This is a genomic window from Gordonibacter massiliensis (ex Traore et al. 2017), from assembly GCF_019731765.1.
GTDB lineage: Bacteria > Actinomycetota > Coriobacteriia > Coriobacteriales > Eggerthellaceae > Gordonibacter > Gordonibacter massiliensis.
On record NZ_JAASIO010000005.1, the window covers coordinates 1 to 182,678 of the forward strand.

The following is a 182,678-nucleotide window of genomic DNA, read 5'->3' on the forward strand; positions in this document are numbered from 1 at the left end:
AGTCCAGTGGACTGTCGAACTCCCGAGCACGCGAAGCGAGCGCAGGGAGGCGTCGCGAAGCGATGACGCGCAGCGCGGAGTCGAAGGATCCCGAGCGGCGTTAGCCGTGGCGCCTTCGGTTGGCACCGCGCGGGATCCTTCGACTCCGCACCTTCGGTGCTCCGCTCAGGATGACAAGGGGGGCTCGCGCCCGTCTCGCGGTCGCTCCGTCTGCGCCGGCGACGCGCCTCCCGTCCTCGAGGCGCGCGACGTGCGCTTCCGCTACACGCGCGACGGCGGCTGGGTGCTGCGCGGCGCGGACGTAACCGTGGCTCCGGGCGCGGTGCACGCCGTGGTGGGCGGCAACGGCTGCGGCAAGTCCACGCTGCTGCGCGTGCTGGCCGGCGCGCTCAAGCACGAGCGCGGGCGGGTGCGCAACGCCGCCTGCGACCGGCAAGCGCTGTTGCCGCAGGATCCCAAGGCCCTGTTCGTGTGCGACTCGGTGGAAGAGGAGCTGCGCGAATGGCAGGCCCGCTGCGGCTACGACGATGCCGCCGTGCAGCGAGCAGCGCACCGCTTCGGCTTGGACGGCCTGCTCGAGCGGCATCCCTACGACCTCTCCGGCGGCCAGCAGCAGAAGCTCGCGTTGGCGAAGGTGCTGCTCACGAACCCGCAGTTGTTGTTGCTGGACGAGCCCACGAAGGGCCTCGACGCCCGCTCGAAGCTCGAAGCGGCCGACGCGCTTGCAGCCTGCGCGCGCGAGGGACGCACCGTCGTGCTGGTCACGCACGACCTGGCGTTCGTCTCGCGCGTGGCCGACCGCGTGTCCATGCTGTTCGACGGCGAGACGGCCTGCACCGAGCCGACGTGCGAGTTCTTCGAGCACAACCTGTTCTATCGCCCCCAGCCCGACGGCTTCCTGGCGCTTTGGGACGAGCGCGCCCGCGAGGACGCGCGTGAGCTCTCAGTGGCCGGGCAAGCCGCGGGGACGGGGGATGGTGCCGAAGACGGCGGAGCGGGCGAGCGGCAGGCTCCCCGCTCCCCGGGCTCTTCCGCGAAAGACGCCCGATGATCGCGCGCATCCTGCGGCACCTCGAGGTGCCGGCGCTCGTCGCGGTGCCCGTCGCGCTCGCCGTGTGCGCCTTCCTCCAAATCGAGCAGACGGCGCTGCTCTCGCTCGCGGTCGCGCTGGCGGCGCTGGCGGTGTTCTTCGCCAGCTTCGAGGCGTCGCGGCCGGCCCTGCGCCAGATCATGCCCACGGCGGTGCTGGGCGCGCTGGGCGCCGCCGGGCGCATCTTGTTCGCGCCCGTTCCCGACTTCAAGCCCGTCTCCGCCATCTGCATCCTGGCCGGCGCCGTGTTCGGCCGCCGCAGCGGCTTCATGGCGGGCGCCTTGGCGGCGCTCGTGTCGAACTTCTTCTTCGGGCAGGGCCCGTGGACGCCGTGGCAGATGTACGCCTGGGGGCTCGTGGGGTACCTGGCCGGCGTGCTGGCCGAACGCGGCCTGTTCGAGCGACGGTGGGCGATCTACGCCTACGGCTTCCTGTCGGCGCTGCTCTACGGCTTCCTGCTGAACTCGTGGCACGTCGTGGGGTTCGTGAACCCCCTCACCTGGCAGGGCGCGCTGTTGGTCTTTGGCGCCGGCCTGCCGTTCGACGGCGTCCACGGCGTGGCCACGGTCGCGTTCCTCGCCGCACTCTACGCTCCCTGGCGCAAGAAGCTCGAGCGCATCAAGCGCAAGTACGCCCTCGTCCCCCATGATGAAGGTCGATCTCCGGAATAACGGACAACCTCCACAGGGGCGGGCTGCTGCCCGCCCGGAGCGGAGCCTTCAAGCGCGGCGCATCCGTGCGGCAAGCGCACCGAAGCCCCGTCACACCTCTCGTCGACCAAGTTGGCCACCCCTTCCTTCTCTTCGGCAGCAGGCGCCGTTTTGCTTCTCCACAGAGGAGTGCTACAATGCGAGCCCCCTTGCCAAGCGAGGGGAAACGGCAGGTGACGACGAATGGAGCGCCGCATGCGGCCGCAGCCTGCGGGAAGGCGGCGGACCCGGCGCGAAGGGACGGGACGGCCATGCAGACCAGCACGATAGACCAGGCGGCGAGCGCGCTCAAGCGCGGCCGCGCCGTCATCTTCCCCACGGACACCGTGTACGGCCTCGGCGTGGCCGTGGACGCTGCGAGCGGCCCCGACATCCTCTACGACCTCAAGGAGCGCGACGCCGGCAAGCCCATCGCCTGGCTCGTGGGCGGCTTGGACGACCTCGACCGCTACGGCCGCGTCGTGCCCGAGCTGGCCCGCACGCTCGCCCGCACGTTCTGGCCCGGCCCGCTCACGCTCGTCGTGAAGGCGAGCGACGAGGTGCCTTCGGCGTTCCGTTCGGCCGAGGGCACCATCGGCCTGCGCATGCCGAACAACGCCACGGCGCTCGCGCTCGTGCGCGCCGTCGGCTGCCCGTTGGCCACCTCGTCGGCCAACGTGTCCGGCGTCCGCGCCCCGCGCTCGCTCGACGCCGTGGATCCCGCTTTCGCCGAGCGCGTCGGCCTCGTGGTGGCCGACGACGCCGACGGCGACAAAAGCGGCGTGGCCTCCACCGTGCTCGACTGCACGCAGGACCATCCCGTCGTGGTGCGCGAGGGCGCCGTGACCATCGCGGACATCCGCGCGCTTTCGTAGACGCTCCCGAAAGGCGTACAATAAGGCGAGCCGCTCCAAACGGGAACGGCGACGCGAGGGGGCGATCGTATGGCAGCACGGTCGGAAGGCGAGGGCGCCGTCGCGGGCGGCGCGGCTCGGCAGGGGAGGCGCGGACGCGACGACGGGGAAACCCGGCCTCAGGAGCAGGTGTTCAGCGGCGTTTGCCGTCCCAACTGCATGTACGCGTGCCGCATGTCGGCCCACGTGCGCGACGGCAAGCTGGTCAAGCTCGAACCGGCCCCTTACCCCGAAGAGGGCTACACGGGCTGCTGCGCGAAGGGGCTCTCCTACATCGAGCGCATCTACAGCCCCACGCGCATCAAGCATCCCCTGCGCCGCGTGGGCGAACGGGGCTCGGGAGCATGGCGGCGCGTGTCGTGGGACGAGGCCGTCTCGGAAATCGCGGAGCGCTTCCAGGCCGTCATCGACGAGTTCGGCCCGCAGGCAATCGTGTTCGACACCTGCTCGGGAAACTACGGCTACGTGAACGGCATCTACAGCCCGCTCGCGCGCCTGGCGTGCGTCATGGGCGCGCTCAAGCCCGCCGTCTGCTACGACTACGCCGCCGGCCACGGCATCCATCGCGTGCTGGGCACGGGCGACTGGAACTACTGCAACGAGCCGAACAGCGTGCTCGACGCGTCGCTCGTGGTGATCTGGGGAACGAACCCCGTGTTCTGCGCGCCCCACAACTGGCGTTGGATACAGCAGGCGAAGGAGGGCGGCACGCGGACGGTCGCCCTCGACCCCATCAAGTCGGCCACGGCGTACCGCTGCGACGAGTACGTTCCCGTCACGCCCGGCAACGACGGCTACCTGGCTCTGGCCATGGCGCAGCATGTGGTGGAGAAGGGCCTGGTGGACGAGGAGTTTTTGCGCGAGAAGACCACGGCCGCCTTCCTCGTTCGCCGCGATACGCGAAAGCACGTGCGCCTGAGCGACTTCACGTCCGCCTTCGCCGCCGGGAACCCGCCCCAAGACGCCTTCTACGTGTGGGATAAGGCGTCGGGCGGCCTCGCGCTCGCCGACGAGGCGCGCGATCCGGCGCTGGAGGGCACGTTCGCCTTGGACGACGGCAGCCTGGTCGACACCGCGTACACGCTGCTCAAACGCGAGCTCGCGCACTACTCGGTCGCGCGGGCCAGCGAGCTGTGCGGACCCGCGCCCGAAACCATCGAGGCGCTGGCGGAGGAGATCGCCACGAGCCGGGCCGTGACGGTGAGCATCACCTACGGCCTCGACCACTACGTGAACGGGTATCTGTCCACGTGGGCCGTGGCCATCCTGCTCGCGCTCACCGGCAACTTCGCCAAGCCCGGCGCGGGTTTCACCGGCATGTTCCTGCAGCCGTTCGCGCTGAACTTCCTGGGACAATGGACGGAGGCGCCCGAGCCGGCCACGCTGCGCTCGAACCTCCCGAGCGGCCTTCTGCCCGACATCATCGCCACGCAGACGCTCGAGGGCAGGCCGCTTCCCGTGAAAGCCATGCTCAGCTACTCGTCGAACCCCGTGGGCAACTACGCCTCGCAGCGCGCCTATCTCGACAAGGTGCTTCCCAACCTGGACTTCTGGGTCGTGCTCGACATGGAACTGGGCGATTCGGCCCGCTTCGCCGACCTCGTGCTGCCGGTGACGTCGTGGTACGAGTCCTGCGACATCCGCGTGGCGTACAACAACCCCTACACGCTGTTCCAAGAGCAGGCCATCGAGCCGCTCTACGAGAGCAAGCCCGAGTACGAGATAGCGGGGCTCATCGGCCGCGCCCTGGGCCACGAGCGCTCGTTTCCCGCGGACTACGGCTTCGACGAATGGGCTTCCCTGCTGTTCACGAACGACGCGGCGAAGGAGCAGGACCTCACGCTCGAGCGCCTGCGCGCCGAGAAGGTCGTGCGCACGAGCGGGGAGCCGGGCAAGCCCTTCGTGCGAGGGCTCAGCGCGCCGTGGCCCACGGAGTCGGGTCGCGTCCAGCTGTACTGCGAGAACCCCGCTCCGCGTCTGGACTACGGGCAGGACCTCTCCGCCCGCGAGCCGCGCGAGCACGTGGTGCACTACCGCGAGCCGGCGGAATGCGGGCCGAACAGCCCCTTGCGGGGGAAGTACCCGCTCGTGTTCCTTCAGGAGCACTCGCGGTTCCGCGTCCACACCCAGTGGGCCCGCACGCCGGCCCTGCGCGCGCTCGATCCCGAGCCGCTGGCGAAGGTGAACGGCGCCGACGCGCGTGCGCGCGGCGTGCGCGACGGCGATATGGTGGAGGTGTTCAACGATCGCGGCCACGCCGTCGTGCGATGCCTCGTGGACGAGTCCATCGCCCCCGGCGTGCTCTCCATTCCCAAGGGGTGGCAGCGCGACCAGTTCGTGGCGGGCGGGTACCAGGAGATGACGCAGCCGGCCATGGATCCGTATCCTTCGTCGTTCGCCTATTACGACACCCGCGTCGATTTCAGGAAATGGGAGGGATAACCATGCGCTGCGGATTCGTCGTCGACACCCAACGATGCACGGGTTGCCACACCTGCTCGGTCGCCTGCCGCATGGAGAACAACCTGCCCGAAGGCGTGTGGTGGACGCGCGTCGTCACCGTGGGCGGCGAGCGCATGGACACGCCGGCGGGGACGTTTCCCGACGCCGCGATGGGCTATTACACGCTGTCGTGCCAGCACTGCGCGAACCCGGCTTGCGCGGCGGCGTGCCCCACGGGGGCGGCCTACCGCGACGAGGCTGCGGGGACGGTCCGCCAAGACGCTCGGGCGTGCACGGGCTGCGGGGCGTGCTTGGACGCCTGCCCTTATCCCGGCGTGCGCACGCTGGTCGAAGAAGAGCCGCGCTACTCCCTGCCGTTCGCCGTGGGCGACGCCTGCGCCCCCGTCCATCGCGGCGGCACCGTGGAGAAGTGCACGATGTGCGCGCATCGCCTCGAGCGCGGGTTGGAGCCCGCCTGCGTGGGGGCCTGTCCGGCGCGCGCCCGCTTCTTCGGCGACTTCGACGACCCGGCCTCTCCGGTGTCCCGGCTCGCGGCCGAACGGCCGTCGCGCCTGCTGTCGCCCGAAAAGGGAACGGAGCCGTCCGTCCTCTATCTGGTGTGACCCGTCCCTTTCGACGCGCGCCTCGGGGTATACTGGAGGCCGGCTGTCTCAGGGGGAGGGGTTGGCATGGCAAAAGGCAACATGAAGGAAAGCGCGGGCCGTTCGTCGAAGACGCGGCTCGGCTATTTGTCTCACGACGGGACCACCCAGATCAGGGCGTTGGTGTGGGAACCGTCCAAGCGCGCGTCCGCCGCGCCGCTCGGCATCGTGCAGATCGTGCACGGCATGTCCGAGCACATCGACCGCTACGACGACTTCGCCCGCTTCCTGGTCGAGCGCGGCTTCGTGGTGTGCGCGAACGACCACGTGGGCCACGGCGAGAGCGTGCCCGACCCCGCCAAGCTGGGCTGCCTGCCGGCGCAGGGAGGCAAGGACGTGCTCGTCGAAGACGTCCACGAGCTGCGGCGCACCGTGGCCGCCCGCTACGCGCGCCAGGTGCCCTACGTCCTGTTCGGCCATTCCATGGGCAGCTTCGTCGTGCGCGCCTACCTGGCCCGCCATGCCGAGGGTCTGGCCGCGGCCGTCGTCTGCGGCACGGGCCAGCAGCCGCTCGCGCTCTCGAAGGCCGGCAACTTCCTGGCGCGCCGCATCGCCGCGTCGAAGGGCGAGGACTACAAAAGCTCCTTCCTCGACGGCCTGGGAGCCGGCGCGTTCGCCAAGCAGATCGAGAACGCCCGCACGCCGTTCGACTGGATATCCGTCGATCCGGCTGTCGTGGACGCCTACATCGCCGACGAGCGGTGCGGCGTCATGTTCTCCGCGGGCGGCTACGCCACGCTCACCGACCTCACGGGCGAGGTGGTCACGCGCTCCTGCGCGGCCAAGGTGCCCCGCGACCTGCCCGTGCTGTTCGTCGCCGGCGCCGAGGACCCGGTGGGAGGGTGCGGCAAGGGCGTGCACGCGGCGGCCGAGCTTCTGCGCGGAGCGGGCGTGCGGCAGGTGGACGAGATTCTGTACGAGGGCATGCGCCACGAAATACTCAACGAACCGGGGCGCGCCCGGGTCTATACTGAGGTGGCACAGTGGATTGAGGAGCACGCATGCGAAAAGCCTACGTCATAGCGCTCGACCAGGGCACCACCTCGTCGCGCGCCATGCTCGTCGACGCGCTGGGGCGCGTCGTCGACACGGTGCAGAACCCGTTCCCGCAGCTGTACCCGCAGCCCGGTTGGGTGGAGCACGACCCGCTCGACATCCTGTCGTCCCAGTTGGGCGCCCTTGCCGAGCTCACGGTGTCGCACGGCCTGGGGCCCGGCGACATCGACAGCATCGGCATCACGAACCAGCGCGAGACCACCGTGGTGTGGAACCGCGAGACGGGTCGCCCCGTGGGCAACGCCATCGTGTGGCAGTGCCGCCGCACGGCGCCCATCGTGGAGGAGCTCTGCGGCGACGCGGCCGTGGCCCGCCGCATCGCGGACACGACGGGCCTCGTGCCCGACGCCTATTTCTCGGCCAGCAAGATCAAGTGGCTGCTCGACCACGTGCCCGGCGCCCGAGTCGACGCCGAGGCCGGCAAGCTGGCGTTCGGCACCGTGGACAGCTGGCTTGTATGGTCGCTCACGAACGGGCAGGTGCACGCCACCGACGTGACCAACGCCAGCCGCACCATGCTCTACGACATCCACGAGATGCGCTGGGATCCGTGGTTGCTCGACCTGTTCGGCGTGCCGGCCTCGATGCTGCCCGACGTGCGCCCCTCGTCGGCCGACTACGGCGTGACGGCGAACCCCGGCGTGGTGAGCGGCGTGCCCATCCGCGGCGTGGCGGGCGACCAGCAGGCCGCGCTGTTCGGCCAGTGCTGCTTCGAGGCGGGGCAGGCGAAGAACACGTACGGCACCGGCTGCTTCTTGCTCATGCACACGGGCGCCGACGCGTGCCGCTCCACGCACAACCTGGTCACGACCATCGCCGCCTCCGCGCCGGGTGCGGAGGGCTCCGAGTACGCTCTCGAGGGCAGCGTGTTCATGGCCGGCGCCCTTTTGCAATGGCTGCGCGACGAGCTGGGGCTCGTCGACGACGTGGCCGACACGTGCGCCATCGCGCGCAGCGTGCCCGACACGGGCGGCGTGTACGTGGTGCCCGCCTTCACCGGGCTCGGCGCGCCGTACTGGGACGCCGAGGCGCGCGGCGCCATCTACGGGCTCACGCGCGGCACGAACCGGGCGCACGTCGTGCGCGCGGCGCTGGAGTCGCTGGCCTACCAGGTGCACGACTTGGCCGTGGCCATGGAGGCCGATGCGGGCCTGCCGCTCAAGGTGCTCAAGGTGGACGGCGGGGCGTCGGCGAACGATTTTCTCATGCAGTTCCAAAGCGACCTCTTGCGCACGCCGCTGCACCGTCCCCAGAATACGGAGACGACGGCGCTGGGCGCGGCGTACCTGGCGGGCCTCGGCACCGGCTTCTGGAAGGACACCGGGCGCCTCAGCGACCTGCGCTCGTCCGACACGGTCTACGAGCCGGGCATGGAAGACGCCCGCCACGCCCGCCTGCTGGAAGGCTGGGCCGAAGCCGTAAAGCGCACCATGACAACCGCAGCAACGTGAAACGCCTCCGGCCGCCCCTACGGGCAACCGAGGGGCAGTAACCGTAGACGGAAAGGAACCGCCCCATGAACATCAGCATCGCCAGCGACCACGCGGGCTTCGAGCAGAAGCAGGCGCTGGTCGACTACCTCGCCTCCCAGGGCCACGCCGTGATCGACCGCGGGCCCGACAACGACGACCGCGTGGACTACCCGGACTACGCCGAGCTCGTCGCACGCGACGTGGCGGGCGGTTCGGTCGAGCGCGGCGTGCTCGTGTGCGGCACGGGCATCGGCATGGCCGTGGCCGCGAACAAGATCGACGGCGTCCGCGCCGTGAACGTGACAACGCCGCAGTTCGCCGAGCTCTCCCGCGAGCACAACGACGCGAACGTGGTCGCGCTCTCCGGCCGCTTCGTCGACGAGGGCACGAACCGCGCCATCCTCGACGCCTTCTTGTCCACGCCCTTCGGGGAGGGCCGCCACACCGGCCGCGTCGAGAAGATCATGGCCCTCGAAACCAAGTGAGCCTCAACCGACGGCCCGCGCCGAACCGATAGGCGCGGGCCGTTGTGCTAGCATGTCAACATTTCCATTTGCCAGCGAAAGGAACCGCCCATGCCTTTGACCTACCTGCCCGACGCCGATCCCGTCGTCGCCGACGCCCTGCGCCAGGAACTCGCCCGCGAGCGCGACTCGGTGGAGCTCATCGCCTCCGAGAACTTCACGTCCCCTGCCGTCATGGAGGCCGTGGGCAGCGTGCTCACGAACAAGTACGCCGAGGGCTATCCCCGCAAGCGCTACTACGGCGGCTGCGAGAAGGTCGACATCGTGGAAGACCTCGCCCGCGACCGCGCCTGCGCGCTGTTCGGCTCGAACTTCGCCAACGTGCAGCCCCACTGCGGCGCGAACGCGAACCTGGGCGCGTACGAGGCGCTCATCGAGCTGGGCGACACGGTGCTGGGCATGAGCCTGGCCGAGGGCGGCCACCTCACGCACGGCTCGCCGGTGAACTTCAGCGGCCGCCACTACAACTTCGCCAGCTACGGGGTGGACCCCGAGACCGAGACGATCGACTACGACGAGGTGGAGCGCATCGCCAAGGAATGCCGCCCCAAGCTCATCGTGGGCGGGGCGAGCGCGTATCCGCGCATCATCGACTTCGAGCGCATGGCCGCCATCGCGCGCGAGGTGGACGCGTACTTCATGGTGGACATGGCCCACATCGCCGGCCTCGTGGCCGCGGGCGCGCACCCCAGCCCCGTGCCGCACGCCGACGTCGTCACCTCCACAAGCCACAAGACGCTGCGCGGCCCGCGCGGCGGCTTCATCCTCTCGAACGACGAGGACATCGCCAAGAAGGTTGACAAGGCCGTGTTCCCCGGTTCGCAGGGCGGCCCGCTCATGCACGTCATCGCCGGCAAGGCCGTCGCGTTCGGCGAGGCCGCGCAACCCTCTTACAAAGAGTACATCGGCCATGTGGTGGAGAACGCGCGCCGCCTGGGCGAGGGCATGATGGACGGGGGCCTGCGCCTCGTGTCCGGCGGCACCGACAACCACCTGTGCCTCGTGGACCTCACGCCGGCCGACGTCACCGGCAAGGACGCCGAGAAGCTGCTGGAGAGCGTGGGCCTCACGGTGAACAAGAACTCCATCCCCAACGAGCCGCGCAGCCCGTTCGTCACGAGCGGCATCCGCGTGGGCTCCGCCGCGGCCACCACGCGCGGCTTCACCGCCGACGACTTCTACGAGGTAGGCCAGCTCATCGCCGCCACGGTGTTCAACGCCGAGAACGACGCCAAGCTCGCCGACGTCCGCACGAAGGTGGACGCCCTCCTGGCCGCCCACCCGCTGTACCCCGAGCTCGATTACTAGGGGTGCCAACGGGTTGTATCGAAAGTCGTCAAACAGCGCGTTTCCGACGGCCGTTCTGTAGGGCAAGGGCTCTGCCCTTGCCGACGGCCTGCGGAAGCGCTGCCTGTTGAGCGGCAAGGGCAGAGCCCTTGCCCTACAGAACGGAGAATCGGCCCTTTTGATACAGCTCTAGGCCGACGCTGCGGAAGCCCTCGTCGACCTTGATTGACTTACGAGAAAGGAACCGTCTATGCACTACGACCGCGTCATCGTCGTCGACCATCCGATGGTCCAGCACAAGCTGTCGAAGCTGCGCAACAAGGACACGTCCTCGAAGGACTTCCGCGCCCTCGTGCGCGAGCTGGCCCTGTTCGAGGGCTACGAGGCCACGCGCGACCTGGCCCTGGAAGACGTGGAGGTGGAAACGCCCATCTGCAAGACCACGTGCAAGCAGGTTGCCGGCAAGAAGATGGTCATCGTGCCCATCCTGCGCGCCGGCCTCGGCATGGTGGAGGGCGTCCAGGAGCTCATGCCCTCCACGTTCGTGGGGCACCTCGGCATGTACCGCGACCCCGACACGCACGAGCCGCACGAGTACTACGCCAAGATGCCCGACAGCATCGCCCAGCGCGACGTGCTCGTAGTTGACCCCATGCTGGCCACCGGCGGCTCCGCCGTGGCCGCCATCGAGTACCTGCGCAAGCAGGGCGTGAAGAACATCAAGCTCATGGTGCTCGTGGCCGCGCCCGTGGGCATCGAGGCCGTGCTCGCCGCCGATCCGGACGTGCAGATCTACACCTGCGCCATCGACGAGGGCCTGAACGACCACGCCTACATCGTCCCCGGCCTCGGCGACGCCGGCGACCGCATCTTCGGCACGAAATAGGGGGAAGCCCGCAGGTTGAACCCCTTTTAACGGAAGAGCAGATTCATGAAGGGCCCCGCGCCGGAGATGCGAGCGTTCGCTGAGGCAACTGAGGGCAACGGAGAAGACGGAAGGGCGGCGCGACGTCCTCCGCGAGAGCGAAGAAGCAGCGGGCGACGGCGCAACCGCCCATCAAGCGAGTTCCGCAGCGCAGCGAGGACTGTTTGAGCGACTGGGCGGTTGCGCCGTCGCCCGCGGACAGGTTGATCCAAGCGACTGGGCGTTGCGCCGTCCTTCCGTCGCCCTGCAGGTTGAAAGAGGTATGGAATGGAAACGATCGATCATCGTCCCAGCTGGGACGAGTACTTCATGAAGCTGGCGAACGAAGTCGCCACGCGCACCACCTGCATGCGACGCGGGGTGGGGGCCGTCATCGTGAAGGACCGCCGCATCCTGGCCACGGGCTACAACGGCGTGCCCACCGGCATGCGCCACTGCGCCGAGACCGGCTGTTTGCGCCAGCAGCTCGGTGTGCCCAGCGGCCAGCGCCACGAGATCTGCCGCGGCCTGCACGCCGAGCAGAACGCCATCATCCAGGCGGCGCGCTACGGCATCAACATCACAGGCGCGTCCATCTACGTGAACACTCAGCCCTGCGTCGTGTGCGCCAAGATGCTCATCAACGCCGGCATCGAGGAGATCGTCTATCAGAACCCGTACCCCGACGAGCTGGCCATGTCCATGCTCGAGGAAGCCGGCATGAAGCTGCGCGTGTTCGAGGGGTAGGGGAGTCCGGCACGCATTGTCGCCCGAAAGCCTCGCTTTCGCAGCGAAAAACGAGGCTTTCGGGCGACAATGCGCCCGCGGAAGGCATCGCGTGAGGGCCTGCCGGCCTTGCCGGACGGTTGCGCGCGGGCTCCTCGTCTCGCCGCCGCGCCCCTTCCGATTGCCTCCGAACCGTCTTTTCGTCTTTGAAATGGTACTATTTGAACATCATTTAACAGGCGTCCTCTTGGCGGCGACAATATACAGTTTCATACTGCCGCATCCCGATCTTTATTCAGTTTTCTGCCGGATTTATCCACCACTCACCCGAAAAATGTAAGTATTTGTTACCTTCTCGTAGGCTGAAAACGCAAGTTCCGTTACCATACGTACCGGTTTAATAGGGTGCGTCTGCAAGCGCACGGATTTGAAAGCGGGCTATGGTACTAGCGATCGTTTTGGGGGCGTTGTCCGGGGCAATCGGCGTGTTGCCGTTGTTTCTCGGGTTGCGTATGACGAGGAGGGTGACCGACACCAGCAATTTGGGCCATGCAGGTGCCTTGATGCTCGGTGTGCTGTTGTCGTTCGTCATCCTGTTCCTTGGAGCCATTGCCTGCGTCGTCCTTGCACGCGACTCCGCGGTGCCCTTCGTCTTGGCGGAAGCGGCGGTGCTCGTTGCCTGCGCTATCGGCTACGGCGTGTATACGTTTGTACGGAAGTAGGATGGGAAGGTAAGACACGTGAATCCACTTGAAGAACTTGCGGCCGAGGTGCCCCATCTGCAGCATTCGTTCGACCCGGCCTTCGTGTTCGGCTCGGGCTCGTTCGGCATGACCCAGTACGTGCTGTGGATGATCATCTGCTTCGTCATCACGCTCATCGTCGTGCTGACGGCGGGGAGGCGCCTCACGCTCATCCCCACGAACAAGTTCACGAACATGGTCGAGTACGGCTACGAGTTCGTGAAGAAGGACATGGGCGAAAGCGCCATCGGCCACGGCTACAAGAAGCACATCCCCTTCTTGGCCACGCTCTTCTTCTTCATCCTCATCAGCAACTTCGTCGGGCTGATCCCCGGCTGCAAGACGCCCACCGGCTCCATCTCCATCACGTGGGCGCTCGCCGCCATCTCGTTCATCTACTTCATCTTCTGGGGTATCAAGGTCAAGGGCCTGGGCGGCTACCTCAAGTCGTTCGCGCCGGCCGGCCTGCCCGTGGTCATGGTGCCCATCGTATGGTTCCTCGAGCTGTTCTCCACGGTGCTGCGCGTGCTCACGCTGGCCGTGCGACTTTACGGCAACATGTTCGCCGGCCACATGGTGCTCGGCATCTTCGCCTTGCTCACCAGCGTGTTCATCGGCTCCGCCATCCAGGGCGCGGGCGTTGCCGTGGGCGGCATCTCCATCGCTTGGATGCTGTTCCTGTTCGCCATGTACGCGCTCGAGTTCCTGGTCGCGTTCCTGCAGGCCTACGTGTTCACCATCCTCAGCGCGGTGTACATCGGCCTGGCCACGTCCGACCACTAGGATCTGCCCGCCGCTCGCTTGCGGGCGGCACGCATCCCGCCGGGATGCAGAACCACGGTTCATACCGGCACTCCACGGCCGGTTGACATAAACAGGTTGTCCAAAGTCTCCGGGGTTGGCTCGGAAACGGTAAAAGGAGGAAATTGTGGAAACTACCATCGTTCTTGCGGCTCTGAAGCTCGTGGGCTACGGCCTGTCGACCATCGGCCCCGGCGTCGGCATCGGCATCGCCTGCTATGGCTGCTGCGTCGCAACCGCCCGCCAGCCCGAACTGCAGGGTCGTCTGTTCACGAACTTCATCATCGGTGCTGCCCTCGCCGAGGCCCTCGGCCTCATCGGCTTCGTTCTGACCTTCATCGTGTAACTCGGCCTTATTCGGACATATTTGCCGTAGAAGGCTAAAGGAGGTTACAACGTGAAAGACAGAGCGAAAAAAGCATCGACTCGCATGGGGGTCGCCGCAGTGGCCGGCGCCGGCATGACGTTTGCTTTTCCTGCGCTCGCGTTCGCCAGTGAAGAGGAGGCGGGCGGCATCAGCGCGATTCTGCCCGACATGGCGGAGTTCATCCCCATGCTCATCATCTTCATCTTGCTGTGGATCATCCTCGCGAAGTTCGGCTGGCCGATGTTCGAGGCCATGCTCGACAAGCGCGAGAAGATGGTCAAGGATGCCCTTGAGAAGTCCGAAGAGGCCCGCATCGAGAGCGAGCGGGTGCTCGAGGAGTACCGGGTGCAGCTGGCCGACGCCAAGGCCCAGGCGGCTCAGATCGTGGCCGACGCCAAGCAGACCGGCGAAGCCGCTAAAGCCGACATCACGGCCAAGGCCCAGTCCGAGGCGACCGACATGATCGCCAAGGCGAAGGTCGCCATCGAGGCGGAGAAGAAGGCGGCCATCGCCGAGCTCCAGAGCTCCGTTGCCGACACGTCCGTCGCCGTTGCGGCGCGGCTCATCGGCGAGGACCTCACGGAGGGCGAGCACCGCAAGATCATCGAGCGCTACGTGAACGAGGCGGGCAGTTTCGATGCCAACTAATCGTCTTATCGTCAAAGAGGAAGTGGCAGTGTATGCCGCCGTCCTGTTCGATGGGGCGTTCGAAGCGGGCGGCCGTGACGCGGTTCTCGAGGTGCGCGACCAGATGGTGCGCGTGGCCGAGTCCATGCGCACGAACATGGAGCTGTCCGTTGCCTTGTCAGACCCGGGCTACACGCCCGAGCAGCGGGCCGAGCTTGCGAGGAACGTGTTCGCAGGCTGCAACCCGGTTCTGCTCGACGTGCTGGCGGTTCTGGCCGAACGGGGCGATGCTGCGCTGCTGCCCCGCGTGCTCGAGAGTTTCGCAGAGCAGCTCCAAAGCAAGTTGAACGTATGCGTGGTGGACGTCACGACGGCGGTTGAGCTCGACGACGACCTGCGGCGCATCATTACGGAAAAAGCCGAAGCCGATCTGGACACGAACGTTGTCCTGCGCGAGAGCGTCGACAAGTCCATATTGGGCGGCATCATCATGAGCACGAACGGAAAGCGCATCGACGCCAGCGTGGCATCCCAGCTGGATCATGCCCGCAACGTGCTCAAAACGACTACAGATGGAGGTGAATGCTAGTGACTGAAATCACCGCTAAGTCCATTGACGATGCGTTGCGCAAGCAGCTTGACGCCCTGAAGGTCAACATCGAGTCTCGCGAGGTCGGAACCGTCATCCAAATCGGCGACGGCATCGCCCGCGTCGACGGCCTGCGCGACGCCATGGCAGGCGAGCTCCTCGAGTTCGTCGGTCAGGGCGGCAAGACCGTGTACGGTTTGGCTCAAAACCTCGAAGAGGACGAAGTCGGCGCCGTTCTTCTCGGCGACGTCACGGCAATCAAGGAAAACGACCAGGTCCGCACGACCGGCCGTATCGTGGAAGTCCCGTCGGGCAAGGAAATGCTCGGCCGCGTGGTGAACCCGCTCGGCATGCCCATCGACGGCAAGGGCCCGATCAAGGCCGAGGGCATGCGCCCCGTGGAGTTCAAGGCTCCCGGCGTTATCGCCCGTAAGCCCGTGCACGAGCCCATGCAGACGGGTATCCTGGCTATCGACTCGATGATCCCCGTCGGCCGCGGCCAGCGCGAGCTCATCATCGGCGACCGCCAGACCGGCAAGACCGCCATTGCGGTTGATGCGATCATCAACCAAAAGGGCAAGGGCATGATCTGCATCTACGTGGCTATCGGCCAGAAGGCCTCCACAGTTGCCGGCATCGTCGAGACGCTCGAGCGCTACGGCGCCATGGAGTACACCATCGTCGTGTCCGCGTCCGCGTCCGACTCCGCGCCGCTGCAGTACATCGCTCCCATGGCGGGTGCCGCCATCGGCGAGTTCTTCATGTACAACGGCGAGGACGGCAAGCCGGCTTCCGCCGACAACCCGGGTCGCCACGTGCTGTGCATCTACGACGACCTGTCCAAGCAGGCCGTCGCCTACCGCCAGATGTCGCTGACGCTGCGCCGCCCGCCGGGACGCGAGGCGTACCCCGGCGACGTGTTCTACCTGCACTCGCGCCTGTTGGAGCGCGCGGTGAAGATGAACGACGAGAACGGCGCGGGTTCGCTCACGGCGCTCCCCATCATCGAGACGCAGGCCGGCGACGTGTCCGCCTACATCCCGACGAACGTCATCTCCATCACCGACGGGCAGATCTTCCTGCAGACCGACCTGTTCTTCCAGGGCCAGCGCCCCGCCGTCGACGTCGGCATCTCCGTGTCGCGCGTTGGTGGTTCCGCGCAGATCAAGGCCATGAAGCAGGTTGCCGGCTCGCTGCGCCTCGACCTCGCGTCCTACCGCGAGCTGCAGGCGTTCACGCAGTTCGGCAGCGACCTGGACAAGGCCACGCAGGATCAGCTGAACCGCGGTGCCCACATGACCGAGCTGCTGAAGCAGGGTCGCTACAACCCCATGCCGGTTGAGGAGCAGGCGGTGTCCATCTACGCGGGCGGCCACGGCTACCTCGACGACATTCCGGTGGCCGACGTTGTGCGCTTCCGCGGCGAGCTGCTCGATTACATCCGCGCTTCCAAGCCGGAGATCTTCGAGAACATCGTGAAGGAGCAGAAGTTCACCGACGCGATCGAAACCGAGCTGAACGCCGCCATCGAGGCCTTCAAGCTGACGTTCTCGGCTTCGGCTTAAGGCAGGTAGACCATGCCCAACCTTCACGACATAGAACGGCGCATCAACTCCGTCTCCTCGACGAAGCAGATCACGCGCACCATGGAAATGGTGGCTGCGGCCAAGATCCGCCGCGCCTCGGAGCGGGTGTACAACGCCCTGCCGTGGGCGAGCGCCATATCGGACATGCTCGTCACCACGGCGAAGCACGCGCCGCTCGATTCCGAGCCGCTGCTCGCCACGCACGACGAGGTCAAGCGTGCCCTGATCGTGGTCATCGCGTCCGATCGCGGGCTTGCCGGCGGGTTCAACAGCAACGTGCTGCGCCACGCCGAGAAGCTCATCAAAGAGAAGGAGCGCCAGGGCATCGAGGTCAGCGTCGTCGCCTGCGGCAAGAAGGCCATCGGGTACTTTAACTACCGCAACATCGTGCCGATTTTCGAGTTCCGCGACCTTTCGGCCGATCCGACGTACGAAGAGGCGGCCGAGATCTCGCAGTTCGCCGGCGACAGCTACCGCGAGGGCAAGCTCGACGAGGTCATCATCGTGTTCAACCACGCGAAGAACGCGGCCGAGCAGCGGTTGATCGAGCAGCAGGTGCTGCCCATCAACACCACGAGCTACGCCGAGCTTCTTGGCCTGGCCCCGAAGGAGAAGGACTACTTCGAGCATTTCCGGGACAAGGACCTCGAGCACCTGCCCGGAGACATCGATTTCGAGCCCGACGCCGAATCGGTCATGCACTACCTGATGCGCGCCTACCTGCGCAACACGTTCTACTACGCGCTCATCGACTCGGCAGCCGCCGAGCAGGGCGCGCGCCGCACCGCAATGAAGTCGGCGACCGACAACGCCAACGAGATGGTCAACACCCTGACCCGCGTGTACAACCGCGTGCGCCAGGGCGCTATCACGACCGAGATCTCGGAGATCGTCGGCGGCGCCGCAGCTTTGGAGGAATAAATGGCTGAAACCAAGAACACTGCATCGGCCACGGGCGCGACCGGACGCATCGTCCGCATCGTCGGCGCTGTCGTCGACGTTGAGTTTCCGCCGGATCAAATGCCGGCGATCTACAACGCCCTGACCGTGGATGCAACGACCCCCATCGGGGAAGTGAAGACTGTGCTGGAGGTGCAGACGCACCTCCCGGGCGACCTCGTCCGCACCGTCGCCATGTCGTCGACCGACGGCATGGTGCGCGGGCTCGAGGTCGTCGACACCGGCAACCCCATCATGATGCCCGTGGGCCCGAACACGCTGGGCCGCATCTGGAACGTGATCGGCGAGCCGGTTGACGGCAAGCCCATGCCCGAGGTCGCCGAGTGGATGCCCATCCACCACCCGGCCCCGGATTACGACACGCTGACCACCACGACGGAGATCTTCGAGACCGGCATCAAGGTCGTCGACCTCATCGAGCCCTACGTCAAGGGCGGCAAGACGGGTCTGTTCGGCGGCGCCGGCGTCGGCAAAACCGTTATCATCCAGGAGCTCATCAACAACCTGGCCCAGGAGCACGGCGGCACGTCGGTGTTCACGGGCGTGGGCGAGCGCACCCGCGAGGGTACCGACCTGTTCCTGGAGATGAGCGAGTCCGGCGTTATCGACAAGACCTGCCTGGTGTACGGCCAGATGAACGAGCCTCCGGGAGCGCGTCTGCGCGTCGGCCTGGCGGGCCTGACGGAGGCCGAGTACTTCCGTGACCAGGGCCAGGACGTGCTGTTGTTCATCGACAACATCTTCCGCTTCACGCAGGCCGGCTCCGAGGTGTCCGCACTGCTCGGCCGTATGCCCTCCGCCGTTGGTTACCAGCCCACGCTGGCCACGGAGATGGGCGACCTGCAGGAGCGCATCACGTCCACCGAGACCGGCTCCATCACGTCGGTGCAGGCCGTGTACGTGCCCGCCGACGACCTGACCGACCCCGCGCCGGCCACGACGTTCACGCACCTCGATGCGAAGACGGTTCTGTCCCGTTCCATCGCCGAGCTGGGCATCTACCCGGCCGTCGACCCGCTGGAGTCCACCTCCCGCGCGCTCGACCCGGAGATCGTGGGCGAGGAACACTACCGCGTGGCCGTGGGCGTGCAGGAAGTGCTGCAGAATTACAAGGACCTGCAGGACATCATCGCCATTCTGGGTATGGACGAGCTCTCCGAGGAGCAGAAGCTCGTCGTGAACCGCGCCCGTAAGATCCAGAAGTACCTGGGCCAGCCGTTCCACGTGGCCGAGGTGTTCACCGGCAACCCGGGCAAGTACGTGAAGATGGAGGATACGATCCGCTCGTTCGCCGAGATCCTCGACGGCAAGTGCGACCACATCCCCGAACAGTGCTTCGTGTACAAGGGCGCCATCGAGGACGTGTACGCGGCCTACGAGGAAATGACGAAGGAAGAAGCTCATGCCTAATCTGCTATGCTTGGTGGCAACGCCGACGCGCGAGCTGTTCTCGGGAGAGATCGCCTATGCGGACGTTCCGGGATCGGAGGGCAACTACGGCGTGCTGAGCGGCCATGAGATGCTCGTCGCCAAGAACAGCCCCGGCGTGCTCACGCTTTGGATGGACGCCGACGGCAAGGAAAAGCGCCGGTTCGCCCTGTACGAGGGTGCCACGCAGGTATATGCGGATCGACTGACCGTTCTCGCTCGTTTCGGCGTCGAGGTTGACAACATCGACGCGGAGGCGGTTCGCAAGAAGGTCGTCGCCATCAAGGAGCGCATCGCGGAGCTTGAGGCGAAGCATGCGGACGACCCCGAGGTCGAGACCTACGGGGCCATCCTGGAGACGTCCCGGGCGCGCCTTGCCTGGTACGAGACCCAGCTGCGCGTGGTGGAAGGCGCATCTGCCAAGTAGCACGTTGCCACATCACCGAAGCACCTTTACGAGAAGGGGAGCGCCCGCGAGGCCGCTCCCCTTCTTTGCGTGACGGCGGGCAGGCTGTCACCTTGAATGCAGGCGACAACAGCGCCCCTTGTCATCGTGGGCGCAGGCGGCAACCGCGCACCTTGCCATCCTGAGAGGAGGCGGCAACCGCGTGCCTTGTCATCCTGAGCGCAGGCGGCGAAGCCGCCGGAGTCGAAGGATCTTCGACTCCGGCGGCTTCACGTAGTTGAAGATCCTTCGACTACGGTCTTCGGCCTCCGCTCGGAATGACAAGGGCAGGGAGGGGGTTTCGGCTCGCCGCTTCGCGGTGTCCTGCGAACGCTACGCCTCATCGGGGTCGGCGGCTTCGATGGCGTCGAGAAGCTCCTCGCGCGAGTTGATGCCCATCTTCCGGTAGATGTTGTACGTATGCGACTTCACCGTGTGGCTGGAGATGCACAGCTTGTTCTGGATGTGTTCGATGCCGCGGCCCTTCGCCATGAGGTAGAACACCTCGGTCTCGCGCGCGGACAGCTTGGCGTCGCGCGCCACCACCGCGCAGCGGGCCTTCCAGCGGCCCTGTTCGTGCTCCTGCTCGCTGGTTGCCGACGTTGCGGCGTCCTCGTCGTCGGCGGGCCTGTGCTGCGGCGCGAACGTGATGAACGCCGCCAGCACCACCACCAAGCCCAGGGCCACGCCCGAGAGCACGGAGTAGTTCGCCGCACCCGCGACGGCCGGCAGCAGCCCGAGCGCGAACCCTGCCGCCATGCCCGCGCCCAGCACGCCTTGGCTCATGCCCACGAAGAACAGGGGCGCGGCATGCCGCTTGTGCGCCGTGTGCACCTCGAAGGCCATGCTCGTCACCACCAAGAACACGTACGCGGCCAGAAGCAGCAGGTTCGAGAGCGCGTATACCGGCCCGGTGAACAGCGCCATGGCCACGAGCGACACCACCAAAAACGGGAACACCATGCGCAGCATGTCGATCTGCCTCATGCGCCCCGCGAAGCGCTTCATGAACGCGAGCGCCGCGAACGCCCCGGCGAGGATGAACGCGGCGATGCCGCCGAACAGCAGCGGGTCGCCGGGCAGCTGCGTGACCGAGCCGGCGCCGAGGCCGAACACGATGCCGTAGACCACGTAGATGACGCCGAACGCCCACGACATCCCGGCGTTCTCGCGCGACGTGGCCAGCGGGACGCGCTCCTCGTCGGCGGGCTCGGCCTCGTGGGCCACCACGCGCTCCACGCCCAGGCTGACCAACGGGCACACCACCAGCATGACGATGCTGAAATAGGACGGCAGCAGGTTGATGACCAGGTAGAGGAAGCCGCCGCAGGCGGTGGAGAGCGCCATGCACCGCGCCACGGAGCGCTCGTCCATGCGCGACACCACCGGCATCCAGACGAACAGCAGGCATCCCAGCCCCACGCCCGACAGCGCCCACGCCACGAGGTCGAAGGCGAGCGGCAGCGGCGCTCCCAGCGCCGCGTAGACGGTGGGCGATACGGCGGCGATGACGCAGAACAGCACGACGAGCGCGCACATGGTTCGTCGACCTCGCGGCGTGGGCAGCCCGTCGGCCGCGTGCGACAACGCGAAGGCGCACGCCCCGAAACCGATGAAGAACACGATGCGCAGAGCCAGGTGGTACCACAAACGGTCGATGCCGGGGTCGAGGAACGAGTTGCGCATGAGCATGGCGAAGAAGCACGCCCAAAAGAGCGCCATGCCGCCCACCACCGAAAGCAGCAAGGTCGGAGAGACGCTTTGACGTGGGGTTTCCCCATCACTCAGACTTTTTTCCATAGGCGTTCCCGCGGCCCCCTCCCGCATATCGCCGAGGCTCCGAACGCGGAACCAGACGATTGGTCGATGGCGTCCATCATAAACGCTCCCTAAGATCGTGGCAAGGAAGGACACCCGCCCCGAGGCACGGCGAAACGGTTCTTCCCCTCTGTCATCCTGAGCGGAGGCGGCGAAGCCGCCGGAGTCGAAGGATCTTCAAGTACGGCGACCTTTCCGTTGCTGAAGATCCTTCGACTTCGGCCTTCGGTCTCCGCTCAGGTTGACAAGGGGGGATGCGAGCAACGGCGTCCCCACGGGGTCGACCCGCACGTGCGCGGGGAGCGGGTGCATCCGAAGACGAGAGGACGAGGAGGCAAGGTATGGCTGAGGAGTATCGAATCGTGCAGCACGACAAGCCGTTCCAGTACCAGGAGGGCGGCTTCGACGTCACGCGCGGTTGCGCGTGGACGGGCCCGGGCTGCCACTTGGGGTGCGGCGTCATCATGTACACCGACGAAGAGGGCAAGCTCGCGAAATGCGAAGGCGACCCGGAGGACCCGTGGACGAACGGCAGGCTGTGCATGCGCTGCCTGGACGTTCCCGAGGTGACGCACCACAAGGAGCGCCTGCAGTATCCCATGAAGCGCGCCCGCGAGGATCGCGGCCTCGACAAATGGGAGCGCATCACGTGGGACGAGGCCTACGACCTCATCACCGACGAGTTCATGGCCATGAAGGAGCAGTACGGCGCCGAGTCCGTCATCTTCGCGCAGGGCACGGGCCGCGACATCGCCGCGTACATCACGCGCCTGTCCTGGTCGTTCGGCAGCCCGAACTACACGGGCCTGCTGTCGGGCCAAGCATGCTACCTGCCGCGCATCGCCGGCATGGCCGCCACCACCGGCGCGCCGTGGATCCCCGACGCCGCGCAGCAGTTCCCCGAGCGCTACGACCATCCCGACTACGAGGTGCCCGAGGTCATGTTCGTGTGGGGCAACTACCCGCTGAAGTCGAACATCGAGGGCTTCTACGGCCACTGGGTCATCGACCTCATGAAGCGCGGCATGAAGCTGGTCACCGTGGACCCGAAGGTCACCTGGCTGGCCACGAAGAGCGAGCTGCACCTGCGCGTGCGCCCCGGCACCGACGCGGCGCTGGCGCTGGGCATGATGAACGTCATCATCGAGGAGGACCTGTACGACCACGAGTTCGTGGACAACTGGTGCTACGGCTTCGACGAGCTGGCCGCGCGCGCCAAGGAGTTCCCCGTCGAGCGCGTGTCCGAGATCACCTGGGTGCCGGCGGACAAGATCGTGGCGGCGGCCCGCATGCTGGGCAACGCCAAGAACTCCACGCTGCAGTGGGGCGTGGCCGTGGACATGACCCGCGAGGCCATGCCGGCCGGCCAGGCGATCCTGGCCCTCTGGGAGATCACGGGCAACATGGAGCGTCCCGGCGGCATGATCGTGGCGCCGGAGATCCTCTCGGTGGCCGGCGGCTGGGGCCGCGAGATCCTGGGCCAGGAGCAGGAGGCCAAGCGCATCGGCATCCAGAAGTACCCGCTGTTCAACTTCGGGTTCGCCGTGTCGCAGCCCGACGAGACCGTGAAGACCATCGAGACGGGCGACCCCTACGAGATCCACGGCGCCTGGCTGCAGACCACGAACCCCATCGCCTGCATGGGCGCCGACCCGCAGCGTTTGTACAAAGCGCTGAACAAGCTGGACTTCATCGTGGTGGTCGACCTGTTCAAGACGCCCACCATCGCCGCCCTCGCCGACGTGGTGCTGCCGGCCTGCACGTTCCCCGAGCGCAACGGCATCGCGTTCGTGTCCGGCGCGCAGCGCGGTTCCACCATCAACAAGGTCACGGACGTGGGCGAGTGCCGAAGCGACATGCAGATCAACCTTGAGCTCGGCAAGCGCTGGAATCCCGAGGCGTGGCCGTGGGACAATGTGGACGAGATGTTCACCGACATGCTGAAGCCCACCGACATGTCGTTCGAGGAGCTGCAGGAGGTCGCGCCGGCCTACCAGCCCATCGAGTACTACCGCTACAAGACCGGCAAGCTGCGCAAGGACGGCACGCCCGGCTTCAACACGCCCACCGGCCGCATCGAGCTGTGGAGCAACTTTTACAACCAGGCCGGCCTCGACCCGCTGCCGTACTTCGAGGAGCCCGAGCCCGGCCCCGGCGCCACGCCCGAGCTCATGGACGAGTTCCCGCTCGTCATGACCAGCGGCGCGCGCACGTGGGGCATGTTCCACTCCGAGCATCGCCAGATCGAGCGCATGCGCCACTACCGCCCGTGGCCTCTCATGGAGATCCATCCCGACACGGCTGCGAAGTACGGCATCCAAGACGGCGACTGGGTGTGGATGGAGGGCCCCATGGGCCGTGCCAAGCGCAAGGCGAAGCTCACGCCCGTCATGGATCGCCGCATCGTGTCGTGCGACCACGGCTGGTGGTTCCCCGAGGGCGACCCGGAGAAGTTCTACGACGTGTTCGACCTCAACATCAACAACACGCTGCCGTGGATACCCGGCAAGAGCGGCTTCGGCTCGAACTACAAGAGCTCCATCTGCAAGATCTACAAAGTGGAAGAGGGGGAATAGACCATGGCGAAGTACGGAATCCTGGCCGACGCTCAGTGGTGCTCGGGCTGCCATAGCTGCGAGGTGGCCTGCCAGATGGAGCACGGCCTGCCCGTGGGCGAGACGGGTATCAAAGTGGTGAAGATCGGCCCGTGGGCCATCGGCGACGAGGCCGACGAGAACTGGCAGTTCAGCTACCTGCCCATCCCCACGAAGCAGTGCGACACCTGCGCCGCTCGCCGGGCCTTGGGCAAGGTGCCCACCTGCGTGCAGCACTGCCAGTCGCAGTGCCTGGAGTTCGGCCCGCTCGACGAGCTGTCCGAGCGCCTGGACGTGAAGCAGAAAACGCTGTTCGTGGTGGCGTAAAGGGGATTTCCTGATCTGAGCGGGCCCGCCTTGTGCGGGCCCGCGGACAAGGAGCGGATATGCATTCCAAGAAGTACTATATCGTGTACGGCCTGTTCTTCTCGTTCATCGTGGCGGCGGTGCTGTGCTTGTGCTTGACCGTCATGCAGGGGATGCCGCACATCGACCCGGTGTTCTACGCTATGAGCTTCGGCGTGGCGTTCGTCACGTCGTTCGTGGTCACGGCCGTGATACCGCTTGCGCGCATCGCGGCGGCGTGCGCCGTGTACTACGACGCGAAGCCGGGGTCGGTGGCGTTTCGGCTCATCCAGAACGTGTTCTTCAGCACGCTCATCATGTTCTTCCTCGGCATCGTCATGACGGCGTTCATGACGGGTGTGGGGGAGACGCAGGTTATGAGCGCCATGACGGGGCAGATGATGGGTGTGAACCTGTTCGACCGGTTCGTGGGCCTGTGCCTGCAGTTCTGGCCGACCATCGTCATCGTGGCGTTTCTGTCCGATCCGGCCGCCGGCGGGCTGGCTCGGCTGCTGGTGAAGGAGAAGGCGCCCGAGGTGGGCGGCGCCCCTGCACCGAAGGAGGCGCCGGCCGCCTAGGCGCGGAGCGTGTGCACACGCGAGACCTGCAACAGAGCGCGAATCGGGGAGTCGGCCTGCGCCGGCTTCCCGCGTTTGAAAGGAAGGCCATGGAAGATCGCTACGGCAAGAAAAACGATGGCGTCGAGGTCGCTGGCGGCTGCGGCAAGGGCGATGACCGTGTGCGCGGCCAGAAGCTCGCGCCTCCGACGCCCGACGAGATAAGCGAGGTCGTGGACGCTGTGACCGGGGCCACGTGGGGCGAGCGCAACCGCATCATGGAGGTTCGCTTCGCCGCCCGCTTGAGCGAGGCTCCGGACGACGTTCCGGCATTCAGTCCGCCGGGCACGCCCCTTTCCGATTCTGCCGAACCGCGAAGCGCGGGACGCCGAGAAGCGCCTAGCGCATGAACCTCGAAGCGATCTTCAGCGCGGGCGGCAGGATGGCGGGTTGCAGGCGCCGCCGCACGTCCTCCAGGGTTTCGGGGATGGGGATGTGCTGCGGGCAGTGCTGGGCGCATACCCCGCACGCGACGCATGCGCTGGCGTAGCGGGGGTCGTTGCTCATGGCGCCTGCGCTGAGCACGTACTGCTTCACGCCCTCGTACCACCCGAGCGCGTACGACGAGTTGTACGCCGCGAAGCAGCCGGGGATGTTGATGCCCTTCGGGCACGGCATGCAGTAGTTGCAACCGGTGCAACTCACCTTGTCGGTCTCGTTGAAGATGCGCACCACCTCGTCGATGGCGGCCAGGTCGTCTGGCGCGAGGGAGCCGGGCAGGGCCCGCTCTGCGACCGACGCGTTCTCCTCGAGCTGTGCGGCTTCGTTCATGCCCGAGAGCACCACGGTGGCCTCGGGGTGGTTCCACACCCAGCGCAGCCCCCAGGCGGCCGGAGTTCGCTCCGTCCGCGCGCGGTCGAGCACCTCCACGGCGCGTTTCGGCAGCTTGTCGGCTAGTTTGCCGCCCAACAGGGGCTCCATGACAACGACGGGCATCCCACGCGACGCGGCCAGCTCCAGCCCCGCGCGCCCGGCCTGGTAATTCACGTTCACGTAGTTGTACTGGATCTGGCAGAAGTCCCAGTCGTAGGCGTCCACGACGTTGGCGAAGTCGCCGTGCGACCCGTGGTAGGAAAACCCGATGCTGCGAATCTCCCCCGAGTCCTTCTTGTCGGCGATCCACTGCTCGATGCCCAGGTCGACGAGGCGCTTCCATTGATCGGAGTTCGAGATGTTGTGGACGAGGTAGTAGTCGAAGCGCTCGGTTCGCAGCCGTCGCTTCTGCTCGGCGAAGTAGCGGTCGAAATCCTCGGGCGTCTGGCAGTTGGCGTGGGGGAGCTTCGTGGCCAGGTACAGGCGGTCGCGCAGGTGGTTGTCGGCGATGATGGCGCCCAGGGCCTCTTCGTTGCCGCGGTACAGGTAGGCGGTGTCGAAGTAGTTGATGCCGCGCTCCACGGCGTCCAGCACGAGCGCCTCCGCCGCTGGTAGGTCGATGCGCCCCAGCGCGTTCGAGGGGAAGCGCATGCAGCCGAAGCCGAGCGCCGAAAGCCGATTGCCGTTTCGCGGGTCCACGCGGTATTGCACGGCCGCTCCTTCCTCGATAGAATAAGTTGCGTAATGCAATTTATTCTACTATAAGTTGCGCGATGCAACTTGTCAAGCAACGCAACCTACGAGCGAAAGGGGGCCGTCTATGGAATTCAAGCGCGCGCGCACCGAGGAGCAGAAGCGCCAGCGGTTGGAAGGCATCGTGCGCGCCGTCGACGGCTTGCTCGACCGGTATCCGTACCGCGAGATCACCATGGCCATGGTGGCCGACGAACTGGGCTTCTCGCGTGCGAACCTGGGGCATTACGTGAAGACGAAAGAGGAGATGTTCCTGCTTCTGTACCTGCATGACCTGGAGGGCCTGCACGCTGAGCTCGCGCAGATGACCGCTTCGGACGACCGCGTCGTCGCCGAGGACGGGGACGCGGTGGGGCGGGGCATCGAGGAGTTCTCGGGCCGGCTCGCCGCGGCGTGCGCGCGCCATCGCAACGTCGGCAGGATAGGCGCGCTGCTCTCCGCCATCATCGAGACGAACATCGACGTGGACCGGCTGACCGCATGCAAGCGCACGATGCGCGAGCTGGCCGAGGACGGCGCGCGCCTTCTGGCCGCACGGTTCCCGTTCCTTGCTCCGGGGGATGCCGCCGAACTGGTCATGGTGCTGGTCAACCACGTGGCCGGTCTGTATCCCGGCACGCATCCCGTGCCGATTCAGCAGGAGGCGCTGCGCCGTGCGAGCTTCGAGGGCGCGGCGCGGGACTTCGAGGGCGCGCTGCGCCGGTTCCTGGTCGTGCAGCTGAACGGGTACCGCGCCTTGTCGCAGCGGTCCTGAGGTCTGCCAGGTCAGCGCCCGCACCCGCCGAGCAGCTTGAAGCTGTTGCGGAGGGATGGCGCGAGGATCGCCAGTCGGACGCACTGTCGGCCCAAAAACGCGGAATTCGTCCTCGAAACGCGTTTTTGGGCCGACAGAGTGCGCCACGGTAAGGGCATCAAAGGTATCGGTAAGCCCCCCGCAGGGCAAGGGCTCTGCCCTTGTCGCTCGTCAAGGAGAGTATTCGCAGGTAGCCGGCAAGGGTAGAGCCCTTGCCCTGCAGAGCGATTGCGAAAACCTTGTGTTCAGCGACTTTTGATGCACCCCCTTCTTCCGGGGCTAGTCGACGATGACCAGTTCGGGATGCGCGCGGTCCACGATGGCGCGCCGTTCCACGGTCGCGCTCAGGTAGCGCTCCATGAGATTGGCGAACTCGTCGAGCGCCGCTTCCAGATCGCCGAAGCGCGCCGGGTCCACGCACTCCATGACCAGGATGGCGTTCGCGGAGTTGTCGGTGAGCGCCGAGCGCTGGCCGTCGCGCCAGTTCCAGCAGCGGCAGACGGCGCCCTCGTCGTCGCGGTAGCACAGCTCGCCGGGCAGCGTGGGGTCGTCCCCGTCCTCGCCGATGGGCAAAAACGCGTCGCCGCCCTCGGTGACGCCCAGGCGGAAGTCGCCGACGAACGAGTCCAGGTCCTCGCCGCCCACGGGCAGCGCGTACTTGAGCGAGATGGCGTTGTAGATGTCCACTGACGGCGTGATGGAACCCACGGGGTTGCCCTTCAGCACGCGCTTGAGCAGGTTCTCCACCGAACAGCGCGCGCCCTTCTTCGTCTTGAACTTCTGGAACGCCTCGCGCCATACGCGCACGACTTCGTTCTCGGAGATAGTGTTGCTGGTGAGGTGCTTGTCCGCCTGCTCGTTCGCCTCGCGCAAGAGCCTCGCGACGGCGGCGGCGTCCTCGGCGCTCACCTGGTCGGCCGCCTTCAGGCCGCGCACCACCAGGATGCCGATGGCCGCGTCGGGGAACAGCTCCCAAAACGACTCCTCGGCGATGAACTTCTGCATGTCGTCCTCCTTACGAAAAAAGCATGCGGCCTCCCTCGTCTTCTAAGGCCTAACGACGAGGGTGCGCATGCTTGCGTCCTTATCTACCCGGCGGCAGATGTTCCTATGATGTTGAAAAGCAGCATACCAAAGCGTCCGGTTTTGGACAAGGCTTGCGCCCGGTACCCTCTCTGCCCGGCCGGTGCCTCCGCTCAGGATGACAGCGCGCTGGCTTGCATAATGTCAATGCTGGTTTAACAGCGGCGAAGGGCCGCGCTGCACAAAAATCCCCGATCTCCCCCTCCTGCAATCTCCGACGCGTTCGGCTGGGCTATGCGCGCGAACCGCGACCTGGGGTAATACCGAAGTCGCAACAACCGAACGCGGGTCGCACGGAATACTCGCGTGCTTCAGAGGGGGACGTCGGTGATTTTCGTGCAGCAACGGCCTTCGCAGATGCCCAGCGGAGCTCTTCCTTACCGTCCGAGGCGCCGCGCGCCCTTGCCGCGCACCTCGTCCAGGTCGACGGCCCAGATGGCGGTTTCGTTTATCTCGCGGGCGATGCCTTCGCCGATCTTGTCCTTGTGCTCGGGCAGGTACTTCATGCACAGCGCCACGAGCACCTTGCGCATGGCGGCGCCGTCCTCCACGCGGCGCACGCGCCCGCGCGCGATGACTGAGGCGAAGCGGGTGGTGAAGAACTCGTCCTCGTAGCAGGGCTCCACCTCGGTGGCCACCGTCACGCACACGCGCTCGTCGCGTGCGAAGTTCTCCAGCTTGTGCCCGCCTGCGTTTGTGGTATGGAAGCACAGCGCGCCGTCCATCATCACGTAGGACAGCGGCACGCCGTAGGGCATGCCGTCCTCGTCGACGGTGGACACGACGCAGAACTCGCCCGCATCCAGTATCTCGCGCGCTTCGGCCTCGGTGAGCTCGCGGTCCGCCGCGCGCATGGGGTAGTCGATCATGGGTTTTCTCCTTCGCGGTGCCTTGTTGGGTGCCGAGATTGCCTTCGTTCGTCGGGGTCATTATAGCCGATGGGGAAGGGGCGCGATGCGCCGCGTGTCCGTCGTCCGCTCGACCGTTTGCCCGCCGGTCTTCGGGCCGGTCCCGTCCTGCGCCGACTTCGCGCAAAAACCATCGTTTGTTCGCTGTTTGTGGACGGCGTGCATCGGCGAATGCTGCTAGAATGGCATCGACACCTTACCGCGCTGCAACGTACCTTAAAACACCTTCTGGCGCATGACTGACTGATTCGAGGCACAAGATATGGCATTCGTCCATTTGCACAACCACACGGAGTACTCCCTTCTCGACGGGCATACGCATATCTACGACATGGTGAAGCGCGCCGCCGACCTCGGCATGCCCGCCGTGGCCATCTCCGATCACGGCGTGATGTCGGGCGTGCCGCAGCTGTGCGAGATGTGCGACAAAGTGGAGGAGGAAACCGGCAAGCGCGTCAAGCCCATCTACGGCTGCGAGGTGTACTTCACCACCGACGAGGAGCTCAAGCGCGACGGCAAGCCGAAGCTCTACCACCTGCTTTTGCTGGCCAAGACGAACGAGGGCTACCACAACCTGGTGAAGCTGGTCAGCGAGTCGCACGTGGACAACTTCTACTACAAGCCGCGCACCACGTTCAGCATGCTGCAGAAGTACGGCAAGGGCATCATCGGCTCGTCGGCGTGCATCGCGGGCATCATTCCGAAGCTCTTGGACAACCGCCAGTTCGACGACGCCGTGGCGTGGGCCAACAAGTTCGCCAGCTGCTTCGAGCCGGGCGACTTCTACATCGAGCTGCAGAACCAGGGCATCCGCACCGACGCCGGGTTCACGCAGACCGAGCTCAACGGCATGCTCACCGACGTGGCGAAGGCGGCCGGCCTCAAGACCATCGCCACGAACGACTTCCACTACCTCACGAAGGAAGACGCGAAGGCCCAGGACTACATGCTGTGCGTCGCCCAGGGCGCCGCCGTGAACGACGAGAAGCGCATGCGCTTCGAGAACGACCAGTTCTACATGAAGACCGAAGAGGAGATGCGCGAGGCGCTGAAGGACTTCCCCGAGGCCTGCGACAACACGGTGGAGCTGGCGGAGAAGGTGAACGTGGTGTTGGAGCGCGACTCCATCCTGCCGCGCTTCCCGTTGCCCGAGGGCGAGACCGAGGAGAGCTACTTCCGCCGCCGCGTGCAGGAGGGCCTGGTCAAGCACTACGGCAGCCCCGTTCCGCAGGAGGCGCAGGAGCGCGCCGACTACGAGATGGGCATCATCATCCAGCAGGGCTTCCCGGCGTACTTCCTCATCGTGCAAGAGTACATCGAGTGGGCGCGCAGCCAGGGCATCGGCGTGGGGCCGGGCCGCGGCTCGGCCGCAGGCGCCATCGTGGCGTACGCCATGGACATCACCGCGCTCGACCCGCTGTCCAACGGCCTGCTGTTCGAGCGATTCCTGTCGCCCGAGCGCGTGGAGATGCCCGATATCGACGTCGACTTCGAGCAGGGTCGCCGCGAAGAGGTTATCAACCACATCAAAGACGTGTACGGCGAGGATCACGTGTCCCAGGTCATCACGTTCGGCACCTTGCAGGCGAAGAACGCCGTGCGCGACGCCGCGCGCGTGCTGGACTACCCGTACAACACCGGCGACCGCATCTGCAAGCTGATCGGCGACGAGCTGGGCATCACCATCGACAAGGCGCTGGCCACGAACCCCGACCTGAAGAAGGCGTACGAGACCGAGGAGGACGTGAAGGCCGTCATCGACGCCGCGAAGTCCATCGAAGGCCACGTGCGCGGCGAGGGCGTGCACGCGTGCGCCACCATCATCTGCCGCGACCCCATGAGCGACCACGTGCCCATGAAGCGCGACACCAAGGGCGGCGGCATCATCACCCAGTACGACGGCCATTACACGCCCGAGCTGGGCCTGCTGAAAATGGACTTCCTGGGTCTGCGCACGCTCGACGTGCTCACCATCGCGTGCAACAACATCGAGAAGCGCTTCGGCACGAAGATCATCCCCGAGGACATCCCCATCGACGACGAGGCCGCCTTCAAGCTCATGCAGTCCGGCAACATGGACGGCCTGTTCCAGGTGGAGGGCGCGCTGTACGTGAGCCTGTTCGCACGGCTCCCTCCCACGCGCTTCTCCGACGTCGTGGCCTCCATCGCGCTCAACCGCCCGGGCCCGCTGGAGTCCGGCATGGTGGACGACTACGTGAAGGTGGCCAGCGGCAAGACGCCGGTGCACTACTACGACGACCGCCTGCGCCCGCTGCTCGAGGAAACGTACGGCACCATGGTCTACCAAGAGCAGATCATGCAGATCTCCATGGTCATGAGCGGGTTCTCGGCCGGCAAGGCCGACAAGCTGCGCAAGGCCATGGGCAAGAAGAAGCTCGACATCATGCGCCAGCTCCAGGAGGACTGGAACAACGGCGCCGTGGAGAACGGCTTCTCGCTGGCCATCGCCAAGCAGATCTGGGAGGACGCCGAGAAGTTCGCTAAGTACGCGTTCAACAAATCGCACTCGGCCGCCTACGCCATCCTGGTCATGCGCACGGCGTACCTGAAGGCGCACTATCCGAACGACTTCATGGCCGCCGTGCTGTCGTCCTACATGGGCAACACCGACCGCCTGATCCGCTACATCGCCAGCTGCAACCACTCGGGCATTCCCGTGCTGCCGCCGGACATCAACTCGTCCAACGCCGAGTTCACCCCCACCGACGAGGGCGTGCGCTTCGGCTTGGTGGGCGTGCGCGGCGTGGGCGCGAACGTGGCCGAGGCCATCATCGAGGAGCGCGAGGCGAACGGCCCGTACACGTCGCTGCACGACTTCGTGAACCGTCTGGACGCGAAGTGCTACAACCGCAAGACGCTCGAAGCGCTCATCAAGGGCGGGGCGTTCGACTCCACGGGCTACACGCGCAAGCAGCTCATGTACTTCGTGGACGAGACGCCGCTTCTGGAGGGCGCCTCCAAGCGCCAGAAGGACCGCGACATGGGGCAGGTGTCCATGTTCGACCTGTTCGGAGACGACCCGGACTCGGGCTTCGAGGAAGAGGTTCCCGAGCCCGACGGCGTGGAGTGGCCGAAGCGCCAGCTGCTGTCGTTCGAGAAGGAGATCATGAAGATCTACGTCTCGGACCACCCGCTGCGCCCGTACGAGGGCACCATCTCGCGCATGACGAAGTTCCAGCTGGGCGACTTGGCCGAGCGCACGAAGGAGATCAAGTCCGCCACGTTCGTGGGCATGGTGTCCGCCGTGGTGACGAAGCTCACGAAGCGCGGCACGAAGATGGCCACGTTCACGCTGGAGGACACGACGGGGCACATCGAGTGCATCTGCTTCAAGTACGAAGAGAACGCCGAGGCCATCCAAGAGGACGCCATCGTCAAGATCAAGGGCAAGTTCGAGCACAGCGACCGCGGCAACCAGATCATGGCGTTCGAAGTGGAGGCCATCGAGCTGAACGAAGCCGACGCGCGCCCCTCGCACCTGGAGCTGAAGGTGTCGTCGTCCGACATGGATTCGACGACGTCGCTGCGGTTGAACCGTATATTGAAGTCGTATCCGGGCCGCGACGGCGTGGTGCTGTTCGTGAACCAGGGCGACGGCCGCAAGTTCCGCGCCGAGCTGCCGGTGACGGTGGATTCGGGCAACGCCATCATGAAGTCGGAGTTGCAGGAGCTGTTCGGCCGGCCCGTGTGGACGAAGGCCTCCTGACGCCTGTGCGGCCTTCGCTCGGAGCGACGGGGGCGGGCGCGTTTCGCCGCCTTGTCGGACCGACGGGGAAGTAAACAATTTGGCAAGAGCAAGCGGCCGCGCTTCGCAGCGCGGCCGCTTTCGTTTATGATGGATCGCATCATGACTCAGACTACCCAACATAACGGGCCTCGCTCGGCATCGGCCGCAGCGCAGGCAGCGGACGCCTCGACCGTCGACGACGGCGGGCGCCCCGTGCGCGAGCACACGCTCGCGCTCACCCTCTCGTACAACGGCGCCCCGTTCTCGGGGTTCGCGCGCCAGCCGGGGCAGCTCACCGTGCAGGGCGATGTGGAGGCGGCGCTCGAGCTGCTGTTCCGCCGTCCCGTGGAGACGACCTGCGCCGGCCGCACCGACGCGGGCGTGCACGCGCTCGGCCAGGTGGTGAGCTTCGACGTCGACGACCTCGACATCGCCGGGCGATCGCTGCCCAGCTTGCGGCGCTCGCTCAACGCGCTCACGAACGACGCCATCACGGTGCGCGAGGTCGAACCCAAGCAGAAGGGCTTCTCGGCCCGCTTCGACGCCCAGGCGCGCGAGTACCATTACCACCTGTGCGTCGACAGCACGGCGCCCATCTTCATGAGGGACTTCTCGTGGTTCGTGCCGGGCGGCTTGGACCTGTCGGCCATGGAGGCCGGCGCGCAGCATTTGCTGGGCGAGCACGACTTCAAGAGCTTCTGCATGGCCGCGTCGGCCGAGGGCAAGCCCACGTGCCGCAACGTGCGCGAGATATCGTTCCATCCTGAAACCGTCATGGGCGAGAACCTTCTCACCATCAAAGTGGTGGGCAACGCCTTCCTTCACTCCATGGTGCGCACGATGGTGGGCACGCTCGTGATGATCGGGCGCGGGCAGCGTCCGGCATCGTGGGTGGGCGAGGTGCTGGAGGCCCGCGACAGGCAGGCCGCCGGTGAGAACGCGCCCGCGCAAGGGCTCGTGTTCTGGCGCGTGATCTACTAGATTCCGAAAACGGGCTCGCCTGGAGAACGCGTCGTGTTGTCTGCGAGTGCGCGACGCCATCTTCCTCGAACGGCCTTCCTCGTTGCCCAAAAGGTTTATAGAGCAGGGGATCGCATTGCCGAATCTACGTGATATACTGGGGCGATGCCGCAAAGGCCGATCCGCGGCGAAGAGAGGTTCAGATCGTGTTCGGAAACACCGCTGAGAAGCGTATCGCGCGCGAAGCCGACAAGGTCGCATCTATGAAAGAGGATCTGGATGCGCTCTCGTGGGGGCGTGTGCTCGACATAGGCAAGCAGCTCCAGGCCAAGGGATCCGACGAGGCCGACCTGGGGGCCGAGCTCGTTTCCATCGCCCAAGCCAATCTGTCGCTCGCCACGCGCCTGGGCATCGATCCCGCGCCGCCCGAAAGCCGCGTGATGGCGTCGGGCATGGAGATCGTGGAGGGCGGTTTGGCCGAAGCGGCTTTGGAGGACGCCTCGAACCTTCCCGCCGCGGAGGCCGCATGCGGGTTCGCGGCTGGCGTGGAGACGCCGGCATCGGCCGAGGAACCGATCGTGCGCACGGGGTTCGAGGCGGGCGCGGCGGTCGAAGGCGGCGAGGCTGCCACGTTCGATCCGCAAGAGCCCCCGCAGGTTCCCGCGTTCCGTTCGAAAACCGAGCTCCCCCTCGTCATCATGCCGTCGCAGGGCCATGTCGTCGAGCCGTGCGGCGAGCACGCGCCCGTCTTGGAGCGGGGGGAAGAGGATGTCGCGGGCGGGGATCGGACGGTCGACGCTCCTTCATGCGCCTTGACGGGCGAAGGGGAGGCCGGCTCGTCGACCGGGCTTGGCGCGGAAGGCGGGGTTGGCGACGCTCCTTCGGCGCTGTCGGCCGAGGACGGAAGCGTGGCGGAGGACGCGGAACCCTTCGACCCCGAGCCCGCGCCGGATCCGACGCCGTGTGTTTCCGAGCAGATCGCGCTGGAACCGGAGCCCGCCCATCCCGCCTCGGAGCCCGATTCCGTGCAGCCTGCGGCGGAAACCGAGCCCGTGCGGAGCGCAGCGAAGGCCGAATACGCGGTGGAGCCCGAGACCGCGCGGGCCGTCGATGAGGCGGAACCCGTTCCATCTGGCGCGGCGGCGGCCCCTGGTCGACCTGCGGATACGCCGGGGTCTTATCGACCTGAGGATGCGGTGGAATCCTGCGCCGACGCGCCGACGTTCTGCGCGAACGACGCGTCCCGTTCCGCCGACGAAGCCGACGCGTGCGATGCCGACGAGCGCCCGTCGCGAAAGCGGTTCGCGCGGTTCCGCCATTTGTACGAGAGCCGCGACGGGGCCCTGTGCGTGTTCGAGGACGAGCACGGGCATCTGATGGCGGTGGACGCCTCCAAGCTCGCCTAGCGTTCGCGCGCATGTTCGGCAGGTTATTGGCAATCCGCGAATAATGGATATAATCCTATAAGAATGAGAATCCTGCGAGAAAGGGCGCCCCTTCTATGTCGTCATGCTCCGTGCCCGGTCACAAGCGCCGCGTGTTCAAGGATGCGGGCCGGGTGTGCCCGGTGGACTACCGTTTGCCCCCCGACGCCTTCGCCGGCGAGTCGGAATGCGCGTGCGACGTGCTGTACGTGATGGGCGGCCTGTACGGCAACCCGTTCGCACTGGACGCCGTCGACGCGCTGGCGGCCCCCGAGCAGGGGGACGTGCGTGTCGTGCTGAACGGCGATATGCATTGGTTCGACAAGACGGCGGAGAACTTCGCCGCGCTCGAGCGGCGGGCAGCGCGCTACACGCCGCTCGTGGGCAACGTGGAGGCCGAGCTGCGTCGGCAGGCAGACGTGGGCGTGGGGTGCGGATGCGCCTACCCGGATTGCACGGGCGACGACGCGGTGAGCCGTTCGAACCGCATTCACAAGAAGCTGTCCGAGGCCGTGGACGCCCACCCCGAGCTCAAGGAATTGCTGGTCGGCCGCCCCGCCACGGCGACGGTGGGCGTGGCGGGCCGGAAGGTGGCCGTGACCCACGGCGATGAGCAGCTGATCGGCGGCTGGGCTTGCTCGCGCGAATCTTTGCAGGACGTCTTGCGCCAAGACGAGCTCGATCGGTGGATGGCCGCCAACAGCGTGGACGTGCTGGCCACCACGCACACGTGCGCGCCTGCGGCGCTCGCGCTCGCGCGGGGCCTCGTGGTGAACAACGGGGCCGCCGGCTTGCCGAACTTCGCCGGCCAGCGCTTCGGCCTGGTGGTGCGCGTGGCGACGACGCCGCATGCGGACGCGCTGTTCGGCGCGGAGCGCGACGGGCTTTACGTGGAGTGCGTGCCGCTCCGCTACGACCATGAGGCGTATCTTGCCTGGTTCGACGAGCTGTGGCCGGCGACGACCCCGGCTGCGGTGTCGTACCGGTCGCGTATCGTGGAAGGTGCCGACGACCATGTGGAGGACGCGCTGCTCGGCGGGTTCCGCCGCGGGCCGTCCGCCCGCGACGATGCGCCGCCGCGCCGCTCGCGTGCGTCGAAGGACGACGTGGAGCTGGCGCTGGCGAGGCTCGTGTACTTCGAGGACGTGATGGACGACGCCTCGTGCCTGCGCACCGCGGGCGAGCCGTCGACGATCCAGATCAACGTCACCGCGCGCTGCAACCTGGCCTGCGCCCATTGCCACGTGGAGAGCGGGCCGCATCGCACCGAGGCCATGAGCCGCGCCGCGATGGAGGCCGTGCTGGCGGTGGCCGAGCGGCCCTGCATTGACACCGTCGACGTGACGGGCGGCGCTCCCGAGATGCACCCCGACCTCGCTTGGTTCATCGAGCGCGCGGCGGGCACGGCGCGCGTCATGGTGCGAACGAATTTGGTGATCCTGCGCGATCCGGCCTACCGGCCGCTTTTGGACCGCTATGCCGAGCTGGGCGTGGAGGTGGTGGCCTCGCTGCCCAACGTGCACGATGCGCAGGCCGAGCAGCAGCGCGGCGGCGGCACGTTCGATCCCTCGATCGAGGTGCTGCACGAGCTGAACGCCCGCGGCTACGGACGCGACGGCCAACACGTGCTGGACCTGGTGTTCAACCCCCAATGGCCCGTGCTGCCACCCGACCAAGGCGAGCTGGAGGCCGTCTACCGCCGCCGCTTGGCCGAGCTGGACGTGTCGTTCGACCACCTGTTCGCCGTCGCGAACAACCCCATCGGGCGCTACGGCGCGCATCTTCTGGACACCGGGGAGTTCGACGGCTACCTCGACCTGCTCATCGACAGCTTCAACCAACAGGCGTGCGCCGGTATGATGTGCCGCCGCCAGCTGTCGGTGGGGTGGGACGGACGCGTCTACGATTGCGACTTCAACCAAGCGCTCGGCTTGGCCGCTCATCGCGAGGATGGCGGCGACCGCACGATCTTCGATTACGCCGCCGATCCCGCGCTCCCGCTCGTGCGCGCGATCCGCTTCCGCAACCATTGCTACGCCTGCACCGCCGGCAGCGGCTCGAGCTGCGGCGGCACCATCGTGCAGGAACATGATGAAGGAGCAGCAACATCGTTTTAGGCCGAGAAGGCAAAGTAAGGGGCGTTTCGATGTTTAATGAGATTTGCATTTACGAGGCAAAAATAGACAAGCAGGATGAAATCGAAACCCTGATGAAAGAAGTCGCAGAATTCTATCTTTCGCAGCCCGGAGTCGTTGAGGTGAAGTACATCAAGCGCACCCATCGACAAGAGGATTTCAATGCCGTGAAAGAGGGAAAGCCGCCCATTCGCCTGACAAAATGGGTGGGCAAGGTCACTTATATTTTGCACTGGACGCTTGAAAACGAAGACGTCCACGCGCGGGTGTCCAAACTCGGATTGGAGCGGTTTTACAAACGCTGGAATCGCTGTCTTACCACCATGCCTAAAATCATCCTTGGTGAGAATATCGTGTAGGCATCTTCCTGATAAAGGTGAACGTAACGCCCGAAGGGGACCGCTCCCTTCGGGCGTTAGCATCGAAAGCTCCTTGTTGCGAGGGATTCCGGAAAGATCGCGTTGACCCGACGACTGGCCGGTCGATCCGCAGGGGCGGCCAGCAGGTTGCCCCTGCGAGGTTCCCGTCGTTTTATAGTTGACATACCACAATAGTAGATATAATCTAGCAATGGCATCAGTCAATGGGAATTCGAGGACAGGGGAGCGTCAAACATGGATTCGACCACCGGGATTTTCTTCTGGGGATTCCTCATCGTGTACGGCATCGTCATGTTTCTGCTCTCGCCGAAGACCGTCTCGCTGGGCGGGTTCTTCAAGGGCGAGGACAAGAAGGGCCGCGCCGCCAACCCGTGGATGATCACGGCTTCCATCTTCATCGCGTGGATATTCGCGAAGTCGGTTACGAACGCCGCCAACATGGGCGCCGAGTTCGGCATCGTGGGCGGCATCGGCTACGCCGTGTATTGGCTGTGCATCCCATTGACCGGCTGGGCGCTGTACCGCTTGCGCCGCAAGTTCAGGGCTACCAGCATGGTGAGTTTCCTCACCGAGCACTACGGCGTCGCGGCGGCGTTCTGCTTCTCGGCCGCCATTCTGGTGCGCCTGTTCAACGAGGTGTGGTCGAACACGTCGGTCGTGGGAGCGTACTACGGCGCGTCGGGCTCGGCGCCGTTCGTCATCGCGGCGCTGCTGTTCACGGCCATCACCGTGGGCTATTGCTGCTGGGGCGGCATGCGCGGCTCTATCATCACCGACGTGGCGCAGGCCATTCTTTTTGCCGTGCTGCTCGTCGCGGTGCTGATTTGGGTGGTGCCGCTGAACTCGCCGGCCGACATCGTGACGTCCGGCTCGTGGACGCTCGAGGGCGGCGTGGACTTCATCATCGGCGCGGGCCTGCAATGCCTGTCGTACGGCTTCCACGACGCCGTGCTCACCGACCGCGGCTTCATCTGCGAGGAGAAGAAGATGCTCAAGAGCTTCACCGTGGCCGGCCTTCTGGGCTTCGTGGCCATCGTGCTGTTCTCGCTCATCGGCGTGCACGCCTATCTCGACGGCATGAGCATCGCCGGCTCGAGCGCGCCGGTCGTGGTCGCGCAGAGCCTGGGGATCGTGGCGTTCTTCGTCATGGCCGTCATCATGATAGCCACGGCCGGCTCCACGCTGGACTCCACGTTCAGCTCGCTGGCGAAGCTCACAGCGCGCGACCTGCCGGGCATTCTGGGACATACGCCCAAGATGAACCCGCGCATCATCGGCATCGTGTTCATGATCGTGTTCGGCATCGTGGGCAACCTTCCCATGATCATGGGCGCCTCCATCATCACGGCCACCACCATCTCGGGCACCATGATCATGGGTCTGGGTCCCGTGTTCCTGCTGCACGGCGTGGTGAAGCCCACGAAAGTGGGCTTCCAGCTGGCGTTTTGGATAGGCATGGCGCTGGGCATCGCAGACACGGTGGCCCCGGCCGCGCTCGGCTTCATGAACATCGGGGGAGGCTCGTACGCGAACTTCCTCGGCGTGAACCTATGGGGCGCCGTGGCCTGCTGGGCCGCCTACCTCGTGCCCGGTCTGGTGGCCCAGTCCGCCGAGAAGCGCGCCGGCATCGAGCCCGCGTGGAAGGGCCGCACGAAAGAGGAGCTTGCCGAGTACGACGCGAATGCGAAGCGCCGCGAGCTCGGCCTCGACCTCGACCCCGAGGACCTGGCACCCACCGGAGCGTAAGGCAACGGCGGCCGTGCAGGTGGCGGATGCTCCGTAAGGGCGGGCTGCTGCCCGCCCGGCGCCGAAACGATCCGGCAGGGAAATGAAATGCGGCGAGCGCACCCTGCGCTCGCCGCAACGTTTTTCGGCTTGCATCCCACCGCGCCGGGCGGCCAGCAGGCCGCCCCTACGGGGGTTGCGCTGATTGCGGCCTAGCAGTAAAACGAGAGGTCGTTTTGGAAGGTCTCGCGCCATTTCCGGCAAATATAGCCGTGGTTCAAGGCGACGAGCTCCATAATGTCGGAAAGATCCCTCTTTGGGATGTTGCTGCCGTTGTTGGCCAGGATGCAGCCGCCCGATGCCGTCAGCCAGATCTTGGTGGCGTTCTCGACGGGTCTTTTCACGGCAACGTGAACATGCACCGGCTCGCCGTTTTCGCCGACCCAGAAAAACAAGATATAGGGGCCGAACTCGAGTATCTTAGGCATAGGCTTTTTTCGCTTCTCGGGCGAGGCGGAAGATCAACGGGGCGTTGTTTCTCAGAAGATCGGTGAGTTCGGCGATCTCCTGCGGAGAGAAACCCTCCACGTCGGACCATTGGTATGAGGGCAGCAGGCACTGGGCGGCGTCGAAGCCGCCGTCGATCGGTCGTTCAACGGCCACGTGCACGGTGTTGTCGCTTTGTATGTTCGAATAGGCGATCTGGGTTTCGTCGGCGAGTTTAATATAGTTGTACATCATGTCGACCACCTCCGAGGGCATCCTCTTCGATTGCGATCTTTCGAGCCGATTCTATCACATGCGTTTCTGGTTCGCCTGTGGGGCTGTCGGGCGCGTAAGCGACGGCGGATGCTCCGTAGGGGCGGCCTGCTGCCCGCCCGGCGCCGAAACGATCCGGCGGAGAAATGAAATGCGGCGAGCGCACCCTGCGCTCGCCGCAACGTTTTCCGGCTTGCATCCCGCCGCGCCGGGCGGGATGCAAGCCGCCCCTACGGAAGCGTGGGTTACGCCGCTGGCTTTTCAGGCACGGTCTGGTCCACGAAGTAGATCTTGTACCACATGAGGAACATGTAGACGATCCAGATCTTGCGGGAGCGGTCGGCGCCGGCTTTGTGCTCGTCCAGCAGGCGCACCAGCTCGTCGGTGTTGAAAAACCGCCGCGCCAAGTCGCCGGTGAACCATTCCTTCACCTGCTCGTAGTAGCGGTCCTGCCGCAGCCAGTTCACCATGGGCACGGGGAAGCCCAGCTTCTCCTTCTGCGCCCAGTCCTTCGGGATGGCGCGCTCGGCGGCCTCGCGCAGCGTGATCTTCGTCTGCTCGCCGTCGGCCTTCAGGCGGGTGGGGATGGTGGCCGACACGTCGAACACCTGCTTGTCCAAGAACGGCACGCGGCTTTCCAGCGAGTGGGCCATCGACATCTTGTCGGTTTTCAGCAGGATGTCGCCCACCAGCCAGAAGAACAGGTCGACGTACTGCATGCGCGTGGTGTCATCCAAGCCCGCCACCTCGGCGTACGCCGAGGCGATGAGCTCCTGCGGAGACGGCACGCGCGCGCCCGCGTCGGCGCGCTTGCCCGCGCGCAGGCGCTCGCGCTCGTCGGGGTTGAACGCCACGCCGTTCGCGTTCGTGTAGTACCAGTCCTCGGGCGTCTCGCTCGCGCGCTCCAGGTAGTTCGCGCCGCGCACGCCCAGGCCGCGCGCCATCTTCGACGCGCCGCGCAGCAGGCCCTTCGGCGCCCAGGACAGCTTCGCGTTGGCGAACGGCGTCTGGTAGATGCGGTAGCCGCCGAAGAACTCGTCGGCGCCCTCGCCGGAGAGCACCGCCTTCACCTTCTTCGCGGCCTCCTGGTCCACGAAGTACAGCGCCACGGCGCTCGGGTCGGCGGAGGGCTCGTCCATGTGCCACTGCACGCGGGGCAGGCTCGCCCAGTACTCCTCCTCGCCGATGTGCTTGGAGTTGTTCTCGATGTGCAGCTCGTCGGCCAGCTCGCGCGCCCAGGATATCTCGTCGCGCTCGCCCTCGTACTCGGCGAAGCCCACGGTGAACGTCTTGATGGCGGGGTTCTCCTTGGCCAGGCACGCGGCCATGTAGCTGGAGTCGATGCCGCTGGACAGGAACGAGCCCACCTCCACGTCGGCCACGTTGTGGTAGCGCACGCTCTCGCGCATGGCGGCGTCGATGGCCTCCACGGTGTCCTCGCGGCTGCGACTCTCGTCGAAGTCGTAGGTGGGCCGCCAGTAGCGGCGCGTCTCGGTGGTGCCGTCGGCGCGCACCGTCATGCAGTGCGCGGGCTCCAGCTTGAAGATGCCCTTGAAGAACGTCTCGGGCAGCGCGCTGAACTGGAAGCACAGGTACTGCTCGAGCGCCTCCTCGTTGAGGGCGCGCTCGTAGGCGGGGTGCTCCAGGATGCACTTGATCTCGGACGCGAAGATGAACTGCGGGCCGGCGGCGCCTTCCTGCAGCGTGTAGTAGAACGGCTTGATGCCGAAGAAGTCGCGCGCGCAGAAAAGCTCGCGGGTGCCGCGGTTCCAGATGGCGAACGCGAACATGCCGCGCAAGCGGTCGAGCACACCCTCGCCCCAGGCCAGATAGCCCGTGAGCAGCACCTCGGTGTCGGAGTTCGTCTCGAAGGCCCACCCTTGCGCCTCCAGCTCGGCGCGCAGGTCGCGGTAGTTGTAGATCTCGCCGTTGAACACGATGGCGTAGTCGCCCTTGGCGGCCAGCGCCTCGGGGCCGGCGCAGGGGGCGCCGTCGGGCATGAGGGCGGGGGAGGTGATGCGAGCCGCGTGCTCGCCGGTGGCTCGCACCATGGGCTGGTTGCCGCCCGCCAGGTCGATGAGCGACAGGCGCCGGTGCCCCAGCGCGATGCCGTCGTCGAGGTACTGCCCCTCGCCGTCGGGCCCGCGATGCGCCATGACGTCGCACAAGGCCTTCAGGATGGGCAGGTCAGCCTCGGTCGCTCCCGTGAATCCGCAGATGCCGCACATGGTCAGTAATGCTCCTCGTCGCTTCGGTGCCCTGCTCCCGCCGCCGGCGGGGATATGCGCAGGATAGGTGTTTTCCCCATGATAGAGGAAATGCCGTTGCCGCCCAAGCATCTCAACCAAGACCGCAGATTATGTTTCTCGGTTTGGGGTCGGGGTTGGTGATGTCGAAGGGAGCTCGCGACGAGGATGCCGTCGTCTGCCTAGAGGTCCGACATGCGAGGCCGACGGCGTATCCCTTACGACCGCTGCGCCTCGGCCTCTTCGGCGTCGTAGACCTTCTTGCCTTGGAGGTACGTGGCCAGGACCCTCGTGTTTTTGATGGCCAGGGGTTCGACGTCGAGGACGTTCTGGTCCACCACGATGAAGTCGGCGGACTTGCCCGCCTCGAGGCTGCCCGTCTCGTCCTCCATACCCAAGGCCCAGGCTGCGTCGGCGGTGAAGCTGCGGACCATTCGTTGCACGTCCACGCGCTCTTCCGGCCAAAGCAGGTAGGCGGGGTCGTCCATGTCGGCGATATCGGGCACTCCGTATTCCTCGCCGTTCACCAGGTTGCGCGTCACGCCGGCTTCGATTGCTTCGAAGGGGTTCGGGTTGGCGGTGACGGGGTAGTCGGAGGCCGATGCCAGCACGGCGCCTTCGTCGGCAAGCGATTTCATGGGATACATCCGCTCGGCGCGCTCGCCCAGCGCGGCCTTCTCCTTCGGCTCCCAGTACTGGGGCGTCTTGAGGTGCCAGTACGGGTCGACCACGGCTACCGTGTTCAGCTCGGCGAAGCGGGGAACGTCTTCGGCGGCGACCAGCTGCAGGTGGGTGATGGCATTGCGCGCGCGATCGTCGGGCACGTTCTGCTCGGCGTACTCGATGGCGTCCAGGGCCATGCGCACGCCTCCGTCCCCGATGGCGTGGAGGTGAGCCAAAAGCCCTCTGCGGTTGACCGCGGCGACGGCCTCGTCAAGCGCGTCCTGCCGCCAGCCGGCGTCGCCGTAACGGTCGGGGTTGTCGGTATACGGCTCCAGCAACAGCGCCGACTCGTTGTCCATGACGCCGTCGGTGAAGAACTTGGCGGCGTTGATCTTGAACAGGTCGCCGTTGTGCGCGGCTTTCAGCTCGTCCAGCTTTTTCAGGTCGTCGTCGGTCCGCCAGCTGGTCACGATGCCGGCGCCGCGCACGCGCACGGTCAGGTCGCCCTGGTCGGCCAGCTTCTGGTACGCGTCCGCCGGCAGCGGCATGAAACCGTTGCCGGGCGGCGAGAATAGAGACGTGTAGCCCAGGCTGTTGAGGTGGGCCAGGTACTCGGTCAGCGCCTGGGGGAGGCTTTCCCGGTCGAAGGGGTAATCGGCCGCCAACGACATGGCGGAGTCGGCCAGGATGCCCCACAGCTCGCCGTTCTCGTCCTTCACGATCTGGCCGCCGGGAGTCGACGCGGTGTCCTTCGTGATGCCCAGGTATTCGAACGCCTTCGAGTTCAGCCAGGCGCCGTGCCCGTCGAACGAGTACACCAGGATGGGTTTGTCGGCGCTTATCTCGTCGAGGCGCTCCTTCTTGGGGCCGTGCGCCAGCTCCTCGCCGGAGAAAAGGCTCGCGGAATAGCCGAAGCCGGAGTAGGTTTCCTTGTCGGGGTGGGAGCCGACGTACTCCCTGATCGTTTTGAGCATATCGTCGGCGCTGGTCAACCCTATAAGGCTGAAGTCGAAGAAGTCGGGCGAAGCGGTGTGGATATGGCCGTCTATCATGCCGGGCATGACCGTCTTGCCTTGGAGGTCGATCACGGATCCGGCGGCCTTCCGGTACTCCTGGCCGTCATCCGCCGATCCGACGAACGCGATGCGGCCGTCTTTCACGGCCATGGCCTCCGCCACGGCGTTCTGCTCGTTCGCCGTGATGACGGCGCCGTTTTCGAAGTAGAGGTCCGCCTGCATGTTCGCTCCTCCCTGGTTACCGCTCGCTTCGGATTCGTCGCCTGCGGGCGGCGTGCAGCCGTGCAGGCCGAGGCCGGCCGTCGCCAAAACGGCGACGCCGGCAGCGAGGAAGGTCCTGCGCGATATCTCCGTGCGTTCGGGTTGGCTCATGGGCGTCTTCCTCTCGAGTTGTCGCGCGGCTTCCCGCGTATCTGCGAAAAAGTCCACTATCGAGGACGCTGGGCGCTCGCGCGAAGCGGAGGCGGGTTGGTCATGGTCGGGTTGACCAATCGTTTGCGTTTCGTAAGGCGGGCCGCTGCTTCGGGTCCAATTATGCGCGGCCTTCTGCGAAAACGTGGGCGCTCTGTCGGTTTTTCCCGCTATAATGATGCATTTGGATCGCGGCGCAGAGGGAGAGCGTTTCGGCGGCGCCCGCATCCGGCCTCCTGCGGACGGGTCCGCGTCGGGGGCTCCTTTGTACGATCGATCGACAACGGAGGTTATCGATGTCTTCTACCGGCACGCCCGCGCGCTCGTCTTGGTCGGGCAAATGGGCGTTCATCCTGGCTGCGGCGGCTTCCGCCGTGGGCTTGGGGAACATGTGGCGCTTCCCCTATCTGGCGGCTAAGTACGGCGGCGGAACGTTTTTGCTCACGTACCTGGTGCTCGTGTTCACGTTCGGCGTGTCGCTGCTGCTGCTCGAAACGGCGCTCGGCCGCACGACGGGGCAGTCGGCCATCGGCGCGTTCAAGCAGTTCGGCAAGAAGTACGCGTTCATCGGCATCTTGGCTTCGGCTGTGCCGTTCATCATCACGCCGTACTACTGCATCATCGGCGGCTGGGTGACGAAGTACGCGGCGGCCTACCTGATCAACGGGCCGGAGGCGCTGGCCGACGGTGGCGACTTCTTCACGGGCTTCATCACCAGCAACACCGAGAGCTTTCTGTGGATGCTCCTGTTCATGGCCATCGTGTTCATCGTGGTGTCGCTGGGCGTGAAGGGCGGCATTGAGAAGGCGAACCTCATCATGATGCCCACGCTCATCGTCATGGCCATCGCCATCGCGGTTTACACGCTCACGCAGCCGGGGGCGATCGACGGCGCGCTGTACTATCTGGTGCCCGACTTCAGCAAGTTCTCGCCCGAGCTGGTCATCGGCGCGCTGGGGCAGATGTTCTACAGCCTGTCGCTGGCCATGGGCATCATGATCACCTACGGCTCGTACCTCGACCGCAAGTCCAGCCTCACGCAAAGCGTCACGCGCATCGGCTGCTTCGACGTGGGCGTGTCGTTCCTCGCCGGCCTCATGATCGTGCCGGCCGCGTTCGTGGCCATGGGCTCGGGCGACGCCGTGGCGGGCGCGGCGGGGCCGTCGCTCATGTTCATCACGCTGCCGGGGGTGTTCGCCGGCATGGGGGACGCCGCCGTGGTCGTGGGCTTCGTGTTCTTCCTGCTGGTGCTGTTCGCCGCGTTGACCAGCGCCATCTCGCTCACTGAGACGTGCGTGTCCATCATCCAGGACGGCGCGGGCTGGTCGCGCAAGAAGGCGCTCGGCACCGTCATCGGCGTGGTGGTGGTCGCGGGCATCTTCGTGAACCTGGGCTACAACGGCCTGTCGTTCATCGAGCCCTTGGGCGCCGGCACGACGCTGCTCGACTTCTTCGACTTCTTCTCGAACTCGGTGCTCATGCCCATCGTGGCGCTGCTCACGTGCGTGTTCATCGGCTGGATCGTGAAGCCGGGGCTCATCGTCAAAGAGGTGAAGCTGTCCAGCTCGTTCAAGGCCGAGAAGGTGTGGACGGTCATGATCAAGTACATCGCTCCCGTGCTGGTGGTGGTGATCTTGGTGGCCTATGTGGCCGCGCAGTTCGGCTTGTTCAAGATGTAGCGGCATATCGGCCGTATCGAACTTCTTGCGGGGCGCTCTCGGAAACGGGGGCGCCCCGCTCTTTTTCGGGGCGCTAACGGGGCGGGCACGGGCGGGAAAGCGTTGGACGGCCCGCCCTTCCGCCGAGGTTCCCGCACGCTACCATGCGGATCGACCGCAAACGCTCGGGCCGATCTCGTGCCGGGCGGTTGCGCTGCGGCGGCCCGACGAGGCCGCCCTTTTAGACAAAGCACCCGACGAGGAAAGAGGACGCCATGATGGAAGACGCGATCGACGAGCTGAAGGGCCAGCCGAAGGGCGAAGGCTACGGCAAGGGCGAGAATTACGGTGAAGGCGGGCATCGCCATCACGGCCACGGCTCCGACGGGGAAGGCTCCGGCGAGGGCTACGGCTCCGGCGAAGGCTACGGTTCCGGTGAAAAGTACGCCGAGGGCGAAGGCCGCGACAAGGGCGAGCATTACAGCTCCGGCGAGGACTACGGACGAGGCGAAGGCTACGGTTCCGGAGAGAAGTACGGACAGGGCGAAGCGTCCGGGGACGGTCAGTAGCCGGCGATGAGATCCTTACCCGCGTGCAACGTGGCCGACACGGCCGCAGCGGCCCGCGCGCACGGCATGTCGCTCTCCCTGTTGGTGGAGCGAACCATGCAGGCGGCGGGCCGCCGCTCCGTGCAGAGGCTCTACGTCGGCTCGAACCTCTGCAGCCAGTACTTTCTCCGCCAGCCCGAGCAGGTGTGGCGCGAGGCGTTTTCCCTTTGCCGACGCGAGCGCATACCGGCCACGCTCGTGGTGCCCGTGTTCTCCCAGAAGGACCTCGCCGAGGCGCGGCGTCGCATCGACGAGGTCGTTTCGGCGCATGGCGACGCCATCGACGAGATCACGGTGAACGACGTGGGCATGGTGACGTACTGCCTCGACCGGTACGGGTTGCCGCTCAACGCCGGGCGCCTGTTCTCCAAAGAGCCGCGCGACCCGCGCTACGTCGAGCTGTTCGAAGCCAAGCATGCCGTGGGCGTGCCCGCGCTCGTTACCGAGCTGTTCCGTCGGGGCGAGTTGCAGGGCCTGGAGCTCGACCCGACGCACGCGGCGCTCGACCTGTCCGAGCTGCGCGGCTACATGCCGCATCTCGAGGTGGGCGTGCACATGCCGTACTGCTATCTGTCGACGGGGTCGATCTGCGAGCTGGCCGGCATAGGTCGCCCCGTGCGCGAGAAGTTCCGCCCGAACGCGGCGTGCACGCTGGAATGCACGCGCTGCGCGATAGGATACCGGCTGCCCTACGGCGCGCGCCTGCTCAAGTTCGGCCGCGCCGTGTACTTCCCGAACCACGATTGCACCGTGTGCGAGGGGGAGGACTTCCGGATGATCGTATCGCCGTTCGACGTGCTGGTTCCTCGGCGCGACGCCCGCATCGAGCACGGTCCGACGGCCGTGCGCTTCCAGGCGGACGAGCCCGTGCGCGCGGGGCGATGCGCTTCCCTCGCGGCGGAAGGCGGTGCGCGATGAACCCGCTCGTGCCCGTGAACGACCGCGCCTACTTGGAGCGTTACGTCGCTGCCGGAGGCGAGGAGTTCTACGTCGGCTTCCACGACCCTGCGTGGCACGAGCGTTTCGGCGACGAGGCCGACCTCAACCGCATGACGGGCTTCCAGCGCCAAGCCAACCCCTATTGCTTCGAGGATGTGCTCTCCATCGTGGACGAGGTGCGCGAACTGGGCAAGCGCATCTACGTCACGTTCAACGCGAGCGCCTACTCCCAGGAGCGGCTGGACTTCCTGTTCGGTTACTTCGAGCGTTTGCATGCGGCAGGCGCCACGGGCGCCATCGTGTCGGTGCCCGAGGCCGTGGAGCCGGCGGCCGACAGCGGCTTGGAGGTGGTGGCGTCCACCATGTGCGGCGTCTACAACGCCGACATCGCGCGCTTTTACCGCGACCTCGGCTGCGGACGCGTCATCGTGCCGCGCGACGTGGGCCTTTCGGAGATCGAGGCCATGGCCGAGGCCGTGCCCGATGTGGAGCTGGAGGTGTTCCTCATGCGCAACGGGTGCGTTTTCGCTGACGGGTTCTGCCTGGGCCGTCATTTCCAGGGGCGCAACGCGCTGTGCTGGGACGTGCGCCACGCCGACCGCGAGTTCTACACGGTGGGGCGCGGCAGCGGCCTGTCGCGCGCCGCCCGCGAGAACAACGAGGCGTACGGGCGGTTCCACCTCACCGCCTGCGGGCTGTGCGCCGTGTACCGTTTGGAGCGGGCGGGCGTGTCGGCGGCGAAGATCGTGGGGCGCTCGGACGATCCGGCCTGCGTGCTGCGCGACATCGAGGCGGTCGTGCGCAACGTGGAGATTGCGAACGGGTGCGCCGACGAGCAGGAGTTCCTCGCGCGCATGAGCGTGCCGCCCGAGCGCGCCCGCGACTGCGGCGACTCCCTGTCGTGCTACTACCCGGAAGTGCGCTTCCCCCGCACGGCGCGCCGCGAGCCCCTCGTGCGCGCGGGGTAGGGGCCTCGGTTCCGACGGGAATCGAGGCTGGGCGTGGCCAAGATGCCCGGGCCTGGCAAGATGTCCTCCCGTGCGGGGTCCGATACGTTCGAGCGGATAGTTTCGATCGGCATGGTCGGGGCGATGGGTTTCGTTGTGTTGGAAGCCGTTCTCGGCGAGCCTTCGGGGCTGCCATGTAAAAAAATCGAAGCTGTGATGGCTCGTAAGAGTTTTTGGGGAGCGCTCAAGAATAACGACCTGGGCAAACGCCCGCGCGTTCGGCATTTTGTCGCTGCGGATCCTCTCAAGCCATCATGGCTTCGAAAAAGTTGCAGAAGAAGCCCGAAAAACTATTACGGTGCTGTTTTGCGTCGACGGCGTCCGGCGTGCTCGTGCGCGGCCGGGCGTTTTGCTATCATGGGACGATACGTCTGCATCGTTTGAGAAGGAAGTCCCATGTCGCTATCCATCGGTATCGTCGGGCTGCCGAACGTCGGCAAGTCCACGCTGTTCACGGCCCTCACGAACAAGGGCGGCCTCGCGGCCAACTACCCGTTCGCTACCATCGAGCCCAACGTAGGCGTGGTGCCCGTGCCCGACGCGCGTCTCGACCGCCTGGCCGAGATCGACCACCCGGCGCGTATCGTGCCGGCCACCGTCGAGTTCGTGGACATCGCCGGCCTTGTGGCCGGTGCCAGCCAGGGCGAGGGTTTGGGCAACCAGTTCCTCGCGAACATCCGCGAGACGGACGCCATCTGCGAGGTCGTGCGCTTCTTCGGCGATCCGGACGTGGTGCACGTTTCCGGCAAGGTGGACCCGCAGAGCGACGTGGAAACCATCAAGACCGAGCTCATCCTGGCCGACATGGGTACGCTAGAGAAGGCGCTGCCGCGCCTGGAGAAGGAAGCCAAGCGCGACAAGGCGGGTGCGGCGAAGGTCGCCGCCGCCAAGAAGGTGTACGAGGGGCTGAACGAGGGGCACCGCGCTCGCACGCTCGATCTCACCGACGACGAGCGCGTCGCGCTGCACGATTTGCACCTGCTGACCATGAAGCCCATGCTCTACATCGCCAACGTCGACGAAGACCAGCTCACGGCCGACCTGCCCGAGATCGACGGGTGCGCCCCGGTGCCCATCTGCGCGAAGGTGGAGGCCGACTTGGCCGAACTCGACCCGGCCGAGGCCAAGGAGTACCTGGAGGCCATGGGGCTCGAGGAGAGCGGCCTCGCGCGCCTCGTCCGCGAGGCGTACCATCTGCTGGGACTGCAGTCGTACTTCACGAGCGGCGAGACCGAGACGCGCGCCTGGACCATCCCCATTGGCGCGAAGGCCCCGCAAGCGGCCGGCGTCATCCACTCGGACTTCGAGCGCGGCTTCATCAAGGCCGAGACGGCGTCGTTCGCCGACTACTCCGAGCTGAACGGCGAGAAGGGCTGCCGCGACGCCGGCAAGCTGCGCCAGGAGGGCAAGGAGTACGTGGTGCAAGACGGCGACGTCATGCACTTCAAGTTCAACGTGTAGGAACGCCCGACGGAAAGGGTTCGCGCATGGACGGTTTCATCGAGGCGTTGGCGAGCGACGGCAGGAGTCCGGAGCTGCCTGAGGAATACGACTACTTCGGGAAGCTCGTTGGCAGTTGGAAGGTCGACTACGTCGACCGCAACCTGTCCTGCTCCGTTGAAGGGGAGTGGCATTTCGCGTGGGTCCTCGAGGGCATGGCCATCCAGGACGTCATCATCCTGCCCTCGCGCGCCACGCGGACTGAAACGCCGCATCCCCTGACTGAGTGCGGCACGTCCCTGCGCATCTTCAACCCCGAGACGCGAGCGTGGGACGTCGTCTACGGCTACACGGGCAAGATATTCCGACTCGAGGCGAGGAAGCAAGGCGACATGATCGTCCTCACCAACCTTGAAGACGCTAACAGGAAATGGGTGTTCGCCTCCATCGAAGACGACCGTTTCCATTGGCAGAACGTCACTGTACAGAACGATGGCAAGTGGCACGTGAACGCCGACATCTACGCCGAGCGCGCGTAACCGAAGGTCAGGTGCGCTCGGCAGGGGCGAGCTCCGTAGGGGCGCTCTCCAGAGCGCCTGTTCCGGCGAAGCCGGAAAACCAACCGCGGGTCGCGTTTTCGCGCTTTGCGCGAACGGGCGCTCTGGAGAGCGCCCCTACGGATTGCGATGACCAGAATGCCCCAAAAGAGGTCAGGCGCTTTTGGGGCATTCTCCTTTGCGCGGTCTACAGGTGCAGCAGCAGCCAGCCGATGAGGTCTTCTTCGACCTCGAACTTAAGGTCGTCGTAGTTGTGGATCTCGTGGCGGTAGCCGGGGTAGAGCTTCGTCGTCACCTCGTGGCCCGTGTCGGCGAGCCAGTTCGCGCACGTGTACACGCCTTCGCCGTAGTTGCCAACGGGGTCTTGGTCGCCCGCGATGCACAGGACGGGCAGGTCGGCGGGCACCTTTTCGGCCCACTCAACACCTTCGATGCAAAGCATCATGTCGATGAAGTCGCGCAAGCTGATGTTGTGGGTGGGGTGCGTGAAGGCGTCGAACGGGTCTTCGGCATGGTCCCTCTGCACGGCGGGGTCGTGGCAAATCCACTCGTTGCCCAGATGGGCGCCCTCCTCGCAGCGGGCGAACATCCAGCCCATCAGCTCGCCCACGAAGGCCGGGTCGCTCTCGTGCGCCTTGCCGGCGGCGATGGCCTCGTCCAGCTTCGCGCGCACCTCATGCGTGTTCTTGAAGATGCCGGTGGTGCCGCAGTAGACGGCGCCGGTCAGCTCGTCGCCGTACTTCGCGCTGAAGTCGCGCGCGATCATCGAGCCCATGGAGTGCCCGAACATGAAATAGGGCAGGTCGGGGTACTTCTCGCACACGAGGTCCTTGAACCGCTTCTCGTCCTCCATCATGGTGTGCGGCCCCGCGTCGCCCCAGTCGCCCCAGGTGTCGTTCGCGGTGGCGGTGGCGCCGTGGCCCACGTGGTCGTCGGCCGCCACGATGAAGCCAGCGTCCATGAGCGCCACGATCATGTGGAAGTAGCGGCGGGAGTGCTCTCCGAAACCGTGGACCAGCTGCACGATGCCCTCGGGCTCGCAGGCGGGGACGTAGATCCACCCCGTCACCTGGTCTCGGTCGTTCGACGATGGAAAGCTGATTTCATGCAGCATAGTGAACCCCTTCTCTCGAAGCGCTCGCGATCTGGCGCCTGCGAGGCGGACCCTGTGCGGCCGCCGAGGCGCTTACGCCCATTATGGCAGACGGGCGCCTTCCGCGCTCGGTGTTTTTCGCGCGTACGGCGCGCGAGAAGATATTGCACGCTGAAGCGCCGCCAACCAACGAGCCCGTCACGTGCCTTCCGTGCGCATGCTTGCCGCCGCTTCGCCCGCATAGCGCGTCCCGGCAGGGCCAGGGTAGGGCGGGCGCTGATGTCCGCAATGGGGGCAGGTGCCGTCGGTGACGTCCCGAGGCTTGCCGCACGCCGGGCAGACGGCGTTCATCTCGCGCAGGCGATCCACTTTGCCGCACGCGTTGCACATGGAGCAGACGTAGCACATCTCGCAAGCCTCCTTTCGCCGCCGCAAAACGGGAAGGTGCCCGGGAGGGCGAACTCCCGGGCACCGATCGGGTCCTACACGAACAGGGCCATCTTCTTCGAGGTCATCTTCTCGGAGAGCTCCTCTACGCTTCCGTAGTGCATGCAGCCCGCTTGGCAGTGCTTGACGCAGGTAGGCTCCTTGCCCTTCGCCACGCGGTCCGCGCACAGGTCGCACAAAGCGGTGGGCACGGGCAGGAACTCATACTGGTACATGCCGTCGCCCAGGTCGTGGGGACCTATCTCGTAGGGGCTGATGCCTATCCGCCCCTTTTCCAGCAGCTTCTCGGGTGCGAACCCGTGCTCCTGCTGGCAGGCTATCTCGCAGGTGTGGCAGCCTGTGCACCATTCGTAGTCGATAAGCAGTCCGTTCATCTTCCTCACCTAGCCTTCGTACTTGCTGATCCGGCAGAGCTGGGACTTGTAGGAGTTTCCCAGGCCCGTTTTGCCGGGCCGCATGGGCAGCAACTTGTTGATGTTGTTCTCCAGCACGCCGTACAGGCCCGCTTCCGTGCCGTCGTTCTCGGCGCGGTCCTTGCGCTCGGGGTACCACCAGCCGTGGTCGGCCGACACCACGCCCCGCTTTATGCGGGTGGACAGTTCCGCCTGCTCGCGGCACGATCCGAACTCGTTCTCGATCAGCACCCAGTCGCCGTCCTTGATGCCGTATTGCGCGGCGTCGTCGGGATGGATCATGATCTGTGGCCCAGGATGGATGGCGCGCATCGAGGGGGCCTGTCGGTGTTCGGAGTGGAAGAGGCTCCAACGGCGGGCACCCGTCGTGAGCACGAGCGGGTACTTCTCGTAAAGCTCAGGTGTGGAGCGCGGGCTCTCGGGCGGCTCCTCGTAGGCCGACAGGGGCGAGTACCCCATGTTCTGCATGGCGATGGAGTAGAAGTTGTAGCGGCCCGTGTCGGTGTTGAAGCCCGGCTGACCGTCGGGGCGCAGCTTGCCGGTCTTGTACTTGTAGTACTCGAACTCCGGGTAGGCCCAGGTGCGCTCCTTGATGTCTTGATACTTAAACGGCGAGCTTTGCAGGCAGAAGTCGTAGAACTCCTCGTCGGACTTCCAGGTGCCCGCCGCATCGCCGTGGAAGCGCCGGCCCACCTCGTAGATGATCTGCTGGTCGGACTTCGCCTCGCCCAGAGGCTCGATGCACTGTGCCACTGCGCCCAGCTGGTAGGGCTGGTGGCCGGTGATGCCTGCGCGCTCCGCGAACGTGACCGCCGGCAGGAACACGTCGCCCACGCCCATGGCCGTGGGCGTCATGAACAGGTCGACCACGACGTTGAAGTCGGTTCCCAGCAGAGCCGGCAGTATCCGCTGCGGCTCGGCGCCCATGTTGGCGATGGGGTTGTTCGTTTGCATCCACACGCACTTGATGGGGTAGGGCTCGCCCGTCTCCAGCGCCTTCAGCATCATGTCCTGGCTGATGGCGGCCATGGCCTTGCATCCGTTGAACTCCTGGTTCATGCGCTTGTCGCCGGAGGCGGCCCAGCTGGGCGTGGGAAGCGATTCGATGACCGTGAAGTCGGACATCCATGTGGAGCCCACGCCGAAGCAGGGGCGGCCGCACACCATCGAGCCCGGTTTCTCGTAGTTGCCGGTCACGGCCAGCAGGTCGAACACGGCCATACCGGTGATGAAGCCCTCGGACGTGTGGTCCATGGCAACACCCCACTGCAGGCACGCCGACCGCGCGCGGCCAAGAGCGCGGGCGCATGCGGTGACCTTTTCGGCGTCGATACCGCAGATGCCGGCGGCCTTCTCGGCCGTGAAGTCGGCGATGCTCGCGGCGAACTCGTCGAACCCGTACGTCCACAGCTCCACGAACTCGTGGTCGTAGAGGTCTTCCTGGATGATGATGTTGGACAGCGCGAGCGCCAGGGCGCAGTCGGTGCCCGGACGAAGCTGGAACCAGTACTCGGCCTTGCCCGCGAGCCAGGTGAGCTTGGGGTCCATGCAGATGATCTTGGAGCCGCGCTTCATGCACTCCACGATCCAGTGCCCCAGCGTGCCGTCGGAGTTCGCCACGACGGGGTTGTTGCCCCATACCATGACGTACTCTGGCACCTCGAAACGCGGGTCGTCGTAGCGGTCGGGGAAGAACTGCGAGTAGTCGCACACGAACATGTCGCCCACCTTGAGCGACGTGCTGAACAGGCGCGGTGCGTAGCATGCCTGCCCGGACAGGAAGCCCATGCCGTAGTTCGGCGTTCCCAGGTACTGCGCGAGCATCGGGCCGTAGCCGTTGATGTCGCGGCCGGTGCCCTGCGTCACCCAGATGGACTCGGCTCCGTACTTCTCTACCACCGCCATGACGTTCTCGTAGATAAGGTCGTACGCCTCGTCCCAGCTGATGCGTTCCCACGTGTCCTTGCCACGGTCCTCGCGGGCGCGCTTCATGGGGTGCAGGATGCGGTCTTTGTGGTAGATCATCTCATTGGCTGCAAGGCAGCGAAGGCACAGGCGGCCTTGGTTATGCGGGTTTTCCGGATCTCCCTCTATGTGGTCGATGACCCCGTCTTTCACGTACACCAACAACCCGCAGTTCTGGTGGCACCCCGGTCCGGTGCGCGCGTTGGTCCTGATGACGGTCATACCGTCCTCGCTCCACGTCCATGCGCGCCCCTCGGCATCGTCCTGGGTCGTGGCTTCCTTAGCGTCTTCCTTGACGAAGAACGAACCGTACACGTCGGCTTCGATCTCGTTTTTGACGTCGGCTTGCGCTTCTGCCATGGCGAATCCCCCTTCTCTCTCGCGATTGGACCCTGCGAAGACCGGGCGGGTGCGCCCGAACGCGGACGTGGCTGAACCTCCCGGTTTCGCAGCCGGCAAGCCGCAGCACGCGCCGGCGCGGGGTCGAAGCGAGGGGACGCTCCGGCCCGTTCCCACGCCTTCGGGAACGATCCGGCGAATCGACGTGAGCCGGGCGGGTTACGCCGATTCGCCGGGCGTGCCCTGGCGGCCTTGGCTTGCAGCCACAGTTTATTTCCGAGTGCGTTGCTTCTCGCCGACGAAAATGGCATAACCCATTCCGCTTCCCGTATAATCGGCTCAATCCCGCGCACGGGGGCGAGTCCGTGCGGGAGGAACCGGAGGGGGTTGTTTTGAACATCGACAATCTGAGGGAATGCGTCGACCTTGCCAGAACCCTGAGTTTCACGAAAACCGCGCAGCGCTTCTACCTCACCCAGCCCGTGCTCAGCAAGCACGTGGCCAACGTGGAGAAGGAGCTCGGTATCGAAATATTCCTACGCGGGAAGAACGGCGTCCATCTGACGAGCATCGGACGCACGTTCATCGACGGCTGCAAGGACGTTCTCGATCGCTACGACGGGGTGCTCGAAGGGGTCGAGCACTTGAAGTACGGCGAGGACAGACCCATTGACCTGGGCTATTTGTACGGAGCGAGTTCCATCGTGCTGCCGAAGGCCATCCGGGCGTTCGGGAAGCGACACCCATCCATCGAGGTGCGCTACCTTTCGATGGAGATCGATGAGATACCGGGCGCTCTCGACGAGAACCGCATCGACCTTGCCATCACGTCCGATCTTGAGAAATTCGACCCTGACCGGTTCGCCTGGAAAAACCTCTACCGGGACTCCCTCTGCCTCATCGTCCCGAACACCCATCGCCTTGCCGGTCGGGAGATCGTGCGTGTGGGCGACTTGGCCGGGGAGGAGATCATCGTTCCGCGCACGTCATTTATGCCGAACGAGACGGGCCATATCAGGAAGGTCCTCAGCCCCATCCTTGAAACCGTGACCCAGAAGCGGTTGATAGGGGATCTGAACAGCATCCGCATGTCGTTGATGGTGGAGGGGTGCGCCGCCATCGAATTCGCGCACCTCAGGAACTACTTCGCCGACGACGAGTTCGCGTTCATCCCCCTGGACGCTGCGCTGCCGGAATTCAACGTCATAGCTCTGTGGAAGCGCTCGAACGAAACGGTGGCGCTGCTCGATTTGGCCGAGGAGTTCGAGCGCCAATGCGCCAAGCTCAGGTCCGACCGATCCGAACGCCGTAATCCGTAGGTTTCCATTTTTGAATAGGCCATAGCTTTTCCGCGCGAGCGGTACGGTGCGCCGTCCTCCTATAATCGAATCGTCCAGGCGTTGGTGCCGTTGCACCAGGGGAGCGCCGGGCTTCGTTCTGCGCTGTCGGGCGCTTGCGAGGGGTGCGCAGAGACAGTTTTGCTTCTAATCGCGGAAGGGAGATTAGCAATGAGTGAGACTGCTCCAGCCATACCGGCTGCCGGCAAATTCAAATCTGCACGATGGGGTGTGGTCGAAGGGGAGCTGACCAACAGGCAACGATGGTTATGCTTCTGGTCGTTGTTCGTGTTCGGATCTTGCTGCGTGTACCAGTGGCTCATGCCCGCGTCCATCCTCACCAACATAGGCTCCGTGTTCAACATGGATCTGGACACCGCCGGCTGGATCATGTCCGTGTTCACTTTGACAGGGCTGCTTCTGGCATATCCGGGCGCGTGGATCATGCGCAACGTGGGCATCAAGGTATCCATCGTCATAGCGGCCGTCCTGACCATTGCGGGCAACGTGCTCGCGCTGTTGGCGGACAGTGGTGCCCTGTTCATTTTCGCCCGCGCGGTGCAGGGCTGCGGTTTCGGCCTTATCGCCGTGATCGGGCCCAACATCATGCCGCGGCTCTTTCCGCTTGAGCGTCAGGGGCTCGTCATGGGCATCTGGTCCCAGTGGGTCTGCCCCGGCGTCGCGCTTGCCTCGCTCTCCACGCCTCTGATGTTCGCGGCGTTCGGCTGGAAGTCCATCTTTGCCCTATCGTTGGCGCTGCAGGTGGTCACCACCTTGCTCGTGCTGGCGTTCGTTAAGATGCCGGCTATTCCAGAGAACGTTCGCGCCAAAGGCCAAGCCAAGACTAAGATGGGGAAGCCTTCCAGGGCCTATACGATCAGCGCCTTCGCCGTGGGTTTCTGCTTCTTGGCGTGGTGCACCAGCTACCCTACCTTCAACACCTTTTATCCGACGTACGCCCAGACCGTGCAGGGCATGGACCTGTTCACGGCTTCGATGACGACGCTGGTGGCGGCGGTGGCGACGATTCCCGGCGGCATACTGTTCGGGCTTCTGGCCGACAAGATCAAGCAGCGCAAGCTCATGCTGATAACGGGGTACGTCCTGCTCATTGTGGTGTGCGCCACCGTGCTGTGGTCGAACTCCCAGAACCAGGCGCTCGCTTGGGGCAGCATCATCTTCTTGGGCTTCTTCTGCGCGGGGCTCGTTCCCACGATGTCGCGCGCGCTCATCCCGGTTTTGGCGCAGGATCCCGCTACCACCGACTACGCTCTCACCGGCATGGCGTTTGTGACCCAGCTCGGGGGCTTCATTGCGGCCTTCTTCGGCACCATCGCAGCAGGCTCCACCTATCAGTTCGCGGCGTTGACGTTCGTGGTGCCCCTGTGTGCCGCCGCCGTGATCGTGCTCCTGTTCGTGAAGAACGATCGCCGTATGAAGCGTGAGGAGGTTGTTTCCGAAGGAGAAGCGGCGCGGCAAGCCGCGTCGTGAAGATGCGCGCGAAGTTGCGTCGAAGCCTCTAGACGTGCGTTTTCGATGGACGCTCCGCAGGGCAAGGGTTATTGCCTGTGCCCTACACACTCGGCGAGGCGTATCTTGCCGAGCGGTAGGGGCGAAGTTTTTGCTTTGCGAGAAGCGTTCCAGCGGCGTTGAGAGCGTCGCCATTTTGCGACCGGGCCGGAAAGCTGAGCTTCCGGCCCGGTCGTGCGTCGGTGAAGACAATGTGGGCACGGGCTTTCCCATCGCGGCCCAGCGGTCTTCTGCGGTAGCATTTCGGTTGTTCAAGGCGTGCCGCGCCGAAGGCGTTGCGGCACGAGCAATCGAGGCGGCGAACGTTTCGTTTCGAAGCCGCCGTTGCATGGGGGAGCAAGGAAAGGACGAGATATGGCCTGCACGTACACCGAGCTTCCGAAGCTCGGCTTCGGATTCATGCGTTTGCCGGAGATCGAGGGGGCGGACGGCGAGAAGACCATCGATCTCGACACGCTCTGCGGCATGGTGGACACGTTCATGGACGCGGGCTTCACCTACTTCGACACGGCGCGCGGCTACCACGGCGGCAGGTCCGAGGCCGCGCTCAAAGCGACGGTGGTGAACCGATATCCGCGCGCGTCGTTCCAGGTGGCCACGAAGCTGCCGGCATGGCTCGCGAAGGACGCCGACGATGCGCGCGCCATGTTCGACACGTCGCTCGAGCAGACGGGCGCGGGCTATTTCGACAACTTCTTGCTGCACAACCTGGGCGAGGAGCGCACGAAGCTGTTCGACGACTTCGGGTTGTGGGACTTCCTGGCCGAGAAGAAGGCCGAGGGGCTCATCCACAATCTGGGCTTCTCCATCCACGACAAGGCGGCGGTGCTCGAAGAGGTGCTCAACGCGCATCCCGAGGTGGATTTCGTGCAGCTGCAGATCAACTACGCCGACTGGGAGAGCGAGACCGTGGAGTCGCGCAAGTGCTACGAGACGGCGCGCGCCCGCAACCTGCCTGTGGTGGTGATGGAGCCCGTGAAGGGCGGATCGCTGGTGAAGCTCCCCGACGCCGCCGCCGACGTGCTGCGCAACGCGGACGCGGACGCGCCGCTGGCCTCGTGGGCGCTGCGCTTCGCGGCTTCGCTGCCGGGCGTGCTCACGGTGCTCTCGGGCATGTCCACCCCCGAGCAGGTGGAGGAGAACGTGCGCACCATGCGCGCCTTCCGTCCGCTCGCCAACGAGGAACGAGCGGCGCTCGAGCACGTGCGTGCCATCCTCGACGGCATCCCCACGGTGCCGTGCACCGATTGCCGCTACTGCGTGAAAGAGTGCCCGCAGGGCGTGCGCATCCCCGCGGCGCTTGCGTCGCTCAACATCCTCGCGCTCTACGGCGACGAGCACCGCGCGCAGGAGAACTACGATTGGAACGCCTCGGACGGACCGGCTTCCAGCTGCATCGCCTGCGGCACGTGCGAGAGCGTGTGCCCCCAGCACATCGGCATCGTGCGCGAGCTGGCGCGCGCGGCGGAGCTGTTCGAGAAATAATCGCGCATGCGCTTGACTTGGAGCGTGCTCCAAGGTTTACGATGACCGGCGGTCTTCGACCGAAAACGGGAAGGATGCACTGTCATGGGCAAAATCGAGAACGGTCCGGACGTGGACGTCGAATCGCTCGACGCCTTCTTCGCGCGCACGCCGCGGCTGGCCGTGGCGTTCTCCGGCGGCACCGATTCGTCGTATTTGGTGGCCGCGGCGAAGCGGGCCGGCGTCGAGGTGAGGGCCTATCTCGTGCGCTCGGCGTTCCAGCCTCCTTGCGAGACGGCCGACGCCGAGCGCCTGGCTGCAGAGCAGGGGGCAGAGCTGACCGTCGTCGACGTCGACGTGTTGGAACGAGACGAGATCTGCGAGAACACGCCCGATCGCTGTTACTTCTGCAAGCGCTTCATCTTCTCCACCATTCGAGAGCGCATGGAGGCCGACGGTTTCGACGTGCTGGCCGATGGGATGAACGCGACGGACGATCCTGAGCGTCGGCCGGGCTTCCGCGCTTTGGCCGAGTTGGGCGTGGTGTCGCCGCTGCGGCGCGCGGGCATGAGCAAAGACGACGTGCGTGCGGCCTCGCGCGAGCTCGGCTTGTTCACGGCCGGCAAACCCAGCTTCTCGTGCTTCGCCGTGTACGTGGAGCCGGGAGAGCGCATAACGACGGAGTCGCTGCGCGCGGCGGCCAGGACCCCGGAGGTGGCCGCGAAGTTCATCGCGCGCAACGCGGCCGTAGGCAACGGATTGGGCGAGGCGTGCCCTGCCGACAGGAACGTGCCGCATCTGATGGACGAGCCGTTGAGCGACGAACCGCCCTCGTCCGAGCCGGCTTTCGCAGATGCGGGCGCCAACGAAGGGGCGGAGGAGGACCGGTAGTGGAAGAACGGGAGATGCGCGCGCTTTTGGCGGCGGTGGCCGAAGGGTCGATCGACCCGGACGAGGCGGCGTTGCGCTTCAAAACGGCGCCGTTCACGGATCTGGGCTACGCGAAGGTGGACCATCAGCGCGGGATGCGGCAAGGCGTGGCCGAGGTGGTGTACGGCGCCGGCAAGACGCCGGCGCAGATGGCCGGTATCGTGGCCTCGATGCGCGCGGCCGGGCAGGAGCGCGTGCTGATCACGCGGCTGTCGCTCGAGGCGGCCGACGAGCTGCGGACGCTTCTTCGGGAATCCGACCCGCAGGCGGCCGAGTCCTTCGCCTATCACGAGCTGCCGCGCCTCGGCATCGTGGGCGACCTGCCCGCGCCCGACGGCAACGGGCGCGTCGTCATCGCAGCGGCCGGCACGAGCGACCTGCCCGTGGCCGAGGAGGCCGCCTTCACGGCCGAGGTGCTGGGAAACGACGTCGTGCGCCTCTACGACGTGGGCGTGGCGGGTATCCATCGCCTGCTGGCTCATGCCGACGACATCGCGTCGGCGCAGGTGGTGGTTGCCGTGGCCGGCATGGAGGGCGCATTGGCGTCCGTCGTGGGCGGCATGGCGTCGTGCCCGGTTATCGCCGTGCCCACGAGCGTGGGCTACGGCGCGTCGTTCGGCGGCGTGGCGGCGCTCCTGGCCATGCTGAATTCGTGCGCGTCGGGCGTGTCGGTGGTGAACATCGACAACGGCTTCGGCGCCGGCTACCAAGCGTCGACCATCAATCACCTTACGTCGGCCTACCGGCCGACGTAAGGTGCCGACGCTGCGGGGCGTCGAGGCACCCAATCTCGCCGCGATGGCGAAACCTCGCGTACCAAAGTACGCTTCGCCTTCGCCATCCCGTCGATCTCGGGCGTCTCGACGCCCCTCGCTGACTTTCTAACGCCAACCCGTGCGGCGGTTTTCGCGCTTCGCACGAATCATGTGCGTTGATCTCGATAGAAAGGAACCCTCATGACCACGCTTCATCTCGACCTTACCCGCGACGCCACGCGTCGCTCCATCCTTGCCGACCTGCGCGGGCGCTTGGACGACGACGCATGCGTTGCGCTCGACGCCGCCGTGGAGGCGGCCGGCGTGCCCGAGCGGCACCATCACGACCTGCCCGACGTGCTGACCGTTATCGACAGCCTTGCGGCGAGCGAGCGCGTGAAGGACGACATGCGCGCCGTGTACCGCATCCTGGCGCAGGCCGAGGCGTCCGTGCACGGCTGTGCGGTGGACGAGACGCACTTCCACGAGGTGGGCAACGGCGAGGCCGTGCGCAACGTGGCCGCCGTGTGTCTAGCCGTGGAGGCCCTCGATCCCGATCGCATCACGGCCACCGCCGTGCAGACGGGTAGTGGCACGGTGGTGTGCGCCCACGGCGAGCTGCCCATCCCCGCGCCGGCCACGGCCGCCATCCTCGAAACGGGCATCCCCGTGTGCGCCGAACGCCTGGACGGCGAGCGCTGCACCCCCACGAGCGCGGCCCTCATCAAGCACTTCGTGGACGAGTTCGTCGCCTGAGCCGCCGCTTGCCGTGGGCGCGTGTGAGAAACGCGGCTCGTCGGCCTTCCGGATGCGGGCGCTTTCGGCGGAAGACGAACCGTCGTATACTGGCGCTGTTGCAGAAACGACGGCGGCGCGAGGACACGCTGCGGAAAGCGGGAGATCATGGCCTACGTTTTCACCCATGCAACCGTGCTCGACGGCACGGAGAACATGGAGCCCCAGCCCAACATGACGGTGGTGGTGGATGACGCGGGCCGCATCGACAAGGTGGGCCCGGCGGCCTCCACCACGGGCCCGCTCGGAGCGCGCGAGGTCGACCTGGCCGGCGCGTACCTCATGCCCGGTCTGATCAACGCGCACGTGCATCTGTGCGGTTCGGGCAAACCTCTGAGCGCGGGTGGGGCCGGCGACCTCATCGGCAAGGTGGTGGGCAACCCGGTGGGCATGTGGGTGCTGCGCCGCATGATCCGAGGCCACGCGCAGGCCCAGCTGGCCAGCGGCGTGACCACGGTGCGTTCGGTGGGCGACCCGGGGTTCGCCGACGTGGACGTGCGCGACGCCGTGAACGCGGGGAAGTGCCCGGGGCCGCGCCTGCTCGTGTCGGGCGTGGGCGTCACGGTGCCGGGTGGCCACGGGGCGGGGCTGTTCGCCCACATCGCGAAGTCGCCCGAGGAGGCGCGCGAGATCGTGCGCACGTGCTTCGGCCGCAAGTGCGACTTGGTGAAGCTGTTCATCACGGGCGGGGTGTTCGACGCCGAGGTGGAGGGCGAGCCGGGCGTGCTGCGCATGTCTCCCGAGGTGGCGCGCGCCGCCGTGGAGGAGGCTCACAAGCTGGGCATGGCCACGGCCGCGCATATCGAGAGCGCCGAGGGCGTGCGCGTGGGCCTTGAGGCCGGCGTGGACACCATCGAGCACGGCGCGGAGCTGGACGACGAACTCATCGCGCTGTTCAAGAGCAACGGCGCCGGACGCGCCTCGTCGCTCACCTGCACCGTGTCGCCCGCGCTGCCGTTCGTGGAGCTTGACCCCGAGAAGACGAAGTCCACCGAGGTGCAGAAGGCGAACGGCCGCATCGTGTACGAGGGCATCGTGCGCGCCGCCCAGCAGGCGCTGGCCGCCGGCATCCCGGTGGGGCTTGGCACCGACTCGTCGTGTCCCTACATCACGCACTACGACATGTGGCGCGAGGTGGTGTACTTCGAGCGTCTGGTGGGTGCCTCGCGCACGCTCGCGCTGCATACGGCCACGCTCGGCAATGCGCGCATCCTAGGGCTGGGCGACGAGACGGGCTCCATCGAGCCGGGGAAAGCTGCCGACCTCATCGTGTGCGACCAGAACCCGCTCGACAACCTGGAGGCCCTGCGGAACGTGCGCATGGTCATGGCGCGCGGGCATCTGGACGAGCGGCCCCGCGTGAAGCGCATCCCCGAGCTGGATGCCGAGCTGGACGGCTTCCTGCCGAAGGCCGTCTAACGACCGCCGTTTCGTTCGATCTTGGCAGAAGCTCCTTCCGCCAAGATCTTGCACGGGTGGATGCTCGATTTGCTCTGCATGAAAAACTGACTGCACACTACCAAGTATAACGAGGTGAATGAGAGCCAACTGCGTTATTTCAGGAGCGACTGCGTGCGTATGGAGCCGCTGCTGGTTCCATGTCGCGGCGGGCGAGGGTTTGCAGCAGGCTCGCGAACTCGGCGCGATCCTCGTCGCGGGCGTCGTCCACCAGTTCGAGCGCCGCTTGCAGCGTTGCCTTGCCCGCATGGGGCGACTGGCGCAGCACCATGCCGCACTCGATGACGGCGGCCGCGAAGCGCCAGTCGGCACTCGGCGCGGCGACGAGGGACGAGGCGTCCACGGCGAGCGCCTGCTCCCGCGCCCCGCTCTGACCGACGGGGCGGTAGCGCATGGAGCAGGTGAGCCATTCTTCTCCGACCGCACGCGCGGCGAAGCCTCTCTGCGCGCCTCCGTCGGCACCATCCTTGGCACTCGCGTCCGTCGCGCCTTCGCCCGTCGCCGAATCCCCCTGTTCCCCGTCCGCGTTTCCGGCGCCGTACTTCAACTGCGGCTCGGCCACGTCGAACGGGGAGTCGGCCGGCACCACCTCGTAGGCCACCGTGAACGCGCAGCCCGCGCCCACCTCGCCCGCGTCGGCCGCGTCGTCGCGGAAGGCCTCGTCCGCCAGCGTGCGGTTCTCGTAGCCGATGAGCCGGTAGCCCTTGACCTGCGCGGGGTTGAACTCCACTTGCAGCTTCACATCGTCGGCCAGCGGCGTGAAGTTCACCAGCAGGTTCCGGTCGAGCACGCGCCGGGCCTCGGCCTCGCAGTCGATGTAGTGGTAGGAGCCGTCGCCGTGGTCGGCGAGCGTCTCCATCTTGGAGTCCTGGTAGTTTCCCGTGCCGAACCCGAGCACCGACAGGTACACGCCGCGCCCGCGCCGCTCGTCCACGAAGTCGTGCAAGTCGCTTTCCGAGGACATTCCCACGTTCAAGTCGCCGTCGGACGCCATGACGATGCGGTTCGCGCCGCCTTCGACGAACTGGCGCTCCGCCACGTCGTAGGCGGTGCGCAGGCCCGCCTCGCCGTTCGTGGATCCCTCGGCACGCAGGCTTTCGATGGCGCGCAGGATGCGCCGCTTGTCGGCACCGCTCGCGCCTTCCAGCACCACGCGCTCCTCGCCGCTGTACGTGACGACGGACACGCGGTCGCGCTCGTCCAGGTTCTCCACGAGCGTGGCGAAGGCGCTCTGCAGAAGCGGCAGCTTGTCGGTATCGGCCATGGATCCGGACACGTCGATGAGGAACACGAGGTTCGAGCCCGCTTCCGGCGCGCGCTCGGCGGGGGTTGTGGCAAATCCCATGACCAGCAGCTTCGTGTCGGGGTTCCACGGGCAGTCCGCCATCCCGGCCGTCACGCCGAACAGCTCGTCGCCTTCGGGCGGCGCGTAGTCGTAATCGAAGTAGTTGAGCATCTCCTCGATGCGCACGGCACCGGAGGGGACGTCGTCGGGGCGCGCTCCCTCGCGCACCATGCGGCGCAGGTTGGCGTAGGAGGCCGTGTCCGCGTCGGCGGAGAACGTGGAGAGCGGACGCGCGGCCGTGGAAACGAACCCGGTCTCGTCGACGGCCGCGTAACCTTCGCCGGAGTAGGGGTCGGCGTAAGGGAGAGGGCCGTAGGGCGGGCAGGAGGCCGACGCGTCGGCCGAGGAGGCGCCTGCCATCGCGTCGCCAACGGCCATGATCTGGCTTTCCGCATTGGACGAGTTGAGGTTGGAAGAGCTCGCGCCGTGCTGGATCGCCGCGAAACCCAGCGCGACGACGATCGCGAACACGACGACGGCCGCGACGGCGAACGCGGCGTGCGGCCGCTTCCGGTGCTCTGTGGGGGAGCGGTGCTCATTCGTCGGTAGGGACATGGAGGGCCTCCTTCTCGATCGCTTCCTCTTCGAACACGATCGAGCGGCCCGTTTTGTCGGGGGAATGTTCGAAGCTACGCGAGTCGATGCTTTGCGGCGGCGCGAAGACCGTGCCCGCTTGCGGAGATACTTCGATCGCCGTCTTCGGCTTGGCGCTCCGCAGCATCTCCCAGCGCTCGCTTTGCGCATGTGGGAATTCGGCGGGTTTCCGAGCCGTCGAGCGCTCAGGATGCGAACGCGACGGGCGCCGGAAGGCGCTTAGCGGCTAGCTCCGCGCTTCTTCTCCGCATGCGCCCAGGTGGTGTAGACGGCCACGCCCACGGCAAGGATGGGAAGCCCCGCCAGGAACATGGCGGTGAACCCGAACGCCCCCGACACCACGCCGCCGATGATGGGGCCCAGCGCGTAGCCCACGTCGGTGCCCAGCAAGTACGTGGACATGGCCACGCCGCTGCGCTCGGGCGGCTCCAGCTGGCCGCAGCGCGCTTGGATCGACGGCGTGACCGTTCCGCTGCCGAGCGCCTTGCACGCCGCGGCGGCCAGGAACAGCCACAGCTGCTGCGAGAAGGCGACGAGCACGACGGCCGCCGCCTCGAACACGGCCGAGGGATAGAACACGGCCGAGAGCCCGCGCCGGTCGGCCCGGCGTCCGGCGAACGGACGCGAGACGAGCAGCGTGAGCGAGTTGACCACGAAGAACGCCGAGATGCCCACCACGCCGCGCTCGTCGCCCACGAGCACGATGTAGGTGGCGATGATCGACCAGATGGTGAGGTAGCAGCACGCGGCCAGGGCGAGCGGCAGCGACTTGACGCTGACGAAGGCTGCTATCCCGCGCGGCTTGGTCTCGGCCGGGGTGTGCCAGGGCGTTTCAGAGGCGGGGGAGCGTGCGGGGTCGGACGGCGCGCCGTTGTCGGGACGGGCCGCAGCCGCGTTGCCCCGCACCCGCACGAACAGCCCGAGCGCGAACGCGGCCGCCGCCACGCCGGCGCCGGCCAGGAACATGGCGGCGAAGCCGAAGCGGTCGCTCACCAGCACGCCGAACGCCGGGCCGAGCGCGTTCGCGAACACGTAGGACGTGCCGAACCAGCCCATGCCCTCGCTGCGCCGCTCCTGGGGGATGGCGTCGAGGGCGAGCGCCGAGATGGCCGTACCGAACAAGGCGTAGAAGAACCCGTGGACGGCGCGCAGCGCCACGAGCGCCGCGAGGGTCGTGGCGAACGCGTAGCCCACCTGCGTGGCGCAGGCCACCGCGATGGACACCATGACGATGCGCTTGCGGCCCAGGCGGTCGGACAAAAACCCGCTCCCCGGACGCGCGACCAGAGCGACGAAGGCGAACACGCTGGCCACGACACCCGCCCATGCGAGCGTGGCGCCCTGGGCGAGCGCGTACTTCGCGATGACGGGCGTGATCATGTTGTACGTGAACAGGTCGAAGGTTTGGATGCCGGTGAGCAGCACGAACTCGCGCGTCCACAGGCGCCGCTCCGCACCGCTCGTATTCGCGCCGCCGTCGCGCAAGGAGCCTACCCCGCTTCGTCTGCCCAGTAGTACCGATCGTCGCCATCATAGCGCACCGCAAAGGGATGCGCCACGTCTTCCGAGGCGAACACCGTGCAGGATGTCGCGTCGCCGACCGCGCCGCCGAAAGCGGGCGCGCGCTCGAACTCGGCCCCCACCAGGGAGGGATCGGCCGCCAGCGGGCGGCCGGCGTCGTCGAGGGCGATGCGCAGGGTCTGCCCGGAAGCGAGCCGGACAAGCGGGTAGCGTGCGTCCGCGTCCGCGCTTCCGCCGGAAGAGGAGGATGCGGAACCGACGCTCTGGTCCGTTTGAGGCGTCTCGTCGCTGGTCGGAGCGTCTTTCGACGGCTCTGCGGACGAGCCGGCGGAGGCGCTGTCGCCGACTGATTGCACGGCGCCTTCGAGAGAACTCGACGCGTTGCGGCCGCTGAGGCTGCTCGCGTAAAGCCCGAACGCGCCCACGCCGACCACCAGCACGAGGCAAGCCGCTGCGGCGACCGCTTGCAGGACGAAACGCGACGTCCTCGCCGTTTTGCGCTGCTGCGTGGGGCAGGCGGCGACGATGGGTTTCAACGGAAGGCCGCCCGTTTCGCGGGCCGTCGGGAGCGCGCGTTCGCCGCGCGCTGCGAGCACGGCGGCGAGCATGCGGGCCTCGGCTTCCTCGCTCGGACCCATGCGGTCGAACGCGGAGGCGACGGCGTCGTCGAGCGCCGCGTCTTGCGGGCGGGCGGCGGCGCGAGCGGAGGGCGTCTCGGCGCGCCGCGTCGCATCATGCAAGTCGCTCTCGATGCGGGCCGCCGCTTCGGCTCGCTTTGCGCCTGCGTCCTTGCGTCGGCTTCGGCCGAGCGGGCCTTCGCCTTCGGGTCGATGGATACGCTCATCGTCCACGTTCCTCACCTCCCAACATGTCTCTCAGCAGCGTGCGGGCCTCGCTCAGGTGGCTGCGCACCGTGGAGGCGGGCGTGCCGGTGAGCGCGGCGATGTCGGCGGTGCGATACCCCTCGTAATAGTACAGGTACACGCAGGTCTTGTATTTCGGCGGCAGGGAGAGCACCGCCTCGAGCGTCTCGTCGCCTTCGGGGCGCGCCCCCTCGTCGGGGAGGTCGTCCGGCAGCTCCGCCGTGCGCCGGCGAGAGGCGCTCTTCAGCACGTCGCGGCAATGGTTCTGCGCGCATACGATGAGCCATGCCTTCTCGTGCTCTTCGTCGTTGAATTTCCGCGGTCGATCGAGCAGCTTCATGAACACGCTTTGCGTCGCATCCTCCGCGTCGGCCGCGCTTCCAAGGTGCGCGAAGCACAGGCGGTACACCGTCTTCACGTGGCGGTGGAACACCGCGGCTATGTCGTCGTTCTTCGGCAGGTTTTCGCCCTTTCTGCCCCCAACACGATCGAGCGAAGGGAAATGTCGGGAAAACGAGGAATTTTTTTCTCAGAGAGCCCGCAAACCGCGTTCCCCGACTCGTTCGCCATCGTAACTTCTCGCTCGAAGCGGCGCAACCGTGCGAGAACCGGCGAAGAGCCGTCCGAACCTTGCAGAACGACCGTCCAAACCTTGCGCGAACCTTGCGGATCCGCCGTCTGAACCTTGCACGCCCGCCGTCCTTATCTTGCGCGTTCCTTGCACGGATCCAGCCTAAACCTCCCGCGAATCTAACACGAAGTATTGCCTGTTCAAATATGGAAAATTGATTTCTTCTCGCCGAGGAAAAACGCTCTTGCGCGTGTTAGAATGCCTCGCGTCAGCGGTGTCCGTTTCCGGCGGGTGACGCCTTAGAGATAAGGAGGAACCCCATGGATAGTTTCAACCTGATCGCAGGAATTTGTTCCATCTTGTCATTTCTTCTGGCAGCCTACGACTGGTCGCAACGAAGACGGAAAGCGAGGGGCAAGGCGAAACATGCACCAAAAAGGCGGCAGAGCTGACACTCTAGCCGCCTAACCTAGTCCCGCGTCACCCGCCCAGAGCTCTAATCCTCGCGGGCACCGCTGACACCCTGCATTATACACACCGCAGCCGTCGACGCAAGCACGATTTTTCAGAATGTCGGACAGGTGGAAAAGCCATCGACATTCGTCCCGCTGGCTTGGGGAGAGCCCTCACGGCAAGGGCGTTGCGGTATGATGTCGAGCGAGATGAGCGAGGGCTCGGGGCCCGGAAAGGACACGACGCATGGTTGACGCGGCGGCCGCCAAGGCGGCATTGCGGGAGCATTTCGGCTACGAGGAGTTCCGACCGGGGCAGCTCGGCGTGGTGGAGGCGATCCTCGGGGGGCGCGACGCGCTTGCCGTCATGCCCACGGGCGCCGGCAAGTCCGTGTGCTACCAGGTTCCCGGCATCGTGCTGCCGGGGCTCACGCTCGTGGTGAGCCCGCTCGTGTCGCTCATGGGCGACCAGGTGCGCGCGCTTCTGGACGCGGGCGTGCGCGGGGCCTACCTCAACTCCACGCTCACGCCGGGCCAGCAGGCCACCGTGCTGCGCCGCGCGCTCGCAGGCGCCTACCAGATCATGTACGTGGCGCCCGAGCGCTTGGCCGACCCGCGCTTCCTGGAGTTCGCGCGCGAGGCGAGCATCCCGCTCGTCGCCGTTGACGAGGCGCACTGCGTGTCGCAGTGGGGCCAGGACTTCCGCCCGTCGTACCTGGCCGTGGGCGACTTCATCGCCCAGCTGCCACAGCGTCCCGTCGTGGCGGCGTTCACCGCCACGGCCACCGAGCGCGTGCGGCGCGATATCGTGCGCCTGCTCGATCTGCGCGGCCCCTACGAGGTGGTCACCGGCTTCGACCGCCCGAACCTCTACTTCGGCGTGGAGCGCATGGAGCCGAAGAGGAAGCTCGCTTGGATCGGGAGCTACGCGCTCGCGCACCCGGCGGACAGCGGCATCGTGTACTGCTCCACCCGCAAGGACACCGACAAGGTGCACGCCGCGCTCGTGTCCGCGGGCGTGCGCGCGGCGCGCTACCACGCGGGCATGTCCGCCGCCGACCGCGCCGAGAGCCAGCGCGCGTTCATCGCCGACGACGCGCCCGTCATGGTGGCCACGAACGCGTTCGGCATGGGCATCGACAAGTCGAACGTGCGCTACGTGATCCACCACAACATGCCCGGCAGCATCGAGGCGTACTACCAGGAGGCCGGGCGCGCCGGCCGCGACGGCGAACCGTCCACGTGCATGCTGCTGTGGAGCGACGGCGACGTGTCCACCTGCCGCTTCTTCATCGAGCAGGAATCGGGCAACGAGGAGCTCACCCCCGAGGAAGCCGACGCCGTGCGCTCGTCGCGCCGCCGGCTTTTAGAGGCCATGGTGGGCTACTGCCACACCACCGGCTGCCTGCGCCGCTACATCCTGAACTACTTCGGGGAAAGCGAGGGGAATCCGTCCGGCGATCTTCGTAGGGGCGGGCTGCTGCCCGCCCGGCGCGATGATTCGCGAGGAGAAACGGACGGTGCGGCGAGCGCATCGTTGAGCCGCGACTCGTCTGTGCGCTCGCCGAACGACGACCGGTGCTCGGGAGCGCCCGCGCCGGGCGGGCAGCAGCCCGCCCCTACGGGGGCCGACGCCGCCGAAACCGTTCGCGAGGCGCACGTCGCGTTCGGCGACGACGCGGCTTCCGCCGCGCTCGACGCTCCCGCCGCCGGCTGCAACAACTGCTCGAACTGCGAGGGAGCGTTCGACGCCGTGGACGTCACCGACACGGCGCGCGCCGTCATGCGCTGCGTGCAGGAGTTGCGCGGGCGCTTCGGCAAGGGGCTTGTGGTAGACGTGCTGCGCGGGTCGAAGAGCGCGAAGGTACTGGACATGCACCTGGAAGAAGCCGCCAGCTACGACACGGTGGACGCGTCGGCCGCGCAGGTCAAGGAGGTCATCGAGCTTTTGGCCGCCGGCGGCTACCTCGCCATCACCGAAGGCTCGTACCCCACCGTGGGGCTGGGCCCGCGCGCCCGCGAGGCGGCTGAGGACGGGTTCTCCCTCACCATGAAGAAGGTCGTGCGCAAGGCCGATCGCACGCGTGCGGCGGGAGGAGCCGGGCGCGTGTTCGGCGGTTCGGGCACGGGCGCGGCGGTCGCCGAGGCCGACCCGGAGCTGTTCGAGCGCCTGCGCACGCTGCGCAAGCGCCTGGCCGACGAGGCCGAGGTGCCGCCCTACATCGTGTTCTCCGACGCCACCCTGCGCGACATGTGCGCGAAGCGCCCCGCCACCGAGGACGAGTTCCTGGACGTCTCCGGCGTGGGCGCCACGAAGCTCGCCCGCTACGGCGAGGCGTTCCTGGCCGAGCTCGCCGCTTACGGCAGCGAAGGATAGCCGCGAAGAATTTCCAAACGAATATGAAACGCCTCGACGTTCTGCGCCGTTAATCAGGTAGAGAGGACGGGAGCATGGACGACGATGCGGCAGAGCGGCGATGCGCCGCCGTGGACGAGGCGATGAACGCATGGGGCGATGCGGTGTACCGCCTCGCCTACGCGCGCCTGCGCAACCGCGCCGACGCCGAAGACGTCATGCAGACGGTGTTCCTGCGCCTTCTGCGCCGCGACGAGCCGTTCGACGATGCGGGCCATGAGAAGGCCTGGCTCTTGCGCGTTGCCGTGAACTGCTGCAACGACCTGCATCGCAGCGCATGGAACCGCCATCGCGCCGCAGGCGAGGGCGTGCCGGAGCCGATCGCGGACGACGACGGCGCCCTTCGGGACATTTGGGAGGCGGTCGGGTCGCTTCCGGAGCCGCAGCGCGATGCCGTCCATCTGCGTTGCGGGGAGGGCTACGAAGTGGACGAGATCGCGGAGATCCTCGGCGTCAAGCCGGCGACGGTGCGCGTGCGCCTGCATCGAGCCCGTAAGGCGCTGCGCGCGATGTTGGGAGGTACCCATGGACATCGATGATTTCAAAGAGAGCTATTGCGAGCTTCAGGGACGCATCGCGCCCACCGCCGAAGCGCGTGCGAGGGTTGCCGAAGCCGTTCGACGGGAAGCCTTCGCCGGGAAAGCGGAGCGTTGCGGGGCCGACGGGTCGGATCGGGCTTGGCATCGGGCGGAGGCGGCGGATCGAACCGCGCGCCGCCATAAAAGCGCCGCACCTCGCTTCTTCGCTGCGGCCGCGTGCATCGCGCTCGTTTGCGCGGGGTTGATGGCCGTCGCCACGGATGGAGGGGGAGGGCGCAACCGCTTCGATATCCAAGCCTATGCGGTTGAGTCGGGCACCGTGCAGCCGTCTTGCGACGGTCTCGTCGCGTTCAGCTACGGAGAGGTGGCGAATGCGACGTCCGACGAGGGAGGAGGCCAGTTTACGGGGTGCATGTTCCAGATCGCGGGCGAGAGCATCGAGAGCGCGGAGGTGTCTCTCGATCGCGGCGAGCTCTACCGTTGCGACGAGGAATGGGTGCAGGCGGAAGGCGGCGAGATAGAGGCGCTGATGGCGGCCGAGGGTGACTGGCAGGCTTCTCTTGCGAAAGTATACGCCGACGGCCGCGCGCATCTGTTTCGCTTCACGCGGCTTGGACCTTCGGTCGTCGAAGGGGGTTCTGGCGCTTCCGGGATGCGGTTCGGCATTTGGCTGCCCGATGCGAACGACGGGGAGGGCTCCTCTTCCGGGCCGGGCGCGAACATGCTGCCGCTCGATTGGCTCGACGGTGCGAAGCTGACCGTGTCCGTTCGGTTCGCCGACGGGTCAAGCGAAGCCAAAGAGGTCGTACTCCATACGGGCTACCTCGAAACCACCATGGTCGAAGAGAATGGAGTCGAGTGGCGCGTGGCCGTTCCCGAACTTGCCGACGGACCCGATCCGTCCGGCCAGTCAACGTACTACACGCTTTACGGCACCATCCAATAAAGCCTCGTTTGCAGTCGAGGTGCGACCTATGTGCGCGAGCGGGGAGGGAGGTGCCGTCCGCCTGCCGTTACGCTCCCGTAAGCCAGCCGCCATATACCTGCCGCATCGATGTTATATGCTATCTACGAAACAACAGTTAGGAGCAAGCATCATGATCAACGTCATCAAGCGCGAAACCATGGGCAGGAGCGAGCGCGGTTGGCTGCACAGCCAATTCCATTTCTCGTTCGCCGAGTACTACAACCCCGACAACATCAGATTCGGCGCGCTGCGCGTCGTGAACGACGACACGTTCGATCCGCACGGCGGGTTCGACACGCACCCCCATGAGGACATGGAGATCATAAGCTACGTGGTGGACGGCCGCCTCACGCACCGCGACAGCATGGGCAACGGCAGCACGCTCGAGCGCGGCGACGCGCAGTACATGAGCGCCGGCACGGGCGTTCGGCACAGCGAGTTCAACAACACCGACGAGCCGCTGCGCTTCCTGCAGATATGGATACTGCCCGACGCGAAGGGCTACGAGCCGAACTACGGCGACCACCGTTTCGCGTGGGAGGACCGCGTGGGGAAGTGGCTGGCCATCGCCTCCGGCAGGCAGGGCGCGGCGCCTATCGCCATCCATCAGGACATGGACGTGTCGGTGGCCATGCTCGATGCCGGCGAGACGCTGAGCTACGACCTGAAGCCGGGTCGGCAGGCTTACCTCATCCAAATCGAGGGCGAAGGGGAGGTCAACGGCAACAAGCTCGCCGAGCGCGATGCCGCGGAGATCACCGACGAGGCGGAAGCGACTGTTCGCGCAAAGACGCCCTCGCACTACATCCTGTTCGATATGGCCGCCGAATAAGCGCGTTTTGTCGAAGTCGCCCGCCCGGCCGGAATCCTGCCGGACGGGTGATCCTGGCGGGTCCCCGTCGATTCGAAACAGGCACCTTTCGCGCTGCCGTCCGATCTGGGCGGCAGCGTTTCACATGCAAGCCCCTTCCGTAAAGATTTTTCCCGCGTTGCTCCCTATACTGGGCGCGAAGGTCGGCAGCGGGCGCATGGCCGCGCGCCGACGTGGTGCGGGCGGCGAGCGATCCGCCCGAGCGATCCGAGGGCAAGGGGGCGGAAATGGGCATTCTCTACCAGGCGGAAGATCCGTTGTACTGGGTTATCTGGCTGTTCGTGCTGTTCGCGCTCATGGCGTTCAACGAGTTGGGACGCGTGAGGTTGTGGTGCGGCATGGTGCTGTTCGCGGTCGTGCCCCTGGCGCTCACCATCTTCGTGTGGCCCACCACGGCCGCTCCCGGCAACGAGTACGGAACCGGCACGTGGTTCAACTGGGTGAAGACGTATTCGGCCTTGGCAGGTTGCCTCGGGTTCATGGCGTTGCGCTTCGTGAAGTGGCGCGGCGCGGACGGTGCGACCCACCACCTGTACGAGAAGCGCTGGGCGCTGTGCTTCCCGCCGCTCATCCTGGCCGTGAACATCGCCGAGGCCGTCGTCCGCGACTTCCAGGTGTTCGGCTTCGGCCTGTGGCAGGGCGGCGTGGTCGAGAACCTGTGGACCATGTCGGGGCCGTGGAACATCATGAACGGCATCGCCGGCATCCTCAACATCGTCACCATCTGCGGTTGGTTCGGCATCATCATCTCGAAGGACTCGTCGAAGGACATGATCTGGCCCGACATGATCTGGGCGTGGATCATCGCGTACGACCTGTGGAACTTCGCCTACACGTACAACTGCATCTCCGACCACTCGGCCTACGCCGGTCTGGCGCTGCTTTTGGCGTGCACCATCCCCACGTTCTTCATCAAGAAGGGGGCGTGGCTGCAGCATCGCGCGCAGACGCTGGCGCTGTGGATCATGTTCGTGATGACCGTGCCGCAGTTCGCCGACGTGCTGGCGCCCATCCCCACCACGCACAACCCGGCCGCGTTCTTCGCCGTGAGCCTGCTCGCGCTGGTTGCGAACGTCGCCGTGGCCGTGTACCAGTTCCGCAAGATTCGCCGCGACAAGCTCAATCCGCTCACCGACGAGCTCTACGCCGACACGAAGGCGTACCGCAAGGTGCTCGAGGAGAACGAATAGGGGTCCGGCGCGCAAAGGGAAACCGAGAACGGGCCCGATGCCGTCCATGGCCGATGAGCCGCGCATACCGTATACTGGTGCCGTCCGCTCCGTTCGGGGTGGGCGGCACCGGCGCGCAAGGGGAAAGGAGCCGGCCATGCGGCTCGGCACGCGGCAGACGAGGTACGCTCCCATCAGCACGGAGTGCGGCGCGCAAGGCGCGGAGCGGGGTCGTCTGGAAGGCGTGGCGGGCGACATCATGCTGGCAGCGCGCGGTTTGTTCGAGACGCGGGGCGTGCGGGCGACCACGGTGAAGGACGTCGCCGCCGAGGCGGGCGTGACGCGCGAATTGGTGTACTACTACTTCGAGAACAAGCAGGCCGTCATCGAGGCCGTGCTCGACGACTATGTGGAGGACCTTGTCGAGAGCGTGTGCGTGTGGAACGAGTCGCGGAAGTTCGGCGACATGGCCGGTTCGTTGCGCGCCTGTGTGGCCACGTTCCGCCGTGCGCTGTACGACGCGGCCGGAAACCCGCGCCCCATGATAGCCGTGTTGGAGGAGCTGGGCGTGCGCGACTCGTTCGACGTGCGCGCCGTGCGCGAGACGGTCGACTGCATCAACGGGCGCGTGGTGGCGGAGTACGCCGCCTATCGCCAGATAGAGATCGACTTCGTGTACGAGATGTTCTGCGTGGTCATATTCGGCCTGGTGGGCCTGGTGAAGCTCAATCCCGACGTCTCGGACGAGACGCTCATGAAGGTGATCGAGCAAACGCTGCGCCTGGATATGGAGCCGCTCGAACCGCCCGGCTCCGACAGCGCGAACGGAGAGTGACGCCGGCGCGGAGGTGGACCTTCGCAGGGGCGGCTTGCTGCCCGCCCGGCGGGGAGACGTGCGGGGCAGCATAACAAATGCGGCGAGCGCATCGTGCGCTCGCCGCATCGCTTGCGTGCTCCGGCTGCTTTGCTCTGAGCGGCTTGCAGCCGATTCCCCTACGCGGCGGCCGGCGCTGCCGGTGCCGCAGGGGCGGCGGGCGCCGACGGAGCGCTTCTTCCCGCGTCGGACGAGCAGGTCGCGGCGCCTCCGCCGACGAAGCCCAAGGTGATGCTGCCGTTCATGGCCGAGGCCGTCACCTGCTTCGACGCGCTGGCATTGCCCTGCGGCGCATGCACGTTTCCGTGCGTCGACTGGGCGTCGATGCGGTAGTCGTCGGCCGATCCGACGAAGGTCGCGTTCACGTGGCCGCTGCCGGTTCCGAAGGAGGCGAGGGCCGCGTCGAGGCTCGTCATGTCGATGCTGCCGTTTATCGTGCGGGCGTCCAGCGAGCCGGCTGTCATGTTGTCGGAAGTCACGTTGCCGCTCGTCGTGTCGAAGGAGACGCTGTCGGCTGCGATGGACTGGGCGGAGACGCTGCCGTTCATGGTGTGGGCGGCGAGCGTTTTCGCGTTGATGCCGCTCATGCCCACGTTGCCGCTCGCGGTGCTCAGGGCCACGTCGTCGGCCGCCACGTCGTTCGCGCTCACGCCGCCGTTCGTGGACGAAGCGCTCACCTTCGTCGCGCGCACCCCGTTGACCGTGGCCGACCCCGACGTGGTGGCCAGACTCATCTCGCCGGCTTCGAGGCGCGTCGCCTGCACGTAGCCGTTAACGGTGGTGGCCTTGCACGCCGTCAAACCGGAAAGGCCGGTCGCGTCGATGTTGCCGCTGACCGTTTCGGCTTCGATCGAGCCGGTGAAGCTGCGCGGCACCTTCACCACGGTGGTGCGGTCTTGGAAGTCCACCTTCATGATCATCACTCCGGCGAGGGGAGAGCCCGTGCCGTCGATTTCCAGCACGCCGCCTTCGTCGGTGATCGTCATGTTCTTCTCGGTGCCGGTCCAGTACGTGACCTCGATGGCGTCGCCGTCCGTCGGTTCGAAGCGCACGCCTTCGCCGCGGTCGCGCACGACGATGGCGGTGTGGGGCGCCTCCGCCTCGGCGTTCATGGTGCTTGTGTTCGAAGTCCAGTCGCGGGTGGTGTTCGACAGGTTCTCGAAGCGGAAGTCCGCCATGGCGAAGGCGCCTATGGACAGCGCGGCTCCGCCCAGCAAGAGCACGGTGGCGACGATCAGCACAACTTTACGCGCGGTTGTCATGGTTCTGCGCTCCTTTCGAGCTTGAGTCCCCGTGCGCCGGCGTGCCGGGCGTGGGCGGGAAGGGCACGGTGGCCGTGTTCGGACCGGAAGGCTGCGTCGCGTTCGGGTGCGCGGGGGCAGGAGGGAAGGGCGCGGTCGCCGTGTTCGGATAAGCGGGGGCGTAAGGCGGAGCCGGGTAAGCAGAGGGGGGAGCGGGAGGCGCGCTGGCCCCGACCGGCATGCCGGAGGCGGCTGCGTAGGTCGAGCCGGCGTTTTCGTCGCTCTTGGCGCGCTTCACGAACAGCCCCTTGATCCAGCGGGCGAACCGCCGGGTCAGGTTGAACAGCCCCTTGCTGGCCGCCAGCACGCCGAACCAGGCGAACAGTCCCACCCCGGCGCCGGCCAGCCCGCATCCCAGCAGGTAGGTGGCGGTGAGGGGATAGCCCGTGCCGAGGCACCAGACGAACCCCACGATGCCGATGGGCCCGCACAGCAGCAGCGCGGCCACGGTTATCCACAGCGCCACGATGACCGCCCAGATGGACAGGTAGATCGAAAACGCGGTCACGATCAGGGCCAGCGCTATCGGCACCCAGATGGGCGAGAACACCACCAACAGCACGATGTTGAGCGTGCGGCTGCCCGTGTTCGCCTTCGCGATGGCCTTGGGGATGGCCGGCGTCTCGGCGATGATCTGGGCCGCGATGGCGCCCACGGGCCCGAGCGCCGCCACGGCGTCGGCTTCGCTCATGCCGTCTTCCACCCGGTCGTCGATCATTTCCGAGTAGAACGCTATCGACTGCTCCACCTCGTAGGATGGCAGCTTGCCGAGCGAGCGCCGCAGCGCGTCTACAAACTCGGTCTTGTTCATTTTCGGGCACCTCGTTTCACGTAATCGTAGATGGACACGACGTCGTCCCGCTCGCGCAGGAACTCGTCGATATGGCGCACGCCCGCTTCGGTGATGCGGTAGTACTTGCGCAGGCGCCCGTTGTGCTCGACGGAGTAGGTCGTGAGCAGCCCCGCCGCCTCAAGCCGTTTGAGCAGGGGGTAGAGCGTCGACTCGGTCAGGTTCAGGATGACGGGCACGTCTTTGACGATCTGGTAGCCGTAGGAGTCCTGGCGGTTGATCGAGGCGAGCACGCAGACTTCGAGGAACCCTCGCTTCATCTGTGCATCCATAGCATACCTCCTTTCGCCCGATACTATACAACGCATAGTATCGGGCGTCAACGGGTATTTGGAGAACATGCGAGCCTTTTTGTCAGAACGCCGGCAAGGTTTCCGGTTCGGCGTATGCGAGTAAGTTGATGTGCGGAGACGGTCGATGAGGGGAAGGCCGGCTGCGACAGAGGCGGCCGGGGGTTTCGTTTTCGTCGGGTTGGCGGCCACCGAAAAACGTGCCGGGTGTTCACCCTGCGCCGAACCGCGATCGGCGTGCGTCGATGCCCGGTCGCTTGCGGGTCGGGGCGCTCGAGGGCGGACCGGACAGCCCGCCGCTGCCAGCTGCGACTCCTCGGAGCCGGGTGGCTTCGCGGCTACGTGCCGGCCCGGGCCATGCCGGCTGCGGTCGGGCTCGGGGGAGGGGGTTGCCGGTGCGAAAATCACCGAAGCCCCCCTCTCTGGAAAGTACGTGGGATGCCGTTTTGATTTTGGAATATCGTGACCTGCGGAAACGCATTCGATGCGCAAAGCCGGGCGCGCGGAGGGCCCTTGGGCGAGCGTTTCGGACGGGGGCGTCGGTGATTTTTGCACCAAACGGAGGGTTCTCTACGTTTAACCACCGTTGATATGGCGCAGGTCGGTTCGTTCCGCTCAAACCCCGCTGGCGCTTTCGCGTCCGGCCGGCTTGAACGTCCTATTGCCGGCGGCGCTAGGCCGAGATCGGCCGGTGCCGCTTCCATGTGCGGGCGCGACGGTTGGTCAGCGGTTTCGGCCGGCGGAGAGTCGGTTCGCTAGCGCGATCTGTCCGTTTCCGCTTCGTCGCCCCCGCCCGCCGCTTCCTCGCGCGGCCGGATGAACGCGACAACGGTGAGCAGCGTGCACGCGCCCAGCAGGCCGGAGAAGCCCAGTGCCAGGTGGTAGCCTAGATCAGGCGTTTGCGGCGTTGCGAACGCCGTGATGAGGAACACCATGACGGCCGTGGCCATGGCAGCCACGATCTGGCGCGACATGATCATGAACGAGCTGCCGTCCGTCGTGATGCCCCGCTTCCGCAAGTCGGAGAGCCCCCAAGCGGTCGTGGTGGGTATGAGCGTGGTCAGGCCCACGCATCGCAGCGTCTGGAAGACGGCGGCCGCCCACAGGGGAGCCGCCGTGGGCAAAAACGCCATGCCCACCGCTCCGGCCGCCAGAAACGCGCCGCCGAAGATGGCCACGCGTCGCGGCCCCAGCTTGTCGGACGCCATGCCGGCCAAGGGCTCGAACACAAGCGCGGCGAACGCTCCCGGCAGCAGCACGAGCCCGGCGTCGAACGCGGAGTGCCCGCCTCCCTCGATGACGAACAGCGGCACGATGAGCGTCATGCCCAAAAAGCACCCGTAGAGGAAGCACTGCGCCGCGAAGCTCGCGCGGTACTTCCCCGATGCGAAGATACCCAGGTTCACCAGCGGATTCGGCACCTTGCGCTGGCGGCGCAGGAACAGCGCCAGGCACACGCCTCCCACGCAGAGCGGCGCCCACACCAGCGGATGCGCCAGCTCGTAGTTCGCGGCGTCCGTGAATCCCACCAAAAGGCCGCCGAACCCGAGCGCCGCCAGCAGAAGCGAGGGCGTTTCCAGCCGAGCCGACGCGTTCGCCACGTCGCGCTCCTTCACGAACAGAAGCGTCAGGACCAGCAGCACGGCCGACGACGCCACGAGCACCAGGAACAGGAAGCGCCAGCCGGCGGCCTCCATGATGGCGCCGCCGATGGTCGGCCCGATGTTCGGCGCGAAACCCAACGCGATGCCGGCGATGCCCATGGCCGTGCCGTGGCGGTTCTCGGGGAAGCGCGTCATGGCGATGGTCTGCAAAAGCGGCATGAGGATGCCCGTGGCCACGGCCTCCAGCACCCGACCGATCAGCAGCATGGGAAAGTTCTGCGCCGCGAAGTCGCAGAGCGACCCGGCCAGGTAGAGCAGAAACGCTCCCGTGAGCAGGGATCGCACCGAGAACCGTTTGGTTAAATACGACGCCAGCGGAACGGCCACGCCCATGGAGAAGATGTAGGCCGTCGTGATCCACTGCCCCCAGCCGATCTCGGTGCCCAGATCGGCCAGCACGTCGGCGGCCATGGTGTTCAGCGCCGTCTGCGTGAGGCCGCCGAGTCCCGCGCCGATCGTGACGAGGGCGAACAGGATATAGGTTGCCGCCGGGGTTTTGACGGGGGAAGCCGGTGGAATCGGGGTAGGGGCTGAAGAGGCGGGGGTGGACACGGTCGATCTCCTTCGATGCGCACCTGACGGCGGAGCGCGTTCGGATATCGCTCATTATAGCACTAATAGAAACTTAAGTTACATTCTTGAAGTTACCTTGCCGAGAAAAGTCATCTCGGTGAAGGTTGCGAGACCTGGAAAGCGGTCCAACGGCGGTTTGTCCCTGCACGCACGGCTCGGCCCTCAGTCGAGGGGCTGCTCGTCGATGCGGTCGAGGAGCTCCTGCTTGGTGTGGACGTCGAGTTTCGCGTACACGTTCTTGACGTAGGTTTTCACCGTGTTCTCGGACAAGAACAGCTTCTCGCCGATGGCGGTTTTGCTCCGCCCGCGTGCGAGCAGCGCCACCACCTCGAACTCTCGCTCGGTGAGGAAGTAGCGGCGCTTCAGCTGCTCGAGCTGGCGCGTCAGCGCGTCGCCGGAGCTGTCGGGCGCGGGCGCAGGCGCGGACTCAACTCCAAGCGGGCCGGCCTCCGTGGCGTCGTGCGCCTGCGCGCGGGCGGCGATGCTGCTGGCAAGCCCGCCGCCGCGTGCGCGGAAGTCGGCGAACAAAGGGCGCGTGCGCGGGATGGCGTCTCCCAGCAGCAGCGCCATGCTGACGGCCAGCAGCAGCACGATGACGGTGGTCAGGCCGACGGCGAGCGCCGAGTGGGGCACGGCGATCCAGATGAGCGCGCGGCCCAGCTCGCGCGGCAGGATGTGCGCCACCCATGCGACGCCCAGGATGGTGTACGGCTTCCAGCTGCTGTGGCGCGCGATGTCGTAGCAGCTGTACCACAGAAGACCCAGCGAGAACGTGTTCGCCGCCGCGATCAGCATGGCGCCGAACGGGGCCAGCGGCTCGCTCATGGCGGCCAGCGCCAGCACGCCGGCGGCGATGAGCGTGACGGCGATGTTCCAAAGCGACGAGAACTTGAGCGAGCGTCCCCAGACGAGCGCCCATCCGATCACGCCGAGCGAGAGGGCCGCCGCCCCGAACTGGTGAAGCGCCTGAAACGCCAGGGGCAGCTCGATGGACGCCCCCGAGGGGAAGCCCCGGGCGATGCCGAGGGCCAGGTTGAACAGCGCCACGCCGGTGAGCAGGCGGACGAAGGTCGAGCGCGGCTCGCGATCGTACACGGGCTCGGACGCGCTTCCGGCCTCGGAACCGTCTGCGCGGGCGTCCAGCAAGGCTTGGGCGCGGCGGAAGGCGATGCAGGACAGCGTGGGCATGAGGATGGCCGCCAGCAGCGCCACGTTTTCCGGGACCATGCCCAGAAACAGGCCGAAAAACGAGCTGGCGGCAAGCGACAGGAAGGCGTACAGCAGCGCTTCGGCCGGCCGCAGCCGCACGTAGAAGCTCATCCACATGCCGCCGCCCCAGACGATGCCGAACCCGGCGAGCGCGCAGGCGGCCGCCACGAGCGCTTGGCTGGGGTACACGCTTTCCAGCAGGAACAGCGCGCTTGCGGCCGTCATGGCGGCAGCCGATACGAGGCCGAGCGCGTTCTGGGCCTTGCGGGAGAATCCTCGGCGCACGATGACGGCCAGCATGACGAGGATGAGCCCGGCGCGCAGCAGGTTCGCGGCGATGGTGATGATGCCCGAATCGGTGGACGTGTAGCGGTCGTACAGGTCGGCCTGGATCCAGATGCGCACGGCCACAAGTCCTAGGAAGTTGATCGAGAACAGCGGCAGATGCCGCGCGAGAAACGCGGAGAACCCGCGCGCTTCGCGTTGTCCGTCCGCCATGCGCTCCATGCAGCCCCGCTTCCCCCTCGCGATCCGAATACGTCGACCCACAGTATAACGGAAAGCGGGCCCTGAAAACGAAGGACGGCGGCGGCCCGCGGGCCGCCGCCGTCCAAGGAGGAGAGGGAGGTCGAGGCTAGCGGCCGAGGAACTCCAGCACGCTTTCCGCCGCGCGGTGTCCGAACACGTTGATGTCGCAGATGGCGTTGCCGCCCAGACGGTTGCCGCCGTGGATGCCGCCCGTCACCTCGCCGGCTGCGAACAGGCCGGGGATGGGCGTGCCGCTTTCGTCTAGCACGCGCGCCTCGGTGTCGATGCGCAGGCCGCCCATCGTGTGGTGGATGCCCGGCGCCACTTTGATGGCGAAAAACGGCGCTTCGTCAATGGGGTAGCGGCTCTTCCAGCGGCCGAAGGGGTCATCCGTGTCGGCGGCGATGGCGCCGTTGTACGCTTCCATCGTGGCTGCGAAGTTGGCTGCATCGACGCCCATGAGGCCGCACAGGCCTTCCAGCGTGTCCGAGGAGAGCGCGAGGTTCTTCTTCTCGAACTTCTCCTTGATGCTCTTGTTCTCGTCGTACACCTTGCGGTCGAACACGGCGAACGCCCAGCCGCCCGGCTGCGCCCATTCCGCAGCCGACACCACGTCGCGCGTGAGCAGCTCGTCGGTGAAGCGGTTGCCGTCGGCGTTCACGAGGATGGCGCCGTCGCCGCGGATGCCCTCGCTCAACAGGATGGACGTGCCCTGCTCCACGGTGGGGTGCACCTGGATCTGCTCGATGTCCACCACATCGGCGCCCACGTTCTGGCCCAGCACGATGCCGTCGCCCTGCGCGCCGGGCTGGTTCGTGGTCACGGCCTCGCGCAGCTCGGGGCGGTACTGCGCCAGCATCTCGTGGTTCGCGCCGAACCCGCCCGCGGCGATGACCACGGCGGGCGCGCGGTAAACGATGTCGCGCTGGCTGCGGCCGTCGATCGCCCGCACGCCCACGATGGCACCGTCCTCCACGAGGATCTCCCGCACGTCCGTGTGCGTGACGGCGTCCACCCCGCGCTCCGCGCACTGCTCGCACATATGCTTCACGAGGTACTTGCCCACGGCGCTGCCGTCCTCGGGCCGGTGGATGCGCGGCACGGACGCGCCGCCGGAGGTGGATATCTTCGTGAGGTTCATACCGCGCTCGGCCAAACGCTCGATGGCGGCGTTGGAGTTCGAGCACATGTAGTTGATGAGGTCCATGTTGCCCAGATTGTGGCCGCCCTTGTAGGTGTCGGACGCGAAAAGTTCCACGCTGTCCTCGACGCCCTCGGATTCCTGCAGCTTCGTGCAGCAGGCGTTCATGCCTCCCTCGGCGAAGCAGGTGTTGCCGCCGGCCACATTCATCTTCTCCAGCAGTATGACGCGCGCGCCGCCGTCGTGCGCGCTCATGGCGGCCGTCATGCCCGCGCCGCCCGCGCCGATGACGATCGCGTCGTACGAGCCGCCGTCTCGCAGGTCGTCGGCGATTGCCTGCTTCGGCGCGCAGCCCGTGAGCCCCGCGAACGACGTAGCTGCGAGCATGCCCGTACCTATCATGCCGCGCAGGAACAGCCGCCTGTCCATGGCTCGGCCGCCGACCCTCGTGCCCTCGTTACGCTTGTTCATGGTGCTTCTCCTTCCTTGTTCCTCGGTCGTCGCTCGTGGCGGCGCCGATGCGGTTTCCTTGGTAGAGAGGCTACCGTCTCCAAGGTCGTTCGGGCAGACGACGAACGGGTGGGTGCTACACCCGAAGCGGGTGATTTTGCCGAATGGGCCTCGTTTGTCGTTGCCGAGCCCTTCTCCTGTGGATATCGTCGTGCGGCGCGGCGCGGGTGCGCAAAAGGGGCTGGTTTGCTATCATGGGCGGCGTTATGTTTTCACCTGTTCCGCCTTCGGTTCCGCAGCGCGCCTGCGGTGCCGGTGCGTGAAAACGAGAAGGGAAGAGCCACCCCATGACCCAGCATGTAACCGAGCACGATGTGCGCGATATCGCCGAGTACACGCGCATCGGCCTCACCGACGAGGAAGTCGCGCGGATGACGGTCGACCTGAACGCCATCATCGACAGCCTGCGTCCCATCACCGAATACGATCTGGAGGGCGTGGAGCCCACGTTCCACCCCATCGGCGGCCTGTCCAACGTCATGCGCGAGGACGTCGAGGAGCCCTCCTTCACGCAAGAGATCGCTCTCGAGAACGCGCCGAAGCAGCAGGACGGCTGCTTCCTCATCCCGTCGATCCTGGGCGAAGGGGGCGATCGCTGATGGCCGCCTCTCCCGCCTTCGGCGCGATGGGCGTCCGCGCTATCCGCGCCGGTCTCGCCGCCAAGGAGTTCTCCGCCCGCGAGGTCGCGGAGTCCTCGCTCGCGCGCGTCGACGCCGCAAACAAGGACCTGCACGCCTTCCTCGAAACCACCGAGCAGTTGGCGCTCGAGCAGGCCGCCAAGGTCGACGCGGCCGTGGCCGCCGGCGAGCTGGACGCGTGCGGCCCCCTGGCCGGCGTGCCCGTGGCGTTCAAGGACAACATGAACCTGGAGGGCACGCACACCACGTGCTCGTCGAAGATGCTCGAGAACTACGTTTCGCCGTTCACGGCCACGTGCGTGGCCCGCACCATCGAGGCGGGCGGCATCCCGCTCGGCAAGCTGAACATGGACGAGTTCGCGTTCGGCTCCTCCACGGAGACGAGCGCCTTCGGACCCACGAAGAACCCGTGGGACCTCTCTCGCGTGCCCGGCGGCTCGTCGGGCGGCAGCGCCGCGGCGGTGGCCGCCGGCCTGGCCACGGTCACGCTCGGCAGCGATACGGGCGGCTCCATCCGCCAGCCCGGCAGCTTCTGCGGCACGGTGGCCGTGAAGCCCACCTATGGCGTGGTTTCGCGCTACGGTGTGGTGGCGTTCGGCAGCTCGCTCGACCAGGTGGGCCCGTTCACGCGCTCGGTGGAGGACGCGGCGTTGGCCATGAACGCCATCGCCGGTCGCGACGTGCTCGACTGCACGAGCCAGGACGTTTCCGTCGACTTCACGGCGAACCTCGCCGAGGGCGTGCGCGGCATGCGCATCGGCGTCGTGCCCGCGTTCATGGAGGCCCAGGGCCTCACGCCCGAGGTGAAGGCCAAGGTGGAGGAGGCCGCCGATCACCTGCGCGCGCTGGGCGCCGAGCTCGTGGAGGTGGACCTGCCCAACGCGCAGGCCGCCATGAGCGCCTACTACGTGCTGGGCCCGTGCGAGGCGTTCAGCAACCTGGCCCGCTTCGATTCTGTGCGCTACGGCTACTGCGACCCGGGCCATGCGGACCTGAACAGCCAGTACGAGGCCAGCCGCGCCGCGGGCTTCGGCCCCGAGACGCGCCGCCGCGTGATGCTGGGCAGCTACCTTCTGTCCGCCGGCGTGTACGACAAGTACTACTACCCGGCGCAGCAGGTGCGCACGCTCATCACGCAGGACTACGCGCGCGCCTACGAGCAGGTGGACTGCATCCTCGCGCCCGTGTCGCCGCGCACGTCGTTCAAGTTCGGCGAGGTGAGCGACCCCACGGACATGTACCTGTCGGACATGTTCACCATCTCCATCAACATCGCCGGCAACGGCGGCATGAGCCTGCCGGTGGGCCTGGGCGCCGACACGCACCTGCCGGTGGGCGTGCAGCTCATCTCGCCGGCGTTCAAGGACGAGAACATGCTGCGCGCCGCCGCCGCGCTGGAAACGGTGTACGGCCCGGCCCCGGTAGCCCCCGCCTACGCCGACAGTTGTCATCCTGAGCGGAGCGCGCAGCGCGGAGTCGAAGGATCCCATGCGGCGCCAGCCGGCATCGACGGGGAAGGAGCCTCCCGATGAGAAAGCTCGAAGAAGTCCTCAAGGATTGGGAGGCCGTCATCGGCCTCGAGATCCACGCCGAGCTCACCACGCTCGACACCAAGATGTTCTGCGGCTGCAAGCTGGAGTTCGGCGCCGAGCCGAACACGCACACGTGCCCCGTGTGCCTTGGCATGCCCGGTGCGCTGCCCGTGCCGAACCGCGCGGCTATCGAGTCCATCGTGCTGGCGGGCTTGGCCACGAACTGCGACATCGAGAAGCACTCGATGTTCTACCGCAAAACGTACATGTATCCCGATATGTCGAAGAACTACCAGACCACGCAGGGCCCCGTGGCGTTCTGCATGCGCGGGCACCTCGACCTCGACGTGGACGGCGCGGCCGCCAAGGAGCGCATCGACCTGGACGGCCTCGACGCAGGCGAGAGCCGCGGCAACGCCACGCGCACCGAGACCGGCTACACCGCGCACGTGGGCATCACGCGCATCCACATGGAGGAGGACGCGGGCAAGATGGTGCACATCGGCGGCGGCGAGGGCCGCATCGCCGGTGCCACGCACTCGCTGGTGGATTACAACCGCGCCGGCACCCCGCTCACCGAGCTGGTCACCGAGCCCGACCTGCGCACGCCCGAGGAGGCGCGCCTGTTCATGCAGAAGCTGCGCCAGATCTACCTGGCGCTGGGCATCTCCGACTGCTCGATGGAAGAGGGCTCCATGCGCTGCGACGGCAACGTGAGCCTGCGCCGCCGCGGAGCTGAGGAGTTCGGCGTGAAGACCGAGCTCAAGAACATGAACAGCTTCAAGAACCTCCACGACGGCCTGGCTTACGAGATCTGCCGCCAGGCGGAGGTGCTCGAGGAGGGCGGCCAGATCTTCCAGGAGACGCGGCATTGGGACCCCTCGGCCAAGCGCACCATCGTGATGCGCGTGAAGGAGACGGCCGACGACTACCGCCTGTTCCCCGATCCGGATCTCGCGCCCTACGACCTCACGGACGAGTGGATCGAATCCGTGCGCGCGAAGCTGCCCGAGCTGCCCGATCAGAAGGCGGCCCGCTTCGAGGACGCGTTCGGCCTGAGCGCCTACGACGCCCGCCACTTGGTCGAGCATCGCGCCACCGCCGACTTCTTCGAGGCGTGCATGGAGCTGGCCGGCGCCGACGCGGCCAAGCTGGCGAAGCCGGTGGCGAACCTCGTCATCAACGACGTGACCGCCTACCTCAACGCGCACGAGGGCACGGAGTTGGCCGACACGCCGCTCACGCCCGCGCGCGCCGTGGCGCTCGTGCGCCTGACGGCGGCCGACGCCATATCGTCCAAGCAGGCCAAAGAGGTGTTCGCGGCCATCCTGGACGAAGACAAGGACCCGGACGCCGTCGTGCGCGAGCGCGGCATGGAGCAGGTGTCCGACACCGGCGCCATCGAGGCCGTGGTCGACGCCGTGCTGGCTGCCAACCCCGACAAGGTGGAGCAGTACCGGGGCGGCAAGACGGGCCTCATCGGCTTCTTCGTGGGCCAGTGCATGAAGGAGATGCGCGGCCAGGGCAACCCGAAGGTCATCAACGAGCTTCTGACGAGCAAACTGTCGTCCTAGACGAAACGCAAGCCTCGGCTGTCATACTGAGCGAAACGCAAGCTCCCGGCTGTCATCCTGGGCGAGCGCAAGCGAGCCGAAGGATCCCGCGCGGCGTCAGCCGGGAACGTCACGGCTGACGCCGCGCGGGATCCTTCGGCTCCGCCGCCTGCGCTCAGGATGACAGACGGATGGCGGGGAACAAGAACAGAAGGGGATCAATGGACTTCAACGCAACGCTCATCGCTGTCACCGGCGAGGTCGACGGCTTTCTCTACACGTACATCCTGCTGCTGTTGCTGGTGGCCGTGGGCGTGTACTTCACCGTGCGCACGAAGGCCGTGCAGCTGCGCTATCTCAAGGACATGTTCTCGCAGCTGACCGAGAAGAAGCACGTGCAGGGCGCGCGCTCCATCTCATCGTTCCAGGCGCTCATGGTGTCCACGGCCTCGCGCGTGGGCACGGGCAACATCGCGGGCGTGGCCACGGCCATCGCCACGGGCGGCCCGGGCGCCGTGTTCTGGATGGGGCTCATGGCCATCATTGGCGCGGCGTCGGCGTTCATCGAATCCACGCTCGCGCAGATCTGGAAGGTGCGCGGCAAGGAGGGCGAGTTCCGCGGCGGTCCGGCGTACTACATCCAGCAGGCGCTGGGGAAGCGCTGGCTGGGCATCCTGTTCGCCGTGCTGCTCATCCTGTGCTTCGCGTTCGGGTTCAACGGGTTGCAGGCCTTCAACGCGGCCTCGTCGCTCGAGTACTACATCCCCGACTACGCCACGAACGGCGCGGCCGTGGCCTGCGGCATCGTGCTGGCGGTGATGACCGCGTTCGTCATCTTCGGCGGCGCGAAGCGCATCAGCGTCATCACGTCCATCATCGTGCCCATCATGGCGCTGGCCTACATCGCCATCGCGCTGTGGACCACCGTCACCAACATCGCCGAACTGCCCGCGGTGTTCTCGCTGGTGTTCGCGTCGGCGTTCGACTTCCCGTCGATCTTCGGCGGCTTCGCGGGCTCGGTGGTCATGCTGGGCATCAAGCGCGGCCTGTACTCCAACGAGGCCGGCATGGGCTCAGCGCCGAACGCGGCCGCCACGGCGTCGGTGTCGCACCCCTGCAAACAGGGCCTCGTGCAGAGCCTGTCCGTGTACATCGACACGCTGCTCATCTGCACGTGCTCGGCCATGATGGTGCTCGTGTTCTACGTGCAGGACCCGCAGGCCGCCGCCGGGCTCAACGGCATGCCGCTCGTGCAGATGGCCGTGAACAACTCGGTGGGCGAGGTCGGCATCCACTTCATCACGTTCGCCATCTTCGCCTTCGCGTTCTCCAGCCTCATCGGCAACTACTTCTACGCCGAGAACAACCTGCGCTTCATCAAGGGCGACAGCAAAGCCGTGCTCCTGGTGTTCCGTCTGGTGTGCCTCGCGGTCATCTTCTACGGCGCGGTGAACAGCTTCGATCTGGCATGGAACCTGGCCGACATCTTCATGGGGCTCATGGCCATCGTGAACCTCGTGGCCATCGTGCTGCTGGGGAAGTGGGCGCTCAAGGTGCTCGACGACTACACGGCGCAGCGCAAGGCAGGCAAGGACCCGGTGTTCGTGGCCGCCAGCATCGAAGGGCTGCCGCCGACCGAGTGCTGGCACCTCGAGCACCTCGAGGAGTACGGCAAGCCGCCGGTTCAGGAGTACCTCGACGAGCAGATCGACGTGGAGTACGCCGGGCTGCAATAGCCGTGTGACGGTTTGAGCGTGCGGCTCGCAGGCATGGTACGATAAGGAAAACAAAGGCGATTCGCTCGACGAAAGGAAGCGGCATGGCCGACGACAACCGACGTCCGGGGGACTGGCAGCGCAGGGATCTGCGCCAGGACGCGAACGACCTGATGGAAGAGCCCAACCAGAAGAAATGGTACAAGCAGACGTTCTGGATCATCTTCTTCCTGGTGATCTTCTGGCCGGTGGGCATCGTGTTGGCGTGGAGGAGCGACTGGCATATCGCGGCGAAGATCGCCGCGAGCGTGTTCGTGGTCGTGGCCGTTTACTTCTCCTATAACATGTCGCTGGCCGTGCAGGCTATGGGGCGCTAGCCCGCGAAAACCCGGCTTCCGTTTTGCGCCTCCTGTGAGATTTCCCGCTTTTCGGCGGGCTCGCCTCGCGCATATGCCCCTCGTGCGCTATCATTCGCTTCGAAAAATGACGAGGCACATGAGAGTAATACGAGGATAACATCATGGAGAATTCGAACGACGTCCGCCCCGCCGTGCTGGCGGGGCACGGCTGCGACGAGAGCGGCCCCTACCTGCTGGTGAACGACCGCGCGCGCAACGTGCAGGAGCGCTTCGACGTGCGCGGGCGCACGTTCTCGCTGCGCCGTCTGCCCACGCGCCGCTGCGTGGGTCGCCACGATCTGGAGACGCACCTGAAGGTACCGTGCCCGCTCGACGTGGAGCTTCTGCCCGATGCGAAGGACACGGTCTGCCCGGCGTGCCAGGAGGCCACGGGCTTCAACCCCTCGTTCTACAACACGGACTTCGTCTCGCCGCAGCAGCGCGCGTACAACGCGGAGCCGCATATCGCGTACCTGGCGTACTTCTCGCCAGCGCACGTGAAGGCCGGCATCACGGGCGCGTCGCGCGGCATCCGCCGCCTGCTGGAGCAGGGCGCGCGGGCGGGTCGCATCGTGGGCCGTTTCGACGACGCCTATGCGGCCCGCGAGCTGGAGGCGGCGCTGTGCGCGCAGCCCGGCATCGCCGAGACCATGCGCGCAGCGAAGAAGACCGACCTGCTGGCGAACGAACGCTACGACGCGGCCGAGGCCGCCTCCGTGCTCGATCGCGAGGCGGCGCGCCTGGCGCAGGTGGAGGGCGTGGCGCGGGCCGGGTTCGCGCCCGAGCCGGTGCAGGACTTCTCGCCCTTCTATTTCGGCGGCCCGTCGCCCTCGTGCGACGACCTGCAGCAGCCGGACGGCCCGGACGACGTGTGCGGCGGCCGGTGCGTCGGCATGGTGGGCAGCGCCATCGTGTTCGAACAGGGCGGCACGAACTTCGTGGTGTGTCTGAAAGACTGGGAGTCCCACGAGATCGAGCTGTTGGAGAACGAGGTGGCCTGCACCTACGACTTCGCTCCCCAGCAGATGTCGCTGCTGTAGCGGCGGGCGAAGCGGAGGCGCCGTCTGTCGAGTGCGCACGTTCGGCAGGCGGCGCGAAGGCTCACAGATCCGGCAGGTTGCTGTACACGCCCTGCCGGTGTCCGACACGCACCACTTCTATCAGCAGCTCGTCGTCTTCGATGCGCGCGAGAACGCGATAGCTTCCCACGCGATATCGCCAGCCGTTACGGGTCCCCTGTATTGGCTTGACACCTGCTACTGTTTTCGGATTGGCGCAGTCATGCAGGTTCTCCGCCATCCAAGCGACGATCATTCTTCGCTGTTTTGCCGGAATGGCGTCAAGCTGCTTTTCGGCCCTCTTGGTAAGGGTGAGCCGATATCCCATCATTTATCCATTCCGTATTTGGCTAGAATGTCTTCGAACGGAATGCGCACGCCGTCGTCTTCGCGCAGCGCCTCTTCGTAGGCCTGCAGGTCGGCCGCATCCTCGACGCGCTCGAGCGCCGCTTCGCGCACGACGTCGGAGAACGTTTTGCCGCAGAAGTCGGCGTAGCTCTGTATCCACGCACGCTCCTCGGGGGCGAAGCGGATCGTTGTCGCCTCCATCGCCATCGGTGGCCTCCTTCCTTGTCGTATTGCATCGTAATACGATTATAGCACCGTCCGCAAGGCCCGGGCAAGGTGCGCCGGTCCTCTGTCCCTCCTCCGTTCGCGGCCGCAGGCCGCGCCGCCGCACGCAACCGCCGCAATCGGAAGGCCCGCCGGCCGCGCCTCAGCCGACGTAACGCTCGATGTAGTCGAGGATGGCCTGGCGAGAGTGCAGGTCGGTCTTGCTGTAGATGCGCTTGACGTACGTGTGCACGGTGCCGGGCGAGAGCAAGAGCTCGCTTGCGATCTTGTCCTGCGTGTGCCCGAGCGCGTAGAGCGCCAGCACCTCCGCCTCGCGGTCCGACAACAGGAACTGCTCCTGCATGCGGCTCGCGTGGCTCTGCATGATGGCCAGGCGCATGGCCGTGGAGGTGTCCGCCGGTTCCTCGAGGCCGAACGCGCGCTGCGCCGCGTGGCTCAAAGAGCGCTCGCGATCGTCGGGTCGCGGCGCCGGGGCGCGCAGATGCGGCAGGCGCAGGAACAGGAACTGGGCGCACAGCAGCAACAGCGCCGCCGCGATGGCGGTGGTCGCCGCAGCCTGGTTTATGGCGCCGAGCAGAACCGGCATGCCCAGGTTCGTCAGCGCGCGCGGCAGCAGGAACGCGATCAGACCGCCGCCCACGTAATAGTACGGATCCTGCTGCCCGAAGTTCATGAAGGCGAGCGCCACGTACCACGTGTAGGCCAAAAGCAGCACGTCCAGCACGTAGGTGAAGCTCAGCCCGATGTCCAGGTTGTCGGGGAAGAAGCTGCACGCCAAAAGCGCGAGCACGGCCAGGTTCTGCATGACCAGCCAGATTCCCGCCGTCATGACGTCGCTGTTCTCGTCGAGCGCCACGTACAGCAGCACCGCCGCCACGATCATGGTCAGCACGAAGTACACGCCCAGGGTGGCCGGCGTGTAGGGGATGGGCACCCCCAGGGGAAACACGCGGATGACGGCTTTCGCCAGCGCGAGTATCCAGATTCCCACGGCGGTGACGATGAGGAGGCGCTTGTCGTCCGCCATCGACCGGGCGAGGCCGAAGTACCCGGCGGTGCCCGTGGCGGCATTCGCCGGTTCCGCCCCGCTCCGTCCCGCCGCGCTCGCGACGCCGGCCGAACGGAACGCCTCCTCGCCCCAGGGACGCCGCTGAAGGAAGTGCAGGCAGAGCGCCTGCGCGCCTCCCTCCGCGGCCAGAAGCGCGTAGGCTGCGCCGCTCGGCAGGAACGCGGCGACGCAGATGAGCGGCTCGCTGACGATGACCGCCCCGAACACGACGACCGCCGCCGCGGCGGCCGACAGCCCGCGGGCGCTGCGCAGCCAAAAGCCCAGGGCGCCGAGCGACGCGGCCTCCAGAACCGTGACCGCCACGAGGCGCGCGGCGGTCACGTCGACGAGCGCGGCCTCGAGCAGGCCGAGCGCGGCGGCCGCGACCACCTGCGCCACGATGCACCAGGCGGCGCCCAGGCGCACGGTCGACGAGCGCAGGTGCTCGCGCCGCCGCGCAAGGAGCAGCATCCCCAGCGCCATGGCCGCAACGGCCGCGAACACCGGTCCGTTCGAGACGAGCGGGCCGGACAGGCGCAACGCGCTCTCGTTCACGGCCACGTTGAAGCAGGTGTTGGCCAGCGCGAGCCCCAACGTAGCCGGCAGCGTCGCGCGCATGATGCTCGCAAGCTTGGTTGTCCTTCGCTCGGAAGCGTCGCGATCGAGCGGTACGGCGTCTGTCATGGTGTACCCTCCCTGCTGGGCAGCGCGCGCGGGAGCCCGCGTCGGACATGCGAGCCATGCGTGCGATGCCCGTGCGAAACGGAAGCGGAAGCCTCAGTATACAAGCTTGCCCTCCCCTCGAACCCCTTGGGTTTTTATACCGCACCGCCTACGGCCCTTGTACCCGATTTGAGGGTAACTTTGCGCTTCGCTCCCAAGCTACCGGCAAACAGGGTACGTCCCCTCCTTCTCGTTGCCTATGCTCGGCCTGTGCGCGGTTGCCGTGCAGGGGGTTCGCGGGCATGCCGCAGGACGGTCATGCGCCCGGACGGATCTCGGTCGAGAAGGGAAGGGAGAATCGGTATGGCGATGACGGTTTCAAGGCGAAGCTTCCTCGCTGCGAGCGCGGGCGCGGTGGCGCTCGCCTCTGCGAGAGGACTTGCGGGAGCGGGGCCCGCTTTGGCGGCGGAAGGCTCCAAGGACGGTGCCGCCGACGACGAGCGCGTCACCACGTTGTGCGCCGGCTGCGGAAACAAGTGCGGCATGGCCGCGTACGTGCGGGACGGAAAGCTCAGACGGGTGGAGGGCCTCGCGTCCCATCCGTTCACCGGCGGCTACCTCTGCGGGCGCGGGCAAGGGTACCCTCGCGTCGCCTATGCGCAGGACCGCGTGCAGACCCCGCTCAAGGCCGACGGGGCGGGCGGGTTCGATCCGGTGTCGTGGGACGAGGCGGTGGCCGACATCGCCCGGCATATGAAGGACGCGGGCCCGCAGAAGACCGGCTGGTTCCAAGACGGCCGCGGCACGGACAAGTACTACACCCAGCGCCTCATGGCCGCGTTCGGCTCGGCCAACTTCTACGACGAGGGCGCGCTTTCCGACGTGGACATATCCACGGTCATCATGTCGGTGCTCGGCGCGTTCCCCGCGCCGAGCGCGGCGGAGTCGAAGTGCATCGTGCTGCTGGACAAGTCCTCTTACGAAGGCGTGCGCCCGGGCGAGATCGAGGAGATCATCAAGGCCCGCGACAACGGCGCGAAGGTGTACGCGGTCGATCCGCGTCTGTGCTCCTTCTGCTCGCTCGCCACCGAATGGGTGCCGGTGAAGCCCGGCTTCGAGCTGGCGTTCTTGCTGGGCGTCTCGTCCTTCATCGTGAAGAACGACCTGTACGACCACGCGTTCGTGGAGGCGAACGGCCACGGGTTCGAAGACTACGCCCGCGCGCTCGAGGCGTACCCGCTCTCGTGGGCGAGCGAGAAGACGGGCGTCGCGGCCGACAAGCTCGAAGAGGTGGCCCGCGCGCTGGCCGAGGCGGCGCCGCAGTGCTACGTCGACTTGCAGTGGGCGGGCACGCTGGGCACCGGTTACGCGAACAGCGCCGAGGAGATCCGCGCCCTGCTTCTGCTGAACGCGCTGCTGGGCAACTTCAACCAACCGGGCGGCCTCGTGTTCCCCGTGTCGCCCTGGCTCGGCCCCGACGCCCTCGACGCGTCGGTGTTCGTGCCCACGGCCAAGGTGACGACCCCTCCGGCAGGCGACGGCGACTTCTCCCTGACGCACGCCACCAGCTGCCAGGCGGGCCTGCGGGCCGGGCTCGAGGCTGCCGTGTTCTGCGAAGGCGACCCGCTCACCGACTGGCCCGACGCGCAAGGCACGGAGGCGGCGTTCAAGGCCATTCCGTTCAAGGTCGCCATCGCCACCTCGATGACGCCCACGGCGAAGGCGTCGGACTACGTGCTGCCCGCGCTCACGTACCTCGAGCGTCCCGGCATCGTGGACACGGCCACGGCGGTGACCTCGGTGGCAACGCTGCGCAACAAGGTGATCGAGCCGGTGGCGCCCGAGGCGAAGGCGGTGTACGAGATCGTGGTCGCCCTGGCCAAGCCGCTGGGGCTGGACGCGTACTTCTCGTTCTCGCTCGACGACTACAACGAGGCGCTGTGCAAGGCCTACGGCGTGTCGTACGACGTCCTGCGCAAGGAGAGCGTGGCCGAGATGCCCAAGTGCACGCTCGCGTACGGCACGATGCCGTTCATGATGTCGGCATCGAAGAAGATCGAATTCTCCTGCGACGCGTTCGCGGCGGCCGGGCGCAGCGCCACCCCCGCGTGGGTGGAGCCCGCCGTGCAGCCGGACGGCGACAAGGTGCGCCTCATCACGGGCGACCAGTTCACGCAGGTGCGCTCCTACACGCTCGCGTCCGACCAGCTGCGCCAAGACGCGCTCGACAACGGCATGGACCGTTTGTGGGTGAACCCCGCGGTTGCCGACAAGGTCGGCATCGCCGACGGCGACCGCGTCAAGGTGACGTCCGAGACGGGCCAGACCGTGGCCACGGCGAAGGTGACGGAGAAGGTGCATCCCGAGGCCGTGTACCTGCCGCCCCACTACGGGCGCGCCGACCTCGGGTTCGGCGCGAGCCTGCAGAGCCTGGTTCCGTGCCAGTACGAGCCCGGCACCGGCGCCGCCATGCTCAACGAAGTGCTCGTGACCCTGCAAAAGGAAGGTGCGTGATCCTATGACGCGATACGGAATGCTGGTCGACACCCGGAAATGCGTGGGTTGCCATGCGTGCCGCATGGCCTGCCAGCACCAGAACAACCTGCCGGCCGACGTGTCGTTCATCACGTTCCACGACCGGGAGAGCGGGGCGTTCCCCTCGGTGCGCACCGAAACGGTGCCCACCCAGTGCATGCAGTGCGACGACGCGCCCTGCGCGGCGGTGTGCCCCACCAAGGCGACGTACGTCGACGAGAACAAGACGGTGCGCGTGGACCGCGACCGCTGCATCGGCTGCCGCTACTGCATCGCGGCCTGCCCCTACGGGGCGCGGTCGGTCGATCCCGCCACCGGCATCGTCGACAAGTGCCGGCTGTGCGTGGCGAAAGCCGACCCGGCGAAGCACCCCACCAACTGCGTGAGCGCGTGCCCGGCGGGCGTGCGCATCTTCGGCGATCTGGACGATCCGAGTTCCGAGGTGTCGCGCGCCATCGCCGCCACAAACGCCCAGCCGCTCGCCAGCGATCTGCTGTCCCATGCCAAGTTCTATTTCGTGAGGTGATGATGACATGTCGTTCGAACCTGTATGGGGCGCCCCCATTATCTGGTACCTGTTCCTCGCCGGCCTCGGCGCCGGGGCCTTCGTGACGGCCGCGTTCTTGGCGTGGCGCCACCCCGACGCGCCCAACATGCGGCGCGTGGCGTACGTCATCGCGCCCATCGCGGTCGCGGTGGGGCTCGTGCTGCTCATGTTCGACGCGGAGGCGGGCCTGCACGACCCGCTGCGCTTCGCGTTGCTGCTGTCCAACGGCGTGTCGGTCATGACCTGGGGTGTGGTGTTCCTGTCCGTGTTCATGGTCGTGTCCGTCGTCGCGCTCGTGCTCAACGTGGCGAAGCGCAAGGTGCCCGCGTGGCTCAACATCGCAGGCGTGGTCGTGAGCGTGTGCGTGGCGGTGTACACCGGCGCGCTCCTGGGCGTGTGCCGCCCGTTCCCCCTGTGGAACAACGCGCTTTTGCCCGTGCTGTTCTTGGTGTCCGCCCTGTCCAGCGGCGCGGCCTCGGTGCTGCTCGTGTCGGTGTTCCTCCATGCCGAGGAGTTCAACCGCGTGGGCGTGCTGAAGAAGTTCCACTTCTGCCTGCCCATCATCGAGCTGGTGCTGGTGGCGTCGCTTCTGTTCGTGACCAGCTACAACTCGGATGCGGGATGGATGTCAGTCGCGTCGCTTCTGGCGGGTTCCTACGCGCTGCCGTTCTGGCTCGGGCTCGTGGCCGTGGGCCTGGTGCTGCCGACGGCGCTCGAGACGTGGCTTCTGTTCTTCAGCCCGAAGGAGTTCGAAGAGAGCCGCGGGGCCCACTACATCAGCGCCGCGTCGGACGTCGGCGTGGTCGTGGGCGGCTTCATGCTCCGCTTCCTCGTGGTGTCGGCGGCGCTGCCCATCCTGTTCCTGTAGCGGGCATCCTGGCAGACGAGACGACGGGGCTGCGCCGGGAGCTGCCTAGGCACGCGCTTCCGGCAACGCCCCGTGCTGCACGGGCTCTATCCCGAGCAGCGCCGCAAAACGACAAGCAACCTATGATGCGGGGCTGTATCAAAAGCGTCGTTTTCGCTCATCGTGCAGGGCAAGGGCAGAGCCCTTGCCCAACGGAATGGTCAATGCGAACGAGCGTTTTGGCGACTTTTGATACAGCCCCGCTTTGCCGGTCGGCTTCTTGTCATTCTGGGAGTTCGACAGTCCAGCGGCCCGTCGAACTCTCGAGCACGCAAAGCGGGCGCAGGGAGGCGCAGCGAAGCGGCGAGCCGAAGGCCGTCCCTTTTTGTCATCCTGAGCGGAGGCGGCGTGAGCCGCCGGAGTCGAAGGATCCCGTGCGGAGGCAGCCGAAAGCACCTCCGGTTGGCACCGCACGGGATCCTTCGACTCGCTTCGCTCGCTCAGGATGACAGCGCGCTGGCTTGCATAATGCCAATGCTGGTTTAACGGCGGACGAGCACGACTTCGGCACGAAATTACCGTTATGAACGATTTTTTGCACACCGAAAAATCGCGACCTGCGATTATATGAAGAAGCGCGTAAAAAAGAGACGCAAAATCGTTCATAACGGTAATTTCGTGCTATACGAAGGAACTTCCGCTGGTAAACCAAGATCGACACGCTCCTGCGCGGCACCTGACGACGGCCCGGCGCTGCGCAGCTCCGCTGCTATACCGCCCATTGACGCATTTCCGCGCGGCGCCCGATGGCGGCCTGGCGTTCCGCAGAGGCGAACGGGCATGGGTCAGTTTTGGTTTGACGGCGGAAAGCCTTTCCGCTCCGTTCCGTTCAATTAAAGCGAGAAACGCCTCGCGTACATTTACAGCGGCTTTCCCGCGCCTTCGGGAGAAATGGGGAAGGCGTGGAGGCGCGCGAACCTGGTTGCGAAGTATTGCTTTATCACTCTACTGTGCTAAAGTATAGCGACGCGATGCGGAACGGCTCGCGAGCCGCCGCCTGAGGGCGGCGCGGTGCTATCATCGGATCGCGCGCGTCGCGCCCTGCGCGTGCGCGGCCACGACTCGCGACGTCGACGCGGCCTGTGGCCGCGGAAAGCGCGCGGAACAAGACCAACGAGGGAAAGAAGCTCGAACCTATGAATTTCGTCACACCGGCCGGTTTTCGGGACGTGCTCACCGAGGAGGCGCAGCAGCGCGAACGCATCGTCCGCGCCGTGCAGGAGCGTTTCGCCGCGCGCGGCTACGCCCCCATCGAAACGCCCACGCTCGAGGTCATGGACGTCATGCGCGCGGGCGGCAGGCTGCCCGGCTCGGCATTTCGGTTCTTCGACTCGCGCGGCGACCTTCTGGCCATGCGTCCCGACGTCACCCTGCAGGTGGCGCGCATGGTGGCCACGCGCCTTGCGGGGCAGGAAGGGCCGTTCAGGTTCCGCTACATGCAACGCGTGTTCCGCGAGGCCGAGGTGGAGATGCAGGCCAAGGCGCGCGAGCTCACGCAGATGGGCATCGAGTGCATCGGCGAGGAGGGCCCCGAGGCCGATGCCGAGGTCGTGGGGCTTCTTGCGGAGGCCCTGGACGTGGCGGGCGCGCGCGGCTACACGCTGGCCCTGGCCACGGTGGGGGTGCTGCGGGCCTTGCTCGACGCGAGCGGCGCGCCGGCGTGGTGGAAAGAGCGCGTGCTCGACGCCTACCACGCGTCGAACTTCGTGGAGCTCGACCGCCTGACGGCGCCCGAGGGCGCGCTCCAGGCAGACGCGATGGACGCCGCCCGCGGCGAGCGTGCCGCCGTGCCGCCCGTGTTCGCGGCCGCCATCCGCGCGCTGCCGCGCATTCGCGGCGGGCGCGAGGCCATCGACGAGGTGCGCGCCCTCGTGGCGCCGCTGGGGTGCGAGGACGGCCTCGACGCGTTCGCGCGCACGTTCGATTTGCTGGCAGAGGCCGGCTTGGGGCGGCGCATCCTCGTGGACTTCTCGGTCATGAGCTCGTTCGACTACTACACGGGCATCGTGTTCGAGGCGTACGCTCCCGGCCTGGGCACGCCGCTCGGTAGCGGCGGCCGCTACGACAACATGATCGCCGCCTACGGCACCAGCCGTCCCGCCGCCGGCTTCGCGTTCTTCTTAGAACAGGCGATGGCCGCTGAATGTCATCCTGAGCGAGCGGAGCTTAGCGCCGCCTCCGCTCAGGACGCCAACCCGCGCCCCCTGCGCATCGCGGTTCCCAAGGGCTCGCTCAACGGCGACGCCATCGCGGCGCTCGCCGCGGCGGGGCTCGACGTGAGCGGCCTCGCCGATCCCGGCCGCCAGCTCATCATCAAGAACCCGGGCGTGGAGTACGTCATCGTGCGGCCCACCGACGCGCCCGCCTTCGTGGCGCTGGGCGCGGCCGACTGCGGCATCTGCGGAAAGGACTCGCTTTTGGAGGCCGACCCGGACGTCGTGGAATTGGTGGACTTGGGGTTCGGCGCGTGCCGCTTCGTGGTGGCCGAGCCGGCCGCCGCCGCCGGGGCCGCCGACGAGCGCTACCGCGAGCTCGGTTCCATCCGCGTGGCCACGAAGTACCCCGGCATCACGCAGGCCCACTACGCGCGCAAGGGCATGCAGGTGGAGATCGTGAAGCTCCACGGCAACATAGAGCTGGCGCCCTTGACGGGCATGGCCGAGCGCATCGTGGACATCACGGCCACCGGCACCACCCTGCGCGAGAACGACCTCGTGGTGGTCGAAGAGGTGCTGTCGTCGACCGCTCGGTTCTTCGCGAACGCCTGCGCGTTCCGCACCGACGCGCGTATCGTACAATTGACCCAGGCGCTCGCGCGGGCCTCCGAGGTCGCGCAGGCGCAGGACGGCCCCGCGCCCCAGGCGCAGGCGAGCAAGGATAAGGAGTAGCCCATGCGTCGTGTCATACTCGAGCCCGGCGAGGTTTTCTCGAACAAGCACCTCAAGCGCACCGGCGCGTTCAACGCCGCCGCGCTCACGGCGGCCACCGCCATCATCGAGGACGTGCGCGAGCGCGGCGACGCGGCTCTGCGCGACTACACGGAGCGGTTCGATGGGGTGCGCCTCGAGGACTTCCGCGTGCCGCAGCTGGCGATCGACGAGGCCGCAGCCTACGTCGACGACAAGACGGCGAAGGCGCTGCGCCAGGCCGCCGGCCAGATCCGCGACTTCCACGAGCGCCAGCGCCAGCAAAGCTGGTTCACCGTGCGCGAGGACGGCGCGCTCGTGGGCTCGAAGGTGGAGCCGCTGGAGTCCGTGGGCATCTACGTGCCCGGGGGCCGCGCGCTCTACCCCTCCACCGTGCTCATGAACGCCCTGCCCGCCGCCGTAGCCGGCGTGGAGCGCATCGTGTGCGTGACGCCGCCCGCGAAGACGGGGAAGCTCGACCCGGCCATCCTCTACGCGTGTCGCCTGGCGGGCGTCACCGAGATCTACGCGGTGGGCGGCGCCCAGGCCGTGGCCGCGCTCGCCTACGGCACGGAGTCCATCGAGCCCGTGGCGAAGATCACCGGCCCCGGCAACGCCTACGTGGCGGCCGCCAAGAAGGTCGTGTCGGGCGATGTGGGCATCGACATGATCGCCGGCCCCTCCGAGGTGTGCGTGGTGGCCGACGCCACGGCCGACCCGGCCCTTGTGGCCATCGACCTCATGGCGCAGGCCGAGCACGACCCGCTGGCCTCGTGCTACCTGGTCACGTTCGACGCCGCCTACGCCGACGAGGTGGAGCGCGCCATCGAGCGCCACCTGGAATCGTCCACCCGCGCCGAGATCACCGCCGCGTCGCTGGCCGATCAGGGGCTCGTCGTGGTGTGCGACGGCATCCCCCAGGCCCTCGAAGCCGTGAACGTCATCGCGCCCGAGCACCTGGAGCTGCATCTCGACCACGCCTTCGACCTCTTGGGCGCCATCCGCAACGCGGGCGCCATCTTCCTGGGTGCCTGGACGCCGGAGGCCGTGGGCGACTACGTGGCCGGCCCGAACCACACGCTGCCCACGGGCGGCACGGCCCGCTACGCCTCGCCGCTTTCGGTGGACGAGTTCGTGAAGAAGTCGAGCGTCATCCAGTACTCGCCGGCCGCGCTCGCGCGCGACGCCGACGCCGTCACCACCATCGCGCGCCACGAGGGTTTGTGGGCGCACGCCATGAGCGTGGAGATGCGCCAGAACCTTCTGCGCACCGGCAACGTGTTCGGCGACGAGGGAGAAGGCGGCTCGGATGCGTAGCGTATGCGCGTCGGCCCCCCAGTTGGCCGACCTCGAGCCCTACGACCCGAAGTACCTGCCCGCCGACGCGTTCCTCTCGGCCAACGAGAACCCGCACGACGTGGACAAGGACGTGCGCCACGAGATCATGCGCGAGGTGAAGCGCGTGAACCTGAACCGCTATCCGGACCCGCTGGCCAACGACCTGCGCGACATGATCGCCGAGGCGAACGGACTCGATCGCGACCAGGTGCTCGTGGGCAACGGCGGCGACGAGCTCTTGTTCAACCTGGCGCTCGCGTGGGGAGGTCCGGGCCGCACGTTCCTGAACATGCCCCCCACGTTCTCGGTGTACGACGCCAACGCGCGCCTCACGAACACCACTGTGGTGAACGTGCCGCGCACCGCCGACTTCCGCATCGACGAGGAGGCCGTGCTCGCCCGTGTGGCCGAAGGCGGCATCGACTACCTTATCGTCACGAGCCCCAACAACCCTACGGGCGAGTTGGCGGGCGAGGAGTTCATCTGCCGGCTGCTCGACGCCACCGACGCGCTCGTCATGGTGGACGAGGCGTACTTCGAGTTCTCGCGTCTGACGATGCGTCCGTACCTGGCGCAGCACAAGAACCTGGTCATCCTGCGCACGTTCTCGAAGGCGTTCTCGCTTGCGGGCGTGCGCATGGGCTACATCCTGGGGGACGCCGAGGTGGTGCGCGAGTTCGCGAAGGTGCGCCAGCCGTACTCGGTCGACGCCGTGTCGCAGGTCGTCGCGCGCGTCGTGTACGCGAACCGCGCGAAATTCGAGCCCGGCATACGCGCCATCATCGAGGAGCGGGCGCGCGTCATCGACGGCCTCAAGCGCATCCCCGGCGTGAAGCCGTACCCGTCGGACGCGAACTACGTGCTGTTCCGCATGGAGAACGCGGGGCAGATATGGGAGATGCTCTACGGGCGCGGCGTGCTCGTGCGCGACTTCTCGCGGGCCCCGTATTTGGAGAACTGCCTGCGCGCGAGCATCGGCTCGCCCGAGGAGAACGACGCGTTCTTGCGAGCGCTGCGGGACGCCGTGATGGGCAAGTGCGATTTGCAACTGTCATCCTGAGCGGAGCGCCGTAGGCGCGGAGTCGAAGGATCCCGCGCGGAGCCAGCAGGAGAGCGTCAGAGCGAAGCCCCCAGCCTGTCACCCTGAGCAAGCGAAGCCCCCAGCTTGTCATCCTGAGCGAGCGAAGCGAGTCGAAGGATCTCGCCCCGGAGGCAAAGCACGTCGAGAGAAAGAGACGACTATGAACCAACGAACCGCCGAGATACGGCGCACGACGAACGAGACGGACATCGAGATCTCCGTGAACCTTGACGGCACGGGCGCGGTGGACGTGGAGACGGGCATCGGGTTCTTCGACCACATGCTTGCGGCGTTCGCCCGCCACGGCCTGTTCGACCTGAAGGTGCGGGCGCAGGGCGACTTGGAGGTGGACGGGCACCACACGGTGGAAGACACGGGCATCGTGCTGGGGCAGGCGTTCGCCCGGGCGCTCGGCGACAAGCGCGGCATCCGGCGGTTCGGCTCGCTCGCGCTGCCCATGGACGAGGCGCTCGTGCTGGCCGCCTGCGACCTGTCGGGCCGCGGCCAGCTGCACTGGGACGTCGCCGTGCCGCCGGTGATGATCGGCGCGTTCGACGCGACGCTCGCCAAGGAGTTCTTCATCGCGTTCGCCGCAAATGCGGGCGCGACGTTGCATGTGCGCAGCTTGGCCGGCGAGAACGCGCATCACATCGTGGAGGCGTCGTTCAAGGCCGCAGCCCGCGCTCTGCGCGAGGCCGTAGAGCCCGACGCCCGCTTGGGCGACGCGCTGCCGTCCACGAAAGGCAGCCTGTGATGGCCTGCCGCATCGCCGTCGTCGACTACCGCAAGGGCAACCTGAAAAGCGTGGAGCGCGGCTTGGTCGCGGCCGGTGGGGACGCGTTCGTCACCGACGACGCGGCCGCCATCGCGCGCGCCGACGCCGTGGTGCTGCCGGGCGTGGGCGCCTTCGCCGACGCGTCCGCCACCATGCGCGAGCTGGGGCAGATGGAGGCCGTGCGCAACCGCATTGTGGTCGGCGCTCCGTTTCTGGGCATCTGCCTGGGCATGCACCTCCTGTTCGAGGAGGGCACCGAGGGCGCGCCGCAGGAAGACGACGAAACGTCCACCCACAACGCCCCCGGCCTCGCCGTCCTCCCCGGCGTCGTGGCCGCCATGCCCCGCACCGACGCCGAGGGCCGCGCATATAAGGTACCCCACGTGGGATGGAATACCGTCACCCCGCCGGCCTATCCCGCCGGAGGAACGATTGGCGCAAGGCTGTCTGGCCTAGAAAGCGAGCTGACGGGGGCGACGGTGCCCACCAAGCGAGTTCCGCACGAGCCGAAGCGTCCCGCGGACGCTTCGTGCGAGCCAGGACTGCCGAGCGACTGGGCATCGCCGTCCCCGTCAGCGGCGCAGGTCGGTTTCACCTGCCCGTTGTTCGCAGGCATTCCGGCGGGGGAGTACTTCTACTTCACGCACAGCTACATCGCGCCCACCGGGCCGTTCGTCGTGGCGGAGACCGCGCACAGCGTGACGTTCCCCTGCGCCGTGCAGTACCGCGACACGGCGTTCGGCGTACAGTTCCATCCCGAGAAGAGCTCGGACGCGGGCGCGGCCGTGCTGCGCAACTTCGTTTCCATCGTGAAAGGGGCGTGATCGCCGTGCACCTGCTTCCCGCCATCGACATCCTGGGCGGCAAGGCCGTCCGCTTGGCCAAGGGCGACTACGACCGGGTGACGGTCTACAACGACGACCCCGCCGCGCAGGCGCAGCTGTTCGAGGAACAGGGCGCCACGTGGCTGCACGTGGTCGACTTGGACGGAGCGCGTTCGGGCAGCCCCGACAACATAGCCATCATCGAGCGCATCCTGGCGAAGACGCTGCTCAAGGTGGAGGTGGGCGGCGGCATCCGCTCCATGGACACCGTGCAGCGCCTCTACGACGCGGGCGTGTCGCGCGTCGTTCTGGGCACGAGCCTCGTGACCGATCCCGCTTTCGCCGAGGCCGCCATCGCGCGTTTCAAGGACCTGCTCGTGGCCGGCATCGACGCCAAGGGCGGCGAGGTGGCCGTGGCCGGTTGGCGCGAGGGCTCGGGCGTGGCCGCCGAGGAGCTGGCGCGGCAGATGGCCGAGCTGGGTTTCCGCCATCTCGTGTACACCGACATCGCGCGCGACGGCATGCAGACAGGCATCGATCCGGCGGCCTACGAGCGCATGGCGGCCGCGTTCGGCCATCCCGTGACCGCGTCGGGCGGCGTGGCGGGCCTCGACGACATCGAGGCGCTCGGCCGCGTGGCGGACTGCATCGAAGGCGTCATCGCCGGCCGCGCCGTCTACGAGGGCGCGCTCTCGGTGGCCGACGGCGTGCGCGCCTGCGAAGAGGCCACTCGCGCCGCCGACCGCGCCCGCGCGCAAGCCAACCCTTGCGGAATGTGAGTCTTGCATGTTCGGCAAGGTCAGCGAGCGGGTTTTTCGCGAGCTCGATTGCCGTGAAGGCTCGATGAAGCGTGCCTTGGGCACGTGAGGAGAACCTGGAGCGGCAAGCGTGCCGCGAAGAACCCGAGCAGCGTCGGCACGTCCGTCGTTGCGTCAGCGACGACGGAAGGACGGTCATGCTAGCCAAACGAGTCATCCCCTGCATGGACGTGAAGGACGGACGCGTGGTCAAGGGCGTCAACTTCGTGAACCTGCGCGACGCGGGCGACCCCATCGAGCTCGCGCAGCGCTACGACGAGGAGCGGGCCGACGAGGTCATCTTCCTGGACATCACGGCCACGAGCGACGACCGCGCCACCACGGTGGATCTGGCCAGCCGCGCGAGCGAGCGGCTGCACCTGCCGTACTGCGTGGGCGGCGGCTTCCGCAGCGTGGCCGACATCCGCACGATGATAGCCGCCGGCGCCGACAAGGTGTCGGTGAACTCGGCCGCCGTGGCGAACCCCGAGCTCATCACGCAGGCGGCCGCCGCGTTCGGCACCCAGGCCATCCTCGTGGCCGTCGACGCCAAGCAGGTGGCAGGCAACCCGAACAAGTGGGAGGTCTACACCCACGGCGGGCGCACGGCCACGGGCATCGACGCCGTGGCGTGGGCGGCCGAGGCGGCCCGGCGCGGGGCGGGGGAGATCCTGCTCACCAGCATGGACCGCGACGGAAGCCGCGACGGCTTCGACTGCGCGCTCACCCGCGCCGTCGCGCGCGCCGTGAACATCCCGGTCATCGCGTCGGGCGGGGTCGGCAAGCTGGAGCATTTCGCCCAAGGCGTCATCGAGGGCGAGGCCGACGCCGTGCTGGCCGCCAGCGTGTTCCACTTCGGCGAGCTCACCGTCCGCCAAGTGAAGGAGCACATGCGCGCCCAGGGCATCCCCGTGCGGTTGTAGCTGGTCGTTTGACGCCTCCGTTTCATAAAAGGGAACATTTGTTACGCTCTACGCGATATCAACAAGCCGATGGGCGTCAGCGAGTATCGGCTGGCCGAGGTGCTGCCGGAGGACTTCGCCGATTTGCTGCCCTCGCCGGAGGACATCGAGAAACGGTTGTAAACTGAAATTGTGCAACAGCTGCTGCACAATCGAACCAGCAAGGAGCGACGCTATGAACGTACCCGACCTAAACTACAACGAGGCCGGCCTTATTCCCTGCATCGTGCAGGACGCCGACACGCTCGAGGTGCTCATGATGGCGTGGATGAACGCGAAGTCGCTCGAGCTCACGCTCGAACGCGGCGAGACGGTGTTTTGGAGCCGAAGCCGCCAGGAGCTCTGGCACAAGGGCGCCACGTCGGGCAACGTGCAGAGGCTTGTGGAGCTGCGTTACGACTGCGATGCCGACACGCTGCTCGCGCTCGTGCATCCGGCCGGTCCCGCCTGCCATACGGGCGCGCCGACCTGCTTTTTCCGCTCGTTCGGCTAGGTTTTCCGATAAAAAGAGAAAAACTCGTTGTCCTCTCTGAGTTCCGCGCGCATAATTAGAGTGATTCTGTAGGAGATGAGGGCAATGGGAAGGACCTCATGGATGCGCCGTCGTTGAAAGCGCTGGAGCACGAGAACGCCGAACTACGCGAAAGGCTCAACGACGCGCGCCGCTACGACGGGCTCACGGGCCTGCTCTCCAAGGGCGCGTTCTGCGACGTCGTTTCAACCGCGCTCGACCGGTCGTCGTCCGAGCGGCACGTTATCGTCTGCTTCGACATCCGCCGGTTCAAGCTGGTAAACGATCTGCACGGCCTTGAGGAGGGCGACGAGCTCCTGCGCTCTTTCGCCGGCGCGCTCAAGCATCGCTTCGCGGACGTTGCGGGCTCGTTCGTGGGCCGCCTCGGCGGCGATCTGTTCGTCGTCTTCGCCCCCGCCATGACGATCGGGGAGGTGCAGCGGGCGCTTGACGACGTATGCTCCGCCTGTCCTGAACGATTCGACCCGACGGCTGTTGCGGGCATCTACCGTATCGAGGACCGAGGGCTGCCCGTGGCGCTCATGTGCGATCGCGCCATGATGGCGCTGCGCACGGTGAAGGAGAGCTATTTCGGCCGCGTCGCCGAGTACGAGCCGGGGCTGCGCGACGCGCTCGTGGAGGAGCGCGCGCTGCTCGACGGCATCGAGGTCGCCCTCGACGAAGACCAGATCGAGCCGTTCTTCCAGCCCAAATGCAACATCCGCACGGGCAAGATCGTGGGGGCCGAGGCCCTCGCGCGCTGGCGCCATCCCGAGCGCGGCATCGTCCCGCCGGCCGAGTTCGTCCCGCTGCTCGAGCGCAACGGGTTCATCCGCGCGCTCGACGTGCGCGTGTGGGAGCGGACGGCCGCTTGGATCGCCCAGTTGGTGGCGCAGGGGATCGAGCCCGTGCCCGTGTCCGTGAACGTGTCGCGTGCCGACGTCGACGGCATGGACGTGTGCGCCACGCTCACCGGCATCGTCGAGCGTTACGGCATCGACCGGTCGCTCATGGAGGTCGAGATAACGGAAAGCGCCTACGCCGACCGACGCGATTCGATCATCGAAGCGTCCGACGAGCTCATGGCCGAAGGGTTCGTCGTGCTCATGGACGATTTCGGCAGCGGCTACTCGTCGCTCAACATGTTGAGGGACATCAACGTCAACGTGCTGAAGATCGACATGCGCTTCCTCGACCGCACCGACCGGCGCAGCCGCGACATCATGGAATCGGTCGTCCATATGGCCCGCTGGCTCGACCTTCCCGTCATCGCCGAGGGCGTGGAGACCGACGAGCAGGTGAGGTTCCTGCTCGACGTGGGATGCGTGTTCGCGCAGGGGTTCCGCTTCTATCGGCCCATGGACGCCGCCTCGTTCGCCGCCCTGCTCGCCGAGGGCGACAACGTCGAGCGCGTCACGCTGAGCGAGCGGTTCGACACAGAAGGCTCTTCCGTGTTCGATTTCAAGGACCTGCTGCACGAGGATGTGATCAGCGACCGCATGCTCACCAACATCCTGGGCGCCGTGGCGCTGTTCTCGCTCGACGGCGCCTCCCTGCGCGTCCTGCGCGGCAATCCCGCCTACCGCGACCTCGTCGAGTGGGACGGCGAGGGCGGAACGGCCCGCGCCGACGTTCTGGACCGCGTGCACGAGGACGACCGGCCCCTGCTGCTCGACGCCGCCCGTCGCGCGCGCACCGCGCACGACGACGAGGGCGTCGAGGTCACGGTGCGCCGTACGGCGGGCAGCCGCACGAAGTGGCTCGAACTGCGGCTGTTCCACCTGTACGCCTCCGGCGACGCCGACGTGCTCTACGGCGGCGTTTCCGACGTGACCGAACGCATGGAGGACGTGGAGGCGCTGCGCATGAGCGAACGTCGCTTCGAGATAGCCATGGAGGCCTCCGGCCTCGTGGTGTTCGAGCTCGACATCCCCACGCGCACGGCGCGCTACTCCGCCTACGTGCAGAACGCGTTCGGGCTCGACGCGACCGTGGCGAACGCGCCCGAGGGCTTCATCGAGCAAGGGTCGGTGGACGAGGTGTCCGTCGGCGACTTCCGCGCGCTGTACGAGCGCATCTTCCGGGGCGACAGCCGCTCGTCGACCGTCGTGCGCGCGCACATGGCGGACGGCTCCACCGTGTGGAACCGCATCACGCTCATAGCCGTGGAGAACGAGCGCGGCAAGGCCACCAAGGCCGTGGGGTTGGTGGAGAACATCACGCGCGAGAAGGAGATGGAGCTCTCCCTCAGCCAGCGGGGGCTCGTTCTGAGCGAGGCGAACCAGCGGGTGCTCGCGCGCCTGCTCGAGGGAACGGTGACGTTCGGGGCCATCGGGCGCTATCTCGAGCGCGACTTCCCCCTGTACTTCCTCACCGCGGAGATGCTCGCCTTGCTCGGCTACGGCACGTACTCCGAGCTCATCGAGGCCACGGGCGGCATCGCCCACGTGCTCGCGCGCGTCGACGACCTGGAGGAGCTCGAGCGCGGCATGCTGGAGCTCAAGGTGGGGGAGGGCTACCGCATCCGCTACTCGTTCGTCTGCAAGGACGGCTCCCTGCTGCCGGTGGAGGAGCGCGGCTTCGCCGTCGAAGCGGAGGACGGGCGCCCCGCCATCATCGGGCTGTGCATGGTGCTTTAGAGCCGCGCCGGCGTGTTGAGCAACTCCCGCCGTACCGAACCGTACCCGTCCCTCCATCGCAAATCCACGTTCCCCGCTCCGCATTGCTTGATCGAGGCGGGGATATGCGCTACCATAGACCGGTATCAAATCCCCGCACCGAACACGAACGCGCACGTCGACTTCCGACGTGAAGGCGTGGTGCGCCAAGGAAGAAAGACAAGCCTCATCGCTTCGAACCCCAAACCCCGCACGGAATCTATGCGCGCTCTCGCGTGCATTCCCATATCGTTAAGCCCAACCATAAGGAGGACTAGGTGAAATTCTTTCTGGACACCGCCGATCTCGCCGAGATCGAAGAGGCGGCCAGCTGGGGCGTGCTCGCGGGCGTGACCACGAACCCGACGCTCTACGCGCGCACGGGCGGCAAGCTCGCCGATTTCCACAACCACATCAAGCGCATCTGCGAGCTGGTGGACGGCCCCGTGTCCGCCGAGAGCGTGGCCATGACGCGCGACGAGATGGTGCGCGACGGCCGCGAGCTGGCCGCGCTCGCCGACAACGTGGTGGTGAAGCTGCCCACCACGATCGAGGGCCTGGCCGCCACCAAGCAGCTGGCCAGCGAGGGCATCCCGGTGAACATGACGCTGTGCTTCAGCGTGCCGCAGGCCATCATGGCCGCCCGCGCCGGCGCCCGCTACATCAGCCCGTTCGTGGGCCGCTTCGACGACATCTCCGAAGACGGCCTCGGCCAGCTGAACGACGTGGTCGCCGCCGTGAACAACTACGATTTCGGCCACGACGTGGAGATCATCGCCGCCTCCGTGCGCAGCGCGAACCACGTGGCCCAGGCCGCCCTCATGGGCGCGGACATCGCCACGGTGCCCTTCGCGGCGCTGAAGAAGTGCGTGCAGCACCCGCTCACCGATCGCGGCCTCGACGCCTTCATGAAGGACTGGGAGAAAGTGCAGAACGCATGAGCGACAACGAAGCAGCTACCATGACCGCCGAGGCGCCCGCGGCGAGCAAGCCGACGCGCCGCCGCTCCACGAGCGTGAACGCCAAGGCGCCCGCGGCGAAGGAGCCGGCCGCCAAGGCCGCGGCGAAGACTCCGGCCGAGAAGCCCTCCGAGCCGCAGGCCGACGGCGGCGCCCCCGCCGCGCATGCCGGCAGAACGCCGCGCAAGTCCGTGAAGGCCGGCGGCACGTCCGCCCCGCAGCAGGGCTCCGGCACCGCCAAGCGCCCCGGTCAGAACTCCAGCGGCCGCAGCAACGCGAACGCGGGCCAAAGCGGCGGCAACCGCCAGAAGCAGAACAACAACCAGCGCCAGAACGCCTCCGGCGGCAAGCAGAACAACAACAATAACAACCGCCGCCAGCGCCGCCCGCACGACAACAACCGCGGTCCCCGCGAGGTGCAGCCCAGCGTGTCGCGCGACGATCTGACGAAGCTCAAGGTCGCCGAGCTGCGCGAGAAGGCCGCCGAGCTGGGCGTGGACGCCACGGGCCTGAAGAAGGCCGAGCTCGTGGAAGCCGTGTTCGAGGCCAGCGTGAAGGCCGAGGGCTTCATCGAGGTGTCGGGCATCCTCGACATCCTGGCCGACGGCTACGGCTTCTTGCGCACGCAGGGCTACCTGCCCAGCGAGTCCGACTGCTACGTGGGGCTTTCCACCATCCGCCGCAACGGCCTGCGCAAGGGCGACCTCGTGACCGGCCAGACGCGCCCCGCCCGCGAGAACGAGAAGTACGCCGCCATCCAGAAGGTCACGGCCGTGAACGGCACGCCCATCGAGGAATGCGGCAACCGCGTGCGCTTCGGCGACCTCACGCCGGTGTATCCCGACGAGTGCTTCCACATGGAGCACGGCAAGAGCACCGTCACGGCGCGCGTCATCGACCTCGTGTCGCCCATCGGCAAGGGCCAGCGCGGCCTGATCGTGAGCCCCCCGAAGGCCGGCAAGACCACCGTGCTGAAGGACATCGCGGCGGCCATCAGCGCGAACAACCCCGAGGTGCACCTCATGTGCCTGCTTGTGGACGAGCGTCCCGAGGAAGTGACCGACATGGAGCGCTCCATCAAGGGCGAGGTCGTGTCCTCCACGTTCGACATGCCCACGGAGAACCACATCGCCGTGGCCGAGCTCGTCATCGAGCGCGCGAAGCGGCTCGTGGAGTGCGGGCGCGACGTGGTCGTGCTGCTGGACTCCCTCACGCGCCTGGCGCGCGCCTACAACCTGGCGCAGCCCGCGTCGGGCCGCATCCTGTCCGGCGGCGTGGACTCCACGGCGCTCTACCCGCCGAAGCGCTTCCTGGGCGCCGCCCGCAACATCGAGAACGGCGGCAGCCTCACCATCCTGGCCTCGGCGCTCATCGACACCGGCTCCAAGATGGACGAGGTCATCTTCGAGGAGTTCAAGGGCACGGGCAACATGGAGCTCAAGCTCGACCGCAACCTGGCCGACCGCCGCATCTTCCCGGCCATCGACCCGGTGGCGTCCGGCACCCGCAAGGAGGAGCTGCTGCTCGATCCGCAGGAGGCACCGCTCATCTGGGCCGTGCGCCGCATCCTGTCGAACACGAACAACACCGAGCGCGCCATGGACATGCTCATCAAGTCGCTCAAGCAAACCGACACGAACCAGGAGTTCCTGTTGCGCACGGCCAAGAAGGCCCAGCACAGCAAGGGCGACGCCATAGAGATCTAGCGAGCCGGCATGCAGCCGTCAAGCGCCCGTCAGGCGCGTCCGGGCTGCCCCGGCCTATAATGGAACCGCTGTGGGAACCGCATCCGTTCGGGTGCGGTTCCCTGGCTCATGAGGTAGTATGATCCCAACCCAAACGAGGAGGGAACATGTCCCAGGACAGCAATTGGCAACAGCAGGTGTGGCAGCAGCCCGCCCAGCCGGGCGCGCCGGCTCCCCAGCCGCAACCGTATCCGCCGTACTACCAGCCCCAGCCGCCTAAGAAGAGCCGCGGCTGGATCGTCGCGCTCGTGGCGGTGCTGTGCGTGTTCGGCGTCATCGCGCTGGGCATGTGGTCGTGCACGTCGGCCGTGTCCTCGTCGTTCGGCACGCTGGGGTCGCTCGGCGCCTCCTCGTACGCCTCCGACGCCGACTACCTCACCTCCGACGCCATCGGCGTCATCGACGTGGACGGCACCATCCAGTACGACGGCACCACGTGCAGCCCCGAGGGTCTGAAGGCGCAGCTCGACCGCGCCGAGCAGAACAACCACATCAAGGCCGTGGTGCTGCGCGTCAACTCCGGCGGCGGCACGGCCACGGCCGGCGAGGAGATGGCCGACTACGTGCGCGGCTTCAGCAAGCCCGTCGTGGTTTCGAGCGCGTCCATGAACGCGAGCGCCGCCTACGAGATATCCAGCCAGGCCGACTACATCTACACGGCCAAGACCACGGCCATCGGCGCCATCGGCACGGCCCTGCAGATCACCGACCTGTCGGGCCTCATGGAGAAGCTGGGCATATCCATCGAGAACGTCACGTCGTCCGACAGCAAGGACTCCAGCTACGGCACGCGCCCGCTCACCGACGAGGAGCGCGCCTATTACCAGAACATGGTCAACCAGATCAACGAGACCTTCATCCAGACGGTCGCCGAGGGTCGCGGCATGAGCACCGACGAGGTGCGCGCGCTGGCCACCGGCATGACGTTCACCGGCATGGAGGCGGTGGAGAACGGCCTGGCCGACGAGATCGGCACGAAGGAGGACGCCGTGGCGAAGGCCGCCGCGCTCGCCGGCGTGTCCACCACCAAGACGGTGTCCTTGCAGAACCCCACGTCGAGCCTGAACGACCTGCTGAACCTGATGTCGTCCAGCCGCGTGTCGGCCGACGACTTGTCCCAAGCCCTGAAGGAGCTGGAAAACGATGGCAGCCTCGCCCGATAACGTACAACACCTGAGCGCCGCGCCCGCCGAGGAGCGCGTCGCCTGGCCGAAGCGCGCCGTGGTGACGGCGGGCATGCCCTACGGCAACAAGCCGCTGCACTTCGGCCACATCGCCGGCGTGTTCGTGCCCGCCGACGCCTTCGCGCGCTTCCTGCGCGACCGCATCGGGCCCGAGAACGTGCGCTTCATCAGCGGCACGGACTGCTTCGGCTCGCCCATCAACGAGGGTTACCGCAAGCTCGTGGAGGCCGGCGAGTTCGACGGCACCATCGAGGAGTACGTGCGGCGCAACCACGACGCCCAGAAGGCCACGCTCGACGCCTACGGCATCAGCCTGTCCATCTACGAGGGGTCCGGCATGGGCCACTCCGGCGACGTGCACCAGCTCATCAGCGAGAAGTTCATCGAGAAGCTGCACGAGAACGGGCATTTGCACAAGCGCGCCACGCTGCAGTTCTACGACGCCGAGGCCGGCACGTTCCTGAACGGCCGCCAGGTGGTCGGCCGCTGCCCCGTGCAGGGCTGCAAGTCCGAGCACGCCTACGCCGACGAGTGCGACCTGGGGCACAGCTACGCCCCCGAGGACCTCATCGCGCCGAAATCGTCGCTCACGGGCGCCGTTCCCGAGATGCGCCCGGTGGAGAACTGGTACTTCGACCTGCCCGCCTTCGGCGGCTTCCTGCGCGAGCGCACGGCCGAGCTCGAGGCCGACCCGAACGTCCGCCCCATCGTGCCGCAGGCCGTGAAGGAGTTTTTGGCGCCCCCCGTCGTCTACATCAAGAACGACGCGCGCGAGGCCTACGAGGCCGTGGCCGCCGACCTGCCGGCCCACGAGCTGCGCGAACCCGAGAAGGGCAAGCAGAGCTTCGAGATAGAGTTCAAGACCATCGACGACCGCGACGCGGCGCGCGACGTGCTGGGGCAGGCGGGCATCCGCTTCCGCACCGGCAAGGCGCTCGTGCCGTTCCGCATCACCGGCAACATCGAGTGGGGGGTCGCGGCCCCGGTCATCGACGGCGTGGAGGGCCTCACCGTGTGGTGCTGGCCCGAGAGCCTGTGGGCGCCCATGTCGTTCACCATGGCCGTGAACGACCAGATGGGGCTGCCGCGCGGCAGCTGGCGCGACTGGTGGTGCTCGGAAGACGCCGAGGTCTACCAGTTCATCGGCCAGGACAACCTGTACTTCTACGGCGTGGCGCAGCCGGCGCTCATCGAGGCGCTGCGCCCCGGCGACATCCTCGCTCCTGGCGTTACGGACAACCCCATCCGCCAGACGAGGCTCGTGGCGAACCACCACATCCTGTTCGGCGACAAGAAGGCGTCGTCGTCGGGCTCGTTGAAGCCGCCCACGGCCGACGAGCTGTTGGACTACTACACGGTCGAGCAGCTGCGCGCGCACTTCCTGGCGCTCGGCCTGGACCAGAAGTCCGTGGGCTTCAAGCCCAAGCCGTTCCTGTCCACCCCGGAGGAGCTGGCCGACCCGCGCGTGGCCGACCCGGTGCTCAAGGAGGGCGCGCTGCTCACCAACGTGTTCAACCGCCTGGCCCGCAGCTGCTTCTACGAGGCGCAGAAGAACTTCGAAGGCTACCTGCCGCTCGGCCGCCCCACGGAAGCCGCGCTCGCGCGCGCGAACGAGACGCTCGCGGCCTACGATCGGCTCATGCTGAAGGTGGAGCTGCACTCGGTCATGTCGCTCATGGACGAGTTCATCCGCTTCGCGAACAAGCACTGGTCCGACGGCATCCGCGCGGCCGAGCTCGAGGACGACGACGAGCTGCGCCGCCAGGTGCTCGTGGACTCGTTCTACCTGCTGCGCGTGGCCACGCTGCTCATGCACCCCATCGTTCCGGCGGGCACCGAGAAGATCTGCGACTACCTGAGCTTCGAGTTCGACGACTTCTTCAGCTGGAACTACGATTTGGAGAACGTGGACGAGCTGTGCAGCGCCGGCGAGATCGACGAGCGCCGCCACCGCATCCGCGAGCTGCCGCCCCGGTTCGACTTCTTCGAGAAGCACCCGTCGCAGTACAAGTAACCCGGAGGGGCTGTATCAAAGCGCCGTTTTCGCCAGTCGTGTAGGGCGAGGGCCCTGCCCTTGCCGCTCGACAAGCAACGTTTCCGCAGGGCAAGGGGAGAGCCCTCGCCCTGCGGAACGGCCAACGCGAACGGGCGTTTTGGCAGCTTTGATACAACCCTTCCTCTCTCGAAAGGAAACGCATGCAGGTAGAGATCTTCACCGACGGCTCGGCGCGGGGCAATCCGGGGCCGGGCGGGTACGGTGCGGTGATGCGTTTCGTGGACAGCGCCGGGCGCGCGCACGAGAAGGAGCTCTCCCAAGGCTACGAGCACACCACGAACAACCGCATGGAGCTCATGGCCGTGATCGCGGGCCTCGAGGCGCTCAAGCGGCCGTGCGACGTCATGCTGTACTCCGACTCGCAGTACGTGGTGAACGCCTTCAACCAGCACTGGGTGGAAGGCTGGCTCAAACGCGGTTGGAAGAACTCCCAGAAACAGCCCGTGAAGAACGACGATCTGTGGAAGCGCCTGCTCGCGGCCAAGAAGCCGCACAAGGTGGAGTTCGTGTGGGTGAAGGGCCACGCCGGGCACCCCGAGAACGAGCGCTGCGACGAGCTGGCCACCGCCGCCGCCGACGGCGAAGGGCGCATCGCGGACGAGGGGTTCGCCGGCTAGGGTTGCAGGGCGGACAGCTTCCTTCCGCTCTGGTTGCTCGATCGGCTTCCGACCGGCTGTTTTCCTGTGATGTTCCTGTATCGATACGGTAGAGACTCGGAAACGCCCCGGCAGTGTCTGCTAGACTGTTGCTCAACGTATAAGAGCAAAGAAGCAGGTGGAGGCCCCCACATGCAGCACAGTGCAACGCAGACGCGCGCCAAGGGCGCGCTGGCCGGTTTTCTCGCGGCGACGCTCGCCGCATCCCTTATGATCCCCTCGCTCGCGTTCGCCGAGCCCACGTCCGCCGAGAAGCAAGCCGAGGCCAGCGCCGCGCTCGCGTCCTTGAACTCCATGCAGGAGAAGCTAGACCAGGCGTCTGCCAATTACGGCACGGCGCTTCAGGAACAGCAGGAAGCCGAGCAGAATCGCGATGCCGCCCAGGCGCGCATCGACGAGGCCAACGATCAGATCTCCGACCTTCAGGACCGCCTCGGAACGCGTGCCCGCAGCATGTACCGCACCGGCAGCAGCTCGATCGTCGACCTGCTGTTAGGCGCCACGTCGTTCGAGGCTTTTGCGACGAACTGGGATCTGCTCAACCTGATGAACAACAACGACGCCGACCTCGTGCAGCAGACGAAGGACCTGCGTGCCGAGGTGCAGAAGCAGGAAGCCGTCTACGCCGAGCAGCAGCGCGTTGCCACCGACAAGGCAAACGAAGCGAAGCGCATCGAGGACGAGGCCGCATCCACGGTATCGGCCATGCAGGCGACCTACGATAGCCTGAGCGCAGAGGCCGCCGCCCTTCTTGAGGAAGAACGTGCTGCCCAGCAGGCTGCCGAGGCCGCGCAGGCCCAAGCGGTGGTCGAGGCATCGGCCCAGCAGGCTGCGAACAACAACGGCAATTCTGGCAATAACAATAGCGACGGCAACCAGCCCGACAACTCCTACACCCCGCCGTCGAACAACGGTCCCACGTACAATCCCGTTACGGGCAACGCCATTGTGGATCGCGCATACGGCTGCATCGGTCTGCCGTACGAATGGGGCGGCGTTGGGCCGAATGCGTTCGATTGTTCCGGGTTGGTGAGCTACGCTATCACGGGCAGCTTCTCCCGTTACGGCACCACCAACACGTTCATGGGATTCTCCCGGGTTAGCGATCCGCAGCCGGGCGATATATGCACGAGCTGGTCTCACTGCGGCATCTACATCGGCGGCGGCCAGATGATCCACGCTCCGACTTTCGGGCAACCGGTGAGCGTCGGTCCCGTGCAGGGCGACATGATCATCGTGCGTCCGTAGACGGGCTTTCACGCAAGGACTTGCGCGGCGAAGGGGCCTCGACGGCCCTGTCGACAAGCGAAGAACGAGCACCGGCGATCCTGCGATTCGCCGGTGCTCGTCGTTTGGGGCTTTCCTCCGCTCCGGTTTCTACCGATATCCTTCAAGACTTTGCCGTCGCTGGGGCGAATGCGTATCGGAGGGCCGTTTCAGAGCAAAAATGCCCCGAGGGCACCGCTGCGGCCTCGGTACGCGGATGGCCGAGCGGCATTTCTGCTGGTCGCTGTTTTCCATGGCGAGAAGGGCGCGTGCGAGCGTCCTCGAGAGCGCCCATGCACGCGGAAAACCGGTGCCCTCGGCTCGATTCTGCTCAAAAACGCGGTCGATCTTGCGCTCGACCGCCTTCGGGGTTCCCAAGATCCCGAATCGGCTGTGGTGCCGTCGTTTTCCTATCGTTGCGCGTCGAAGGCGCGCCCGCGCGGGCCGTTCGACCGCCGTCTAGCTCACGGCTTCCTTGATGATGCGGCGCAGCTCGTCGATGCCTTCGCCCTTCGCGGACGACGTCACCACCATCGGCGCGTCCTGACCCAGTTCCAGCTGGCGCTTGAGCGCGGCCTTCTGCTTGTTCTGCTGCTGGCGGGAGAGCTTGTCGGCTTTCGTGAGCGCCACGACGAAGGGAAGGTCGGCCTCGCGCAAGAACCGTATCATGTTCTCGTCCAGATCCGACGCCGCATGGCGGATGTCCACGAGCGCCACCACGAGCGCGAAGTCGCGATCCTGGTTGAAGTAGCCCTCGATGAGCTCCGACCAGCGTTCCTTTTCCGATTTCGACACCTTGGCGTAGCCGTATCCCGGCAGGTCCACGAAGCGCGCGCCGTCGCCGGCGAAGAAGTTGATGGTGGCCGTCTTGCCGGGCGTCTGCGACACTTTGGCCAGGCCCTTGCGGTTGAACAGCTTGTTCAGCAGGGACGACTTGCCCACGTTCGACCGACCCGAGAACGCCACCTCGGGCATCGTCGAGGGCTCCAGCTGGGCCGACGTGCCGAACGATCGCTCGAACGAAACGTTGTTGAAGTTCATGCTGCGCTCCTAACCGTTGGGAAGGCGGGCGCGAGGGCTCCACCCGTTCGTCTATGGTACCGGAACCCTGCCGGATGCGCGGCGAGAACCGATGTCCCGCCGTGTTTTTCCATGCTCCGCAACCCGGTCCTGGCCCACAAAGAAATTACCCAAGGTTTACTTTTCGCACGGGTTTCGCTATCATGCCAATAAGTTACCCATAGTAAACTATGGGGCGAACGGAGCGAAACGGAGGAATGGATGAAGGAGACCGAAGCCGCGCGCGCGAACGCGGCATCGCGGGAGATCGACGGCGTCGAGGACGCGTCGTGCGGTTGCGAAGCAGGGTCGACCCGGGCGGAAAGGGGCGCCTGCGAATCCCGGGACGCCGGCCCGGCGCGCGAGGCGAGGCCGCGCGGCGGCAAGGCCGTGCGCGCGCTCTGGGCGGCGGGCGGGTTCGCCGCGTTCGGGCTCGGCGCGCTCGGCGCCGTGCTGCCCATCCTGCCGACCACCCCGTTCCTTTTGGTTGCGGCGTTCTGCTTCACGCGCAGCTCCGAGCGTTCGCGCGCGTGGTTCCGCAGGACGAAGCTGTACCGCGCGGTGCTCGAAGGCTACGTGGCCAAGCGGTCGATGACCGTGAAGGCCAAGCTTTCCCTGCTCGTGCCCATCACGGCCGTGCTGGCCGTTTCGTTCGCGCTCATGGGCTCGGTGCCTGCGGGCCGGGTGGTCGTGGCCGTCGTATGGGCGGCGCACGTCGTCTACTTCGGATTCGTCGTCAAGACCGACCGGACGGCCGTCGCCTCGCCGAAGGCCGCAGGGGAGCATGCCGCGCTCGAGCGGGCGCGCGCGTCCGCGACGTTGCGGACCGACGGGGAAGGGGCCTAGGCGCGCCATGTTCGACAAGAGACTGCTCGCCCTCGTGCCGTCGGCGCTCAAGTTCATCGTGGCCGACGTGGCGTTCCAATGGATCGGCCTTCTGGCCAACATAGCCCTGTTCCTCCTCATCGGCTCGTTCTTGCAGGGCCTGCTTGCGGGTGGGGCCGACGTCTCGGCCTCGGTCGAGCTGGCCGCCGCGGCCGCGCTGGCCGTGGTCGTGCGCATGGCCTGCCAGACGCTTGCCCAGCGCATGGGCCTGGCCGCGAGCGAGGTCGCCAAGCGCGTCGTGCGCCAAGAGGTGTACGACAAGCTCGTGCGCCTGGGGCCCTCGTACCGGGAGCGCGTATCCACGAGCGAGGCCGTGCAGATCAGCGTGGAGGGCACCGAGCAGCTGGAGAGCTACTTCGGGTCGTACCTGCCGCAGCTCTTCTACGCGGTGCTGGCCCCGCTCACGCTCTTCGCCTGCCTGGCCCCGCTGTCGCTGCCGCCGGCCGTGGCGCTGCTCGTGTGCGTGCCCTTCATCCCCGCCTCCATCATGGCCATTCAGAAGGTGGCCAAGCGCACGATGAGGAACTACTGGGGGTCCTACACCGATCTGGGCGGCATGTTCCTCGAGGATATCCAGGGCCTTGCCACCCTCAAGATCTACCAAGCCGACGGGCGCGCCCACGAGCGCATGAACGCCCAGGCGGAGGGCTTTCGGCGCGCCACCATGCGCCTTTTGCGCATGCAGCTGAACTCCATCACCGTCATGGACCTGTTCGCCTTCGGCGGTGCGGCGGTGGGCATCGCCGTGGTTCTGGGGCAGTACGCGGCGGGTGCGGTGGCGTTCGGCGCGGCGTTCTCCATCGTGTTTTTGTCGGCCGAGTTCTTCCTGCCTCTGCGCACGCTGGGCTCGTTCTTCCACACCGCCATGAACGGCATGGCGGCCGCCGACAAGATGTTCGCCATCTTGGACGTGCCGGAGGAGCGCGACGGCGCGCGTTCCGTCGATCCGGCGCGTGCCGGTATCGTGTGCCGGGGCGTGGGCTACTCGTTCGACGGCGAGCGCGCGGTGCTTGCCGACGTGGATTTCGAGGCCCCGGCCGGCGGCTTCGTGGGCGTGGTGGGCGAGAGCGGCTCGGGCAAGTCCACGCTGGCCGGCATCGTCACCGGAGCGAACGCCGCCTACGAGGGCGCGGTGGAGCTGGGCGGCATCGACCTGCGCGACGTCTCGCGCGCGTCGCTGCGCGAGACGGTGACGGCCGTGTCGTTCGACAGCTACCTGTTCAAGGGTACCATCCGCTCGAATCTGCTGTTGGCGAAGCCGACAGCCGCCGACGAAGAGCTCTGGAACGCGCTCTCGCGCTGCCGCCTGGACGCCTTCGTGCGCGAGGCGGGAGGGTTGGACGCGCCCGTGGCCGAGGCGGGGCGGAACCTGTCGGGCGGCCAGCGGCAACGGCTGGCCATGGCGCGGGCGCTGCTGCACGACGCGCCCGTGTACCTGCTGGACGAGGCCACGTCGAACATCGACGCCGAGAGCGAGAACGCCATCATCGAGCTCGTGCGCGAGCTCGCCCGAGAAAAGACCGTCGTCATGATCTCGCACCGCCTGTCGGCCCTGCACGGAGCCGATCGCATCTACGTGCTGGAGGACGGCCGCGTGGCCGAGTCCGGCACGCACGACGAGCTGGCCGCTGCCGGCGGCCCCTACGCGCGGATGTGGGGGCAGCAGGCCGAGCTCGAGGCGTTCGGCCGCGGCGAGGTCGCGAACGCCGATCGCGCCGGAACGGAGATCGCGGGCGCGCGCCGCGCCGACCCGGGGGCTGCGGGCGCGTTCGCGGAGGATGCGGACACCGTGGCGAGTCCTTCCGTCTCCGCTGCTGCGGATTCCGCCACCCCCTCCTCGAAAACCTCCCTTTCCGCTTCGCCGGAATTCGAGGAAGTTGCCGCTGCGGCCGGCGCATCGCCCTCCGGCCGCGCCGCCTCCGCGAGCGAGGCCCCGCGCCGCTCGCATCTGTCGGTCATGCTGCGCCTGGTGGGGCTCACGCGTCCGCTGCTGCCCGTTATGGCGTTGGCCGTGGCCTTGGGCGTCGCCGGCTTCGCGGCGGCCATCTTCCTCACCGTGTTCGCCGCCTACGCGCTGCTCGACCTGGCCGGCCTGCCGCAGCCTGTCGCCGCGGGCGCGGCGATCGCGGCCCTGGCCGTGTGCGGCGTCGTGCGCGGTCCTTTGCGCTACGGCGAGCAGCTGTGCAACCACTATTTGGCGTTCCGCATCCTCGCGCTCGTGCGCGACCGCGTGTTCGCGGCCCTGCGCCGTTTGGCCCCCGCGAAGCTGGAGGGGCGCGACAAGGGCGACCTCGTGTCGCTCGTCACGTCCGACGTGGAGCTGCTGGAGGTGTTCTACGCCCACACCTTGTCGCCGGCGGTCATCGCGTTGGTCGTGTCGGCGGGCATGACGGCGTTCATCGGGTTCCAGTCGCCGGTGCTGGGCGGCGTGGCGCTGGCGTCGTACGCGGTCGTGGGGGTGGTCGTGCCCTTCGTCGCATCGAAGGCCAGCGGACGGGCGGGCCGCGTTGTGCGCGACCGCATCGGCGACATGAACGCATTCGTGCTGGACAGCCTGCGCGGCTTGGCCGAGACGCTGCAGTACGGCCGCGCCGCGGACCGCGCCCGCGAGCTGGACGAGCGCATGGCGGCCCATGCCGGCGTCGAGCGGCGCCTCAAGGGCGGCACCGCGCTGTTCATGGCGCTGACGGGCGCGCTCGTGGTCGCGTGCGACGTGGTCATGCTGCTCGTTTCGGCGGCGCTCGTGGGGCAAGGGGCCATCGACGCCGGCGCCGCCGTGTTGGCGACCTCCGCGCTCATGTCGTCGTTCGGGCCGGTCATAGCCGTGGCCAACCTGGGCTCCACGCTGCAGCAGACGCTGGCCTCGGGCGCGCGCGTCATCGACCTTCTGGACGAGCGCCCGCAGACCGACGAGGTGCTCGCGGGCGTGGACCTCGGCGGCTTCGACGGAGCGGCCGCGCGTCACGTGGACTTCTCCTACGGCGGCGCGCGCGTGCTCGAGCAGGTGGACGTGCGCATCGAGCCGGGCGAGATCGTGCGCGTGGCGGGTCGCAGCGGCGCGGGCAAGTCCACGCTGCTGAAGCTGTTCATGCGGTTCTGGGACGCCGAGAAGGGCGTCGTGGAGGTTTCGGGTTGCGACGTGCGGCGCGTCGACACCGCCAGCTTGCGCGCAGCGGAAGGGTTCATGACCCAGGAAACGCACCTGTTCGAGGGCACGGTTCGCGACAACCTCGTGCTCGCGCGCCCCGACGCCACCGACGAGCAGCTGGCCGACGCCTGTGCGAAGGCGTCGCTCGCGGGCTTCGTCGAGCGCCTGCCGCAGGGGCTCGACACGCCGGTGGGCGAGTTGGGCGACGCGCTTTCGGGCGGAGAGCGCCAGCGCATCGGCCTGGCGCGCGTGTTCCTGCACGACGCCCCCTTCGTGCTGCTCGACGAGCCCACGAGCAACCTCGACAGCCTGAACGAGGCCGCGGTGCTGCGCGCGCTGGCCGACAACCGTGCCGGCAAGACCGTGCTCCTCGTCAGCCACCGCGCCTCGGCAGCCGCCGTGGCCGACCGCACCTACTCCGTGGAGCGCGGCCGCGTGTCGTAGGCCGCGCGCGGGTCGCGCGCCTTTCGACCGCGTGCGGACGGCGGGCCCGCGCCGATCCCGGCTTGGCGACAGGGGGAGGGGCTTCGAAACGCACGCTTTTCGCCGCAATGTTGCGTTGAGGGGGCGGCGCACGTCGCCTCAACGCTTCGTCGCTTGCGTTTTCGCAGGTTGGCAATCGTCGGAGTGCGCCTTCGGGCTCGAGGGCACCTCGAATACGCAACATTGCGGCAGATAACGTGCAGAAAGCCTCACCGTCGCTGCGCTCGGCCGGCGCGCCCGCATGTTGGCGGCGCTCGCAAGCGGCCGTGCGTGCGGTTTTTCCGCGCCGGCGCGCGCAGGGGGTTGCAATCGAGGGGCGCTGTGGTAAGATTCAACAGTTTCTAATTACGCATGCTTGCGCGACCCGCGTCCGCCAGTGGCCAACCGAAAAAGGCTGCGGATACCGGGGATGACCGCAGGCAGAGGACTAACGAATGGAGAGAGCAATGACGAAAGTCAGCATTCAGACGCTGCTCGACGCGGGCAGCCACTTCGGCCATCAGACGCGCCGTTGGAACCCCAAGATGAAGCCCTACATCTTCGGCAGCCGCGGCGACATCTACATCATCGACCTCAAGCAGACGCTCTACGGCCTGGACGCGGCCTACACGTTCGTGTCCGAGATCGCCCGCAAGGGCGGCACCGTGCTGTTCGTGGGCACGAAGAAGCAGGCCCAGGAGGCCGTGGCCGACGCCGCCAACAAGTGCGGCATGCCCTACGTGAACGCCCGCTGGCTCGGCGGCATGCTCACGAACTTCGTCACCATCCGCTCCCGCGTGACCCGCATGGAGGAGCTGGAGGCCATGGAGGCCGACGGCCGCATGGCGGTGCTGCCGAAGAAGGAGCAGATCCTGCTGCGCAAGGAGCTGGGCAAGCTGCAGACGAACCTCAACGGCATCCGCAACATGAAGCGCGTGCCCGACGCCATCTTCGTCATCGACACGAACCGCGAGACCATCGCCATCCACGAGGCCCGTCGCCTGAACATCCCCGTGGTGGGCACGCTCGACACGAACTGCGACCCGGACGACGTCGATTTCGGCATCCCGGCGAACGACGACGCCATCCGCTCCGTGCGCCTGCTGGCCGACTTCGTGGCCGACGCCGTGATCGCGGGCGTGGGCGTGCCGGTGACGGCCGCCGAGATCGCCGCCCCGGCTGCCCCCGAGGCCGCTCCCGCCGCCGAGGCCGCCCCGGCCCCCGAGGCCGCTGCGCCCGAGGCCGCTCCGGCTGCCGAAGCCGCCCCCGAGGCCGCTGCCGCTCCCGCCGCCGAATAGGCTGCTGCGGCGAACCTGCGCTCCGCCGCCGGCGGTTCGCAGGCATTTCGAACGTTAAGAGACGCGCCCTCATCCCGGTTCGGCCTGAGGGCGCTTCCGCCCGGTGCCGCCTGCGCGGCGCCGTAGAGAGAAAGGATCAACGTGGCTGACATCACCGCATCCATGGTCAAGGAGCTCCGCGAGATGACCGGCGCCGGCATGATGGAGTGCAAGAAGGCGCTCGTCGAGGCCGAGGGCGACCTGGACAAGGCCGTCGACGTGCTGCGCACCCGCGGTCTGGCCGCCGTCGCCAAGAAGGCCGGCCGCGCCACCAACGAGGGCACGGTCATGGCCATCGTCTCCGACGACGCGAAAACCGGCGCCGTCGTCGAGCTGAACTGCGAGACCGACTTCGTGGGCATGAACGACAAGTTCAAGGCCTACGCCGAGAAGATCGCGAACGCCGCGCTGGCCGCCAAGCCGGCCGACCTCGACGCGCTCAAGGCCGTCGACGCCGACGGCGAGACGGTCGAGGCCGTGGTCACCGACGCCATCCACACGCTCGGCGAGAACATCCAGCTCGCCCGCTTCGCGGTGGTGGAGGGCGGCGCCGTGTCGTCCTACATCCACGGCGGCGGCAAGATCGGCGTGCTCGTGCAGTTCGACGTGGAGGGCATCGACCCCGCGTCCGACGGCTTCAAGCAGTACGGTCGCGACGTGGCCATGCAGGTGGCCGCCGCCGCGCCGGTCGCCGCGACCCGCGACTCCGTCGACCCGGCCATCGTCGAGCACGAGAAGGCCATCTACATGGCTCAGGCCGCCGAGTCCGGCAAGCCCGAGGCCATCCAGGAGAAGATGGCCGTGGGCCGTCTGGAGAAGTTCTTCAAGGAGAGCACCCTCACCGAGCAGGCCTACGTGAAGAACCCGGACCAGACCGTGGCCGAGTACACCGCCGAGGTTGCCAAGAACCTGGGCGGCGAGATCAAGATCGTCGACTTCAAGCGCTTCGTGCTTGGGGAAGAGGCGTAGGGTTCGTTCAACGCATCGAGTTGTCGCAGGACCCGGGAGAGATCCCGGGTCCTTTTTCGTAGGGGCGGGCTGCTGCCCTTCCGGTGCGGTCGGTGCGGGCGAAGCCGCCCGTGCGGCGAGCGCATCGTAGGGCCGGCCACGGGAAGGGCGATCGGCGCGCGGGCCTGGCCGGGGTTGTATTGGAAGCCGCAAAAACATGCGCCCTCCGAGGCCGCCCTGTAGGGCAAGGGTTCTACCCTTGCCGTCAACCTGCGGAAACGTTGCCTGTTGAGCGGCAAGGGCAGAGCCCTTGCCCTACAAAGCAAGCGAAGCGGCGCTTTCGATGCAACCCTGTCGCTGCGCTCGCCCGCCGGGCGCGACTTGGACGGCAGTTTTCGCGCTTCGCGCGAACGGGCGCTCTGGAGAGCGCCCCTCCGTATACCTTCCCTGCCGCTCGCTCCTTCTGCTTTCGTTGTGAAGGCCCGCTTCGCGCGGGCCTTCGGTTCCTATAATGGACGGATGACGATACCACCGCGCCGCGAGGGCGGCGCGCGGACGATAGACGAGCGAAGGCCCGGCCGTCGCAGGCCCGGGCGCGAAGGAACACCCATGGCTGAAGAAATCATCATCGTGCAGGGCACGGGCGTGCTCACCGGCGAGGTGCCCGTGTCGGGCGCGAAGAACTCGGCGCTCAAGCTCATGGCCGCCGCCCTGCTGGGGCGCGGCACCACCGCCATCCACAACGCCCCCCTCATCTCCGACATCGCCATCATGGCGGAGGTGCTGCGCTGCCTGAACGCCCGCGTGGAGCGCGAGGGGCACACGCTCGTCGTGGACACCGAGCCCGTGGACAAGTGGGAGACCCCCTACGAGCTGGTGTCGAAGATGCGCGCGAGCATCGCCGTGCTGGGCCCGCTCATCGGACGGTTCGGCCAGGCGCGCGTGGCCATGCCGGGCGGTTGCCAGATAGGGGCCCGCAAGATCGACATGCACCTGGTGGGGCTGGAGGCCCTGGGCGTGGAATTCGTGGTGGACCACGGCTTTCTGGAGGCCACCACGCCGCACGGCCTGACCGGCGGCCACGTCGTGCTCGATTTCCCCAGCGTGGGCGCCACCGAGAACCTGCTCATGGCGGCCGTGACGGCCGAGGGCACCACCACCGTCGAGAACGCGGCGCGCGAGCCCGAGATCGTCGACCTCGTGAACATGCTCAACGCCATGGGCGCGCGCGTGAGCGGCGGCGGCTCGTCGCTCATCGAGGTGGAGGGCGTGCCGCTTGCGGCCATGCACCCCTGCGAGCACACCACGGTGGGCGACCGCATCGAGGCGGGCACGTTCCTCACCGGCGGCGCGCTCATGGGCGGCCCGGTGACGGTGCGCGGCATCGACCCCGCCTACCTGCGCATGGCGCTCATGAAGCTGGAGGCCATGGGCTGCGACGTCGAAGTGGGCTTGGACTGGATAACCGTGCGCCGCGAGGGGCCGCTCGCCCCCATCGACCTGCAGACGCTTCCGCACCCCGGCTTCCCGACCGATCTGCAGGCGCAGTTCATGCTGTTGGCGGCGCGCGCCGAGGGCACGTCGGTCATCACCGAGAACGTGTTCGAGAACCGCTTCATGTTCGCCAGCGAGCTCATGCGCATGGGCGCCGACATCGTCATCGAGGACCACCACGCCCTCGTGCGCGGCGTGGACGGCCTGCAGGGCGCCGACGTGTCGTCCACCGACCTGCGCGCCGGCGCGGCGCTCGTGCTGGCGGGCGTGTCGGCGGAAGGCGAGACGCGCGTGCACAACATCGCGCACATCGACCGCGGTTACGAGAACTACGCGGGCAAGCTCTCCGCGCTCGGCGCCGACGTCGTGCGCGCCGCGGCGGACGACGCGCTGCCCGCGTGCTAGCGGGGTAGGGCGCCCATGTTCGGCCGGAAGAAGGGGTTCACCGCAACCCAATCGAAGCTCACGTCCCATCGCATGAGGTCGGCGACGCTCGGCACGCACGTGCCGCGGCGCATCCGCCCGGCGTCCGCGCGCATGAACGCCGACGCCGTGGGATTCTCCAGCTCGCGCAAGAAGAAGCGCGCGGCGCGCGGCGTCGTGGACACGCTGCTGCCCTCCACGGCCACGCGCGAAAGCTCGTCGGATTACAGCCGCCGCGTGGGGCGCCGCGAGTTCACGCAGGAGATACAGCGCAGGGCGCGCATCCGCCGCATCGTCGTGCTCGTGGTCGCCGTGGCGGTGGTCGCCGTCGTCGCCGGCGGCGTGGGCCTGGCCACGTTCTTCGGCTCGGTCGACGGGAAGATGGGCCTGGGCGACTCCGATGCGAAAACCGCGCTGACCGCGCCGAAGGAGGCGGGAGCCTGGTACGCGCTTTTGGCCGCCGACCTGGGAGCAGCGTCGGCGGCGCAGGAAGAGGAGGGGCCCGACGCCCTCGTGCTCGCGCGCGTGGACGAGGGCTCCCGCGCGGTCACGCTCGTCTCGATACCCGCGAACCTGCGGGTGGCGCTCAAGGACGGCAAGATGCATCCTTTGCGCGAGGCCGCGGCGCAGGGCGACGCGGCGCTCGTGACGGCCGTGGCCGGGTTCGCGGGCGTGAACATAGCCCATTACGTGAAGACCGACGCGGCGGGCATCGCCGACCTCGTGGACCATCTGGGCGGCATCGAGGTGAACGTGGAGCAGGAGGTGGACGACCCCGCGGCGGGCGACACCTATCTCGCCCCGGGCGTCCAGACGCTCGACGGCGCGGCGGCCGTCACGTTCCTGCGCGCGCAGAACTTCACGAACGGCATCGACGACCAGGCGAAGAACCAGCGCGCGTTCTTGGCGTCGCTTGCCGCGCGCATGCTGGAGGACACCGGCACGCTGTCCTTCGCCTCGCTGCTCGACGCCGTGGGGGCGGACTTCAGCACCGACGTGCCGGCCTTGGACGCCATCAAGCTGGCCGGGGCGCTGGGCGGCCTCGATGCCGCGTCGGTGCAGGGGGCGATCGTGCCCGGGTACGAGACCACGCGCGACGACGTGCGCTACTACGTGTCGTCGAGCGACGCGTGGACGGAGATGATGGGATTGGTCGACAAAGGCCAGCCGCCCGTGGTGGACGAGGACGCCCATCCGCAGGTCGACCGGGGCGGTTTCAAGGTCGAGGTGCGCAACGGAGCGGGCATCACCGGCGGCGCGGCCCAGGTGGGCGAGCTGCTGGCCGCGGAGGGCTTCGCCGTGTCCGGCACCGGCAACGCCGACAGCGCCGAGTTCCCCGAGACGCTCGTCATCTACGACGGCGACGAGCACAAAGCGCAGGCCGACGAGGTGGTGGCGGCCCTCGGCACGGGCCGCGCGATCGTGGGCGCGGGCTACTACGACTACGACTCCGACGTGCTCGTCATCATCGGCCGGGATTGGAAACCGGTGGCGTAGCGACGCATGCGTCCAAGCGATGCCGTCCGCGTGCATTTTGCGGCTGTGCGCGGCACGCTCGCCGCGCTATGGTAGAATCGGCACCCGAGAAACATCATTTCGACGAAGGAGATACCCATGGTGGAGAAAACCGACGTGGCTGCCGTCCTGGAGCTCATCCGTCCGAGCCTGCAGGCCGACGGCGGCGACGTGAAGTTCGTTGACGTGGACGCCGACGGCGTGGTCTCGGTGGAGCTGCAGGGCGCCTGCAAGGGCTGCCCCATGTCCGAGATGACGCTGGCGAACGGCGTGGAGCGCATTCTGAAGGAGCGCGTGCCCGGCGTGACGAAGGTCGTCGCCGTCCACGAAGCTTAAGCGAAGGGCGGGACCATGGCGAATTGTTGGGAGAGGCGCGGCTGCGACGACGAGATGATGTCGCGCTGCCCGCACAACACTCCCGGCGAGCCGTGCCCGGCCGACTGCCACTACGCCGCCTGCGACAGGCCGACGCACGTGGTGGCGACCGACTTCGCCGTGCTGCTCAACCCCGAGCGGCACTACGATGCGGCCGTGAAGGAGGTGTGCCGCTTCTGCGAGCACTTCCTGGAGCACGGCCCGAACATCGCCGACGCGCCCTCAGACGGGCCGCGCGTCGGCAACCCGAACCGCTTCCTGCTGTAAGGCGGGCCGTGGGAGCGCCGCAGCCGGCCGCCTGTTCGTTTCCGGGCTGTTCGGCGCCGCTTTTTCGGGTATCATATTCCAGGCAAGAACGCGCGGCCGTCCGGCTGAAACCGGGCGGCCGCGCTGCACGCAGGACCATCCACGGAACCAGGAGGAAGCATGACCGAGCAGGAAAGCGGCACGCTGAAGGTGAAGACCGGCTTCGCCGAGATGATGAAGGGCGGCGTCATCATGGACGTCGTGAACCCCGAGCAGGCGAAGATCGCCGAGGACGCGGGCGCCGTGGCCGTCATGGCCCTGGAACGCGTTCCCGCCGACATCCGCGCGCACGGCGGCGTGGCGCGCATGAGCGACCCCACCATGATCGAGGGCATCGTCGCGGCCGTGTCCATCCCCGTCATGGCGAAGTGCCGCATCGGGCATTTCGTGGAGGCGCAGGTGCTGCAGAGCCTGGGCGTGGACTTCATCGACGAGAGCGAGGTGCTCACCCCGGCCGACGACGAGTACCACGTGAACAAGTGGGACTTCGACGTGCCGTTCGTGTGCGGCGCGCGCAACCTGGGCGAGGCCCTGCGCCGCATCGCCGAGGGCGCGGCCATGATCCGCACGAAGGGCGAGCCGGGCACGGGCAACGTGGTGGAGGCCGTGCGCCATATGCGCACCGTGACCACCGACATCGCCCGTATCAAGGGCCTGCGCGACGAGCAGCTGTTCACGGCTGCGAAAGACCTGCAGGCGCCCTACGAGCTGGTGAAGTGGGTAGCCGAGCACGGGAGCCTGCCCGTGGTGAACTTCTCGGCCGGCGGCATCGCCACGCCCGCCGACGCGGCGCTCATGATGCAGCTGGGCTGCGACGGCGTGTTCGTGGGCAGCGGCATCTTCAAGTCGGGCGATCCGGCCAAGCGCGCCCGCGCCATCGTGGAGGCCACGACGAACTACGACGATCCTGACACCATCGCCCGCGTCTCGCGCGATCTGGGCGAGGCCATGGTGGGCATCGAGATCTCGGACATCCCCGAAAACGAGCTCATGGCCGGCCGCGGCTGGTAAGGCGGGGTTCGGTTCCGCCGTTCTCCGAACGGCGGAACGACTCGACGCTGCGGCCCGCCCTCGTGCCCGATCTCGCGGCGATGCCGGGGGCTCGCGTACCGAAGTACGCTTCGCCCCCGGCCTCCCCACGATCTCGGGCACGAGGGCGGGCCTCGCTGACTTACTACGCCAACTAGGAAGGTCTCAATGGAACCTGCGAGAAAAACTATCGGCGTTCTGGCCCTTCAGGGCGCTTTCCGCGAGCATCGGCGGATGCTCGACGGGCTGGGGGCCGACACGCGGCTCGTGCGCTGGCCGGGCGAGCTCGAGGGGCTCGACGGCCTGGTGATCCCGGGCGGCGAGTCCACGGCCATCGCGAAGCTCCTGGACATCCACGGGATGTACGGGCCGCTGCGCGCCGCCCACGGGTGCGGCATGGCCGTGTTCGGCACGTGCGCCGGTGCCATCCTCATGGCGCGCGACATCGAGGGCGCCCGCCCCGACCAGGAGCCGCTCGCGCTCATGGACGTGCGCATCCGCCGCAACGCCTACGGGCGGCAGATCGACTCGTTCGAAACGACGGTGCCGTTCGCGGGCGTCGAGGGCGGTCCGGTGAAGGCCGTGTTCATCCGCGCCCCGCGCTTCGCCGATCTCGGCTCCGGCGTGCGGGTGCTCAGCGCGGCCGACGACGGCGAGCCGCTGGCCGTGCGCGAGGGCCGCGCGCTGGCCGTGGCGTTCCACCCCGAGCTCACCGACGACGTGCGCGTGCACGCCTATTTCCTTGGAAGCGTGGTCGGCGCGTGACGTTTCGCTTCGGGGAAGTCTGCTACAATGAGGTTCGTTGGCGGACCCGGCGAGGCGAAGGAGCGTGAGGCGCATGAGTCAGACCATTACCTGCCCGGCATGCGGCGCGTCCGATCTGGACGTGTGCTGCTACGACTCCATGATGGTCGTGCGCGCCGATCTCGCCATGTTCACGCTGCGCTGCTCGTCGTGCGGGGCCAAGGTGTCCAGCATGCAGTCCATACCCTCGCAACTGCGCGAGGAGGTGCGGTTCGCCGCCATAGAGGTGGGCGCCGGCATGGGACGGGATCGTTGATGCCCGGGAGCGTATAATCCAACGAGAACGAAACGAACGTGCCGCCGATTGGGCGGCACGTGCTTGTTTGCGAAAGGGAAACGATGCTCAACGACCTTTACTGGAACATTGACCCCATCCTGTTCAGCCTCGGGCCCATCACCGTGCGATGGTACGGCGTGGCCTACGTGCTGGGCTTCGTGTGCGCGGCGGTGCTCATCTGGCGTCTGGCGAAGCGCTGGCGCATCCGCGTGGACGCCGACGCGCTGCTCACCATCATGTTCTGCGTCGTCATCGGCGTCATCGTGGGCGGCCGTTTGGGCTACGTGCTGTTCTACGGCAACGGCTGGGAGTATTACCTCCACGATCCGCTGGAGATCATCGCGTTCAACCACGGCGGCATGAGCTTCCACGGCGGGCTGGTGGGCGCGCTGCTCTCCGGCATCGCGGCGGCGAAGCTCACGGGTATTCCGTACCTCACGCTGGCCGACCTGGGCTGCGTGGCGGCTCCCATCGGCCTGTTCTTCGGGCGCTTGGCGAACTTCGTGAACGGCGAGCTGTGGGGCGGTCCCACCGACCTGCCGTGGGGCGTGGTGTTCGGCGGGGCGGCGGGCACCATGCCCCGGCATCCCTCCCAGCTCTACGAGGCCCTGCTGGAGGGCGTGCTCATCTTCATCGTGCTGTTCCTGCTGTCGCGTAAGCGCCCGCCGCGTCCGCGCGGCACGTTTCTGGGCGTGTTCCTCATCCTGTACGGTTGTTGTCGTTTCGGCATCGAATTCGTGCGCCAGCCCGACGTGCAGCTAGGATATCTGTGGGGCGGTTGGCTGACCATGGGCCAGCTTCTGTCCGTCCCGCTCGTGCTCGTGGGCGTCGGGGTGCTCGTTTATGCGCTTCGGATGAAAAAACCGCAAGCGGGTCTTCCCGAATTGACACAGGCAGAGTAACATATAAGCCGTACTATCAAGAAGACGAACCTGAAACCCGAACGGCGAGCAGGGCGCGCAAGCGCAGGCCCACCGCCAGGGACGACCTCGAAGGGGGAACCATGGAACTCAAATTCTACAAGTGCCAGCATTGCGGGAACATCGCCGTCAAGCCGTTCGACTCCGGCGTGCCGCTGGTGTGCTGCGGCGAGCAGATGGAGGAGCTCGTCGCCAACACGACCGACGCCGCCGTCGAGAAGCACGTGCCCGACGTGAAGGTGGACGGCTCGAACGTCCACGTGCAGGTGGGCAGCACGCTGCATCCCATGACGCCGGAGCATTACATCACGTTCATCTGCCTGCAGACGAAGAACGGCTACCAGTTCGTGCAGCTCACCCCCGAGGACGCCCCCGTGGCCGACTTCGCCGTGGCCGAAGGCGACGCGCCGGTGAAGGTGTACGAGTACTGCAACATCCACGGTCTGTGGGTTGCCGAGGTCTAAGCTTCCAGGTTGAACCGTATCGAGCGCCCGCCCCGCAATCGCGCGGGGCGGGCGCTCGCGTATTCCCTTTGTGGAACTCCGCTTCCGATTCACGCACCTTCGAGCGCGCGGGGCGGGTTCACGGTATGATGCAACGGATAGGGCCCGATGGGGCACGGTTTCGAGGCGAGGGTGGGAGAGGCATGGCGAAGCGCACGAAGATCGTTTGCACGCTGGGGCCCGCGGTTGACGGCGAGCCGGCGCTGCGGGCCCTGCTGGAGGCCGGCATGGACGTCGCGCGTCTGAACTTCTCGCACGGCTCGCACGACGAGCACCGGCAGCGCATCGAGCGCTTGCGGGCGGTGTGCGGCGAGGCCGACTCGCCCTGCGCCGTGCTGCTGGACACGCGCGGCCCGGAGATACGCACGGGCCGTTTGGCCGGCGGCGCGCCGGTGCAGCTTTCCGTCGGCGACGAGATCGTGCTCACCGAGCGCGAGGTGGAGGGCACGGCCCGCCTGGTCACGCAGACCTGTCGCGGGCTCTCCCAGGTCGTTGCGCCCGGCGCCGCCATATTGGTCGACGACGGGCTCATCGAGCTTCGGGTGGAGGGCACGGACGGCGGCGACATCCGCTGCAGCGTGCGCAACTCCGGTCTTCTGGGCGAGCGCAAATCCGTCAACGTGCCCGGCACGGCGGCGCCGCTGCCGGCCATGACGGAGCAGGATCGCGCCGACCTGCTGTTCGGCATCGAGCAGGACGTCGACTTCGTGGCCGCCTCGTTCGTGCGCGACGCCGACGGCGTGCGCGAGATCCGCCGCTTTTTGGACGAGCACGGCGGGCAGGGCATCATGCTCATCGCGAAGATCGAGTGCTCGGAGGCCGTGGACAACTTCGGCGACATACTCGAAGCGGCCGACGGCATCATGGTGGCGCGCGGGGATCTGGGCGTGGAGGTGTCCGCCTACCGCGTGCCCCATATACAGAAGGAGATCATCCGCGCGTGCAAGCGCGCGTCCAAGCCGGTCATCACGGCCACGCAGATGCTGGAGTCCATGGTGCGCAACCCGCGTCCCACGCGCGCCGAGGTGGGCGACGTGGCGAACGCCGTGTACGACGGCACCGACGCGGTCATGCTGTCGGGCGAGACGGCGGCGGGGCTCTACCCGGTGGAGGCCGTGCGCATGATGGCGCTGGTGGCCGAGGCGAGCGAGCCCTACCTGTACGACGAGGCCGCCCCCGACCGCAGCCGCGACCACGCGCCGCGCGTGGCCCTGGCCGTGGGGGTGGCCGCCGTGCAGACCGCCGAGACGCTGGACGCCGCGTGCATCGTGGCGCCCACGATGTCGGGCCGCACGGCGCGCCTCATGTCGAACCTGCGCCCGCGCGTGCCCATCTACGCGGTCACGCCGTTTCCGCGCGTCATGCGCCAGCAGCAGCTCAACTGGGGCGTGACGCCCATGCTGGGCGACGTGCAGGGCGACATGCAGCGCGTGATAGACCACGCCCGCGCCACCGTGCTGCGCTGCGGCTTGGTGGAGCCGGGCGACGTGGCGGTGTTCACGGCGGGCGACCGCGGCACGAGCCCGCTGGAGGACGTGGGAAGCGGGCGGGCCGACGTCGCCGCGACGAACGCCATGTACGTGGTGCAGATACGGGAAGACTAGGTCGCAGGCCCGCGGCGGATCGACGCAGCGGGCGACGGACGGAGGGGCCGCCCGAGCGGCCGGACAAGGAGCAGACATGGGTTTCTTCGACAACGCGCAGGAAGTGATCGACCGGGGCGTCTCGGTGGCGAAGGGCGCCGTCTCGGGCGTGGCCGTGGAGCAGCAGGGCTTCGTGAAGGGCTTCGTGCGCCTGTGCAACGACGGTTGGGAGCAGGGCTGGCACGAGCGCAACGGAGGCAACGCGTCGTATCGCCTCACGCCGGAGGACGTGGCGTCGTGCCGCTCGTTTCTCTACGACACGCCCAGCTCGTGGGTGCCGCTCGGCCTGGCCGCGCCCGGCATGTGCCGCGCGTTCTTCCTGGTGACGCGCGCCGGCGCGTTCATGCGCAACGTGGCGCTGGATCCGGACGCCGCGCTCGGCATCGTGGAGCTGAACGACGAGGGCGACGCCTGGCGCATCGTATGGGGCTTCAAGAACGGGGGCATGCCCACGAGCGAGCTGGCCAGCCACGTGCTCATCCACGAGCGCCGCGCCGCCGCCACGGAAGGCGCCTGCCGCGTGCTGTACCACGCCCACCCGGTGAACGTGGTGGCGCTGTCGGCCGTGATGCCGCTCGACGCGCGCACGTTCACGCGGGCGCTCTGGAAGGCCATGACCGAATGCGTGATCGCGTGTCCCGAGGGCGTGGGCGTGGTGGAGTGGATGGTGCCGGGCGGCACGGACATCGCGCGCGCCACCGCCGAGCTCATGGACCGGTACCCGGCCTGCGTGTGGGCCCAGCACGGCCTGTTCTGCTCGGGGGCGGACTTCGACGCCACGTTCGGCCTCATGCACGCCGTGGAGAAGGCCGCGGCCGTGTATGCGCAGGCGCGCCTGCTCAACGGCGGCCGCCACGACTTCCCGAACACGATCCCCGACGCCGGCCTGCGCGCCATAGCCGAAACGTACCACCTACCCATTAACGAGGCGTTCTTGTAGGAAGCGATGGAGGTGGGTTCGCTGAATGGGACCCGCCTTCGGCTAAGCTCGGTTATCGCGGCTTGAACCTCTTTTGCGAGGCCCCCAGCGTTCCAAATGTACCCTACGGAGCTCGGGCGAGAGCAGCTCAGAAGGGTCGATGTCCAGATACACGCAGAGTTTCATCGCTTCATCTGCGTACATTGAGCGCTGCCCCCTCAACATGGTTCCCAACGTGACTGGGTCGATCTCCATCCTACGGGCAAGCTCCGCTTTCGACATACCGAGAAGCACTCGCTTCGATTCGACGGTGGTCAGGATATGCCGATAAATCTCATTCACTGCGTTCTCCAATGGAGCGCTTCAGGGTCGCTGTAATCTTTGCGGCGAGATCATTGATTGCAAGTGTAGACATGTACGCAGCGATTGTGCTTAAAGCGATGGATATGCTTTCCGAATGCGAAGGAATCCTTTGCGAACACGATAGTTTGCTTTTTGCGCAGTGCCGAAGCGCAGTCTTTCGATAGAGCTTTGGTAGAATGGTGCTATTGGTGGGCATATGCTTCCGTTCCTTTCTGTGTGTAGCGCGCTCGCTGTATCGAGCTGTCGCTTGTAGAAGGGCGTGTTTTTCTCGCGAGGAAGCGTTTTCGATGGGGGTATTTATGGGGATCGAGATTGATAGGATCAAAGACATGGCTGAGGAGTGCGCTGAAAAGGCGTCAAGCGGAGCTGCCGATGTCGGTGCGGTAGTGGCTGATCAGGCGAAAAAGGGTTTTCGGTTTGTGCGGAAGGCCGTGCAGGATGCGAACTACGAGATGCGCTTGAGGCGCTACAACCCGCTGTTCCTTGATGATCTTCAAGTTGAAGGTTATGCTTTTCCGCAGATGATCGTTATCGAGGATGGCGACGAGCGTAAGGACATAGATGTGTGCGAAGGCGCTATCGGCTGGTCGAGTGATGAGGCGGAGCTCAACATAGTGCATTTGTACAGCCGGTTTGCCGAATCGGTCGGTGTCACATTCTATCCGTCTCCGAAGATGGACTCAGTGTATTTGGTCGATCCCAATGATCCTAATCGTTACATAGACCTCGGTCTTTACTTCCAAACCATTGAAGACGAAAAGATTGCCGAGCTGATCGAGGTGGGACGTTGTCTTGGCGCGAAGAAATGCAAAGTGGAGACGTATGAAGTTGAAAAACAGGTCTCTCTCAAAAAGGGAAAGGTGGGGATCGGGCGCGGAGCGGCAGGAGCGGATGTGGATGCTTCATCTGCTCAAGCCCGTAGAAAAGAATGCAAAACGTTATCCGTTCAAGAATTTGCCGGATCGGATACGCCGCAGCGCCCCATTCTTAGATTATTCAAAGACGATGTGACGATAAAAAATTTGGTAGAAAGCTTCTGTGGCGAGAACAATGCAAACAAACCTAAATCTCTGCATAGAGAGGTCGAGCATTCGTCTGCTAACACAATGTCAAGCGCGATGGCCGGGAAGGTCGAAACGGCATTGAAGAAGATTGGTGCAGAGTTCAACTTTTCATTCGAAGGGGAGGTTAAGAAGGAGTCGCGTCAAACGCTGGCGCTTGATATGGAGTTTTAGAGATGACGAGAGCTCCGGCGGGCTCATTCTTCGGATGTCTCAAGCCGATCTGCCGCTTTTATCGCCGCCACGCCGACCGTGCTGAGAATTCCTGAGGAATTACGTGCGTTCGTGCGGTGCCTGTGCTATAGTACAAAGGCTTGTCTTCGCCTTGGTCGGAAACCAAGGCCTGTAAAGGAGAACCAAATGAAACAGGGAATTCATCCGGAATACGTCGAGTGCACGGTGAAGTGCAGCTGCGGCAACACGTTCACCACCATGTCGACGAAGCCCGAGCTGAAGATCGACATCTGTAACGTGTGCCACCCGTTCTACACCGGCCAGCAGCGCTTCGTGGACACCGGCGGACGCGTGCAGCGCTTCGCCGACAAGTTCGGCTCCGCCAAGGAGACCGTGGCCGAGCGCGAGGCCGCGAAGAAGGCCGCCAAGGCCGCAGCCGTCGCCGAGGCCGAGGCCAAGAAGAAGGCCGAGCGCGAGGCGAAGGCCGCCGAGAAGGCCAAGCGCGCCGAGGAGTTCGCCAAGAAGGCCGAGCGCGACGCCGCCAAGGCCGCCGAGGCCGAGGCTGCCGCTCCTGCCGAAGTGGCCGCCGTCGAGGCAACGGCCGAGGAAGTCGCCGCCGTGGACGCCCTCGTGGAGGCTCCCGCCGAGGAGAACGCCGCCGAGTAGCCAGTCGGCACGAGCACCGAGATTCCTGCGAGCGCCCCGACTTCGGTCGGGGCGCTCGTGCGTTTCGGAGGGGGGCTGGCTGCCGGTTGGACGCCGGAGCGTTGGACTCCGGCATTCTGCAGGGGGCTGTATCGAGAGTCGCCAAAACGCTCGTTCATGTTGACCATTCCGTAGGGCAAGGGCTCTGCCCTTGCCGTCCACCTGCGGAAACGTTGCTTGTCGAGCGGCAAGGGCAGAGCCCTTGTCCTACGGATTCGCACGGACGCCACGTGCGAATCACGACCTTCCTTCCGCAAAAAACGCCCGGCCGAGGCCGGGCGTTTTTGGAAGCGACGTTCGGGCGTGCGCTTAGCGGGGCAGCGCCGTGGACATCAGCTTGTCGTAGTCGGCCTGCGACAGGTCGTAGTTGTAGAACGTCTTGTAGTAGCTCGTCACCACGTCCTGCATGTCGTTGTCGAACTTGTCGGGGTAGCACAGGCGCGAGAACCACTGCAGGCCCATGATCTGGTTCACGGTCGGCGGGTTGTTCAGCCAGCACCACGGCTCGCTGGGAACCTCGTAGTAGTTCTTCGACTCGATGGCGGAGATGCCGGCCCATGCCGCGTCGTCGCCCACCGTGCTGTAGATGCTCTTCGTGCCGAACACGATGAGGTCGGGGTTCCACACGGCTATCTGCTCGAGGCTGATCTCGTTGCCCGCGCCGCTGCCGGAGGCCTTCTCGAGCTGCACGACGTTGTTGGCGCACATATCGATGACGGTGCCCTGGTAGGACGTCTTGGCGATGGCGTTCAGGCCGGAGTCGCCCATGAGGTACGCCACGTTCACGCGCTCGCTCTCGGGGATGGCGGCCATGGCGGTCTTAACCTCGTCGTAGGCGTTCTTGCAGTAGTCGCCCAGCTCCTTGCCGCGGTCCTCCATGCCCAGCAGGTCGCCGAGCATCTCGTAGGACTTGTCGTAGCCGTCGAGCGGCGTCTCGATGAACACCACGGGAATGCCCAGCTGGGACTGCAGGTTGTCCAAGTCCTCCTTCAGGCCGTCCTTGTACTCGCCGGTGTCGATGACCACCTGCGGGCCGGCGGCGGCCACGGACTCCTTGTTCATGTCGCCCTTGGCGCCGAACGCCGCGCCGGTTATCGGCAGGTCGGCCAACTTGCTGTCGAAGTACTTCAGCTGGTCGGTGGAGAGCTCTTGGGACAATGAGACCAGCTTGTCGGGGGCCATGGTCAGCAGCACCTGCATGGCGGTGTGGCCCGACGGGGCGATCTTGTCGATCTGCGCAGGCACTTCGACCTCGCGTCCGGCCGAGTCGGTGAACGTACGCGTGGCCGCTTGGTCCGTCTGGGTTTGCTCGGGGGCCTTCGACTCTTCCTTCTGGTCGCCTCCCGAGCATCCGGCGAGCGCGGCTAGGCCGCAGCACAGCACGGCGGCGCAGGCCACCGTGGCGATCCGCTTGCGCCAGACCCCTGTTCTCGTGGTTTTCATGTTTCCCTTCCCTTCTGTCTTGCCGTTATTGGTTATGCGATCTCTTGCACGGGCACGCATACGCGCACCTTGTCGCCGTAAAGGGAGTTGACCTCGACGTTCACGCCGTAGATGGTGCTTACCAGCTCGTTGGTGATGACGTCTTTGGGGTCGCCGAACGCGTGCACGCGCCCCTGGTGCAGCACGAGGGTCTTGTCGGAGTAGAGGAATGCCTGGTCGGGCTGGTGGGTGGACTGCACGATGCTCAGCCCCTCCTTCGCCAGCTGGCGCACGCACGACAGCACGCGCACCGTGTTGCCGTAGTCGAGCGCGCTCGTGGGCTCGTCCATGATGATGGTCTTGGCGTCTTGCGCCAGCGCCCGCGCCACCAGCACCAGCTGCTGCTCGCCGCCGGATATCTGGGTGTAGGTGCGCTTCGCCAAGTGCGCGATGCCTATGCGCTCGAGCGCCTCGTAGGCCTTGCGCTTGTGGCGCGGGCCGGGTGAGCGCAGCATCCCCAGGTCGGTTGCGGTGCTCATGAGCACCACGTCGAGCACCTCGTAGTCGTACACCGGGGCGTGCGACTGGGGGATGTAGGATATCTCGCGCGAGCGCTCGCGCACGCTCAGATCCTTCACGTTCTTGCCGTTCACCAGGATGGTGCCCGTGAAATCGCTGTTCAGGCACAGTATGCAGCGGAACAGCGTGGACTTGCCCACGCCGTTGGGGCCCAGAACGTTCACGAGCGTCGCGTCCGGGATGGAGATGCTGACGTCGTGGAGGATCTCGCGTTTGCCGTACGAGAAGCCCAGGTTGCTGATTTCGATGCTCATTGCTGCTTCTTCCTCGTGATGAGGTACAGGAAGAACGGTGCGCCCACGAAGGCGGTGAGGATGCCCACGGGGATCTCCGCCGTGGTGGCCAGCCGCGAGATGTTGTCGACGATGAGCAGGAAGCTGGCGCCCATGAGCATGCTGGCGGGCATGAGCTTGCGGTAGTTGGCCCCCACGACCATGCGGCACAGATGGGGGATGATGAGGCCCACCCAGCCGATCATGCCCGACACCGACACGCTGGCCGCCGTGACCAGCGTGGCCGCCAGGATGACCACCAGGCGGAGCCTGCGCGCGTCGATGCCCATGGTGGCCGCCTCATCGTCGCCCATGGTGAGGATGTTGATGCGCCAGCGCAGGGCGAACAGCACGGCCAGCCCGATGGCCATGGGCACCGAGGTCATGAGGAGGTTCGTGTCGAGCTTGGCGCCGGTCAGGCTGCCCATGAGCCAGTACGTGATGGCGGGCAGGTCGTCGGTGGGGTCGGCCACGAGCTTCGTGAACGAGACGCCGGCTTGGAACAACATGCTTATCATGACGCCGGCAAGCACGGTGACGAGCACGCGGTTGCCCTTGGCCCGGCCGCTGACCAGCAGCACCAGCAGCACGGCGACGAGCGAGAAGCCGAACGCCGACAGGGACACGGCGAACGCCCCGCTGCCCGCGAGGATGGCGACGGCGGCGCCGAACGCGGCGCCTTGCGAGGCGCCCAGGATGTCGGGCGAGGCGAGCGGGTTCTGGAACGTGCCCTGGAACGCAGCGCCGGCCGCGGACAGGCAGCAGCCCACCATGAGCGCTAGCATGATGCGCGGCAGGCGCACGTTGAAGAAGAGGGTCTCCTGCTGGGCGGTCCAGGTCTGGTCGAGGGGGAACACCTTGCCGAGCAGCATGCGCACGGCCTCGTCGGGGGCGATGGGGTAGCGCCCGAGCATGAGCGACACGCCCACGGCCACCACCATGAACACCGCGAGGCCGATGATGATGTAGTTCGCCCGGCGCTCGACGGCGCTGGGGGCGAGGCACGCGCAATCCCGGTCGTCCCGCTTCTTACGATGGCTCCCTGGTTCCGCCGCGCGACGGGGTACCCCGTCGGCGCCTCCGACGCTTGACGCGTCGGAGGCGCCCTCCTCCCCAATCAAGGTCTGTTCAAGAGCCTCGATCGTCCTCGCCCCCTATAGTCTGTAAACAGAATAATGCTTCAACAAATATATCCTATAAACGGAATATTATCAATTGGGAATATAAAAAAGAAGGCGGTTATGGAATCGGTTGAAGCTGGTAGGGGCCTATACCAAACGTCTAGGGTGCCATCGTCCCTCTTCTTTTCTATAGTTGAATAAGGATACTTAACGACGGGACCTCGACAGGCGAAACGCGATCGAGGGCCAGCGGATGGGGGCTTGCGTGGGCGAGGCGAGGGAGTTGGACGGCGGATTCGCGGAAACGGCCGATACGGAGCGGTCGCGCGTCGGCCGCGTCCTCTTCGCGCGGAGGCGACGCGCGGACCCGCCGGCCTCTTCTTCCGCGGAAGCGACGGCTGCGACCCCCGCTTCGGTGCCGACTGCGGTTCCCGCTTCGCCCGAGCAGGCGAAGGCCGGGCTCCTGCAGGATCTGGACGCGTCCGACGAGCGTGCGGAGGAGGCTCTGAACAAGAAGGTCCCCCTGTGGATCAAGGCGGCCATCGCGGCCTCGCTCGTGGGCATTATGGTGCTGTCGTTCGCGTTCGGGCGCTATCCCATCAACCCGGTCGAACTGATGCAGACGCTTGCCGGCCTGCTCAACAACTGGCTGGCCGGCGTGATGCAGGGCGCGTTCGGCGTGTCCGTTCCCCTGGTGGACGTGGATCCGAAGATGGCCACGGCGCTGGTGAACATACGCCTGCCGCGCATCTTGGTGGTGGTGATGGTGGGCGCGGCGCTGGCCGTTGCGGGCGCCAGCTACCAGGGCATGTTCAAGAACCCCCTCGTGTCGCCCGACTTGCTGGGTGCCTCGGCCGGCGCGAGCTTCGGCGCGTGCCTGGCGCTGCTCTTGGACCTGTCGAACCTCTACGTGCAGCTGTTCGCGTTCGTTGGCGCCATGGTGGCCGTGGGGGGAGCCGTGTGGATGAACAGGATGGTGAACAAGTACGACGCCATACTGGGCCTCGTGCTGGGCGGCATGCTGGTTTCCACGCTGTTCCAGTCGTGCACGTCGCTCGTGAAGTTCATGGCCGATGCGAACGACAAGCTGCCCGCCATAACGTTCTGGCTCATGGGGAGCTTCTCCCGCATCGACCAGGCCGATTTCTGGATGATCCTGCTGCCCATGGTGCTGGGCTTCGCCATGCTGCTGTTGGAGCGCTGGAAGCTCAACGTGCTGTCGTTCGGCGAAGAGGAGGCGAAGAGCTTAGGGATCAACACGAAGCGCGTGCGGCTCATCGTGATATTCGCGTCCACGCTCATCGTGGCGTGCTCGGTGGCCGTGTCGGGCATCGTGGGCTGGGTGGGTCTGGTCATCCCGCACTTGGCACGCGCCATCGTGGGGCCGAACTACAAAGTGCTCCTGCCCGCGTCCATGTTCATAGGGGCCGGCTATCTGCTGCTGGTGGACGACATCGCGCGCCTCGTGTCGTCCACGGAGATACCCATCGGCATCCTCACGGCCATACTGGGCGTGCCGTTCTTCATATTCATCTTCAAGCACAACATGAAAGGGTGGTAGCGTGGCGCGCGAGGCGATGGAGGAGGCGGGTTCGACGGCCGACGCGCCCGCATGGCGCGTCCACAAGTCGGGGGAGTCGCTGCTCAGGGTGCGCGACCTGCACTGCGGCTACGGCAAGAAGGAGATCGTGCACGGCGTGTCGTTCGACGTGGCGCGCGGCGACTTCGTGTGCGTCATCGGCGCGAACGGCTGCGGCAAGACCACGCTGCTGAAGAACATCCTGGGTCTTATCAAGCCGCTGGCGGGCGAGGTGACCATGGAGGGCAAGAGCGTGCTGCACCTTGCCGATCGCGAGCGCGCGCAGATGTTCGCCTACATCCCGCAGGCGCACACGCCGCCGTTCCCGTTCAGCGTGGCCGACGTGGTGCTCATGGGGCGCACGCCCTACGTGGGGCGCATGTCGCGCACCACGCCGGAGGATCGGCGCATCGCGTGGAGGGCCATGTGCCTCTTGGGCATCGACCATTTGGCCGAGCGCACGTACACGAAGCTCTCGGGCGGCCAGCAGCAGCTCATCTTGGTGGCGCGGGCGCTCACGCAGCAGCCCGACCTCATCATCATGGACGAGCCTACGGCGAGCCTGGACTTCGGCAACCAGCAGATCGTGCTGTCGCGCATGAAGGATCTGGCGAAGACGGGCGTGAGCGTGCTCATGGTCACGCACGACCCCTACCACGCGTTCTACTGCGCCGACCGCGTCATCGTGATGAAGGACGGCCTCATCGGCGCCGAGGGCGCGCCCCACGACGTTATGACTCGCGAGGAGCTGGAGGACATCTACCGCACCCAGCTCAACGTCATCGACGTGGAGCTTTCCACCGGCGCCCGCACCACCGTGTGCGTGCCGCTGTAGCGGGTCGGACGCCCTGCCCCGGCACGTGCAGGGCGACCCGGGGCGGGGCCGATCCTGCAGGGAGGGGCGCTACCCCTCCATCCCCAAGATCCGCTCGGCTTGGGCGCGGCTGATGTCGCGCCAGTAGCAGGTGGAGCAGAAGTCGCGCACGACCTCCACCATGGCCACGTCGTAGTAGCCGGGGTAGAACAGGTTCGCCAACCACTGGATGCCCAGGAAGCGGTTCACGCCGGGCGGGCGGTCGCAGAAGGGGAAGGGCACGTGCGGCATGGCGTACACGCGGCCGTTCTTCACGGCGGAGACGTCCTGCCAGGCCGACGAGGCGCGGATGAGCTGGTCGGCGCCGCCCCTGCTCTGCCAGTCCCACGCGACGATGACCTCCGGGTCCCACTCCGCGACCTGCTCCACGGTCACGTCGGCCATGTCGTTGCGCCCCAAAGGCAGCGGCGCGTCGGCGGCCACGTTCGCGCCGCCCGCCACCTGGAAGGCCAGCGAATGCTGCGAGGCGTTCGGCTCGGTTTGCAGGCCCTCGGGCCCTTCGGCGAAGTAGTAGCGCACGCGCTGCGACTTCGGCACGCCGGACACCGCCTGCGTGACGTCGCGGTAGATGCGCTCGCAATACGCCGCCAGCTCCTCGGCGCGCTCTGGGCGCCCCAGCGCGTCGCCCAGCAATCGGTACGTGTCGCCAATGCGGTCGAACGAGCCGTCGATCAGGAACACGGGTATGCCCGTCTGGTCCTGCAACGCCAGCGCGTCGGCCACGTTCACGTCGGTGAGGTCGGTGCCCGAAATGGAGAAGATGAGCTGCACGTCCTGATAGCGCAGCATGTCCTTGTCTATGACGCTTCCTTGGGAGAGCGAGCCCATAAAGGCGAGATCGCCGGTTCCCACGGGCAGAAGCTCCAGTTGCTCGTTGGTGAACGAGATGGCGGTTCCCGCCAGCAGGTCGGGTGCCATGGTGAAGCAGAACACCTGCGCCAGACCGGAGGTGAAGTACACGTTTGAGAGCGCGGAGGGCGTGGGTATGGTCACGTCGCGTCCCGTGTCGTCGGCCAGCACGCGCTTGCCGGTGAAGAACTCGTCGAGCGCCGCGCAACCGGACACGAGCCCGCCCGCCGCGCCGGCCGCCAGGGCGAGCGCGGCGCCCTGCACGAACCTGCGACGCGTGAGAGGGGAGCGGTGTTCACTCGGCATGCGGCGTTTCCTTTCCCTCGTCCACGATTGCTTCCTCGCTGCGTTTCGCCAGCTGGACGAGCTCTGATTTGGATTGGATGCCGATTTTGCGATAGGCGTTCCCCAAGTGGAACTTCACGGTGGCGATGGATATACCCAGCTTTTCGGAGGCAGCCGCAGCGGTGAAGCCGTCCAGCACGAGCAGCGACACCTGCAGCTCGCGGGGCGACAGCTGGTAGGGGGCGAGCACGTCCTCGTGCGTCTTCTCGATGATCTGGCGGGCCGAGGCGGCGTCGAGTTGCGGTTCGGGCTCGGGAGCCTTTCGCGTTTCGTCGGCAGACGCCGTGCCGTCGACCGGCGCCTGAACCTCCGGGCTCGCGCCGCCTCTCGCCGCCTCTGCGACCCCCACTGACTCGCTTGCGCGACCCGGCCCGCGCACGAACAGCAGGAAGAAGGCAGCGGCCAGCACGGCGGTGCATGCCGCCGAAAGGGGAGCGAGCGTCTGCAGATCGTAGCCGAGAAGGCGTTTCGCGAACACGCCCAGGTCGTAGCCCCAGAAGAGCCCCGTGCCCAGCATGCCCAGCGCGAACGCGGGCAGGAAGGGCAGCCGGTATTCCCGAACGAGGCCGCAGAACAGCACGAGCGCCACAGCGAAATAGCAGTCGCGGGGGGGCGCCCCCCCGCCCCGCCCCCCGAAAAAGTGCTGGCGGGCGGGTCACCCCCCACCCCCCCCGCGACTACGGACACCGCCGGGTCGTTCACGGTGAGGGCCGAAAGGCCCAGCACCGTGAGCAGCAGGCTGAACAGCAACAGCACGTTCGCGTGGGACAGCGTGAGCACCGGCTTTCGCAGCAGGTACCACCCTGCGCAGACGGCCGCTGCCAGAACGATGGCCGAACGCAAGCTGGCCGTGAGGTTCCAATCCACGTAGTGGGGCAGATAGGTGAACCCGCTCACGAACGATGCGATGAACGAGGCCAGACAGAGGATGACGGCGTAAGAAAGGGGCACGGATGCGCGCGTGGCCTTTGATCGACTTTCGCGGACCGGCTCGATCGCCGCGTCTTCCGGAGGCGTGAAAGCCGCGTCCGAGCCCTCTGTCCGCAGGGTGTCGCTCGCATGGGGGGTCGTCGGCCGGCCCAGCAAGCTGGAAGCCGCTGGCAGCAAAGCCAAAGCCCCCAGCATGAAGTCCGAAAACGCATGGGCGTTGCCCAGCAACGAAACGGCGGTGCCTAAACCCACAACGAGGAAATGCAGGGCGGCGGTGGCTGCAAGAGCCCCGAGCGCGCAGGCGAACAGCTTGTCCAGCGGCTGCGTCGTCAACAGCCGTCCCCAATGCAACAGCAGGCCGATGCAGGCGGCCATCTCCGCTGCAAAGCAGGCGAACCTCGCATTCGTCCCCGGTTGGGCCAAAAAGGCCAATCCCGAGACGGTGCCCACGACGGCGCACAGGACAAGCAGTATCCGCTCGCCTCGGCCTGCACGCACCGCGTCGGCAGCGGCCAGCACGACGAACAGCGCGACGAAAACACAGCCGAGGGCGAGCGCGTGGGAGTGCATGACCGTCGAATTCGTCATGACGGTGCGTGGCAGCAACACGAGCCAAGCTGCGAACAACGAGAATCCGCACCAGCGGCGCAGCTCTTCGTTCGATATGTCGCGCAGGCGCAGGGGCACGGTTCCCGCTTTCGTGGTCGATCCTTTTCGATATTCTTTCTTTAGAATACTCTCATAATAATACAATGCTGATCGGCTTACGTTGCGAATTGAATAGAATGTTGTTCGGTGCCCTATCGGCTCTTTGGCCGGTGTTTCTCGACGCGGCTGCAGCAACTCCCGTGGTTGCGGCCGCGCCGTAAAAGCACCAATACCATGTTAAAGGTTTGCCACCTTCTCGTAACCTAAACCAAAGGTCTAGGTTCTCATTTGTTCTTGTAAAACTATAATAAAGTTTGCAAGTTATACTAAAAAACGAATAATTCATTATCGAGGTAAATTAAGAAAGGAAGGGCATGCGGGGCAAAAACGCGAAACGGGCGGACAACGCGAACTGCGCGGCCGCCGCCTTCGGGCGGCGGTTTTCGACGTTCGAGGACTCCCGTTCCGAAGACGGCAGGCAAACGCGCCCTGTTTCGAAATATACGTACGGGGGAGAGGGTGCCTCGATGAGAGCTCCTTCGAGCCGCCCCCGCAAGCGCCCTCTCTTGCACGCCCGCACCGCCCTCGCGTTGAGTGCCGTCTGCCATCGTGTGCTGGCGGTGTTCACGGCGGTCGTGTTGTGCGTTTCGCTGGGCATCCCTTCCATTGCCGTGACCGATGCGGGCCTTTCTCTGGGTGCCTCGCACCAGGCGGCCTTCGCCGCTGACGGTGACGGGGGAGCCACCGGGGGCGGTGAAGGCGACACGACCGACCCGCCGGTCGATCCGCCGGTTGAGCCGACGTACGTCAACGTGCCGTATGTGATGGGCGCCGCGGTTCCCACCGCGCGTTCTCAGATCGAAGCCCTTGGGCTTTCCGTCGCTGTCAACGGCCCGGAAACCAGCACTTCAGTTGTTACGAGTCAGGATCCTGCGGCGTCAACGTCGGTGGTGCCTGGAAGCACGGTCACCTTAACAAGCGAGGAGCGGCAGGCGGAGACGCCCACATTGACGGATCTGATCGTTGGATACTACGATGCAGAAGCAGACAGCCCTGTTTGGTATCCCGATGTCGCGCAGGGGCAGGTTCCGACGGTGAAGCAAAAAGGCGGCAAGATTCAGCTGCTTGCATCGGTCACATGGAGCACGGGAAAGACGGAGCCGGCGGCGTCGCAGAGCGTACCTTTGCTCTGGACTTCGGGCGATACGAGCATCGCGACCGTCGACCCCACCGGCATGCTGACGGCTCTTGCGGACGGAATCGTCACCATTACGTGCACCTCGCAGAAATACGGAGAAGTGGTTGGACGAATCGACGTCAAGATCGTCGGACAGGATGGCGCCTATGTGACCGAAGTTGCCGTTACCAAAGCGGACGGCACGCCATACAGAGACGAGCGTGTCATGTTCAAAGAAACGCTCGACGGCACCGAAGGCGCCGATCTGTACGCTACGGTCTACTATAGCGACGGCACGGAGAGGCATACTTGGGAGGGCGATCGGATAGACAACCTTGTTTGGTCGGTCACCGATTCGGAGATATGCTACATCAATCCCGACACCGGCAGGATAAAGCCTAAAGACGACGGCTCCGTGCGCGCGGTAGCGACGGTGTCGGGAGGTATGGACGGAGGCGTTTCCGGGTACGTGTACGTCGTCATCGACACGGGTCGATACAACGCTGAGAACTGGCCGTCCAATTCGCTCGAGGTGGAGATAACCTATGAAGAGGATATCGCGAACGGCATCGACACGCCAGCTAAGACCAAGGTCTACGACGTCGGGTCCTTCGCGGCACTAGGAACCGCGCAGGCCGCATATACGGTGGTGACGAACAACGGCCATTACGCGACGCTGTCCGCCGAGGGCGTGCCGCTCTCAAGGTTTCTCGCCGATCTCGAGCTCGTTGCGGGCGAGGTTTCGTATTTTCAATTCTTCGCGAACGACAACAAGGGCGGTGGCGGCGGCAGCAAGATTTCCGCCGATTATCTGTTCAACCGCCCAAGCTATTACTTTCCGAATATGGACATCGGCGTTGAGAACGGAAGGATCGCCGCAGAGCCGATGCTGGCCTTGCGCGACAGCTGGCGCCCCGATACGCCGGAGAAGGACTTCGGCGGTATGGGCGAAGGGCGTCGGTTTCGCTTGGTGCTCGGCTCTTCGAGCTTGACAGACTCCGCGGGTGAGAAAACGGTCAAATTCATCAATACCGTCAAAATCGTCATGCAGGGAGCCGCGCCGATACGGGAAGAGAATCCCGGGAACGAGACGACGAATCCTGCCGGTCCGAGCAGCGAGGGCACCGGGATCGTTGGAACGGGACCGGGATCCGATACCGGTTCCTCTGACGCGTCCGGCACCCAGACGGTGCTCGGTCTGTCCAATCAGGCGGAGACCAACGCCGACAGCTCCCAAGGGGCCGATTCGGGTGCGGGTGGGGGAGACGGGAGCGGTAAGCGTTGGCAGGTATTCGAGATGATGAGCAAGGCCGAGTCGAATATCGATCCCGTTGATTTCAGCAATCCGTTCGAGCCGTTCCTGCTGCCAGGCGTGCTCGCGGTGATGACGGTGGGGGGATTCATGTCTAGAACGAGGTTGAGAAGGGAAATGGCCGTATGAACGGTGAACTGTACTTGAAGGATATTCTGCACTTAGTGTCGCAAGACCTGCTTATACCGGTGATGATCGTGCTGGCCGCGCTCATCGTTTACGCAGTGTTCTGCGTCGGTTCCCTCGTTGTCGAGGTGATCATGGAGCGGCGGCACTATCGCGAGAACGTGCCGCGCTTTGTGAACGCCGTGTACGAAGCGGACTATAGCGAAGTGGACGATGCTATCGGGCAAAGCGGCATGCTCAAGCACCAGAAGCAGGCACTGCTCACGGTTTCACGGAACATGGGGTTGCCCCAAACCGACCTCTACGCGCTTGCCAAGCGCGAGGTGGCGGGGCTTGACGAGCGGTATCGGCGTATCGCCGGGCGAACCGATTTCGCATCGAAGGTGGCGCCGATGTTCGGTCTCATGGGCACGCTCATTCCCCTGGGTCCCGGCATCGTCGCCATGGGCCAAGGAGACATAGACGCGCTGTCCACCTCGCTGCTCATCGCATTCGACACCACGGTCGCCGGTCTTGTCGCTGCGGCTATCTGCCTGTTCGTGAGCCGTATTCGCAAAGCTTGGTACGGCAAGTACCTGTCGGCGGTGGAGGCTGCGGTCACGGCCGTCCTTGAAAAAGCCGACGAGGCGCGCGAGGCCGGAGTGAAGCTGCCTCACGGCTACGAGGCGCCGGCGAAGCGCGGAGACCCGGCGCGAACCGACGAGGCGGGCCTGTCCAATGCGGGAGGTCCGCTTCCCGCCCAAATGGGGACGACCCATCGTATTCCGGTATCGTCGCAGGCTTCTTCGGCCATGGCGGGCGACGCGACTGCGGCGACGGAGTGAGCCATGCGGTACACCTTCGGCAACAGCAGTTTTCTGGACAAGCCGTTCGATTCAGACGACAGCGCCGACCCTATGAGCTCGCTTGCGAACTTGGCCGACGTCATGCTCGTGTTCGCTTGCGGTTTGATGATGGCACTGGTGGTGTTTTGGAATCTCGATCTACCCAACATCACGGAGTTCGACCAAGCGGACATGCAGCAGGTCGACGACGTGGAGGAGATCGTGGGAGAGATCACGTCCACCACGAACCCTTATATGGAATTGGGCAAGGTATATCAAGATCCTTCGTCGGGCAAGCTGTACATGTTGACCGAAACCGACGAGAGCGCGGAGGAGCCTTCGGAGGAAACAGGCGGCACCGAGGCGGCCTCCTCGGACGAGACGCGAGGCGGAAACGACGGAGAGTCGTCCGGTGCGGGCGAATCCCCGCTGCGATAGGGCGACAACGCGGTACGCGCAGAAATCGAACAAGGAGCACAACGTGACTACGACAACTGGAACAACGACGCATCAGCAAACGCCTGCCGGTCGTCACGCGCGAGCGGCGTCGGAGCCACCGCTCGGACGGAAACGGAGGCCTGACTCCGTCGCGCCCAAGAAGCGCGGTCGCGTGGCCCGCGTGGCGGCCGTTGTCGCGCTGGCTTGCTGCTTGGTGGCGGGTGGCGCGTACTCTGCGTATGCCGCTTGGGGCGATGCTTTGAACGACGAAGACTACGGATGGTATTACAACGGTCTTGACGGCGGCGTTTACACGCTGGAGACGTCCAAGGATCTTTACTCGTTCGCCCGCATGGTGAACGGCACGGCAGACACGGGCAACACCGGCACGTACGCTCCTGCCCACAGCTTCGAGGGGGAAAGGGTCGTTCTGGCAAACGACATTTCCGTCAATACGCCGATCACTTCTCACGAGTTCGTTCCCGTGGGGGCGGATGCCGAACATGCCTTTAAGGGCGTCTTCGACGGCAACGGGCACAAGGTTTTGAACCTGCTGATATCGCAACGCGCCGAATCGAATACGGGCTTGTTCGGGGTGGTGTCGTCATCAGGCTCGATTCGCAACGTCGGCGTCTTCGGCGCGATAACGATTGACGCCAGCACATATGTGGAGAACATAGGAAGCGTTGTGGGCCTGTGCGAGGGCTCGATTTCAGGGTGCACGTCCAACGTGAGCCTGACGGTGTCGAGCTCGTTCGAGCCCACCGAGGAAGCGCCCAGGGTGGCGAAGAACATCGGCGGTGTGGCGGGGAGGATCACCGGGAGCTTGTCTGACTCGTCTTTCTCGGGCGGCCTCTCCATGGAAAACGACGCGAGCGCCATTATCGACGGATGGGACAACACCATTCCCACGGTGCAAAACGTCGGCGGCGTGGTGGGTTTGTTCGGCGAGGACGAGCTCGACGCGGCCGTCCGCGCTTCAGGTGGCATAGACGGATGCGCGAACAGCGGTACCGTGTACCTCTCCTTCACGGGCGAGGGCGGTAGGGATCGTTTCGAGCAACTGAGGTCTTCCCATCCCGGCTGCGTCGGCGGCATTGCCGGGTATTCCGACGGCAGCATCTCGAACTGCTCGAACACCGGCGAGATACGCACGTCGACGCTTGGAGACTCGAGCACCGATGGCTACGGGTACGACACCACGTTCAACAACGGCGCCTCCCAGTGCGGAGGCATCGTCGGCAACCTTCGAGCCGTGGTTTTGGAGGACAAATACTCGGTGAAGCTCACTCCGGACAACGGCTCGAAAGACGACGTCCTGACAGTGAAGAACTGCTACAACACCGGCAAAGTGTTCGCGCTGGCCTCGGCTGGCGGCATTGTCGGCCGTGCCGGCACCTACACGGTCATCACCGAGTGCTCGAACGGAAACTACTTGGACAACAACGGCAAAACGGGCGTTTTCGTCGATCCAGAGCAAGGCGCTGTGATCTCTACGCGTTGGAACAAACCGTTTGCCGGCGGCATCGTGGGCCTCACCTTGGGCGATGTGACGTTCAGCTACAACCGCGGACAAGTCAACAACACCCAGTCGGGTTTTTACCTGGCCGGCATCGCGGGCGGAATAGGCAGTGACAAGCTCGATACGCTCGAGGCCATCAAGAACAACGATCCGGATTACAAGTCCGAGATGCACTCTTGCTGGAATTCGGGCATGATAGGCCTTGGACATCAGGCCTCGAACAAATTCGGCGCGTTGGTAGGTTCCAACGACGGCTACGTGCACGACTGCGTTGTGCTCGAAGGTTGCGTCATCGTGGGCAAAGACGAAGTGGGCAGCGACGCGGTGGGCGATGCGGCGTGGAAGCAGTATCGCAACATCAATGTGCTTTCCCTCGCGGACCTGCAAACGAGCGACGGTCTGAAAGTGCTCAACAACTATTGCGCAAGCGCCAACGGGTTCAAGGTGTATTGGTATGCAAACAAGGAGAAAAACGACACGTACCCTGTTTTGAACTCGTGGGCGGCCCCGACCGGTCAAGTTGAGCTCGCTACGATCAACCTTGAAGAAAAGAGCGTGAAAGACGCCAGCTTCTCTACGGCCGCCGACCCGGTGCCGACGGTGTCTTTGGTGTCGGGCGAAACCGAGCTGTTCCAGAACGTGGACTACATCATCGTCCCGCAAGCCGGTGCACGCGACATTACGGTGAACGATGAAGACAATCCTCGTCCGTATCAATACAGCGTGCTGGGCATCGGCAACTATAAGGGCGAGCTGGTGAACTTCGGTCATTACGGCATTGGGGCCGGAACATTGGACGATGCCAGCGTGCAGGCGTCCAGCCCTATCTTCAACTGGGAAGTGCAGTTCCCCGAATCCGTGCAAGTGCTGGATGCTGCGGGCAACGCGATAGACGACAGCATGTACTCGTACGTCATCTACGACAGCATGACGAACAACACGACTTCGGTGCTCTCGCCGAAGTACGTGGTGTTCGATAGCGAGGGCACTATCCAGTTCTTGGACGGCGACGGCAATCCCGATGGCGAGCCGGTGCCGGCGCTCGACGCGGACACCTCTCACAAGGCGTTCCGGGTGTACGATCGCGGTGGCAAGCTCATATCCGACAGTGATGCGCAGGTGTACGACCCGATAACCGGCGAGAACGTAACCGGGCGCGTCGTGGACTTCCACAAAGACGAGCAAAACGGCACGAATGCCAACATCACCTGCGGTTCAAGCTGCATCAACAACAAGAGTGCTAAGAAGTCGCAGTCGTACGGCAACGACGGCGAAGCCGGGTACGTATTGCAGGTTCGCGGCAAAGAGTCGTTCGCGGGGTCGACTCAGATCGGCCAGTACATCATAAGGCCGGCCGACCTTGTGCGCGATTGCACGGTTGAGTCGATCGCTTACAGCGGTGAGACCTGGCAGTTCGACAAAAGCACGCAGAAACCGTACCAAGAGGACGGCGAAGGCGGCCGAACCGAAGGGATGCGGGTGACCTTCACGGGCGAAACCATCAAACCCGAGATGACCATCACCTATTTGGGCAAGACGTTGACGGCGGCGGACTTCGGCAGCTTGAGCCAGGCACCGACCAAGGGCGACTACTCGTACCTGTATGGCCCCACTGATTCCAGCGATGGGTATCCCCAGGAAGACAAGGACGAAAAGAACCCGAATCGAAACGTTACCGGGGACCTCGGGCGAGCGGCCGTTACGGCTCGGTACGACAGCCTCTCCCATGTGGACAACCTTGAGACGGCAGGCGCGTGTTTCACGAGCTACATCACGTGCCCGTTCGACATCGAGCCGGCCGATTTCGACGCATGCGCGGTTGAAGTTCGTGATCAGGCATTGAAAGAAGACGGGACTGTCGATGCGCCGGTTGCGGTCAAACTGGGAGACGTGACGCTCGAAAACGAGAGGGACTACACGGTTTCTTACCAGAAAGCCGACGGCACCCCTCTCGATGGGATGCCGTCCGAGGTGGGCGCATACAAGGCCGTGGTGACGCCGAAATCAAATCTTACGGGCGATCCTGTTACGACGGGGGTCTTCAACGTGGTGGAGGCTCAGGCGTTCACGCTCAATGACGTCGCCAATCCCACGTGGGATCCGGTCGACGTGCCTTTGGACCTCACGTTCACGGGCTCTGACGGGCAGGCCGTCGAGCTGAAAAAGGGCGTCGACTACGATATGGAGATTTACTACTGGGCTCAGATGGGCTCCGATCCGACGACGGGTGTGAAACCCGAGCCGAAGAAAACGCTCATCTCCAACGATGATGGCAAAGCGGACCATTTGGAGCCGCAAAGCGCCAGCACGAAGATCGACTGGCATGTCAGAGTGATCGGGAAGGGCGTCTACAGCGGGTGCGAGCAAGATAAGGCGTTCAAAGTGAACGCGCTCGATCTGTCGGCGACCGATCGATCCGCTTGGTCGGTCGAGGGGTCGGCGAGCTACCTATACCTGAACACGGGACAGGTTAGCTGGGATCAGTTGGAGCCTTACAAGGTGACGTATCAAGGCGTCACGATGCTCGATTCGACCAATATGAACATTCGGTATATCGGTGGCTTGGGCACGTACGGATACGCGGGCGTCGGGAAGTCGTTCTCCTGGTTCGTTCGCGGTGATAATTCTATGACGACGGGGAAGCTTGAGCTCGAGCAGAGTGGCATAGCCAAGCCGTGCTCCATGCTCGATGACGGTATCCAGCCCACGACCGGGTCGGCTTCGCTGGTTTATACTGGCAAAGAGATCAAGCCCGTTTCGGCGGCTTTCCTTGCGGAGGGCGAAGACTACGAAATCGCCTATTACGATAATATCGACGTAGGTACGGCTCGCTATGCGATGACGGGCAAGGGAAACTACGTCGGCACGCGTACGGGCTCCTTCGCAATCGTGCCCGCCGACTTGTCATCGTTTGATGTTGAAGTCGATGACGCTATCGCTGACGGCTCGAAACTCAGGCCTGCCGTGACGGTTACCGCTCCGGATGGCGAAACGATCTTGGAGAAGGATAAGGACTACACGGTTTCCTACACGTCCAATATCGATCCGGGAACAGGGTTCGCATGGATAACCGGTATCGGAAACTACACGGGGAGTGCGAGCCAGTCGTTCAAGATCGGTGAGCCGTCCGTCCAGAAAAGCAGCTATACCGTCAGCTACGTCGATGAGGACGGCGGCAAGATAGCCGATGACAAGGTCGTCGATGACTGCGAGGTAGGCAAAGAGGTCGAGGAAGCCGCGCAGGCGGTTGCGGGGTACGAGCTCGCGGATCCGAACTCGTCGCCTGCGAAGATCGTAATCGATGCGGATGCGTCGAAGAACACGATAACGTTTGTCTACCGTGCGGTTGCGTCCGGCACCGACCTCTCCTCCGCCGAGATCGCCCCCGTCAAGGGCCAGATCGTCGAGGTCGCCACGAAGCTGGGCGGCGCGGCCGACGTCAGGGCCCTGCTCGCGCAGCGCGCCGGCTCCGGCGAGCCGTCGCTGGCGGACGACGAGATCGCGTGGGCGCGCGGCGCCAAGCCGCCGCTCTCGGTCTCGCTCGCAGGACGCGAGCTCGCGGAGGGCGTCGACTACGTGGTCGAGTACTCCAACAACGGCAACGTGACCACCGCCGCCCGCGGCAGGGCCCTGGCCGTCGTCAAGGGCGTCGGCTCCTACCGCGGCGAGGCCTCCGTCGAGTTCGACGTGGTCGGCTACGCCCACCACATCATGAACGCCGACGGCTCGATCGTTTGGGAGACCCAGAAGAACTGGGGCGCCGACGTGGGCGGCCAGGTCTACGACGACTCCGACGGCGGCACGGTGTTCTACGCCGACGGGACGCCCGTCAAGAAGGCCGAGCGCACGGTGGACTACGACCTTCTGCAGGCCGCGCCCGCCGACGGCGAGTTCCCCGACACCCCCGAGTCCTCCGGCACGGCCGGCTCCACCAGCCTCAAGCCGAACGCCGTCGTGCACCTCTCCACCAGCGACGGGAGGGCCGAGGGCTGGCTGGGCCTGAACTTCGCGGAGACCGTGGTGTCGTCCAAGGGCCTCCTGGCGAAGGCCGGCGCGCCCTCCCCGGCGCCCAAGGTGGTCAACGTCCGCTCGGGATCGTCCTTCTCGGACGCCGTGGCCGCGGCCGTGGCCGCGTGCCCGCCCTCCGTGACGCTGCTCCCGTCCTACTCGCCCATATGGCGGGCCATGGGCCTCGACCCCGACGCGCGGCTGGGCGAGGGCTACTACGACATGGGCGAGCTCGCGGTGCCCGAGGCCGCCTCCGAGCCGGCCAAGTACTCCTTCGCGAACAAGGACGGCGTGAAGGTCATGGCGGCGCTGGGCGTGGGCGACCGGCTCTACGGGGAGATGCAGGCGCTCATCGACGCCAACCCCGTCCTCGAGGGCAGGCTTTCGCTGTCCGAGGGGCTCATCGGGTCCCCGATCGCCTCCAGCTCGAGCGTGGCCACCTCGGTCGTGATCCCCTACGACATATCGTCCGAGGGGGCCTACGCCGCCCTCTCCGAGGCGACCAGGTCCGCCGTGGCCAACAAGGCCGCCGACGGCTCCCTGCCCTCGGGCGTGGAGGTGGCCTTCCCCGAGATGGTCTGGGACGGCGCCGCGGTGGCGGCGGCCGACCTGGACCCCGAGGTCGTCGACGCCTTCGGCAACAGGCTCGCGAAGGGCTCCGACTACGCGCTCTCCGTGCTCGACGCCTCGGGCGCGGAGGTGTCCGAGATATCCGGGCCGGGCGCCTACACCGCCGTGCTGTCCGGCAAGGTGACGGCGATCAGGGACACGGGGCTGGTGGAGGCCTCCTCCGAGCTGGGCGCCTACATGGGCTCCGCCACGGTGCCCTTCGAGGTGAAGGCGGATCCTAAGTACGACTTGTCCTTGGGAGCGGTCGTGAAGGTCGATGACGAGAGCTACACCGGATCGGCTCTAACGCCGAAAATCACGGTGCTGAATTCGGCGCAAGAGCAAGTTGACGGCGCTAACTACCATGTTGCGTACTATGCGAAAAACGTCGACGGAACGCCGGGCGACGCGATCGCTCCCGAAAGCCTTATAAACGTCGGCGAGTATGTCGTTGTCGTCACAGGGGCGGGCATGCCGGACGATCCGCTGTCTTACATAGGCAGCGCGCAAGGGTCGTTCGCCGTCAAAGCGGTGCCTTTCCAAGTGGACGATATCGATGCCGTTACGTACGACGGAGGACGGCATATCCCCAGTTTGACGGTGAGGGGCATCGGCACGGAATCGGTTTCGTTGATAGAAGGGAAAGACTACGCTGCCACCTATCTCGACGAAGAGAAGAACATCATTCCCTCGTTCGGCGGGTATTGCGAGGCGGGCACCTATTGGGTGCGCGTCGAGGGGGTGGGCAATTATTCCGGATCCATCGACAAGAGCTTCACCGTCGAACGCAAAGACGTCTCCGGCATGACGGCAGTTGCTCAGGCGATGGGCGCCTATGCGGGCACCCCCGTCGAAGCGGCGATTTCCATCGAGGGCTTGGTGCCCGGAGTCGACTTCGAGGTCGTTTCGTATGCGGGCAACGCGAAGGCGGGCATGGCGATTGCGACGATACGAGGTTTGGGCAACTACGGTGGCACGATCGAAGCATCGTTCAAGGTTCAAGTTGATTTGTCGATAGCACGCATCGAAGGCGTTCCCGATCAGGAGTACATCGGCAAAGACAAGCCCGTCGAGCCTGAGTTTGAAGTGCGAGTTGGCGAGGTAATCCTTCAGAAAGGCGTCGATTACACGGTCGACTACGCTGGAAACATCGATCCCGGTGTGGCCACGGCCACGATTGTTGGATCGGGCGAATGGTATGTTGGCGCCAAAACGGTTTCGTTCTCTATTCACGAGCCTATCCTTCGGGACGCCGACACCGGCATAACAGTGTCTGGAACGATTTTGGCCGATGCCAAAGCCGATGGATCGACGTTGCTACTCGAGGTGAGTCGGATTGCCGAAGGCGACGAGGCGTTCGTCTCGACACGCCAAGGCTACGTCCCGGGCGACACCGAGTTGATGCTGGGCTACGCGATTACGTTGAAGTGCGTAAGCCCCGACGGCAGGGTGACCTTGCTGAAAGACGATCTCAACCTGACAATCGCATTCCCGGTGGATGCGGCTTATGACGGACGCCGGGTCGTCGTTGTCATGCGACACGACGATGGCGACGGAGCGCACTCGTACGAAACGGATACGGTTATCGCAGAGAACGGCGTGGTGTCGGTTAAGACGGACCGTCTGAGCGAGTTTTTCCTCGCCATCGCGAAAGCTTCTGGAGATGGCTCGTCTGCAAAGGGCGATGGCGCGGTTTCCGAGGCTTCGGGGGTGTCTGGTTCTGGTGTTTCGAGCACGTTGGCTCCAACCGGGGATGGCGCGTATGCCATCGTCGGTGTGGCCGGTTTGCTCTGCGCGATAGCCCTTTGCGTGCTGACCTACGTCGAAAGGAGGTGGTGCAAGCCGCGCAAATAGGCGTGTAGCGCGGAACCGACTCGAAGCAGGGCATCCAAACGATCGACGCCGATGGGCGTCAAGTAAGGAGCAAGAGATGGATAGTACGATAAAGGCGAAGCCTGGCAAGATCCTGATCGTTGCGTTGGCGGTGGTTTGCGCGGCTGCCGTGTGGCTGTTCGCATCTGCGGATCGCGCTTTCGCTGCCGACCCCAACGAGGCCATCACGGTTCAGCAGGAAGTAAACGGCGTGACGACGGAAATCGGCACGATCAATTATGCTGAGCTGCAAGAGGCCGGCTTGGTGAATTCCGACACCATTGCGGGTCTGTTCAACAAGCCGGGTACCGGATTCAACGTGGTCGGCGGCAAGAACTACGTCAAGATCGACGATCTTTTCGCTTACATGGAGGTTCCGTCTACCGTATGGACAACCGGTGCGAAGCTGCACTACACCTGCGACGATGGCGATTACAGCAAGTGGGAGTCCGACTACAACGAGATCACGCGCACGCAGTTCTTCTTCTCCGCCACCACGCTGCTGAACGGGATCACCGCCACTGCGGTTCCGACTTATGGCGCTATCGCGTTCGACAACGCCCAGGTAAAGATTCCGGCTGCGACCGATACGGTAACCCCGACGGCGGGTACCACGCTTGCCAACATCTCTAGCTGGGACACGACTCCGCGCATCATCGCCGGCCTGACCGCCGACGAGTTGAACGATTCCAATTACAACATGGGTAAGCGTATGCCCGGTGGAATCGACACCATCACGATCATCGCTCCGACCGTTGCCTAAGAGAAGGAGTTGACGAATGGGGCGGGCGCGGAGCCGTTCGCCCCATTCTACTGCCGATGATGAAGAAACGCAAAATAGTCAGCGCGCTGCTGTTTGTGGCGGCCGTCGCCGTTGCGAGCCTTTCGTTTGCCGGATGCGCAAGCGACGTGGAGGATGCGGACAACGGGACAGTAGAGGCGCAGGAGTCCTATTTCACCGAAAGCGATGTGCAAGGCGCGGTGAACCGTGTCTCGTCGTCGTACGCGAGCGGCCCGATCGTCGATCTATCGGTTTCCGTGGACACGGGATCGAGGGTCGTGTATCTGGACGTGATCGCAGCCACTGACGATGTGAAGATTGCCAAAGAGGCGGTAGAGGACGTGATCCGCGCTGTTTCGGTGGAAACGGCGTACTGCGCTTTGAGCGAGGCAGACGGTCGTGGCGACGAGCAAGCCATAGCCGCGATAGAGTCTTTCGTCGATTCAGATGACGCCTACGCTTCTGGGTTGGGGCGTCTGTTCGAAACGTATGGTTTGAATATCCATGCAGACAACCCGGACGGCACGCTTGCCCTTGACGGTATGCGGAAAGCCGGTGAGGTCGGGTCGGTGAATTGGCAATAGACGCAGCAGCGTAGCCGTTGGAGCACGGCTTCCGTCGCTGTACGCGTTGAGAGCGTTTTGCCAGAAGGCGCGCCTAGCGTGCTTTCTGGCAAAACGCTCATTGCGGTGTGCTCCGGCGACACGGCGCATCGTTCGAGGAGGAGGACAAGCTATGACCGACGATCGGTTATCGGGCGACCACGTCCGGGGAAAGACCCTTTCCGAAGGGCTCGGCAACGTCTGGGGAAAACCCGTTTCAATCATGGGGCGTCGCGCGTTTGTAAAAGCGCTGGGTGCAGGACTGTTGTTGACTATGGCGGCTCCGGTGCTTTCGAGTTGCGAGAGTTTCGGGGAAGCCGTGACCGGCGAGCGCACTATTTCCGATCATGTTGGCCGCGAACTGGAGATACCAACGCCCAGCAAATTGGAGAAAGTGTATTTCACCAGCGGTCTCGCTCAAGTGTTCTGCTTCACTTTGAACCCTGAGCTGCTCGCCGGTACGGCCATCCAGTTCACCAAGAGGCAGCTTCAATATTTGCCCGAAGAGGCCAACGAGCTGGCGTACATGGGCTCTCTTTCCGGCGATGGCGAAATAAATCGCGAGATGCTCATGGTCGAAGGGGTTCAACTGGTGTTTTCCATCTCGGCCATTGGGCTTACCGAGGCGAATATCTCCGAGGCGCAGGATCTTCAGGATTCCACCAACATACCCGTGTGCCTGCTGGACGGCTCGATGGAGCGGATCTCCGACTGCTATTCCATGCTGGGTTCTATCTTGGGACGCGAGGATCGCGCTTCGAAACTCGCCGCGTATTGCTCAGACGTGTACGAACGGGTCACCGCTGCCGTTGACGGGATTCCCGAAGACGAGAAGACATCGTTGTATTACGCCGAGGGCCCCGAAGGCCTGCAGACCGAGCCCGACGCCTCGCAACATGCGCTTGTGCTGGCCGTCGCAGGGGCCAACAACGTGGCCGCGGTTCCCGAAAACGAGGGTTTGGGTATGTCGAACGTATCACTGGAACAGGTAATGGCGTGGTCCCCCGATGTGATCATTTCTTGGGATTACGAAAACATGGGCGGTGCCGTTGAGGACATTCGCTCGAACAAGAACTGGGCGCAGATCCCCGCCACTCAGAGCGGGCGCGTGTACGCCATGCCCTCTGTCCCCTTCGCTTGGCTTGACCGTCCTCCCGGAGTCAACCGCTTCCTGGGCGTGCAGTGGGTGGCCAACATGCTGTACCCCGATCGCTACGACGTGGACATGGTGCAGGTGGCGCGCGAGTTCTATCGGCTGTTCTACTGGGTCGAGCCCTCCGAAGATGAGATCAAAGACCTCCTGGGCAACAGCTACCCACCGTATCGGGGATAGCGCCTCCCGTCCCCGTTCGCCTTCATCTGAAGCCCCCGTCCGCCTCTTAAGCCGAAAGCCCCCTGAATCGCGCGGACGGGCGGCTTTTCCCCTTGCACGCGCGAGGGGCCCGCGCCATGTCGTTCGGCGCGGGCCCCTCGTTTTCCGTTTCGCTTCGGGCGGGCCGCCTTACGCCTGCTGCCGCGTGATGCCCGTCATCTGCAGGGCCTCGCCGAAGAACTGGCCGGAGCCATTCTTCACGGCGAAGCGCACCTTCTCGGGGTCGGCCACCACGCTGCCGGCCAGCATGTCCACGCCCCAGTCGAACAGGAAGGGCGACATGACCACGCTGGGGCCCACGAACACGGTGGTGGCGTTTTTCGTCAAATCCAGCAGGCGCGGGGCCGTTTTGTTGATGATGGTGACGCCGGTGACGAACGCGAAGTCGGTTTTGGGAAGCACGTACTCGCAGGCGGGATCGGGCGTGTCGAGCGCCTGCGTGCAGTTGCGCTCCAGCACGGTGAGGTTCGCGTACTCGGCGATGCGGTCGACGTGGGGGAAGTGGCCCACCACCGTCACGTTCCGACGCGGGTGCGCCTCGATGCGCGGGCGGTACAGCTCGAAGGCGTCCATCTTGCGGATGGTGCCGCACGCCAGCTCGACCGGCTCGTCGTATGTCGCGCCCAGCGGGTCCAGCAGCTCTTTGCGCGCGTAGTAGGCGTTGATGGCCGCCACGCCCAACGTGGCCTCCTCGAAGCACCACGACTTCGCCAGCTGGGCCACCGTGCGCAGCGGCAATCCGCGCATATCGAGCGTGTACGCGCGCTTCGCGCCGCCTTTGCACGTGAAGCTCACGCCCATGCCGCAGTCGGCCTCCACATACGACCAGTGCGTACCCAGGCAGTAGTCGCGCACCACGATGTCCTCGGGAATGCCCCCTATCAGGTGGTTGTAGAACTTCCACGGCGTGTCGTGGTCCTCCGTGCCGGGGAAGCTTATGGCGTCGTTCTCCGGGTTGTTCGCGCAGCAGTCCTTCTCGGGGCATCCCATGGCGTGCGTTCCTCCTTGCGTTGCGTCGTCGGCCCGGGCTCTTGTCGTCGTCCGGTGCGGCGGCAATCTTATACCTGATGCACTATAATACACCGTCAAGGAGAAACGAGGAAGGGGCGCAGACCATGCTGTTCATCTTGACGGGGGACGTGCAGACGGGCAAGTCGCGCTGGCTCGAGCGCACGCTGGCGGAGCTGGCGGGCGACGGCGTGGAGGCGCGGGGCGTGGTGGCGCCCGGTGTGTGGCGCCGTCGCGAGCCGGGGGAACCTGCGGAGGGCCGGCCCCTCGGGTCGGGGCAGGGCGACTACGAGAAGCTGGGCATCGACAACGTGCTGCTGCCGCAGGGCGAGCGCCTGTCCTTCGCACGGCGGCGCGACCTGGCCCGGCGCGAGGGTGCGTTCGATCCCGCCAGCCAGAGCGCGGCGGCTCGGCTCGCTTGGGAGATACCCGACGAGGCCATCGACCGCGTGAACGCGCACTTCGAGGCGCTCGCGCGCCGCATCGCCGCCGGCGAGGGGCGGCCGGGGCTGTTGGTGGTGGACGAGCTGGGGCGGCTGGAGCTGGAGCGCGGCTGCGGGCTCACCTCGGCGGTCGACCTGCTCGACCGCGGCCCGACGGCGGTGTGCCCGCACGCCGTCGTCGTCGTGCGGGCGTGGCTGCGCGAGCGCGCCGAGGCTCGCTTCGCCGCCGCGTGGGGAGGTTGCGAGCCCCTTGCGCCCGACGACGCCGCCCGCATCGCGATTCGCTCCGCATTCGGCCTTGCAACTCTTATTGATAACGAGTACCATTAGCGGAAGAGAGAGCATTTGACCGGGGATTTGCCGGGGTCGCGTGCGGCCGGCGGCGGAAGGGACTGCCATGATCGACAACACCGCGTTCTTCAGCCTGAGCTACGGGCTCTACGTCATCTCGTCGAAAGCGGGGGACAAGGCGGCCGGCTGCATCGCCAACACGTTCGCCCAGGTGACTTCGACGCCGCTTCAGGCCAGCGTCGCGCTGAACAAGGAGAACGCCACCACGGCCGTCATCCGCGAGGCCGGCCGCTTCGAGGCGGCGTGCCTCTCGCAGGAGGCCACCATGGAGCTCATCGGCAACTTCGGCTTCCATTGCAGTAACGACCGCGACAAGTTCTCCGCGTGCTCCGTGGCCGTCGACGCCGCCGGCATCCCGTACGTGGCCGAGCAGGCGTGCGCCCACTTCTCCGTGCGCGTGGTGCAGGAGGTGGACCTGGGCACGCACGTCCTGTTCGTGGGCGAGGTGGAGGAGGCCGAGAAGCTGGGCTCCTGCGAGCCGATGACCTACGCGTACTACCATCAGGTGAAGGGCGGCAAGACCCCGCCGAAGGCGTCCAGCTACCTGCCGGAGCAGCAGCCCGCCGCCACGGCCGGAGACGCGCCCGCGCCGAAGTTCGCCTGGCGCTGCACCGTGTGCGGCCATATGGAGTACGTAGACGAGCTGCCCGACGACTTCGTCTGCCCCGTGTGCGGCGTTGGGAAGGACATGTTCGAGCGCGTGGAGGTGTAGGGTAAGCGGGTCTGTGCTGGGCGGAAGTCCCGAAGGGGCGGCTTGCTGGCGTCCGGAGCGGACATTGCCGACGACCGAGATCATGCGGCGAGCGCGCTATGCGCTCGCCGCGTTGTTTTCTGCGAGGCGAGGACGTCGCGCCGTGCCGTCCGACGGCGCGTCCCTGCGAGGGCGTTACTTGTCCCAGGCTATGAACGCCCAGGTGACCACGCGGGGCTCGCGCAGGCGCAGGCGCTTCTGGGGCTGGTCGTCCTGGTCGGCTTTTCCGGCGTCCGGGTTGTCCTCCAGGTTGCCGTCCAGCCACGTGCGCAGCCGTCCGAGCGCGGCCTCGCGCTCGGCCTCCGGTACCATGGTGCCGGAGGCGCTGTCCACCATGCGGGCGAGCTCCTGGTAAGCCTCGTCGAACGAGTCGTACGTGTCGGTGCGCGCGCTGGTGATGTAGGCCACCTCGGGCCTGATGCCCCGGTTCGCCAGGATCATGAACGCGTACAGGTAGTCGCGCCCGAGCGAGCGCTGCAGGCCGATGGCGCTCAGGATGCGCTCGTCGGTGCGCGGCGACGAGCCGGTGGGCAGCGTGATGCACACGCGGCGGCGCGCCACGGCGTCCAGGCGCATGAGCGAGTCCTCCAAATCGGCCGTGGCGATGGAGCGCGACGCCACGCACACGTCCGCCGAGCCGGGTTCCACGCCGTGCGCGGCCCAATCGTCCTCCCAGCTCATGCGCACGGGCTCGACGCCGGTCACGCCGTTGCGCGCCAGCGCCTCGCCCATGCGCTCCAGCATGCCCTGCGAGAAGTCGGCGGCGACCACCTTGTGCCCCCGCTTGCCCAGCGGCAGCGACAGCGCGCCGGTTCCGCATCCCATGTCGAACACCGTCTCGCCCGGCTCGATGCCGACCAGGTCCAGGAAGCGCTGCACGTAGGGAGTGGGGGAGTCCTTCGAGGTGAACGTGGAGGCCCGCTTGTCCCAGTAAGACGAGTCGTCCGCACGGCGGCGGGCCTTCTGCAGCTCCTTCCACTCCCCGTTCCAGTCGCGGGTGGTGAGCAGCGGGGTGAAGACGGTCGGCGCGTTGTCGGGCTGCGCGCTCGCAGGCGCTTCGGGCGTGGAGTTTTCGATCATGGGGAAGCCTTTCGCATCACGGGTTGTCGGCATCGGTTACTATACTAGCGAAAGAAAACGCCAAGATGCGCGCGAACCGCAAACTTATCCCGAATCGAGGAGCATCCGTCCCATGCACGTCGAATTGCTGTACCACACGCCCGACCCCGAACGCGCCATCGCCACGGCGGCGCGCCTGTGCTACGCGCCGGTGGGCGCCGCCGAGCTCATGGAAACCATGCCCGAGGAGCGCGTGCGAAGCGTGCTGTCCACCATCATGGGCAGCGGGCACTTCTCCACGCTGGAGCACGCCAGCTACACGTTCGCCGTGGACGGCGTGTCGCGCGCGCTCACGCACCAGCTGGTGCGCCACCGCATAGCCAGCTTCAACCAGCAGAGCCAGCGCTACGTGAAGTTCACCGACGGGCTGGCCACGGTGAAGCCCGAGAGCATCGCGGCGGATCCGGACGCCGAGGCCGTGTTCGACCAGGCCATCGAGGCCGCCATCGCGGCCTACGAGAAGCTGCTCGCGGCGGGCGTTCCCGCCGAGGATGCGCGCTACCTGCTGCCGAACGCCGCCGAGACGAAGATCGTCATCACCATGAACGTGCGCGAGCTGCTGCACTTCTTCCGCTTGCGCTGCTGCAACCGCGCGCAGTGGGAGATCCGCGAGATGGCGCACCGCATGCTGGATCTGGCCCGTCCCACGGCGCCGTTCATCTTCCTGGACGCCGGCGCGCCCTGCGTGAGCGGGGCCTGTCCGGAAGGCAAGATGACCTGCGGGAACCCGTATCCGCGCGTGACGAGGGGCTAGGCATGGGCGAGAACGGGGCGACGACGGAGCACAGGGACGCGGAAAAGGCCGCGGCCGAGCGGTCCGCGAAGCCGAAGAAGAGCGACCTTTCCCGCGCGTTCTCCGAGGACGGCGCGCGCAAGACGCACGTGGGCGGCCAGGCTCTCATCGAGGGCATCATGATGCGCGGCAAGTACAACTGGTCGGTGGCGGTGCGCGAGCCCGCCGGCGACATCTACGTGGAGGAGCACGACCTGGCCAGCGGCCGCAAGAAGAACGGGTGGCTGCACTGGCCGCTCGTGCGCGGCTGCCGGGCGCTCGTCGAGTCGCTCGTGCTGGGCTTCAAGGCGCTGGAGATCGCGGCGGAGCACGCGTTCGCGGAAGACGAGGCGACCGTCGGAGGCGCGGAGGGGGCGGGAGGGGCCTGCGGCTCGGGCAGTCCTGCTCGCACGGACGGTCCGCTGGACCGTCCGGCTCGTGCGGAACTCGCCTCAGACCCCTCCCGCCCCCTCCGCTCCGAGGGCGATGCTTCTTCCGGCAACGCCGCCGCGTTCGAGAGCGCCGAGGAGGGCACGGGCGACTCGCTCGCTGATAAGAAGGGGTTCTCCTGGAAGGACGACTTCGGTCGGCCCGAGACGATGATTGACGCTTTGGGCGCGCAGGCGTCGCTCGAGGTGGTGTGCGACCCGACCGGGGACGCCTCCGTAGGGGCGGGCTGCTGCCCGCCCGGCGCGGACGGTGCCGAAGCCGACGCTTCGCGCGGCGAGCGCACCGATGGGGCTTCTGCCGGCCACCCCGAGTTCGCCGCGCAACGCGAAGCCGAAGGATCTTCGGCGGCGGCAGCAGCCGAGCCGGAGCCCGAGAAGAAATCCTTCCTCGACCAAGAGGCGGAGTTCGGCAAGGGCGCCATGGCGGTGTCCATGGTGTTCGGCCTGGTGTTGGGCGTGGTGCTGTTCATCGTGGCGCCGGCGTTCGTCACGAACCTCGTGGTGGGCGAGTACGACCAGAACACGGTGCTGTGGAACGTCGTGGACGGCCTTCTGCGCGTGGCGGTGTTCGTGTTCTACCTGTGGCTCATCGGGCGCATGGCCGAGATCAAGCGCATGTTCGGCTACCACGGCGCCGAGCACAAGACCATCCACTGCTACGAGCACGGTCTTCCGCTCACGCCCGAGAACGCGCGCAGCTTCCCGCGCCTGCACGTGCGCTGCGGCACGGCGTTCCTCATCATGGTCATGATCATCGCCATCTTGGTGTACACCGTCACGCCCATCAACGGCCTGATAGCCGCCTGGGGCGTGCCCGACGGCGCGCCGAAACTGGCGCTGGTCATACTGGTGCGCATCCTGCTCATGCCCGTGATAGCCGGCATCTCCTACGAGATCACCGTGCGCTGGGCCGGCAGCCACCCCGACAACCCCCTGGTAAAGGTGGTGCTGTGGCCCGGCATGCAGATGCAGTACCTCACCACGAACGAGCCCGACGACGGCCAGATCGAGTGCGCCATAGCCGCCATGCAGCGCGTGCTGGAGCGCGAGGAGGCCGAAGCCGCGAAGGCGGCCGGCTCGAACGTCGGCACCGCCGAGGGCGAAGGTGCGGCGTCGGCAGCGGCATAGGGAGCCGTATCGAAAGTCGCCGGAATTCGCGTTCTCGGTGGTCGTCTCGTAGGGGCGGGGCTTGCCCCGCCTACTCGGCCTGCGAAGACGCTTCTTGTTGAACGGGCGGGGCAAGCCCCGCCCCTACGAAGGGCGTTTTGCGACGTTTTTGATGCAGCCCCCTAAAGCGATATCCGGCTGAACGCTTTTTCTCGCTAGCTCGAAAGCCGCGCTTCCCGCTCCGGGACCGGCCAGATCATGCAGCTCCAGACGATGCTCTGCTCGTAGTCGAGCACGCATTCGCCCGTCTCGGCGTCGACGGTTGCGTGCCGCTCGACGAAGCGCCGCAAGGCGTCCCGCTCTGCGCCGTCCCGCGGGCGGGAGGCGGACTCCGCTGCCTCGAGGAGCTTTTGGAAGCTGGGGGCGTGCCAGCGGCGGGGATAGGCGATGTGGTTCACCGAGGGGCGGCGCCCGCTGGCGAACAGGTAGTTCAGCGCGGCGACGAACCCGCGCCGCTGCTCCCGCTCGCTTGCCGGGCGACCCATGGCCCGCAGCATGCGCAGGTCGACCGCAGGGGTCTCTCCGCCCGGCATGGTGACGGCCACGCGGCTGCGGGCCTTGCTCTCGAGCTTTGCGCAGACATCGGCCAAATCGTCGGCGATGAGCGAGCGCGACGCGACCGCCACGTCGGCGCACGGCAGATCCGTCCAATCGTCCTGCCACGAGCGCTCGAACGCAGCCACCTCCACGCCCGCCTTCCGCGCTCCGGCTGCGAGCTCGTCGAGCATTCCGGTGGAGAAGTCCACGGCGACCACGGCGTGGCCGCGTTGCGCGAGCGGGATGCTGAGGGTGCCCGATCCCGCGCCCATGTCGAACACGCTTTCGCCCGGCTCCAGGGCCAGCAGGTCGACGAGTTGGTCGATGTAGCTGCTGCGCCGGTTCTTATGGGCGAAACCGCGCGCCTTCGCATCCCAGTCCTCTTTCGCGCCGAGCGCATCTCCGTCCGCCCGACGATACGCATCCACCCAGTACGCGCTGTCCGCCAGCAAGTCCATGGCGTTTCCCCTTCCGCATGCGGAGAGCGCGGCGGGCTTGCTTCAAGACTGTCGCACATGCTCCTTTAACCTCGATCAAGTATAGCATGCTCTCTGGAGGCGGTGTCGAAAGCGCTGGCGCGCCGGACTGGTGGGGCGGGGCAGAGGCACGGGGCCTTTGCCCCATGGAGGCCGCTCCGGACGCACGATACGGCGGCATGCGATGAGGCTTCTTGCGTTCAACTCTGCAGCAGCAGGGCTTTCCGAGGGCGTCCCGCCTTCGGCGCTTCGGCAAGGCGGGCTTCCACGCTGCGACATGCGACCATACGGCGCGAGCCGTCTTTCCACGAATCCAACCTGCCGGATTCGCACATCTGCGCAACCCGGGCCGTGCTCACGCCCAGCACGCGCGCGGCGTCTGCAGCGGTCATGGCGTCTATGCGTGAAAGGTCGCAGTTAACGGACACGGCTATGACCGTTCCTCCGTGCCGTGCCTTGTTGCCGAGCGAGCCCGTTTCGGGTTCCCGATCGTGCATCAAGGCGTCGTTGACCGTTTCGGCAAGCCAGTCGGATGCGGCGAGCACGGCATCTTTCAGATCGTTCCCGAACGTGCCGCCTTCCAAGCCGAAGGGAACGGCGAGCATACACCCTTCGCTCTCGTAGAACTCGAACTCGTTCACGTATATCATGTCACCTTCTTCCCTTGAGGCGTTCGGGCTACCTTAATCCCGCTTGTCGCAGTATCCTTTTTGCCGTTTCGTCGGGTATATCGCGATGTCGTTTCACCATCACGGTCGTCTTTCCGTTGGTGAAATGCTCGTGCTTGGTGCCGCCGTTGCTCCAAAAACCATTCGCTTCCAGCTCTTTGACGGGCTCCCTTCGCGCTGTCATTTCAGTCCCTTTATGTGGTCATGGTACGGTCTGCCCATGACTTCGTCAATAAAAATATTAGTGAATACTAAGTATTTTTACCTATGCAGGCGCTAGTCGAGTCCATTCCCGTTAAACGCGGCGGCAGGCGGCTCGAACGTTTGCGTTGCCGAACGAAAGAAGATACGGGGATTTCTCGGGTACCTATGGGCTCACCTCGTTTGGACGTGTGGCTGTCCCTGCGAGGGTTAGGGTGTTCCAACCGCTTTCTCGATAGTAAGATAATAGCATAAGATAGGAACAAATGTTTGTGTTTTTGATTGGAATGCAGCACTTTCCTGCTATACTGGTGCGATCCGAAACGAACCGACGAGACGAGGCCCGCCCCGTGGACAACGCCATCACCGTGCGGAACCTGAGGAAGACCTTCAGGCTCTCCGCGAAGCAACGCAAGCTGGAGCGCTCCGACGCGCGCACGAAGACCGCCGTGGACGACCTGTCGTTCGACGTGCGTCGCGGCGAGATATACGGTCTTTTGGGCCCCAACGGCGCCGGCAAGACCACCACGCTGCGCATGCTCGCGGCGCTCGTGAGGCCCGATGCGGGCGACGCGTGCATAGAGGGCGCGTCGGTCGTGTCCGACCCCATGGCCGTGCGCCGCCTCGTCGGCTTCCTCACGAGCGAGCTCAAGCTGGAGGACGCGTTCTCGCCCGACTACCTGTTCGGCTTCTTCTCGGAGCTGCACCACGTGGACGCGGCCGTGCGCGACGTGCGCAAGCGGGCGCTGTTCGAGCGCTTCGGCATCGACCGGTTCGCGCAGACGAAGGTGGCCGACCTGTCCACGGGTATGAAGCAGAAAACGTCGCTCGCGGTGTCGCTCGTGCACGATCCCGGCGTCATCATCTTCGACGAGCCCACGAACGGCCTGGACGTGCTCACGGCCAAGACGGTGACCGACTTCCTGATGGAGCTCCGATCCGAGGGCAAGACCATCCTCTTGTCCACGCACATCTTCAGCTTGGTGGAAAAGGTGTGCGACCGGGCCGGCGTCGTCATCGACGGCCGCATGGTGGCCGCGGGCACGCTGCCCGAGCTGACGGGCGGGCGTCCGCTCGAGGACGCGTTCTTCGACCTGTACGCCGCAACCGCGGGGGAGGCCTCATGAAAAGCAACGCGCTCACGATAGCGAAGAAGGAGCTGGCGAAGTTCTTCAGCAACAAGGTGTCGGCCGTCGTGTCCATCGCGCTGCCCGGCCTGCTCATCTTCCTCATGTGGACCGTCATGGGCGACGCCATGGGCAGCATGTTCTCTCCCGACGACACGAAGCGGCCCGTCGTGGCGGTGGTGAACGAGCCGGCGAGCATCGAGGGGCTGGCGTCGCAGGCCGGCATCGACGTGGTGCCCGAGGACGCGCTGCCCGCCGCCGACGAGATGCGCAAGCGCATCGAGCAGGGCGACGCGAAGGCGTTCGCCGTGTTCCCCGACGGGTTTGATCGGGACGTGGCCGCGTACGACCCGGCCACGGGCGAGCGGGCCCCGCAGGTGGAGGTGTACTACAACTCCACCGACCCCGATTCGGCTAAGGCGTTCTCGGCGCTCACGTCCCTGCTCGATGCCTACGAGTCGTCGCTCGCGAACCGCTTCGACGTGAATGCGGGGCAGGGCGCCTACGACGTGGCCGAGGAGCGCGACATCGCCGGCTCCGTCGTCGTGTCCATCGTGCCCATGCTGCTGCTCATCCTGCTGTTCACCAGCTGCATGTCCATCGCGTCGGAGTCGGTGGCGGGCGAGAAGGAGCGCGGCACCATGGCAACGCTTTTGGCCACGCCCATCAAGCGACGCGACATCGCGCTCGGCAAGGTGCTGGCCGTCACGCTCATCGGCCTGGCCATCGCCGCGTCCAGCATGCTGGGCATCTTCGCGGGCCTGCCCAGCATCATGCAGGGCGCCGTGGACATGAACGTGTACGGGCCGAACGATTATCTGCTGCTCGTGCTGGTGGTGGTGTCCGCCACGCTTCTGGTAGTCGTGCTCATCACCATGGTTTCCGCCTTGGCGAGGACCACGAAGGAGGCGGGCATGTACCTGACGCCGCTCATGATCGTGGTCATGCTCGTGGGCATCCTCGGCATGTTCGGCGGCGGGGCGAAGACGGAGTTCTGGTACTACCTTGTCCCGCTGTACAACTCCGTGCAGTGCATGATCGGCATATTCACGTTCGACTTCCAGCCGGCGAACGTGGCTATGTGCGTGCTGAGCAACCTCGTGTACACCGGCGCGGGCGTCCTCGTGCTGCAGCGCATGTTCAACAGCGAGCGCCTGATGTTCGCGCGCTAGAACGAAACCCGCTGCGCCGCCTCCGCTCAGGACGACAGTGAGAGGGCGCTTTTCGCAGCGTTTCGTGCCAATATCGCTCTCGTCAAGCTCTTGTAACCCTACTGCCATCTGGGGAGACAAAGCCCGTGCTAGACTGGCCGATGCACTTCGTCATCGAAAACGGGAGGCGCGGGACGTGGCAGACGCTATCATGGTCAAGGACATACGCAAGAACTTCGGCGCGGTGGAGGCGCTTCGCGGCGTGTCGCTGGAGGTCGCCTCCGGCGAGAAGGTGGTGATCATCGGCCCCTCGGGTTCGGGCAAGAGCGTGCTCATCCGCTGCATCAACGGCCTCGAGACGCCGGACTCCGGCTCCATCGTGGTGGACGGCATGGACCTCGCGGACCGCAAGGTGAACGCCCGTGCCCTCGCGCGCGACGTGGCCATGGTGTTCCAAAGCTACAACCTCTACCCGCACAAGACGGTGCTCGAGAACGTGACGCTCGCGCCCATCAAGGTGCTGAAAGTGCCGCGCGAGCAGGCCGAGCGCGACGGCCGGGCGTACCTCGAGCGCGTGGGGCTCGAAAGCAAGCTCAACCAGTACCCCGACCAGCTTTCCGGCGGCCAGCAGCAGCGCGTGGCCATCGCCCGCGCCCTCAACATGCACCCGAAGATCATGCTCTTGGACGAGCCCACGAGCGCGCTCGACCCCGAGATGGTGCAGGAGGTGCTCGACGTCATCAAGTCGCTCGCCGAGACCAGCATGACCATCGTCATGGTCACCCACGAGATGGGCCTGGCCCGCGAAGCGGCCGACAAAGTCGTGTTCATGGAGAACGGCCTGGTGGTGGACCAGGGAACGCCGCATTACCTGTTCGACGAGACGGACAACGCCCGCGTCAAGAGCTTCCTCTCGAAGATACTGTGAGGCGCGCCATGCTGACCAGGAGAACCTTCATCCGTGCTTCGGCGTTCGCGGCGGCCGGGCTCGCGCTCGGCGCACCCTTCGCCCTCACGGGCTGCACGGCGGACCCGAACGTGCTGCGCGTGGGCACGAAGATCGACGTGCCCGGCTTCGGCTTCCAGAACCCCGAGACGGGCAACATCGAGGGCATGGAGGTGGACATCGCCCGCGAGCTGGCCCGCCGCATCAAGGGGAGTCCCGACGCGCTGCAGGTGACGGGCGTGAACGTGACCACGCGCGGCGCGATGCTCGACAACGGCACGCTCGACGCGACGCTGGCCACGTTCACCATCACCGACGCGCGCAAGAAGAGCTACAACTTCTCGCGCCCCTACTACACCGACCACATCGGCGTGTTAGTGAAGAAGTCGTCGGGCATCACCGACCTCGCGGACTTGGACGGCAAGACCGTGGGCGTGGCGCTGTCGGCCACGACGCGCGACAAGCTCACGGCCGCCGGCGACGAGATCGGCATCCACATGAAGTTCGCCGAGTACTCCACCTACCCCGAGATCAAGATCGCGCTCGTCACCGGGCGCGTGGACGCGTTCTCGGTGGACCGCTCCATCTTGAACGGCTACGTGGACGACTCCACCATGCTGCTGAACACGCAGTTCGCGCCGCAGGAGTACGGCGTGGCCACGAAGAAGTCGAACACCCAGCTCGCCGACCAGGTGGACGCGGCCATCGCCGCCATGCAGGACGACGGCACGCTGCGCTCGCTCGAGGAGCGCTGGGGCCTCGTGGACGATGCGCCCGTAGGCGACGAGAAGGGCGGTGGCCAGGATGCTTGACATCTTCGCTCCCTACAAGTGGGAGGCGCTGGCAGAGCGCTGGCCCGACATCCTGGCCGCGTTCGGCACCACGGTGGGCATCTCCGCGCTGGCCTTGGTCATCGCGCTGGCGCTGGGCATCGTGTTCGGCGTGCTGTCCGTGTCGCGCATCGCGCCCTTGCGCTGGATCACCCGCGTGTACGTGGAGGTGGTGCAGAACGTGCCGCTGCTTCTGCAGGTGTTTGTGTTCTACGCCATCTTCCCGCTGCTGGGGTTGTCGCTGGCGGCGTTCTGGATCGGGGTTCTGGCCATCGGCATCTACCACGGCGGCTACATATCCGAGGTGGTGCGCAGCGGCATCGGCTCCATCCACCGCGGGCAGTTCGAGGCCGCGAAAAGCCAGGGCTTCTCGTATTGGCAGACCATGTTCGTGATCATATTGCCGCAGGCCATCCGCATCATCATGCCGCCGTTGGCCGTGCAGGCGGCGAACCTGGTGAAGAACACCTCGGTGCTCGCGCTCATCGCGGGCGGCGAGCTCATGTACTTCTCGAACTCGTTCGCCGGCGCCACGAGCTACTACGGGCCGGTGTACGTGGTGGCTGCGATCCTGTACTTCGTCATCTGCTTCCCGCTGTCGCGTCTGGCGCTGTACCTGGAGCGCCGCACCCGCGCGCACCGGCACCTGTCCACGGGCGATGCCACCGAGGCGTTGGGCGAGGACACGATGGAGGTCACGCCGGGCACGCACGACATCACCGGGCGCGCGGCGGCCGACGCCATGGCCGGCGGTGTGGGCACCATGCTCGACACGGTGGACATAGCCCCGGCCCGGCAGGCCCCCTCGCCGCGCCACCCGCTGCATGTGCTGGGCGAGGACGCCGACGCGGCCTCCGGTGAGCGCGGCCCGCTGGAGCAGGCCTTCACCGGACGGCAGGCCGCCGAGATCGCCGACGAGATCGGGCGCGAGATAGCGCAGGAGATAGCCGAGGAATGCGGCGACGACGAGGCGTGCGCGGCCCGCGTCATGCGCACGAAGGCCGGCCGCCTGCGGGCGCACCGGCGCCTCGAGCGCCGCGTGGCCGCCCGGCGCGGCGTCGAAGGCGTTGCGAGCGCCGAGGCCGAGACGGGCGCCGCCGAGCCGGCTTCTTCCCATGCCGTGGCGCAGGGCGTGCGCGACCTGGGCTCGAACCGAACCCCGGCGGCCGACGAGGCGCTGGCCTCCCGCGCCGAGACGTCCACGAGCGACCGCATCACGAAGGACGTGCGCAAGCGCGTGGACGGGAGCGGCGACGCGCCGGCAACCGACAGCGCGCCGGCAGCGAGCGGCGGCATGTCGGCAACCGCCGTTCCCGAGGACGTTCCCGAACGGGCCGTGCGCGAAGAGGGTTTCCGTGCGACGCGCCGCCAGCGCGCCGACGCGCGCGACGAGGCCGAGCTTGACGAGGAGGCGTTCCTCGACAACGACTACGTGCCCGGCGAGTTGGACGCGCCCGCCGAGCGGGCCTCCCATGTGCGCGCCCCGCGCGACGAAGCCGACCTCGACGCGGAATCGCGCGACGCGGTCGCCCGTCGGGAGCGCGAGGAACGCCGTCAGGGCGTCGAGGCGCGCGAGGCGACGGGCGGCCCCGAGACGGTGGAGCACGATGACGTGGACATGGAGGCGCTGGCCAACGAAGCCGACCGCGCCGCCGTCGAGGCGGCCGAGCGCGACGAGCTCGCGATGCAGATGGAGCTGGGCGAGATCGCCGAGGGCGAGGAGGCCGCCACCACGCCCGCGCCCGAGGGCCGCAAGCGCCCGAACGGCGTTGCGCCCGCAGACGGCGACAACGGACGAGGGGAGGACCGATGAGCGATATAGCCGCCCTCTTCACCTGGGTGAACATGCGCTTCCTGCTGCAGGGCCTGGGCATGACGCTGCTCATCTCCGCGCTGGCCATCGCCTGCTCGGTGGTGCTGGGAACCGTCATCTCCGTCATGCGCACGTCGAACAGCCGCGTGCTGCGCGGCGTGGCCACGGTCTACATCGAGGTGTTCAAGAACACGCCGCTGCTTCTGTGGATCATGTTCACGTTCTTCGTGGCGCAGCTGCCGCCCATCGGCGCGGCCGTGCTGGCGTTCACCCTGTTCACCAGTGCCAGCGTTGCCGAGATCGTGCGCGGCGGCCTGGCGAGCGTGCCGTTCGGCCAGTACGAGGCCGCACGGAGCCAGGGCTTCTCCACCCCGCAGACCTACCTCTTGATCATCCTGCCGCAGGCGCTGCGCAACATGGTGCCCGCGCTGCTCTCCCAGTTCGTCACCACCATCAAGGACACGAGCTACCTTTGGGGCGCCATGGCGCTGCAGGAGCTCATGGGGCGCGGCATGATACTCATGAACAGCTACAACTCCACGGTGCAGATTTTCGCCATCTTCGGCATCATGGCCGCGATCTACTTCGTCGTGTGCTTCACGCTCTCGCAGATCGTGCGCGCCTACCAGCGCCGCCTGAAAGAGGCCCGCGCGGGGTAGCTCCTGCGCAGCCGGCTAGTTGCCTTGCCCACGGCGGCCCGCGCACCCGCGCGCGGGCCGTTTGCTGTTTCGGTCGCAAGCGCGGGCGAACGACCGCGCTTGCGACCGACGGGGCGCCGCTCGTTGCGGGGGCGCGCAGCGGGAGCGCGCTGGCGGCAGTGCAAGGAGCGATTCGCTCCTGAAGCCGCAGCCTGCAAAGCCGGCTATCCGAGCAGCGCGAGGTACGGCAGGTAGGCTTGCGCGCTTTCGGGAACGGCCAGGGTGACGTCCTGCCCGTAGGCGTTCACCGTGACGTAGGAGGGATCCTCGTAGGTGGTGATGGTGCCGTCCACCCCGAGGGCGCTGGCGCTCTCCGTGCCGGTTGCCACGGCATCGTTCGGCAGCGCGACGGCTTGCCAGTCGTTTATGGCCAGGCCGGCCACGGCTTCGTCGAACTGCTCGTCGGTCAGGCCGGTGGCGGCTTGGATGGCGGAGCGGTTCGATTTCACGGCGTCGTTGATCTTCCCCTTGACGTCGGCGGCGTCCATGGCGACGTTCGCGACGGCCGCCTTGGCGTTCTGAGCCGCGTCGCTCACCGGGCCGAGCGAGTGGTTCGAAAGAGCCACCAGGCCCACGCCCACGAGCACGACGACAACGAGCAGTCCGAGCAGCACTCCGAGCAGTTTCTTCATGGCGCGACTCCTTGCGGTCTTCGAGGGGGCGATTGCGGCGTTCCGAGCGGAGCGGACGGACGGGCGATGCCGCCGCTGGTGCGTTTCGTGGTCGATACGCGCGGCGGTGAGTGGGTCGGTTCGGCGGCTTCACCTTGAAGGATAGCCTACCCGAGAATCGCCCGGTTCACGAAACGCCCGCAGCTTCTCCAACGCGCGGTAACGAAATCCCCATCGCATTTCCCGAACTCGCTTCGAGCCAAAAGCCCGATCGCCGGTGGGCGACCTGCGGGTTCTCCAATGCGTTGGAACCGTGCAAGGTTCGTGCAGGTTCCGCGCGGGGCACCTGCCCAAAACCGCACGGCGGATCCGTTGGAAGCGTGCAAGGTCCGCGCGGCTTCGCGGCGGTCTCCCGACGGTCGCCGTGCAAGGTCGCGGCGCTACGATGGGAAGCGGCCTTCAAAGCGAACGATGCGGAAGGCGGCACGACGGCGGATGATGGGTGAGCGCTTGCGTATATAACATAGATGTTATATACTGCACTTGCCTGGAGAGGGGTGACATGGATTTCCAGGTGGTGTTCTATCGTAAGGCGGACGGTTCGGAGCCGGTTCGCGATTTCATGGATTCGCTAAGACCGAAGCTGAGGGCGAAAATGGCCGGCGATTTGGCAAAGCTGGAACAGCGGAACCTCGAACTTCGCGAACCTTACGCCAAGCATATGGGCAGGGGCCTGTTCGAGTTAAGGATAGGGCAGGCGAACGATATCGCCCGGGCGTTCTACTTCTTCTACGAAGGGCGCAAGATCGTCGTGACGAACGGTTTTATCAAGAAGACGAGCAAGACGCCGCGATCGGAGCTAGAGCGCGCCCGAAGATACAAACGAGACTGGGAAGAAAGGCGGCCGCTATGACGACACTCGCTGAGTACCATGCAGAGCAAATGAAAGATCCCGAGTACGCCGCCGAGTACGAGCGCCTGCAGCCCGAGTACGACATCATCGACGCGATCATCACCGCGCGCGCCGAAGAGAACCTCACCCAGCGCGAGCTGGCCGAGCGCTGCGGCATGAAGCAGAGCGCCTTCGCCCGCCTGGAGTCCGGCAACGCCAACCCCACGCTCGAGACGCTCCAGCGCGTGGCCAAAGGGCTGGGCAAGCAACTTCGGATCAGCTTCGTCTGACGCCGCGCCCCCTTGCCATCCCGATCGAAGGCCGCACCCGAGGAGTCTTCGCCGAGGGGGGTTCGGCCCTTGAATATCCTTCGCCGTCCGCTCGCCCGGCCGCTTTCCGCCGTGTCGAGAAGGTTCGCGCTTTTTCAAGAGAATCGCAATTTTCACCGCATTCGCGAAAAATCGTGTATGCTAGCGTCTGCTGCGCCCGACATCGGATGCGCGCGCCGCCTCAGCGGTCCGCGTCCGGCGCGAGCGCTTCATCCCCGCACACGTTAATAAACCAGTTGGGGCAATCGTGTGAACGCGACCAGGCCGCAGGAGGCGGCCCGTAGAACAGGAGGAACCGCGTGAAGCTGGTGGTAACCGAGAAGAACGACGCGGCTCAGAAGATCGCCGATTTGCTCGGCGTGAAGAAACCCAAGGCGGACAAGGTGTATTCCACGCCCGTGTACCGCTTCGACGTGGACGGCGAGGAGTGGGTGACCATCGGCCTGCGCGGCCACATCCTGGAGCCCGACTTCACCCCGTCCATGGTGTACAAGAAGCGCGGCGGCTGGCAGGGCGTGACCGAGGAGGGCGAGACGTTTCCCGCCGACCTGCCCGCGACGCTGCCCAAGCCCCCCTTCAAAAAGAAGAAGCCCTTCACCGAGGACGGCGTGGAGCTGAAGACGTGGAAGATGGACGCGCTGCCGTATCTGGTGTACGCGCCCATCAAGAAGCAGCCCAAGGAGAAGGAGATCATCCGCTCCCTGAAGAACCTAGCGAAGAAGGCCGACTCGGTCATCATCGCCACCGACTTCGACCGCGAGGGCGAGCTCATCGGAAGCGACGCGCTCAGCTGCATCCAGGAGGTGAACGCCACCGCGCCCGTGTCCCGCGCGCGCTACTCGGCGTTCACGAAGGAGGAGATCACGCACGCGTTCTCCAACCTGGTGGAGCTGGACGTGAACCTGGCCTCCGCCGGCGCCTCGCGCCAGGACATCGACCTCATCTGGGGCGCGGTGCTCACGCGCTACCTGACGCTCGTGAAGTTCGCCGGCTACGGCAACGTGCGCTCGTCCGGCCGCGTGCAGACGCCCACCCTCGCGCTCATCGTGGCCAAGGAGCGCGAGCGCCTGGCGTTCGTGCCCGAGGACTACTGGGTGATCCGCGGCGCGTTCGGCGCCGAGCCCGACGCCTTCGAGGCCCCGCACGCCACGGCCCGCTTCAAGGTCGAGGCCGAGGCGCAGGCCGTCATGGCGCACGTGGAGGGAGCGACTGCCGCCACGGTGGCCTCCGTGGAGAAGAAGAAGCGCACGGTGCAGCCGCCCGCGCCGTTCAACACCACCTCGCTCATGGCCGCCGCGTCGGCCGAGGGCATCTCGCCCGCGCGCACCATGCGTATCGCCGAGAGCCTGTACATGGACGGCTACATCTCGTACCCCCGCGTGGACAACACGGTGTACCCCAGCTCGCTCGACCTGGCCGAGACGGTGCACGCCATCTCCGGCAACCCCGCCTACGCGCCGTACTGCAAGGAGCTTCTGGCTAAAGGCGAGCTCAAGGCCACGCGCGGCAAGAAGGAGACGACGGACCACCCGCCCATCTACCCCACGGCCAAGGCCACGCCCGACGATCTGGCCCCTGCCGACTACAAGCTGTACAACCTCATCGCGCGCCGCTTCTTGGCGACGCTCTCGGAGGCGGCGGTCATCGAGGGCACGAAGGTGACGCTCGACGTGAACGCCGAGCCGTTCGTGGCCAAGGGCGACGTGCTGGTGAAGCCGGGCTACCGCGCCATCTACCCCTACGGCTTGAAGAAAGACGAGCAGCTGCCCGCGCTTTCCGAGGGCGAGACCATCGCGTTCGGCGGCGCCACCTGCACGAAGAAGCAGACCGAGCCGCCCGCGCGCTACAGCCAGGGCAAACTCATCCAGGAGATGGAGAAGCTGGGCCTGGGCACGAAGTCCACGCGCCACTCCATCATAGAGCGCCTGTACACGGTGAAGTACATCCAGAACGACCCCATCGAGCCCAGCCAGCTGGGCATGGCCGTGTGCGACGCGCTCGACAAGTTCGCGCCGCACATCACGCATCCCGAGATGACGGCCGAGCTGGAAGAGGAGATGGACAACATCGCCGAGGGCCGCACGACGAAGGCCCAGGTGGTGGACACGTCGCGCAACCTGCTGTCCGAGCAGCTGGCCAGCCTGCTTCCGCACTCGGAAGAGGTGAAGGACGCCCTGGCCGACGCCGTGGCCGCCGACGCCTACGTGGGTCCGTGCCCCAAGTGCGGCAAGGACCTGCAGCTGCGCGCGAGCCAGAAGACGCGCGGCATGTTCATCGGCTGCGCCGGCTGGCCCGACTGCGACGTCACGTACCCCCTGCCCAAGGGCAAGGTGGAGGCCGTGCCCGAGCCGTGCCCCACGTGCGGCATGCCCCAGGTGAAGGTGACGGCCTTCCGCAGCAAACCGCGCACCATCTGCATCGACCCGAACTGCTCCACGAACAAGGAGCCCGACGTGGAGGTGGGCGAGTGCCCCGCCTGCAAGGCCAATGGCAAAACGGCGAAGCTCATCGCGCAGAAGAACCCGCGCACGCTGAAGCGCTTCATCCGCTGCGAGAACTACGACGAATGCGGCACGGGCTACCCGCTGCCCCAGTACGGAGCGCTGGCCGCCACGGGCGAGGTGTGCGAGCACTGCGGCGCACCGATGGTCGTCGTCACCACGAATCGCGGCCCCTGGAGGCTCTGCCCGAACTTCGACTGCCCCGGCAAGGAGCAGGACGAGGACAAGAAGGACGCCAAGGCCGGCGCCAAGAAGCCCGCGGCGAAGAAGTCGGCCGCCAAGAAGGCTCCCGCAAAGCGCAAGGCGCCCGCCAAGAAGGCCTAGCGCCCGAGCACCCGTTTCGCCCTTCGACGGCGCAGCCCAGCGGCTGCGCCGTTTTTTCATGCCTGGTGCCGTCGATAGATCGGCCTCGGCTCCGAGCGCACGGTTTTCGCCGCAATGTTGCGTTTGCGGAAGGTTCTCGGTGGCCACGATGTCGTGCAAGCTGTCGCCTACGCGCGTTTCCCCAGATGGCGCTTCTTCGCGGTGGAAGCTTTCGGGCCGAGGCGCAACATTGCGGCGAAAACCGTGCGCTTGAGGTCCGTTCCGCTGTTAAACCAACATTGACACGCACCCGGCCAGGTTGTCATCCTGAGCGGAGGCGGCGAAAGCCGCCGGAGCCGAAGGATCCCGCGCGGCGACAGCTGAGGTGCCTCCGGCTGGTGTCGCGCGGGATCCTTCGGCTCGCTCCACTCGCTCAGGATGACAACGCATCGGGTTGCGGAATGTCAATGCTGGTTTAACAGCGGAAGGTCCGTGAAGCATGCTGCGACATGCCGTTTCGCTGGAGATGCGCGGCTTTCGGCCGCCGACGACGGTGCGGGGCGCTACAATGCGGTCGCTGAATCTTACTTCGAAGGAGCTATCACATGCCTAAAGTAACCATCGTCGGCGCCGGCAACGTCGGGGCCACCGCCGCCCACATCATCGCTTCCAAGAACCTGGCCGACGTCGTGCTCATCGACGTGGCCGAGGGCCTGCCGCAGGGCAAGGCGCTCGACATGATGCACATGCGCAGCGTGGAGAAGTTCACCGTGCGCGTGACCGGCACGAACGACTACGCCGACACGCGCGATTCCGACATCGTCGTCATCACGGCGGGCATCGCCCGCAAGCCCGGCATGACGCGCGAGGACCTGCTCGGCGTGAACGCCGGCATCATGAAGTCGGTGATCGGCCAGGCCATGGAGGCCTCCCCGAACGCCGTGTTCATCTGCGTGACGAACCCGCTCGACGTCATGACCACGCTGGCGTTCCGCGAGTCGGGCCTGCCGGCGAACCGTCTCATGGGCATGGGCGGCGTGCTGGACTCCTCGCGCCTGTCGTTCGCGGTGTGCGAGAAGCTGGGCTGCGAACCGGCCGACGTGGTGGCTTGGGCCGTGGGCGCGCACGGCGAGGGCATGGTGTGCTGGCCGCGCTTCACCACGGTGGACGGCACCCCCATCACGGAGCTCATGGACGAGGCGGCCGTGGCCGAGGTCGTGCAGCGCTGCGTCAAGGGCGGCGCCGAGGTCGTGGCGCACCTCAAGACGGGCAGCGCCTACTACGCGCCGGGCGCGTCCATCGCGAAGATGGTCGAGGCAATCCTGGGCGACACGCACGAGGTCATGAGCGTGTGCGCGCACATCGACGGCCAGTACGGCATCGAGGACCTCTACATGAACGTGCCGGTGCGCTTGGGCAAGGGCGGCGTGGAGGAGGTCGTCGAGTTCGACCTGAACGACGACGAGCTGTCCGCGCTGCAGGCGAGCGCCGACAGCGTGCGCGCGGGGCTGGCGAACCTGCCGGAGTAGGTTCGACCTGCGGGGCGGGCGGGGAGGTCGCACAGGGCTTCTCGCACACTTCGCGAAAGCTCGGCACCCTGCACGACCTCCCCGCCCTTGTTGCGGGTTGGATGGGCCGGCGGGTTGCTACTATAGCGCGGATCATGGGGGCGTCGCTTGGGCGGCGCTCCCTTCGTTGGGGGAGGGGTCGAACTCTCCTTAATAAGAGAGGTTCAACATGCTGATCGAGATCGACGAGAGGTACTGCATCGGGTGCGGGCGCTGCGTGGACGACTGCGTGGGCGCGAACTTGGAGGTGGAGGGCGTCACGGCTCGCGTGAAAGGGAGCTGCATCCTGTGCGGGCACTGCGTGGCCGTGTGCCCGACCGGGGCGGTGTCCATTCCGAGCTATGATATGGCTGACGTGGAGGTATGCTCGCCCGCCAACGCGACCATCGATGTGCATACGATGCTTCGGGCCATCAAGTCGCGTCGCAGCGTGCGCGACTACCTCCCGAACGCGGTCGAGCAGGACGCGCTGCGCCTCGTGCTGGAGGCGGGACGCTACACCGCCACGGCGAAGAACGCCCAAGGTTGCCGCTTCATCGTGGTGCAGGACGAGCTCGACGAGCTCAAGCGCCTCGTGTGGAGCGGCATCGAGAGCTTGCTGGCGCTTCCCGCCGATGACAAGCCGCGCTGGGTCAAGCTCTACAAGCCCTTCCTGCGCGACGCGCAAGCGGGGACGCAGGACTTCCTGTTCCGCAACGCGCCCGCCGTCGCGTTCGTCGCGGCCGACCGTGCCGACGACGCGGGGTTGGCCGCGCAGAACATGGAACTCGTGGCGGCTTCGCTCGACTTGGGCGCCCTGTTCAACGGCTACCTGTGCCGCGCCGCCGAGGAGCTTCCCTCCGTCAAGGCGTTCCTCCAGGCCGAGGACCGGCCGCTGCAGATCTGCATGCTGCTGGGTCATCCTGCCGTTTCCTACCGGCGCACGGCTCCGCGCCGTCCCGGCGACTTCGTGGTGAAGTAGCGGGCGCGCCGCTCGAACGCTTTCGCTTTAGAGCTAGCAAAAAGTAAAGAGCTCTTGACATTATGGGATCAGGATGCCATACTCTGAAAAGTCAAGAGTTCTTTACATTTGCGGAACGAAAGCGGAAGGAGCCGGACATGGACGAGATGGAGAAATCGATCAAGACGCGGTCGGAGTCGCTGGGGTTCAAGCTCGCCCTCTTGCTGCTGGCAACATGGACGCTGGTCGACTTGGTGCTGTACGTGACGACCGGCCGCTTCCACGACATGCTGCCGGGATTCGTGCTCCTTGCCGTGGTCCTGGCGCAGGTCTTGTCGGAGCAGTGGATGAAACGGAGCATGGTGGCGGGCGACGACGAGTACCGCGAGCCCAACCGCGTCGCGCAGATGCTCGTGGGCGCGCTGGGAGTGGCGATCGTGGTGTTCTTCGCCGGCTTCTTCGCGCTCTACGTGGCGTAGCGGGTAGGGCCGGCCATGTGCAACGACATCAAGCGGCTTCGGAAGGAGAAGGGCCTGCGCCAAGAGGATCTGGCCCAGCGCTGCGGCGTGAGCCGCCAGACCATCGTGGCCGTGGAGAACGACAAGTACGACCCCACGCTGCCCCTCGCCCTGCGTCTCGCCCGCGAACTCGGCACGACGGTGGAGGAGCTGTTCCATCTGGATTGACCCGCGAGGGTTCGATTCCGTCCGCCGCAGCCTTCCGCATTGGAGTCGACGGCGAATGGTGCGCTTCCGGCCGCAGGATGAGCGCCCTGGGCTGTTCTCGCGGTTGCCCTGCTGCACGAAAATCACCGATGTCCCCCTTGTCCGCATTGCACGAGAGCGCTCTCAAAGTGCGTGAACTGGGCAAACGGTCGACGCGAGCGAGTTTGACCGATGCGCTCGGGCTCAAAACGTCGTGAGATAGGGGGACGTCGGTGATTTTTGCACCGTACGAATACCCCTCTATGTTAAAGAATATGACCGATGAGAATCGGTGAAGCCTCCTTTATGCAAATCGTGGGTTGGGCGACAATCGTTTCCAT

Annotated in this window: 160 protein-coding genes; 121 read left to right on the forward strand and 39 right to left on the reverse strand. The window is 66.3% G+C overall.

The features are described from left to right. Positions 1-250 precede the first annotated feature (250 nt). From HCH03_RS07445 to HCH03_RS07540, 20 genes are all read left to right on the forward strand, one after another. Entirely contained in the window at positions 251-1,051 is an 801-nt protein-coding gene (locus HCH03_RS07445) for an ATP-binding cassette domain-containing protein (protein ID WP_368042429.1), read from the forward strand. Further along, positions 1,048-1,761 carry an ECF transporter S component gene (locus HCH03_RS07450; RefSeq protein ID WP_221688990.1) on the forward strand — a complete coding sequence of 238 codons (714 nt, stop codon included), beginning with the start codon at positions 1,048-1,050 and terminating at the stop codon, positions 1,759-1,761. The genes HCH03_RS07445 and HCH03_RS07450 overlap by 4 nt, the downstream gene beginning before the upstream one ends. A gap of 290 nt (positions 1,762-2,051) precedes the next feature. After that, on the forward strand, positions 2,052-2,654 hold the full coding sequence (locus HCH03_RS07455) for an L-threonylcarbamoyladenylate synthase (protein WP_221688991.1): 603 nt from the start codon (positions 2,052-2,054) through the stop codon (positions 2,652-2,654). A 69-nt stretch (positions 2,655-2,723) separates the two neighbouring features. Then, the gene (locus HCH03_RS07460) at positions 2,724-5,135 is read left to right on the forward strand and encodes a molybdopterin-containing oxidoreductase family protein (RefSeq protein WP_221688992.1); all 2,412 of its coding nucleotides are present in this window, start codon (positions 2,724-2,726) and stop codon (positions 5,133-5,135) included. A 2-nt stretch (positions 5,136-5,137) separates the two neighbouring features. Beyond that, entirely contained in the window at positions 5,138-5,758 is a 621-nt protein-coding gene (locus HCH03_RS07465) for a 4Fe-4S dicluster domain-containing protein (protein WP_246599871.1), read from the forward strand. Between the two features lie 66 nt (positions 5,759-5,824). After that, positions 5,825-6,820, forward strand: coding sequence for an alpha/beta fold hydrolase (locus tag HCH03_RS07470; RefSeq protein ID WP_246599872.1), 996 nt, complete (start codon positions 5,825-5,827; stop codon positions 6,818-6,820). Further along, entirely contained in the window at positions 6,799-8,304 is a 1,506-nt protein-coding gene (gene glpK, locus HCH03_RS07475) for a glycerol kinase GlpK (RefSeq protein ID WP_221688994.1), read from the forward strand. Before HCH03_RS07470 ends, glpK begins: the two co-directional genes overlap by 22 nt. Before the next feature lie 65 nt (positions 8,305-8,369). Beyond that, on the forward strand, positions 8,370-8,810 hold the full coding sequence (gene rpiB / locus HCH03_RS07480; protein ID WP_221688995.1) for a ribose 5-phosphate isomerase B: 441 nt from the start codon (positions 8,370-8,372) through the stop codon (positions 8,808-8,810). A 90-nt stretch (positions 8,811-8,900) separates the two neighbouring features. After that, positions 8,901-10,157 (forward strand): serine hydroxymethyltransferase, encoded by a 1,257-nt coding sequence (gene glyA, locus HCH03_RS07485; protein WP_221688996.1) that lies wholly within the window; start codon positions 8,901-8,903, stop codon positions 10,155-10,157. A 229-nt stretch (positions 10,158-10,386) separates the two neighbouring features. Beyond that, a complete protein-coding gene (gene upp, locus HCH03_RS07490) occupies positions 10,387-11,022 on the forward strand; it encodes a uracil phosphoribosyltransferase (protein WP_080144890.1) in 636 nt (211 codons plus the stop codon). Positions 11,023-11,328: 306 nt separating this feature from the next. After that, entirely contained in the window at positions 11,329-11,787 is a 459-nt protein-coding gene (locus HCH03_RS07495; protein WP_080144891.1) for a deoxycytidylate deaminase, read from the forward strand. Positions 11,788-12,206: 419 nt separating this feature from the next. Next, entirely contained in the window at positions 12,207-12,488 is a 282-nt protein-coding gene (locus HCH03_RS07500) for a hypothetical protein (protein WP_080144892.1), read from the forward strand. An 18-nt stretch (positions 12,489-12,506) separates the two neighbouring features. Then, positions 12,507-13,292: a F0F1 ATP synthase subunit A gene (atpB, locus tag HCH03_RS07505; RefSeq protein WP_080144893.1), complete on the forward strand. Its 786-nt coding sequence runs from the start codon at positions 12,507-12,509 to the stop codon at positions 13,290-13,292. A gap of 145 nt (positions 13,293-13,437) precedes the next feature. Then, positions 13,438-13,656, forward strand: a complete 219-nt coding sequence (gene atpE / locus HCH03_RS07510; protein ID WP_041239754.1) for an ATP synthase F0 subunit C — start codon at positions 13,438-13,440, stop codon at positions 13,654-13,656. Between the two features lie 51 nt (positions 13,657-13,707). Beyond that, positions 13,708-14,325: a F0F1 ATP synthase subunit B gene (gene atpF / locus HCH03_RS07515; RefSeq protein ID WP_080144894.1), complete on the forward strand. Its 618-nt coding sequence runs from the start codon at positions 13,708-13,710 to the stop codon at positions 14,323-14,325. After that, positions 14,315-14,893 carry an ATP synthase F1 subunit delta gene (atpH, locus tag HCH03_RS07520; protein WP_221688997.1) on the forward strand — a complete coding sequence of 193 codons (579 nt, stop codon included), beginning with the start codon at positions 14,315-14,317 and terminating at the stop codon, positions 14,891-14,893. The genes atpF and atpH overlap by 11 nt, the downstream gene beginning before the upstream one ends. Continuing rightward, complete coding sequence (gene atpA / locus HCH03_RS07525; RefSeq protein WP_185904862.1) at positions 14,887-16,458, forward strand: F0F1 ATP synthase subunit alpha; 1,572 nt, start codon at positions 14,887-14,889, stop codon at positions 16,456-16,458. The genes atpH and atpA overlap by 7 nt, the downstream gene beginning before the upstream one ends. Before the next feature lie 12 nt (positions 16,459-16,470). Then, positions 16,471-17,400, forward strand: coding sequence for an ATP synthase F1 subunit gamma (gene atpG, locus HCH03_RS07530; protein WP_221688998.1), 930 nt, complete (start codon positions 16,471-16,473; stop codon positions 17,398-17,400). Further along, positions 17,401-18,849, forward strand: coding sequence for a F0F1 ATP synthase subunit beta (gene atpD / locus HCH03_RS07535; RefSeq protein ID WP_015540406.1), 1,449 nt, complete (start codon positions 17,401-17,403; stop codon positions 18,847-18,849). After that, positions 18,842-19,294, forward strand: coding sequence for a FoF1 ATP synthase subunit delta/epsilon (locus tag HCH03_RS07540; protein WP_080144898.1), 453 nt, complete (start codon positions 18,842-18,844; stop codon positions 19,292-19,294). Before atpD ends, HCH03_RS07540 begins: the two co-directional genes overlap by 8 nt. A 351-nt stretch (positions 19,295-19,645) precedes the next feature. Here the strand turns inward: HCH03_RS07540 and HCH03_RS07545 are convergent, their stop codons facing one another. After that, positions 19,646-21,058, reverse strand: coding sequence for a helix-turn-helix transcriptional regulator (locus tag HCH03_RS07545; protein WP_221688999.1), 1,413 nt, complete (start codon positions 21,056-21,058; stop codon positions 19,646-19,648). 413 nt (positions 21,059-21,471) lie between these two features. Between HCH03_RS07545 and HCH03_RS07550 the strand changes: the two genes are divergently transcribed. The 4 genes from HCH03_RS07550 (at position 21,472) to HCH03_RS07565 (ending at position 25,036) form a co-directional block, all read left to right on the forward strand. Then, on the forward strand, positions 21,472-23,706 hold the full coding sequence (locus tag HCH03_RS07550) for a molybdopterin-dependent oxidoreductase (protein WP_080144900.1): 2,235 nt from the start codon (positions 21,472-21,474) through the stop codon (positions 23,704-23,706). Positions 23,707-23,709: 3 nt separating this feature from the next. Then, positions 23,710-24,051 carry an oxidoreductase gene (locus tag HCH03_RS07555; protein ID WP_080144901.1) on the forward strand — a complete coding sequence of 114 codons (342 nt, stop codon included), beginning with the start codon at positions 23,710-23,712 and terminating at the stop codon, positions 24,049-24,051. 59 nt (positions 24,052-24,110) lie between these two features. After that, the gene (locus tag HCH03_RS07560) at positions 24,111-24,647 is read left to right on the forward strand and encodes a hypothetical protein (RefSeq protein WP_221689000.1); all 537 of its coding nucleotides are present in this window, start codon (positions 24,111-24,113) and stop codon (positions 24,645-24,647) included. Between the two features lie 89 nt (positions 24,648-24,736). Continuing rightward, positions 24,737-25,036 (forward strand): hypothetical protein, encoded by a 300-nt coding sequence (locus tag HCH03_RS07565; RefSeq protein WP_221689001.1) that lies wholly within the window; start codon positions 24,737-24,739, stop codon positions 25,034-25,036. Here HCH03_RS07565 and HCH03_RS07570 read toward each other — a convergent pair. Further along, positions 25,026-26,210, reverse strand: a complete 1,185-nt coding sequence (locus HCH03_RS07570) for an aldo/keto reductase (protein ID WP_221689002.1) — start codon at positions 26,208-26,210, stop codon at positions 25,026-25,028. The genes HCH03_RS07565 and HCH03_RS07570 overlap by 11 nt on opposite strands. 109 nt (positions 26,211-26,319) lie before the next feature. Here HCH03_RS07570 and HCH03_RS07575 point away from each other — a divergent pair, with 109 nt between their 5' ends. After that, the gene (locus HCH03_RS07575; RefSeq protein ID WP_221689003.1) at positions 26,320-27,006 is read left to right on the forward strand and encodes a TetR/AcrR family transcriptional regulator; all 687 of its coding nucleotides are present in this window, start codon (positions 26,320-26,322) and stop codon (positions 27,004-27,006) included. A 318-nt stretch (positions 27,007-27,324) separates the two neighbouring features. Here the strand turns inward: HCH03_RS07575 and HCH03_RS07580 are convergent, their stop codons facing one another. After that, positions 27,325-28,050, reverse strand: coding sequence for a B3/B4 domain-containing protein (locus HCH03_RS07580; RefSeq protein ID WP_221689004.1), 726 nt, complete (start codon positions 28,048-28,050; stop codon positions 27,325-27,327). A 455-nt stretch (positions 28,051-28,505) separates the two neighbouring features. Then, positions 28,506-28,997, reverse strand: coding sequence for a pyridoxamine 5'-phosphate oxidase family protein (locus HCH03_RS07585; RefSeq protein WP_221689005.1), 492 nt, complete (start codon positions 28,995-28,997; stop codon positions 28,506-28,508). A 301-nt stretch (positions 28,998-29,298) separates the two neighbouring features. Here HCH03_RS07585 and dnaE point away from each other — a divergent pair, with 301 nt between their 5' ends. From dnaE to HCH03_RS07615, 6 genes are all read left to right on the forward strand, one after another. Further along, positions 29,299-32,763, forward strand: coding sequence for a DNA polymerase III subunit alpha (dnaE, locus tag HCH03_RS07590; RefSeq protein WP_185904853.1), 3,465 nt, complete (start codon positions 29,299-29,301; stop codon positions 32,761-32,763). A gap of 141 nt (positions 32,764-32,904) precedes the next feature. Continuing rightward, positions 32,905-33,765, forward strand: a complete 861-nt coding sequence (gene truA, locus HCH03_RS07595; RefSeq protein WP_221689006.1) for a tRNA pseudouridine(38-40) synthase TruA — start codon at positions 32,905-32,907, stop codon at positions 33,763-33,765. A gap of 242 nt (positions 33,766-34,007) precedes the next feature. Continuing rightward, entirely contained in the window at positions 34,008-35,150 is a 1,143-nt protein-coding gene (locus HCH03_RS07600) for a hypothetical protein (RefSeq protein WP_221689111.1), read from the forward strand. Positions 35,151-35,245: 95 nt separating this feature from the next. Continuing rightward, the gene (arsS, locus tag HCH03_RS07605; RefSeq protein ID WP_221689007.1) at positions 35,246-37,285 is read left to right on the forward strand and encodes an arsenosugar biosynthesis radical SAM (seleno)protein ArsS; all 2,040 of its coding nucleotides are present in this window, start codon (positions 35,246-35,248) and stop codon (positions 37,283-37,285) included. A 29-nt stretch (positions 37,286-37,314) separates the two neighbouring features. Further along, positions 37,315-37,662, forward strand: a complete 348-nt coding sequence (locus tag HCH03_RS07610) for a hypothetical protein (RefSeq protein ID WP_221689008.1) — start codon at positions 37,315-37,317, stop codon at positions 37,660-37,662. A 255-nt stretch (positions 37,663-37,917) separates the two neighbouring features. Continuing rightward, positions 37,918-39,429: a hypothetical protein gene (locus tag HCH03_RS07615; protein WP_221689009.1), complete on the forward strand. Its 1,512-nt coding sequence runs from the start codon at positions 37,918-37,920 to the stop codon at positions 39,427-39,429. A 191-nt stretch (positions 39,430-39,620) separates the two neighbouring features. Here the strand turns inward: HCH03_RS07615 and HCH03_RS07620 are convergent, their stop codons facing one another. From HCH03_RS07620 to HCH03_RS07635, 4 genes are all read right to left on the reverse strand, one after another. Further along, entirely contained in the window at positions 39,621-39,896 is a 276-nt protein-coding gene (locus HCH03_RS07620; RefSeq protein ID WP_221689010.1) for a DUF4160 domain-containing protein, read from the reverse strand. Beyond that, complete coding sequence (locus HCH03_RS07625; protein ID WP_221689011.1) at positions 39,889-40,149, reverse strand: hypothetical protein; 261 nt, start codon at positions 40,147-40,149, stop codon at positions 39,889-39,891. Before HCH03_RS07625 ends, HCH03_RS07620 begins: the two co-directional genes overlap by 8 nt. A 263-nt stretch (positions 40,150-40,412) precedes the next feature. Next, positions 40,413-42,395, reverse strand: coding sequence for an asparagine synthase (glutamine-hydrolyzing) (asnB, locus tag HCH03_RS07630; RefSeq protein ID WP_221689012.1), 1,983 nt, complete (start codon positions 42,393-42,395; stop codon positions 40,413-40,415). Positions 42,396-42,631: 236 nt separating this feature from the next. Further along, positions 42,632-44,464, reverse strand: coding sequence for an amidohydrolase (locus tag HCH03_RS07635; protein ID WP_221689013.1), 1,833 nt, complete (start codon positions 44,462-44,464; stop codon positions 42,632-42,634). Between the two features lie 335 nt (positions 44,465-44,799). On the opposite strand from HCH03_RS07635, the gene HCH03_RS07640 reads away from it, so the two are divergent. The 7 genes from HCH03_RS07640 (at position 44,800) to HCH03_RS07670 (ending at position 50,694) form a co-directional block, all read left to right on the forward strand. Beyond that, positions 44,800-46,182, forward strand: a complete 1,383-nt coding sequence (locus tag HCH03_RS07640; protein WP_080144921.1) for a sodium-dependent transporter — start codon at positions 44,800-44,802, stop codon at positions 46,180-46,182. 254 nt (positions 46,183-46,436) lie between these two features. Continuing rightward, the gene (locus HCH03_RS07645) at positions 46,437-46,730 is read left to right on the forward strand and encodes a hypothetical protein (protein ID WP_221689014.1); all 294 of its coding nucleotides are present in this window, start codon (positions 46,437-46,439) and stop codon (positions 46,728-46,730) included. A gap of 6 nt (positions 46,731-46,736) precedes the next feature. Further along, entirely contained in the window at positions 46,737-47,687 is a 951-nt protein-coding gene (locus HCH03_RS07650; RefSeq protein WP_221689015.1) for a hypothetical protein, read from the forward strand. Next, positions 47,684-48,676: a peptidase U32 family protein gene (locus tag HCH03_RS07655; RefSeq protein WP_221689016.1), complete on the forward strand. Its 993-nt coding sequence runs from the start codon at positions 47,684-47,686 to the stop codon at positions 48,674-48,676. Before HCH03_RS07650 ends, HCH03_RS07655 begins: the two co-directional genes overlap by 4 nt. A gap of 33 nt (positions 48,677-48,709) precedes the next feature. Then, a complete protein-coding gene (locus HCH03_RS07660) occupies positions 48,710-49,099 on the forward strand; it encodes a hypothetical protein (protein WP_221689017.1) in 390 nt (129 codons plus the stop codon). A 12-nt stretch (positions 49,100-49,111) separates the two neighbouring features. Then, positions 49,112-50,176 (forward strand): redox-regulated ATPase YchF, encoded by a 1,065-nt coding sequence (gene ychF, locus HCH03_RS07665; RefSeq protein ID WP_185904845.1) that lies wholly within the window; start codon positions 49,112-49,114, stop codon positions 50,174-50,176. Between the two features lie 26 nt (positions 50,177-50,202). Next, complete coding sequence (locus HCH03_RS07670; protein ID WP_221689018.1) at positions 50,203-50,694, forward strand: hypothetical protein; 492 nt, start codon at positions 50,203-50,205, stop codon at positions 50,692-50,694. A gap of 205 nt (positions 50,695-50,899) precedes the next feature. Here HCH03_RS07670 and HCH03_RS07675 read toward each other — a convergent pair whose 3' ends face one another. From HCH03_RS07675 to HCH03_RS07690, 4 genes are all read right to left on the reverse strand, one after another. Next, a complete protein-coding gene (locus HCH03_RS07675; RefSeq protein WP_221689019.1) occupies positions 50,900-51,826 on the reverse strand; it encodes an alpha/beta fold hydrolase in 927 nt (308 codons plus the stop codon). 177 nt (positions 51,827-52,003) lie between these two features. After that, positions 52,004-52,213 carry a hypothetical protein gene (locus tag HCH03_RS07680; RefSeq protein ID WP_221689020.1) on the reverse strand — a complete coding sequence of 70 codons (210 nt, stop codon included), beginning with the start codon at positions 52,211-52,213 and terminating at the stop codon, positions 52,004-52,006. A gap of 74 nt (positions 52,214-52,287) precedes the next feature. Beyond that, on the reverse strand, positions 52,288-52,626 hold the full coding sequence (locus tag HCH03_RS07685) for a 4Fe-4S dicluster domain-containing protein (RefSeq protein WP_221689021.1): 339 nt from the start codon (positions 52,624-52,626) through the stop codon (positions 52,288-52,290). A 9-nt stretch (positions 52,627-52,635) separates the two neighbouring features. Then, positions 52,636-54,990: a molybdopterin-containing oxidoreductase family protein gene (locus HCH03_RS07690; RefSeq protein WP_221689022.1), complete on the reverse strand. Its 2,355-nt coding sequence runs from the start codon at positions 54,988-54,990 to the stop codon at positions 52,636-52,638. Between the two features lie 371 nt (positions 54,991-55,361). On the opposite strand from HCH03_RS07690, the gene HCH03_RS07695 reads away from it, so the two are divergent. From HCH03_RS07695 to HCH03_RS07725, 7 genes are all read left to right on the forward strand, one after another. Beyond that, on the forward strand, positions 55,362-56,288 hold the full coding sequence (locus tag HCH03_RS07695) for a LysR family transcriptional regulator (RefSeq protein ID WP_221689023.1): 927 nt from the start codon (positions 55,362-55,364) through the stop codon (positions 56,286-56,288). Between the two features lie 189 nt (positions 56,289-56,477). After that, positions 56,478-57,797 (forward strand): MFS transporter, encoded by a 1,320-nt coding sequence (locus HCH03_RS07700; RefSeq protein ID WP_221689024.1) that lies wholly within the window; start codon positions 56,478-56,480, stop codon positions 57,795-57,797. A 393-nt stretch (positions 57,798-58,190) separates the two neighbouring features. Then, the gene (locus HCH03_RS07705; protein WP_221689025.1) at positions 58,191-59,321 is read left to right on the forward strand and encodes an aldo/keto reductase; all 1,131 of its coding nucleotides are present in this window, start codon (positions 58,191-58,193) and stop codon (positions 59,319-59,321) included. Positions 59,322-59,405: 84 nt separating this feature from the next. Beyond that, positions 59,406-60,191 carry a 7-cyano-7-deazaguanine synthase gene (locus HCH03_RS07710; protein ID WP_221689026.1) on the forward strand — a complete coding sequence of 262 codons (786 nt, stop codon included), beginning with the start codon at positions 59,406-59,408 and terminating at the stop codon, positions 60,189-60,191. Further along, positions 60,191-60,985: a nickel pincer cofactor biosynthesis protein LarB gene (gene larB / locus HCH03_RS07715; protein WP_221689027.1), complete on the forward strand. Its 795-nt coding sequence runs from the start codon at positions 60,191-60,193 to the stop codon at positions 60,983-60,985. Before HCH03_RS07710 ends, larB begins: the two co-directional genes overlap by 1 nt. Positions 60,986-61,186: 201 nt before the next feature. Beyond that, positions 61,187-61,741, forward strand: a complete 555-nt coding sequence (gene larC / locus HCH03_RS07720) for a nickel insertion protein (RefSeq protein WP_221689028.1) — start codon at positions 61,187-61,189, stop codon at positions 61,739-61,741. 147 nt (positions 61,742-61,888) lie between these two features. Continuing rightward, complete coding sequence (locus HCH03_RS07725) at positions 61,889-63,199, forward strand: amidohydrolase family protein (RefSeq protein ID WP_246599873.1); 1,311 nt, start codon at positions 61,889-61,891, stop codon at positions 63,197-63,199. Positions 63,200-63,338: 139 nt separating this feature from the next. Here HCH03_RS07725 and HCH03_RS07730 read toward each other — a convergent pair whose 3' ends face one another. The 5 genes from HCH03_RS07730 to HCH03_RS07750 all read right to left on the reverse strand — a co-directional run bounded on the left by HCH03_RS07730 (position 63,339) and on the right by HCH03_RS07750 (position 67,994). After that, the gene (locus HCH03_RS07730) at positions 63,339-65,138 is read right to left on the reverse strand and encodes a vWA domain-containing protein (RefSeq protein WP_221689029.1); all 1,800 of its coding nucleotides are present in this window, start codon (positions 65,136-65,138) and stop codon (positions 63,339-63,341) included. Further along, positions 65,119-65,304 (reverse strand): hypothetical protein, encoded by a 186-nt coding sequence (locus HCH03_RS07735; protein ID WP_221689030.1) that lies wholly within the window; start codon positions 65,302-65,304, stop codon positions 65,119-65,121. The genes HCH03_RS07730 and HCH03_RS07735 overlap by 20 nt, the downstream gene beginning before the upstream one ends. Before the next feature lie 92 nt (positions 65,305-65,396). Further along, entirely contained in the window at positions 65,397-66,662 is a 1,266-nt protein-coding gene (locus HCH03_RS07740) for an MFS transporter (RefSeq protein WP_221689031.1), read from the reverse strand. 5 nt (positions 66,663-66,667) lie between these two features. Continuing rightward, positions 66,668-67,549, reverse strand: a complete 882-nt coding sequence (locus HCH03_RS07745; RefSeq protein ID WP_368042430.1) for a hypothetical protein — start codon at positions 67,547-67,549, stop codon at positions 66,668-66,670. Next, positions 67,539-67,994 carry an RNA polymerase sigma factor gene (locus HCH03_RS07750; RefSeq protein ID WP_368042431.1) on the reverse strand — a complete coding sequence of 152 codons (456 nt, stop codon included), beginning with the start codon at positions 67,992-67,994 and terminating at the stop codon, positions 67,539-67,541. Before HCH03_RS07750 ends, HCH03_RS07745 begins: the two co-directional genes overlap by 11 nt. Positions 67,995-68,452: 458 nt before the next feature. Between HCH03_RS07750 and HCH03_RS16625 the strand changes: the two genes are divergently transcribed. From HCH03_RS16625 to HCH03_RS07780, 7 genes are all read left to right on the forward strand, one after another. After that, positions 68,453-68,584 carry a hypothetical protein gene (locus tag HCH03_RS16625; protein ID WP_281421096.1) on the forward strand — a complete coding sequence of 44 codons (132 nt, stop codon included), beginning with the start codon at positions 68,453-68,455 and terminating at the stop codon, positions 68,582-68,584. 247 nt (positions 68,585-68,831) lie between these two features. Beyond that, positions 68,832-70,961 (forward strand): RecQ family ATP-dependent DNA helicase, encoded by a 2,130-nt coding sequence (locus HCH03_RS07755; protein ID WP_221689032.1) that lies wholly within the window; start codon positions 68,832-68,834, stop codon positions 70,959-70,961. Positions 70,962-71,035: 74 nt separating this feature from the next. Further along, on the forward strand, positions 71,036-71,539 hold the full coding sequence (locus tag HCH03_RS07760; protein WP_221689033.1) for an RNA polymerase sigma factor: 504 nt from the start codon (positions 71,036-71,038) through the stop codon (positions 71,537-71,539). Beyond that, the gene (locus HCH03_RS07765; RefSeq protein WP_221689034.1) at positions 71,526-72,485 is read left to right on the forward strand and encodes a hypothetical protein; all 960 of its coding nucleotides are present in this window, start codon (positions 71,526-71,528) and stop codon (positions 72,483-72,485) included. Before HCH03_RS07760 ends, HCH03_RS07765 begins: the two co-directional genes overlap by 14 nt. 151 nt (positions 72,486-72,636) lie before the next feature. Then, positions 72,637-73,338, forward strand: coding sequence for a pirin family protein (locus HCH03_RS07770; protein ID WP_221689035.1), 702 nt, complete (start codon positions 72,637-72,639; stop codon positions 73,336-73,338). 266 nt (positions 73,339-73,604) lie between these two features. Continuing rightward, a complete protein-coding gene (locus tag HCH03_RS07775) occupies positions 73,605-74,567 on the forward strand; it encodes a DUF5692 family protein (RefSeq protein ID WP_221689036.1) in 963 nt (320 codons plus the stop codon). A 136-nt stretch (positions 74,568-74,703) separates the two neighbouring features. After that, positions 74,704-75,381, forward strand: a complete 678-nt coding sequence (locus tag HCH03_RS07780) for a TetR/AcrR family transcriptional regulator (RefSeq protein WP_221689037.1) — start codon at positions 74,704-74,706, stop codon at positions 75,379-75,381. A 158-nt stretch (positions 75,382-75,539) separates the two neighbouring features. Here the strand turns inward: HCH03_RS07780 and HCH03_RS07785 are convergent, their stop codons facing one another. From HCH03_RS07785 to HCH03_RS07810, 6 genes are all read right to left on the reverse strand, one after another. Then, positions 75,540-76,682: a DUF4097 family beta strand repeat-containing protein gene (locus tag HCH03_RS07785; RefSeq protein WP_221689038.1), complete on the reverse strand. Its 1,143-nt coding sequence runs from the start codon at positions 76,680-76,682 to the stop codon at positions 75,540-75,542. Beyond that, the gene (locus HCH03_RS07790; RefSeq protein ID WP_221689039.1) at positions 76,666-77,532 is read right to left on the reverse strand and encodes a DUF1700 domain-containing protein; all 867 of its coding nucleotides are present in this window, start codon (positions 77,530-77,532) and stop codon (positions 76,666-76,668) included. Before HCH03_RS07790 ends, HCH03_RS07785 begins: the two co-directional genes overlap by 17 nt. Then, on the reverse strand, positions 77,529-77,843 hold the full coding sequence (locus tag HCH03_RS07795) for a PadR family transcriptional regulator (RefSeq protein WP_221689040.1): 315 nt from the start codon (positions 77,841-77,843) through the stop codon (positions 77,529-77,531). The genes HCH03_RS07790 and HCH03_RS07795 overlap by 4 nt, the downstream gene beginning before the upstream one ends. A 773-nt stretch (positions 77,844-78,616) precedes the next feature. Beyond that, positions 78,617-80,077 (reverse strand): MFS transporter, encoded by a 1,461-nt coding sequence (locus tag HCH03_RS07800; protein WP_221689041.1) that lies wholly within the window; start codon positions 80,075-80,077, stop codon positions 78,617-78,619. A 183-nt stretch (positions 80,078-80,260) separates the two neighbouring features. Beyond that, the gene (locus HCH03_RS07805; protein ID WP_221689042.1) at positions 80,261-81,805 is read right to left on the reverse strand and encodes a response regulator transcription factor; all 1,545 of its coding nucleotides are present in this window, start codon (positions 81,803-81,805) and stop codon (positions 80,261-80,263) included. A gap of 136 nt (positions 81,806-81,941) precedes the next feature. Then, entirely contained in the window at positions 81,942-83,447 is a 1,506-nt protein-coding gene (locus HCH03_RS07810) for a flavocytochrome c (RefSeq protein WP_221689043.1), read from the reverse strand. Between the two features lie 326 nt (positions 83,448-83,773). Between HCH03_RS07810 and gatC the strand changes: the two genes are divergently transcribed. The 6 genes from gatC (at position 83,774) to HCH03_RS07840 (ending at position 90,362) form a co-directional block, all read left to right on the forward strand. Then, positions 83,774-84,085, forward strand: a complete 312-nt coding sequence (gatC, locus tag HCH03_RS07815) for an Asp-tRNA(Asn)/Glu-tRNA(Gln) amidotransferase subunit GatC (RefSeq protein WP_221689108.1) — start codon at positions 83,774-83,776, stop codon at positions 84,083-84,085. Beyond that, positions 84,085-85,656 (forward strand): Asp-tRNA(Asn)/Glu-tRNA(Gln) amidotransferase subunit GatA, encoded by a 1,572-nt coding sequence (gatA, locus tag HCH03_RS07820; protein WP_246599874.1) that lies wholly within the window; start codon positions 84,085-84,087, stop codon positions 85,654-85,656. Before gatC ends, gatA begins: the two co-directional genes overlap by 1 nt. Beyond that, on the forward strand, positions 85,653-87,230 hold the full coding sequence (gene gatB, locus HCH03_RS07825) for an Asp-tRNA(Asn)/Glu-tRNA(Gln) amidotransferase subunit GatB (RefSeq protein WP_221689044.1): 1,578 nt from the start codon (positions 85,653-85,655) through the stop codon (positions 87,228-87,230). The genes gatA and gatB overlap by 4 nt, the downstream gene beginning before the upstream one ends. 200 nt (positions 87,231-87,430) lie before the next feature. Continuing rightward, positions 87,431-88,945: an alanine/glycine:cation symporter family protein gene (locus HCH03_RS07830; RefSeq protein WP_221689045.1), complete on the forward strand. Its 1,515-nt coding sequence runs from the start codon at positions 87,431-87,433 to the stop codon at positions 88,943-88,945. Positions 88,946-89,028: 83 nt separating this feature from the next. Beyond that, complete coding sequence (locus HCH03_RS07835; RefSeq protein ID WP_080144962.1) at positions 89,029-89,301, forward strand: DUF2427 domain-containing protein; 273 nt, start codon at positions 89,029-89,031, stop codon at positions 89,299-89,301. 143 nt (positions 89,302-89,444) lie between these two features. Continuing rightward, positions 89,445-90,362, forward strand: a complete 918-nt coding sequence (locus HCH03_RS07840) for a DUF2797 domain-containing protein (RefSeq protein WP_221689046.1) — start codon at positions 89,445-89,447, stop codon at positions 90,360-90,362. A 61-nt stretch (positions 90,363-90,423) separates the two neighbouring features. Here the strand turns inward: HCH03_RS07840 and HCH03_RS07845 are convergent, their stop codons facing one another. The 3 genes from HCH03_RS07845 to HCH03_RS07855 form a co-directional block, all read right to left on the reverse strand. Continuing rightward, positions 90,424-90,711: a type II toxin-antitoxin system RelE family toxin gene (locus tag HCH03_RS07845; RefSeq protein WP_246599875.1), complete on the reverse strand. Its 288-nt coding sequence runs from the start codon at positions 90,709-90,711 to the stop codon at positions 90,424-90,426. Beyond that, the gene (relB, locus tag HCH03_RS07850; protein WP_246599876.1) at positions 90,708-90,929 is read right to left on the reverse strand and encodes a type II toxin-antitoxin system RelB family antitoxin; all 222 of its coding nucleotides are present in this window, start codon (positions 90,927-90,929) and stop codon (positions 90,708-90,710) included. Before relB ends, HCH03_RS07845 begins: the two co-directional genes overlap by 4 nt. 166 nt (positions 90,930-91,095) lie before the next feature. Beyond that, positions 91,096-92,685 carry a helix-turn-helix transcriptional regulator gene (locus tag HCH03_RS07855; protein ID WP_221689047.1) on the reverse strand — a complete coding sequence of 530 codons (1,590 nt, stop codon included), beginning with the start codon at positions 92,683-92,685 and terminating at the stop codon, positions 91,096-91,098. Positions 92,686-93,027: 342 nt separating this feature from the next. On the opposite strand from HCH03_RS07855, the gene HCH03_RS07860 reads away from it, so the two are divergent. From HCH03_RS07860 to HCH03_RS07945, 18 genes are all read left to right on the forward strand, one after another. Then, complete coding sequence (locus HCH03_RS07860; RefSeq protein ID WP_221689048.1) at positions 93,028-95,178, forward strand: molybdopterin-containing oxidoreductase family protein; 2,151 nt, start codon at positions 93,028-93,030, stop codon at positions 95,176-95,178. 4 nt (positions 95,179-95,182) lie between these two features. Further along, positions 95,183-95,725, forward strand: a complete 543-nt coding sequence (locus HCH03_RS07865; protein WP_185904814.1) for a 4Fe-4S dicluster domain-containing protein — start codon at positions 95,183-95,185, stop codon at positions 95,723-95,725. A 7-nt stretch (positions 95,726-95,732) separates the two neighbouring features. Then, positions 95,733-96,614: an NrfD/PsrC family molybdoenzyme membrane anchor subunit gene (nrfD, locus tag HCH03_RS07870; RefSeq protein ID WP_080144968.1), complete on the forward strand. Its 882-nt coding sequence runs from the start codon at positions 95,733-95,735 to the stop codon at positions 96,612-96,614. A gap of 1,175 nt (positions 96,615-97,789) precedes the next feature. Further along, positions 97,790-99,541, forward strand: coding sequence for an ATP phosphoribosyltransferase regulatory subunit (hisZ, locus tag HCH03_RS07875; protein ID WP_221689049.1), 1,752 nt, complete (start codon positions 97,790-97,792; stop codon positions 99,539-99,541). Positions 99,542-99,544: 3 nt separating this feature from the next. Beyond that, the gene (gene hisD, locus HCH03_RS07880; RefSeq protein ID WP_221689050.1) at positions 99,545-100,876 is read left to right on the forward strand and encodes a histidinol dehydrogenase; all 1,332 of its coding nucleotides are present in this window, start codon (positions 99,545-99,547) and stop codon (positions 100,874-100,876) included. Then, complete coding sequence (gene hisC / locus HCH03_RS07885; RefSeq protein WP_221689051.1) at positions 100,869-101,957, forward strand: histidinol-phosphate transaminase; 1,089 nt, start codon at positions 100,869-100,871, stop codon at positions 101,955-101,957. The genes hisD and hisC overlap by 8 nt, the downstream gene beginning before the upstream one ends. 181 nt (positions 101,958-102,138) lie before the next feature. Next, complete coding sequence (gene hisB / locus HCH03_RS07890) at positions 102,139-102,732, forward strand: imidazoleglycerol-phosphate dehydratase HisB (RefSeq protein WP_221689052.1); 594 nt, start codon at positions 102,139-102,141, stop codon at positions 102,730-102,732. Then, a complete protein-coding gene (locus HCH03_RS07895) occupies positions 102,732-103,577 on the forward strand; it encodes an imidazole glycerol phosphate synthase subunit HisH (RefSeq protein ID WP_246599877.1) in 846 nt (281 codons plus the stop codon). Before hisB ends, HCH03_RS07895 begins: the two co-directional genes overlap by 1 nt. Before the next feature lie 5 nt (positions 103,578-103,582). After that, on the forward strand, positions 103,583-104,356 hold the full coding sequence (gene hisA / locus HCH03_RS07900) for a 1-(5-phosphoribosyl)-5-[(5-phosphoribosylamino)methylideneamino]imidazole-4-carboxamide isomerase (RefSeq protein WP_080145343.1): 774 nt from the start codon (positions 103,583-103,585) through the stop codon (positions 104,354-104,356). A 176-nt stretch (positions 104,357-104,532) separates the two neighbouring features. Beyond that, a complete protein-coding gene (gene hisF / locus HCH03_RS07905) occupies positions 104,533-105,297 on the forward strand; it encodes an imidazole glycerol phosphate synthase subunit HisF (protein WP_221689053.1) in 765 nt (254 codons plus the stop codon). A 214-nt stretch (positions 105,298-105,511) separates the two neighbouring features. After that, a complete protein-coding gene (gene hisI / locus HCH03_RS07910) occupies positions 105,512-105,829 on the forward strand; it encodes a phosphoribosyl-AMP cyclohydrolase (RefSeq protein ID WP_221689054.1) in 318 nt (105 codons plus the stop codon). 98 nt (positions 105,830-105,927) lie between these two features. After that, positions 105,928-108,486 carry an EAL domain-containing protein gene (locus HCH03_RS07915; RefSeq protein ID WP_221689055.1) on the forward strand — a complete coding sequence of 853 codons (2,559 nt, stop codon included), beginning with the start codon at positions 105,928-105,930 and terminating at the stop codon, positions 108,484-108,486. Between the two features lie 296 nt (positions 108,487-108,782). Then, the gene (gene fsa, locus HCH03_RS07920) at positions 108,783-109,445 is read left to right on the forward strand and encodes a fructose-6-phosphate aldolase (RefSeq protein WP_185904804.1); all 663 of its coding nucleotides are present in this window, start codon (positions 108,783-108,785) and stop codon (positions 109,443-109,445) included. After that, positions 109,442-111,169: a transcription termination factor Rho gene (gene rho, locus HCH03_RS07925; RefSeq protein WP_221689056.1), complete on the forward strand. Its 1,728-nt coding sequence runs from the start codon at positions 109,442-109,444 to the stop codon at positions 111,167-111,169. Before fsa ends, rho begins: the two co-directional genes overlap by 4 nt. Positions 111,170-111,315: 146 nt before the next feature. Continuing rightward, entirely contained in the window at positions 111,316-112,371 is a 1,056-nt protein-coding gene (gene sppA, locus HCH03_RS07930) for a signal peptide peptidase SppA (protein ID WP_221689057.1), read from the forward strand. After that, on the forward strand, positions 112,352-114,406 hold the full coding sequence (locus HCH03_RS07935) for a methionine--tRNA ligase (RefSeq protein ID WP_221689058.1): 2,055 nt from the start codon (positions 112,352-112,354) through the stop codon (positions 114,404-114,406). The genes sppA and HCH03_RS07935 overlap by 20 nt, the downstream gene beginning before the upstream one ends. 182 nt (positions 114,407-114,588) lie before the next feature. Then, positions 114,589-115,065, forward strand: coding sequence for a ribonuclease HI (rnhA, locus tag HCH03_RS07940; protein WP_221689059.1), 477 nt, complete (start codon positions 114,589-114,591; stop codon positions 115,063-115,065). Between the two features lie 171 nt (positions 115,066-115,236). Continuing rightward, positions 115,237-116,352: a coiled-coil domain-containing protein gene (locus HCH03_RS07945; protein ID WP_221689060.1), complete on the forward strand. Its 1,116-nt coding sequence runs from the start codon at positions 115,237-115,239 to the stop codon at positions 116,350-116,352. Between the two features lie 477 nt (positions 116,353-116,829). Here the strand turns inward: HCH03_RS07945 and yihA are convergent, their stop codons facing one another. Next, positions 116,830-117,411, reverse strand: a complete 582-nt coding sequence (yihA, locus tag HCH03_RS07950) for a ribosome biogenesis GTP-binding protein YihA/YsxC (RefSeq protein ID WP_185904799.1) — start codon at positions 117,409-117,411, stop codon at positions 116,830-116,832. 240 nt (positions 117,412-117,651) lie between these two features. Here yihA and HCH03_RS07955 point away from each other — a divergent pair, with 240 nt between their 5' ends. The 15 genes from HCH03_RS07955 (at position 117,652) to rhaD (ending at position 134,438) form a co-directional block, all read left to right on the forward strand. Then, positions 117,652-118,275: a YbaN family protein gene (locus tag HCH03_RS07955; RefSeq protein ID WP_221689061.1), complete on the forward strand. Its 624-nt coding sequence runs from the start codon at positions 117,652-117,654 to the stop codon at positions 118,273-118,275. Positions 118,276-118,282: 7 nt separating this feature from the next. Continuing rightward, positions 118,283-121,906, forward strand: a complete 3,624-nt coding sequence (gene cydC, locus HCH03_RS07960) for a thiol reductant ABC exporter subunit CydC (RefSeq protein ID WP_221689062.1) — start codon at positions 118,283-118,285, stop codon at positions 121,904-121,906. Between the two features lie 485 nt (positions 121,907-122,391). Then, on the forward strand, positions 122,392-123,222 hold the full coding sequence (gene rpsB, locus HCH03_RS07965) for a 30S ribosomal protein S2 (RefSeq protein ID WP_221689063.1): 831 nt from the start codon (positions 122,392-122,394) through the stop codon (positions 123,220-123,222). Between the two features lie 141 nt (positions 123,223-123,363). Continuing rightward, the gene (gene tsf, locus HCH03_RS07970) at positions 123,364-124,230 is read left to right on the forward strand and encodes a translation elongation factor Ts (RefSeq protein WP_080144987.1); all 867 of its coding nucleotides are present in this window, start codon (positions 123,364-123,366) and stop codon (positions 124,228-124,230) included. Between the two features lie 588 nt (positions 124,231-124,818). Continuing rightward, positions 124,819-126,108, forward strand: a complete 1,290-nt coding sequence (gene murA / locus HCH03_RS07975; RefSeq protein ID WP_221689064.1) for a UDP-N-acetylglucosamine 1-carboxyvinyltransferase — start codon at positions 124,819-124,821, stop codon at positions 126,106-126,108. A 15-nt stretch (positions 126,109-126,123) separates the two neighbouring features. Continuing rightward, a complete protein-coding gene (locus HCH03_RS07980; RefSeq protein ID WP_185904795.1) occupies positions 126,124-127,623 on the forward strand; it encodes an LCP family protein in 1,500 nt (499 codons plus the stop codon). A 117-nt stretch (positions 127,624-127,740) separates the two neighbouring features. Beyond that, complete coding sequence (locus HCH03_RS07985; RefSeq protein WP_080144990.1) at positions 127,741-127,977, forward strand: NifU family protein; 237 nt, start codon at positions 127,741-127,743, stop codon at positions 127,975-127,977. Positions 127,978-127,992: 15 nt separating this feature from the next. Further along, positions 127,993-128,283 carry a hypothetical protein gene (locus tag HCH03_RS07990; protein ID WP_080144991.1) on the forward strand — a complete coding sequence of 97 codons (291 nt, stop codon included), beginning with the start codon at positions 127,993-127,995 and terminating at the stop codon, positions 128,281-128,283. Between the two features lie 159 nt (positions 128,284-128,442). Then, on the forward strand, positions 128,443-129,333 hold the full coding sequence (gene pdxS, locus HCH03_RS07995; protein ID WP_221689065.1) for a pyridoxal 5'-phosphate synthase lyase subunit PdxS: 891 nt from the start codon (positions 128,443-128,445) through the stop codon (positions 129,331-129,333). 186 nt (positions 129,334-129,519) lie between these two features. Then, positions 129,520-130,116 (forward strand): pyridoxal 5'-phosphate synthase glutaminase subunit PdxT, encoded by a 597-nt coding sequence (gene pdxT / locus HCH03_RS08000; protein WP_221689066.1) that lies wholly within the window; start codon positions 129,520-129,522, stop codon positions 130,114-130,116. 73 nt (positions 130,117-130,189) lie between these two features. Beyond that, the gene (locus HCH03_RS08005; RefSeq protein ID WP_221689067.1) at positions 130,190-130,411 is read left to right on the forward strand and encodes a UDP-N-acetylmuramoylalanyl-D-glutamate--2,6-diaminopimelate ligase; all 222 of its coding nucleotides are present in this window, start codon (positions 130,190-130,192) and stop codon (positions 130,409-130,411) included. Positions 130,412-130,494: 83 nt separating this feature from the next. Continuing rightward, complete coding sequence (gene lgt / locus HCH03_RS08010; protein ID WP_080144995.1) at positions 130,495-131,334, forward strand: prolipoprotein diacylglyceryl transferase; 840 nt, start codon at positions 130,495-130,497, stop codon at positions 131,332-131,334. A 101-nt stretch (positions 131,335-131,435) separates the two neighbouring features. Continuing rightward, a complete protein-coding gene (locus tag HCH03_RS08015; protein ID WP_080144996.1) occupies positions 131,436-131,816 on the forward strand; it encodes a desulfoferrodoxin family protein in 381 nt (126 codons plus the stop codon). 182 nt (positions 131,817-131,998) lie between these two features. Then, complete coding sequence (pyk, locus tag HCH03_RS08020) at positions 131,999-133,459, forward strand: pyruvate kinase (protein WP_221689068.1); 1,461 nt, start codon at positions 131,999-132,001, stop codon at positions 133,457-133,459. A 76-nt stretch (positions 133,460-133,535) separates the two neighbouring features. Beyond that, entirely contained in the window at positions 133,536-134,438 is a 903-nt protein-coding gene (gene rhaD, locus HCH03_RS08025; protein ID WP_221689069.1) for a rhamnulose-1-phosphate aldolase, read from the forward strand. 42 nt (positions 134,439-134,480) lie between these two features. Here the strand turns inward: rhaD and HCH03_RS16790 are convergent, their stop codons facing one another. After that, positions 134,481-134,759 (reverse strand): helix-turn-helix domain-containing protein, encoded by a 279-nt coding sequence (locus tag HCH03_RS16790; protein ID WP_368042433.1) that lies wholly within the window; start codon positions 134,757-134,759, stop codon positions 134,481-134,483. Positions 134,760-135,079: 320 nt separating this feature from the next. Here HCH03_RS16790 and HCH03_RS08035 point away from each other — a divergent pair, with 320 nt between their 5' ends. Then, on the forward strand, positions 135,080-136,015 hold the full coding sequence (locus HCH03_RS08035) for a hypothetical protein (protein WP_221689071.1): 936 nt from the start codon (positions 135,080-135,082) through the stop codon (positions 136,013-136,015). A 186-nt stretch (positions 136,016-136,201) separates the two neighbouring features. Continuing rightward, entirely contained in the window at positions 136,202-136,681 is a 480-nt protein-coding gene (gene rpmE / locus HCH03_RS08040; protein ID WP_221689072.1) for a 50S ribosomal protein L31, read from the forward strand. 348 nt (positions 136,682-137,029) lie between these two features. On the opposite strand, the gene HCH03_RS08045 is transcribed toward rpmE, so the two are convergent. The 3 genes from HCH03_RS08045 to HCH03_RS08055 are packed head-to-tail and all read right to left on the reverse strand — an operon-like array spanning position 137,030 to position 140,114. Beyond that, the gene (locus HCH03_RS08045; protein ID WP_221689073.1) at positions 137,030-138,163 is read right to left on the reverse strand and encodes an ABC transporter substrate-binding protein; all 1,134 of its coding nucleotides are present in this window, start codon (positions 138,161-138,163) and stop codon (positions 137,030-137,032) included. Between the two features lie 32 nt (positions 138,164-138,195). Next, the gene (locus HCH03_RS08050) at positions 138,196-138,975 is read right to left on the reverse strand and encodes an ABC transporter ATP-binding protein (RefSeq protein WP_221689074.1); all 780 of its coding nucleotides are present in this window, start codon (positions 138,973-138,975) and stop codon (positions 138,196-138,198) included. Next, complete coding sequence (locus tag HCH03_RS08055; RefSeq protein WP_221689075.1) at positions 138,972-140,114, reverse strand: FecCD family ABC transporter permease; 1,143 nt, start codon at positions 140,112-140,114, stop codon at positions 138,972-138,974. The genes HCH03_RS08050 and HCH03_RS08055 overlap by 4 nt, the downstream gene beginning before the upstream one ends. A gap of 265 nt (positions 140,115-140,379) precedes the next feature. Here HCH03_RS08055 and HCH03_RS08060 point away from each other — a divergent pair, with 265 nt between their 5' ends. Beyond that, positions 140,380-141,675: a FecCD family ABC transporter permease gene (locus HCH03_RS08060; RefSeq protein WP_368042432.1), complete on the forward strand. Its 1,296-nt coding sequence runs from the start codon at positions 140,380-140,382 to the stop codon at positions 141,673-141,675. Position 141,676: 1 nt separating this feature from the next. Next, the gene (locus HCH03_RS08065; protein ID WP_368041275.1) at positions 141,677-142,528 is read left to right on the forward strand and encodes an ABC transporter ATP-binding protein; all 852 of its coding nucleotides are present in this window, start codon (positions 141,677-141,679) and stop codon (positions 142,526-142,528) included. A 69-nt stretch (positions 142,529-142,597) separates the two neighbouring features. Here HCH03_RS08065 and HCH03_RS08070 read toward each other — a convergent pair whose 3' ends face one another. Together HCH03_RS08070 and HCH03_RS08075 are read right to left on the reverse strand one after the other, a co-directional pair. Further along, positions 142,598-143,722, reverse strand: coding sequence for an ABC transporter substrate-binding protein (locus HCH03_RS08070; protein ID WP_221689076.1), 1,125 nt, complete (start codon positions 143,720-143,722; stop codon positions 142,598-142,600). Further along, a complete protein-coding gene (locus HCH03_RS08075; protein ID WP_221689077.1) occupies positions 143,712-144,350 on the reverse strand; it encodes a helix-turn-helix transcriptional regulator in 639 nt (212 codons plus the stop codon). Before HCH03_RS08075 ends, HCH03_RS08070 begins: the two co-directional genes overlap by 11 nt. Before the next feature lie 138 nt (positions 144,351-144,488). Here HCH03_RS08075 and HCH03_RS08080 point away from each other — a divergent pair, with 138 nt between their 5' ends. From HCH03_RS08080 to HCH03_RS08120, 9 genes are all read left to right on the forward strand, one after another. Next, a complete protein-coding gene (locus tag HCH03_RS08080) occupies positions 144,489-144,632 on the forward strand; it encodes a hypothetical protein (protein ID WP_221689078.1) in 144 nt (47 codons plus the stop codon). A 90-nt stretch (positions 144,633-144,722) separates the two neighbouring features. Further along, positions 144,723-145,436 (forward strand): hypothetical protein, encoded by a 714-nt coding sequence (locus tag HCH03_RS08085; protein ID WP_221689079.1) that lies wholly within the window; start codon positions 144,723-144,725, stop codon positions 145,434-145,436. A 277-nt stretch (positions 145,437-145,713) separates the two neighbouring features. Beyond that, positions 145,714-147,957, forward strand: coding sequence for an Ig-like domain-containing protein (locus HCH03_RS08090; RefSeq protein ID WP_221689080.1), 2,244 nt, complete (start codon positions 145,714-145,716; stop codon positions 147,955-147,957). After that, complete coding sequence (locus tag HCH03_RS08095) at positions 147,954-148,778, forward strand: MotA/TolQ/ExbB proton channel family protein (RefSeq protein ID WP_221689081.1); 825 nt, start codon at positions 147,954-147,956, stop codon at positions 148,776-148,778. Before HCH03_RS08090 ends, HCH03_RS08095 begins: the two co-directional genes overlap by 4 nt. A gap of 3 nt (positions 148,779-148,781) precedes the next feature. Continuing rightward, positions 148,782-149,216, forward strand: coding sequence for a DUF2149 domain-containing protein (locus HCH03_RS08100; RefSeq protein ID WP_221689082.1), 435 nt, complete (start codon positions 148,782-148,784; stop codon positions 149,214-149,216). A 172-nt stretch (positions 149,217-149,388) separates the two neighbouring features. Further along, positions 149,389-157,209: a MucBP domain-containing protein gene (locus tag HCH03_RS08105; protein ID WP_221689083.1), complete on the forward strand. Its 7,821-nt coding sequence runs from the start codon at positions 149,389-149,391 to the stop codon at positions 157,207-157,209. 76 nt (positions 157,210-157,285) lie between these two features. Further along, entirely contained in the window at positions 157,286-157,990 is a 705-nt protein-coding gene (locus HCH03_RS08110; RefSeq protein ID WP_221689084.1) for a hypothetical protein, read from the forward strand. Between the two features lie 56 nt (positions 157,991-158,046). After that, the gene (locus HCH03_RS08115; protein ID WP_221689085.1) at positions 158,047-158,592 is read left to right on the forward strand and encodes a hypothetical protein; all 546 of its coding nucleotides are present in this window, start codon (positions 158,047-158,049) and stop codon (positions 158,590-158,592) included. A 151-nt stretch (positions 158,593-158,743) separates the two neighbouring features. Further along, positions 158,744-159,943: an ABC transporter substrate-binding protein gene (locus tag HCH03_RS08120; RefSeq protein ID WP_221689086.1), complete on the forward strand. Its 1,200-nt coding sequence runs from the start codon at positions 158,744-158,746 to the stop codon at positions 159,941-159,943. 168 nt (positions 159,944-160,111) lie between these two features. On the opposite strand, the gene HCH03_RS08125 is transcribed toward HCH03_RS08120, so the two are convergent. Continuing rightward, positions 160,112-160,972 carry a DUF364 domain-containing protein gene (locus HCH03_RS08125; RefSeq protein ID WP_221689087.1) on the reverse strand — a complete coding sequence of 287 codons (861 nt, stop codon included), beginning with the start codon at positions 160,970-160,972 and terminating at the stop codon, positions 160,112-160,114. A gap of 125 nt (positions 160,973-161,097) precedes the next feature. Between HCH03_RS08125 and HCH03_RS08130 the strand changes: the two genes are divergently transcribed. Together HCH03_RS08130 and HCH03_RS08135 are read left to right on the forward strand one after the other, a co-directional pair. Further along, positions 161,098-161,763, forward strand: coding sequence for a hypothetical protein (locus HCH03_RS08130; protein WP_221689088.1), 666 nt, complete (start codon positions 161,098-161,100; stop codon positions 161,761-161,763). A gap of 67 nt (positions 161,764-161,830) precedes the next feature. After that, the gene (locus tag HCH03_RS08135; RefSeq protein WP_221689089.1) at positions 161,831-162,496 is read left to right on the forward strand and encodes a flavin reductase; all 666 of its coding nucleotides are present in this window, start codon (positions 161,831-161,833) and stop codon (positions 162,494-162,496) included. A 174-nt stretch (positions 162,497-162,670) separates the two neighbouring features. On the opposite strand, the gene HCH03_RS08140 is transcribed toward HCH03_RS08135, so the two are convergent. After that, positions 162,671-163,615 carry a class I SAM-dependent methyltransferase gene (locus HCH03_RS08140; RefSeq protein WP_221689090.1) on the reverse strand — a complete coding sequence of 315 codons (945 nt, stop codon included), beginning with the start codon at positions 163,613-163,615 and terminating at the stop codon, positions 162,671-162,673. A 112-nt stretch (positions 163,616-163,727) separates the two neighbouring features. On the opposite strand from HCH03_RS08140, the gene thyX reads away from it, so the two are divergent. Together thyX and HCH03_RS16370 are read left to right on the forward strand one after the other, a co-directional pair. Further along, entirely contained in the window at positions 163,728-164,408 is a 681-nt protein-coding gene (thyX, locus tag HCH03_RS08145; RefSeq protein WP_185904771.1) for an FAD-dependent thymidylate synthase, read from the forward strand. A 2-nt stretch (positions 164,409-164,410) separates the two neighbouring features. Beyond that, positions 164,411-166,003, forward strand: coding sequence for a DUF1385 domain-containing protein (locus HCH03_RS16370; RefSeq protein ID WP_246599878.1), 1,593 nt, complete (start codon positions 164,411-164,413; stop codon positions 166,001-166,003). 194 nt (positions 166,004-166,197) lie between these two features. Here the strand turns inward: HCH03_RS16370 and HCH03_RS08160 are convergent, their stop codons facing one another. From HCH03_RS08160 to HCH03_RS16795, 3 genes are all read right to left on the reverse strand, one after another. Continuing rightward, positions 166,198-167,037, reverse strand: coding sequence for a class I SAM-dependent methyltransferase (locus HCH03_RS08160; protein WP_221689091.1), 840 nt, complete (start codon positions 167,035-167,037; stop codon positions 166,198-166,200). Between the two features lie 218 nt (positions 167,038-167,255). Beyond that, positions 167,256-167,705 (reverse strand): helix-turn-helix domain-containing protein, encoded by a 450-nt coding sequence (locus HCH03_RS08165; RefSeq protein ID WP_221689092.1) that lies wholly within the window; start codon positions 167,703-167,705, stop codon positions 167,256-167,258. A gap of 28 nt (positions 167,706-167,733) precedes the next feature. Beyond that, entirely contained in the window at positions 167,734-167,907 is a 174-nt protein-coding gene (locus HCH03_RS16795) for a type II toxin-antitoxin system HicA family toxin (RefSeq protein WP_185904766.1), read from the reverse strand. A gap of 367 nt (positions 167,908-168,274) precedes the next feature. Here HCH03_RS16795 and HCH03_RS08175 point away from each other — a divergent pair, with 367 nt between their 5' ends. From HCH03_RS08175 to HCH03_RS08200, 6 genes are all read left to right on the forward strand, one after another. After that, on the forward strand, positions 168,275-169,051 hold the full coding sequence (locus HCH03_RS08175; RefSeq protein ID WP_221689093.1) for an ABC transporter ATP-binding protein: 777 nt from the start codon (positions 168,275-168,277) through the stop codon (positions 169,049-169,051). Further along, positions 169,048-170,223, forward strand: a complete 1,176-nt coding sequence (locus tag HCH03_RS08180) for an ABC transporter permease (RefSeq protein WP_221689094.1) — start codon at positions 169,048-169,050, stop codon at positions 170,221-170,223. Before HCH03_RS08175 ends, HCH03_RS08180 begins: the two co-directional genes overlap by 4 nt. Before the next feature lie 175 nt (positions 170,224-170,398). After that, complete coding sequence (locus tag HCH03_RS08185; RefSeq protein ID WP_080145025.1) at positions 170,399-171,130, forward strand: amino acid ABC transporter ATP-binding protein; 732 nt, start codon at positions 170,399-170,401, stop codon at positions 171,128-171,130. Between the two features lie 8 nt (positions 171,131-171,138). Then, positions 171,139-171,960 (forward strand): transporter substrate-binding domain-containing protein, encoded by an 822-nt coding sequence (locus tag HCH03_RS08190; RefSeq protein WP_221689095.1) that lies wholly within the window; start codon positions 171,139-171,141, stop codon positions 171,958-171,960. Next, positions 171,953-173,791, forward strand: coding sequence for an amino acid ABC transporter permease (locus HCH03_RS08195; protein ID WP_221689096.1), 1,839 nt, complete (start codon positions 171,953-171,955; stop codon positions 173,789-173,791). The genes HCH03_RS08190 and HCH03_RS08195 overlap by 8 nt, the downstream gene beginning before the upstream one ends. Further along, on the forward strand, positions 173,788-174,450 hold the full coding sequence (locus HCH03_RS08200; RefSeq protein WP_221689097.1) for an amino acid ABC transporter permease: 663 nt from the start codon (positions 173,788-173,790) through the stop codon (positions 174,448-174,450). Before HCH03_RS08195 ends, HCH03_RS08200 begins: the two co-directional genes overlap by 4 nt. Before the next feature lie 203 nt (positions 174,451-174,653). Here HCH03_RS08200 and HCH03_RS08205 read toward each other — a convergent pair whose 3' ends face one another. Next, on the reverse strand, positions 174,654-175,121 hold the full coding sequence (locus HCH03_RS08205) for a hypothetical protein (protein WP_221689098.1): 468 nt from the start codon (positions 175,119-175,121) through the stop codon (positions 174,654-174,656). A gap of 541 nt (positions 175,122-175,662) precedes the next feature. On the opposite strand from HCH03_RS08205, the gene HCH03_RS08210 reads away from it, so the two are divergent. The 7 genes from HCH03_RS08210 (at position 175,663) to HCH03_RS08240 (ending at position 182,319) form a co-directional block, all read left to right on the forward strand. Then, a complete protein-coding gene (locus HCH03_RS08210; RefSeq protein ID WP_185904755.1) occupies positions 175,663-176,013 on the forward strand; it encodes a type II toxin-antitoxin system RelE/ParE family toxin in 351 nt (116 codons plus the stop codon). Then, positions 176,010-176,282 (forward strand): helix-turn-helix domain-containing protein, encoded by a 273-nt coding sequence (locus HCH03_RS08215; protein ID WP_080145032.1) that lies wholly within the window; start codon positions 176,010-176,012, stop codon positions 176,280-176,282. Before HCH03_RS08210 ends, HCH03_RS08215 begins: the two co-directional genes overlap by 4 nt. A 338-nt stretch (positions 176,283-176,620) precedes the next feature. After that, positions 176,621-179,146: a DNA topoisomerase I gene (locus HCH03_RS08220; RefSeq protein ID WP_221689099.1), complete on the forward strand. Its 2,526-nt coding sequence runs from the start codon at positions 176,621-176,623 to the stop codon at positions 179,144-179,146. A 584-nt stretch (positions 179,147-179,730) separates the two neighbouring features. Continuing rightward, entirely contained in the window at positions 179,731-180,654 is a 924-nt protein-coding gene (gene mdh, locus HCH03_RS08225; protein WP_221689100.1) for a malate dehydrogenase, read from the forward strand. Between the two features lie 208 nt (positions 180,655-180,862). Then, on the forward strand, positions 180,863-181,654 hold the full coding sequence (locus HCH03_RS08230) for a nitroreductase family protein (RefSeq protein ID WP_221689101.1): 792 nt from the start codon (positions 180,863-180,865) through the stop codon (positions 181,652-181,654). A gap of 137 nt (positions 181,655-181,791) precedes the next feature. Beyond that, positions 181,792-182,112 (forward strand): hypothetical protein, encoded by a 321-nt coding sequence (locus HCH03_RS08235; protein WP_221689102.1) that lies wholly within the window; start codon positions 181,792-181,794, stop codon positions 182,110-182,112. A 15-nt stretch (positions 182,113-182,127) separates the two neighbouring features. Next, complete coding sequence (locus HCH03_RS08240) at positions 182,128-182,319, forward strand: helix-turn-helix transcriptional regulator (RefSeq protein ID WP_221689103.1); 192 nt, start codon at positions 182,128-182,130, stop codon at positions 182,317-182,319. The last annotated feature ends 359 nt before the right edge of the window (positions 182,320-182,678 follow it).

Bases quoted from the DNA above. Each gene is read 5' to 3' on its own strand.
- hisD (WP_221689050.1), top strand. From the start codon at position 99,545: ATGCGTCGTGTCATACTCGAGCCCGGCGAGGTTTTCTCGAACAAGCAC.
- HCH03_RS08195 (WP_221689096.1), top strand. From the start codon at position 171,953: ATGCTTGACATCTTCGCTCCCTACAAGTGGGAGGCGCTGGCAGAGCGC.
- HCH03_RS07860 (WP_221689048.1), top strand. From the start codon at position 93,028: ATGGCGATGACGGTTTCAAGGCGAAGCTTCCTCGCTGCGAGCGCGGGC.
- HCH03_RS07705 (WP_221689025.1), top strand. From the start codon at position 58,191: ATGGCCTGCACGTACACCGAGCTTCCGAAGCTCGGCTTCGGATTCATG.
- HCH03_RS08140 (WP_221689090.1), bottom strand. From the start codon at position 163,615: ATGATCGAAAACTCCACGCCCGAAGCGCCTGCGAGCGCGCAGCCCGAC.
- HCH03_RS07610 (WP_221689008.1), top strand. From the start codon at position 37,315: ATGTTTAATGAGATTTGCATTTACGAGGCAAAAATAGACAAGCAGGAT.
- HCH03_RS08070 (WP_221689076.1), bottom strand. From the start codon at position 143,722: ATGCCGAGTGAACACCGCTCCCCTCTCACGCGTCGCAGGTTCGTGCAG.
- HCH03_RS07650 (WP_221689015.1), top strand. From the start codon at position 46,737: ATGAGATCCTTACCCGCGTGCAACGTGGCCGACACGGCCGCAGCGGCC.
- HCH03_RS07790 (WP_221689039.1), bottom strand. From the start codon at position 77,532: ATGAACAAGACCGAGTTTGTAGACGCGCTGCGGCGCTCGCTCGGCAAG.
- HCH03_RS08110 (WP_221689084.1), top strand. From the start codon at position 157,286: ATGGATAGTACGATAAAGGCGAAGCCTGGCAAGATCCTGATCGTTGCG.
- HCH03_RS08095 (WP_221689081.1), top strand. From the start codon at position 147,954: ATGAACGGTGAACTGTACTTGAAGGATATTCTGCACTTAGTGTCGCAA.
- HCH03_RS07945 (WP_221689060.1), top strand. From the start codon at position 115,237: ATGCAGCACAGTGCAACGCAGACGCGCGCCAAGGGCGCGCTGGCCGGT.
- rpiB (WP_221688995.1), top strand. From the start codon at position 8,370: ATGAACATCAGCATCGCCAGCGACCACGCGGGCTTCGAGCAGAAGCAG.
- HCH03_RS07755 (WP_221689032.1), top strand. From the start codon at position 68,832: ATGGTTGACGCGGCGGCCGCCAAGGCGGCATTGCGGGAGCATTTCGGC.
- glyA (WP_221688996.1), top strand. From the start codon at position 8,901: ATGCCTTTGACCTACCTGCCCGACGCCGATCCCGTCGTCGCCGACGCC.
- HCH03_RS08005 (WP_221689067.1), top strand. From the start codon at position 130,190: ATGAGTCAGACCATTACCTGCCCGGCATGCGGCGCGTCCGATCTGGAC.
- HCH03_RS07775 (WP_221689036.1), top strand. From the start codon at position 73,605: ATGGGCATTCTCTACCAGGCGGAAGATCCGTTGTACTGGGTTATCTGG.
- rpmE (WP_221689072.1), top strand. From the start codon at position 136,202: ATGAAACAGGGAATTCATCCGGAATACGTCGAGTGCACGGTGAAGTGC.
- HCH03_RS08130 (WP_221689088.1), top strand. From the start codon at position 161,098: ATGCTGTTCATCTTGACGGGGGACGTGCAGACGGGCAAGTCGCGCTGG.
- rpsB (WP_221689063.1), top strand. From the start codon at position 122,392: ATGACGAAAGTCAGCATTCAGACGCTGCTCGACGCGGGCAGCCACTTC.
- HCH03_RS08180 (WP_221689094.1), top strand. From the start codon at position 169,048: ATGAAAAGCAACGCGCTCACGATAGCGAAGAAGGAGCTGGCGAAGTTC.
- HCH03_RS07785 (WP_221689038.1), bottom strand. From the start codon at position 76,682: ATGACAACCGCGCGTAAAGTTGTGCTGATCGTCGCCACCGTGCTCTTG.
- HCH03_RS07710 (WP_221689026.1), top strand. From the start codon at position 59,406: ATGGGCAAAATCGAGAACGGTCCGGACGTGGACGTCGAATCGCTCGAC.
- HCH03_RS07580 (WP_221689004.1), bottom strand. From the start codon at position 28,050: ATGCAGAAGTTCATCGCCGAGGAGTCGTTTTGGGAGCTGTTCCCCGAC.
- pdxT (WP_221689066.1), top strand. From the start codon at position 129,520: ATGGAACCTGCGAGAAAAACTATCGGCGTTCTGGCCCTTCAGGGCGCT.
- HCH03_RS07840 (WP_221689046.1), top strand. From the start codon at position 89,445: ATGGAGAATTCGAACGACGTCCGCCCCGCCGTGCTGGCGGGGCACGGC.
- HCH03_RS07835 (WP_080144962.1), top strand. From the start codon at position 89,029: ATGGCCGACGACAACCGACGTCCGGGGGACTGGCAGCGCAGGGATCTG.
- HCH03_RS07615 (WP_221689009.1), top strand. From the start codon at position 37,918: ATGGATTCGACCACCGGGATTTTCTTCTGGGGATTCCTCATCGTGTAC.
- HCH03_RS07585 (WP_221689005.1), bottom strand. From the start codon at position 28,997: ATGATCGACTACCCCATGCGCGCGGCGGACCGCGAGCTCACCGAGGCC.
- HCH03_RS16370 (WP_246599878.1), top strand. From the start codon at position 164,411: ATGGGCGAGAACGGGGCGACGACGGAGCACAGGGACGCGGAAAAGGCC.
- HCH03_RS08035 (WP_221689071.1), top strand. From the start codon at position 135,080: ATGGGGATCGAGATTGATAGGATCAAAGACATGGCTGAGGAGTGCGCT.
- arsS (WP_221689007.1), top strand. From the start codon at position 35,246: ATGTCGTCATGCTCCGTGCCCGGTCACAAGCGCCGCGTGTTCAAGGAT.
- HCH03_RS07455 (WP_221688991.1), top strand. From the start codon at position 2,052: ATGCAGACCAGCACGATAGACCAGGCGGCGAGCGCGCTCAAGCGCGGC.
- rho (WP_221689056.1), top strand. From the start codon at position 109,442: ATGAGCGACAACGAAGCAGCTACCATGACCGCCGAGGCGCCCGCGGCG.
- HCH03_RS07830 (WP_221689045.1), top strand. From the start codon at position 87,431: ATGGACTTCAACGCAACGCTCATCGCTGTCACCGGCGAGGTCGACGGC.
- hisF (WP_221689053.1), top strand. From the start codon at position 104,533: ATGCTAGCCAAACGAGTCATCCCCTGCATGGACGTGAAGGACGGACGC.
- HCH03_RS07560 (WP_221689000.1), top strand. From the start codon at position 24,111: ATGCATTCCAAGAAGTACTATATCGTGTACGGCCTGTTCTTCTCGTTC.
- HCH03_RS07810 (WP_221689043.1), bottom strand. From the start codon at position 83,447: ATGAACAAGCGTAACGAGGGCACGAGGGTCGGCGGCCGAGCCATGGAC.
- HCH03_RS07855 (WP_221689047.1), bottom strand. From the start codon at position 92,685: ATGACAGACGCCGTACCGCTCGATCGCGACGCTTCCGAGCGAAGGACA.
- nrfD (WP_080144968.1), top strand. From the start codon at position 95,733: ATGTCGTTCGAACCTGTATGGGGCGCCCCCATTATCTGGTACCTGTTC.
- HCH03_RS08160 (WP_221689091.1), bottom strand. From the start codon at position 167,037: ATGGACTTGCTGGCGGACAGCGCGTACTGGGTGGATGCGTATCGTCGG.
- HCH03_RS07725 (WP_246599873.1), top strand. From the start codon at position 61,889: ATGGCCTACGTTTTCACCCATGCAACCGTGCTCGACGGCACGGAGAAC.
- HCH03_RS08135 (WP_221689089.1), top strand. From the start codon at position 161,831: ATGATCGACAACACCGCGTTCTTCAGCCTGAGCTACGGGCTCTACGTC.
- murA (WP_221689064.1), top strand. From the start codon at position 124,819: ATGGCTGAAGAAATCATCATCGTGCAGGGCACGGGCGTGCTCACCGGC.
- HCH03_RS07495 (WP_080144891.1), top strand. From the start codon at position 11,329: ATGGAAACGATCGATCATCGTCCCAGCTGGGACGAGTACTTCATGAAG.
- sppA (WP_221689057.1), top strand. From the start codon at position 111,316: ATGTCCCAGGACAGCAATTGGCAACAGCAGGTGTGGCAGCAGCCCGCC.
- HCH03_RS07460 (WP_221688992.1), top strand. From the start codon at position 2,724: ATGGCAGCACGGTCGGAAGGCGAGGGCGCCGTCGCGGGCGGCGCGGCT.
- truA (WP_221689006.1), top strand. From the start codon at position 32,905: ATGACTCAGACTACCCAACATAACGGGCCTCGCTCGGCATCGGCCGCA.
- HCH03_RS07500 (WP_080144892.1), top strand. From the start codon at position 12,207: ATGGTACTAGCGATCGTTTTGGGGGCGTTGTCCGGGGCAATCGGCGTG.
- rhaD (WP_221689069.1), top strand. From the start codon at position 133,536: ATGGGTTTCTTCGACAACGCGCAGGAAGTGATCGACCGGGGCGTCTCG.
- HCH03_RS08240 (WP_221689103.1), top strand. From the start codon at position 182,128: ATGTGCAACGACATCAAGCGGCTTCGGAAGGAGAAGGGCCTGCGCCAA.
- HCH03_RS07700 (WP_221689024.1), top strand. From the start codon at position 56,478: ATGAGTGAGACTGCTCCAGCCATACCGGCTGCCGGCAAATTCAAATCT.
- HCH03_RS07640 (WP_080144921.1), top strand. From the start codon at position 44,800: ATGTCTTCTACCGGCACGCCCGCGCGCTCGTCTTGGTCGGGCAAATGG.
- yihA (WP_185904799.1), bottom strand. From the start codon at position 117,411: ATGAACTTCAACAACGTTTCGTTCGAGCGATCGTTCGGCACGTCGGCC.
- hisB (WP_221689052.1), top strand. From the start codon at position 102,139: ATGAACCAACGAACCGCCGAGATACGGCGCACGACGAACGAGACGGAC.
- HCH03_RS08200 (WP_221689097.1), top strand. From the start codon at position 173,788: ATGAGCGATATAGCCGCCCTCTTCACCTGGGTGAACATGCGCTTCCTG.
- HCH03_RS07845 (WP_246599875.1), bottom strand. From the start codon at position 90,711: ATGATGGGATATCGGCTCACCCTTACCAAGAGGGCCGAAAAGCAGCTT.
- HCH03_RS07685 (WP_221689021.1), bottom strand. From the start codon at position 52,626: ATGAACGGACTGCTTATCGACTACGAATGGTGCACAGGCTGCCACACC.
- upp (WP_080144890.1), top strand. From the start codon at position 10,387: ATGCACTACGACCGCGTCATCGTCGTCGACCATCCGATGGTCCAGCAC.
- dnaE (WP_185904853.1), top strand. From the start codon at position 29,299: ATGGCATTCGTCCATTTGCACAACCACACGGAGTACTCCCTTCTCGAC.
- cydC (WP_221689062.1), top strand. From the start codon at position 118,283: ATGTTCGACAAGAGACTGCTCGCCCTCGTGCCGTCGGCGCTCAAGTTC.
- HCH03_RS07600 (WP_221689111.1), top strand. From the start codon at position 34,008: ATGAAAGAGGATCTGGATGCGCTCTCGTGGGGGCGTGTGCTCGACATA.
- asnB (WP_221689012.1), bottom strand. From the start codon at position 42,395: ATGTGCGGCATCTGCGGATTCACGGGAGCGACCGAGGCTGACCTGCCC.
- HCH03_RS07915 (WP_221689055.1), top strand. From the start codon at position 105,928: ATGGATGCGCCGTCGTTGAAAGCGCTGGAGCACGAGAACGCCGAACTA.
- HCH03_RS08210 (WP_185904755.1), top strand. From the start codon at position 175,663: ATGGATTTCCAGGTGGTGTTCTATCGTAAGGCGGACGGTTCGGAGCCG.
- HCH03_RS08015 (WP_080144996.1), top strand. From the start codon at position 131,436: ATGGAACTCAAATTCTACAAGTGCCAGCATTGCGGGAACATCGCCGTC.
- HCH03_RS07465 (WP_246599871.1), top strand. From the start codon at position 5,138: ATGCGCTGCGGATTCGTCGTCGACACCCAACGATGCACGGGTTGCCAC.
- mdh (WP_221689100.1), top strand. From the start codon at position 179,731: ATGCCTAAAGTAACCATCGTCGGCGCCGGCAACGTCGGGGCCACCGCC.
- pdxS (WP_221689065.1), top strand. From the start codon at position 128,443: ATGACCGAGCAGGAAAGCGGCACGCTGAAGGTGAAGACCGGCTTCGCC.
- HCH03_RS07540 (WP_080144898.1), top strand. From the start codon at position 18,842: ATGCCTAATCTGCTATGCTTGGTGGCAACGCCGACGCGCGAGCTGTTC.
- lgt (WP_080144995.1), top strand. From the start codon at position 130,495: ATGCTCAACGACCTTTACTGGAACATTGACCCCATCCTGTTCAGCCTC.
- HCH03_RS07805 (WP_221689042.1), bottom strand. From the start codon at position 81,805: ATGGCGGACGGACAACGCGAAGCGCGCGGGTTCTCCGCGTTTCTCGCG.
- HCH03_RS07555 (WP_080144901.1), top strand. From the start codon at position 23,710: ATGGCGAAGTACGGAATCCTGGCCGACGCTCAGTGGTGCTCGGGCTGC.
- HCH03_RS08165 (WP_221689092.1), bottom strand. From the start codon at position 167,705: ATGATATACGTGAACGAGTTCGAGTTCTACGAGAGCGAAGGGTGTATG.
- HCH03_RS07450 (WP_221688990.1), top strand. From the start codon at position 1,048: ATGATCGCGCGCATCCTGCGGCACCTCGAGGTGCCGGCGCTCGTCGCG.
- rnhA (WP_221689059.1), top strand. From the start codon at position 114,589: ATGCAGGTAGAGATCTTCACCGACGGCTCGGCGCGGGGCAATCCGGGG.
- gatA (WP_246599874.1), top strand. From the start codon at position 84,085: ATGGCCGCCTCTCCCGCCTTCGGCGCGATGGGCGTCCGCGCTATCCGC.
- HCH03_RS08205 (WP_221689098.1), bottom strand. From the start codon at position 175,121: ATGAAGAAACTGCTCGGAGTGCTGCTCGGACTGCTCGTTGTCGTCGTG.
- HCH03_RS07625 (WP_221689011.1), bottom strand. From the start codon at position 40,149: ATGATGTACAACTATATTAAACTCGCCGACGAAACCCAGATCGCCTAT.
- HCH03_RS08215 (WP_080145032.1), top strand. From the start codon at position 176,010: ATGACGACACTCGCTGAGTACCATGCAGAGCAAATGAAAGATCCCGAG.
- thyX (WP_185904771.1), top strand. From the start codon at position 163,728: ATGCACGTCGAATTGCTGTACCACACGCCCGACCCCGAACGCGCCATC.
- gatC (WP_221689108.1), top strand. From the start codon at position 83,774: ATGACCCAGCATGTAACCGAGCACGATGTGCGCGATATCGCCGAGTAC.
- HCH03_RS07765 (WP_221689034.1), top strand. From the start codon at position 71,526: ATGGACATCGATGATTTCAAAGAGAGCTATTGCGAGCTTCAGGGACGC.
- hisC (WP_221689051.1), top strand. From the start codon at position 100,869: ATGCGTAGCGTATGCGCGTCGGCCCCCCAGTTGGCCGACCTCGAGCCC.
- HCH03_RS07980 (WP_185904795.1), top strand. From the start codon at position 126,124: ATGTTCGGCCGGAAGAAGGGGTTCACCGCAACCCAATCGAAGCTCACG.
- HCH03_RS07780 (WP_221689037.1), top strand. From the start codon at position 74,704: ATGCGGCTCGGCACGCGGCAGACGAGGTACGCTCCCATCAGCACGGAG.
- HCH03_RS07865 (WP_185904814.1), top strand. From the start codon at position 95,183: ATGACGCGATACGGAATGCTGGTCGACACCCGGAAATGCGTGGGTTGC.
- atpG (WP_221688998.1), top strand. From the start codon at position 16,471: ATGCCCAACCTTCACGACATAGAACGGCGCATCAACTCCGTCTCCTCG.
- hisZ (WP_221689049.1), top strand. From the start codon at position 97,790: ATGAATTTCGTCACACCGGCCGGTTTTCGGGACGTGCTCACCGAGGAG.
- HCH03_RS08230 (WP_221689101.1), top strand. From the start codon at position 180,863: ATGCTGATCGAGATCGACGAGAGGTACTGCATCGGGTGCGGGCGCTGC.
- HCH03_RS16625 (WP_281421096.1), top strand. From the start codon at position 68,453: ATGGATAGTTTCAACCTGATCGCAGGAATTTGTTCCATCTTGTCATTT.
- larC (WP_221689028.1), top strand. From the start codon at position 61,187: ATGACCACGCTTCATCTCGACCTTACCCGCGACGCCACGCGTCGCTCC.
- HCH03_RS07730 (WP_221689029.1), bottom strand. From the start codon at position 65,138: ATGTCCCTACCGACGAATGAGCACCGCTCCCCCACAGAGCACCGGAAG.
- HCH03_RS07575 (WP_221689003.1), top strand. From the start codon at position 26,320: ATGGAATTCAAGCGCGCGCGCACCGAGGAGCAGAAGCGCCAGCGGTTG.
- HCH03_RS07470 (WP_246599872.1), top strand. From the start codon at position 5,825: ATGGCAAAAGGCAACATGAAGGAAAGCGCGGGCCGTTCGTCGAAGACG.
- HCH03_RS07735 (WP_221689030.1), bottom strand. From the start codon at position 65,304: ATGCTGCGGAGCGCCAAGCCGAAGACGGCGATCGAAGTATCTCCGCAA.
- HCH03_RS07990 (WP_080144991.1), top strand. From the start codon at position 127,993: ATGGCGAATTGTTGGGAGAGGCGCGGCTGCGACGACGAGATGATGTCG.
- pyk (WP_221689068.1), top strand. From the start codon at position 131,999: ATGGCGAAGCGCACGAAGATCGTTTGCACGCTGGGGCCCGCGGTTGAC.
- HCH03_RS08235 (WP_221689102.1), top strand. From the start codon at position 181,792: ATGGACGAGATGGAGAAATCGATCAAGACGCGGTCGGAGTCGCTGGGG.
- HCH03_RS07770 (WP_221689035.1), top strand. From the start codon at position 72,637: ATGATCAACGTCATCAAGCGCGAAACCATGGGCAGGAGCGAGCGCGGT.
- HCH03_RS16795 (WP_185904766.1), bottom strand. From the start codon at position 167,907: ATGACAGCGCGAAGGGAGCCCGTCAAAGAGCTGGAAGCGAATGGTTTT.
- HCH03_RS07760 (WP_221689033.1), top strand. From the start codon at position 71,036: ATGGACGACGATGCGGCAGAGCGGCGATGCGCCGCCGTGGACGAGGCG.
- HCH03_RS07565 (WP_221689001.1), top strand. From the start codon at position 24,737: ATGGAAGATCGCTACGGCAAGAAAAACGATGGCGTCGAGGTCGCTGGC.
- HCH03_RS07675 (WP_221689019.1), bottom strand. From the start codon at position 51,826: ATGCTGCATGAAATCAGCTTTCCATCGTCGAACGACCGAGACCAGGTG.
- HCH03_RS07955 (WP_221689061.1), top strand. From the start codon at position 117,652: ATGAAGGAGACCGAAGCCGCGCGCGCGAACGCGGCATCGCGGGAGATC.
- HCH03_RS07655 (WP_221689016.1), top strand. From the start codon at position 47,684: ATGAACCCGCTCGTGCCCGTGAACGACCGCGCCTACTTGGAGCGTTAC.
- HCH03_RS08090 (WP_221689080.1), top strand. From the start codon at position 145,714: ATGCGGGGCAAAAACGCGAAACGGGCGGACAACGCGAACTGCGCGGCC.
- HCH03_RS07795 (WP_221689040.1), bottom strand. From the start codon at position 77,843: ATGGATGCACAGATGAAGCGAGGGTTCCTCGAAGTCTGCGTGCTCGCC.
- HCH03_RS07935 (WP_221689058.1), top strand. From the start codon at position 112,352: ATGGCAGCCTCGCCCGATAACGTACAACACCTGAGCGCCGCGCCCGCC.
- atpD (WP_015540406.1), top strand. From the start codon at position 17,401: ATGGCTGAAACCAAGAACACTGCATCGGCCACGGGCGCGACCGGACGC.
- HCH03_RS08190 (WP_221689095.1), top strand. From the start codon at position 171,139: ATGCTGACCAGGAGAACCTTCATCCGTGCTTCGGCGTTCGCGGCGGCC.
- HCH03_RS07895 (WP_246599877.1), top strand. From the start codon at position 102,732: ATGGCCTGCCGCATCGCCGTCGTCGACTACCGCAAGGGCAACCTGAAA.
- HCH03_RS07635 (WP_221689013.1), bottom strand. From the start codon at position 44,464: ATGAGCCAACCCGAACGCACGGAGATATCGCGCAGGACCTTCCTCGCT.
- gatB (WP_221689044.1), top strand. From the start codon at position 85,653: ATGAGAAAGCTCGAAGAAGTCCTCAAGGATTGGGAGGCCGTCATCGGC.
- HCH03_RS08125 (WP_221689087.1), bottom strand. From the start codon at position 160,972: ATGGGATGCCCCGAGAAGGACTGCTGCGCGAACAACCCGGAGAACGAC.
- HCH03_RS07690 (WP_221689022.1), bottom strand. From the start codon at position 54,990: ATGGCAGAAGCGCAAGCCGACGTCAAAAACGAGATCGAAGCCGACGTG.
- ychF (WP_185904845.1), top strand. From the start codon at position 49,112: ATGTCGCTATCCATCGGTATCGTCGGGCTGCCGAACGTCGGCAAGTCC.
- HCH03_RS08120 (WP_221689086.1), top strand. From the start codon at position 158,744: ATGACCGACGATCGGTTATCGGGCGACCACGTCCGGGGAAAGACCCTT.
- HCH03_RS07620 (WP_221689010.1), bottom strand. From the start codon at position 39,896: ATGCCTAAGATACTCGAGTTCGGCCCCTATATCTTGTTTTTCTGGGTC.
- HCH03_RS07550 (WP_080144900.1), top strand. From the start codon at position 21,472: ATGGCTGAGGAGTATCGAATCGTGCAGCACGACAAGCCGTTCCAGTAC.
- HCH03_RS07680 (WP_221689020.1), bottom strand. From the start codon at position 52,213: ATGTGCTACGTCTGCTCCATGTGCAACGCGTGCGGCAAAGTGGATCGC.
- HCH03_RS07645 (WP_221689014.1), top strand. From the start codon at position 46,437: ATGATGGAAGACGCGATCGACGAGCTGAAGGGCCAGCCGAAGGGCGAA.
- HCH03_RS08115 (WP_221689085.1), top strand. From the start codon at position 158,047: ATGATGAAGAAACGCAAAATAGTCAGCGCGCTGCTGTTTGTGGCGGCC.
- HCH03_RS07985 (WP_080144990.1), top strand. From the start codon at position 127,741: ATGGTGGAGAAAACCGACGTGGCTGCCGTCCTGGAGCTCATCCGTCCG.
- atpH (WP_221688997.1), top strand. From the start codon at position 14,315: ATGCCAACTAATCGTCTTATCGTCAAAGAGGAAGTGGCAGTGTATGCC.
- glpK (WP_221688994.1), top strand. From the start codon at position 6,799: ATGCGAAAAGCCTACGTCATAGCGCTCGACCAGGGCACCACCTCGTCG.
- HCH03_RS07670 (WP_221689018.1), top strand. From the start codon at position 50,203: ATGGACGGTTTCATCGAGGCGTTGGCGAGCGACGGCAGGAGTCCGGAG.
- relB (WP_246599876.1), bottom strand. From the start codon at position 90,929: ATGGAGGCGACAACGATCCGCTTCGCCCCCGAGGAGCGTGCGTGGATA.
- atpA (WP_185904862.1), top strand. From the start codon at position 14,887: ATGCTAGTGACTGAAATCACCGCTAAGTCCATTGACGATGCGTTGCGC.
- HCH03_RS08045 (WP_221689073.1), bottom strand. From the start codon at position 138,163: ATGAAAACCACGAGAACAGGGGTCTGGCGCAAGCGGATCGCCACGGTG.
- hisI (WP_221689054.1), top strand. From the start codon at position 105,512: ATGAACGTACCCGACCTAAACTACAACGAGGCCGGCCTTATTCCCTGC.
- HCH03_RS08050 (WP_221689074.1), bottom strand. From the start codon at position 138,975: ATGAGCATCGAAATCAGCAACCTGGGCTTCTCGTACGGCAAACGCGAG.
- HCH03_RS08100 (WP_221689082.1), top strand. From the start codon at position 148,782: ATGCGGTACACCTTCGGCAACAGCAGTTTTCTGGACAAGCCGTTCGAT.